Origin of the sequence: Streptomyces roseolilacinus (assembly GCF_014649335.1) — a bacterium.
In the GTDB taxonomy this organism is placed as follows: domain Bacteria; phylum Actinomycetota; class Actinomycetes; order Streptomycetales; family Streptomycetaceae; genus Streptomyces; species Streptomyces roseolilacinus.
The window spans coordinates 288,358-519,043 of record NZ_BMSV01000003.1 but is presented as its reverse complement, the minus strand read 5'-3'; the positions used below and the strand labels follow the sequence as shown (position 1 = coordinate 519,043).

The window sequence follows — 230,686 nt, the reverse complement described above, 5'->3', positions numbered from 1 at the left end:
GGGAGATGACGACCGTGGACCTGCTGCGGCCCGGCCAGCGGCTGCCCGTGCCGGGGAGCGGCGGGGTGGCGGAGCTGATCCGCACGTTCAACGACATGCTGGACCGGCTGGAGGCGGAGCGCGCCACCAGCAGCGCCCGCGCCCTGTCCGCGCAGGAGTCGGAGCGGCGGCGGGTCGCGCAGGAACTGCACGACGAGGTCGGGCAGAGCATGACGGCGGTCCTGCTCGGGCTGAAGCGGGCCGCGGACCGGGCCCCGGAGCCGCTGCGCGCCGAGTTGCAGCAGGCGCAGGAGATCACCCGGTCGAGCCTGGACGAGGTGCGGCGGCTCGCCCGCCGGCTGCGTCCGGGGGTGCTGGAGGACCTGGGCCTGGTCAGCGCGCTGACGTCGCTGTCCGACGACTTCGCCACCCATACCGGGCTCACGGTGCGGCGCCGTCTCGACGCCGACCTGCCGGCGCTGGACCGGCAGACGGAGCTGGTGCTGTACCGGGTCGCGCAGGAGGGGCTCACCAACGCCGCCCGGCACGCCGAGGCGACCCGCGTCGACCTGGCGCTGCGCCGCGTGCCGGAGGGGGTGGCGCTGTCCGTGGAGGACGACGGGCGGGGCGTCGGCGTGGCCCGCGAGGGCGCCGGCATCCGGGGCATGCGGGAGCGCGCCCTGCTCTCCGGGGCCGCGCTCGACATCACCCGCGGCCGCGACGGCGGCACCCGGGTGACCCTGACCGTGCCGTCCGCCGGGAGGCCCGCGTGAACCGGCCCGGGGACGGCACCACCCGGATCCTGCTCGCCGACGACCACGCGCTGGTCCGGCGCGGCGTCCGGCTCATCCTGGACGGCGAGCCGGACCTCCGGGTCGTCGCCGAGGCCGGGGACGGCGCCGAGGCCCTCGCGATGGCCCGCGAGCACCCCGTCGACCTGGCCGTGCTGGACGTCGCCATGCCCCGCATGACGGGCCTCCAGGCGGCGCGGGAGCTGTCGGCGCGCCACCCGGCGCTGCGGATCCTCATGTTGAGCATGTACGACAACGAGCAGTACTTCTTCCAGTCCCTGAAGGCGGGCGCCTGCGGGTACGTGCTCAAGTCCGTCGCCGACCGGGACCTGGTCGCGGCGTGCCGGGCGGCGATGCGCGGCGAGCCGTTCCTGTACCCGGGCGCCGTGACGGCCCTCGTCCGCGACTACCTGGAGCGGGCCCGGCACGGCGGGGAGCCGCCCGACCGGGTCCTCACCGCGCGCGAGGAGGAGGTCCTCAAGCTGGTCGCGGAGGGCCACTCCTCCAAGGACATCGCGGACATGCTGGTCATCAGCGTCAAGACGGTGCAGCGGCACCGGGCGAACCTGCTGCAGAAGCTCGGCCTGCGGGACCGCCTCCAGCTGACCCGGTACGCCATCCGGGCGGGCCTCATCGAGCCGTGACCGGGCGCTCGGCGGGGTAGGCACGACACGAGGGGAGGAGGGGGCATGCCGCGGTACGACGCACCGCCCGCACGCCGTGCGGAAGCACGCCGTGCGGCGGGTGCCCTCGGCGCGGCCGCGGCGGCGGTGGCCGCGGTGCTCCTCGCCGTGCTCGGCGTCCTCGCCCCCGCCGCCCACGCGGCTCCCCCGTCCCCCTCCGCCCCGTCCCCGGCCGGGACGCGGCACGCGGCCGCCGACGGCGACCCGTGCGCGGCGGTCTGCTCGACCGCGCCGCGCCCGTACGCGGACGTCTCCGGCACGCGGGCGGTGCCGCCGCCCACCGGCGCGGCCCCGCCCCCGTCGCCGCCCGTACTCGAACCGCCCGCGGCCGGCCCGGCCGCTCCCGCGCCGGCCCCGGACGCCTCCCCCGTCCACCGGCCCACGCGCCGCAACGGGCGCGCCCCTCCCCTCCCTCCAGTCGGCTGACCCTTCCCCCCTTCCCCCGTGTGCCGCCGCGCGCGGCCGCGGTCCTGCCTGCCGGAGGCCCCTTTGACCCGCGCCATGCGGGTGCGAGCGCTGCTCGCCCTCGCCGTCGTCGCCCTGTCCGTGTACATCGCCGTGACCGTCCCCGCCCGCCTGGGCCTCGATCTGCGCGGTGGCACGCAGATCGTGCTGGAGACCCGCGACTCCCCCACCGCCACCGCCGACACCCGCGCCACCGACCGCACCGTGGAGGTCCTGCGCCGCCGCATCGACGCGCTCGGCGTCACCGAGCCCGTCCTGACCCGCTCCGGCGACCGCCGGATCATCGTCGAACTGCCCGGCGTGCAGGACCCGCGCGAGGCCGCCGACGTGCTGGGCCGCACCGCCCAGCTCACCTTCCACCCCGTCGTCGGCGCCGCCGGCGCGTCCCCCTCCGGCCCCGGCCAGCCGCTCCCCCAGCGGCCCGGGGAACTGGTCCTGGCCGACGAGGACGGCCGCCGCCTGCGGCTGGGACCGCCGTCGCTGACCGGCGCCGACGTGGCCGAGGCGAAGGCCGTGATCGACCCGCAGAACGGCCTGGGCTGGTACGTCGACGTGGAGTTCAAGGACGGGGGCGGCGGGAAGTGGGCCCGGCTGACCGGTCAGGCCGCGTGCGCGGCCCTCGGCGACCCGGCCCGGCGGGTGGCGATCGTCCTGGACGACAAGGTGATCTCGTCGCCGCAGGTCGACCGGGAGGTCGGCTGCCGCACCGGCATCGTCGGCGGCTCGACCCGGATCACGGGCGGCTTCGGCGGCGACGAGGCGCGCGAACTGGCGCTGCTGGTCAACGGCGGCGCGCTGCCCGTCCCGGTGGAGACCGTCGAACAGCGCACCGTCGGCCCGACGCTGGGCGCGGAGGCGATCCGCAGCAGCGCGCAGGCCGCCGTGATCGGCACGGTCCTCACCGGCCTGTTCGTCATCGCCGTGTACCGGCTCCTGGGCGCCCTGGCCGTCCTGGCGCTGGCCTGCTACGGCGCCATCTCCTACGCCGCGCTGGCCGCGCTGGGCGCCACGCTCACCCTGCCGGGCCTGGCGGGCTTCGTGCTGGCGATCGGCATGGCCGTCGACGCGAACGTCCTGGTCTTCGAACGGGCCCGGGAGGAGTACGCGCGGCGCGGGACCGCCCGCAGGAGTCTGCGCTCGGCGCTGGCGACCGGGTTCCGGCAGGCGTTCAGCGCCATCGCGGACTCCAACATCACCACGCTCATCGCTGCGGTCCTGCTGTTCCTGCTGGCGTCGGGCCCGGTCCGGGGCTTCGGCGTGACGCTCGGCATCGGCGTCCTGGCGTCGATGGTGAGCGCGCTGGTCGTGACGCGGGCCCTGGCGGACTTCGCGGTGGCCCGCGCGGCGGTGCGGCGGCGCCCGCACCTGTCCGGCATCGGCGGCACGGGCACCGTGCGGAAGTGGCTGACGCGCCGCGACCCGGACCTGATGGGCCGCCGTCGCCGCTGGCTCGCCGTGTCGGCGGCCGCCCTGCTGCTGGCGGTCGCCGGGATCTTCGTACGGGGGCTGGACTTCGGGGTGGAGTTCACCGGCGGACGGCTCGTGGAGTACTCCACGTCGTCACCGGTGGACGTCGACCGGGCGCGGGACGCGCTGGCCGACGCCGGGTTCCCGCGCGCCGTGGTGCAGTCGTCCGGCGAGGGCGGCCTGACGGTGCGCACGGACGGGATGTCGAACGACGAGGAGGCGCGGATCGGGGAGGCGGTCGGCGCGCTGGCCGGGGGGAAGGCGGAGAAGGTCCGCGACGAGCTGATCGGGCCGAGCCTCGGCGCGGAGCTGCGCCAGGGCGCCCTCGTCGCCCTCGCCGTGGCGGTGGGCGCGCAACTGCTGTACCTGGCGGTGCGGTTCCGCTGGCAGCTGGGGACGGCGGCGGTCGTGGCGATGGTCCACGACGCGGTGATCCTCGTCGGGGTGTTCGCCTGGCTGGGCAAACCGGTCGACGGGGTGTTCCTGGCGGCACTGCTGACGGTCATCGGCTACTCGGTGAACGACTCCGTCGTCGTGTTCGACCGGATCCGCGAGCTGCGGGCGGCCCACGGGGGGCGGTCCTTCGCGCGGGTGACCAACACGGCGCTGCTCCAGACCGTGCCGCGCACCCTGAACACGGGCATGGGCGCGGTGTTCATCCTGGCCGCGCTGGCGGTGCTGGGCGCCGGGTCGCTGACGGACTTCGCGCTGGCCCTGCTGATCGGCGTCGTCGTGGGCACGTACTCGTCGATGCTGACGGCGGCGCCGCTGGCGGTGGAGTTCCACGCCCGCGGCGAGGCCCGGCCGCGGGGCGGTGCCCGGCGGCCGGCCGGGCGGCCCGCCCGGGAGGGGGAGGCAACGCGCGTGTGAGCCGCGGCGGCCCGGCCCCGGTGCGGGGCCGGGCCGCCTCAGCCGTCGTCCCGCGCGGCCGGGTGCGGCAGGTGCACCACGACGAGGGCGAACGCGGCCAGCATGACGTTGCGGGCGGCCGCGTCGAGGCCGTTCCAGTCGGAGGACTGCCACATGGCGAACCACTCGCCGCCTATGGCGATGAACCCGAGCCCGAACAGCAGCAGCACCATGACCAGCCCGGCCGTGCTCGCCGCGCGGGCACGCGCGGAGGAGCCCCGGCGCAGCGCGGCGCACCACAGGCCGGTGGCGAGGAGGAGGACGCAGGCGGCCAGGGTCTCCCAGACGATGATCGCCACGTAGGCGGCGTCCTGGAGGGCGGGCGACTCGACGGCCCGCCACATCAGGTCGGGGTCCTTGAAGGTGGTGTCCATGGCGAGGACGTGGCGGACGAACTCCCGGTTCGTCCCGAAGTCCGTGATGTTCCCGAAGGCGACCAGCGCCATGTAGACGGCGACGGTGCCGGTCAGCGCCGCGGCGGCGAACGGCGGTGCGCCGAGGGTTCGCCACCGCGCCCGCCGGACGCCCGCCCGGGTCCCGCCGTCCGCCATGTCATCCGCTCCCGTCGTGGACGCCGACCTCACGGAGCGAGTATCCCCGACTCCGTGCCGCGTTCCCACCCCGGGAGGCGGACGTACCGGGCCTGCCCGGCGGTGAGGCGCGCCGTGCCGGGGCCGCCGTCGCCGGCCTTGGCGGGCGCGTGGCCGGTGGACGGGTCCCGCCACGGCGTGGACCCCGCGGTGCCCGCCGCGGGGCGCGGCGGGCACGGGGGTGATGGGCGGGGCGCGTGGCGGGGTGGTCAGTCCGACAGGTCCGCCTTGCCGAAGAGGACGGCGTAGCTGCTGGGGAGCTGGCTGATGATCTGGTTCAGCTCCCCGCCCGAGACGGCGTCGGCCAGGGTCGACAGGACGGCGCTCGCGTCCCACTGGGCGGTGCGGGGGCGCGCCCCGGTGCGTTCGCCGACGCGCCGGTAGAACTCCTCGATGCCGAAGCGCTCGGCGGGACGGCCGCCGTCGGTGTCGGCGGTGAGCACGTCCCCGAGGTCGCCGGGCAGCTGCGCCGCCAGGTCGGCGGCCTCGCCGGGCGTGATGTGGTGACCGAGCACCCCCAGCACCGCCCGGGTGATCTGCGCGGCCTCGTCCTGGTCGCGGTACTCGCCGCGTTCCCGCACCCGGGCGAGGAACTCGTCCTGCCGCATCGTCCCTACCTCCTGCCGTACGGCCCTCGGAGGGCCGCCCCCGCCACCGTAGGACCGGCCGGGGCGCCCCGCACGTCAGGACGGGCCGTCCGCGGGGCCCCACGTCCACGCCCCGGCCCCCCACGTCCCGCCCCCGCGCCTGCCCCCGCCGAGTGCGTCCGCCGTACGCGCCGCCCGGCGCGCGACGGGCAGGAATCGCGGCGGCCGTGCGGGGCACCCGTCCGGCGGATGATCGCAACCGGGCGACCCACAGGAGGAGGACGCAGTGGCCACCGGCCCACCCATGAACGACGGCGCCGACCCGCGGGACGCCGACGACCTGGAGGCTCGTTTCGGCGGGGCGCTGGAGGACGTGTCCGCGGCCAGGCTGCTCGCCGACCGCTACCTGGCCGCCCTGGAGCGCACGGCGACGCCCTCGGAACCGGACCGGCGCGACGACGTGCTGCTCGTCGTCACCGAGCTGACGGGCAACGCCGTGCAGTACGCGCCCGGCCCGTTCTCCCTGCGGCTGCGGCGCACCTTCGACGGCGTCCACGTCGTCGTGCGGGACAGCAACCCGCGCCCGCCGGTCCCCCGCCCCTGGTCGCCCGCCGACAACACCGGGTCCGTGGGCTGGCACCTGGTGAACGCCCTCGCCACGCAGGTGTCCGTGCTGACCCGGCCGGAGGGCAAGGACGTCCACGTCTTCCTGCCCTGGTGACTCACCCGGACGGCCCGGCAGCGGCGGCGGCCGGGCCGCGGGCGTGCTGGGCTGGGGGCAAGCGTCGTCCACCGTACGGAGAGCCGCCATGTACGAAATGCGCATCGGTACGGCCGCCACCGGTACCGGCCTGGTGTGGCACGTCGTCGGCCAGGACCGGTCCTCCGCCCTCTGCGGGCAGCCGCTCCGGGAGGAGGACGACGAGACGGACCGGCACTGCCTGTCCTGCATGTCGATGTTCCAGGAGCTGATGCGGCACCCCGGCCGGCCCTGAGCGGGGGCGCGGCCGGGCCGAGGGGCCGCCGGGGCGGCGCTCCTGACGGATTGACAACAGACCATGATCAGTTATTTTTGAGCGGCATCCACACGCGCCGACCGCGCGTGTGTCCGGGGGAGATGCGATGTGCGGGCCGCCGACGGGCGGCCGGCGCCGTGCAGCGGTCGTCGCACGGGGTTGCGCCGCCCCGGACACGGCGCGGAACGGTCGGCAGCCGACCGCTAGGAGTCCCCTCGTGTCCGACAGAAAGCCCCGCGCCGTGCGGGGCACGGCGCTTCTCGCCGCGGTGGCCGCGGCAGGCGCGCTGACCGCCACCGGCCCGGCCCAGGCCCTCGTCGGTGACGCGGTCGCCGACGGCACGGACGCCTTCACCGCCTACGTGAACGTGGGCGGCGAGCGCGCCTGCACCGGCGCCCTGGTCGACCCCCGGTGGATCCTCACCGCCAGCAGCTGCTTCTCGGACGACCCGCTGCGGGCGTACCCCGTCCCGGCCGGCGCCCCCCGGCTGAAGACCACGGTGGTCGTGGGCCTCGCCGACCTCACGGGCACGGGCGGCACCCGGACCGAGGTCGTCGAGATCGTGCCGCGCGCCGACCGCGACGTGGTGATGGCCCGGCTCGCCCAGCCCGTCACGGGCGTCGACCCGGTGCTGCTTGCCTCCACCGCGCCCGCGCAGGGCGAGACGCTGCGCGTCCTCGGCTACGGCCGCACCCGCACGGCGTGGGTGCCGGACCGGCTCCACAGCGGCGCGTTCACCGTCAGCGCCGCCCCGGACGCCGGCACCGTCCGGGTGGCCGGCGCCGGCGGCACCATCTGCCGCGGCGACGCGGGCGGCCCGGCCCTGCGCGAGCGGGACGGCAAGGTCGAGCTGGTCGCGCTGAACAGCGCCTCCTGGCAGGGCGGCTGCTTCGGCACCGACGAGACCGAGACGCGCACGGACGCCGTCGAGGCCCGCGTCGACGACCTGGGTGACTGGGTCCGCCAGGTCCGCGCCCTGCCCCAGCAGTCGCAGGTCGCGTCCGGCGACTTCGACGGCGACGGCAAGGCGGACCTCGTCGGCCTCTACGACAACGGCGTCACCCACGACGGCAAGAACCGCTCCTCGCTCCACACCTTCCTCGGCAACGCCACCGGCTTCGCGGCGCCGAAGAACGTGTGGACCTCCTCGGGCGGCTTCGCCTGGAGCCGCTCCAAGCTGACCGCCGGCGACTACAACGGCGACGGCAAGGACGACGTGTCCGTGTTCTACGACGGCGGCCAGTCCGCCGACGGCAAGAACATCTCGTCGGTCTACACCTGGTACAGCACCGGTACGGGCTTCGCCGCGCCGAAGGTCACGTGGACGACGCCGGGCGGCTTCACGTGGGGGGCCAGCAAGGTCGCCTCCGGTGACTTCAACGGCGACCGCAAGGCCGACATCGGCGTCTTCTACGACCGCGGCCGGGACGCCGACGGCGTGTACCGCTCCGCGCTGTTCGCGTTCACCAGCACCGGCGCGGCCTTCGGCTCGCCCACCCTGGAGTGGGAGAGCCCCGGCTCGTTCCGCTGGTCCGCGTCGAAGTTCGTCGCGGGCGACCACAACGGCGACGGCAAGGACGACGTGTCGGTCTTCTACGACGCCGGCACGACGCCCGAGGGCCGCAACCTGTCGGCGCTGTACAGCTGGTACAGCACCGGCCCCGGTTTCGGCGGCGCGCAGCGCACCTGGTCCTCGACGGGCGGTTTCACCTGGAACGCCGGCAAGGTCGCGTCCGGTGACTTCAACGGCGACGGCAAGGCGGACGTGGGCGTGTTCTACGACCGCGGCCTGGGCGCGGACGGCAGGTACGGCTCGAACCTGTACACCTTCACCAGCACCGGCACGGCGTTCGGCGGCCCGTCGCTGAAGTGGGAGAGCACCGGCGCCTTCCGCTGGAGCAACAGCCAGTTCACGGCCGGCGATTACAACGGCGACCGCAAGGACGACGCCGCGGTCCTCTACGACCTCGGCACCACCGCCGACGGCCGCAAGGTCGACGGCGTGTACTCCTGGCTGAGCACGGGCACCGGCTTCGGCGCCCCGGCGAGCCGCTGGAGCGGCCCGATCGGCTGACGCCGCGATCCCCCGACGTGCCCGCGCGCCTCCCGGTGCGCGGGCACGTCCGCGTTCCGCCCCGGTGGGTCCGTGGGGGCGAATGCGCGTCGTGGGGCGCGGGCCGACCGGGCCTTCCCTAAGGCCGGGGCGCCTCGTGGTCGTCGCGGTGCGGGACGCCGTGCTCGACGCGGTCGGGGGAGGGCGGTTCGGGGCGGTCGGAGGGAGGGGTGAGCGCGGAGAGGACGACGGCGCCGACGAGGAGGGCCGCCACCCCGTACACCGTGCGGGTCAGGGCGCGCAGGCGGCGCTCGCTGCCGGTGCGGACGGACCGGGCGAGCGGGAGCGTCGCGGTCGACACCGCCGCGACGAGCCCGCCCAGCCACGCGCGCAGGGCGTCGGGGTCGGCGAGGGCGGGGACCTCCCGGCCGAGGGCGGTGCGCGCGTGGCGCAGCCGGCTCGTCGTGGCCGGGACGGTGGCCGCGGTCTCCGCGGCGGCTTCCTCCACGCTCAGGCCGAGGCCGTCGCAGAGCAGGACGGTACGGCGGTACGGCGGCGGCAGTTCGAGCAGGGCGCGGTGCGCGGGGTCGGCCGGCGGGGCCTCGGGGCGCCGGAACCGGTGCCAGGGGGCGAGCGCGTACTCGTGCGCCCGCGCCCGCACCCAGCCGACCGGGTCCGGGTCGAAGGCGACCTCCGGCCAGTGCTCCCAGGCGCGCTGGAAGGCGTGCTCGACGGAGTCGAAGGCGTGTCTGCGGCCTCCGGTGAGCAGGTACGCCTGGTGCACCAGGGCCGGGGCGGCCCGGGCGTAGAGGGCGTCGAAGGCCTCGACGGGGGTCGGGGCGGAGGTGGAAGGGGACGGTGTGGTGCTCTGGCTCATCGGGGCGACGACCCACTCCGAACGAAGAAGTGCATAGGCGCATCCTGACGTGACACGGACGGGATTCACGTGATGCGCCACGACATCCGACATGACTGGCAGAAACGTTACTGCTGATGGCCGGCGCCATCGTCGCGACGCGCCGCGGGCGTGTCGCGGGCGTGTCGCGGGCGTGTCACGGCGGGGCGGGGCCACGGAGGACGGCGGGGTGTCCCCGTCACGCCCCGCCCGCCCCGGCGGAGGTCGATTTTCGGCCGAGGGCGTGACGGGTGAAACCAGAGGGGCGGAGGGGGTCGTCGTGAGGGGTACCGTCCTGCTGTCCGAGGTGAAGGGGCCCTCATCGTGAATCCCGCCGGTGCACGTCCGAACCGCCGCGCCGTCCTCGCCACGGGGGTGGGGGCCGCGCTGGCCGCCGCCGTCGCGGCCGCCGCGCCCGCGCACGCCGCGCCCGGTCCGGGACCGCGCGGGCCGGGGGCGCGCGTCGAGGGACGGCTGCGAGCACTCGAACGGACGCACGAAGCGCGGCTCGGCGCGTTCGCGTACGACACGGGGACCGGGCGGACGGTGCTGTACCGGGCCGACGAGCGCTTCCCGATGGCGTCGCTGTTCAAGGCGCTCGCCGTCGCCGCCGTCCTGCGGGACCTGGACCAAGGCGGCGAGGTGCTCGCCCGGCGCGTCCACTACACCGCGCAGTACGTGAAGGACTCGGGCTTCTCCCCCGTCACCGAGCGGCCGGAGAACGTGGCGAACGGGATGACCGTCGCCGAGCTGTGCGAGGCGACCCTCACCCGCAGCGACAACGCGGCGGGCAACCTGCTGCTGCGCGAGCTGGGCGGGCCGACCGCGGTGACCCGGTTCTGCCGCTCGGTGGGCGACGGCGTCACCCGGCTGGACCGGTGGGAGCCGGAGCTGAACTCGGCCGAGCCGTGGCGGGTCACCGACACCACCACGCCGCGCGCCATCGGCCGCACGTACGGGCGGCTGCTCCTCGGCGACGCGCTCGCGGCGCACGACCGGGAGCGGCTGACGCGGTGGATGCTCGCCAACCAGACGAGCGGCGAGCGGTTCCGCAAGGGCCTGCCCGCGGACTGGCTCCTGGCGGACAAGACGGGCGGCGGCGGGTACGGCGGCAACAACGACGCCGGCGTCGCCTGGCCGCCCGGCCGGCCGCCGGTCGTGCTGGCCGTCCTGACGACCCGGTTCACCCCGGACGCGAAGGCCGACGACGAGCTCGTCGCCGAGGCGGCGAGGCTGCTGGCGCAGGCCGTGGGCTGAGCCCGCGCGGGGCCGGAGGGGTGGGCGGCGTGCCCCTCATGGCTCTGTACGGCCGACCCTCGCGGCGGGGACCGGGCCATGATGGGCGGTGGAGCCCGTTCTTCGCGCCCGCCCCGTGTGCCCCCGGTGTTTCCGGGCACTCGGGCGGTCGACCAGCAAGGAGACGCCGCCATGAGCCCAGGCCAGGACCGCAGCCCGGTGGTGCCCGCGCTGCGGTCCGCGCGGGCCGTCGTGTTCGACACGGACGGGGTGCTCACCGACTCGGCGGGGGTCCACGCGGAAGCCTGGAAGGCGGCGTTCGACGCGTACCTGCGCGACCTGCCGCCGGACGTGGCGGACACCTCGGCGCGGCGGCCCTTCGACGCGGCGGAGGAGTACCGGCGGTACGTGGACGGGCGCTCCCGGCGGGACGGGGCGGCGGCGTTCCTCGCGGCGCGCGGGCTGCCCGCGGACCCGGCCGCCGTGGAGGCCGTCGCCGCCGACAAGGAGCGCCGCCTCACGCGGCGGCTGCGCGCCCGCCCCGTGGACGCCTACCCCGGCTCGGTGCGGCTGCTGCGCGTCCTGCGCGGGGCGGGGGTGCCGATGGCCGCCGCGTCCGCGTCCCGGCACGCCCGCGAGCTGCTGGAGCGGGCCGGGCTCCTGGACCTGTTCGACGCGCTGGTGGACGGGGTGGAGGCGGCCCGGCTGGGGCTGCCCGGCAAACCGGACCCGGCGCTGTTCCTGGAGGCGGCGCGCCGGCTCGGCGTGCCGCCCGGGCGGTGCGCGCTGGTGGAGGACGCCCTGGCCGGGGTGGAGGCGGGGCGGCGCGGTGGGTTCGGCCTGGTCGTGGGAGTCGACCGGGCGGCCGGCCCGGACACGGCGGACGCGCTGCGCCGCCACGGTGCCGACCTCGTCGTACCGGATCCGGTGGACCTGCTCGCCGCACGGGAGGGGCAGCCGTCGTGAGCGACTGGACGTGGGAGTTCGAGGGGTACGCCGCCGAGCGCGAGTCGCTGCGGGAGGCGCTGTGCACCCTGGGCAACGGCTACTTCGCGACGCGCGGCGCGCTCCCGGAGTGCGCGGCGGACGGGACGCACTACCCGGGGACGTACGTGGCGGGCTGCTACGACCGGCTGGTGTCGGAGGTGGCGGGGCGGAGCGTGGAGAACGAGGACACGGTGAACCTGCCGAACTGGCTGCCCGTGCGCTACCGGGTGGCCGACGGCCCGGAGCCCGGGCCGTGGCTGGCGCCGGCGCACGAGTTCCTCACCGACCACGCGCTCTCCCTCGACCTGCGCGGCGGCGTCCTGGAGCGGCGCAGCCGGTACGAGGACGACGACGGGCGGCGGCTGGCGGTGCGCCAGCTGCGGCTGGTCCACATGGGCGACCCGCACGTGGCGGCGCTGCGGACGGAGTTCACCGCCGAGAACTGGGCGGGGGTGCTGGAGGTGGAGGCCGCGCTGGACGGCTCGGTCGCCAACACGGGCGTGGCGCGGTACCGGCAGCTGTCGTCGCGGCACCTGGCGCACGTCGAGACGGGCGAGGCGGAGGGCGGCCGGGTGTGGCTGTGCTGCCGGACGGCCACGTCCGACGTCCGGATCGGGATGGCCGCGCGGACGACGGCGCCCGAGGACGCCGAGGTGGTGCACGTCGAGAAGGGGGTGGTGCAGCGGTTCCGGCTGGCGCTGTCGCCGGGCGCGACGGTCGTGGTCGACAAGGTGGTGGCGCTGCACACCTCGCGCGACCCGGCGATCTCCGACCCGCTGCACGCGGCGGTGGACCGGGTGGGGCGGGCGGACGGCTTCGGCGAGCTGCTGGCGTCGCACCGGACGGCGTGGCAGCAGCTGTGGCGGCGGGCCGAGCTGGAGGTGCCGGACAAGGCGGGCCGCATCCTGCGGCTGCACCTGTTCCACGTGCTGCAGACGCTGTCGCCGCACACCGCGGACTTGGACGTGGGCGTGCCGGCGCGCGGGCTGCACGGGGAGGCGTACCGGGGGCACGTGTTCTGGGACGAGCTGTTCGTGCTGCCGTACCTGAACCTGCACTTCCCGGAGGTGTCGCGGGCCCTGCTGACCTACCGGCACCGGCGGCTGGGCCGGGCCAGGTCCGCGGCGCGGGACGCGGGCCGGGCGGGGGCGATGTACCCGTGGCAGAGCGGCAGCGACGGCCGGGAGGAGACGCAGCGGCTGCACCTGAACCCGCTTTCGGGGCGCTGGCTTCCGGACCACTCGCACCTCCAGCACCACGTGGGCTCGGCCGTCGCGTACAACGTGTGGCGGTACTGGGAGGCGACCGGGGACGACGAGTTCCTGCACACCAAGGGCGCGGAGACGCTGCTGGAGATCGCCCGGTTCTGGGCGGACTCGGCGGAGTACGACGAGGCGGTCGACCGGTACCGCATCCGCGGGGTGATGGGCCCCGACGAGTACCACGACGCGTATCCGGGGGCGCGGCGGCCGGGCCTCGATGACAACGCGTACACGAACGTGACGGCCGCCTGGGTGCTGCTGCGGGCCCTGCAGCTGATGGCGGAGCTGCCGGAGCCGCGCCGGCGGGAGCTGGAGGAGCGCATCGGGCTGCACCACAGCGAGCTGGCCCTCTGGGAGGACGTGTCGCGCCGGCTGTACGTGCCGTTCCACGACGGGGTGATCAGTCAGTTCCACGGGTACGGGGAGCTGGCCGAACTGGACTGGGAGGGGCTGCGGCACAAGTACGGGGACATCCGGCGGCTGGACCGGATCCTGGAGGCGGAGGGCGACACGGTCAACCGCTACCAGGCGTCCAAGCAGGCGGACGTGCTGATGCTGGGCTACCTGTTCCCGCCGGCGGAGCTGCGGGGGCTGCTGCGGCGGCTGGGGCACGCGCTGGACGACGAGACGTGGTGGCGGACCGTCGACTACTACCTGCGGCGCACGAGCCACGGTTCGACGCTGAGCGTGCTGGTGCACGGGTGGGTGCTGGCGCGGGTGCGGCGGGCGGGGGCGTGGGAGTTCTGCCAGGAGGCGCTGGAGGCGGACATCGCGGACCTGCACGGCGGGACGACCGGTGAGGGCATCCACCTGGGCGCGATGGCGGGCACGCTGGACCTGGTGCAGCGGGGGCTGACGGGGCTGGACACGCGGGGCGGGGCGCTGCGGCTGGACCCGGTGCGGCTGCCGGAGCTGTCGGAGTACGCGTTCACGCTGCGGTTCCACGGGCACTGGGGGGTGCGGCTGCGGATGACGCCGGAGAGCCTGCACGTGGCGGTGCCGGAGTCGGGGGTGGCCCCGATCGACATCGAGCTGCCCGGGACCGCGGTGTCCATCGAGCCGGGGCGGTCGGTGCGGCTGCCGCTGCCGGATTAGGCGCGGCGCCCTCCGGGCGGGCGGCGCGGGGTGCGCCGGGCCGTCGCGACACGCCGCCGCACGCAGGGGGAACGCGGGAGGACCGGCCCCAACTGGGGGCGCGTACTGGCCGATTGGCGCCCCCCGCGCGCGGAACGCGCCGGCGCAGACCCTTGATCTTTTCCCAGGTTAGGCTAACCTAACTTCCCGTGGGCGGCGGTGGGCACCCTCACCGCGCCTGCCGCGTGTGCGCCTTGTGCGCGACCCCCGCAACACGACCGAAGGGCATCCGCCATGCCGAACGGTGCGCTGCGCGCCGAGCTCCTCGAGCGCCAGGAGCGACGCGAGTCCTCCGCCCGTACCTACGCAAGCACCCTGCCAGTCGCCCCCGTGCACGCCGCCGGCGCGGTGGTCACCGGCGCCGACGGGCGCACGTACCTGGACTGCCTCTCCGGTGCGGGCACCCTCGCGCTGGGGCACAACCACCCCGCCACCGTCGCGGCCCTCCAGTCGGTCCTCGGATCCGGCGCACCGCTGCACACCCTCGACATGATCACCCCTCAGAAGGACGCGTTCTCGGGCGAGTTGCTGCGCCGGCTGCCCGGCGGTCTGCGGGACACGGCGCGGCTGCACTTCTGCAGCCCGGCCGGTACGGACGCCGTCGAGGCGGCGCTGAAACTGGCCCGGCACGCGACGGGCCGGCGCGGGATCGTCGCCTTCACCGGCGCCTACCACGGGATGACGCTCGGCGCGTCCGCCGTGTCCGGGCCGCCCCGCATGAGCGGCGCGGTCGGCGCGGACGGCGTCCCGGTGACCCGCCTCCCCTACCCGTACGGGATGCGCTGCCCGTTCGGGACGGGCGACGGCGAGGAGTCCGGGAAGCTGTCGACGCGGCTGCTGGAGAGCCTGGTCACCGACCCGAGCAGCGGGGTCGGCACCCCCGCCGCGGTCATCCTGGAGGTCGTCCAGGGCGAGGGCGGCGTCGTCGAGGGCCCGGACGGGTGGCTGCGGGAGGTCCGCCGGATCACCGCGGAGCACGGCATCGTCCTCGTCGTCGACGAGGTGCAGACCGGCATCGGCCGCACCGGCCACTACTGGGCCTGCGAACGCGCCGGGATCACGCCCGACGTGCTCGTCACCTCCAAGGCCGTCGGCGGCGGACTGCCGCTCGCGCTCATCGCGTACCGCCCCGACCTCGACACCTGGCGCCCCGGCCACCACACGGGGACCTTCCGCGGCAACACGCTCGCCATGGTCGCCGGGGAGATCACCCTCCGCACGGTCGCCGAGGAGCAACTGGCCGAGCGGGCGATGAAACTGGGCGAGCGGATCCGCCACGGCCTGCACGGGATCGCCGCCGCCGACCCGTCCCTCGGCGAGGTCCGCGGACGCGGCCTGATGATCGGCGTCGAACTGGTCGACCCGGACGGCACCCCCGACCGCAACGGCGTCCCGCCCGGCGACCCCGTCCGCGCCCAGGCGGTCCGCGCCGCGTGCCTGGAGCGCGGGCTGATCCTGGAGCTCGGCGGCCGCGACGACACCGTCGTACGGCTCCTGCCGCCCCTGGTCCTCACCGACGAACAGGCCGACTCCGTCGTGGAGCGCCTCGCCTCCGCCCTGGAGGCCACCCGATGAGCCGCGACGACCGGCACCCCCGCATACCCGGCGGCGACCCGGACGGCGCCGGCCACCCCGACGCGTCCGCGCCGCCCGGGGAGGTCGACGTCGCCGTCGCCGGGGACACCCACGGGGCCTACGCCCTGGGGAAGCTGACCTCGGTGGTCCTCGACGCGCTCGCCGAGGGCGCCACCGTCCGGGGCGGCCCGCTGCCCGGCGGGGGGCCCGACGCGGTCGCCGAGCGGTTACGGGCCGCCTGCGCCCCCGTGCTCCCCGAGCACGGCACGGGCGCCGAGGAGGCCCTGCGCACCGTCGTACGGGCCGTCGCGGAGGGCGCCGCCGACCCGGCCGACCCCTGGTGCGCCGCCCACCTCCACTGCCCGCCCCTCGCGGTGGCCGCCGCGGCCGACCTGGCCGCCGCCGCCCTCAACCCGTCGATGGACTCCTGGGACCAGGCCCCCGCCGCCGCGGCCCTGGAACAGGAGGTCACCGCCGCCCTCGCCGCCCTCGTCTACCCCCGGCGGACCGCGCCCGACGCGCTGATCACCAGCGGCGGCACCGAGTCGAACCTCGTCGCCCTGCTGCTCGCCCGCGAGCGGGCCCGCGCCGCCGGGGCCGCCACGGTCCGGGTGGTGTGCGGCGACAACGCCCACCACAGCGTGCGGCGCGCCACCTGGCTGCTGGGCCTGCCCGAGCCCGTCACCGTGGAGTGCCCGGGCGGACGGGTCGACCCGGCGGCCGTCGACCGGGTCCTCGCCGGGCTCACCGGGCCCGCCCTGGTCGTGGCCACCGCCGGCACCACCGACGAAGGGCTCGTCGACCCGCTCCCGCACCTCGCCGCCGTGGCGGCACGGCACGGCGCGGAACTGCACGTGGACGCCGCGTACGGCGGGCCCCTGCTGTTCAGCGACCGGCTCGCGCCGCTCCTCGACGGCCTGGAGTCGGCCGTCTCCGTCACCTTCGACCTGCACAAACTGGGCTGGCAGCCGGTCGCCGCCGGAGTCCTCGCCGTCTCCGACACCGGGCTGCTCGCCCCGCTGGCCCTGCGCGCCGACTACCTCAACGCCGACGACGACGGCGAGGCCGGCCTGCCGGACCTGCTCGGCCGCTCCATCCGCACGACCCGCCGCCCCGACGTACTGAAGATCGCCGCCACGCTGCGCGCCCTCGGCCGCACCGGGCTCGGCTCGCTCGTCGAGCACTGCGTGCGCACCGCGCGGGAGTTCGCCGCGTTCGTCGACGCGCACCCGGCGCTGCGCCGCCGCCCCGGCGAACCCGGCATCAGCACCGTGCTGTTCCGGCCCACCGCCGCCGACGCGCTCCCGCCCGCCGAGGGCGACGCGCTGGTCGCGGAGGTCCGCCGCCGGCTCCTCACCGAGGGGCTGGCGGTCGTGGGGCGGGCCGTCGCCGAGGACGCCGACGGCACCCGGCGGCTGTGGCTGAAGGCCACCCTGCTCCACCCGCGGGCCGCCGGCGAGGACCTGGCCGGCCTGCTCGACCTGGTCACCGCCACGGCCGCCCGCATCCGCACGACGCACGCACAGGAACCGGAAGGACCCCGATGACGACCGAGCAAGCCGCCGAGGAACCGCCGATCGTCGACCTGCTCGGCGTGGGCGTCGGCCCGTTCAACCTGTCGCTGGCCGCCCTGGCCGACGGGGTGCCCGGACTCGACGCCGTCTTCCTGGAGCAGCGCACCGCGTTCCACTGGCACCCCGGCCTGCTGATCGAGGGGGCCACGCTCCAGGTGCCGTTCCTCGCCGACCTGGTGAGCCTCGTCGACCCGACGAGCCGCTGGTCGTTCCTCAACTACATCCGCACCCAGGAGCGGCTGTTCCCGTTCTACTTCGCCGAGCGGTTCCACATACCCCGGGCCGAGTACGACGCCTACTGCCGCTGGGTCAGCGGGGAACTGCGCTCCTGCCGCTTCGGCCACCGGGCCGACGGCGTCCGCTGGGACGAGGACCGGCAGGCGTACGAGGTGGAGTTCACCCGCGTCGACGAGGACGGCGCCGCCCTCTCCACCGGCCGCCTCCTCGCCCGGCACCTGGCGCTCGGCGTCGGCACCGCCCCGCGGGTGCCCGCACCGCTGCGGGCCCTCGCCGACGACGGTGACGTGCCGGTGCTGCACTCCGCCGACTACCTCGCCCACCGGGAGCGGCTGCTCGCCGCCGGCCACGTCACCGTCGTCGGCGCGGGCCAGTCGGGCGCCGAGGTGCTCCTCGACCTGCTGCGGGCCCGGCCCCACGGGCGGGAGGCGCTGACGTGGCTCGCCCGCACCCCGGCGTTCGCGCCCATGGAGTACAGCAAGATCGGGCTGGAGCACTTCACGCCCGACTACACCCGCTACTTCCACGGGCTGCCCGAGGCCACCCGCGACCGGCTGCTGCCGGCGCAGTGGCAGCTGTACAAGGGCATCAGCACCGACACCCTCGGCGACATCCACGACGAGCTGTACCGGCGCGCCCTGGCCGGCGGCTGGCCGGACGTCACCCTCACCCCCGGCGTCGCCGTCACCGCCGCCGACCGCCGCGACGGCCGCGTGGAACTGTCCCTCGAACACCGCGAGGAGGGGTCCCGGGCCACACTGGTCACCGACGCCGTCGTCCTCGCCACCGGGTACGCGCAGCGGCCCGTCGACGGGCTCCTCGAAGCGCTCGGCCCGCACCTCGCCCGCGACGCCTCCGGGCGCCCCCTCGTCGGCCACGACCAGCGGCTCGTCCTCGACGACGAGGTCGGCGGCAGCGTGTTCGTCCAGAACGCCGAGCGGCACACCCACGGCGTCGGCACGCCCGACCTGGGCCTCGCCGCCTGGCGCTCCGCCGTCATCCTCAACGCGCTGACCGGCCGGCCCGCCTACCCGCTGCCGCGCCGCACCGCGTTCACCACCTTCGGCCTCGACCCGGACCGCACGAACGACGAGCAGAAAGAGTGCGCATGAGCCAGATCCAGCCCCTGGACCCCGCGGCGGAGGCCGACCGGGCCGCCGTCGACAACCTGCTGCGCTGCTGGGTGCGGGAGACCGGAGTGGAACGGCCCGCCGGCGACGTGCTGCGCCTGGAGCTGCCCGCGGCCGGTACGGCGGTCGAGGCACCCGTCCTGTACTGGTCGCCCGTCGGCTGGCACCGCTTCGGGCCCGCCCGGCTGCCGTCCGGCACCCCCGCCTCCGCCACGGCGCTCGCCGCGCTCCTGGGCGTCGAGGCCGCGGACGGCGACCCGGCGTCCGTCGCCGACCTGACCGGGCGCGTCAGCGACTCCGTGCGCCGCGTCACCGAGTTCGTACGGGTCCGGGCCGCCGTCCCCGAGGACCCGTCCGGCACGACGCCGTTCCTCGCCGCCGAGCAGGCCCTCGTCACCGGGCACCCGCTGCACCCGACGCCGAAGAGCCGCGAGGGGCTCACCGACACGGAGGCCGCCCGCTACTCCCCCGAGACGCGCGGCTCCTTCCCGCTGCACTGGTTCGCCGCGGACCCGTCCGTCGTCAGCTCCGACTCGTCCCTGGAGCGCGGCGCCGAGGACCTCCTCGCCGGCTTCGCCGGGGACGGCCTCGCCCGGCCCGACGGCACGGTCCTCGTCCCCGCCCACCCGTGGCAGGCGCAGGACGTCGTCCACCGGCCCGCCGTACGGGCCCTCCTCGACGCCGGCCTGCTGCACGACCTCGGCCCGGCCGGGCCCGCGTGGTACCCCACCTCGTCCATCCGGACGCTGTACCGGCCCGACGCGGCCGTGATGCTGAAGTTCTCCCTCGGCCTGCGCATCACCAACTCGCGGCGCGAGAACATGCGGTCCGAACTGCGCCGGGGCATCGCCGTCGACCGGCTCCTCACCGCGGGTCTCGGCCGGGCCCTGCACGCCGCGCACCCGGACTTCGCGATCGTCCGCGACCCGGCGTGGCTCGCGGTCGACACCGCGCCCGGCGGCGGCGACGGCACCGGCCTCGACGTGGTCGTCCGCGCCAACCCGTTCCCCGCGGACGCGGCGGCGCAGGGCCTGTGCGTCGCCGGGCTGGTCTCCCCCCGCCCCGACCTGCCCGGCGGCCGCTCCCACCTGGCGACGCTCGTGCACGCCCTCGCCGAACGGACCGGCCGGCCCGTCGCGGAGGCCGGCGAGGAGTGGTTCACCCGCTACGCGGAGCGGGTCGTCGGCCCCGTCCTGTGGCTGTACGCCACGTACGGGCTGGGCCTGGAGGCGCACCAGCAGAACACCCTCGTCGTCCTCGACGACGAGGGCCGGCCCGTCGGCGGCCGGTACCGCGACAACCAGGGCTACTACTTCTCCCCCGCCCGCAGCGAGGCCCTGTACGGCTGGGTGCCGGACATCGGCCGGGACCTCGGCACGTACGTCGCGGACGAGGTCATCGACGAGCGGCTCGCCTACTACGTCGGCATCAACAACCTGCTCGGCCTGGTCGGCGCGCTCGGCTCCCAGGGCCTCGCGGACGAGACGCGGCTGCTGCGCCTCGCCGACCGGTTCCTCGCCGGGGCCGCCGGCGAGCACGGCGACCGGCTGCGGCTGGCCTCGCTGCTGCGGGACGAGCCGACGCTGCGCTGCAAGGCGAACCTGCTGACGCGGGTGCGCGGCATGGACGAGCTGACCGGCCCCCTGGAGGCCCAGTCGGTGTACGTGGACATCGCCAACCCCCTGGTGGAGGTGCGCAAGTGACGGGAGAGGACCTCCTCATCGCCGAGACGGCACTGGAGCAGGGCACGTTCGCGCTGCGCGCGGTCGACCCGGCCGCCGACGCGGAGCTGGTGCACGCGTGGATGAACGACCCGGAGGTCGCCGAGTACTGGGAGATGGCCCAGCCGCGCGAGCGGATCACCGCCTACCTGCGGGAGCAGGTCGGCAGCGCCCACTCCACGCCGTACATCGGCTGCGTCGACGGCACCCCGATGAGCTACTGGGAGGTGTACCGGGCCGACCTGGACCCGCTGCGCCACCACGGCCCGGTACGGCTCCGCGACGCCGGCGTGCACCTGCTGCTCGGCCCGTCCGCGTACCGGGGGCGGGGGCTCGGCGCGGCGTTACTCCGGGCCGTCTCCGACTGGCTGCTGCGCACCGACCCCTACGCCGGGCGCGTCGTCGCCGAGCCGGACGTCCGCAACGAGCGGTCCGTGCGGGCCTTCGAGCGGGCCGGGTTCCGGCTGGACCGGCGGATCGACCTGCCGGGGAAGCGGGCGGCGTTCATGGTCCGCGAGCGCACGGCATGACGGGGGCGCACGGGCGCCCGGTGCTGCTGGCGGCGGCCGGACTGCACATGGTGACGCAGTCGGCCCTCGCCCCGTTCTACCCGGCGCTGTTCCGCGCCGTGTACGGGGTGGGGTCGCTGGCCGCGACCGGGCTGTTCCTGGTGCTGTGCCAGGTCTCGGCGGTCGCCGCCCTGCCCCTGTGGGGCCGGGCGAGCCGCCGCGTGCCGCTGGCCCGGCTGGTGACGGCCGGGCAGTCGGCGGCGGTGCTGCTGGCCGCCGCCCTGGTCCTCGCGCCGTCGTACGCGGTGTTCACCGGGGTGTCCGTGCTGCTCGTGGCCGCGAAGGCGGTCGTCCTGCTGGCGTATCCGGGACTCGCCCGGAGCCATCCGCGCGGCGTGCTGCCCGGCGTCGTGCAGTACGTGGCCGTGCTGCACGCCGCGTCGGTCGCGGCGACGCTGCTGGGCGGGGTCGTCGTGTCCGTGCCCGAACCCCGGTCGGCGCTGCTGCTGCTGGCGCTGCTGGAGGCGGTGCTGCTGGCGGCGTGCCTGCGGGTGCTGCGGCCCGGGGCCGACGCGCCGGCCGGCGCCGCCGGTGACGCCCCCGGGGGCGGCCGGGCCGCCGGCGGGGTGTGGCGGCTGGCCGGGTACGTGCTGCTGACGGCCGTCGCCGTGTACGCGGCGCGGCCGTACTTCACCGAGTACGTGACCGGCGCGGGCGCCTCGACCGGTACGGCGACGGCCCTGTTCCTGCTGCCGCACGTCGCCGTGCTCGCGCTGCTGCCCGCCGCCGAGCGGCTGCGGGCGCGGCTGGGCGGGCGGCTGCTGCGGCACGGGATGCTCGTCGCCGCGGCGGGGCTCGCCGTGCAGGCGGCGCTCACCGACCCGGGCTGGCTGGCCGCCGCGCGGCTGGTGTTCGGGGCCGGGCTGGCGCTGGGCCAGGTCGCCCTCGACGAGCGGGTGATCGCGGCCAGCGGTTCGGGGGCGGCGTACAGCGTCGTCGCCGTGGGGCAGACGGCGGGCCTGCTGCTCGCGCCGCTCGTCGCCACCGGGGCGGCGACCGCCGCCCTGTGGGCCCCCCTCCTCGTGGGCGGCGCGCTGCTGTGCGCCCTGGCGCTCGTGTCCCCCGCGTCGCCCGTCCGCCCCGGCCCCCTCCGCGACGCGGTCCCCGCCCCGCCCGCCCCGCCCGCCCCGGGCCGGTTCGTGGGGCCGAGGGCCGTACCGGCGCCGAGAGGGCTCCCCCGCACACCGCTCGTGGGGCCGAAGGGGCGTGCGGGTGCCGGGAGGACGGCCGCGCACCGGGGCGAAGCACTGAGCACGGTGGTCCTCCCGGCCCCCGCCCACAGCGCCCCGGAGGCGGAACGAGCCCCGGCGGCGGCCCCGGAGGCGGAACGAGCCTCGAAAGAAGGAAACCTGCCATGACGATGCCCGGTAGTGCCCTGTCCGCCCCCGCCTCGCCGCTGCTCGACCCCGGCCTGCTGGCCGCCGCCCCCACCGGGCTCGCCGAGTTGGGGCGGCTCGTGCACGAGATCGCCCGGGAGTGCGCCGACGGGTTGCGCGGACGCGGCGGACCGCTGCCCGCGCTCAGCCCGGAGGACCTGACCGGCCTGGTCGACGCCCAGTTCCCCGACGGTGTCGTCCCGCGCAACGGCGCCGGCACGGGCGCCGTGCTGGCGCTCGCCCGGGCCTGCGCGCAGACCACCGTGGACCTCGCCGACCCGCGCGCCGCCGCGCACCTCCAGCCGCCGTCGCTGGCCGTCGCCGCCGCGGCCGACGTGCTGGCGGGGATCTTCAACGCGTCCGTCGACACCTGGGACTCCGGCCCGTACGCCGTCGAGATCGAGCGGCGGCTCGTGAAGGGCATCTGCGGACTCGCCGGCTACGGGCCCGAGTCGGGCGGTGTCCTCACCTCCGGCGGGAGCGCGTCCAACCTCCAGGCGCTGCTCGTCGCCCGCGACGCGGCGGCGGCCAAACTGCGGGACGTGCGCAGCGGCGGCCTGGCCGGGTTCGGGCAGGAGCCGCTGGTGTTCTGCTCGGAGCTGGCGCACTTCTCGGTCGCCCGCGCCTGCGCCGTCCTCGGGCTCGGCGAGGACGCGGTGCGGACCGTGCCCGTCGACGGGCGGCACCGGATGCGGCCCGAGGCGCTGGACGCGATGCTGCGGCGGGTCGACCCGGACACGCAGCTGCCCGTCGCGGTCGTCGCGACCGCCGGGACCACCGACTACGGCTCCGTGGACCCCCTGCCGGAGGTCGCCGCGGTCGCCCGGGAGCACGGCGTGCGGCTGCACGTCGACGCGGCGTACGGGTGCGGCGCGCTGTTCTCGGACCGGCTGCGGCCGCTGCTGGACGGCATCGGGGAGGCCGACACGATCACCCTGGACCTGCACAAGACGGCCTGGCAGCCGGCCGCCGCGAGCGTCCTGCTCGCCCGGGACGCGGCGGACTTCGCGCCGACGACGGGGCTGCGGGTCGCCTACCTCAACCCGGACGACGACGGCGAGGCCGGGTACGACGGGCTGCTCGGCCTGTCGCTGCAGACGACGCGCCGCGCCGACGCGCTGAAGGTCGCGGCGACGTTCCTGGCCCTGGGCACCGACGGGATCGGGGCGATGCTGGACGCCTGCCACGACCTGGCGCGGCACGCCGAGCGGGCCATAGCGGCGCACCCGCGGCTGGCGCTGACCGCCGGGGTGACGCTGTCGACGGTCGTCTTCCGGTACGTCGCCGGGGACCCGTCCGCGTCCGACCACGTCAACGGCGAGCTCCGCCGCCGCCTGCTGCGCGCCGGCGCCGCGCTGGTGGGCCGGACCGACGCGCCCGGCGACGACGGCCGCCCGGCCGTCCACCTCAAGCTCACCCTGCTGAACCCGCAGACCCGCACCACGGACGTGGACGGCCTGCTCGACGCGGTCGTCCGCGCCGGCCGGGCCGTCGAGGAAGGGAGCGCCGCATGAAACGCCGCGAAGCGGAGCAGCGTAAGGGCCGGAAGCACAGCCGGCGTCCACACGAGAAAGGCATCGCCCGTATGACTGACGGCCACCCCGTCCCCGAACTCGCCGACGTCTCGCCCGAGTCGTGGCGGGAGGCGAACCGCAGGCTCCTCGCCAAGACCCTCTCCGAGTTCGCCTTCGAGGAGCTGGTCAAGCCCCTGGAGCTGGAGACGGAGGGCCGCTACCGGGTCGACCTGGACAGCGGGGTCTCGTACGTCTTCTCCGCCACGCGCGGCGCGCTCGGCTCCTGGCGGGCCGACAAGGACTCCGTGACGCGCGGCGCGGCGGGGCTCCTCGGCAACGAGATCGAGACCCCCGCCTGGGACGCGCAGCAGTTCCTCGTCGACTGCGCGGGCACCATAGGCACCGACGCGCCGACGCTCGGCATGTACCTCACGGAGCTGTCGGCGACCCTCGCCGTCGACGCCGCGCGCATCGAGCACGGCGGGCGGACGGCGGCCGAACTGCGCGGGCTGGACCACGCCGAGCTGGAGTGCGCCATGACGGGCCACCCGACGCTCGTCGCCAACAAGGGCCGCATCGGCTTCTCCGCCAGTGACGTGCGGGCGTACGCGCCGGAGGCGCAGCGGACGGTCGCCCTGCAGTGGATCGCCGTGCACCGGGGGCTCGCCGAGTTCCGGGGCACCCCCGGGCTGAGCGAGGCGGCCGTCGTCGCCCACGAGCTGGGCGAGGACACCGTCGCCGCGTTCCGCACCCGGGTCGAGGCGGTCGGCGGCGACCCCGACGCATACGTGTGGATGCCCGTCCACCCGTGGCAGTGGGACCACGCCGTCCAGGTGTTGTTCGCCGGCGAGATCGCCCAGCGGCGGATCGTCCCGCTCGGCCGGAGCGCCGACGTGTACCTGCCGCAGCAGTCGGTGCGGACCATGACCAACGTGTCGCGGCGGGACCGGTACGACGTCAAACTCCCCCTGAAGATCGTCAACACGCTGATCTGGCGCGGCATCCCGCCGCACTGCACGCAGGGCGCTCCGCTCACCACGCAGTGGCTGACGGGCCTGCTCGGCAGGGACCCGCTGCTCCGCGACGAGCTGCGGACGGTGTTCCTCGGCGAGGTCGCCTCGGTGACGGTCCGCCACCCGTACCTGGACCGCGTGCCGGAGATGCCGTACCAGCACCTGGAGACGCTGGGCTGCATCTGGCGGGAGTCGGTGTCGTCGCGGCGGGACGAGGGCGAGCGGGTCCGCACGTTCGCGTCGCTGCTGTACGTCGACGAGCACGGCACGTCGTTCGCGGCCGAGCTGGCCCGCGCCTCGGGGCTGCCCGCCGAGGAGTGGCTGTCGCGGCTGTTCGAGACGGTGATGCACCCGGTGCTGCACGTGATGTACACGTACGGCATCACCTTCAACCCGCACGGCCAGAACACGCTCATCGGCTACGACGGGGACGACGTGCCGCGGCGGCTGTTCCTGAAGGACTTCGTCGACGACGTGTCCGTGTCGCACACCCCCGTCCCGGAGCGCGGCCCGGAGCCGGACGGCTACGACCACGTGCTGCCCCGCAAGAACCCGCTCGTCATCCGCCAGCACGTCGTCGACCAGCTGCTGCTGGGGCACTTCCGGTACCTGGCGCCGCTCGCCGCCGAGCAGCTGGGCGTCCCGGAGGAGCGGTTCTGGCGGCTGGTGCGGCAGGCGGTCGTGTCGTACCAGGAGCGGTTCCCCGACCGGGAGGACCGGTACGCCGAGTACGACATGCTCGCGGACGAGTTCCCGCGCTACCCGTTCAACACCGACCGGCTCGTCGTCACCCGCTACGTCGACCGGGCGCTGCGGCACGCGCTGCGCCCGAACGGCACCGTCCCCAACCCGCTGTCATGAGCATCGAGATCAGTGCGAAGGAGCTCACCCTCGGCCACGGGGGTGAGCCCGTCGCCCGCGGCATCGGCGTCGCCCTGGCGCCCGGCGAGGTCACCGCGCTCGTCGGCCCGAACGGCTCCGGCAAGTCCACGCTGCTGCGGGCGCTGGCCCGGCTGCACACCCCGGACGCGGGCCGGATCGTGCTCGACGGCCGCGACCTGGCGGAGTACCGGCCGAAGGAACTGGCCCGCAAGCTCAGCTTCCTGACACAGTCGCCGATCGTGCCCGCCGGGGTGACCGTCGAGGAGCTGGTCGCCTACGGCCGCCACCCCCACCAGGGGCTGCTCGCGCGCGGCGGCGAGGAGGACCGGGAGGCGATCGACTGGGCGCTGGACGCCACGAACCTGCGGCCGCTGGCCGAGCGCACCCTGGACCGGCTGTCCGGGGGCGAGCGGCAGCGGGCGTGGATCGCGATGGCGCTGGCCCAGCGGACCAGGCTGCTGCTGCTCGACGAGCCGACGACGTACCTCGACATCCGCTACCAGATCGAGGTGCTGCGGCTCGTGCGGCGGCTGGCGGACGAGCACGGCATCACCGTGGCGGTGGTGCTGCACGACCTGAACCAGGCCGCCGCGTTCTCCGACGCGATGGTCGTGCTGGCCGGGGGCCGGATCGTCGCGTCCGGCATCCCCGCGCGGGCGCTGACGGAGGACACCGTCCGCACCGCCTTCCGGATCGACACGACCGTCACCCTCGACCCCCACACAGGTGTGCCGACCTGTCTGCCGACGTGGCGCGAGCCGTCGCCGGCCGCGGCCGGCTGAGCACCACCGCACCACCGTTCGCACCACCCGATCGAGCAAAGGAACCCTCGCCCATGCGCACGCCACCACGGGCCCGTACCGCCCTCACCGCCCTCCTCGCCGCCGCGGCGCTCGCCGTCACCGCCGTCGGCTGCGGCTCCGCCGCCGAGGAGGCCGGCGGCGGATCCCCGACGAAGGAGGGGGACGCAGGAGCCGGCCGGGAGGGCGGCGGGGTCACCGTCTCCCACCTGAAGGGCTCCACCACGCTGAAGCAGCCCGCGAAGAAGGTCGTCGCCCTGGAGTGGACGTACGCCGAGGACCTGCTGGCCCTCGGGGTGTCCCCGGCCGGGGTCGCCGACGTCAAGGGGTACGGCCAGTGGGTCACCGGCGGCCCGCGGTTCGGCGCGGACGTCAAGGACGTCGGCACCCGGCAGGCGCCCAGCCTGGAGACCATCAAGGCGCTGAAGCCCGACCTGATCGTCACCTCCAAGGTGCGTTCCGAGGCCAACTACGAGCAGCTGAACAAGATCGCGCCGACGCTGATGTTCGACCCGTACTCGACGGACGGCGAGTACGAGGAGATGCGGGCCACGCTGAAGACGATCGGCACCGCCGTCGGCAAGCCGGAGGCGGCCGACGCGGCGCTGAAGGACCTCGACGCGAAGATCGACGCGGCGAAGCGGAAACTGGCGGCGGGGAAGAGGAACGGCGCGGAGGTGACCGTCGCCCGCGGCTACACCACGGACGGCGCCGCCGTGGTGGAGGTCCTCACCGACTCGACCATCCCCGGCGGGCTGCTGCCGCGGCTGGGCCTGCGGAACGCCTGGAAGGGCAAGGCCGACGCGTACGGCATGAGCAAGGTCGACATCGAGGGCCTCAAGCCCGTCGAGAAGTCCAGCCTCGTCTACGTCGCCGCGAAGGACGACGACGTGTTCACCACGTCGCTGCCGAAGAACGCCCTGTGGCAGAACCTGGACTTCGCGAAGGGCAAGCGCGTCCACGCCCTCGACCCGGGCACCTGGTTCTTCGGCGGGCCGTTCTCGACCGCGCAGGTCGCCGACGAGATCGCGAGCGCGCTCACTTCATGACCGGGATCGCGACACGTCCCTCGGACACCGTGCCGGGCCGGACCGGGAGGGCGCCGCGCCTCCCGGCCGGCCCGGCCGCGATCGTCGCCGGCGGGGTGCTGGCGCTGCTGCTGGTGACCGCGGCGCACCTGGGGTACGGGCGCAGCGACGTCGGGCTCGGGGACCTGCTGGGGCTGCTGGTGGGCGGCGGGGACGCGGACACGAGGTCGGTGCTGCTCGGCGGGCGGCTGCCGCGCACCCTGGCCGGGCTGGTCGCCGGGGCGGCGCTGGCCGTCGCGGGCTGCCTGCTGCAGTCGTCGGTGCGCAACCCGCTGGCGTCGCCGGACACGCTGGGCGTGACGGCCGGCGCGTACCTCGCGGTGGCGGTCAGCGCGATCACCGGGTTCTCGCTGGGCGACCTGCCGCGCGGCGGCGTCGCCTTCGCCGGCGGGCTGCTCGCGGCGGCGCTCGTGCACACCGTGGCGGGCGGGTCGCGGGGCCGGCCCGCCCACCTGGTGCTGGCCGGGGTGTCGGTGACGCTGGCGCTGTCCAGCGTCACCGCGGTGCTGGTGGTGCTGTTCCAGGAGGAGACCGGCGCGGTGTTCTTCTGGGGACACGGCTCGCTCGCCGTGGCCGACAGCACCCGGTCCCTGACGGTGCTGCCGCTGCTCGGGGCGGGGCTGCTGGGCGGGCTGCTGCTGGCGAGGACGCTGGACATCCTCGGCACCGGGGACGAGACGGCGCGCGGCCTCGGGGTGTCGGTGGGCCGGGTGCGGCTGACGGCGGTGCTGCTGTCGGTGCTGCTCACGGCGTGCGCGGTGGCGGTGACCGGCCCGATCGGCTTCGTCGGCCTGGCCGCGCCGCACCTGGTGCGGCTCGCCGGGGTGCGGCGGCACGCGGCGCTGCTGCCGGCGGCGGCCGTGTGGGGCGCGACCCTGCTGCTGGCGGCGGACCTGCTGGCGCGGGTGACGTCGCCGACCGGCAACGAGGTCGCGGCCGGTGTGGTGACGGCGCTGTTCGGCGCGCCGCTGTTCCTGTGGCTGGCCCGGCGGCTGCCGTCGGAGCCCGCCGCGCCCGGCACGGTGATGCCGGGCCGGCGCGGGCGCCGGCTGCCGTACCCGCCGCTGCTGGCGGGCGGGGTCGCCGTGGTGGCCGCGCTGCTGACGGGCGGGCTGGTGCTGGGGGACATCGCCGTGCCGTTCGCCGAGCTGCCGCGGCTGCTGACGGGCGGCGGGGACGAGCTGCTGCGGGGCGTGGTGCTGGAGTACCGGCTGCCGCGGCTGCTGGTGGCGGCCCTGGCGGGGGCGCTGCTGGCGGTGGCGGGCGGCATCGTGCAGACCGTGTCGCGCAACCCGCTGGCGGACCTGACGGTGATGGGCGTCAGCGGCGGCGCCGGGTTCGGTGCGGCGCTGGTGCTGGTGGCGCTGCCCTCGGTGCCGTACGCGATGCTGCCGGTCGCGGCGCTGCTGGGCGGCACGGCGGCGTTCGCGCTGACGTACGGGCTGTCGCTGCGCAAGGGGTCGGTGGCGCCGGAGCGGCTGGTGCTGGTGGGCATCGGCACGTTCGCGCTGACCACCGCGGCGACCAACTACCTGGTGGTGGGGGCGCGTTTCCAGGTCGCGCAGGCGCTGACGTGGCTGTCGGGCTCGACGTACGCGCGGGACGCGACGGACCTGTCGGTGCTGGCGGTGGCGGTGGCGGTGGGGATTCCGCTGCTGGTGCTGTCGTTCCGGCGGCTGGACCTGCTGGCGCTGGGTGAGGACACGCCGCGCACGCTGGGGCTGCCGCTGGAGCGGACCCGGCTGGCGGTGCTGGTCCTGGCGGTGGCGCTGGCGGCGTGCGCGGTGGCCGTCGTGGGGACGGTGGCGTTCGTCGGCCTGGTCGCGCCGCACGCGGCGCGGATGCTGGTCGGTTCGCGGGCGCACCGGCTGTTGCCGGTGTCGGCGCTGCTGGGCGCGGCGCTGATGACGGCCGCGGACACGGTGGGCCGTACGGCCATCGCGCCCGCCGAGATCCCGTCGGGGCTGCTGGCCGCGCTGATCGGCACGCCGTACTTCGTGTGGCAGCTGCGGCGCGGCCACCGCGCGGGCTGACGGCGGGCCCGGGCGGCACCGCGCGTCCGTCACAGGCCGCGGGCCGCCCGGAAGCGGGCGAGGGCCTCGGGCAGCGCCACGATCGGCGGCGGGTAGCCGTCGCCGATCCGGTCGCGGACGGCCGGCCTCCACGGCTCGTGCACGGCCGGGCCCCCGACGCCCGCGAGTTCGGGGACCCAGCGCCGGACGTAGTCGCCGCGGGGGTCGTAGCGGCGGCCCTGCAGGACCGGGTTGAGGACCCGGTTGGGGCGGGTGTCGGTGCCGGTGCCGGCCACCCACTGCCAGTTGAGCTGGTTGTTGGGGAGGTCGCCGTCGGCCAGGAGCTCCAGGAAGTGCCGGGCCCCGACGCGCCAGTCGACGTAGAGGGTCTTGGCGAGGAAACTCGCGGTGACCAGCCGGCCCCGGTTGTGCATCCACCCCTCGTGGGCGAGCTGGCGCATCGCGGCGTCGACGAGCGGGTAGCCGGTGCGGCCGTCCTTCCACGCCTCCACGTCGGCGGCCGCCGCGGGGCCGGAGCGCCAGCGGTCGTGGCGGGTGCGGTAGTCGTCGTGGGCGGCGGCGGGCCGGGCGGCGAGCAGCTGGCGGTGGAAGTCGCGCCAGCACAGCTGCCGTACGAACGCCTCGGCGCCGGGCCCGCCCCGCGCGCGGGCGCGGTGGGCGACCTCGGTGGCGGAGACCGCGCCGAAGTGGAGGTACGGGGAGAGGCGGGAGGTGGCGTCGGCCGCCAGGTCGTCGTGGAGCCCGGCGTACGCGTCGAGGGGCCCCCGCAGCCACGCCGTGAGCCTGCGGCGGCCCTCGGTCTCGCCGCCGGGGGCGAGACCGGGCGACACCCCGGCCTCGCCGCGCCGGGTGGGCGGCTCCTCGGAGCGCACGTCGTCCGGCACGGTCACGGCGCGGGGCGCGGCGAGCGGCTCCCGCGTCCGCTCGGCGGACCACCTGCGGTGGTACGCGCCGAAGACGGCGTAGTGGGAGGAGCCCTGCGGGGCGACCGCGCCCGGGGGCACGACGGTGCCGACCGCGTCGTGCACGCGCAGCGCCCGCCGCTGGGCCTCCAGGGCGGTGCGCAGCCGGTCCTCGCGGCGCTGGGCGTAGCCGCTGTGGTCGGCGGCCATGTGGACCTCGACGGCGCCGGCCTCGGCGGCGACGGCGCACACGGCGTCGGTGACGCGCCCGGAGCGGACGACCAGCCGTCCGCCGCGCCGGCGCAGGCCCGCGTCGAGGTCGCGGAGGCAGTCGGCGAGGAACGCGGTGCGGTTGGGCGCGGCGAACCCGGCGGCGGTGACGGCCTCGTCGCGGACGAAGAGCGGGACGACCGCCTCGTGCGCGCGCAGGGCGGCCCGCAGCGGGGGGTGGTCGTGCAGCCGGAGGTCGGCGGTGAACAGGACGACGGCCGTGGTCACCGCGCCGCCTCCGGGGCGGTGGCGGCGGTGTCCTTCTCGGCGGCCTTGGTGATGTTGCGGGCCATGCCGCCGAACACGACGGCGTGGAAGGGGGCGACGCTCCACCAGTACGCGTGGCCGAGCAGCCCGCGCGGGTGGAACAGGGCGCGCTGCCGGTAGCGGGTGCGGCCCCGCTCGTCGCGGTCGGCGTACATCTCCAGCCAGGCCAGGCCGGGCAGGCGCATCTCCGCGCGCAGCCGCAGCAGCCGGCCGTGCTGGATCTCCTCGACGCGCCAGAAGTCGAGGGAGTCGCCGGCGCGCAGGCGGGCGGCGTCGCGCCGGCCGCGGCGCAGCCCGACCCCGCCGGCGAGCCGGTCGAGCCAGCCGCGCACCGCCCAGGCGAGGGGGAAGGAGTACCAGCCGTTGTCGCCGCCGACGCCCTCGATGACCCGCCACAGCTGCTCGGGCGTGGTGTCGACGAGCTGCTCCCGCTCGTCGGTGTAGAGGCTGCCGCCCGCCCAGTCGGGGTCGGTCGGCAGGGGGTCGCTGGGCGCGCCGGGCACGGAGGCGGAGGACCAGCGGGTGGTGACGCGGGCCTCGCGGACGCGGCGCAGGGCGAGCGCGAGGGCCTCGTCGCAGCCGAGGGGGGCGCCGGGCGGGTCGGGGACGTAGCGGGCGATGTCGTGCTCGCGGCACACCACCTCGTGGCGCAGCGAGTCGGCGAGGGGCCGGGCGATGGACGCCGGTACGGGGGTGACGAGCCCGACCCACAGGCCGGACAGGCGCGGCGTGAGCAGCGGCACGGGCAGGATGAGCCGCCGGGGCAGCCCGGCCACGACGGCGTAGCGTGCCATCAGGTCGCGGTAGGTGAGGACGTCGGGGCCGCCGATGTCGAAGGCGCGGCTGACGTCGGGGGGCATCTCCGCGCTGCCGACGAGGTAGCGCAGCACGTCGCGGACGGCGATCGGCTGGATGCGGGTGCGCAGCCACCGCGGGGTGATCATGAGGGGCAGGCGCTCGGTGAGGTAGCGGAGCATCTCGAAGGACGCGGAACCGGAGCCGAGGATGACGGCGGCGCGGAGCACGGTGGTGGGGACGCCGGACTTCAGGAGGATGTGCCCGACCTCGGCGCGGGACCGCAGGTGCGGGGAGAGCCGCCGCTCGGGCACGCCGGCGGGGGTGAGGCCGCCGAGGTAGACGAGGCGGCGCACGCCGGCGGCGCGCGCCTGCCGGGCGAAGACGGTGGCGGCCCGCCGGTCGGTGTCCTCGAAGCCGGACCCGGTGCCGAGGGCGTGCACGAGGTAGTACGCGACGTCGGCGCCGCGCATCGCGTCGCGCACCGACGCCTCGTCGGTGACGTCGCCGCGGACGACGTCGACGCGGTCCGCCCAGGGGTGGTCGCGGAGCTTGCCGGGGGTGCGGGCGAAGCAGCGGACGCGGTACCCGGCATCGAGGAGCGCGGGGACGAGGCGTCCGCCGATGTAGCCGGTGGCGCCGGTGACCAGGCAGAGCGGCGCGGTCGGGGAGGTCCGCCCGGACCGGTCCGGGGCCGGGGGCGGGTCGCTGCGCTCCGTCATGGGTGCCTCCGTCGTTCGGGGTGCTGTCTCCACCGTGGACCGCCCGGAGGGTTTCCGCCCGTCCGGTGCCCTCGGATGCGGGGGGAGCGGGTTTCTATAGGCTGACCAGGTGGTGACCAGGGACGACGACGGGACGGGCGCGGGAACGGGCGAGGGGACGGGGGGTGAGCGGTTGCCCCCGGCGGACCTCCAGGCGTTCGCCGTGCAGCTGCGCCGGATGAACGGCGAGGTGAACCGGCTGGTGCACGGCTTCGCGGCGAGCCAGGGCCTGCACCCGACGGACGTGCAGGCGCTGGCCGCGATCCTTGACTCCGAGGGGCCCATGACGCCGGGGCGGCTGCGCGAGCACCTGGGGCTGACCTCGGGGGCGGTGACCGCGTGCGTGGACCGGCTGGAGCGCGCCGGGCACATCCGCAGGTCCCGTGAGAGCACCGACCGGCGGGTGGTCCACCTGCACTACGAGCCGGGGGCGCGGGCGGCCGCGCGCGCGTTCTTCCGTCCTCTGGCGGCGGCGGCCGAGGGCGCCACCGCGCGGTTCTCGCCGGAGGAGCTCCAGGTGGTGCTGCGGTTCCTGACGGCGCTGAACGAGGAGCTGGGTTTGGAGAGCCCGCCGCGGCGGTAGACGGTGCTTTCGGGGTACCGGGCCCCCCGGCGCCCTTGTATCTCAATCATTAAGATAGTTTTCCGTTGAGACAGTAGCCGGATCCCCGCCCCCTTTCCGCAGGAGAACCATGTCCGCCTTCCCGGTCGTCGCCCGGCGGCTCTTGCCCGCCCTGCTCATCGCCGTCTGGCTGGCCGTCGGAGGCGGTCTCGGCCCGTACGCCGGCAAACTGGGCGAGGTCGCCACCAACGACCAGGCGGCGTTCCTCCCCGAGGACGCCGAGTCGACCCGCGTCCTGGAGGCCCAGCGGGCCTTCCGCCAGGAGGAGTCGCTGCCCCTGATCGTGGTGTGGACCGCGGACGGCGGCGGCCCCCTGGACCCGGCCGGGCGGCAGGCCGCGTCGCGGGCGCTCGCCTCCCTGGCCGGCGCGCCCGGCGTGGTCGGCACCCCCTCCCCCGCGCTGCCGTCCGAGGACGGCGAGGCGCTGCAGGGCGCGCTCCGGCTCGCCCCCGACCTGGAGGACGAGCTGCCCGCCGTCCTCGACCGGGTCCGGGCCGCCGCCGACGAGGTGCCCGGCACCCGGAGCCTGCTGGCCGGCCCCGCGGCGACCCAGGCGGACCTGAGTGACGCGTTCGCCGGGATCGACGGGCTGCTGCTGGGCGTCGCCCTCGCGGCCGTGCTGCTGATCCTGCTGCTGGTGTACCGGAGCGTGCTGCTGCCGCTCGTGGTCATCCTGTGCGCGGTGTTCGCCCTGGCCCTGGCGTGCGCGGTGGTGTACTTCCTGGCCGACGCGGACGTGGTGCGGGTCGACGGCCAGGTGCAGGGCATCCTGTTCATCCTGGTCATCGGGGCCGCCACCGACTACGCGCTGCTGCTGGCCGCCCGGTTCCGGGAGGAGCTGGTCCTGCACGAGGACCGCCGCACCGCGATGCGCGCGGCGGTCCGCCAGTCGTACGGGCCGATCGGGGCGAGCGCCGCCACGGTCGCCCTGGGGCTGCTCGCCCTGCTGCTCAGCGACCTGACCAACAACCGGGCGCTGGGACCGGTCGGGGCCATCGGCATCGTCTGCGCCGTCCTGGGCTCGCTGACCTTCCTGCCCGCCGTACTGGTGCTGCTGGGCCGGTCGGCGTACTGGCCGGCCACCCCGAAGCCGTCCGCCTCGGGCGCCGGGCACGGCGTGTGGAGGAGGGTGGCCGCCCTCGTCGACCGCGCCCCGCGCAAGGTGTGGGCGGGGACGCTCGCCGTGCTGCTGGCGTGCGCGGCGTTCTCGCCGACGCTCACCGCGAAGGGCGTGCCCCTGGACGAGATCTTCGTCGACGACGCGCCGTCCGTCACCGCGGGGAAGGTGCTCGCCGAGCACTTCCCCGGCGGCTCGGGCAACCCCGCCGTCATCGTGGCGGACGCCGGTGCGCTGCCCGCGGTGACCGAGGCGGCCGAGGGCACCGAGGGCGTCGACTCGGTCGTACCGGTCGCCGCGGGCGGCCGGCCCGGCGGCCGGCCCCTGGTCGTCGGGGGACGGGTCCAGCTCAACGCCACCCTGGAGGCCGCGCCCGACAGCGACGCCGCGAAGGCGGCGCTGGCCCGGCTGCGGACCGCCGTCCACGCCGTACCGGACGCGCACGCCCTGGTGGGCGGCTACACGGCGCAGCAGTACGACACCCAGCGCACCGCCGAGCGGGACCGCGCCGTCATCGTCCCCGTCGTCCTCGTGATCATCCTGCTGATCCTGGTGGGGCTGCTGCGCTCGCTGCTCCTGCCGGTGCTGCTGGTGGCGACGGTCGGGCTGAACTTCCTGGCCACCCTGGGCGTCTCGGCGCTGGTCTTCGAGCAGCTGCTCGGCTTCAGCGGCACGGACGCCTCGGTCCCGCTGTACGGGTTCGTGTTCCTGGTCGCGCTCGGCGTCGACTACAACATCTTCCTGATGTCGCGGGTCCGGGAGGAGACGCTCCACCACGGCACGCGGCAGGGCGTGCTGCGCGGGCTCACCGCGACCGGCGGGGTCATCACGTCGGCGGGCGTGGTGCTCGCGGCGACCTTCGCCGCGCTCGCGGTGATCCCGCTGGCGTTCCTGTTGCAGATCGCGTTCATCGTCGCCTTCGGCGTGCTCCTCGACACCCTGGTCGTCCGGTCGCTGCTCGTGCCGGCGCTGGTGCGGGACATCGGGCCGGTGTCCTGGTGGCCCGGCGCGCTCAGAACACGGACAGGCCCGTCAGGGTCGTGAAGCGGTCGAGCGCGGCGACCCCGGCGACGGAGTTGCCGCGCTCGTCCAGTCCCGGGCTCCACACGCACAGCGTGCAGCGGCCGGGGACGACGGCGACGATGCCGCCCCCCACGCCGCTCTTGCCGGGCAGCCCGACCCGGTACGCGAAGTCGCCGGCCGCGTCGTACGTGCCGCAGGTCAGCATCACGGCGTTGACCTGCTTGGCCTGGCTGCGGGTGAGCAGCGACGAGCCGTCGGCGCGGACGCCGTGCCGGGCCAGGAACCCGGCGGCGAGGGCGAGGTCCGCGCACGACGCCTCCAGGGAGCACTGGCGGAAGTACTGCTCCAGGAGGTCCGGGACGGGGTTGCCGACGTTGCCGTAGGAGGCCATGAAGTACGCCAGGGCGGCGTTGCGGTCGCCGTGCGCGGCCTCGGAGGCGGCCACCTCCCCGTCGAAGTCCAGCCCCGCGTTGCCGCTCTCGGCGCGCAGGAACGCGCGGAGCGCGCCGGACGCGTCGCCGGTCAGGGTGTGCAGCCGGTCGGTGACGACGAGGGCGCCCGCGTTGACGAACGGGTTGCGGGGGATGCCGTTCTCGTACTCCAGCTGGACGAGCGAGTTGAACGGGTTGCCGGACGGCTCGCGCCCCACGTGCTCCCACAGCGCCTCGCCCTCCAGGGAGAGGGCGAGGGCGAGGGTGAACGCCTTGGTGATGGACTGCGCGGAGAACGGCTGCCGCCAGTCCCCCACCCCGTAGACCGTGCCGTCGAGCTCCGCGACGGCCATGCCGAAGCGGCGGGTGTCGGCCTGGGCGAGCGCGGGGATGTAGTCCGCCGGCCGGCCCCGGCCCGGTCGGGCGGCCATGTCGGCCGCGATCCGGTCGAGGACGGGCTGGAAGGTGAGGGCCACGGCGGTGCTCGCTTCGGCGGGTGCGGGGGCGGGACGACGCGCCCCATTGTGCCCCCCGCCCCGGCGCGGGCGTGCGGGGGGCCGCACCGGCCCGGGCGCTCCCCGGCGTCCCGCGAGGGGCCGCCCCGGCGCGGGCGCGTTCAGAGGGCGGGCTCCTCCTCGGGGCGGAGCGCGGGGAGCACCCGGTCGGGGGTGAGGGGCAGTTCGCGGAAGCGGACGCCCGTGGCGTGGTGGACGGCGTTGCCGACGGCGGCGGCCGCGCCGACGGTGCCGATCTCGCCGATGCCCTTGCTGCCCATCGGGTTGAGGAGGCCGTCGTCCTCCTCGACCCAGTGGGCCTCGACGGCGCGCACGTCGGCGTGGGCGGGGACGTGGTAGGAGGCGAGGTCGCTCTCGGTGAAGTCGCCGTGCGCGGCGTCCATGGTGCTGTGCTCGGTCAGCGCCATCCCCAGGCCCATGATCATGCCGCCGATCAGCTGGGAGCGGGCGGTGCGCGGGTTGAGGATGCGCCCGGCGGCGAAGACGCCCAGCATGCGCCGGACGCGCACCTCGCCGGTGACCGTGTCGACCTGCACCTCGGCGAACTGGGCGCCGAAGGCGTGCCGCGCGTACGGGGGTGTGCGGCGGACCTCGTCGGTCGTGTCGGCGGTGACCGTCAGCCCCCCGCCGGGCAGCGGCCCGTCGTGCCCGGCGACGGCGGCGGCCAGGGCGGTGCACGCCCGGTGGACGGCCCACCCCCAGGAGGCCGTGCCGGAGGAGCCGCCGGCGAGCGGCGCGCGCGGGAGGCGGGTGCTGCCGATCCGGATGCGCACCGCCTCCAGGGGCGCGGTGAGCGCGGCGGCGGCGATCTGGGCGAGGACGGTGCGGGCGCCGGTGCCGATGTCGGTCGCGTTGACGCGGACGGTGTACGTGCCGTCGGGGTGGGCGGTGGCGTCGGCGGCGCACGGCGACGCGTACGCGGGGTAGGTGGCGGCGGCGACGCCGGAGCCGATCAGGAGGGGGCCCTCCCGGCGGGCGGCGGGTCGCGGGTCGCGGTCGTGCCAGCCGAAGCGGCGGGCGCCCTCGCGCAGGCACTCGACGAGGTGGCGGCTGCTGAAGGGGCGGCCGCTGTCCGGCTCCGTGGCGGGGTCGTTGAGGACGCGCAGGTCGACGGGGTCCATGCCGAGGGCGTCGGCGAGCTCGTCCACGGCGGACTCCAGGGCGTACATGCCGGGGGTCTCGCCGGGGGCGCGCATCCAGGACGGGCTGGGCACGTCGAGGGGGACGACGCGGTGGGTGGTGAGGCTGTGCGGCGACCCGTACATGACGCGGGCCGGCACGGCGGCCTGCTCGACGAACTCGGTGATGCGGGACGTGTGGGTGGTGACCTCGTGGCTGACGGAGACGAGGGTGCCGTCCGGTTCGGCGCCGAGGCGCAGCCGGTGCAGGGTGGGGGCGCGGTGCCCGGTGACGGACGGCAGGTGACGGCGGGGCAGGGCCAGTTTGACGGGGCGGCCGGTGTGGATCGCGGCCATCGCGGCGAGGACGACGTGCGGGCGGGGGGTGCCCTTGCTGCCGAAGCCGCCGCCGACGTGTTCGGCGACGACGGTGACGCGGTCCTCGGGGAGGTCGAACAGGGAGGCGAGGACGGTGCGGACGGCGTTGCCGCCCTGGCAGGAGTCGTACACGGTGAGCCGGCCGCCGGCGAAGTGGGCGGTCGCGGAGTGCGGCTCCATGGGGTGGTTGTGCAGCGGCGGCACGCGGTAGGAGACGTCGACGCGCACCGGGGCGGCGGCGAACGCGGCGGCCGCGTCGCCGCGTTCGCGGTGGGCGGGGTAGCCGCCGTTGGCCTTCTCCGGGGTGTACGCCTCGGGGTGGTCCTCGTCGAGGACGACGTCGTGCGGCTCGGGCTCGTCGGCGTGGTCGGCGCAGGTGACGCGGACGGCGGCGGCCGCCGCGCGGGCGTTCTCCAGGGTGTCGGCGACGGCGAGGGCGACGTACCAGCCGCGGTGGGGGACGGAGTCGTACTGGAGCACGTCGAGCTCGGGGTCGTCGGGCGGGGCGGCGAAGCGGGGCGCGTCGAACGGGGTGAGGACGGCGAGGGCGCCGGGCTGGGCCAGGGCGGCGGAGGTGTCGACGCCGGTGATGCGGCCGCAGGTGACACCGGCGGGGACGGGCCAGGCGTGGGCGCAGCCGGGCGGGGTGTGCTCGGCGGCGTAGCGGGCGGCGCCGGTGACCTTGTCCCGGCCCTCGATGCGCTCGGCGGGGGTGCCGAGGGTGTGCGGGGTGGCGGCCATGGGTGCTCCGGTTCTCCGGTTCTCCGGTCAGGTGCGGTGGGTGCCGGCGAGGCCGCCGATGACGGCTCCGGCGAGCCGGTGGGCGAGGGGGACCTTGTAGGCGTTGTCGCGGAGCGGTTCGGCGGCGTCCAGTTCGGCGGCGACGGCGCGGGCGACGTTCTCGGCGGTGGGGGTGGCACCCAGGAGGGCGGCCTCGGCGCGGCGGGCCCGCCAGGGCCGGTGCGCGAGCCCGCCGAACGCCAGGCCCAGGTGGCGTACGGCGCCGTGCTCGTCGAGGTCGAGGACGGCGGCGACGGAGACGAGGGCGAAGGCGTAGGAGGCGCGGTCGCGGGCCTTGCGGTACGCGGAGGGCAGCCCGGCGGTGGCGGCGGGCAGGGTGACGGCGGTGATCAGCTCCCCCGGCTGGATGACGGTGTCCAGTTCGGGGTGGTCGCCGGGCAGCCGGTGGAAGTCGGCGACGGGCACGGTGCGTTCGCCGTCCGGGCCGTGGAGTTCCACCTCGGCGTCGAGGGCGGCGAGGGCGACGGCCAGGTCGGAGGGGTGGGTGGCGATGCACAGGTACGAGTGGCCGAGCACCGCGTGGTCGCGGTGGACGCCGTCGCGGGCGCCGCAGCCGCTGCCGGGGGCCCGCTTGTTGCAGGGCTTGGTGAGGTCCTGGAAGTAGGGGCAGCGGGTGCGCTGGAGGAGGTTGCCGCCGGTGGTGGCGGTGTTGCGGAGCTGGCCGGAGGCGCCGGAGAGGAGGGCGCGGGACACGGCGGCGTAGCGGTCGCGGACGAGGGGGTGCGCGGCGAGGTCGCTGTTGCGGACGGTGGCGCCGACGCGCAGCCCGCCGTCGGGGAGTTCCTCGACGGCGTCGAGCGGCAGGCGCGTGACGTCGACGAGGGTCTCGGGGGCCTCGACGCCGAGTTTCATGAGGTCGACGAGGTTGGTGCCGCCGGCGAGGTAGCGGGCGCCGGGGTGCGCGGCGTGGGCGGCGGTCGCCTCCTGGACCGTGCGGGCGCGGACGTACGCGAAGGGTCTCACCGGATCACGTCCTCGACGGCCTGGACGATGTGGGGGTAGGCGCCGCAGCGGCAGAGGTTGCCGCTCATCCGCTCGCGGATCTCGTCCGGGGTGAGGGGGACGGCGCCCTGGGCGGGCGGCGCGTCCGGGTCGGTCGCCAGGGAGGGGTGGCCGGCGGCAGCCTCGGCGAGCATGCCGAGGGCGGAGCAGAGCTGGCCGGGGGTGCAGTAGCCGCACTGGAAGGCGTCGCGGTCGAGGAACGCCTGCTGGAGCGGGTGGAGCCGGTCGCCGCCGTCCTTGGCGACGCCCTCGACGGTGGTGATGTCGCAGCCGTCGAGGGCGACCGCGAGGAGCAGGCAGGCGTTGGCGCGGCGCCCGTCGACGAGGACGGTGCAGGCGCCGCACTGGCCGTGGTCGCACCCCTTCTTGGCGCCGGTGAGGCCCAGCCCCTCGCGCAGCGCGTCGAGGAGGGTGGTGCGGTGGTCGACGGTGAGCGCGCGGGGCGTTCCGTTCACCCGCAGGGTGACCTCGGAGTGGTACGCGTCGGGCGGGGGTGGGGGCGTCGTCGGCTGCACGGGGGCGGGGCCCTTCCTGGTGTGCGGTGGGGTGGGGTGCCGGGGGCCGGTCAGCCGCTCCGCTCGTCCCCGGTGTCTCCCCCGATCCCCGTGTCCCCCACGTACCCCTGGTCCCCCTCGCCTTCCTCGCTCGGCTCGGGCACCAGGTGGACGGCGGCCTCCTCGGCGGACGCGGCGCCGCCGTCGATGCCCACGTCCCGGCCGACGACGTCCTTCTCGGTGTCCGTGCGGGCGCCCTCGTCGGGGCCGACCAGCCGGCCCGACCGGTCCCGGCCGACCTGGTCGTCGTACGGCTCGCCCATGCCGCCGGGCAGGTCGCCGATGCCGTCGGGGGCCGCCTCGGCGTCGTCGGTGCGCAGGGCGGGGTCGGGGACCTCCCGGGCCAGCCGCCCGTCGAGGGACTCGCCCTCGCGCTGCTCGCGGGCGGTGGTGCCGACGTCGTCGGCGGCGAGGGGGCGCTCCGGGGGCGAGTAGCCCTCGTCGTACGGGTTGGCGGCGCGGTCCGAGAGGGTGTCCTCGTCGTCCAGGACCCCGTGGTCCTCCCGGATCTCGCGATCGTCGGTGGGGTCGGGCTGGTAGACCTCGTCGCCCATCGTCTCTTCGGTTCCCATGGCTGGCTCCCGGTCGGCTGCGGTTTCGCCTGCTCCGCGTATCCAGCCTGGCCCAGGTCACACTTCCCGGCACCCGCGCGCGGTGCAAACGGGCGCCGGGCCCGGAACGCGCGCCGCCCCCGCACGGCGGCGTGCGGGGGCGGCGCGGGCCGGCGGCCGGTTCAGCGCTTGAAGGCGTCCTTGGCCTTCTTGCCCGCTTCGCGCAGGTCGGCCTTCATGCGTTCGGTACGGCCCTCGGCGGTCATGCTCTCGTTCCCGACCGCGCGGCCCACGTTCTCCTTGACCGTCCCCTTGACCTGCTGGGTCTTGGTGGACGCCTTCCGCTTCGCGGACATGGTGCCTACTCCCTGGCTGTCGTCGCTCCCCCCACGCAGGTGCGTCTGCCCGGCCGCGAAGCGGTCAAACCAGGATGTTTCATCTTGTATCTCTCGCCCCCTCCGTCAGCGCACCTCCTCCTGCGTACGACGTACGCACTCCGCGACGACGGCCTGCAGCGTGCCGTGCCGCCGCAGCAGCCGGCGCTGGACGCGGGCGCCGTTGCCGCCGCCCAGCAGGTCGTCGAGGGCCTTGCGGGCGCGGTCGTGGTCGCCGTTCCCGTCGAGGGCGTCCTCGACGTGCCGGAACAGCGCCTGGACGACCTGCCCGGCCGGGGCGGGCCGCATGGTGTCCGGGTGGACCAGCTCGCCGTCCAGCCCGGACCGGGCGGCCCGCCAGGAGGCGGCCCGCAGCAGCCCGACCCCGTGGTCCCCGGGCGGCCGGCCCTCCCGCCAGTGCCGGGCGGCCGTGTCGACGAGGGCCCGGGCGAGCGTCGCGACGAGGACGGTCGTCGACGCGTCCAGGCAGACGTCGGCGGCACGGATCTCCACGGTCGGGTAGTGCCGGGAGAGCCGGGCGTCGAAGTAGACCATCCCCTCGTCCTGGAGGACGCCCGTGGCGAGCAGCTCGCGCACCTGCCGGTGGTAGCGGTCGGCGGAGCCGAACAGCTCCGCGGGCCCCACGGACGGCCAGCGGCCCCACACCCGGCTGCGGTAGCTGTGGTACTCGCTGTCCCTGCCCTGCCAGAAGGGGGAGTTGGCGCTGAGCGCGACCAGCACCGGCAGCCAGGGCCTGATCCGGTCGAGGACGGCCACGCCCTCCTCGTCGGACGCGATCGAGACGTGGACGTGGCAGCCGCAGGTGATCTGCTCCAGGGCCGTCAGCCCGTAGTGCTCCCGGATCCACCGGTAGCGCCTGCCCTCGCTGACGGCGGGCCCCGCGGGCAGCGGCGAGGTCGCCAGCGCCACGACGGCGACGCCCGCCTCGGCGGCGATCCGCGCGGCGTCGGCGCGGCACCGCTCGATCTCGGCGGCCACCTCGCCCATGGCGGTCCGGGGCTCCGTCCCGAACTCGAGCTGCTGGCCGTGCAATTCCTTGGTGAACGCGTGGGCCCGCCCCTGGTGGTGCCTGGCGGCGACGGCCAGCACCTCTTCGGAGAGAGCGCGCGGCTCCCCCGATCGCGGGTCCACGAGGAGGAGTTCCTCCTCCACTCCGACACTGCGCAAAAGAACCCGCCTTTCCGATCGCATCCTCGGGGGACAACTGACGGAACTGCCGGACTTGCCGAACGTGCTGGACTGCGGACGTGCTGGACTGCGGGACGTGCCGGACTGCGGACGTGCCGAGCCGCGGGCGTACCGGATCCCGGGCGTGCCGGACCCCCCGACGTACCGGACCCCCGACGTGCCGGGCCTCCCGCGTGCCGGACCCACCATCATCCCCGGTGCGGCGGGCGCGCGCACGGCCCCGGAAGCCGGTCCCGGGGATCTGGCGGGTTCCCGTCGCATCGGCCGGAAGTGCCGGTGCCGCCCGCCCCGCGGCCGCCCCCGGCGCGCCGCGCGGCCCCCTCCCCGCGCGGCGGCGGGGTGTCCGGCCCGGACGATTCCCGCGCGCGGCAAGGGCGTTCGGCGTGCCAGAATCCCGCACATGCCCATACGCCACCCCCGCCCCCTGCGCCCGGGCGACCGGATCGCCGTCACGTCCCCGTCGAGCGGAGTGCCCGAGGAGCTTCGCGCGCGGCTCGACGTGGCGGTCCGCGCGGTGGAGGCCCGCGGGTACGAGGTCGTGGTGGGCGCGTGCATGGACGGCTCCGGGCACGTCAGCGCCCCGGCCGCCGACCGCGCGGCCGAGCTGACGGCGATGCTGACCGACCCGGACGTGCGGGCCGTCGTGCCGCCGTGGGGCGGGGAGACGGCGATCGACCTCCTCCCGCTGCTCGACTGGGGCCGGCTGCGGGCGGCCGAACCGACCTGGCTCGTCGGCTTCTCCGACATGTCGACCCTCCTCACCCCGTTCACCCTGCTCACCGGCACGGCCACGCTCCACGGCAACAACCTCATGGACACCCCCTACCGGACCCCGGAGGGCCTGCTGTCCTGGCTGGACGTGGTGGCGCTGCCGGAGGGCGGCCGCTTCACGCAGACCCCGCCGGGCCGCCACCGCACGTCCGGCTGGGACGACTGGGCGGCCGACCCGTACGTCGACATGCTGACGCTGGACGGCACCGGCACGTGGACGCGGCTGGACGGCAACGGCGACGTGGACGTCGAGGGGCGCCTGATCGGCGGCTGCGTCGAGACGCTGTGCCACCTCGCCGGGACGCCGTACGGGGACGTGTCCGCGTTCGCCCGCGCCCACGCCCCGGAGGGGCTGCTCGTGTACGTGGAGGCCGCCGACGACGACGCGTTCACCGTCTGCCGCGCCCTGCACGGGATGCGGCTCGCCGGGTTCTTCGACGCCGCCGAGGCCGTTCTGATCGGCCGCGCGACGGGTCCCGGCGCGCCGTCGCTGACGCACCACGAGGCGGTGCTGGACGCGCTGGGACCGCTGGGCGTCCCGCTGATCGCGGACGTGGAGTGCGGTCACGTGCCGCCGTACCTGCCGCTCGTCAACGGGGCCCGCGGCCGGGTCGTCCACACGGCGACCCGGCACGAGCTGACGCAGACGCTGGACTGACCCCGACCGGCCGGCGGCGCGGCGGAGGCCGGCCGACCGGTCCCGGCCGGGCCGCCTCAGACGATCGGCGGCTGGGCCAGCCGTACGAGCTCCAGGGCCTGCTCCGGGAACCAGGCGCCCGCCTTGGGGTCGACCATGCCGCGGGCGGGGTCCTGGGGGCCCGGAGTGCCGCGCAGGCACAGGCCGTCGGACTCGCCGGGGATCTTGATCCAGAGGCGCGCGTCGTGGAGCGGTTCGCCGGTGCGGGTCGTCGGACGGGCGCCGAGGCCGCGGTCCGGCGGGTTGCACCACTCCTGCGGGTCGGGGTAGGCGCCGGCGGGCGCGGTCCAGGGGCCGCGGCCGTTGCGGCTGGAGTCGGTGACGAAGTGCTTCATCCGCGACGGGTCGGTGGGCGCGTGCTCGGCGACCCAGGCGTCGGCCTCGGCGGGCGGCGTCCACTGGTCGGGGCAGTGGGCCGGGTCGCCGCCGCCGGCCTCGTACGCCAGGCAGGCGGAGATCAGCTTGCCGTAGCGGACGTTGGCCGCGTCGGTGTGGTAGTTCGAGACGTTCAGGTAGAAGCCGTCGGCGGCGTCGACGCCGCCCCCGGCGAGGCGGGGCACGATCGCGCGGACGCTGTGCCAGCCGGGGTGCCCGGCGTCGAGGTAGACCTTGGTGCGGGGCAGCCCGGCGAGGAGGGTGGCGGCGTACCGGACCTCGGTGTAGCGGGCGGCGGTGCGGGTGCCCTGGGCGTCGTCCTGGCCGCAGTCGGAGGGCAGCAGCGCGAGGGAGTCGGGTTCGAGGACGACGATCGCCCGGTGGCCGCCGACGGCGCGGGCGACGGCGTCGACCCACGCCTGGTACTCGGCGGTGGTGGAGGCGCCGCCGCCCGAGTACTGGGAGCAGTCGCGGCCGGGGACGTTGTACAGCGCGAGCACCGGGACGGTGCCCCGGCGGGCGGCCGCGCGCACGACGGCGCGGACCTCGTCGTGCACCTCGGCCGGCGTCGCGCCGTGGTACCAGACGGCCTGCGGGGTGCGGACCATGCGCAGCAGCCCGGCCGCTTCGGCGAACCGCCCCTCCCCCTTGAGCTCCCGCACCTGGGTGAGGGCGGCCGGGTTGGGGGCGGGGGTGTGCAGGGCGGGGCCCCGGGAGGGGGGTGCCGCGGCGCCCTCCCGCGCGGCGGCGCCCTCCTGCGCGGCGGCGGGGCCGGTCAGGAGGCCGGCGGTCAGGGCGAGCGGGAGGGCGAGCAGGGCGGCGGCCGCTCCGAGGCGGCCGCGGGGGCGGGTGCGCAGGCTCATGGACAGCCCTTCGTCACGGGTCGGCGGAGTCTTGGGAGCGCTCCCACAGAGACTCCCGCCCGTCCCGTGCGCCCGTCAAGGCCCCGGAACGACGGGAGCCCCGCCCGGGCGGCGCGGCACGGGGCGCCCCGCTCGGCGATCGGTCCGCGCGGGCCCCTCGGGCCGGTCCGGGTCAGGCGACCGGCCCCATCCGTCCGGCGGGGGCGGCCGGCCCGCCGTGGTGGACCCCGTCGTGGTGGATCGGGGTGCGGGCGCCCGTCAGGGGGGCGCCGCTGCCGCCCCGGCGGTCGGCGACGATCTCGGCGCCGATCGACAGGGCCGTCTCCTCCGGGGTGCGGGCGCCCAGGTCGAGGCCGATCGGCGAGCGCAGCCGGGCCAGTTCGGGCTCGGTGACGCCGACCTCGCGCAGCCGCCGGTTGCGGTCCTCGTGGGTGCGGCGGGAGCCCATGGCGCCGACGTACGCGACGGGGAGGCGCAGGGCGCGCCGCAGGAGCGGGATGTCGAACCTGGCGTCGTGGGTGAGGACGCACAGCACCGTGCGGGCGTCGACCTCGGTGGCCTCCAGGTACTCGTGCGGCCAGGCGACGACGACCTCGTCCGCGTCGGGGAAGCGGGCGGCGGTCGCGAAGACCGGACGGGCGTCGCAGACGGTCACGCGGTAGCCGAGGAACCTGCCGACGCGGACGAGCGCGGAGGCGAAGTCGACGGCGCCGAACACGATCATGCGGGGCGGCGGGACGCTCGACTCGACGAGCAGGGTGAGCGGCTGCCCGCACCGGGCGCCCTCCGCGCCGATGGCGAGCGTGCCGGTGCGGCCGGCGTCCAGCAGGGCGCGGGCCTCGGCGGCGGCCGTGCGGTCCAGTTCGGGGTGGCCGCCGAGGCCGCCCTCGTACGTGCCGTCGGGCCGTACGAGGAGGGCGGTGCCCATCAGCTCGCGCGGGCCGTCGACGACGCGGGCGAGGGCCGCGGCCCGGCCGCCGGCGGCGGCGGCCAGCGCGGCGGAGCAGACCCCGCCGCGGACCGGGGTGACCAGGACGTCGATGACGCCGCCGCAGGTCAGGCCCACGGCGAAGGCGTCCTCGTCGCTGTAGCCGAAGCGTTCGACGACGGTCTCGCCGTCCTCGATCGCCTGCCGGCACAGTTCGTAGACGGCCCCCTCCACACAGCCGCCGGAGACCGAGCCGATCGCGGTGCCGTCGCGGTCCACGGCGAGGGCGGCGCCGGGCAGCCGGGGCGCGCTGCCGGTGACCGCCACGACCGTGGCGACGGCGAACTCGCGTCCCTGCTCGACCCACTGGCCGAGCTCGTCGGCGATGTCCAGCATGGCGGCCTCCTTGGTGGCGAAGCGGTGGCGGGGAGGGGGCGGGCGGGGTCGTCAGTGTCCGGTGCCGGTGGCGAAGTAGAAGACGAACACTGCGGAGAGGATCCACATCAGGGCGCTGGGCTCGCGCCACCTGCCCTGCGCGGCCTTGATCGCGCAGTAGGCGATGACGCCGGCGCCGACGCCCGTGGTGATGGTGTACGTGAACGGCATCAGCACGACCGTCAGGAAGACCGGCACGGCGACCGACCAGTCGCCCCAGTCGACGTGGCGGGCGTTCTGCAGCATCATCGCGCCGATCACGACCAGGGCGGCGGAGGCGACCTGGCCGGGGACCAGCTGGGTGAGCGGGGTGAAGAACAGGCAGGCGGCGAAGAGCAGGCCGGTGACCGCGGAGGACAGGCCGGTGCGGGCGCCCTCGCCGACGCCGGTCGCGGACTCGATGAACACGGTCTGGCCGGAGGCGCTGGTGACGCCGCCGATCGCCCCGCCCGCGCCGTCGATGAACAGCGCCTTGTTGAGACCGGGCATCCGCCCTCTGGCGTCGGCGAGCCCGGCCTCCTGGCCGACGGCGATGATGGTGGCCATCGCGTCGAAGAAGCCGGCCAGCACCAACGTGAAGACGATCATGCCGACGGCGGCGTGGCCGAGCCGCTCCCAGCCGCCGAACTCGACCTGCCCGAACAGCGAGAAGTCCGGCGCGGAGAGGATCCCGCCGTGCAGGACGGGCGGTCTGCCGCCCCACGCCGCCTCCTCGATCAGGCCGGTGGCGGTGGCGGCGACGGAGATGACCGTGCCGGCGACGATGCCGAGGAGGATGGCGCCGGGGACCCTGCGGGCCTGCAGCATGAAGATCAGCAGCAGGGTGACGGTGAACAGGACGACCGGCCAGCCGGTGAGCGAGCCGCCGACGCCGAGGGTGACGGGGCCGCCGCCCTGGCCCTTGCCGACGAAGCCGGCGTTGACGAAGCCGATCATCGCGATGAAGAGGCCGATGCCCATCGTGATGCCGTGCTTCAGAGCCAGGGGTATCGCGTTCATGATGACTTCGCGGACGCCGGTGACCACCAGGAGGCAGATCACCGCGCCGTAGACGACGCACATGCCCATGGCCTGCGGCCAGGTCATGTGGGGCGCGACCTGGGTGGAGACGACGCCCGCGACGCTGAGGCCCGCCGCCAGCGCGAGCGGGACCTTGCCGATGAGGCCCATCGCCAGGGTGGTGACCGCGGCCGCGAGGGCGGTGGCCGTGATCAGGGCGGGCTGGCTCAGCCTGTTCCCGAGCACGTCCGCGCCGCCGAGGAGCAGCGGGTTGAGCAGGAGGATGTACGCCATGGCCATGAAGGTCGTGACGCCGCCGCGCACCTCGCGCGCGGCGGTGGACCCTCGGTGGGTGATGTGGAAGTACCGGTCGAGCCACGACCGCCCGGCGGGGACGCGTGAGCCGTCGCCCGCGTCCTCCGGGGCGGCCTTCGGCTCCACTGACGACTGGGTCATGATGCCTAACTCCCAAGGTTCAAAGGGGCACCCGCGGGATTCCGGTTCCGGACCCCGTATGCGGGGTTTGGGATGCTGCCTGGCTGCACGACCCGGGGGACGGCCCGAGACGAACGGGGTGACGCGTGGGGGGGGGCTCCGGGCGGCGCGGACCGCGGACCTGTGACGTTCCTGGTGGACACGCACCGCCCGGAGGATCGTGGGGAGCCGGTGCCTACGCCGTGCCGGTGAGGTGCTCGGGGCGTACCGGCGTCCGGTTCAGCGCCAGGCCCGTCGCGTTCCGGATCGCCGCGAGGACGGCCGGGGTGGACGACAGGGTCGGGGCCTCGCCGACGCCGCGCAGCCCGTAGGGGGCGTGCTCGTCGGCGAGTTCGAGCACGTCGACGGGGATGGTCGGCGTGTCGAGGATGGTGGGGATGAGGTAGTCCGTGAAGGAGGGGTTCTTCACCTTCGCGGTCCTCGGGTCGACGACGATCTCCTCCATGACCGCCATGCCCAGGCCCTGGGTGGTGCCGCCCTGGATCTGGCCGATGACGGACAGCGGGTTGAGGGCCTTGCCGACGTCCTGGGCGCAGGCCAGTTCGACGACCTTGACCAGGCCCAGCTCGGTGTCCACCTCGACGACGGCGCGGTGCGCGGCGAACGAGTACTGGACGTGTCCGTTGCCCTGGCCGGTGCGCGGGTCGAACGGCTCGGTGGGGCGGTGCCGCCACTCGGCCTCGACCTCGACGGTCTCGTCCTCCAGGACGTCCACCAGGTCGGCGAGGACCTCGCCGCCGTCCGTGACGACCTTGCCGCCCTCCAGGAGCAGTTCGGCGTGGGCCCAGGCCGGGTGGTGGGTGCCGAACCTGCGGCGGCCCAGCTCCAGGACCTTCTCCCGGACCAGTTCGCAGGAGTTCTTCACGGCGCCGCCGGTGACGTACGTCTGGCGGGAGGCGGAGGTGGAGCCGGCGGAGCCGACCCGGGTGTCGGCGGGGTGGATGGTCACCTGCGTGACGCCCAGTTCCGTACGGGCGATCTGGGCGTGGACGGTGACCCCGCCCTGGCCGACCTCCGCCATCGCGGTGTGGACGGTGGCGACGGCCTCGCCGTTGACGACCTCCATGCGCACCCGGGCGGTGGAGTAGTCGTCGAAGCCCTCGGAGAAGCCGACGTTCTTGATGCCGACGGCGTAGCCGACGCCGCGGACGACGCCCTCGCCGTGCGTGGTGTTGGACAGGCCGCCGGGCAGCGCGCGGACGTCGGCGCCCTCGGTGGACTCCCACTGGCGCTCGGGCGGCAGCGGGCGGGCCTTGACCCGGCGCAGCAGTTCGGCGACCGGGGCCGGGGAGTCGACCCGCTGCCCGGTCGGCATGATCGTGCCCTGCTCCATGGCGTTGAGCCGGCGGAACTCCACCGGGTCCATGTCGAGCTTCGCGGCCAGCTTGTCCATCTGCGCCTCGTACGCGAAGCACGCCTGGACGGCGCCGAAGCCGCGCATGGCGCCGCAGGGCGGGTTGTTGGTGTAGAGGCCGACGGCCTCGATGTCGACGGCGTCGACGACGTACGGGCCGGCGGAGAGGGAGGCCGCGTTGCCGACGACGGACGGGGAGGCGGAGGCGTAGGCGCCGCCGTCCAGCACGATGCGGCACTTCATGTGGGTGAGCTTGCCGTCCCTGGTGGCGCCGTGCTCGTAGTACAGCTTCGCCGGGTGGCGGTGGACGTGCCCGAAGAACGACTCGAAGCGGTTGTAGACGATCTTGACGGGCTTGCCGGTGCGCAGCGCCAGCAGGCAGGCGTGGATCTGCATCGACAGGTCCTCGCGGCCGCCGAAGGCGCCGCCGACGCCGGAGAGCGTCATGCGGACCTTCTCCTCGGGCAGGCCGAGGACGGGGGCGATCTGGCGGAGGTCGGAGTGCAGCCACTGCGTGGCGACGTAGAGGTCGACCCCGCCGTCCTCGGCGGGCACGGCGAGACCGGACTCCGGGCCGAGGAACGCCTGGTCCTGCATGCCGAAGGTGTACTCGCCCTCGACGATCACGTCGGCCCGCGCGCGGGCCGCCCCGACGTCGCCGCGGAGGATCGGCTGGCGGTGGACGACGTTCGGGTGCGGGACGTGGCCGGCGATGGGGGTCTCCCCCGGACCGGAGCCTGCCGGAGGTCCTTGGGGGCGGTCGTCGCGGCCGGGGTGCAGGACCGGTGCGTCGGGGGCGAGGGCGGACGCCTCGTCGGTGACGACCGGCAGCTCCCGGTACTCGACCCTGATCTTGGCGGCGGCGCGCCGCGCGGTCTCGGGGTGGTCGGCGGCGACCACCGCGACGGGCTCGCCGTGGTGGCGTACGACGCGGTGGGCGAGGACGGGGGTGTCCTGGATCTCCAGGCCGTAGTTCCTCACCTCGGTCGGCAGGTCGTCGTGGGTGAGGACGGCGTACACGCCGGCCTGGGCGAGGGCCTCGGAGGTGTCGATGGAGACGATCTCGGCGTGGGCGACGGGGGACCGGAGGATCTGGCCCCACAGCATGTCCTCGTGCCACATGTCCGACGAGTAGGCGAACTCGCCGGTGACCTTGAGGATGCCGTCGGGGCGGAGCGTGGACTCGCCGATGCCGCCCTTGGTGCCCTGGGAGCCCTGGGTGACCTTGGTGGGGGTGCCGGCCGGGGCCGTGGCCCGGGTGTTCTGCGCCGTGGTCATGGGGTCAGACCGCCTCTCCCTGACGTTCCTGGCGGGCGGCCGCGAGGCGGACGGCGTCCAGGATCTTCTCGTAACCGGTGCAGCGGCAGAGGTTGCCGGAGAGCGCCTCGCGGATGTCCTCGTCCGTCGGGGACGGGTTGCGCTCCAGCATCTCGTCGGCCGCGACGAGCAGGCCCGGGGTGCAGAAGCCGCACTGGACGGCGCCCGCGTCGATGAACGCCTGCTGGACCGGGGAAAGCGCCGCGCGCGGGGAGGGGGCGCCCTCGCCGGTCTGCGGTCCGGCGCCCCGGGCGGACCAGCCCTTGGCCTCGTCCAGCGTCGTGCCGCAGGCGCCGGAGGCGCAGGAGCCGCCCTCGGCGCGCTGCCTCGCGTACTCGGCGAGGCCCTCGACGGTGACGACCTCGCGGCCCTCGACCTGGCCCGCGGCGACGAGGCACGAGCAGACGGGGACGCCGTCGAGGCGGACCGTGCAGGAGCCGCACTCCCCCTGCTCGCAGGCGTTCTTGGAGCCGGGGAGGCCGAGGCGCTCCCGCAGGACGTAGAGGAGGGACTCGCCCTCCCAGACGTCGTCGGCCTGCTGCGGACGGCCGTTGACCGTGAAGTTGACGCGCATGGTCATGCTGCTCCTTCCAGCGTGCGGGCGCCGCCGCGGTACTGCTCCCAGGTCCAGCCGAGGGTGCGGCGGGCCATGATGCCGACGGCGTGCCGCCGGTACCTGGCGGTGCCGCGCACGTCGTCGATCGGGTTGCAGGCGGCGGAGGCCAGGTCCGCGAACTGCTTGGCGATCGACGGGGTGATGATCCTGCCGCTGTCCCAGAAGCCGCCCTCCTCCAGTGCGGCGTTCAGGAACTCCTCGGCCTCCCTCGCGCGGACCGGGGTCGGGGCGGCGGAGCCGATGCCCGTGCGGACCGTGCGGGTCTCCGGGTGGAGGGCGATGCCGAAGGCGCAGACCGCGATGACCATGGCGTTGCGGGTACCCACCTTGGAGTACTGCTGGGGGCCGTCGGCCTTCTTGACGTGGATGGTCTTGATGAGCTCGTCCGGCTGGAGGGCGTTGCGCTTCACGCCCGTGAAGAACGCGTCGATGGGGATGAAGCGGGTGCCGCGCACCGACTCGACCTCGACCTCGGCCCCGGCGGCGAGCAGCGCGGGGTGGGCGTCCCCGGCGGGGGACGCGGTGCCGAGGTTGCCGCCGACGCCGCCGCGGTTGCGGATCTGCGGCGAGGCGACGGTGTGGGAGGCCAGGGCGAGACCGGGCAGCTCGGCCCGCAGGTGCTCCATGATCCGGGTGTACGGGACCGAGGCGCCCAGCCGGACGTCCTCCTCGCCGACCTCCCACTCGCCGAGCAGCTCGACGCGGTTGAGGTCCAGGAGGTACTCGGGCCGCCGGTGGTCGAAGTTGATCTCGACCATGACATCGGTGCCACCCGCGATGGGCACAGCCGTGGGGTGCTCCGCCTTGGCGGCGAGCGCCTCCTCCCAGCTGGCGGGGCGAAGGAAGTCCATGAGTGGCTCTCTTTGATCGGTGTGATCGGGATGTCCGCCGGGGCTCGGGGACGGCCGGCCCAGGGGTGTGCCTGTGGTGTTCACGTTCGGTGGGCCCAGTACACCCACCGGTGCTCCACCCGGTGCAGTCACCGAAACCATGAAGGAGTTGGCTGGCAGTACCCACCGTCTTGTAGATTCGAACGAAAGACGGGGACCGGTAACCTCTTCGTTTTCCCCCGGAAACGGTGACGCGGGTCACCGCTCTCGACGAGACACCCACGAGAAGGATCGGCGGCAACGACATGCGGCTGCGCGCACTGCTGGAGACCGACGCGCTGGGGCTGCGGCTGCTCGGCGGCGAGGACGAGCTCGACCGCACCGTGCGCGGCGTCATGACCACGGACCTCCGGGACCCCAGCCGCTACCTTTCGGGCGGCGAGCTGGTCCTCACCGGCCTGGCGTGGCGGCGGGACGCGGCGGACTCCGAGCCGTTCGTGCGGATCCTGGTGGCCGCCGGGGTGGCGGGTCTGGCGGCCGGGGAGGCGGAGCTGGGTGCCATCCCGGAGGATCTCGCACAGGCGTGTTCACGCCACCGGCTCCCCCTCTTCGCGGTCCATGAATCCGTCGCTTTCGCAAAGATCACGGAGCATGTCGTTCGACAGGTGTCCGGGGAGCGCGCCGGGGACCTCGCCGCGGTCGTCGACCGGCACCGGCGGCTGATGACCTCCGGCCCGGCCGGGGGCGGCCCGGAGGTCGTCCTCGACCTGCTCGGCTCCGACCTGGACCTGCGCGCCTGGGTCCTGTCCCCGACCGGGCGGCGCATCGCGGGCGCCGGCGCGCCGCTGCCCGCCGAGGTCGCCGCCGCCCTCGCCGGCGAGCACCTGGCCGCGACCCGCACCGGGCGGCGCGGCCCGCACCGGGCGCAGGTGGCGGGGGTCACGTACTCCCTCTTCCCGATCCGCAACACCGGCCGCGGCGCCGCCCCGGCGGTCAGGGACGTGCGCGAGACGGTGCTCTCGGACTGGCTGCTCGCCGTCGAGGCGGACGCCGGCGACTGGCCGGCGGCGCGGCTGGACCTGCTCCAGGGCGTCACGCAGCTGATCGCCGTGGAGCGCGACCGCCGGGACGCCGCGCGCACGGTGCGGCGCCGGCTCGCCCAGGAGGTGCTGGAGCTGGTGCAGACGGGCGCCGCGCCCGCGGAGGTCGCGGCCCGGCTGCGGGTGGCCGCGCCGGTCCTGCTGCCCGGGCTGGGCACGGCCCCGCACTGGCAGATCGTCGTGGCCCGCGTCGAGTGGGGCGGGGACGGCGCCGTCGAGGCGGGTCCGGTGGCGCAGTCGCTGCTGGAGGAGGTACTGGTCGACCCGGCGGCGACGGGGGTCGACTCGGTCGACCGGATCGCCGTGGCGCACTGCGGGGACGAGGCGATCGCCCTCGTACCGCTGCCGGCCGTCGCCCCGGCGCCCGCGCCCGGCGAGGACGGCGGGGCGGGCGCCCCGGCGGACGGCGAGGACGGCGGGGCGGAGCGGCCGGACGCCGGCGCCGCGGCGGACGGTGCCGGACCGGGGCTGCACGCGGACCGGCTGCTGGCCGCCGTACGGGCGCCGCTGTCGGCGGGCCTCGACGACGACGGGCGCCTCACGCTGGGCGTCAGCGCGCCCGTGCACTCCGCGGAGGGCCTGCGCGGCGCCCTGGAGGAGGCCCGGCACGCCCGCCGGGTCGCGGCGGCGCGCCCCGGCCGGGTCTGCGCGGCGGGCCACCACGAGCTGGCGTCGCACGTGCTGCTGCTGCCGTTCGTGCCGGACGACGTGCGCCGCGCGTTCACGGCGCGGCTCCTGGACCCGCTGCGCGACTACGACCGGCGCCACCGGGCGGAGCTGATCCCGACCCTGGAGACGTTCCTCGACTGCGACGGCTCCTGGACGCGCTGCGCGGCCCGGCTGCACCTGCACGTCAACACGCTGCGGTACCGCGTGGGCCGCATCGAGCAGCTGACGGGCCGCGACCTGTCGCGCCTGGAGGACAAGCTGGACTTCTTCCTGGCGCTGCGCATGTCCTGACGCCCCGGCGGGCGGCCCGCCGGGGCGGGGCCGGCGTCCGGACCACCGGGTGCGGGGGTGGCGCGGGAGACGGCGGGCCCGCCCGGGAAGGCGATCCGGGCGGGCCCAGCAGGGGGGCCGCGGACCGTCCGACCGCGCCCGCCTCGGCCGCGCCGGCGGAAGGAGGTCTCGACGGGGGTGTCGGGGTGGGTCACGGAGAGGCGGGCGGGCGGCATGGGCGCCTCGCGCCGCCCCCTGGCTCGGGCCCCCGCTTCCGGGCCGGTGGCACACGGGCCGCGCGCCGCCGTTCCCGCGGCACACCCCGAACAATAATGAACATGATTTTCATCTCGCAAGCCCCCGGAGGGGTGATCCGGGCGACGCGCCGACCGCCCGCCCTCCCGGTCGCGCCCCAACCGCCCTCCCGCGCGCGGGACTCGGGCGAGCAGGCCCGGCGGGGCCCTCTCGCCCGGCCGCCCGCCGACCGCACCCCGGCCACCCGGGCCGGACGGGCCCACGGAGAGGCCGAGCTTCACCCCTCCCCCGCCACCTCCCGCCCCGTACCGGCGGCGGTGGGGGTGCCGCGGTCCGCGAGGGGCACCCCGAGGACGACGGCGGCCGCCCAGCGGCGCGTGATCCGCAGCATCCTGCGCGGCGTCGGGATCCCGTGCGACATCGGCCCTCTTTCCATGGCGGGTGGTCGGGACAACGCCCTACATGATAATCATTGCCAATAGCTGGACGCGCCTCCGCCGTATCCGACGAAGCCACCCCTCCCCGCCCGCCACCACCCCCGCCGGTCAAGTGGCCGGACCCCCGGGGTGCTCGCACCCGCCCGGCAGCGCGATCGCCGGTGCCGCGCCGGGCCGACTCCCCACGGAGCGCGCCGAGTTCCCCATCGGCCGCCGTCAGCCGTGGCGCCCCCCGGGGGATTCACCCTTTCGACGGAACGTCACCCGCCGTCGCCCCGTGGGTCCCGACGCCGCTCGACGGCGGCGGACGCCTGGTACCGCCGCCCCGGGCGGCGAGGCGCGCCGCGATGCCACCGGCAGATGATTGTGAAACATTTCACTCGACCCCTTGGCCGGGTGCGCGTTTCCGTGCTGTGATGCGTCCGAACCCAACAGCCCAACGGTGCGCTCGGGGAGGGCAATGTGGCGCATACCGCCATGTCTGGTGCCGGAACGACCGAAGGCGACGATCCCCTCCAGACCGCGGTATGGCGGCTGCGCTCCCGCGCCTGCTGGACCGACGCGGCCGCCCTCCTCGCCCCCACCGCCGGCGACCCGCCCGTCGCGGTGCAGCGGGCCGCGCTGCTGATCGAGCGGTGCCTGTACACGGAGACCGGGTGGGCGGAGGCCGAGGACGCCCTGCGCGCCGCGGAGGCCGTCGCGCAGGCCGACGACGACCGCGGCGCCGCCGCCTGCGAGCGCGGCTACCTGGCGTACGCGGCGACGCTGCACGGCGTACGCGACCGGGCGGACGAGGCGCGGGCGGCGCTCGGCCGGGCGGCGGCGCTGCTCGGCCCGTCCTCGCCGGGGCGCGCGCTGCTGGACTTCCGGCGCGGGCTGCTCGCCCAGTACCTCGCGGACACCCCGCAGGCCGCCCGCGCCGCCTACCGGAGGGCCCACGCGGCGGCGACCGCGCAGGGCGACACGCTCCTGATGTCGTTCACCTGGCGGCACCTGGCCGGGCTCGCGCTGCGCGAGGGCGAACTCGCCGAGGCCCGGCACGGGTTCGCGGAATCGCTGCGGCTGCGCGAGGAACTGGGCTACCTGGTGGGCACGGCCCCGGCGCTGGCCGCGCTCGCGGACGCCGAACCGGAACCGGAGGCGAGCCGTCTGCGGGCCGAGGCGCAGCGGCTGTTCCGCCTCCTCGGCGGCGTACCGACGTGGCTCGCCGCGCACCTGGTGCCGCACCCGGCCGCCTGACCCCGGCCGGACACGCCGGCTTCCCCCGGGCCGCCGGCTCCTCGGCCGACCCGTCCTCCGGGTGCGGGCCGCCTGGTCGCGCCCCGACCGGGGCGGGCGCCCGGCCGGTGGCCGCCCCGGCGCCGCGGGAGCACGATGGAGGCGGGAGGCGGCCGTGCGGAGGACCAGGGAGTTCGACCCGGAGGTGCCGGTGCCGCGGAGCCCGTGGGACGAGATCGTCCCCGGCCTCTGGATGGGCGGCCACGTCTGGACCGACGGGGCGGGCGGCCTCAGGCGGGCCGTCGTCGGGGACGAGTTCGCCCTCGTGGTGAGCCTGTACAGCGTGCCGGGGCACGGCCCCGGCACCGGGGTGGAGCACCGGGTGGCCCCGATCCCCGACGGCCCCCTGGCCCCGGCCGAGCTCGACGCGGTGCTGGACGCCGCGGCCCTGACGGTCCGCGCCGTGCGCGCGGGCCGGCCCACGCTCGTCCGCTGCTTCGCCGGGTACAACCGCTCGGGCCTCGTCGTCGCGCACGCCCTGTACGTCCTGACCGGCAGGCCCGCGTCCGAGATCATCGCCCTGATCCGGTGGCGGCGTTCCCCGTGGGCGCTCCACAACGGCCTGTTCGTCCGCTACCTGCACGCCGGGCTGGACGCCGCGCACCCCTCGCTCACCGACCGGCCGCGGTAGTGGTTCCCCCGGCGAGGCGGTGGAGGGCGCCGTCCGCTTCCCCGGCCGGCGGTCGGCCGGGGCGCGGCCGTGTTTCGGGGAGGGCCGTGGGGGCACACGTCCGGCGTCCGTCGCAGGTGATCCCCGGAGGTGATCCGCATGCCAGGGCGTGAGGAGCTGCCCTCGACGCTGGAGCGGTCCGCGGAAGAGGCCCAGCGGACCTGGATCAAGGCCCACGACTCGGCCGTCGAGCAGTACGGGGAGGGCGAGCGGGCCCACCGGGTCGCCTTCAGCGCGCTGAAGCACACGCACGAGAAGGTGGGCGACCACTGGGAGCGGAAGGAGCGGGGCCGCAAGGGACCCTCCGACCCGCGTGCCGCGGCCCCGCGCGACGAGCCGGCCCGCAGCGGCGAGGGCGTCGACGAGAACGCCTCGAAGCAGCACCTGTACGACATGGCGAAGCGGTTGGGCATCGAGGGCCGGTCGCGCATGTCGAAGGCCGAACTGGCGGAGGCGCTGCGCGCGGAGAACCGTTCCCGGACCCGCCGCGCGCGGGAGCGCTGAGCGGAGCACCGCGCGGGAGCGCGGGGAGAGGGCACGGGGAGGAAGCGCGGGGCGGGGAAGCCGCGCCTCCGCCGCCGAGTTGTTCCCCCGGCCCGACCTCCGCCGCCCGTCACACCGGGCGGAGCCGTACGCAGGCGCTGTCCGTGCCGACCGCCAGCGAGCCGTCGGGGAGCACCGCGACCGCCCGCACGGCCGGGCCCGGCCGGAACCGGCGCACGGCGCGCGCCCGCGGGTCGCGCAGCTCCACCAGTCCGTCCGCCCAGGCGACCGCCAGCACCGGGCCCCGCGCGTGCAGGGCCGCCACCGGGTGCGGGCGCCGGGCCACCACCGGGGCGGCGCCCGCGGCCCCGCCGGGCCGCCAGGCGCGTACCGTGCCGTCGGCGCCGCCGCTGTAGACGCGAGGTCCCGCGGTCGCCGTGAGGGCGGTGACCCGGCCGGAGTGGAGCGCCGCCTGGTGCAGCCCGGAGAGGCTGAAGGCGTGCACGGACCCCATCCGGTCCCCGCTGAGCACCGTGTCCCCGACGGCCGCGAGCGCGGTGGCCGGGTGTGTCGCGAGGGTCGCCGCCACCGCCTCCACCAGGCGCGGCGCGGGCGACGCCGGTGTGCGCAGCCGCCCCCGCTCGTCGAGGGCGAGCCGGGTGCCGTCGTCCAGGCAGGCCACCGCCCGGGTGCGCGGATCGTCGGTCTCGACCGGCCGCCCGCCGCACACGGTCAGCGCCGTCACCCGGCCCTCCCGCACGCCCGCCACCGTCCAGGGCGCGTCCGCCGCGAGGGCGGCCAGCTCGCCGCGCAGGTGCGCCGCGGCGTCCCCGGGCAGGGCGGCCAGCAGGGCCAGGGCCCGGTCGGCGGGGGTCTGGCCGTTCCGTACGAGCGCCTGGCCGGCCCGCAGCCACGCGGCGCGCAGTCCCCCGTGCGCGGCGGGATCGTCCTCGTAGGCACGGGTCACCCGCACGGGGTCGGCTGCGCACACCCCATACGGGTCGGACAGGCGCGGGCGTTCCTCCCGGGCGGGCCGGGCCGGCGCCGGCCCTTCGAGGGCGACCCGGACGTGGCCCAGGGCGCGCAGGTCGTCCACCAGTTCGCGGACGCCGGGCGGGCCGGCGGGCAGTACGACGCGGTCGGGGCGGCGCGGGGCGTCCAGCAGGGCGGTGAGCAGCTCACCGGGGGTGCCGGCGACCACGCCGAGCGCGTTGGCGACCGTCCATACCGTGGCGCGCACTGCCGTTCCTCTCCTCCGCCCGTCAGCCCCGGGCGCCCGTGAAGTGTTCCCTGACCAGGGACTGAACGACCGTCAGGTCCCCGGCGGCGAGCGCGTCGAGGAGCGCCCCGTGCTCCGCCGCGTCCGCGACGAGGTCGGCGCGGCGGGTGACGGGCGGGCTGACGAGGGGCCACTGCGAGCGGCGGTGCAGGTCGTCGGCGACGGCGACCAGCTGCTCGTTGCCGGCGAGGCCGAGCAGGGCGCGGTGGAAGGCGCGGTCGGCCTCCCCGTACGTGGCGAGGTCGCCGTGCGCGGCGGCGGCCGCGGTGGCCTCGGCGAGGGGCCGCAGCTCCGCCCAGCGCCCGGCGGGGACGGTACGGGCGAGGCGCAGCATGACCGGGACCTCGATGAGGGCGCGGATCTCGGCCAGCTCGGCGAGCTCGCGCGGGGTGCGCTCGACGACGCGGAAGCCGCGGTTCGGGACGACCTCGACGGCGCCCTCCAGGGCCAGCTGCTGCATCGCCTCCCGCACGGGCGTCGCGGAGACACCGAGGCGCAGGCCCAGGGCGGGGGCGGAGTACACCTGGCCGGGGGCGAGGTCGCCGCCGACGAGCGCGGCGCGCAGCGCGTCGAGGACCTGGCCGCGCACGGAGTGCCGCTGGACCGACCGGGGCGTGCCGGGCCGCGGCTCGCCGTGGTCGTGCGGGCCGCGGGCCTGCTCGGGGACGCGTCCGGCGGCGTGCGGGCGCCCCTCCGGCCGCTCCGCCGCCCCGCGGGCCCTGCCCTGCTCCACTCGGGTCCTCCTGCCGCTGTGCGTGAGGGCCCGGCTCGCTGGTGCGGAGGCCCTGTGTGCACGATAGGCGGACGGGACGGCGGGACACACATCGATCAGATCGGGTAAGGTAAGGCTAACCTGCAAACGATCGCGATTCGGTGGTCCTGCATGTCCCTCTCCGCACTGCTGCCCCCCGCTCCCGCGTCACCCGTCGCCGCCTCGTACGCCCGCCTCTCCGAGGTCTTCCCCGGCCTGCGCGTGCGCGAACTGGCGGAGGACGAACCGGCTCCGCGCGGCGACGGCTGGGTCCGCGCGGACGAGTTGGCGGCCGGCGGCCCCGCGCTCGACGCGTTCCTCGCCTGGGACGAGGCGCAGACGCTGCGCGACTACGGCGTGCCGGCCCGCCCGGACGTCGTCGCGAGCTTCGGCCTCCACCGGTACGCCTGGCCCGCCTGCCTGCTGGTGACGGTGCCGTGGTTCCTGGACCGCCGGGTGCCGCGGGTGCCGGCCGCCGACGTGGCGTTCCAGCGGACGCTGGGCCGGATGGCCGTGCGGGTGCGGGAGTTCGCGTGCCTGCCGGACGATCCGGCCGCCGCCCTGCCCGGGGCCCGGGTCGTCGCGGACGAGGAGGCGCTGCGGGCCGAGGTGCGGGCGGCGGTCGCCGAGCACATCGGCCCCGTGCTGGAGGGGTTCGGCCCGCGGATGCGGCGCCGCGGGCGGGCGCTGTGGGGCATGGCCACGGACGAGGTCGTCGAGGGCATCTGGTACATCGCCGGCCTGCTGGGCGAGGAGCCGCGCGCCATGGCCGAGCTGGAGCTGCTGCTGCCGGGCACGGCGAAGCCGTACGTGGGCCCGGCCGGGTTCCGCGAGCTGACGGCGCCCGACGGCCGGACGCTCCCCACCCGCGACCGGGCGAGCTGCTGCCTCTTCTACACCCTGCGCCCCGAGGACACCTGTGTCACCTGCCCCCGCACCTGCGACGCGGACCGGGTCCGCAAGCTGACGGCCGCGGCGAACTGACCGGCCGTCACGCCCGCGGGCCCGGCGGGTGGGGCAGGTCCGCCGCCCAGGGCGGGTCGGCACCGGGGACCGCGCAGGTGCGGGCGGCGACCAGGGCGGCGTACGCGCAGCTCGCGGCGGTCTCGTCCAGGGTCAGCCCGTCGAGGCGGCCGCCCAGGCGGCCCAGGCCGGCCAGGGCGTGCAGGAGGCCCGCCGTGAACGAGTCGCCCGCGCCGACCGTGTCGACGACCTCCGTGGGCGGGGCCGGGACGGTGACGCGGGCGCCGTCCAGCGACGCGAGCGCCCCGCGCGCGCCGAGCGTGACGACGACGAGCCGGGCGCCCGCGGCGTGCCACCGGTCGCAGGCGTCCTCCGGCGCGACGCCCGGCAGCAGCCGGTCGAGGTCGTCCTCGCTGAGGCGCAGGACGTCGGCGAGCCGGCACCAGTGGCCGATCCGCTCGCGGTACGCGGCCGGCGGCACCAGCAGGGGGCGGACGTTGGGGTCGACGCAGACGGTGGCCCGCTCCCGCACCGGGGCGAGGAACTCCTCGACGCGGCGGCCGCCCGGCTCCCGGACCAGGGCGAGGGAGCCGGTGTGCAGGCAGACCGTGCCGTCCAGGGGCGCGGCGGCCAGTTCGGCGGCGGTCCACTGCCAGTCCGCGGCGCCCTCCGCGAAGAACGCGTACGAGGCGTGGCCGTGGACGTCCACGTCCGCGACCGCCAGGGTGCTCGGCTCGCGCGCGGTCACACAGCCCGCCAGGTCCACGCCGGAGTCCAGCAGGCGCTCCCGGAACAGCCTGCCGAACACGTCGCCGGAGAGCCGGCCGAGGAACCGGGCGGGCGTGCCGAGCCGGGCGAGGGCGACGGCGGTGTTGGCGGGACCGCCGCCGGGCAGGACGCGCAGCGACAGCCCGTCGGGGCCGGCGACGCGGCCGGGGTCGGTGAAGGCGTCGGCGACGCACTCGCCGAGCACGGTGATCCGCTGACTTCCCATGTCCTCCGCCCTCGGCGCCCCGCGACCCCGAAACCGGCCGCTCCGGATACAGCATCACACCGATCGGCCCGATCCGACGCCCGCCCGCGACGCGTTCCACGCCACCCGCGCGAGTGGCTTCATCCGAACACAGCACCCGCCTTTCGTACCACCGTTCGGTCATATGGCGCCTGTTCACGACCCCCGCGGCCCCGATGGCGTGCTCTTGCCCCGAAACCCCCTGCCCCGCCCCGCCGGTCGGCCAAGATGGCGCACCGAACGCCCCACTGCGATGCGAGGGACACCGCATGAGACTGACCGACATATCGCTGGACTGGCTCCTCCCGGGTGGTGTGATGCTCGTCGGAGCCGCCGCGGCGGTGGCGGTGCTCGCGCGCGGCAAGCGCGCCGCCGGCGAGAAGGCCGCGGCCGAGGACTCCTGGGAACGCAGCGAGGAGCGCCGCCGGCGGAAGGAGGCCGTCTACGGCATCGCCTCCTACCTGCTCCTCTTCTGCTGCGCGGCCGTCGCCGCCGCGCTCTCCTTCCACGGCCTGGTCGGCTTCGGCCGGCAGAACCTGAACCTGTCCGGCGGCTGGGAGTACCTGGTGCCGTTCGGCCTCGACGGCGCCGCCATGTTCTGCTCGGTGCTCGCCGTGCGCGAGGCCAGCCACGGCGACGCGGCGCTCGGCTCCCGGCTGCTGGTGTGGCTGTTCGCCGGGGCGGCCGCCTGGTTCAACTGGGTGCACGCGCCGCGCGGCCTGGGCCACGACGGCGCCCCGCAGTTCTTCGCGGGGATGTCCCTGTCGGCGGCCGTGCTGTTCGACCGGGCGCTCAAGCAGACCCGCCGGGCGGCCCTGCGCGAGCAGGGCCTGGTGCCCCGCCCGCTCCCGCAGATCCGGATCGTCCGCTGGTTGCGGGCGCCCCGCGAGACCTTCGCCGCCTGGTCGCTGATGCTCCTGGAGGGCGTACGGACCCTGGACGAGGCGGTCGAGGAGGTACGGGAGGACCGGCGCGAGAAGGAGCGCAACCGCCGCCACCGGCGCGAGCAGCAGAGGCTGGACCGGGCGCGGCTGCGCGCGTTCAACCGGCAGCACCGGACCTGGGGGCTCGGGCGGGGTGGCGGGCGCCAGGTCGACGTACCGGGCCTGGGCGCCTCGTCGGGCTCCGCGCCGGCCGCCGTGGGCGCGTCCGTCGCGGAGCCTGCCATAGCAGAGCCGGGACGGCTGCCGCATCGCTCCCGGCCCTCCCTGCAGGCCGTGAAGGGTACTGAGGCGCACACGGTCGACCTGACGGCGGAGGACGACACCCAGGCACTCCCCCGCCTGGACTCCCTGGAGCAGAAGCTCAAGAGCCTCGAGCAGCAGTTCGGCTGAGGTGCCGCCCGTGACGCACCGGTGGGCCCGTCCGCTCCGCGCGGCGGGCCCTCCGGCGTCTCAGGCGGCCGGCTTCACTCCGAAGAGCTCGAACCACACGGCCTTGCCGACGCCCTGCGCCCGCACCCCCCACGCGTCGGCCAGCGCCTGCACGAGGAGCAGGCCCCTGCCGTGCGTACCGTCGTCCGACACGGGCACGTACGGGTCGGGGGGCTCGGGAGCGAAGTCCCGCACCTCCACCCGCAGCACGTCACCGGCGAGCGTCGCGGTGACGACCGCGCCGTACGCCGTGTGGATCAGCGCGTTGGTCACCAGCTCGCTGGTGAGCAGCTCCGCCGTGTGCGCCGGGTCCTCGGCGACCCGGTGGCCCCATAACTCCCGCAGCGCGTTCCTGATCCCGGCGACCGCGGTCAGGTCGCCCGCGCCGATTCGGCGGCGCAGCCGTATCGCGTCGGGTACGTCCTGGTCCCGCCCGTCCACCATGGGTCCGACCCCTGCCTGACGCCCACTCATAGCCCCCACCCACGTCGTCGGCCCTCACTTCGAACAGGCTCACGGGGATCCATGCCCCCGTGTCACCGCCGTCACGCGTGCGAAGCACCCCCGGGCGGGCGCACAGAGGGGAGCAGTGGGGCACGGCGGGGTGTCAAGGTCGCGGGATGTTCCGCACGTTGGAACGCGCCAGCTGGAGCATCCGCCCCACCCCGCCGTCCAGCACGATCTTGCTGGCGGACAGGGCGAAGCCGGTGACCATCTCGGCGCGGATCCTGGGCGGGATGGACAGCGCGTTCGGGTCCGTCACCACGTCCACCAGGGCAGGGCCGCGGTGCCGGAAGGCGTCCTTGAGGGCGCCCGCGAGGTGCTTCGGCTTCTCCACCCGCACCCCGTACGCGCCGGCGGCGCGGGCGACGGCGGCGAAGTCCGGGTTGTGGTTGGTGGTTCCGTGCGAGGGCAGCCCGGAGACCATCATCTCCAGCTCGACCATGCCGAGCGAGGAATTGTCGAACAGGACCACCTTCACCGGCAGGTCGTACTGGACGAGGGTGAGGAAGTCGCCCATCAGCATGGCGAAACCGCCGTCGCCCGACATCGACACGACCTGCCGGCCGGGGGCGGTGAACTGGGCCCCGATGGCCTGCGGCAGGGCGTTCGCCATCGAGCCGTGGCTGAACGAGCCGATGATCCGGCGCCGCCCGTTGGGGGTGAGGTAGCGGGCCGCCCAGACGTTGCACATCCCGGTGTCGACGGTGAACACCGCGTCGTCGTCGGCGATCTCGTCGAGGACGGACGCCACGTACTCGGGGTGCAGCGGGGTGTGCTTCTCCACCTTGCGGGTGTACGCCCGGACCACGCCCTCCAGCGCCTCCGCGTGCTTCCTCAGCATCTTGTCGAGGAACCGCCGGTCCGACTTGGGGCGCACGCGGGGCACGAGGCAGCGCAGGGTCTCACGCACGTCGCCCCACACGGCGAGGTCCAGCCGGGAGCGCCGCCCGAGCCGCTCGGGGCGCACGTCGACCTGGACGATCCGCACGTCGTCGGGGAGGAAGGCGCTGTACGGGAAGTCCGTGCCGAGCAGGATCAGCAGGTCGCACTCGTGGGTGGCCTCGTAGGCGGCCCCGTACCCCAGCAGGCCGCTCATGCCGACGTCGAAGGGGTTGTCGTACTGGATGAACTCCTTGCCGCGCAGGGCGTGGCCGACCGGGGCCTTGACGCGTTCGGCGAACCGCATGACCTCGGTGTGGGCGCCGGCCGTGCCGCTGCCGCAGAACAGGGTGACCCGGTCGGCGGCGTCGACCATGCGGGCCAGTTCGTCGATCTCGGCGTCGCCGGGGCGCACGGTGGGGCGGGTGGTGACCAGGTCGTGGGCGGTGGCCTTCGCGGGGGCGGGCTGGGCGGCGACGTCGCCGGGGAGGGCGACCACGCTGACCCCGCCGCGCCCGACGGCGTGCTGGATGGCGGTGCGCAGCAGCCGGGGCGTCTGCTGCGGGTTGGAGATCAGTTCGCAGTAGTGGCTGCACCGCTGGAACAGCTGGTCCGGATGGGTCTCCTGGAAGTAGCCGAGCCCGATCTCGGATGACGGGATGTGCGAGGCGAGCGCCAGGACGGGGGCCATGGAGCGGTGCGCGTCGTACAGGCCGTTGATGAGGTGGAGGTTGCCGGGGCCGCAGGACCCGGCGCAGGCGGCGAGCCGCCCGGACACCTGGGCCTCGGCGCCGGCCGCGAACGCGGCGCTCTCCTCGTGCCGCACCTGGATCCACTCGATGCCGCGGGTGCGCCGGACGGCGTCCACGACCGGGTTGAGGCTGTCGCCGACGACCCCGTACAGCCGCTGGACGCCGGCGCGGACGAGGGTGTCGACGAACTGCTCCGCCACGTTCTGTCTGGCCATGGGTCCATCCACGCACGGCCCGCGCCCTCACGCCTCCCAGACGGCCGCCGCCGTACGGTCATCGGCGTACCCCTTCACCCTCAGACGGGTGTCGGCGAGGAACGCGGCGAGTCCGGGCGGCGCGTCCCCGGACGTCCAGCGCGCGGCCAGTTCCCGGGCGAGGGCGGGTTCGCGGCGCAGGGGCTCGGCGAGACCGCCGCCGGCGAGCAGCAGGGTGTCGCCCGGGCGGGCGACGGAGGCCCGGAAGCGGAACGGCACCGCGGGTGGCGGCGGCCCCTCGACGAACGGGGCGCCGGGGTGCGGGGGCACACCGAGCCGCAGGGTCGCCCGGTCGGGGCCGGCCCCGTCGTCCCCGTCGTCCTCGTCGTCCCCGTCGTGCGGCGGCTGCGGCGTCCCGGGGGCGGGGGCGGGCCGCCCGGCGGCCGGCGCGGGGGCGGGCTCGGGCAGCGGCGGTTCCAGGTCCTGCCAGACGCCGTCGCGGAGCCGGAACAGGCCGCCCTCCCCGACGCCGAAGGAGATCCGCGTACGGCAGCCGGGGGCGCCGCTCAGCAGCAGGCAGCGCAGGCCGGTGGTGTACGCGCCGGGGTCGGCGCCCCGTTCGGCGGCGCGGGCGCGGAGCCTGCTGTACGCGCGGTCGGTGAGCCGGCGCAGCCCCGCCTTGAGGTCGTCGCGGCGGCCCGCGGCGATGTCCCGGGCGAGCCGCTCGTGGCTGAGGCCCACGGCCTGCCCGATCCAGTCGCAGGCGTCGCCGGCGGCGCGGCGCGCGGCCTCGCCGCCGGCCCGGTCACCGGTGGCGACGGCCACCACCACCAGCAGGCTCTCCCCCGCGCCGAACCGGGCGGTGAGCAGGGCGTCCCGGCGCGGCTCGCCGCGGAACCGGGCCGAGTCGCCGCGCGTGGAGGCGGCGCGCAGCGTGAACGTGCCGTAGCGGGCGCCGTCCAGCACGGTGTCGGGGACCGGGCCGTCCGGTCCGCCGGGGCCGGCGGGGGGCAGGGCGGTCGGCTCGGGGTCGTACGTGGGCGGTCCGTCGCCGACGTACGACGCGGTCAGCGGCGGGCGGGGCCCGGCGGGGCGGCCGCCGGTGGCACGGGGGTGCGGGACGGCGGCGGGCGGGGCTCCCGGCGGAGGCGCGGAAGGCGGGGCTCCGGGTGGGGGCCCGGCGGACGGGGGCGCGGAAGGCGGGGACCCGGGGGGCGGAGGCGGGGAAGGCGGGGGCCCGGGGGGCGGGGCGAGGGCGCCGGACGCGGAGGCGTAGCGGTCGTCGAGGGTGTCGCCCGTCGCGGCCGGGGCCGCGTCCGGGTCCGGGTCGTCGTACAGCCGCTCCCACCAGTCGTCGTCGGCGGCGGGCCTGTCCCCCTGTGGGTTCATGCCCTTCATTGTCCTCGGCGGGGGCGGCCCGGAAACGGGACTCCGGCGAAAAACCTCCCCCGGGGGACCCGCCGGGCGCACCCTCCTCCCCCAATAAAGGAGGGCGTCCCGGCGGGCCTGCGTGGTCGCCCACGTCGCGCGCAGAGTCGTGCGGCACGACGGCGCGGACCACGGTCGGGTGGCCGAGAGGCCGCTGGTGCGGCGGTGGCGTCACCTTGGCAGAGTGGCGGGTGGTGTGGGGATGATGGGCGCGGCGGGTTTGCGCCGTGGCCGTTTCCCGCCACGGCACGAGGGGAGGGTGGGTCCGGGTGCTGGGCGCGATTGGGCTCGACGAGCGTCAGGAGTCCGCGTACCGGGCGCTGGTGGCACTGGGCGCGGCGGAGGTCGCGGACCTGGCGCACCGGCTGGCGCTGCCGGAGCGGGAGACGGAGCGGACGCTGCGGCGGCTGGAGGCGCAGGGGCTGGCCGCGCAGTCCTCGTACCGTACGGGCCGGTGGGTGGCGGCGCCTCCGGCGGTGGCGCTGGGCGCGCTGCTGACGCAGCAGCGGCACGAGCTGGAGCAGGCCGAGCTGACGGCGGCGCTGCTCGCGGAGGAGTACCGGGCGGAGGCCGCGGCCCAGCCCGCGGTGCACGACTTGGTGGAGGTGGTGACCGGGGCGAGCGCGGTGGCGCACCGGTTCCGGCAGCTCCAGCTGGGCGCGGCGGAGGAGGTGTGCGCCCTGGTGACGGGTCGGCCGGTGGTGGTGACGGGCTCGGAGAACGACGCGGAGGAGCGCGCCGCGGAGCGGGGCGTGGCGTACCGGGTCGTGGTGGAGCGGGAGGTGCTGGAGCGGCCGGACGGGGTGGCGGAGCTGGCGGTGGCGCTGCACCGGGGCGAGCGGGTGCGGGTGGTGGACCGGGTGCCGACGAAGCTGGTCGTCGCGGACCGGTCGCTGGGGATGGTGCCGCTGACGGGCCGGGGCGCGGAGCCGGCGGCGCTGGTGGTGCACGCGAGCGGGCTGCTGGAGTCGCTGGCGGGGCTGTTCGAGGCGGTGTGGCGGGACGCGGTGCCGCTGCGGCTCGGCGCCGCGGGCGACGTCCCGGTGGAGGAGCGGGCGCCGGGGCCGGACACGACGGACCTGGAGGTCCTGTCGCTGCTGCTGGCGGGCATGACGGACGCGAGCGTGGCGAAACAGCTCGACCTGGGGCTGCGGACCGTGCAGCGGCGGGTGCGGGGACTGATGGAGCTGGCGGGCGTGACGACCCGGCTCCAACTGGGCTGGCACGCCTACGAGCGGGGCTGGGTCACCCGCTGACCTGCACGGTCGGCGCCCGTCCCGCACGCTGGACGGGTGGGTGTGTGGCAGCAGCTGCTGGTCGCCCTGGTGCTGGTGCTGGGCCTCTTCGGGGTGCTGGTGCCGGGCGTGCCGGGGCCGTGGCTGGTGTGGGCCGGCGTGCTGTGGTGGTCGCTTCAGGACACGACGGCGGCGGCGTGGTGGCTGCTGGCCGGCGCGACGGCGGTGCTGCTGTTCGCGCAGGCCGAGGTGGGGCGCCTCCCGGCGCGGCGGCTGCGCGGGCTGGGGGTGACCCGGCGGATGGTGGTGTACGCGGGCGTGGGCGCCCTCCTCGGGTTCGTACTGGTGCCGGTGGTGGGCGGGGTCCTCGGGTACGTGGGCGGGATCTACCTGGCGGAGCGGTCACGGCCGGCCGGGCACGGGGCCGCGGTCGCGTCGACCCGGGCGGTGATGCGGGCGGTCGGCACGAGCGTGCTGGTGGAGCTGTACGGGTGCCTGCTGATCGTGGCGGGGTGGCTGGGCGTCGTCCTCGGCACCTGAGGCGCCGGGGCCGGGCGGGCGTTGCCCGGGGGGTCGGGGCTGCGCATACTGGGGCGCGTCCGATGACGCAGGGGGGCGGATCATGGCCGGGGACAGCGGTGCGCGCGAGGGGCGCCCCATGGTGCGGGTGGAGGACCTGCGCCGCTCGTACGGCACCGGGCCCGCCGCCGTGCACGCCCTGCGCGGGGTGTCCTTCGAGGTGGCGCGCGGTGAGCTGGTCGCGCTGAAGGGCCGGTCCGGGTCGGGCAAGACGACGCTGTTGAACCTCGTCGGCGGCCTCGACGTCCCGGACGGCGGCCGGATCCACGTGGACGGCACGGATCTCGCGGACCTCGGCGAGGAGGGGCTCCTGGCGCTGCGCCGGAACCGGATCGGCTTCGTCTTCCAGTCCTTCGCGCTGGTCCCCATCCTCACCGCGGCCGAGAACGTCGGCGTGCCGATGCGGCTGCGCCGGGCCGACCCGGCCGAGCGCGAGGAGCGCGTCCGGCTGCTGCTGTCCATGGTGGGGCTCGCCGACCACGCCGAGCAGCGGCCGACCGAGCTGTCCGGCGGCCAGCAGCAGCGCGTCGCCATCGCGCGGGCGCTCGCCAACCGGCCCGCCCTGCTGCTCGCGGACGAACCGACCGGGCAGCTGGACGCGGAGACCGGCCGCGCCATGATGGAGCTGCTGCGGGCCGTCGTCCGCGGCGAGGGGGTGACGGCGCTCGTCGCCACGCACGACGCGCAGCTGCTGGACCTGGCGGACCGGGTGCTGGAGCTGAACGACGGGGTGATCACCGAGCCGACCGCCGCCGTGGCCGCGCCGACGGGCTGATCCCGACGGGCGGGTCCTGGTGGGCTGCTGATCCCGGCGGGTCGATCCTGGTGGGCGGGTCCTGGTGGGCGGGTCCTGGTGGGCTGATCCGGTGAGCGGGTCCCGGTGAGCGGGTGTGCCGGTTCCGTGGCGGCCGGCCGGCCGCGGGTCGCCCACGGGCGCCGCGGACCGTTCCCCGCCCGGTGGCGGACACGACGCGAGCCGGGCATGACGCGAGCCGGACGTGGCGCGGTGGCAGGCGTGACGTGACGCCGGACGTGGTGCGGTGGCGGGTGCGGTGCGGTGGCGCGGATTCCGGTGCGGGCGCACCGGAAACCGGTCACGATCTCGTCAAGTCCGTTGTCCTTCGCTGCTGTTGCGAACACGGCCTGTGCGACGATCCCTCTCCGAAAGGGCTTTCGAGTACGGCCGCGGGGGGCCGGGCGGGGGGAGAGCGGTGGCGGGGTTGCTGTTCCTCCGGGCGCGCGCCCACCGGCTGCTGCTCGCCGCGGCCCTGCTCGCCGTCCTGCTCGGTACGACCGTCCTCGCCGGGATCGCCGCCTTCTCCGGCTCCGTCGGCGACGCCGGGCTGCGCCACGCGCTCCGGCACCGGGACGCCGCCGACGCCGCGCTGCTCGTCACCACCCAGAGGGCCGGCGTCGATCCGCACGCCGCCACCCGCGACGTCCGGCTGGGCGCCGAGCGGTCCTTCGACGGACTGCCGGTGAGCCTGCGTCGGTTCGACCACTCCGGCCCGTACGCCCTGCCCCGCCCGCCCGGCGGCGCGGCGGCCCGCGCGGGCGAGCCGGACCTCACCGAGTTCGCCGCCGTCCACGCCGGGGAGGTCCGGTTCACCGCGGGCCGCCGGCCCGGCGCCGTGTCCGCGCGGGGCGGGGTGGTCGAGGTCGCCGTGCCGGAGGCCGCCGTGCGGCGGCTGGGCATGCGGCCCGGGCCGCGCGTGCTGACGCTCACCGACCGGCTCGGCGGGCCCCCGGTGCGGATCCGCGTCACGGGCGTCTACCGGCCGGTGGACCCGACCGGCCCCTACTGGCGGCTGGACCGGCTGGGCGGCGGCCGCGGGCTGCGCACGGACAGCGCGTTCACCTCGTACGGGCCCCTGGTCGCCGACGCGACGGTGTTCGGCCCCGGGCGGTTGGCCCGGCAGGAGCTGGGCTGGGTGGCCACGGCCGACTTCGGGACGCTGCGCGCCGACCGGATCGGCGCCCTGCGCGACGCGGCGCTGCACAGCCGGGACTTCGTCGCCGCGCGGCCGCTGCTGAAGGGCGACGCCACGGCCCGTACGTCCCTGCCGGAGGCGCTGGACCGGCTGGAGCGGTCGCTGCTGGTGGCGCGGGCGACGCTGCTGATCGTCTCGTCGCAGCCGGCGCTGCTCGCCGGGTACACGCTGCTGCTGGTGGCGCGGCTGCTGACGGCGGAACGGGCCGGCGAGACCCGGCTGCTGCTGGCGCGGGGGGCGTCCCGGCGCCGGATCGCGGGGCTCGCCGCGCTGGAGGCGCTGCTGTCGGCGCTGCCCGCGGCGGTGTGCGCGCCGCTGCTGGCCGGGCCGCTGACCCGGCTGGTGTCGGGGTGGGGACCGCTCGCCGGCATCGGCCTGCGCCTGGAGACGCGGCCGGGTCCCCTGGTGTGGCTGATCGGGCCGGCGGTGGCGCTGGCCTGCGCGGTGGCCGTCGCGGCCCCGGCGCTGACCGCGGCGCGGGCCGCCGACCGGGGGCGGGCGCGGGCGCTGCCCGGGCCGCTGCGGGCGGGTGCCGACCTGGCGCTGGTCGTCGTGGCGGCCGTGGCGTACTGGCAGGTGGAGCGGCGCACCGCGGGCGGCGGCGTACTCGGCGGCGGGGACGGGCCGCTCGCCGTGGACCCCCTGCTGGTCGTGGCGCCCGCCCTGGCGCTGCTGGCCGGCGCCGTCCTGACCCTGCGGCTGCTGCCGCCGGTGGCGCGGCTCGCCGGGCGGCGCGCGGCGGCCGGGCGGGGGCTGACGGCGCCGCTCGCCGGGTGGCAGCTGAGCCGCCGGCCCGCCCGCGCGGCGGGGCCGGTGCTGTTGCTGGTGCTCGCGGTGTCGACGGGCATGCTGGCGATCGCGCACGACGCGTCGTGGCAGCGGTCGCAGGAGGACCAGGCGGACTTCCGGGCCGGCGCCCACATCCGCGTCACGGGCGGCGCGACGAGCCGGTTCGGACAGGGCGGCGCGTACGACGGGATGCCGGGCGTCCGGCTCGCCCTGCCGGCCGCCCGCGCCGCCATGAGCCTGTCGGGTGGCCGCCGCGCCACGGTCCTGGCGCTCGACACCCTGCCGGCCGAACGCCGGCTGCCGCTGCGCACCGACCTCCTGGACGACCGCCACGCCGTGAGCGTCGCGTCCCTGGCGCCGGTGGGCGTCCCGCGGGCGGGCATCGAGCTGCCCTCCGACACGGTGCGGCTCCTCCTCGACGTGAGCCTCACCCGCGGGCGGGGCGGCGCGGGCCCGCACGACGCGTCCGCCGCGACGCTCACCCTGACCGTGGAGGACCGCTACGGCGTGCCGTACCGGCTGCCGCTCGGCACCGTCCCGTACGCCGAGGACCCCGCCGCCGGGCCCCGTACGGTCACGGCGGACGTCGCCCGCGCGGCCGACGCCCCCGACGGGCGGGCGGCGGGCCCGCTGACGGTGACCGGCGTCGAGATCGAGGAGCGCGGCCATCCCGACCGGATCACCCCCAAGCGGCTCACGGTGCGCGCGCTGCGGGCGGTGACCGGGGGTGGCACGGCCGGGCCGGTGACGGTGCCCGTGGTCGTGGAGCCGGGACCGGCGTGGGACGCGGAGGCGACGGGCTCCGGGGCGGCGGACGGCACGGGCGGGGAACGGCCGCGGGTCACCGGGGTCACGTCGGCCGCGCGGATGCCGCTCGACGTGGCGTTCCACACGGGCACGGCGTCCTTCGCCGACGCGTGGGGCGTCCAGCGGGCGGTCACCGTCCGCGCCGCGGTGCGCCGGCCCGCGCCGCCGGTGCCCGCCGCCCTGGCCACCCCCCGCTTCCTGGAGTCCAGCGGCGCGGTGCCCGGCTCCCTGCTGGCCGTGCCGATGCCGGGCGGCGACGTCAAGGTCAAGATCATCGGCGTGCTGGGCGCCGTCCCCACGACCGGCCCCGACGACGACCGGTCCGCCGAGGAGGCGGCCGGCGCGGCCCGCGAGGACGGCGGGGCGCTCCTGGTCGACCTGCGCGCCGTCAACCGGGTGCTGGCCGCCCGCCCCGACGCGTCCCTGCCGCCGAGCGAGTGGTGGCTGTTCACCGAGCGCGGCAGGGCCGCGCAGGTGGCGGCGGCGCTGCGCGCGCGGGGCGACACGGACCCCGCCGGGATCACCGTCCGCGACGAGCTGGCGGAGCGGCTGCGCGACGACCCGATCGGCGCGGGCCCGCAGGCGGCGCTGCTCGGGGCGGCGGTCGCCGCCGCGCTGCTGGCCGCCGTCGGTTTCGCGGTGAGCACCGCGGGCGCGCTGCGGGAGCGGTCGGCGGAGTTCGCCGTACTGCGGGCGCTGGGGGCGCGGCGCCGCCTGCCGGCCCGGCTGGTGGCCGTCGAGCAGACCCTGCTGATCGGGGTGGCGCTGGTCATCGGGCCGCTGCTCGGGGCGCTGCTCGCACGGGCGGTGATCCCGCTGATCGTACTGACCGGGCAGGCGACGCGGCCCGTGCCGGACGTCCTGGTCGAGCTGCCGGCCGGGCAGGTCCTGACGCTGCTCGCCGGGGTGGCCGCCGCGCCGGCGCTGATCGTGGCGGCGGTGGCGCTGCGCCGGGGCGACCCGGTGCGGGCGCTCCGGACGCGGGGAGGCGAGTGACATGGGGGGCCTGGTCCCGTGGGTCGGCGTCCGGCTGCGCACCGCGCCCGGCGCGGCCGTGGCGCTGCTGCTGCTGACGCTCCTCACGTCGTTCCCGGCGGCGGCGCTGCCCCGGGCGATGGACGCCTACGCGGCGGAGGGCCTGCGCCACGCGCTGGAGACCGCCCCGGCGGACCGGGGCGCCGTCGAGCTGACGGACACGCCCTGGCAGGACGGTACCGGTCCGATCACCCCGGCCGCGCTGGCGGAGCGGTACCGGCGGATCACCGCCGCGCTGCCCGAGCCGCTGCGCGCCGACCACGCCGAGTCGGCGTACGGGGTGCGCACGGGCTCCCCGCTCGCGGCGAGCGACCCGTGGGTGCCGCAGCTCGACGGCGGGCAGACGGTGTTCACGCTCAGCACGCACCACGGGATCGACCGGCACGCGGTGCTGCGCTCGGGACGGTGGCCCCGGTCCGCCGGCGGATCGGTCGCCCCGGACACGCGCGCGGTGGAGGCGGCCGTCACCACCGCGACCGCCCGGACCCTGGCGATCCTGCCGGGTGCCACCCTGCACCTGCCGCTGCCGGGGGGCGGCGGCCCGCTCGCCGTACGGGTGACGGGCGTCGTGGAGCCGAAGCGGCCGGAGGGGGGCTACTGGTCGTTCGAGCCGGTGCTGCGCACCCCGGCACGGCTGTTCACGAGCGGCCCGGTTCCCGAGCCGTACTGGCACGGGGCGCTGCTGCTGCCGCCGGGTGCCGCGCCGGTGCTGCTCCCGGCGGGCCCGGGCAGCGAGGCGTACTGGCGGATCGCCGCCGATCCGGCCGGGCTGGGGCCGGATGACGCGAAGGCGCTGCGGAAGGCCGTCGCGTCGATCGAGGACGGGCCCGCGCGGGCAAAGCTGGGCGAGGCGTTCTCGCCGGACCTGTTCGTCGAGTCGGACCTGGACCACGTGCTGCTCGGCGCGGACCGGGCGCTGGCGGCGCTGGACCCGGTGGTCGCGGTCGCCGCGTTCGGCGTGGCGTGCGCCGCCGGGGTGGTCCTGCTGATGGCGGGCGGCCTGGTGGCGGCGCGGCGCCACGACGAGCTGGCGCTGCTGCGGGCGCGGGGCGGTTCGGCCGCCGGGATCGCGGGGCGGCTGCTGGGCGAGACGGCCGTGCCGGTGCTGCCGGCGGCGGCCGCGGGCTGCGCGGCGGCGTTCGCCGCCGTACCGGAGGGGCGGGCCCTGCCGTCGCTGCTGGCGGCCGGTGCGGTCGCCCTGGTGGCGTGCGGGGCGTTGCCGGCGCGGGCGGCGTTCGCCCACCGCCGGGTGCGGTCGCACGGCGAGCGGGCGGACGCCGCGCCGGCGAGGCCGTCGCGGCGCCGGACGGTCGCGGAGCTGACGGTGCTGGTCTTGGCGGTGGCCGCGGTCGCGGCGCTGCGACGGCGGGGCGGGGCGGCGCCGGAGGGCGGCGCGGACCTGCTGGCGAGCGCCGCGCCGGCGCTCGTCGCCCTGATCGCCGCGCTGCTGTTCGTACGGCTCCATCCGGTGCCGCTGCGGCTCGCCGCGCGGTCGGTGGCCCGGCGGCGGGGGCCGGTCGCGTTCCTGGCGCTGGCGCGGGCCGGGCGGGCGGGGGGCGCGGCGACGCTGCCGCTGCTGGCGCTGCTGGTGGCGCTCTCGACGGCGGCGTTCGGCGGGTCCGTGCTCACGGGGATCTCCGACGCCCGGGACCGGGCGTCGCTGATCGCGGTCGGCGCGGACGCCCGCGTGGAGGGCGACCCGCTGCCCGCCGGGGCCGCCGACGCGGTGCGGAAGGCGGTGGGGGTGACGGACGTGGCGGCGGTGCACCGGTCGTACGACCTGAACCTGCGGGAGCGGGACACCGGCGGGATCGGGAGCGTGACGCTGCTGGCCGTCGACCCGGAGTCGTACGCGCGGCTGGCGGCGCGGACCGGTCTGGGCTCCTTCCGCGCCGGCGTCCTGCGCGCGCCGTCCGGGGCGCCCGGGGACTCCGCGGTGCTGCCGGCGCTGGCCTCGCCGGGGGTGGCGGCGCTGCTGGGCGGCGACGCGGTGCGGATCGGCCCGGCCGCGGGGCCGTTCACGGTCCGGGTGGGGGCGGTGCTGGAGGTGACGCCGGGTGCGGCGTCCGGCGGCGAGTTCCTGGTCGTCGACGCGGCGGGGGTGCCCGTGGAGGGTGGCCGCACCCCGACGACGCTGCTGGTCAGCGGCTCCTCGGTGTCCGGTGCGGCCCTGGGGGCGGCGGTCCGGTCGGCGGGCGCGGCCGGCGCGGCGGTGACGCTGCGCGCAGAGGTGCGGGCCGGGTTCACCGACTCGCCGGCCCAGCGGGGCGCCGAACGGATCTACACGTGGGCGGTCACGGCGGGCGCCGGGTACGCGGTGCTGGCGCTGCTGCTCGCCCTGCTCCAGGCGGCGCCGGAGCGCACCGCGCTGCTCGCGCGGCTGCGCACCATGGGGCTGACGCGCCGCCAGGGGCGGCGGCTGCTGGTGCTGGAGTCCCTGCCGCAGGCGCTGCTGGCGGCCGGGGGCGGGGTGCTGACCGGCTGGGTCGCGATCGGGCTGCTGGCGCCGGGCATCGACCTGGCCGCGCCCGCGCTGGCCGGGCGGGGCGGTTTCGCGGCGACGGGGCCCGTGCCGCCGGCCGCCGACCCGTGGAGCCTGCTGCTGCCCGCGGTGGCGGTGGTGGTGCTCGCGGTGGGGGTGGCGGCCGCGCAGGCGTGGCCGGCCACCCGCCGTACGACGACGGAACTCAGGGCAGGAGACGCGCGATGACCGAGACCTCCGCCGGGACGGGAGCCGGGGCCGGAACCGGTACGGGCACGGGCGCCGGTACGGGTGCCGGTGCCGGTGCCGCGGCGACGCTGGAGGAGCTGGAACGGCGCGCGGCGGCCCGGCGCGACCGCCCCGCGTACGGGCACGACGCGCTGATCTCCTGCGACCGGCTGGTGCGGGTCTTCTCCGCGGACGGGGTGGAGGTGCAGGCGCTGCAGGGCCTGGACCTGCTCGTGCGGGAGGGGGAGTTGATGGCGCTGGTCGGCGCGTCCGGCAGCGGCAAGTCGACGTTGATGAACATCCTGGCCGGCCTGGACACGCCCACGGCCGGCGTCGCGAGGGTCGCGGGCCGGGACCTGCTGACGATGACGGCGCGGGAGCGGCTGCGCTACCGGCGGGAGGTGGTCGGTTTCGTCTGGCAGCAGACCGCCCGCAACCTCCTCCCCTACCTGACGGCCGCCCAGAACGTGGCGCTCCCCGTGCAGTTGCGCGGCCGGAGCCGCGCGCGGCAGCGGGCGGAGCACGTCGGGGCGCTGCTGGAGGTGACGGGCGTCGCCGACTGCCGCGACCGGCGGCCGCACGAGATGTCCGGCGGGCAGCAGCAGCGCGTGGCGATCGCGGTGGCGCTGGCGAACCACCCGTCGGTGCTGCTGGCGGACGAGCCCACGGGCGAACTGGACTCGCGGACCGCCGAGGAGGTGTTCGCCGCGTTCCGCCGGGCCAACGACGAGCTGGGCACGACCGTCGTGATCGTCACCCACGACCAGGAGGTCGCCCGCGAGGTCCGCCGCACGGTCGCCATCCGCGACGGCCGCACGTCCACGGAAATCCTGCGCCGCACGGAGGTCGACGCGGCCACGGGCGAGGAGGAGACGGTGGCCCGCGAGTACGCGATGCTCGACCGCGCCGGACGGCTCCAGCTGCCCGCCGACTACACGGAGGGCCTCGGCATGCGGGACCGCGTGGTGCTCCGCCTGGAGCAGGACCACATCGGCGTGTGGCCGGACGACACGGACCCCGGCGGGCACTGAGCCCCGGCGGGCTCCGGGACCCGGCGGCCCCCGGAGCCCCCCCCCGGACACCGGGACCCGCCGAGCATCGGAATCCGCCGGACACCGGGACCCGCCGGATGACCGGACGCCCGCCGAGCGTCGGAACCCGCCGGACACCAGGACCCACCGGACACCGGGACCAGCCGGGTGCCGGGACCAGCCGGGTGCCGGGGGAACCGCCCGCCGGGGCGGGCGGTTCCGTGCGGGCGCGGCGTCAGCGGATCAGGCCGCCGCGCTTGGCCTGCAGGGCGGCGCGGCCCTCCGCGCCCTTGCGCTTCCAGTCGCGCCGCATCTCCGCCCGGGCCCGGGCGTCGGTCTTGGCGACGATGTACTGGTTCTCCCGCAGCAGCTTGCGGTAGCTGTCCAGGCGCCGTTCCGGCAGGGTGCCGGCCTCGACGGCGGCGAGGACCGCGCAGCCGGGCTCGGCGCCGTGGGCGCAGTCGTGGAAGCGGCACGAGGAGGCCAGCTCCTCGATCTCGGAGAAGACCTGCCCGACGCCCGTCCCGGCGTCCCACAGGCCCACCCCCCGCAGCCCCGGCGTGTCGATGAGGACGCCGCCGCCCGGCAGGGCGAAGAGGTTGCGGGTGGTGGTCGTGTGGCGGCCCTTGCCGTCGACGTCCCTGACCGCCTGGACGGCCATGGTGTCCGCGCCGAGCAGGGTGTTGGCGAGGGTCGACTTGCCGGTGCCGGAGACGCCGAGCAGGACGCTCGTCCCCCCGGCGATGGCCTCGCGGAGCGCGTCGACGCCCTCCCCGGTGGTGGAGCTGAGGGGCAGCACCGGCACGCCGGGAGCGGTGGTCTCCACGTCGTGGACGAGGTGCGAGACCCCGGCCGCGTCCGGTACGAGGTCGACCTTGGTGAGGACGACGAGCGGCTGCGCGCCCGACTCCCAGGCCAGCGCCAGGAACCGCTCGATCCGGCCGAGGTCGAGCTCGGCGGCGAGGGAGACCGCGACGATCACGTGGTCGACGTTGGCCGCGAGGATCTGCCCGTCGGACCGCTTCGACGACGTGGAGCGGACGAAGGCGGTGCGGCGCGGCAGGTACGCCCGGACGTAGCGGGGCGTGCCGCCGACCGGGTCGACGGCGGCCCAGTCGCCGGTGCAGACGACCCGCAGGGGGTCGTGGGGCGTCACGAACGCGGTGTCGGCCCGGACGGTGCCCTCGGCGGTGACGACGTCGCACTGGCCGCGGTCGACGCGGACGACCCGCCCGGGCAGCAGACCGCGCTCGGCGTACGGGGCGAACTCCGCCTCCCAGTGGGTGTCCCAGCCGTAGGAGGACAGCGGGGAGGAGGAGGTGGTGGTGGTGAACGAGGAAGACAAGGGGTGCCCTTCGCGAGGGTGGCCCCGGCGGCGCGCGCCTCGACGGGCGCGGCGTGGAACGACTCGGGTCAGCCGGAGACCACGGGAGCGGGAATGATGATCTTCTGAGGCCGGGTCAGCACCCGCGCAGTGACAGTCATCAGGTCCTCACCTCCCTGGTTCGTCGCGTCGGAACGTCTTCGGCGCTCACGTTAGCCGGGGCGCGTCCGGACGCGCCACCGGTTTTTCCACCGCAGCGTTCGTACGGTGTCCGACGTATGGGAGGGCCCCCATTTCGCCGTATCCGGGTGCAGCGATCGGCGGTGGAACGTCGATGTGCTCGTACGCCGGGCGCATGATGCCCCCGCCCCCCGGCAGGCCCGCGCGCCGGGCCCGCACACCGGGGCGCGCCCAACGGCGCACCTCAGCCGGATCGCGGAACAACACGTTCCCTTTGCGCGGGGTCGGTGCTGGACCCCGAGAACGCTTATGACAACCATTGTCGATTGATGGCATGCTCGTCCTCCGTCCGTCCCGCGGTCACACTCGGGCCCAGCACCCAGTCCTGCCCCGTCACCTGCTCCGTTCCTTCGAGCAGTCCACTCGAGCAGTCCCTTCGAGACGACTTCCCGACCCTTCGAGAGGACCAGGACCAGACCCGCATGAGTGAACCGCTTCATCTCGCACCACGACTGGAGCCGCGGCTCGCGGCGCTGCTGGACTCCCCCGCCTTCCTCCATCCCCTGGTGACCGCCCTGGGCTCGCCCCTCAACCTCGTGCTGCCGGACCAGATCGCCGACAACGTCCGCGGGTTCCGCGACGTGTACGCCCGGCACCGGCTCACCGGGCGGGTCCTCTTCGCCCACAAGGCGAACCGTTCGAGCGCCCTGGTGCGCCGCCTGGCCGCCACCGGCCCCGACGCCGCCGTCGGGATCGACGTGGCCTCGCTCGGCGAGCTCCGGCACGCGCTGGGCGCCGGGCTCACCCCGGACCGGATCGTCGCGACCGGCCCCAAGGACCCCGACTACCTGTGGCTCGCGGCCCGCACGGGGGTCACCGTCGCCGTCGACTCCCCCGCCGAACTGACCGCCCTCGCCGCGCTGGTGGAACGGTTCGGGCTGCCGCGCGTCCCCGTCCTGCCCCGGCTCTCCGGGTTCACCGCCCCGGGCACCCGCGTCCTCACCCGGCGCAGCCGCTTCGGCACCCCGGCCGACGACGCCGGCACGCTGCTCGACCTGGTGGAGAAGCACCGGGACGGCGTGGAGTTCACCGGCGTCTCGTACCACCTCGACACGATGGCCCTGGCCGAGAAGGCCGCCGCCCTCGAAGGCTGCCTGCGGGTCCTCGACGAGGCCCGCCGGCGCGGGCTGCGGCCCCGGGCCGTCGACGTCGGCGGCGGGTTCGGCGTCGACTACCTCGCCGACGGCGCCCAGTGGGAGCGGTACACCACCGAGCTGACCCGGGCCCTGCTCGGCCGGCGCGCCCCGCTCACCTGGGAGGGCCACGGCTACGGGCTGCGCGCCGAGAACGGCACCCTGCGCGGCTCCCTCGGCGTCTACCCGGCCCACCGCCCCGTCTCCGGCGCCCGCTACCTCGACGAACTGCTCGCGCAGACCGCCCCGTCGCTGGGCCGCCCGCTGGCCACGCTGCTCCTGGAGAACCTGTACGACCTGCACACCGAACCCGGCCGCGCCCTCACCGACCAGTGCGGCCTCACCCTGGCCCGGGTGCTGGAGGTGCGCGTCACGGAGGCCGGCGAGCGGCTGGTGCGGCTCGCGGCGAACGCCCGCGACATCGGCCTGGAGGACCACGGGCTGCTCCTCGACCCCGTCCTCGTGCCGGGCGCCCCCGGAGGGCCGGGGCGGGACGGCCCGCCCGTCGGGGCGTACCTCCTCGGCAACCTCTGCCTGGAGTCGGACCTGATCAGCCGTCGGCTGGTCTTCCTGGAGCACGAGCCGCACCCCGGCGACCTGCTGGCCTTCGCCAACACCGCCGGCTACTTCATGGACTTCACCGCCGACCACGCCCTGCACCAGCCGATCGCCCGGAAGGTCGCCGTGTACCGCGACGGCGACGGCGGCGCGTGGAACTGGTGCCTCGACGAACAGTACTGGCCACACCTCACCGCGGGGGACGACGAATGAGGTACGAGCACATCACCGACGCCATCGGCGACACCCCCCTCGTCCGTGTCGACCCCGAGGTCCACGGGCTGCGCCACATCGACCTGTACGCGAAGCTGGAGATGCTCAACCCGTTCGGCTCGGTGAAGGACCGGGCCGCCTGGCGCATGGCGCAACCGCACCTGGCGGACGCCGCGCGGCACGGCCGCACCGTCGTCGAGCTGTCCAGCGGCAACACCGCCAAGGCCCTCGCCGTCATCGCCGGCATGCACGGGCTGCCGTTCCGCAGCGTCACCAACCGGATGAAGGTCCCCGAGATCAAGGACCTGCTGCTGCTCCTCGGCGCCGAGATCGAGGAACTGCCCGGCCAGGCCGAGTGCCTCGACCCGACCGCGACCGAGGACCCCCTCACCCGTATCCACCGGATGCTCACCGAGGACGACGGCCGGTACCTCCACACCGACCAGTACTACAACCCGGCCAACGCGGAGGCCCACGCCTCCGGCACCGGCCCGGAGATCATCAAGGACCTGGGCGGGACGGCCCCCGACTGGTTCGTCGCCTGCGTGGGCACCGCCGGGTCGTCCACCGGCACCGCCCGCGCCCTGCGCGCCCACGACCCGGCCACGCGCGTGGTCGGGCTCGTCGCGCGGAAGGGCGACTTCGTGCCGGGCATCCGCGACACCGACGAGGTCCACGAGGTCGGCCTGTTCGACCCGGAGACGTACGACACGCTGGAGTCCGTCTCCGCCGACGAGGCCATCGACGGCATGCTGACGCTGGTCCGCCGCTGCGGCATCCTCGGCGGGCCGACCGGCGGGGCCGCGTACTTCGGCGCCGTGCGCCACCTGCGCGAGCGGGACGCCGAGCTGGCCGCGGCCGGCGACGGGCGGCGCGGGACGGCCGTCTTCATCGTCTGCGACCGCGTCGAGAGCTACATGAGCTACGTGCGGCAGCGCCGCCCCGAGCTGCTGCGCCGCCCGCCGCGCCCCAACTCGCCCGCCACGCTCACCCCGCGGGAACTGGCGGCCGTGCACGTCATCGGGGTCGAGGAGGCGCGGGCGTGGATCGCGACCGAGCGGCCCGTCGTCGTCGACCTGCGCGGGACGTTCGCGTTCGCGGCGCTGCACATCGAGGGCTCCGTCAACATCGTCGACGAGCTGTTCGAGGAACTGCTGCACGGCGGGCTGCCGTTCGGCCGGTCGCAACCGGTGCTGCTGGTCTGCCCGGTCGGCGAGCAGTCCGTGACGTACGCGGCGCTGCTCACCCGCATGGGGCACCGCAACGTGCGCAGCCTGGCCGGCGGGGTGATCGCCTGGCGGGACGCGGGCGCGCCGATGGTGCGGGACTGAGGGGGGAGGCCGATGCGTACCCCCCTGACCGGCCCCGTCCCGGCCGCCGGGCTGCGCGAGTGGCAGCGGCCGCTGCGGGAGCAGTTCCCGATCGTCACCGGGCACCCCGGCCTGGCCTACCTGGACAGCGCGGCCACGGCGCAGAAGCCGAAGGCCGTCCTCGACGCCGTGCAGGCGTACCTGACCGGGTGCAACGCCAACGCCGGGCGCGGCACGTACACGTGGGCCAACCGGACGACGGCGCTGATCGAGGAGGCCCGGGAGCGCGTCAAGGCGTTCCTGGGCGACCCGGCCCCGGGCCGGTCGACGGTGTGGTTCACCAGCGGGACCACGGAGGGGCTGCGGACCGTCGCCCGCGACTGGCTGGTGCGGGAGCTGTCGGACGGCGACGAGATCGCGGTGCCGTTCGCCGACCACGAGGCCAACCACCTGCCGTGGCTGGAGGCGCGGGACCTGCTCGCCGAGCGGGGCGTGCGGATCACCGTGCACCCCGTGCCGTACCAGCAGGACTCGCACGACTACGACCTGGAGGCGCTGGCCGCGCTGGCCGCGTCCGCCGGGGAGCGCCTGCGGTTCGTGGCGGTGACGCACGTCCACCACGTGTACGGCGCCGACATGAACGTCCACCGGGTGCGCGAGGCGGTCGGGCCGGACGTGCCGATCTGCCTGGACGCGGCGCAGAGCGTGGGCCACCTGCCGGTGGACCTGGGCGCCCTGGACGTCGACTTCGCGGTGTTCTCCGGGCACAAGGCGATGGCCCTGCCGGGCACGGGCGTCGTCTGGGCGCGCGGGCTGCGGGGCGGCCCGTTCCGGCCCGGCGGCTGGCAGGGCACGCCCAACACGGCCGGGATCGTCAGCCTGCGGGCCGCGCTGGACTGGCTCGACGCGGCCGGCACGGCCCGGATAGAGGAGTGGACGGTCGGGCTCGGCGTGCGCCTCACGGACGGGCTGAGCCGCCTGGACGCGTACGAGGTGCTGGGCTGCGGGCTCAGCCTCACGGCCGATTCGACGGTGCAGCGCCGCCAGGGCCTGGTGACGTTCCGGCACCGCGCGATAGGCGCCAACGACCTGGGGTTCATCCTCGCCTCGCACGGGCTGCTGGTGCGGGCCGACGGCCTGTGCCAGGCCCGGGCGGGCGAGAGCGACGCCTCGGTGCGGGTGAGCCTGCACGTCCACAACACGCCCGAGGAGATCGACCGGCTCCTCGGGGTGCTGTCCGACCTGGCCGACGACCGGCCCGGCGTCGGGCGGCGGTAGCGAGGAAAAGAGCGAAGGAGCACGGGGAGACGATGTCTCGAGGATTGATGTCGCGTCGGCTGACGGCCGAGCGGGCGGGCGAGTGGATCCGCCGGTGGGACCTCCAGCAGCAGCGGTACGCCTGCGACCGGGAGGCCCGCTTCACGGTGATCGCCGATGTCGTGGAGGCGGCGGTGGCGGGGGTGTCCCGCCCGCTCGTCGCCGACCTCGGCTGCGGTCCCGGCTCGCTGGCGGCCCGGCTGGCCGAGCGGCTGCCGCACGCCGAACTGGTCGGCGTGGACACCGATCCGCTGCTCCTGGCGCTGGGCCGGGCGCACCACGGCGCGCACGTGCGGTTCGCGGACGTGACGATCGGCGCGCCCGGCTGGCTGGACCGGCTGGACCTGGGCCGGCCGGCGGACGCGGTGGTGTCGGCGACGGCGCTGCACTACCTGCCGGAGTCGGCACTGCTGTCGGTGTACGAGCAGGTGCGGGAGACGCTGCGGCCGGGCGGCGTGCTCGTCAACGGCGACCACCTGTTCCAGGAGCACCCGGCGGTGGCGGCGCTGGCCGAGGTGGTGGGCCGCCGCCACGCCGAGCGGCACGAGGCGGACGCCCACGAGGACTGGCGGGGCTGGTGGGAGGCCGCGGCGGCGGCGCCCGAGCTGGCCGGGCCGCTGGCCGAGCGGGCCCGGCGCGGGCCGGGGGCGGGCGGCGACAACGGGCTGACGCTCCAGCGCCACGGGGAGCTGCTCCGCAAGGCGGGCTTCGACGCGGCCGGCCCGGTGTGGCAGTACGGGCCGAGCTGTGTGCTGGTGGCGGTCCGCGGCGGGTGAGGCGCGCCCCCGCGCGACGGGGTGGCCCCGGCGGCGGGACGGCCTCCGCGGCGGGACCGGTACCCGCCGCGGGGGCCGGTCCCGCGGCGGGTCGCGGTCAGCCGGTCGCCGGGGTCTCGCTGCTCTCGGTGAGTTCCTCGTGTCCGGGCGGCGCCTCCCCGCGGCGGCGCCGCCCGGCGTGGACGACCAGGTCGCGCACCCCGTCCACGGCGGGCTGCATCCAGCGGGCGCCGAACGGGCCGAGCATGACGAGGATCAGCACGTACGCGGCGGTGAGCGGGCCGATCCTCGGCTCCGCGGCGGCCGCGAGCCCGGCGATGACGACGGAGAACTCGCCGCGGGCGATCAGCGCCCCGCCCGCCCGGAGCCGGCCGCGCCGGCCGACGAGGGCACGCCCGGCCGCGTACCAGCCGGTGGCGATCTTGGTGAGGGCGGTGGCGGCGGCCAGGAGCAGCGCGGGCAGCAGGACGGGCGGGATGGACGCGGGGACGGTGGACAGGCCGAAGAAGAGGAAGAACACCGCCGCGAACAGGTCGCGCAGCGGGGTGAGGATCCTGCGGGCGCCCTCCGCCACCTCCCCGGACAGGGCGATGCCGACGAGGAACGCGCCGACGGCGGCGGACACCTGGAGCCGCTGGGCGACCCCGGCGACGAGGACCGTCATGCCGAGGACGACGAGGAGCAGCATCTCGGGGTTGTCGGAGGAGACGGCGCGGCTGATGTGGCGGCCGTGGCGCAGCGCCAGGTAGAGGACGACGGAGACGGTGCCGAGGGAGATCAGCAGGGTGACGCTGCCGCCGGCGAGGCCGACGCCCGCGAGGAGGACGGTGAGGACCGGCAGGTAGACGGCCATCGACAGGTCCTCCATGACGAGGATGCCCAGGATGACGGGGGTCTCGCGGTTGCCGAGCCGTCCGAGGTCGGTGAGGACCTTGGCGATGACGCCGGACGACGAGACCCAGGTGACCCCGGCGAGGGCGACGGCGGCCAGGGGCCCCCAGCCGAGGAGCAGGGCGGCGGCCGCGCCGGGCAGGGCGTTGAGGACGAAGTCGACGACCCCGGCGGGGTACTGGGTGCGCAGGCTGCTGACGAGTTCGCCGGCGCTGTACTCCAGGCCGAGGAGGAGCAGCAGCAGGATCACTCCGATCTCGGCGCCGACCGCGACGAAGTCCTCGCTGGCGTCGAGCGGGACGACGCTGCCCTCGCCGAGGGCGAGGCCGGCGAGGAGGTAGAGCGGGATCGGGGAGAGCCCGACGCGTTCCGCGAACCGGCCGACGAGCCCGAGGACGAGGATGACCGCCCCCAGTTCGATGAGGAGCGCGGTGGTGTCGTGCACGGTCACTCCCCGCTGATGATCGCGGCGAGCGCGTCGACGCCTTCGCGGGTGCCGACCACGACGAGGACGTCGCCGATGGCGAGGCGGAAGTCGGGACCGGGGGCGGGGTGGGCGCTGGTGCGCCGCAGGACGGCGACGACGGACGCGCCGGTGCGGGAGCGGGCCTTCGTGTCGCCGAGCAGCCGCCCCCCGTACGGGGAGCGGCTGGTGACGGGGAGGTGCTCGGTGACGAGGTCCAGGCCGTCGGTGCGCAGTCCGTCGACCGGGGCGGGGGCGATGAGGTGGGCGAAGGCGGCGGCGTCCTCGGGGGTGAGGGGAACCGTCGCCTCGCAGGTGTCGGGGTCGTCGGGGCGGTAGAAGCCGAGGAAGCGGCGGCCGTCGTGGTGGACGACGACGGAGAGGTGCCGTCCGTCCTCGGTGGTGAAGTCGTACTGCGTGCCGACGCCGGGCAGGGGGGTGCGACGCGTACCCATGACCGCACCTCCGGGACGGCGGATAACGGGTGGAGCGGGAGCCTCACCCTACCAACACATGTCCCTTATGACCCTTTATACGAGGATCGGGCCTTCTTCAGGGCGGCCGCTCCGGACGCTCACGCCGGTGTGCGCGTCCGGACGCCGGACCCGGCGGGCACCGGCGCGCCGATCACCACGGGCCGGGCCGCCGCCCGCCGTGTGCCCGCCATCGAGGCCCCCGGCTTCCGTCCCCGGCACGTCCCGGCCCGTGCCGGGGCGGGGACCGGACGACGGGGCCCGCACGTCCGATCCGTACAAGACCGGTGCGGGCGGCGGCCCGTACGGTGCGGGCATGACCGTGACACCTCGTTTCGACGCGATCGGCCTCGTCGTCTCCGACATGGCCGCCTCCCTCGCCTTCTACCGCCGCCTCGGCCTGGACGTCCCGCCCGGGGCCGACTCCGCGCCGCACGCGGAGGCCGTGCTGCCCGGCGGACTGCGGATCATGTGGGACACCGAGGAGGCGGTCCGCGCCTTCGACCCCGGCCTGGCGGCCGCCGGCGGCGGCGACCGGACGGCGCTCGCCTTCCGCTGCGACGGCCCGGCCGGGGTCGACGCGCTGTACGGGGAGCTGGTGGCGGCCGGGTACCGGGGGCACCTGGCGCCGTGGGACGCGCCGTGGGGGCAGCGCTACGCGGTGGTCCTCGACCCGGACGGGCGGGGCGTGGACCTGTTCGCCGACGCCGCCGCGTAGGCCGTCGGGGTCCGGCCCGTCAGGGCGCGCACGTCGCGGGTCAGGTGCGCCTGGTCGGTGTAGCCCGCGGCGGCCGCGACCGCCGCGTACGGGGTCCCGGCGCGGACCAGCGCGAGGGCCCGCTGGAGGCGCAGGACGCGGGCGAGGGTCTTCGGCCCGTACCCGAAGGCGTCCAGGGAGCGCCGGTGCAGCTGCCGCACGCCCAGGCCCACCGCGTCGGCCGTGGCGGCGACGCTCCAGCCCGCGTCCAGCCGGGCGGCGACGGCGCGGAGCAGCGGGTCGGGTCGGGGCGCGGCGGCCGCCGCGCGCAGGGCCGCCTCCTCCAGGCCGGCGGCCGGGCCCGCGGGGGCGGCGGCCACGCGGGCGGCCAGCCGGCGGGCCCGGGCGGCGGGCCACAGGTCGGCCAGGTCGACGCGCCGGTCGCGCAGTTCGTGCGCCGGTACGCCGAGCAGGGCGGGCGCGTCACCGGGCGCGAAGCGGACCCCGGCCCAGGCGGCGCCCGCGCCCTCGGGGACGTGCGCCCGGGTGTCGGGGCCGGCGACGAGGAGCCGGCCCTCCGTCCACAGCAGGTCCATGCAGCCGTCCGGCAGGACCGGGTGGACCGCCCCGTCCGGGCGGGCACCGGTCAGCTCCCAGACGACCGCGCCGTCCAGCCGGGAGGGCCGCTCCCGGTAGCGGGGGGTCAGCCCGCCTCCCCGTCGCGGTTGCGCGGGACGGACCCCTCCCGGTCGGGCCGCTCCTTCGGCCGCCGGTCCTTCTCCGCCTTCTCCCACTGGAGGCGGGCCCGCACGTCGTCCGGGGGGAGGAAGCGCGACCAGCGCTCCGGGAACTCCGACGGCATGTCCGGGTCGCCGTCGCCGGACTGCGCGCGGGCCAGCAGGGCGGCGACCTCGGCGGCGCGGGCGCGTTCGGTCTCGGCGCGGGCGGCGGCCGTGGCGACGGACGGCCAGACCCGGTCGACGGCCGCGTTGACGGCGGCGCCGACGAGCACCGCGAAGGCGGAGATGCCGATCCACAGCAGCACCGCGATGGGCGCCGCGAGGGAACCGTAGATGGTGGGGCCCTCGACGGTGTTCGTCAGGTAGATGCGCAGCAGGAAACTGCCCAGGACCCACATGGCGAGCGCCACCAGCGAGCCCGGCACGTCCTCGATCCACGGCGACCTGACCGGTACGGACACGTGGTACAGGGTCGTGAGGAACGCGATGGACAGCAGGATGACGACCGGCCAGTACAGGACGGACACCACCTCCGTCCCGAACGGCACCACCTCCACGACCCGGTCAGGGCCGACGACGGCCAGCGGCAGGACGACCGCGCCGATCACCAGGGCGATCAGGTAGAGGAGGAAGGCGAGCAGCCGGGTCGCGACGATGCCGCGGCGCCCGTCGAGGCCGTACATGACGGTGATCGTGTCGATGAAGACGTTCACCGCGCGGGAGCCCGACCAGAGCGCTATGGCGAAGCCGATCGAGATCACGTCGGGCCTGCCGCCCCGGGTGACGTCCTCCAGCAGGGGCTTCGCGATCTCGTTGACGCCCCGGTCGGACAGGACCGTGCCGACGGCGGCGAGGATGTTCTTCTCGATGGACGCGACGGTGGTGGTGTCCGTCCAGTCGTCGATGTAGCCGAGCAGGCCGAGCAGGCCGAGCATCAGCGGCGGCAGGGACAGGAGGGTGAAGAACGCGGCCTCGGCGGCGAGGCCGAGGATCCGGTACTCGATGCACGAGTTGACGGTGTCCTTCAGGAGGAGCCACGCCATCTTCCGCTTCGACACGTTGCGGTAGAGGGCCCTGGCCCGGTGGAGCCGGCCCGGGGAGGCGCCGGGGGGCGCGCCCCGCCCTGCGGGGCCCGGGGAACCGGCGGGCCCCCCGGCCGGTTCGGGTGTTTCCTTCGCTGCCTGCACGTCTTTACGGTATCCGCATGGCAGCCACCACCCACACCGTGACCAACCAGCCTCCGCCCCTGGTCGGGTACGACGTCTTCACCGCCGACCGGGCCCTGACCGAGGCGGTGGAACGACACCTTCCGCCCGACCTGCGCGAGGAGGCCCGCGAGGAGCTGTCGTCACTGGGCACCACCGCCGGATCGGTGCAGGCCCAGTCCTGGGGCGCCCTCGCCGACGAGTTCCCGCCGAGGCTGCGCACCCACGACCGGTACGGCAACCGCGTCGACGAGGTCGAGTTCCACCCGGCGTGGCACCGGCTCCTGGGCCACGCCGTCACGTCGGGGCTGACCTCCGCCTGGGGCCGGCCCGGCGGGCACGTGCGGCGCGCCGCCGGGTTCCTGGTGTGGTCGCAGACGGAGGCGGGGCACGGCTGCCCACTGTCGATGACCCACGCGGCGGTCCCCGCGCTGCGCACCGACCCGGACCTCGCGGCCGAGTGGGAGCCGCGGCTGACCTCGAAGGTGTACGAGGGCGAGCAGCTGCTGCCGCCCGCCGAGAAGGCGGGCGTGCTGTTCGGGATGGGCATGACGGAGAAGCAGGGCGGCAGCGACGTCCGCGCCAACACGACGGTGGCGGAGCCGCTGGCCGCGGCGGGCGAGTACGTCCTGACGGGCCACAAGTGGTTCTGCTCGGCGCCCATGTCGGACGGCTTCCTGGTGCTGGCGCAGGCCCCCGGCGGGCTCACCTGCTTCCTGGTGCCGCGGGTCCTGGCGGACGGCACGCGCAACGTGTTCCGGATCCAGCGGCTGAAGGACAAGCTCGGCAACCGGTCGAACGCGTCCGCCGAGGTCGAGTTCGACGGGACGTGGGCGCGCCTGGTCGGCGAGGAGGGGCGGGGGGTGCGCACCATCATCGGGATGGTCGCCGCGACGCGCCTCGACTGCGTGCTCGGCTCGGCCGCGCTGATGCGGCAGGCGGTCGCGCAGGCCGTGCACCACACGGCGTACCGCAGCGCGTTCGGCGGGCTCCTGATCGACAAGCCGCTGATGCGCAACGTCCTGGCCGACCTGGCGCTGGAGTCGGAGGCGGCGACGGTCCTGGGGATGCGGCTGGCGGCGGCGTACGACGCGGTGGAGTCGGGCGCCCCCGCGGCCGGCGGGCAGGGCGGCGCGGAGTCGGAGCGGGCGCTGCTGCGGCTGGCGGTGCCGGCCGCGAAGTACTGGGTGACCAAGCGGTGCACGCCGATGGTGGCGGAGGCCCTGGAGTGCCTGGGCGGCAACGGGTACGTGGAGGAGTCGGGCATGCCGCGGCTGCTGCGCGAGTCGCCGCTCAACTCCATCTGGGAGGGCTCCGGCAACGTCCAGGCGCTGGACGTGCTGCGGGCGATGCAGCGGGAACCGGGCGCGCTCGACGCGTTCCTGCGGGAGGTCGGCCGGGCGCGCGGCGCGGACCACCGGCTGGACGCGGCGATCAAGGGCCTGCTGACGGAACTGGCGGACCTGGAGGGGATCGAGGCGCGGGCGCGGCGGCTGGTGGAGCGGATGGCGCTGGTGCTGCAGGGCTCGCTGCTGGTGCGGTGGGCGCCGCCGGAGGTCGCGGACGCGTTCTGCGCCTCCCGGCTGGGCGGGGACCGGGGAGCGGCGTTCGGGACGCTGCCGCACACCCTGGACCTCCGCGCGATCGTGGAGCGGGCCCGCCCCTAGGGAGTGTCTTCAGGCGACGCCGGACGTCGCGCCGTGGACGGAACGTAGCACGGTCATCAGCGTCTCCTCCTCGTCGCCGCCGGATGCCTCTGGGGCGTGCCGGGGCTTCCGCTCCTCCCCGAAGAACAAGACCCTCCAGGGCGCCCGCGACCACGAGCGCCCACCCCACACGGTCCGCATGACGGGCGGGCGCGTTCCCGCCGTCACGGTGGGGAGGCCCGCCCCCGCCACGGGGTTCGCATCAAACCGGCGCCGGCCGGGCCAGGGCCTCCCGTACCGTCGCCCGCGCCAGGGCGGCCGTGGGATCGACGACCGGCAGGCCGGCGCTCCGCTCGCCGAGGAGCAGCGGCAGTTCGGTGCAGCCCGCCACGAGCAGGCCCGCGCCCCGGGCCGCCAGCTCCTCGCTCGCGCGCTCGATCAGGCAGGCCCCGGCCGCGCCGAGGTCGCCCGCCTTGACCCGGCGGATGGCGCCCGTCACGGCTTCGCCCTGGGTGAGCCCGCCCGGTACCACGACCCGCAGACCCGCTGCCTCCAGAGCCCTTTGGTAGAGACCGGCGCGCACCGTGCCGGTGGTGGCCAGAAGCCCGACCGACACCACGTCCGGGTGGTCGGAGCGGATCTCGGCGACCGTCTCCGCGATCATGTCGAGCATCGGGACGCGCACGCTGGTCCGTACCTCGTCGAGGAAGGCGTGCGCGGTGTTGCACGGGGTCGCGATGAGCCGCGCCCCCATCGCCTCGAGCCGGTGCGCACCGCGCACCAGCCACGGCGTCGGGTCGGGCCCGCGCCCACTCAGCGCCGCCGAGCGGTCCGGAACCGTCGGGTCGGCCCACACCACGACCGGCAGGTGTTCCTGGTCGATGCCGGCCGGGGTCGCGTCGATCACCTTCCGGTAGAAGTCGACCGTGGCCAACGGGCCCATTCCGCCCAGAATTCCGATGGACATCTCATGTCCCCCATTGATCGAGTGCGAGCTTGCCGACCAGCACGGTCACGACGACGAGCAACACGGCACGTACGAAACCGCTGCCGCGCTTGAGCGCCATGCGCGCGCCCACCGAGGCGCCCGCGAGGTTGAACACCGCCAAGAGGGGAGCGAGCGCCCACAGGACCGTCCCCTGGTAGGCGAATATCGCGAGCGCGCCCAGGTTCGTCCCGACGTTGACGACTTTCGCGGTCGCCGACGCCGTGACCATGTCCATGGACAGAACCGCGACCAGGCCGATCACCAGGAAGGTCCCGGTGCCGGGCCCGAGCAGGCCGTCGTAGAAGCCGATGCCCGCGCCGACGACCACGACGGCGGCGAGGACCCGCTGCCGGGTCACGGTGCCCCCGGGCCTCTGCCCGAACTGCGGCTTCGACACGACGAAGGCGGCGACGGCGAGCAGCAGCACCATGATCACGGGGCGCAGCACCTCGCTCTTCACGCCGGCCGCGAAGAACGCCCCGCCCATCGCCGCCAGGGCCGCGACGGAGCCGAGCCGGGCCGCGAGCCGCACGTCGACGGGGGCCCTGCGGGCGTACGTCACCGCCGCCGCCGAGGTGCCGACGACGCCGACGGCCTTGTTGGTGCCGAGGGCGTACGCGGGGGCCAGGTGCGGGAAGGCGATCAGCAGGGCGGGCACCTGGAGGAGCCCGCCACCGCCGACCACCGCGTCGACCCAGCCCGCGAGTGCGGCGGCGACGCAGAGCAGCACCGCCGTGGTGAGGGTCAGGTCATGCACGGGCGTAGCTGTCCTTGCCGAGCACCCGGCCGCCGGCCCGCACCAGGACGTCGGCACGCAGTTCGCCGGGGTACGGGTAGAACCGGCGCAGCCAGCGGTCGTTGCCGTCGTAGCGCGGCGTGAAGTCGCTGCGGCCGTGCACCACGATCCGGTTGTCCACCAGGAGCAGCTCGCCCCGGTCGGCCCGCACCGCCCGGTGCACCGTGTGCATGGCCCGGTTGAGGCGCTCCAGGGCTTCCTGCGCCGAGGCGTCCGTGCCGAAGGTGTTGTGCATGTTGAACCGGACCCTCGTGCCGGGGGCACCGGCAGGGCCGTCCATGAGGACCGGGTGCGGATCGGTCACCGGCCGCTCGTCCTCGGCGAGGCCCCGCGTGAAGGAGAGCGGGAAGCGGCTCCGGTAGCGGTCGGTGCGCAGCAGCTCACGGTCGGCGGCGGAGAGCAGCGGCTCGGCCTCGCGGACCGAGGCGACCATGGTGGCCGCCCGCCGGTCGTGGTCGGGGCGCAGGCACAGCAGGCCCAGGTGCGAGGGCCGCACCGGGTGGTGGACGTTCTCGGTGTGGAAGTCGAAGAGGGTGGAGCCGGAGTTCAGGGGCTTCGCCGCGTCGGTGGGGACCGGATACACGTCGTGCACGAGCGCCCCGGACTTCTCGTCCTCGTAGCCGATCAGCCCGCCCAGCGGGTGCGCGATCAGGGCGACGAGCAGGCTGGAGGGGTGCGTTTCACCGAGGACGTCGGAGCCGTACACGGCCGGGGTCGCCGGGATGTCCCCGACGGGCAGTCCGCGCACCACGAGCAGGCCGTGGTCCGGCGGGGTGTCGCGGAAGGACCCGATGCCCTCGCGCAGCCGGGCCGGCAGACGTCCGGCGAGCGCGGCGAAGGCCGCGGTCTGCAGGGTCTGTTCCAGGGGCCCCGGCAACTGCGCCGTGTCGTGGAGCAGTTCCTCGAGGCGGGTGGTTTCGGCCGGGTCGAGGGTGAGCGCGGCGAGGTCCGCACGGGGTTCCGCATGAGTCGTCATGCCGGAGATCCTGTGACTCCGGCGAACGCTGTGACCAGGGAAGTCGACCGTCCGGAAAGGTCCATGACCCACTCCGGTCACACCTCGGTCCTGTCCGGTAGGGGACGCGGCCTGAAGCGGACGCCCCCCGGCGTGCCCCGGCTCCGTGCGGTGCGGCAGCATGTGCGGCGCGGCAACGTCTTCGGGGGGGGAGGTGTCGTGATGTCCGTGGTTCCTTTGTTCTCCTTCATCTGGGGCTGAATCGGTGCGACTGGTGCGGTCGGTGTCCTTCTCCGCGGTCAACGCGGGCGTGGTGGCGATGGCGGTCTCGTACGCGGGGCCGCTCGCCCTCGTCCTGGCCGCCGCCGGGGCCGCCGGCCTGAGCGCGGCACAGACCTCGTCGTGGGTGTGGGCGATCTCCATCGGCGCGGGCCTGACCTGTGTGGGGCTCAGCTGGTGGAGCCGTACCCCGGTGATCACGGCGTTCTCCACGCCGGGCGCGGCCATCCTGGTCACGGCCCTCGCGCAGCACGACTACGCCGAGGCCGTCGGCGCCTTCCTGTGCGCCGGCGTCGCGGCCACGGCGCTGACCGTCACGGGTGTGTTCACCCGGGTCCTCGCCCGGATTCCGGAGGGAATCGTCTCGGCGATGCTCGCCGGGATCCTCTTCTCGTTCGGCACCGCGATCTTCACCTCGCTGCGCTCCGCCCCGCTGCTCGCGGGCGCCATGGTGGTCGGCTACCTGCTCGCCAAGGGTCTGTGGCCGACGTACGCGGTGATGTGCGCGCTCGCCGTCGGGCTTGTCACCGCCTGGGCGGGCGGCGGCCTTCACCTGGACGTCTCGGGCCCCGGCCTGGCCGTGCCGCACCTCACGGCACCGCACTTCTCGGTGGGGGCGCTCATCGGCATCGGCGTGCCGCTGCTCGTCGCCACGCTCGCCGGGCAGTACGCGCCGGGGATGACCGTGCTGCGCGCGGACGGCTACCGGCCGGACGAGCGCGTGGTGTGCGGGACGACCGGCGTGGTGTCGACGCTGCTCGCGCCCTTCGGCTCGCACGCGATCAATCCGGCGGCCATCACCGCCGCGATCTGCACCGGACCCGAGGCGCACCGCGATCCGGCCAGGCGGTGGGTCGCCGGGGTGAGCTGCGGCATCGGCTATCTGGTCGTGGGCTGCTTCGGCTCGACGCTCGTGGCCCTGTTCACCGGGTTGCCGGAGGCGCTCGTGGCCACCCTGGCGGGGGTGGCGCTGCTCGGGGCGTTCTCCGGCAGTCTGGCCCGTACGGTCGCCGACGAACGCCACCGCGAGGCCTCCGTCGTCACCTTCCTCGCGACTGCCTCCGGAGTGACGGTCGCCGGCATCGGCTCACCCTTCTGGGGACTGCTCGCCGGTGTCCTCGCACACCTCCTGCTCAAGGTCCGCAGAGGCGAGCCAGCCCGCGCGTTCGGCGAGGACCGCGACCTGGAACCGGCTGGTGGCGCCGAGCGCCGACGTCAGGTCGCCGACTATCCGGCGGACCGTGCGGTCCGAGACGCCGAGACGCCGCCCGACCGCCTCGTCGGTCAGCCCTTCCGCGAGTAACCGGAGGACCGCCCGCTGCCGCCGGTCGGGCTGGCCCCCCGGGTCCTCGTCCGCCTCGGTGCGCACCCCCGTGCCGAAGGCGGTGGCCTGGGCCCACGCGTACTCGAACTGGCTGCGGAACACCTCGACCAGGGACGGGTCGTACACGACGACGGCCGCCTGCTGCCCGTCCGCACCGGTCGCGGGCACGATCGCCAGGTGCTGGTCGACGACGATGAGCCGATGCGGCAGCGTCACGGCGGTACGCACCTGACCGCCCGCCTTCCGCAACTCCCGAAGGTAGGCGGACATGTAGGGCAGTGCCGCGGATGAGGCGAGGTGGACGGTGCGCATCGCGACACCGCGCCGCAGCGCCCGCCGGTCGCGCGCCAGGCCCTCCTCCGCCATGTGCTCGGACACTCCGCGGCCCGGGTGCAGCGAGACGACCTCTTCACGCGCCTGCTGGGCGGCGTCCTCCAGGGCGGTCGCGATATTGGCCGTGCCCTCCACGAGCTGGGCCTGGGTGCCGGAGATGCGCAGGGCGTGGATGGGGTGGAAGTCGGTGAGCATCCGCACCATCGCCTCGCGGGTGCGGGTGGTCTGCTCGATGAGTTCGTCGACGCGGCGGGCGTCGGCGGCGAGGAGGTGGTCGAGTGCGGACTCGGACGACACGCACGCCCAGCCGCTGGGTGTGGCGGTGGTCCGCACCAGGAGGCCGAGGCGGGACAGGACCTGGATGGCCGCGGCGTACTCCTCGCTGCTCCAGTCGAGCCGCCGGCACACGGCCGCCGGTGTCCAGGCGGCGTCCTGGACGGCGATCACGTAGAGGCTCTGCGCGAGTTTGTGCTCCGGTTCGGCGGTTCTGGTCAATGGGTCCCCCTCGTCGACGCTGCCCCCGGGCATGACGAAGGGCCGTCCCTCCTGCGCGGGGGAGTGACGGCCCTCGTCACACAACACGACTCACCCTACGCCGAACGGCACCCGGCCGGTGCGCCGTGGTCGGGGCGTCCGCACCCCGCCGGGCGGCCCGGATACGCGCGGCTCCGGCCCGGCCCCTGTTCCAGCGCCTGGCCGGCCGCTGACACCGTGTCCCACGTGATGAGACGGCCGAGTCGCCCGCGGCGGCGCGGGGCCGCCACGGGACCGGGAGATCCGGGTGGTCGCAGGGATCACGTTCGTGGCGGGGGCCGTTCCCGCCGGGCAGCCGCCGTTCTCGCGTCCCCGCCGATGTGAGCGTGGCGTTTGACGACGACTCCCGGGGCGCAGGGGACGCGCGAGGGAACGCCGACGGGCGCGGGACACCGGACGGCGTCCCGCGCCCGGAGCGCGGGCGGGATGGTGCTGCGCCGACACGGCACCATCCCGTCGGGTACCGGAGTACCGGTACCCGGCCACTGTCGTACGGGACGGGGGCCTCGCGCGAGAGTTGCAGAAGGTTGCAGCGGTGGCGCGTTCTGTGCGGAGGCGGTCCGGGCGGCCGCGCGGACGGGAGATGATGGGGGCGGTTCGGGAACGGGAGGGCCCGGTGCAGAAGGCCACAGTCGACATCACCCGGCTCGCCGCGATGGACTCGCGTGAGGCGACGCTGCTGCTCAGGAACATCAGGGACGCCGCCCTGCGCGGCGGCCGGCCGCCGCTGTCGCCGCGCGCCGACATCGGGGCGTCGTGGCAGCGGATGCTCCGCGAGGGCGTCGACCCGGACCGCGACCGCCGTTCGGGACTGCTGTCGCCCGCGGAGCTGGAGGAGCGGCGCGGTGGTTCGCCGCTCGCGGTCCTGCTGCCGCTGCTCCGCGAGGGCCTCGTGTCGATGCCGGGCGCGCGGCACCTCATGGTCGTCGCGGACGCGGACGGGCGGGTGCTGTGGCGGGAGGGCCACCCCTCGGTGCTGCGGATGGCGGACGGGCACGGCTTTGAACCGGGCGCGGACTGGCGCGAGTCGACGGTCGGCACGAACGGCGTGGGGACGGCGCTGGTGGTGCGGCGCCCGGTGCAGGTCCACTCGGCGGAGCACTTCGTCGCCACGCACCACACGTGGACGTGCGCGGGCGCCCCGATCACGGACCCGCGCGACGGGCGGCTGATGGGCGTCGTCGACGTGAGCGGCCCGGTGACGACGATGCACCCGGCGACGCTGCTGCTGGTCGGTTCGGTGGCGCGGCTCGCCGAGGCGGAGCTGCGCAACCGGCACCTGGCGGGTCTCGCCCGGCTGCGGGCGGTGGCGGCGCCGCTGCTGTGCCGGGTGGGCGGCCGGGCGGTGGCGGTGGACCGGTACGGCTGGACGGCGGCGGTGACGGGCCTCACCCCGGTGGACCGGGTGCCGCTGCCCCCGTCGCTGGGGGCGGGCCGGGTGCGGCTGGCGACGCTGGGCGAGTGCGACGTGGAGCCGCTGCCGGGCGGCTGGCTGGTGCGTCCGCTGGACGCCGCGGACGCGCGGGCCGGGGGCGCGGCGGCCCGGCTGGTGCTCGACGTGAGCCGCCCGCGGGAGTGGACGGTGCGGGTGTCGGGCGCGGTCGGCTGCTGGACCAGGGAGTTGAGCCCGCGTCACGCGGAGCTGCTGTACGCGCTGGCCGTGCGCCGGGAGGGCCGTACGGCGGCGCAGTTGGCTGCCGACGTGTTCGGCGACCGGACCCGGACGGTGACCGTGCGGGCGGAGATGTCCCGGATACGGCGCACCCTGGGCGGCGTGCTGGCGCACCGGCCGTACCGGTTCCGCGACGAGGTGGAGGTGGAGGTGCTCGCCCCGGCCGACGCCGGCGACCTGCTGCCGTACTCGACGGCGCCCGCCGTGGTGGCCGCGCGGCGCACGGCCGGCGACCGCGCCGGATGAGGTGGCCCCCGTCCGGCGCGGCCAGCCGGGTCAGCCGGTGACCGGCCATTCCAGCGGCTCCTTGTAGAAGCCGCGGGTCAGCTCCACCGCGGCCGCCTTCTGGCCCTCGGGGATCAGGAAGGCGGTGCAGATCTTCTCCGACTGTCCGGGGCCGAGCTGCTTCTCGGTGTCCGCGGCGGGGCAGTCGGGCCACTTCGCCTCGCCGAAGAGGACCAGGAGCGCGCGGGTGCGCGTGCCCTGGTCGGTCCTGACGACCAGGTCGTCGTCCATGTCACCGACCTTCATGGGCTTGCCGCTCTTGTGCGTGAGCTCGGCCCAGACGTAGACCGGCACCCGCGGTCCGTCCTTCTCGTCCTTCTTCAGTCCGGAGGCGTCCATGTCGGCCTTGGTGCCGGTCTTCACCCGGGTCGGGGTGACGGTGTACTTGGCGCCGCTCGACGCCTGCATGTCGCTCTCCGCCTCCGGGCTCTCCTCGCCCAGGCGGTACGTCGTCCTCTCGTCCTCCGCGCCGGGACCGGAACCGGTCGCCGTCGCCCCGGCCCCGGACCCCTTGCCGCCCTTCGCGCCCGTTCCCGTGCCGCCGTCGCAGCCCGCCAGCGTCAGGACGAGCGCCAGGGCACCCGCCGCCGCGGCTCCGCGTGTCCACGCAGACATCCGTTCCTCGCTTTCCCCGTTGTCCCGGCCGGCGGACGGCGTGCGTCGGCGCGGCCGGGTCGATTCACGGCGGACGATCTTGCCAGAGGCGCGCCGCCATCCCTCGGGCGGGTCCGCCCCCGCGGCGGTGCGCGCGTGCCGCGGCGGGGCGGGGGGCTCATAAGCTGGACGCCTTGTCGGGCGGGCGGGGAGGGGCGGGCGCGATGCGGGATCCGGGCACCCGGAACGTGGTGGACGGCGGCACGGTGACGGGGTCCGTCGTCCAGGCGGGCCACATCGGCCAGGTGACGATCCAGCAGGTCGTGCCGCCGCGGCCGGAGCCGTCCGCCGGGGACCCGTGGGTGGGCCTGGTCCGCGACGCGTCGGTGTGGCGGCACGTGCCGGGCACCCGGGACCCGGCACGGTACCGGGAGGCGGCCGCCTCGGCCGCCGCCGCCCTCGCCCGGCTGCGCGACGAGGCGGAGGAGCGGCTGGCCGGCGACCCGTGGCAGGACCCGCGGGGTCCGGAGCGGTTCGCGGAGCGCCTGGAGTGGCTGCTGGGCGAACCGGACGACGGCGCCGGCCTCGACCTGTACCCGGCGGAGGCGGCGCTGTTCGCGCTGGTCCCGCTGCTGGCGCGGGTGCACGACCTGCGGATGGCCGCCGACCGCCTGCACGTCGAGCCGTGGCGGCCCGGCCCGGCGGGGGACCGTACGCCGCCGGAGCGGGCGGCGTTCGAGGCGTACACGGACGGCCACGGCGTGCTGGTGCAGCGGGCGCTGCTGCGGCCCGACGCGGCGGGACCGATCGGCTGGTGGCTGTTCCACCGCTGGCTGCTCCGGCACGAGGCGTACGCCGCGCCGGAGACGGTACGGGGGCTGCTGGACGCCCTCGGGGAGGCGGGCGCCGTGTTGGGCGACGCGCTCGCGCCGGTCCGGGTGGGCCGGGTCCTGCACGGGCTGCGGCGCGGCCCCCACGTCTGCAACCCGGAGTTCCTCGCCACCCTCCCGTCCGACGACCCGCTGCGCGGGCCGGGCCTGCAACGGGTGCGCGACCAGCGGCTGGTGCTGCTCGCCTCGCTGGCGTACGCGCTGACCCCCGGGACGACGACGCTGCCGGACGTCGTCGCCGAGCACCTGGGCATCCCCCACCCGGTCGACCCGGCCGCGCTGCGCACCACGCTGGAGGGGGCGTCGTGGGGTGGGTCGCCGGACCTGCCGGTGCTGCGGGCCGAGTGTTCCCACGAGGCCGTGGTGGAGGGGCTGCGGTCGGCGGTGGGCCGCATGGACGAGGTGCTGCACGCGGTGACCCGTACGGTGCGGGAGCGGGTGACGCAGCCGGTGCCGCGCCTGCCGGTGCGGCTCTCCGCCGACGGCGTGACCCCGGTGGAGGGCGCGTTCACCGGGTGGGCGCGGTTCCGGCTGGACGAGCGGCGGGTGCGGGACCTGCTGATGGGCGTCCAGCTGTACAAGGACCGGGACCTGGCGATCCGGGAGCTGTACCAGAACGCCCTGGACGCCTGCCGGTACCGGCGGGCCCGCACCGAGTACCTGGACCGCACGCACCCGGCGGCCGTGTACGCGTACGAGGGCTCCATCGTGTTCGAGCAGGGCGTCGACGGCGACGGCCGCGCGTACGTCGAGTGCCGCGACGACGGCATCGGCATGGGCGAGGCCGAGCTGCGCGGGGTGTTCTCCCAGGCGGGCGCGCGGTTCGCGGAGCAGCCCGACTTCCGCGAGGAGCAGGCCGACTGGGCCCGCCTCGACCCGCCGGTCCGCTTCCATCCCAACAGCCGCTTCGGCATCGGCGTGCTCAGCTACTTCATGCTCGCCGACGAACTGCGCGTCACGACCTGCCGGATGGGCCCGGACGGCATGCCCGGCCCGGTACTGGAGGCGTCGGTCTTCGGGCCGGGGCACCTGTTCCGGATCGTGCGCACCAGGAAGCGGGGTGACCAGCCGGGCACGACGGTGCGCCTGTACCTGCGGGACGTGGACGACCGATGGTCCTGCCCGAAGGTACTGGCGAGGCTGCTGGGGGTGGCGGAGTTCGCGACGGTGGCGCGGCACGGGACGGAGGTGGTGCGGTGGAGGCCGGGGGTGCTGCAGGAGCGGCGGTCGCGCGGCCACACGTTCCACCTGGACGCGGGCGACGCCATGGAGGCGTGGCCGGACGCCCCACCGGGGGCGCAGGTCTTCTGGTGCCGGAGGGGCGGCGGGCTGCTCGTGGACGGGCTGGTGGTCCATCCGGACACGCGCGGGGGCGTCCTGTCCCAGCAGGGCGCGGGACTGTTCGGGGCGGTGGTGAACCTCTCCGGGCCGCTGGCCCCGGAGAGGCTGTCGGCGGACCGGACCCTGGTCCTGGACGACGTGCGGGAGACGGTTCGCGGGTTGCTGGCGGAGGCGTCCGGCCATCTGCTGGACGGTCCGCTCCTGCGTTCCGACTGGCTCACCGACGTCGCTTCCAGGAGCGCGGCGCTGGCCGACCTCATCGTGGAACGCTGCCTGGCCGAAGGTCGGGACGTGCCCGGCACTCCGCCCGGCGCCGCCGCGACGAGCCGGGCCGGATTCCTGCCGGACGACCTCCGCCTGCTGTTCCCGGACCGGACGAGCCGGACCGCGTCGAGACTGGAGACCGCCGGGGACGGCGTCCCGGACCACGTCCTCCTGTGGCGTCTGCTCGCCCACCGGCCGCAGCCTCCGCTGGAGGAGCTGAGCCGTCTGTGTCCCGCCCTGGCGGCCGTCGGCCCCGTGGCTCCCGCGCTCCCGTCCGACGGTGCTCTCCTGGAGGGGATCGGCGGCGGGGTGACGAGTGACGTTCCGGTGTTCCAGACGGCCGGTCTCCTGCACCGGTCCCCCCGGGCGGTGGCCCGGCGCGCCGCGGAGCTGGGCCTGTACGACGGCCCGTGGGACGGGCTTCCCGACGCGCCCGTGCCGCAGGGCCGCTCGCCTCGGCCGCCCCGGGTCGCCGGGCACGCCGGCGCGGTCACCCCCGAGGTGCTCGTCAGGGCGTGCGTGGAAGGCGCCGAGTCCCTGGACACGGTGGTGCTCCGCCTGCGCGACGCCGGGAGGGAGGTGCCGGACGCCGTACTGGCCACCGCGCGGGCGGGCCTGGCGGACGACGTGCTGCGGCGGTACCTCCGCGAGCGGTCGTGCCCCTGGTTCGCGCCGGGTGAGCGGGTCCCGCCCAAGGTCCTGGTCGACCTCGCGCTCACGCTGGACCGCACCGTGTCCGACGTGTGCGCACGGCTCCGGTCCTGCGGGCTGGCGCCGGAGCGGTCCGTACTCCCCGACTCGCCCACGGAAGACCTGCGGCGGGCGCTGGGCGAGCACGTGGGCACCGCCGCCGCCCGGCCCCTCGACCCGGAAGCGCCCGTGCCGCCCTCCCACGTCCTGACGGCGGCGCGGGAACTGGGTGTGGACCCGGCTCAGGCGATCGGCTGGTACCGGCGGCTCGGTTTCACACCCCCGGAGCCGTTCCCGGCCGAGACGCAGTCCCACGATCCGGACATCCTGGCGCCGCCCCCGGATGTCGAGACGCTGAGCCACTCACCGTTGCGACCGGGGCGCCCCGTCCTCTACGCGCACCTCCTCACGGTCATCCGAGGCAAGGGACTCGCCCCGGCGCTGGTCGCCTCCCGCATGCGGGCGTACGGCCTGTCGGTGCCCGAACTGCGCCCGGTGACCGCGTCGGAGCTGGACGGCCACCTGTTCTCCGGCCCGATGGACTGGCAGGGGCTGCGGGCGGACGCACCCGTCCCGTACGCGCGGGTCCTGGCGGCGGCCTCCGAGCTCATGATCCCGCCCGTGGAGATCGCGGCCAGGCTGGCGGAGCACGGCTTCCCCCTCTCCTGCCGGGAGCTGCCCGAGGGGTTGTCGCCCGCCCGGGCCCTCGACCTGGTCGGTGAGACGAGACGGCTGACCCGGAGCCCCGTGAGCCTGTACGGGCTCCTCAGGGGCGCCCGCGTCCTCGGCGTCCCCCTCGCCCGGGTCCACCACTGGCTCGTCGCCCTGGGCATCGACGTCGTGGATCCCGCCGAAGCGGTCCGCGCCGCCCTCCCCCTCGTCCCCCGCGCCCGGGCGCTCACCCCCGACGGACGGTGATCACACTGGCCGGAATCACCCCCGCCGTGGTTCCCTGACCGGCATGAGCAGCATCGACGTCACGACCTGGTACCTGGAGCAGACCTCCCCGGACGACCTGCGGCCCGCCGCCGCGCCGGAGGGGGGCGTGGAGATCGTCCGCGCCGAGGTGCCCTCGCCCGAGTTCAGCCGGTTCCTGTACTGCTCGGTGGGCGGCGACGTCTCCTGGGTGGACCGGCTCGGGCTGACGCACGCGCAGTGGCGGGAGATCCTGGAGCGGCCGGGCGCCGAGACGTGGGTGGCGTACGAGAGGGGGACGCCGGCCGGGTACGTCGAGTTGGACCCGCAGGACGAGGGCGTCGTCGAGATCATGTACTTCGGGCTGATCCCGGCCTTCCGGGGACGGCGCATCGGCGGGCACCTGCTGTCGTACGGCGCGGCCCGCGCCTGGGACCTGGCGGACCGCTGGCCGGGCCGGGCGCCCACCGAGCGGGTCCGGTTGAACACCTGCTCCCTGGACGGCGAGCACGCGCTCGCCAACTACCGGCGGCGCGGCTTCCGCCTCTACGACACGCGCGTGGCCGCCAAGCCGGCCGTCGGGACGCCGGGGCCCTGGCCGGGCGCCTTCGCCTGAGCCCGCGGCGCGTCCCGGGGCGGCCGGGCGACGTGACCCGCACCACACTTGTCCACGATGCGAGACATCCGCGTCCGGGATACGGACGAAGGTGGACTGAGTCCAAACTCGCATGACACGCTTCCGTCATGTCTCGAGCTGGAATTGCCTTGGTGAGTCGGCGGCACGTCGACCTCGGCCGCATGTCCAGCGCCATGTGTCCGGCGAGCTGAGCGAACCAGCAACGCCGCGATCCCCGATCTTCTGAACCCGCCGCGCAATGTCGCGCAGGAGCTCTGCCCTGCGCGACATTGCGCAGGTCAGAGCCGCCCTCCTGCAGTCCCGAAGGACGTATAGCCATGGCCGCCACCCCGGAGAAGCCCACACCCGCCACGCCCCGCCGCAAGGCGGGGCGCCACCGTGGCGAGGGCCAGTGGGCCAGGGGGCACTTCACCCCCCTCAACGGCAATGAGCAGTTCAAGAAGGACGATGACGGTCTCAATGTTCGGACACGTATTGAGACGATCTACTCGAAGGCCGGATTCGACTCCATCGACCCCAACGACCTGCGCGGCCGGATGCGCTGGTGGGGCCTCTACACCCAGCGCAAGCCCGGGATCGACGGCGGCAAGACGGCCGTCCTGGAGCCGGAGGAGCTGGACGACGAGTACTTCATGCTGCGCGTCCGCATCGACGGCGGCCGCCTGACGACCCGGCAGCTGCGGGTCGTCGGCGAGATCTCCGAGGAGTTCGCCCGGGGAACCGCCGACGTCACCGACCGGCAGAACATCCAGTACCACTGGATCCGCATCGAGGACGTCCCCGAGATCTGGCGCCGCCTCGAAGAGGTCGGCCTGTCCACGACCGAGGCGTGCGGCGACACCCCGCGCGTCATCATCGGCTCCCCCGTCGCCGGGATCGCCGAGGACGAGATCATCGACGGCACGCCCGCCATCGAGGAGATCCACCGCCGCATCATCGGCAACAAGGAGTTCTCCAACCTGCCCCGCAAGTTCAAGTCCGCGGTCTCCGGTTCGCCGCTGCTCGACGTGGCGCACGAGATCAACGACGTGGCGTTCGTGGGCGTGGAGCACCCCGAGCACGGGCCCGGCTTCGACCTGTGGGTCGGCGGCGGGCTGTCCACCAACCCGAAGATCGGTGTCCGCCTCGGCGCCTGGGTCCCCCTCGACGAGGTCCCGGACGTCTTCACCGGCGTCATCTCGATCTTCCGCGACCACGGCTACCGGCGGCTGCGCAACCGCGCCCGGCTGAAGTTCCTCGTCGCCGACTGGGGCGCCGAGGAGTTCCGCAGGGTCCTGGAGGAGGACTACCTCGGGCGCAAGCTCGTCGACGGCCCCGCGCCCGCCCAGCCCGTGCAGCAGTGGCGCGACCACGTCGGCGTCCACCGCCAGAAGGACGGCCGCTTCTACGTGGGCTTCGCCCCGCGCGTCGGCCGCGTCGACGGCGCCACCCTCACCAAGATCGCCGAGGTGGCGGAGGCGCACGGCTCCGGCCGCGTCCGCACCACCGTCGAGCAGAAAATGATCGTCCTCGACGTCGAGGAGGCGCGGGTCCCCTCGCTCGTCGCCGCGCTGGAGGCGCTCGACCTGCGGGTCAACCCGTCGCCGTTCCGGCGCGGCACCATGGCCTGCACCGGCATCGAGTTCTGCAAGCTGGCCATCGTCGAGACGAAGGCGCGCGGCTCCTCCCTCATCGACGAGCTGGAGCGCCGGATGCCCGAGTTCGACGAGCCGATCACCATCAACATCAACGGCTGCCCCAACGCCTGCGCCCGCATCCAGGTCGCGGACATCGGCCTCAAGGGCCAGCTGGTCCTCGACGAGGAGGGCCGCCAGGTCGAGGGCTACCAGGTGCACCTCGGCGGCGCCCTCGGCCTGGAGGCCGGCTTCGGCCGCAAGGTGCGCGGCCTGAAGGTCAGCTCCGCCGAGCTGCCCGACTACATCGAGCGCGTCCTCACCCGCTACCGGGCGGAGCGCGAGGACGGCGAGCGCTTCGCCACCTGGGCGGCCCGCGCCAGCGAGGAGGCCCTGTCGTGACCCGGGCGAGTGAGCCGAAGGGGCGCGCCTCCGTCGAAAGGGAGGCCGCGCGCAGGACGCGAGGAACGAGCGGCCGAGCACGACCGACCGTCGACGGAGGCTCCGGCGCCCCGGAGGCGAACCGAGCCCTCGAAGAAGCGGAGGCCGCGCGCAGGACGCGAGGAACGAGCGGCCGAGCACGACCGACCGTCGACGGAGGCTCCGGCGCCCCGGAGGCGAACCGAGCCCTCGAAGAAGGAGAGGCCCTGTCGTGAGCGAGCGCGCGGCACCGTTCTACTGCCCGTACTGCGGCGACGAGGACCTGCGCCCCGCCGAGCAGGGCCACGGCGCGTGGGAGTGCGCGGCCTGCAATCGAGCCTTCCAGCTGAAGTTCCTGGGCCTGCTGGCCCGGGGCCTCCAGCGCCATGACAGCGGAGGGGACCCGGCATGACCGTCACGCGGACCGACGAGGAGCTGGAGGCGCTCGCCCTGCGCGCCGGGCGCGAGCTGGAGGACGCCCCGGCCCTCGACATCCTGAAGTGGGCCGCCGACACCTTCGGCGAGCGCTTCTGCGTCACCTCCTCCATGGAGGACGCCGTCGTCGCCCACCTCGCCTCGCGCGCCTTCCCCGGCGTCGACGTGGTGTTCCTGGACACCGGCTACCACTTCCCCGAGACCATCGGGACGCGCGACGCGGTCGACGCCGTGATGGACGTCAACGTCATCACGCTGACGCCGCGTCAGACCGTCGCCGAGCAGGATGCCGAGTACGGGCCGAGGTTGCACGACCGCGACCCGGACCTGTGCTGCGCGCTGCGCAAGGTCAAGCCGCTCGAGGAGGGCCTGACCAAGTACGCCGCGTGGGCGACCGGGCTGCGCCGCGACGAGTCCCCGACCCGGGCGAACACCCCGGTCGTCGGCTGGGACGCCAGGCGGCGGAAGGTCAAGGTGTCCCCGATCGCCCGGTGGACCCAGGACGACGTCGACGCGTACGTCGCCGAACACGGCGTCCTGACCAACCCGCTGCTGATGGACGGCTACGCCTCCGTCGGCTGCGCCCCCTGCACGCGCCGCGTGCTGGAGGGCGAGGACGCGCGCGCCGGCCGCTGGGCGGGCCGCGCCAAGACGGAGTGCGGGCTGCACGGATGACGAACGACCACTCTTCTCAGGAGAAGCACGTGACTGGGGCCACCATCTGGCTCACCGGTCTGCCGAGCGCCGGCAAGACCACCATCGCGTACGAGCTCGCGGGCCGGCTGCGCGCCGAGGGCCACCGCGTGGAGGTGCTCGACGGCGACGAGATCCGCGAGTTCCTGTCGGCGGGCCTCGGCTTCGGCCGTGAGGACCGGCACACCAACGTGCAGCGCATCGGCTTCGTCGCCGAACTGCTCGCGTCGAACGGCGTGAAGGTCCTCGTGCCCGTCATCGCCCCGTACGCCGACAGCCGCGAGGCCGTGCGCAAGCGCCACCAGCGGGAGGGCACCCCGTACGTGGAGGTGCACGTGGCGACGCCGGTCGAGGTGTGCTCCGTACGCGACGTGAAGGGGCTGTACGCCAAGCAGGCGGCCGGCGAGATCACCGGCCTGACCGGTGTCGACGACCCGTACGAGGAGCCGGAGAGCCCCGACCTGCGGATCGAGTCCCACCACCAGACCGTGCAGGAGTCCGCGCAGGCGCTGCACGCGCTGCTGACCGAGAGGGGTCTGGCGTGACCACGACGCTCAACGCGACCGAGGAGCAGCAGGGCAGCCCGTTCGCGCTGTCGCACCTCGACGCCCTGGAGTCCGAGGCCGTCCACATCTTCCGCGAGGTGGCGGGTGAGTTCGAGCGGCCGGTGGTCCTGTTCTCCGGCGGCAAGGACTCCATCGTCATGCTGCACCTGGCGCTGAAGGCGTTCGCGCCCGCGCCGGTGCCGTTCTCGCTGCTGCACGTGGACACCGGGCACAACTTCCCCGAGGTCATCGAGTACCGCGACCGGACCGTGGCCCGGCACAACCTGCGGCTGCACGTGGCGTCCGTCCAGGAGTACATCGACCGCGGCGCCCTCAAGGAGCGCCCGGACGGCACCCGCAACCCGCTGCAGACCGTGCCGCTGACCGAGGCGATCCAGCAGCACCGCTTCGACGCGGTGTTCGGCGGCGGGCGGCGCGACGAGGAGAAGGCCCGCGCCAAGGAGCGGGTGTTCTCGCTGCGCGACGAGTTCTCCCAGTGGGACCCGCGGCGCCAGCGGCCCGAGCTGTGGCAGCTGTACAACGGCCGGCACGCCCCGGGCGAGCACGTGCGGGTGTTCCCGCTGTCCAACTGGACCGAGCTGGACGTGTGGCAGTACATCGCCCGCGAGGGCATCGAGCTGCCCGAGATCTACTTCGCGCACGAGCGGGAGGTGTTCTCCCGCAACGGCATGTGGCTGACCGCCGGCGAGTGGGGCGGCCCGAAGGACGGCGAGACCGTCGAGAAGCGGCTCATCCGCTACCGCACGGTCGGTGACATGTCCTGCACCGGCGCCGTCGACTCCGACGCCACCACGCTCGACGCCGTGATCGCCGAGATCGCCGCGTCCCGGCTGACCGAGCGGGGCGCCACCCGCGCCGACGACAAGCTGTCCGAGGCCGCGATGGAAGACCGCAAGCGCGAAGGGTACTTCTAGAGATGTCCAGCACCACCGCCGCCGAGCAGCTCTCGGCCACCACCCTGCTGCGTTTCGCGACCGCCGGGTCCGTCGACGACGGCAAGTCCACCCTCGTGGGCCGGCTGCTGCACGACTCCAAGTCGGTCCTCGCCGACCAGTTGGAGGCCGTCGAGCACGCCTCCCGCTCCCGCGGTCAGGAGGCGCCCGACCTGGCGCTGCTGACCGACGGCCTGCGGGCCGAGCGCGAGCAGGGCATCACGATCGACGTGGCGTACCGTTACTTCGCCACGGCCCGGCGCCGGTTCATCCTCGCCGACACGCCCGGCCACGTGCAGTACACGCGGAACATGGTGACCGGCGCGTCCACCGCTGAGCTGACCGTGATCCTCGTCGACGCGCGCAACGGCGTGGTCGAGCAGACCCGCCGGCACGCCGCGATCGCCGCGCTGCTGCGCGTCCCGCACGTCGTGCTGGCCGTCAACAAGATGGACCTCGTCGAGTACGCGGAGGACGTCTTCGCGCGGATCGCCGAGGAGTTCACGGCGTACGCGACGGAGCTGGGCATCCCCGAGGTCACCGCGATCCCGATCTCCGCGCTCGCCGGCGACAACGTGGTGGAGCCGTCCGCGACGATGGACTGGTACGGCGGCCCGACGGTGCTGGAGCACCTGGAGACCGTGCCCGTCAGCCACGACCTGACCGGCTGCCACGCCCGGCTGCCCGTGCAGTACGTGATCCGCCCGCAGACCGCGGAGCTCCCGGACTACCGGGGCTACGCGGGGCAGATCGCCGCCGGTACGTTCCGCGTCGGCCAGGAGGTGACGGTGCTGCCCTCGGGCCGTACGTCGCGGATCTCCGACATCGACCTGCTGGGCACGCCCGTCGACGCCGCGTGGACGCCGCAGTCCGTCACCCTCCGGCTGGAGGACGACATCGACATCTCGCGCGGCGACCTGATCGTGCCGTCCGGGGACGCCCCGGCGACCAGCCAGGACGTCGAGGCGACGGTCTGCCACGTGGCGGACCAGCCGCTGACGGTGGGCCAGCGGGTGCTGCTCAAGCACACGACCCGTACGGTCAAGGCGATCGTCAAGGACATCCCGTCCCGGCTCACCCTGGACGACCTGTCCCAGCACCCCGCCCCGGGGCGGCTCGTCGCCAACGACATCGGCACCGTCAAGGTCCGCACGGCCGAGCCGATCGCGCTGGACGCGTACGCCGACTCGCGCCGCACCGGCTCGTTCCTGCTGATCGACCCGGCGGACGGCACCACCCTCGCGGCGGGCATGGCGGGCGAGTCGTTCGCCGGCGAGAAGCCCGTGGCCGCCCCCGCCGACGACGACGGCTGGGACTTCTGATGGCCCGCGACACCTTCGCGACCTTCGCGAAGGAGGGCGGCCGCGTCGGCGGCGGACGCGTCGGCGCGGGCAGCGGGGGTGTCGCGCGATGTGCCCGGTGACCCGCCGCCCGCTCCCCCGCCACCGCCGCAGACGACCGCCCACCGCCGCCCGCCCGGCCGCCCCGCCCGTCCCGTACGGGAGGTAGCGGCCGGGCCGACGAGAGGAACCCCTCCCGTGCCTGCCACCTCCCGCCCCCGGCCCGCGCCGCGCCGCGGCCCCGTCCTCGCCGCGGTCCTGCCGCTGCTGCTCGTGGCGCTGGTCTCGTGCGGCTACGGCTCGCAGGCGGTGGAGGACCGGGCGAAGGTGGTGGCCCAGGGGCCCAAGCTGTCCGCGGACACGGTGCGCGTCGGGTACTTCGCGAACCTCACCCACGGCACGGCCCTCGTCGGCGACCGGGAGGGCTTCTTCCAGAAGGAGCTGCGCGGCACGCGGCTGCGGACCGCGACGTTCAACGCGGGCCCGTCCGCGGTCGAGGCGCTCAACGCCGGTTCCGTCGACATCGCGTTCCTCGGCCCCTCCCCCGCCCTCAACGGCTACACGAGGGCCGGCGGGAAGAACCTGCGGATCGTCGGCGGCGCCGCGTCCGGCGGCGTCCGGCTCGTCGTGAACCCGGACCGGGTGAAGGGCCTCGCGGACGTCCGGGGCAAGCGGATCGCCACCCCGCAGCTCGGCAACACCCAGGACGTGGCGTTCCTCCACTGGGCCGCCGAGCAGGGCTGGAAGGTCGACCCGGAGAGCGGCAAGGGCGACGTGTCGGTCCTGCGCGTCGACAACAAGATCCTCCCCGACGCCTACCGGTCCGGGTCGGTCGACGGCGCGTGGGTGCCCGAGCCGACCGCGTCGAAGCTGATCGCCGAGGGGGCCGTGCCGCTCCTCGACGAGGCGTCGCTGTGGCCCGGCGGCCGGTTCGTGATCACCAACATCGTCGCCTCGCAGGCGTTCCTGGAGCGGCACCCGGACGTGGTGGAGGCGGTGCTGCGCGGCTCGCTGAGGGCCAACGCGTGGATCAACACCCACCCGCGGGAGGCCAAGGCCGCCGCGAACGCCCAGATGAAGGTGCTCACCGGCAAGGCGCTGCCCGGCCGGGTCCTCGACTCGGCGTGGCCGACGCTCCGGTTCCTCGACGACCCGCTCGCCGGGACGCTGCGCGAGCAGGCCGGCCACGCCGTGTCCGCCGGACTGCTGGAGAAGCCCCGGCTGGCCGGGATCTACGACCTGCGCCCGCTGAACAGGATCCTCGCCGCCGAGGGCCGGGCGCCCGTCCCCGACGCCGGGCTCGGCGTCCGTTGAGTCCCCGACAGACCAGTCCCAGGAGGTGACGACCATGGCCATCACGATCGGTACGTCGGCCCGCGCCGAGGACCGTACGGCGGTCGAGTACGCCGCGCGGATCGAGCGCGTCTCGAAGTCCTTCGCCGGCCCCGCCGGGCAGCAGCTCGTCCTGGACGACATCAGCCTCGATGTCGCGCCGGGCGAGTTCGTCACCCTCCTCGGGGCCTCCGGCTGCGGCAAGTCCACCCTGCTCAACCTGGTCGCCGGGCTCGACCGGCCCTCCTCGGGGGCGATCGCCACGGACGGGCGTCCGGCCCTGATGTTCCAGGAGCACGCGCTGTTCCCGTGGTTGACGGCCGGCAAGAACATCGAACTGGCGCTGCGGCTGCGCGGCGTGCCGAAGGCCGACCGCCGCGACGAGGCGGAGCGGCTCCTGGAACTGGTCCGGCTGGGCGGCGCGTACGGCAAGCGCGTCCACGAGCTGTCCGGCGGCATGCGGCAGCGCGTCGCCATGGCCCGGGCGCTCGCCCAGGACAGCCGGCTGCTGCTGATGGACGAGCCGTTCGCGGCGCTCGACGCGATCACCCGCGACGTGCTGCACGGCGAGCTGACCCGGATCTGGGAGACCGCCAACTCCGGCGGCCCCGCCGCGGGGGGCCTGTCGGTGCTGTTCGTCACCCACAACGTGCGCGAGGCCGTGCGCCTCGCGCAGCGCGTGGTGCTGCTGTCGTCCCGGCCGGGGCGGATCGCCCGCGAGTGGACGGTCGGCATGCCGCAGCCGCGCCGCATCGAGGACGCCGCGGTGGCGGAGCTGTCCCTGGAGATCACGGAACAACTGCGGGGGGAGATCCGCCGACATGGCCAGCACTGACACGAAGGCCGGCGCCGGCAGGACGGACGACCTGGAGGGCCTGGAGGCCGGGCTCGACGCGCTCGACGCCGTCGAGACGCGCCGGACGCCGCTGCGCGAGACGCTGCTGAGGAAGGTCCTGCCGCCCGTCGTGGCGGTGGTCCTCGTCCTGGTGGTGTGGCAGCTGCTGGTGTGGGCGGAGGTCACCGACGCGTACAAGCTGCCCGCGCCGTCCGCGGTGTGGGACAGCCTGTCCCGGATGTGGCTCCAGGGGACGCTGTTCGGCGTCATGTGGACCAGCGTGTCCCGGGCGCTGCTCGGCTTCGTGCTGGCGCTCGCGATCGGTACGCCGCTGGGGCTGCTCGTCGCCCGGGTGAAGGTCGTGCGGGCCGCGATCGGGCCGATCCTCTCGGGCCTGCAGTCGCTGCCGTCCGTCGCGTGGGTGCCGCCGGCGGTGCTGTGGCTGGGCCTCAACGACCGGATGATGTTCGCGGTGATCCTGCTCGGCGCCGTGCCGTCCATCGCCAACGGGCTGGTCGCCGGCGTCGACCAGGTGCCGCCGCTGTTCCTGCGCGCGGGCCGCACGCTCGGCGCGACCGGGCTGCGGGGTGCCTGGCACGTCGTCATGCCGGCGGCGCTGCCGGGCTACCTGGCGGGCCTGAAGCAGGGGTGGGCGTTCTCGTGGCGGTCCCTGATGGCCGCCGAGATCATCGCGTCGTCGCCCGAGCTGGGGCTCGGCCTGGGCCAGCTGCTGGAGAACGGCCGCAACAACTCGGACATGCCGGGGATCTTCCTGGCGATCCTGCTGATCCTGCTCGTCGGCATCGCCGTCGACCTGCTGGTGTTCAGCCCGCTGGAGCGCGCGGTGCTGCGCCGCCGCGGGCTGCTGGGCAGGGGCTGAGCGCCGTGACCGGTCCCGCACTGCTCGTCGTCGCCCACGGCAGCCGCGATCCGCGGCACGCCACGACCGTCCACGCCCTGGTGCGGGCGGTGGCCGCGCTGCGCCCCGGCGTGCGGGTGGAGACCGCGTTCCTCGACTTCAACGTGCCGTCCGTGCCGGCCGCCCTGGCGTCCCTCGCGGCGTACGGCGTACGGGACGTGGTGGCCCTGCCGCTGCTGCTGAGCCGGGCGTTCCACGCCAAGGCGGACCTCCCGGCCGTGCTGCGGCAGGCGCCGCCGGTGCTGCGGATCCGCCGGACGGAGGTCCTCGGCCCGTCGCCGCTGCTGCTGCGCGCGGTGGAGCGGCGCCTGTACGAGGCAGGGCTCACCCCCGCCGACAAGCCCGCGACCGGGGTCGTCCTGGCCTCGGCGGGCTCCACCGACCCGGAGGCGAGCGCGGTGTTCGCTGAAACGGCGCGGGAGCTGCGGCGTGCCGGTTGGTGCGCCGTGCGGCCCGCGTTCGCCTCCGCATCCCTCCCCCGCACCGAGGACGCGGTACGGGCGCTGCGCGCCGAGGGCGTCCGGCGGGTGGCCGTCGCGCCGTACGTGATCGCCCCCGGCCGGCTGCCCGACCGGATCGCCGCGGGCGCGGCCGGCGCCGACGTGCTGGCCGGCGTGCTGGGCCCGGCCCCCGAGCTGGCCCGGCTGCTGCTGGAGCGGTACGACGGGGCGTGCGCGGCCCGCCCGCTGGTCGCCGCCGTCTGAGGCGGGCCGGGGTGGGGTCCGCCGCCCGCCCCGGGCCCTGACGGCGCGTCGGGGCGGTGTGCCTCCCGCGGGCCGTCCGCCCGGTCGGCCCGCGCGTCGCCGGGTGCCCCGCGCACGACCGCCGGTCGGTTCCGGGGCCGTCGGCATAGACTGGCGGCCATGGCATGCCGCATCAGTGAGCTCGTCGTCGACTGCGCCGATCCCGAGCGGCTCGCCGCGTTCTGGAGCGAGGTCCTCGGCTACGTCGAGTTCGACCGGGAGGACGACGGCAGCATCGCGATCGGGCCGCCCGGCACCGGTTTCGGCGGCCCGCAGCCCGTCCTCGTCCTCAGCCCCAGCGACGACCCGCGGACCGGGAAGCTCCGGCTGCACATCGACGTCAACGCCACCGACCGCGACCAGGACGCCGAGCTGGAGCGGCTGCTCGCCCTCGGCGCCCGGCCCGTCGACGTCGGCCAGACCGGCGCCGAGAGCTGGCACGTCCTGGCCGACCCGGAGGGCAACGAGTTCTGCCTCCTGCGCGCCCGGCTCCGGCCCCTCTGACCGGGGCGGTCCGGGGCGGCGCCGCTCAGCGGCCCCCGGTCCCCGGCGCCGGACGCGCCGCCGGGACGCGTTCCAGGACGCCGCCCGCGAACACGTCGTACAGCGGCAGCGTCTCCAGGTGCACGTACCCGATGTGGCAGTCGCAGACCGCCAGCGGGCAGGGGCGCGGGGCGAGCGCGGCGCGGTACGAGCCGTCGTAGAGGTTGCCCAGCTCGGCGCGGACGAAGTGGCAGCGGCGGACCGTGCCGTCACCGTCGACGGAGATCACCGACTCGCCCGTGCGGCACGGCAGCCCGCCCGAGCGGTGCGGGTGCCGGCTGTAGGGGAACAGCGGGTCGACGGCCGTCCACGCGGCGGCCTCGTCGTCGGTGTAGGCGCGGCCCTCGGCGGCGTTGACCCACAGGTAGACGTGGGCGGGCAGGGCGGCCCGCAGCCGCCGGGCCTCCTCCAGGTGTTCGGGCAGGCCGACGATGCCGACGCTGTGGCGCACGCCCCGGTCGGCGAGGTCGCGGGTCTTCGCGAGGAACCGTTCGTAGGGCGTCTGGCCGGGGTGGTAGGTGCACCACAGGGCGACGGTCCGGGGGTCGGCGTCCGCGAGCCAGTCGGTGCGGCAGCTGAGGTTGGTCTGGATGGCGACGCGCCGGACGTGCGGCCGGTGCGACAGTTCGACCAGGGCCCGCCGGTACCACGAGCGGACCAGGCCCTCGCCCCAGGGCGTGAACAGGACGGACAGCCGGTCGCCGGTCTGCTCGCCGGCCCAGCCGGTGAACCGTTCGAGCGCGGCCCGGTCGGCGCGCAGCTGGGCGGGCGTGTCGCGGCGCTTGGCGAAGGGGCAGTACGGGCAGTCGTAGTCGCAGGAGGCGAGCGGCCCCCGGTACAGGATCGTCAGGTCCACGGCGGGCTACTTCGGTTCGTACGCGGCCATCGCGGCCCGTACGGCGGGTGAGAACAGCTCGGGGCCCAGCGCGTCGGAGTGGGCGAGCCCCTCCGGGGAGAGCCGCAGCCGCGGGCCCGCGCCGCCGTCGAGGAGCCAGCCGCGCTCCGCGAAGGCGGTGAGTTCGGCGGGGAAGTCGTCGTGCGGGTCGGTGCCGAACCGGTCGCGGTAGTCGGCGACGGGCATCCCCCGCGCCTGGAGGAGCGACTGGAGGAGGTGGCGGCGGCGTGCCTCGTCGCCGTCGACGCGCCGGCCGTGGACGGCGTGGCCGAAGTCCCCGGTGGCGGTGTAGTCGTCGATGATCGCCCGTATCTCCCCCATGTCGACGGCGTAGTCGAAGGAGTAGTGGAGCGTGGAGGTGTAGGAGCGGGCGCCGCAGCCGAGGCCGATCATGCCGTCGGTCTGGCAGGCGTGGTCGTCGGGGCCCTGCGGGGCGGCCCCGGCACGGCGGAACATGCGCATCGACACCTGCTCGTAGCCGTGCGCGAGGAGGTGGTCGCGGCCCTGCCGGTACAGGGCGAGGCGCTGCTCGTCCCAGTCGCGGTCGGTGTGGGCGGTGCGCCGGGCGAGGCCGGTGAGGGGGCGGACGTACAGCGGGTAGAGGTACAGCTCCTCGGGCCGCCAGGCCAGGGCGGCGTCCAGGGAGGTGCGCCAGGTGGCGGGGGTCTGGCCGTCGATGCCGTAGATGAGGTCGATGTTGAGGACGGGGATCCGGGCCTCGCGGATGCGGCCGAGCGCGGCTTCCACGTCGGCGCGGCGCTGGGGCCGTACCGCCGCCCTGGCCTCCTCGTCGACGAAGCTCTGCACCCCGATGCTGAGGCGGGTCGCGCCGCGCTCGGCGAGGACGGCGAGCCGGTCGGCGGTCGCGGTGGCGGGGGACGTCTCGACGGAGAGCGGGACGGCGCGCAGGTCGGCGCCCATGCGTTTCTCCGCGATGTCGCAGAGGCGGTCCAGTTCGCCGGCGGTCAGGAAGGTCGGGGTGCCGCCGCCGAACGCGGCGTTGGCGAAGCGCACCGGGTCCGCGCCCCCGTCGCCCGACGCGTCGAGGGCGTCGCGGACGGCGCCGGCCTGGCGGTCGAGGGCGTCGAGGTAGCGGCCGGTGAGCCCGTCGGGGGCGCCGATGCGGGTGAAGAGGTTGCAGAAGCCGCAGCGGACCTCGCAGAACGGGATGTGGAGGTAGAGGGAGAGCGCGTCCTTGCCCTCGCCCCGCCACAGGTCGCGCAGGGCGGGCCGGTCGGGCAGCGGCCGGTACGCGGTCTTGTGCGGGTAGGCGTAGACGTACGCCTGGTAGGGGCGGACGGGGGGCGCGGTCATGCGGACGGCTCCAGGAAGAAGTGGGCGTACGGCACGGTCCACACGGCCTCGTGGCCGAGGCGGTGGCCGGTGTAGCCGTCGTCGCCGTAGGTCGTGCCGTGGTCCGAGCAGACGATGGCGAAGCAGCGGCGGCGGGAGCTCATCGCGGCGAACAGCCGGCCGACGTGCCGGTCGACGTACTCCAGGGCGGCGGCGTGCGTGGCGCGGGTGTCCCCGGCCTCGCGGGTGGCGCCGGGCAGGTGGAACCAGTTCGGCTGGTGCAGCGCGGACACGTTCAGGAAGAGGAACAGCCGTTGCGCGGCGGGCAGTCCGGCGACGATCCGCTCGGCCCGCTCGACCTGCGCCTCGAAGGAGACGGGGGACGCCACGCCGAACTCCGGTTCCCAATGGCTCTCCTGGAACAGGCCGGGCAGGACGCCGCCCAGCGCGCCCTGCTTGTTGAAGAAGCCGACTCCGCCGACGCACACCGTGCGGTACCCGGCGGCGGCGAGGCCGGAGACCAGGTCGGGCGTGTCGAACACGTACGTGCGGCCGGCGGTCGTCTCGCTGCCGGCGAAGCGGGCGGCGAACAGCCTCGGGTGCGGTCCCGGCGCGGCGGGCGTGGGCAGGAACCCGGCGAACATCGCCTGGTGGGAGGCGTAGGTGAAGCTGCCCGGCGCGTGCCGCTCCTCCCAGGCGCCGCCGGGGAGGTGGCGGGCCAGGTGGGGGATGCGGCCGGCGGCGGCCAACTCGGCGGCCACGTCGTGGCGGAGGGTGTCCAGGGTGAGCAGGAGCAGGTCGTCGCGGCCGACGACCTCGTTCATGTCGGGGAGTCGGGCGCTGTCAGGCGGGTGCACGGTGGTTCCTCGTGTGGTGCGGTACGGCCGCGACCTGGGCGGCGTAGGTGTCCAGGCCCTCGGCGCCGCTGCCGGGCAGGCCGGTGAGGCCGGGCAGGAGGTCGCCGAAGGCGTTGACCTCGGCGACGGCGAACCGGCGCCAGTCGACCGACGGCATCAGGTCGACGCCGACGCACAGCGTGCCGGGGAAGCAGGCCGCCGCCCGCTCGCACGTCTCCAGGGCGTCGGCCCAGCGGGGGCCGGCGGCGGCGGTGGCGGCGGCCAGGTCGCCGCGCCGGCCGCCGAGGTGGAGGTTGGTCATGGGCGAGCGGCTGGTGCGGACCACGGCGTGGGTGGCCCGGCCGGCGACCACGACGACGCGCAGGTCCGCCGCCCCGCCGTCCAGGGACGCCTTGGGCCACCACCGCTCGATGTGCAGTCCGTCCGGGGCGAGCGCGTCGACCAGGGCGGCGATCTCCCGTTCGCTCGTGGTGCGGCGGACGCGCAACGAGTTGTGGAGGCGGCCGTCGGCGGTGGTCTCCACGGAGGTGGTCGCCCTGATCCGGCCGCGGCCGGCCGTCTCCACGGCGACGACGCCGGACGCGGAGGACCCGTGGGCGGGCTTCAGGAACACGCGCGGCATGCGGTGCGCGTCCGTCAGGGCCCGTACGTCGTCCCAGCCGCGCACCGGGGTGCCGCCGCCGGACGTCGGCGACCCGGGCACCGGCACCCCGGCCCGGTCCAGGACGTGGTGGCAGCGCCGTTTGTCGAAGAGGACGGCCAGCTCGTCGGGGTCGTCGAGGCGCACGCCGCCGGTGAGGGTCCGTACGGCGGCGGTGAACCGCGCGTACCAGCGGGCGCCGCCCTCGACGCGGGTCGGGTCGTCCACTCCGCGCAGGGCCCGGTCGACCTCGGCGTCCTCGCCGGGCGACTCCAGCCGTACGACCTCGTCGGGGGCGAAGTCCGCGCCGCCGTCCCGCAGGACCGCCGTCCACGGCACGACGCGCGGCGCGGGCAGCCCGGCCTCGCGGACCGCCCGGTCGAACAGGGCGACGCGGCGGTTCCCGGGGTTGCCGACGACCGCCCAGCGCGGCGGCGCTTCCTCCGTCACGGCCGGTCCGTCACTCGCCGACGGCGACGTAGCGCCAGACGCGTCCGTCCCACTCGTCCTCGTCGGCGTGGCCGGGGTCCAGGTCGAGGGCGACGCCGGCGCTCTCCAGCGTCTCCCGCAGGCGCCGGCGCAGCGGCTCGCCGAGGTAGTTGTGGTGGAGGTCGAGCCGCTTCAGGTGGGTGAGCGGCTGGCCGCCGAGGAGCGCGGTCGCGCCCTCGTCGGTGAGGACGCCCATGGAGAGGTCGAGGACCTCCAGCCGGGCGACGACGGGCGCGGACGCCAGGGCCGCGGCGATCCCGTCCTGGATGTCGCTGTTGCGCAGCGCCAGGTGGCGCAGGCTCGGCAGGCGCGACCCGTCGAGGATCGGGGCCACGTCGTCGACGGTGCAGTCGCCGCCGTAGTTGTCCGTGCCCAGCCACAGGTCGAGGTGCTCCAGCGCGGGCAGGTCGCTCTCGGCGACGCCCCGCACGGCGGCGGCGGGCATGCCTCCGGTCTGGACGGTGAGGGAGCGCAGCCGGCCGTGCGTGACGGCGGGGAAGGCGAGGCCGGTGCCGCCGCGGACGCCGAACTCCTCCAGTTCGGGGAAGCCGTCGAGGAGCGGGGTGACGTCGTCCTGGTTGATCCAGGAGATCTCGCACTCCTCGGACTCCATGTCGCCGAGGAACAGGGCGCGCAGGGCGGTCAGTCCGCTCCGCGCGTCCAGGAGCGCGGTGATGACCGGTTCGGGTCCGGAGTCGTACGCGTCGGGCCAGGCGCCGACGACCAGCGCGCGGACCCGGCCGGGGTCGACGGCCGCGGTGAACCGGGCGAACGCCTCGGGCCAGCTCTCCTCGCTGTCGTACGTGTCGCACGAGACGCGCCAGGCGACGGTGTCCGCCTCGGGCAGCGGCGTCCTCCCGTCGTCCTCCGGGCCCGGGAAGTCGAATACCGGAAGCCCGTACGACTCCCGCAGATGCGCCACCATGTGTTCCCCGCCGTCCCTCGCCTGTCGCCGTCGATGTGCCTGCAAGTTGTAGCAAGCACCACTGACAGCGCTCGGGGCGGGGCCGGTCGGAAGGCGTTGTCAGTGCCTGCCCCTACGGTCGGGACGACGCGGCGCACCGGGCGGCGCGGGGGAAGGGGACACGTATGTACCGGCAGGGGGACGTGCTCGTCGTGCCGCTCGACGAGGCGGCCGTACCGGCGCACGTCGCGGACGCGCCGGCCGAGCCGCGGGACGGGCGGGGCCGGATGGTGCTGGCGCTGGGCGAGGTGACGGGGCACGCGCACGCCGTGGTCGGCCCGGGCCGGCTGGTGCGGGAGCCGGGCGCGTTCGGGCCGCTGCTGCTGCACCTGCCGGACGGGGGGCGGGTGGTGCACGAGGAGCACGCCGCGATCCCGCTGCCGAAGGGCTGGTACCGGGTGGTGCGGCAGCGGGAGTACGTGCCGGGCTCGGTGCGGATCGTGGCGGACTGAGGGCCCGGGGCCGGGGGATCGAGAGGGATGACGATGGTGATGACGGCAGCGACGGCGACGGACGGCGTCGGCGTGTGGAGGGCCGCCGCGGCGGCCACGGGGCCGGCGGACCGGGCGGCCGCGGAGGCGGGCGTGCGCCTCGCCTACCGCCGGGCGGGGCTGCGGGAACCGGAGCGGATCGTGTGGGCGGGCTCGCCCCGGGCGGCGGTGCGGCTGCTGCGGGACGATCCGGACGGCCCGTGCGGGCCCCGGGCACGCGGCCGCGGGGTGCGGGACGCGGTGCGCAGCGCGCCCTGGGCGGCCGAGCGGAACCGGCTGCACGAGCGGCTCGGCCCGCGCGGCTGGAGCCGGCGGTGGAGCTCGACCGGCGCCCTGCTGTGGGAGACGACGGAGCGGCTGGCGGACCGGATCCGGACCGGGCTGGTCGAGGAGCTGGCGGACGGCCGCGCCGAGGAGGCGGAGGTCCGGCTGCTGCTGCTCGACGCGGTCCTGGGCCAGCACGACGCGGCGTGGCTGTGCGCGTTCGACGTGCGGGAGGGCACGCCCCTCGACGGGCTCGCCGCGGTGGCCCGGTCGGCGGGCTGGTGGTGGCCGTACGAGCGGCTGGCCGTGGTGAGCGAGCGCCCCGTCGAGCTGCACCGGGACGAGGCGGGCCGCCTGGACCGCGGTGACGGACCGGCGCTCGCCTACCCGGACGGCTTCGCGCTCCACGCGTGGCGCGGCATGCCCGTCCCCGCCGCCTTCCTGGCCGAGCTGCGGACCCTGACGCCGGATCGGATCCGGGAGGAGGAGAACGCGGAGCTGCGCCGGGTGATGCTGGAGTCCTACGGCTACGACCGGTACCTGCGCGGGTCGGGGGCCGAGCCGGTGCACCGGGACGGGACGGGCGTGCTGTGGCGGATCCCCCTGCCGGACGACGAGGACGTCGTCATGGTGGAGGTCGTCAACTCCACGCCGGAGCCGGACGGCACGAGCCGCACGTACTGGCTGCGGGTGCCGCCGGACACGAGGACCGCCAGGCAGGGCGTGGCCTGGACGTTCGGGCTGGACGCCGAGGCGTACGCGCCGCTGCGGGAGACGTGAGGGGCGGGCCGGTCAGGTGTGGTCGAGGCCGCCGGTGCGGGCGCGCTTCAGCTCGAAGAACCCGCTGTGCCCGGCGAGGGTGCGGAAGGCGTCGAAGAGGCGGGCGGCCTCCTCCCCGCGCGGGATCGCGTTGAGGACGGGGCCGAACCAGACGGCGCCGTCGACGTGCAGGGTCGGCGTGCCGACGTAGCCGCCGGCGGCCGGGTCCCGGCCCGCCTCGTGGCTGCGGCGCACCGCCTCGTCGTACGCGGGGTCGTGCGCGGCCTTCGCGAGGTCGGCGGGCAGGCCCAGTTCGGCGAGGGCCTCGGCGACGACGGCGTCGAAGTCGTCGGCGCCGTCGCGGTGGATGCGGGTGCCGAGGGCCGTGTACAGGTCGCGGAGCACGTCCTCGCCGTGGCGCGTCGCGGCGGCCGCCGCGACGCGGACGGGGCCCACCGAGCGGTCGACGAGGTCCCGGTACCAGTCGGGCAGCTCGTTGCCGGTGTTGTGGAGGTGGAGGCTCATCACGTGGAAGCGCACCCGGAGGTCGCGGTGGCGTTCGACCTCCAGGATCCAGCGGGAGGTGATCCAGGCGAAGGGGCAGGCGGGGTCGAACCAGAAGTCGACGGCGGTGGTGGGCTGTTGGGTGGTCACGCCGGTGACGCTAGTCGACGGGTGGCCTGGGCGAGCGGGCCAATCACGGGGTGGGATCATGGGCCATTTCGGCGAGCTTGCGGACGGTGGCCCAGTTGCGGGTGGTGGCGACGAGGCCCCTGACGACGGCCGGGCGGGCGAGGACGTCGGCCAGCTTGGAGCGCCCGAGGCCGTCCGGGACGTACAGGTACAACTCCCGGTCCCCGAGGCGGAACTCCTCCGGGAGGTGGGCGGCCCGGTCGACGGCGGCGAACCGGTCGGCGGTGACGGGCGCGGAGAAGTAGGTGACGTGGAGCTGCCGGGGCTCCAGGTCGCCTGCGGGGAACGGGCAGGCGTCGACGACGGCCCGCAGGTACGGGCCGCCGCGGACGAGGCAGTCGACCCGGAACCCGAAGTGCTCCTCCAGCGCCTGTTCGATCGCGGCGGCGAGCGCGTCCTCGCCCGCGTCCGACGCGGTGGTGAAGAAGGCGTTGCCGGACTGGAGGTGGGTCCGCACGTCGGTGTGGCCGAGTCCGGCGAGGACGGTGCGCAGTTCGGCCATGGGGACCTTCCGGGACCCGCCGACGTTGACTCCGCGCAGCAGGGCCGCGTATCGGGTGGTGATCATGACCGCCACCCTAGGCCGTCGCGGCCGGCGGCCCACCCGCCCCGCGACACCCGGTGGAGCCCCGCCCCTGAGCCGGACCGGCCCGGGCAGCCGGACCGGCCCGGGCAGCGGGGCGGCCCGCGCCGGGTGCGAGACTGGCCGGCGACGGGATCGGTGACGCGAAGGGCGGAGCCGCGGAGGGCGAAGGGCGAGACGGCGGCATGGACGAGGCGAAGGCGCGGGAGGTCCTGGACGCGGCCGGGTACGCGGCGGGCGGCACGGACGCGACGCTGCTGGCCCTGGGCGAGAACGCGGTGTTCGCCGCCGGGGACCTGGTGGTGAAGGTGGGCCGGGACGCCGGGCTGCTGGACCGGGCGCGGCGCGAGGTGGCGGTCGCCGGCTGGCTGGCCGGGGCGGGGGTCCCGGCCGTACGGGCGGCCGAGCCCGAAGCGCGGCTGGTGGAGGGGCACCCGGTGACCGTGTGGTGGCGGCTGCCCGACGCCGTACGGCCGGCCGGGACGCCCGACCTGGCCCCGCTGCTGCGCCGGGTGCACGAGCTGCCCGCGCCGCCGTTCCCGCTGCCCGGCCGGGACCTGCTGGGCGGGGTGGAGCGGTGGCTGCGGCTCGCCGGGGACGCCGTCGACCCGGCGGACGCCGCGTTCCTGCGGGAGCGGCGGGACGGGTTCGCCGAGGCGGCCGCGGCGCTCGTCCCGTACCTGGAGCCGGGCCCGATCCACGGCGACGCGCTGCCGCGCAACGTCCACGTGGGCCCGGACGGCCCGGTCCTCGTCGACCTGGAGACCTTCTCCCTGGACCTGCGCGAGCACGACCTGGTGGTGCCGGCCCTGTCGCGGGACCGCTACGGCCTGGACCCGGCGGCGTACGACGCGTTCACGGCCGCGTACGGCTGGGACGTACGGGAGTGGGAGGGCTGCGCCGTGCTGCGCGGGGCGCGGGAGACGGCGAGCTGCGCGTGGGTGGCCCAGCACGCTCCGGCCAACCCGAAGGCGCTGGCCGAGTTCCGCCGCCGCGTGGCGTCGCTGCGGGACGGCGACCCGGAGGTCCGCTGGTACCCGTTCTGACGGGCTGTCATGATGACCGCGTCAGGACCTGTGTGTTCCCGCCGGACATCGGAGACTTGCGGATGCGCGTCGAACTCGCCGAGGTGACCCTGGAGGTCGAGGACAGCGGTGGCCTCGGCCCCGCGGTGCTGCTGGTGCACGGCTTCCCGGACACGCACGACTGCTGGCGCCACCAGGTGCCCGCGCTGAACGCGGCCGGGTACCGGACGATCGCCCCGGACCTGCGCGGCTTCGGCGGCTCCGACCGGCCGGCGGACACCGCGGCGTACGCCCCGGCCCGCTCCGCGGCGGACCTGCTGGAGCTGCTCGACCGGCTGGGCGTGGGCCGGGTCCACCTCGTCGGCCACGACTGGGGGTCCGGGATCGCCCAGGGCCTGGCCATGGCCGCGCCGGACCGGGTGGCGAGCCTGTCGCTCCTGTCCGTGGGCCACCGGGGCGCGCTCGTCGACGCGGGCTGGGAGCAGCGCGCCCTCTCCTGGTACATGCTGCTGTTCCAGCACGAGGGCGTCGCCGAGGAGTGGCTGCTGCGGGACGGCGCCGCGCACGCCCGGGAGTTCCTCGCCGAGCACCCGGACGCCGGCGGGATCGTGGAGCGGCTGTCGGAGCCGGGCGCGCTCACCGCGGCGCTCGGCGTCTACCGGGCGGGGCTGCCGCCGCGGGCGCTGTTCGGCCCCGAGGTGCCGCTGCCGCCGCTGCCGGGTCCCGTGCTGGGCCTGTGGAGCACCGGCGACCGGTTCCTCACCGAGCGGGCGATGACGGGCACGGAGAAGTACGTGGCGGGCTCCTGGCGGTACGAGCGGGTCGAGGGCGTGGGCCACTGGCTCCAGCTGGAGGCCCCCGAGCGGGTGAACGCGTCGCTGCTGCGCTTCCTCGCCGACCACCCCTGAGCGGTCCGGGTCAGCCGGTGGCCGTCGTGGACGCGGGGGCCGGTGCGGGTTCCGGCTGCCGGAGCGGCCACCTGGGATCCACGACGGCGTCCGGGCTGCCCTTGCGCCGCAGGAAGTCCTGGAAGTCGGCCGCCCACTCGGCGTACCACTCCACCTGGCGGGCGTGCAGCTCGCGCGGCGCCAGCCGGGCCACCAGCGCGTGCCGCTCGGCTATCGCGCAGGCGACGAGCACGGCGGCCAGCGCGTCGGCGGCCGCCTCGTGCGCCCCGTCGAGCACCACGCCGTACTCGGCGCAGACCGCCTCCAGGTTCCGCTTGCCACGCCGGTAGCGGTCGACGGCCCGGTCGATGGTGTACGGGTCGACGACGGGCCCGACCGGCGCGCCGCCCAGCCGCTCCGTGAGCGAGGGCAGCCCGTGCCGCCGCAGCTCGGCGGTGAGCAGCGTCAGGTCGAACGCGGCGTTGTACGCGACGACGGGCACGCCCCGGGTCCAGTACCCGGCGAGGGCGTCGGCCACCTCGTCGGCGACCTCGCGGGCCGGGCGGCCCTCGGCGGCGGCGCGCTCGTTGCTGATGCCGTGGATCGCGGACGCCTGGGCGGGGATGCGGACGCCGGGGTCGGCGAGCCACTCGCGGCGCGCCAGGGTGCGCCCGTCCCGTACCTCCACGACCGCGGCCGTGACGATCCTCGCCTCGAACGGCTCCGTCCCCGTCGTCTCCAGGTCGAAGCCGACGAGGGTCTCCCCGTGCCAGTGCATGCCGAACCTCCTTCGCGGCGTCGCGGTCGGCGCGGCGCCCTCCCCCAGTGGGCCTTCACCCTCGCACGCGGCACTGACAACGCGCCCCGGGCCCCTTACCGGGATCTTCAGGAAACCGGGCGTGAATCCGCCCAGAACGACTCGAACTCCTCGCGGTACGTCTCGAACAGCCCGTGGTCGCCGTCCGGCGTGGAGGTGACGACGGGCCGCCGCCCGCCGCGCAGGACCAGGACCGGCGCCTCCATGCCGCGGGCCCGCCGGAGGTAGGACTGGACGACGCCGACGCCGTCGGGGCCGTCCCCGTCCACCAGGTAGGCGGTGAAGCGGGGCGTCTCGTCGAACACCTGGATCTCGAAGGCGCCGGGGTCGCGCAGCTTGGAGCGGACGCGCCGCATGTGCAGGATGTTCATCTCCACTGAGCGGCTGAGCTCGCCCTTCTTGATGCCGAGCTCCCGCTCGCGCCGCTTGACGGCGCTGCTGGCGGGGTTGAGGAACAGCAGCCGTATCCGGCAGCCGGACTCGGCGAGGCGGACGAGCCGGCGGCCGGAGAAGTTCTGGACGAGCAGGTTGAGGCCTATGCCGATGGCGTCGAGGCGGCGGGCCCCGCCGAAGAGGTCCTCGGCGGGCATCTGCCGCTGGAGCCGCACCCGGTCGGGGTGGACGGAGACCACGTCGGCGTACCGGTCCCCCACGAGGTCCTCGACCGCGTCGACCGGCAGCCGGTGCGCGGACGGCACGCCGGCGCCGCCGCCGAGGATCTCCAGCAGCCGGGCCGAGGCGCGCTCCGACTGGTCGAGGACGGTCCGGGACAGGGCCCGGTTGCGGGAGACGACGTTGCGGGTGACCTCCAGCTCGTCGAGGGCCAGCTCCAGCTCGCGGCGGTCGTCGAAGTACGGCTCGAAGCACGGCCAGTGCTGGACCATCAGCTCGCGCAGCTGGGGCAGGGTGAGGAAGCTGAGGACGTTGTCGTCGGCGGGGTCGAGGAGGTAGCCCTTGCGGCGGGAGACCTCGCGGACGGCGACGGCGCGCTGCACCCACTCCTGACCGGCGGGCCCGGCCGCCGCGACGACCCAGTCGTCGCCGTGCATGGGCTCGTAGATGGGCCGCAGCACGGCGGCGACCACCGCCCGCAGACGCTGTTCGACCAGATTCAGCCAGATATAGGCCCGTCCGGCGCGCTGGGCGCGGGTGCGCACCTCGCTCCAGTCCCGGGCGTCCCAGTCCAGTTCCGCACCGATCTCCATCGGCCGGGCGAGGGAGACCGCGCCGGGCGGGACATCTGCGGAGTCAGTGGAGTCCCCCTCGTGACCCGAGTCACCTGGGGGCAGCTCCAGCCCTCCCGAGCTCACCCGCGCACCGCCTTCTGCTTCCGAACGCCCGTCTCCAACGATCAAGGAAGGGTACTCCGGGAGAGCGATGCGGTGCAGCCGGATGGACAGGCTCCTTTCCCCACGGCCCTTGATTCCGGCGGCGGTTCCGCGCTCCGGCGCAGGCGGAGTGAGCTGATTCATAGTGGTGAGCCGCCCGTCACCCGCCCCGGCGCGGATCACCCGTGCGGGTGACGGGCGGAGGGCCGGTGCCGCCCGCTCCGGGGAACCCGGGGGACACGGGGTTGACCCGCGCGCCGGCCGGCCGCGCGGCGCGGTGCCCGCACGGGCCCGCGGGCCCGCGACCCCGGTGCCGCCGCGCGATCGCGGTACGCCAAGAAGGGCGATTTCCGGCCAGACCACCGCACCGGACCCGTTCCCGGTCACCCGGTCACCCGGTAGGACCGTCCGGCGTCCTAGGCGGGCGGGTGACTTTCGTGGAGGATCGAACCAAGTGACCCCCATCAGCCGGATCGGAATGGAAGAGTCTCATCTATGCAGGTCTGGCCGGGACAGGCGTATCCCCTCGGCGCCACCTACGACGGCGCCGGTACCAACTTCGCGGTCTTCTCGGAGGCCGCCGACCGCATCGAGCTGTGCCTGCTGCACGACGACGGCTCGGAGACCGCGGTGGAGCTGCGGGAGACCGACGCGTTCGTGCGGCACGCGTACCTGCCCGGGGTGATGCCCGGCCAGCGGTACGGCTTCCGGGTGCACGGGCCGTACGTGCCGGAGCACGGGCTGCGCTGCAACTCCGCGAAGCTGCTCCTCGACCCGTACGCGCGCGCGGTCGCCGGGACCATCGACTGGGACGAGGCGGTGTACGGCTACCACTTCGGCAGGCCCGACTCCCGCAACGACCTCGACTCGGCGCCGCACACCGTGTCGTCCGTCGTCGTGAACCCGTACTTCGACTGGGGCGACGACCGGCCGCCGCGCACCGACTACCACCGCACGGTGATCTACGAGGCCCACGTGAAGGGCCTGACGATGCTCCACCCGGCGCTGCCCAGGGAGCTGCGCGGCACGTACGCGGGCCTCGCGCACCCGGCGATCATCGAGCACCTGACCGAACTGGGCGTGACGGCCATCGAGCTGATGCCCGTCCACCAGTTCGTCCACGACCACCGGCTCGTCGACGCCGGGATGGCGAACTACTGGGGCTACAACACGATCGGCTACTTCGCCCCGCACAACGCCTACGCCTCCTGGGGCGACCGGGGCCAGCAGGTGCTGGAGTTCAAGTCGGCGGTGCGCGCCCTGCACAAGGCGGGCATCGAGGTCATCCTCGACGTGGTGTACAACCACACGGCGGAGGGCAACCACCTGGGCCCGACCCTTTCCTTCCGGGGCCTGGACAACCTCTCGTACTACCGGCTCGTGGAGAACAACCCCCGGTACTACATGGACACCACCGGCACCGGGAACTCGCTGCTGATGCGGTCCCCGCACGTCCTCCAGCTGATCATGGACTCGCTGCGGTACTGGGTGACGGAGATGCACGTCGACGGCTTCCGCTTCGACCTGGCGGCGACGCTGGCCCGCCAGTTCCACGAGGTGGACCGGCTGTCGTCGTTCTTCGACCTGGTGCAGCAGGACCCGGTGGTCAGCCAGGTCAAGCTGATCGCCGAGCCGTGGGACGTGGGCGAGGGCGGCTACCAGGTGGGGAACTTCCCGCCGCTGTGGACCGAGTGGAACGGCATGTACCGCGACACGGTCCGCGACCTGTGGCGGGGCGAGCCGAGGACGCTCGCGGAGTTCGCGTCCCGGCTGACCGGCTCCTCGGACCTGTACCAGGACGACGGGCGGCGGCCGCTCGCCTCGGTGAACTTCGTGACCTGCCACGACGGCTTCACCCTGCGGGACCTCGTCTCGTACGACGAGAAGCACAACGAGGCCAACGGCGAGGGCAACCGCGACGGCGAGAACCACAACCGCTCCTGGAACTGCGGCGTCGAGGGCGAGACCGACGACCCGGACGTCCGGGCGCTGCGGGCGCGCCAGATGCGCAACTTCATCGCCACGCTGCTGCTCTCCCAGGGCGTGCCGATGCTCAGCCACGGCGACGAGTTCGGCCGCACCCAGCACGGCAACAACAACGCCTACTGCCAGGACGGCGAGCTGTCGTGGGTGCACTGGCCCGACGCGGACGCGGAGGAGGCCCGGTCGCTGCTGGAGTTCACCCGGTCGATGGTGTGGCTGCGCCGCGACCACCCGGTCTTCCGGCGCCGCCGCTTCTTCCACGGCCGGCCGGTGGAGGGCACCCACGACGACCTGTCGGACATCGCCTGGTTCACCCCGGACGGCCGGGAGATGACCGCGCGGGACTGGCAGGCCGCGCACGCCAGGGCGCTGTCGGTGTTCCTCAACGGCCACGCCATCTCCGAGCCGGGCCCGCGCGGCGAGCGGATCTCCGACGACTCGTTCCTGCTGATGTTCAACGCCGGCGCCGACGACCTGGACTTCGCCGTCCCCGTCGACCACGGCCGCCAGTGGCAGGTCGTCGTGGACACCGCCGTGCCGGAGGGCATCCCGCCGGGCCAGGGCGCCAAGGTGGCGGCCGGCGAACGGCTCACCCTGGTCGGCCGGAGCCTGGCGGTACTGCGCCGTCCGGCGTAACGGCCGGGCCCCGTGTCCATCGAACGGAGTGATGGACCGGGGCGAGGGGAGACGCGCCGCGCGGGCGGGTACGTACGTTCGCATGACGTCCCACGCGCCCAGCGCCCCGCTCGCCACGTACCGGCTCCAGATCCAGCCGGACTTCCCGTTCGGGGCCGCCGCCGAGGCGGTGCCCCACCTCGCCTCCCTCGGCGTCACGCACCTGCACCTGTCGCCGGTCCTGGAGGCCGTGCCCGGCTCGACGCACGGCTACGACGTGACCGACCACGGCCGGGTGCGGGAGGAGCTCGGCGGCGAGGCGGGGCTGCGGGACCTCGCCCGCACCGCGCGGGCGCACGGCCTCGGCCTCGTCGTCGACCTGGTGCCCAACCACATGGCGGCCGCCCTGCCGCACAACCGGGCGCTGTGGGAGGTGCTGCGCGACGGGCCCGCGTCGCCGTACGCCCGCTGGTTCGACGTCGACTGGGAGGCAGGCGGCGGCAAGGTGCTGCTGCCGGTGCTCCCGGCCCGCCTCGGGGACGTGCTGGACGAGCTGCGGGTCGACGCGGAGGCCGGCGTCCTGCGGTACGGCACCCAGGTGTTCCCGCTGCGCGCCGGGACGGCGGGGCTGCCGCTCACCGAGTTGCTGGACGCCCAGTGGTACCGGCCGGCGTGGTGGCGGCTGGCCCGCACGGAGCTGAACTACCGGCGGTTCTTCACCATCTCGGACCTCGTCGGGGTGCGGGTCGAGGACCCGGAGGTCTTCGAGGCGACCCACGCCAAGATCGTGGAACTGGTGCGGGACGGGGTCGTCGAGGGACTGCGGATCGACCACCCGGACGGGCTCGCGGACCCCGAGGCGTACCTGCACGCGCTGGACCGGGCGACGGGCGGGGCGTGCTGGACGGTCGTCGAGAAGATCCTCACCGGTGACGAGCGGCTCCCGGCGGGCTGGCCGGTGGCGGGCACCACCGGGTACGACGCCCTGCGCCACGTGGACGGGCTGTTCGTCGACGGGGCGGGCGCGGGGGAACTGGGCGAGCGGTACCGGCGGTTCGCGGCCCCGTCCGCCGACCGGGGCGGCCACTGGGAGGCGACGGCGCGCCGGGCCGCGTACAAGGTGGTGACGCACGAGCTGGCGGCGGAGGTGGCGTTCCTGACCCGGACCGCCGGGCGGGTCTGCGCGGGGGACCCGCGGCTGCGCGACCACGCGCCGTGGGCGCTGCGGGCGGCGGTGCGGGAACTGCTGATCCGGGTGCCGGTCTACCGGCCGTACCGGATCGGCGCGCAGGACGTGCTGACGGAGGAGGCCGCCGCCGAGGCGCGGGCGACGTTCGCGGTGCCGGAGGAGGCGGCGGCCGTGGACGTCGTGCGGGACCTGGCGCTGGGCCGGCTCGGGGACGGGCCCGACCCGACGGCGTTCCGGACGCGGTTCGCGCAGACGGCGTCGGCGCTGCGGGCGAAGTCGGTGGAGGACACGGCGTTCTACCGGTACGTGCCGCTGCTGTCGGCGAACGAGGTGGGCGGCGACCCGGGAAGGCCGGAGGTGTCCCCGGCGGAGTTCCACGCGTACTGCGCGCGGATCGCCCGGGACTGGCCGACGACCGGGACCGTGCTGTCGACGCACGACACGAAGCGCAGCGCGGACGTGCGGGCGCGGATCGCCGTCCTGTCCCAGTGCCCCGGCCGGTGGGCGAAGCTGCTGGGCGACGTGGCGCGGGTGCCGGCGCCGGACGGGCAGCTGGCGTGGACGGCGTGGCAGACGGCGTTCGGGCTGGGCCGGCCGGCGCGGGAGCGGCTGGACGGGGCGCTGCTGAAGGCGGTGCGGGAGGCGGGCCTGCACACCGGCTGGACGGAGCAGGACGCGGCGTACGAGCGCGCCGTCGCCGACTTCGTGGCCGAGGGCCCGGCCGGCCCGGCGCAGCACCCGGTCGCGGAGCTGGCCCGCGAACTGGACCCGCACGTGTGGGCCAACGTGCTGGGCGCGGCGCTGCTGCACCTGACGATGCCGGGCGTGCCGGACCTGTACCAGGGCACGGAGGCGGTGTACGAGGCGCTGGTGGACCCGGACAACCGGGCGCCGTTCCGGGAGGCCCGGCCGGACCGGAAGACGGCGGTGACCCGGGCGGCGCTGGGGCTGCGGCGCCGGTACCCGGAGGTGTTCGGCGCCTCCGGGACGTACACGCCGCTGACGGCCCGGGGCCCGGCGGCGGACCACTGCGTGGCCTTCCTCCGGTCCGACCGGGTGGTCACGGCGGTGACGCGGCTGTCGCTGCGGCTGGCCGAGGCGGGCGGCTGGGGCGACACGGCGCTCGCCCTGCCCGAGGGCCGGTGGCTGGACGTCCTGGACGGGACGCGGGTCCTCGACGGGGGGCGGGCGGTCTCGGTGGCGGAACTGCTCGGGGAGCGGCCGGTGGCGCTGCTGGGGCGCACGGAGTGAGCGTGGGCCCGGGGGGATGGCTTGGGGGTGGTGATGGCTTGGGGGGGTGATGGCCGGGGGCCGGTGACGGTCTGGGGGCCGGTGACGGTCTGGCGGGTGAAGGCTCAGGGGCCGGTGATGGTGCTGACCTGGGTGCCGGTGCCGTCGGGCTCAGCGGGCCGCGAGGCGGAAGGCCATCCGGCCGAAGGAGACCATGTCACCCGGCTGGACGACGACCGTGCCGGTCACGCGCCGCCCGTTGACGGTGGTGCCGTTGGTGGAGTTGAGGTCGCGCAGGATCCACAGCCCGCCCTGCAGGCCGAGCTCGGCGTGCAGCCGGGACACCGTCTCGTGGCTGAGCCGCAGCCCGTTCACCGGGTCGCGCCCTATCCGCAGCGGGTACGGGCCCGGCTCCGGCAGCAGCAGCTTCGGCAGCCGCTCGGCCTGCCAGGCGTGGCCCAGCCGCACCGTGAACGCGGAGACCCGCTCGACGGCGCCGAACAACCGCCGCGCCCAGCCCCGGTCCCGCTCCCGGAGGTCGTCGGTGAGCGCCGCCAGCTCGTCGGAGTGGCGGGCGACCAGGGCGAGTTCCATGCGCCGCAGGAACGTGTCGTGGGACAGCTTTCCCTGCACCGCGCCCTCGCGGATCAGCTCCAGCGCCCGGTCCCGCTCGGCGTCCGACAGCCGGGCGGGATGCGTCTGGGGCTCGAAAGGCGACGTCACACAGGTGATTGTCGGTCGCCGGGGGCCGAGGTGTCCAGACGGGCCGCCACCGGACGACCCGCCCCCTCCCCCACGGCGAAGTCCCGTGCTTCCCGGTTCCGCTCTTGCCAGGATGGGGCGCGGTAACGGGTACCCGGCCGACGACGAGGGGATCGCCAGTGCTGTTCGAGGTGTGGGCGCCGCACGCGCACGAGCGGGTGGAGCTGGAACTGGAGGGTGCCCGGCACCCCATGGAGCGCGATCCGCTGCGCGACGGCTGGTGGACGGCGACGGTCGGTGACGGCGTACCGGACGGAGCACGGTACGGCTTCTCCCTGGACGGCGGCCCGGTGCTGCCCGACCCGCGTTCGCGGCGCCAGCCCGACGGGCCGGACGGGCGCAGCGCGGTGGTGGACCACGCCGCGCACGCCTGGCGGAACGAACCACCCGGGCACGGACTGCGCGGAGCCGTCCTGTACGAGCTCCACGTCGGGACGTACACGCCGGAGGGCACCCTCGACGCCGCGGCGGAGCGGCTGGACCACCTGGTGCGGCTGGGGGTGACGCACGTGGAACTGATGCCGCTGTGCCCGTTCCCGGGACGGCACGGCTGGGGGTACGAGGGAGTGTCGCTGTGGGCGGTGCACGAGCCGTACGGCGGGCCCGCGGCACTGAAGCGGTTCGTGGACACGGCGCACGGGCTGGGCCTGGGCGTGGTGCTGGACGTCGTCCACAACCACCTGGGCCCGTCCGGCAACCACCTGCCGCCCTTCGGCCCGTACTTCACGGACACCCACCACACGCCGTGGGGGGCGGCGGTGAACCTGGACGCGCCGGGCTCGGACGAGGTGCGGGCGTTTCTCCTGGGCAGCGCGCTCGCCTGGCTGCGCGACTACCGGATCGACGGGCTGCGGCTGGACGCCGTGCACGCCCTCGCCGACACACGGGCGCTGACGTTCCTGGAGGAACTGTCGGCGGCGGTCGACGAACTCGCCGCGCAACAGGGGCGGGAACACTTCCTGATCGCCGAGTCGGACCTGTGCGACCCGCGGACGACCACCCCGCGCGAGGAGGGCGGGCTGGGACTGCACGCCCAGTGGAACGACGACTTCCACCACGCCCTGCACACGGCGCTGACCGGCGAGACGCAGGGCTACTACGCGGACTTCGCACGGGCCCCGCTGGCCGCGCTGGCGAAGACGCTGGGCGGGGTCTTCTTCCACGACGGCACCTTCTCGACGTTCCGCGGCCGCACCCACGGCCGCCCGGTGGACCCGGAACGCACACGGGCGCACCGCTTCCTCGGGTACGCGCAGACCCACGACCAGATCGGCAACCGGGCACAGGGCGACCGGCTGTCGGCGTCCCTCTCCCCCGGCCTGCTGGCGTGCGCGGCGACGCTGGTCCTGACGGGACCGTTCACGCCGATGCTGTTCATGGGCGAGGAATGGGGCGCCCGCACGCCGTGGCAGTTCTTCACCGACCACACCGACCCCGAACTGGCCGAGGCCGTACGGCGTGGCCGGCGGCGGGAGTTCGCGGCGCACGGCTGGAAGGAGGAGGACGTCCCGGACCCGCAGGACCCCGCGACCCGCGACCGCTCCTGCCTGGACTGGACGGAACCGGAACGCGAACCGCACGCCCGGCTGCTGGACTGGTCCCGGCAGCTGATCGCACTGCGGGCCGCGCAGCCGGACCTGACCGACCCGGACCTGGCGGCGGTGCACGTCACCTACGACGAGGAGGCCCGCTGGATCGCCTACCGGCGCGGGGACGTACGGGTCGCGGTGAACCTGGCGGACCGCCCGGCACGGATCCCCCTGGGCCCCGACGGGAGCCGGGTGCTGGCCGCGTGGGAACCGGTGCGGGCACCGGGACCGGAGGGCGGGGAACTGGTGGTGCCGGCGGAGTCGTGCGTGGTGCTGGCTGTCCTTTAGAAGCGCCTTCGGCTCCGGGGCGCTGGGAGCCTGTGCCGACGGTCGACCGTGCTCACTCCCCTTTTTTGGGGGCGCCTTCGGCTCCGGGGCGCTGGGAGCCTGTGCCGACGGTCGACCGTGCTCGCCCCCTCCTTCGTCGGGGGCTGCGCGCGCTCTCCCTTTCGGCGCAGGCGCGCCCCTTCGCCTCAGGCGCCGGGCACAGGGTGGGAGCCTGCAGGGCCACAGTCGGACGAGCCGCCGGTTTGTTCGCCGGGTGTGGGGTGGACGCTCTTCCTTTGGGCGCGGGCGCGCCCCTTCGCCTCAGGCGCCGGGGTCCAACCTGCAGTCGGGCGAGCCACCGGCTTGCTCGGCCGGGGCGAGTCCTTCGCTTCGAGTTCCACGGTCCAGGGCGCGGGCGGTCTCATGTCCGCAGCAGGGCTGCCAACTCCGCGGCCGGGGTGGTCGGTTCGGTGGGGTGGAGCAGTTCGACGCGGTGGACGAGGCGTGGTTCGACGAGGGGGACGGCGAGGGCGCTGGGGGCGGCGGGGACGGTGTCCGGGAGGAGGGCGAGGCCCCGTCCCGCGGCGACGAGTGCGGTCAGGGTGTGCACGTCGGTGCTGTCGTAGCGCAGGGCGGGGCGGAACCCGTACGTGCCGTGGGCGGCGCGCAGCTGGTCGAGGGGGAGACCGGCGGCGGGGGCGTCCACCCAGCGGGCGGTGGTGAGCTCGTCGAGGCGCAGGCCGCGGCGGTGGGCCAGCGGGTGGCCGGCGGGCAGGTGGACGGCGAGCGGTGCCTCGGTGACGGGGAGGGTGGTCAGCGGGGCGGCGCCGGGCGGTTGGGCGATGCCGGTGAAGCCGTACGGGGCGGCGAAGTCGTACGCGTTACCGACGGGGTCGCACGTGGTGCCGACGGGGTCGTACGTGGTGCCGGTGAAGCCGTACGCGGCTCCGGCGGAGTCGTGCGGGGGGCCGGGCGGCAGGGCGGACCCGGGTGGGAGCAGCGGGTCTCCGGTGACGGACAGGCTGTCGACGAGGCCGAGGTGGGCGGTGCCGTCGGCGAGCGCGGCGGGTATCTCGTCGCGGGGCCGGACGCACAGGGTGACGCGGGTGGTGGTGACCGGGAGGGCGGCGAGCAGCCGGGGGCCGACGGCGAGCGGGGCGGCGGCGACGACCAGCTCACCGTCGGGCGCGGCGGCGAGGCGGGCGAGGTCGGCGCGGGCCGCGTCGAGGCGCAGCAGCAGCGGCACGGCGTGTTCCAGGAGCCGTGCGCCCGCCACGGTCGGGACGACGGGCCGCCGGGTCAGCAGCGGCAGGCCGAACTCCCTCTCCAGGGCGGCGACGTGCCGGGCCACGGTGGCCTTGGCGCAGCCGAGCTCGCGCGCGGCCGCCGGGAAGGAGGCGAGCCGGATCACCGTCACGAACGTGCGCAGGAGATGGGGGTCCATGGCGTCCAGTCTGGACCGTCCGGCACCCCCGTGACCGGCGGCCTACGGTTCTGACGGCCGGTCAGTCGACGGGGACGACGCGGTCGGCGCGGGCGCGGCCGGCGGCGATCAGGCGGGCGTTGGGCTCGTCGGAGTCCCGGACCCAGCGCTCGGCGTCGGCGCGGCTCCTGCCGTACCGGACGTGCCGGTCGACGAGGCGCCGGATCCGCAGGTCGTCGTCGGCCTCCAGGTACCAGGTCTCGTCGAGGAGGGCGCGGACCGGGGCCCACGCGGGGTCGTCGTGCAGCAGGTAGTTGCCCTCGGTGACGACGAGCGGCACCTCGGGCGGGACGGGCACGCTGCCGGCGACGGGCTCCTCCAGGGCGCGGTCGAAGGCGGGCGCGTACACGGTGACCCCGGGCTCGGCGGCCCGCAGGCGGGCCAGCAGGGCGACGTACCCGGCGGCGTCGAAGGTGTCGGGGGCGCCCTTGCGGCCGGCCCGGCCGAGGCGGTCGAGCTCGGCCCGCGCGAGGTGGAAGCCGTCCATGGGGACGAGGACGGCGAGCCCCCCGAGCCGGTCGACGAGGTGCGCGGCCAGGGTGGACTTGCCGGCGCCGGGCGCGCCGGCGAGGCCGAGGAGGCGCCGCGTGCCGGGGGTGGCGAGGCGGCGGGCGCGGGCGGTGAGGGCGTCGAGCTGCTGTGTGTTCACGGTCTCGATTGTCCAGGTCCGAGCGGTCTCTCAATTCGTGGCTACCGACCAGTAGTCGGAGCGCCGCATTCCGTCCACTATGTGACAGGAGCATGGCGAAGCACGCTCACACCCCCCACAGAGGAGTGACCCATGCACGGACGCAGCACCTCCCCGCGCCGCCCCCTCACCGTCGCCGCCGCCGCGGCGGCCCTGGCCCTGGCCTGGCCCGCCCAGGCGGGTGCGGCGGCACCGGTCGCGGCCCCCGAGCGGCCGGCCGCCGCCGTCGCGGCCGCCGGCGCCACCGCCCAGGCCAAGGGCGTGGACTACGCGGCCTGGCAGCGCGACGTGGCGGCGGCCCTCGCCACGGCCCGCCCCTACATCGAGCAGCGCACGGCGAACGCCTCCGGCGAGAAGCTGGCGATCGTGCTGGACATCGACAACACGTCCCTGGAGACGGACTTCCACTACTTCTGGGAGTTCCCGACCCCCGCCGTCCGCCCGTCCCTCGACCTGGCCCGCTACGCCGACTCCCGCGGCGTGGACGTCTTCTTCGTCACCGCCCGGCCCGGCATCATCCACGACCTCACCGCGCACAACCTCAGGTCCGTGGGCTACCCGGTGGACGGCCTGTACGTCCGCGACCTGCCCGACCTGTTCCACGAGGTCGCCGCGTACAAGACGGAGAAGCGCGCCGAGATCGAGGCGAAGGGCTACAAGATCATCGCCAACATCGGCAACCGCCCGAGCGACCTGACGGGCGGCCACGCGGAGCGCACCTTCAAGCTGCCGGACTACGACGGCAAGCTGTCCTGACCCCGGCGCACCGCCGAGACGACGACCGCCGTCCCCGGTGCGGGGACGGCGGTCGCGGCGTACGGGCCACCCGGTCGGCGAGCGGCGTCGGCGGCCCGGAGGGCAGGGACCCGTACGGGGCGTGGCGGCGCTTCACCCGCACCCGTGCGGTTCCCGCCGCGTCCCGGGGCCGCCGTGAAGCGGCGGGCCCGCGGGGGCAGGACGGCCGGAACGGAGCCCCGGCCGGAGGGTGCTCCCCCGGCCGGGGCCGTCGGCGGCGTGGACGGCCGGTCGCTCAGTCCTCGGCCGGGGTCAGGCGCAGGGAGACCGAGTTGATGCAGTAGCGCTGGTCCGTGGGGGTCGGGTAGCCCTCGCCCTCGAAGACGTGGCCCAGGTGGGAGCCGCAGCGGGCGCAGCGGACCTCGACGCGGACCATGCCGTGGGAGCGGTCCTCCAGGAGCTCGACGGCGTCGCTGTCCTTCGGGTCGTAGAAGGACGGCCAGCCGCAGTGGGACGCGAACTTCGTGCGGGACGTGAACAGCTCCGCGCCGCACGCCCGGCAGGAGTAGACGCCCTCGGTCCCGGTGTCGGTGTACTCGCCGGTGAAGGGGGGTTCCGTGCCGGCCTCGCGCAGGACGTGGTACTCCTGCGGCGTCAGTTCGGCGCGCCACTGCTCGTCCGGCTTCTCGACCTCGTACGGCATGGTCTGCTTCAGCTCCCTCTGCTCGGGTCAGTCCGCCAGGCGGTCGAGGATCCTCGGGCCGAGGTCCGTGACGTCGCCGGCGCCCATGGTGAGAACGAGATCGCCGGGCCGGGCCATTCCCGCGATCAGCCCGGGCACGGCGTCCTTGTCGGGCGCCGGGGTGACCTCGGCGCCCGCCGCGGTGGCCGCGTCGGTGATCAGGGCGCTGGTGACGCCCGGGACCGGGTCCTCGCGGGCCGGGTAGATGTCGAGGACCAGCGACCGGTCGGCGAGGGCGAGGGCCTGGCCCATCTCCGTGCCCAGCTCCTGCGTGCGGGAGAACAGGTGCGGCTGGAAGACCACCAGGAGGCGGCGGTCGGTGCCGGCCGCGGCGCGCATCGCCTCCAGGTCGGCGGTCATCTCGGTGGGGTGGTGCGCGTACGAGTCGATGACCTGGACGCCGGCGGCCTCGCCCTTGAGCTGGAGGCGGCGCCCGACGCCGGTGTACGCGGTGAGGGCCCGGGCCAGGTCGGCCGGGTCGACGCCCGCGCGCGTGCCGGCGGCGAGGGCGGCGGCGGCGTTGTGGGCGTAGTGGCGGCCGGGCACGGAGACCGTGAAGGTGTGCTCGCGCCCGTCGAGGACGACGCTGACCTCGCTGGTCATCCCCTTCGGGGTGATCCGGCGGATCCACACGTCGGACCCCTCCGCCTCGCCGACGCGCAGGACGTGCAGGTCCGGCCGGCCGGAGACCCGAGCGGCCAGCTCGCGGGCGCCCGGGTGCTCGCCGACGACGAGGGTGCCGCCGCGGGGGACCTTGGCGACGAACGCCTCGAAGGACTCGTAGATCTCCTCGAGGGAGGCGTAGTTGGCGTGGTGGTCCAGTTCGACGTTGAGGACGACGGCGACCTCGGGGTCGTACTTCTGGAAGCTGCGGTCGCTCTCGTCGGCCTCGGCGACGAAGAGGTCGCCGGCGCCGTGCCGGGCGTTGGTGCCGGGGCCCGCGAGGTCGCCGCCGATGGCGTACGACGGGTCGAGGCCGAGCTCGGTGAGGGCGACGGCGAGCATCGACGTGGTGGTGGTCTTGCCGTGGGTGCCGGCGACGGCGACGGCGCGCAGGCCCCTCATCACCGCGGCCAGCGCGTCGGAGCGGTGCACGACGGGGACGCCGAGCTGCCGCGCGCGGGCGAGCTCGGGGTTGTCGTCGCGGATGGCGCTGGAGACGACGACGCAGCTGCTGTCGTCGGCGAGGTGGTGCGCGGCGTGGCCGATGTGGACGGTCGCGCCGAGGGCGCGCAGCGACGCGGCGGTCTCGGACTCGCGCGCGTCGCTGCCGGCGACCTTGGCCCCGCGCTGGGCGAGGATCTTCGCGATGCCCGACATGCCGGCGCCGCCGATGCCGATGAAGTGCGGCCGTTCCATTGCGGCAGGGATGGCGGGTGCCATGCGGATCTCTCCCCGGGGTGTGGCGTACGTGCGGGGGCCCAGCCTATTCGTTGTGGGCGAAGAGCTTGAGCACCGGTACGCCGACCTTGTGGCGGGCGCGGGACGCCCAGTCCCGGTGGAAGAACTCCTCCACGTAGTGCGGGGCGGTCAGCACGATCACCTCGTCGGCGTCCGCCTCCTCCACGACGGCCTTCATCTTGTCCAGCGGGTGGTCCTCGACGACCTGGCCGACCGCCTCGCAGCCGACGTCGCGCAGGGCCTGCACCGACCGTTCCAGGGCCGCCTCCGCCGGGCGTCTCGCCTCCGTGCCGGACGGTTCCTCGCCCTCCTTGGCCGCGTCCTTCAGCGCGCCGACGGCGACGTCGTCGATGGCCCGGAGCAGTACGTCGGCCTGGTCGCCCCGGGGCTGCATGAGCACGATGAAGGAGACGGTCTCGTCGCCGTGCAGGGTCGTGACGAAGTCCACGTCCACGGACGACAGCGGTTTCTCGATCATCAGAACGCTTGTGAACACCTTGGAAGCCCTTCTGCGGAAACCATCCTTCCCCGTGCCCGGACGGGGTCTGCGAAGGTAAGTCTGCCCGGCACAGGGTAGGCGGAACGGTTAATTCCGATCTGTTGCGCGATCAGTGTCTCCCCCGTCTGTCCGCCCCGGACCGGTTCACACCGGGGCGGTCCGGCGGTACCGCGTGAAGAGGAAGCCGTCCTCCTCCAGCACGGACGCCAGCGCGAACCGCGACGGCACCGCCACGGCCGGCCCACCCGCGATGCGCTGCGCGTCCCCGGCGGTGAGCGTGGGGGACACGGTCAGGCACAGCTCGTCCAGCACCCCGGCGGCCACGAACTGGCCCAGCAGCCGCGGTCCGCCCTCGGTGAGCTGCCGGGTCAGCCCGCGCCCGGCCAGCGCCTCCACGGCGCGCCCCGGCTCCACGCCCGGCCCGTCGCCCGCGACGACCACCTCCGCCCCGGCCCGCTCGGCCTCCCGCACCCGGTCGGGCGGCGCGGCGGCGCCCGTGAGGACCAGGGTCGGCACGAGCGGCGAGGTGAACAGCGGCAGCGAGAAGTCCAGGTCCAGCGAGGCGCTCACCACGGCGATGGCGGGCGCGGGCCCCTGCCCGGCCGCCGCCCGGCGCGCGGCGAAGGCCTCCCGCGCGCGGGCCGGGCGGTAGCCCTCCAGGCGTACGGTCTCGGCGCCCACGACGACCACGTCGGCGAGCGCCCGCAGCGTGCCGAAGATCCGCATGTCGGCGGCGGAGGAGATCGGCTCCGAGCGCCCGTCGTGCTGGGCGGCGCCGTCCAGGGACGACACCATGTTGGCGCGCAGCCACGCACCGTGCGGGGCCCCGGCGGCCGGGTAGGCGTACGCCTCGGCCAGCTCGTCGAGGGACCACTCGCGGCCCTCCCCCACGGCGGCGGGCGCGGCGGGGCCGGCGGGGACGGGGGGTGTCTGGTCGGTCACAGGGAACAGGCGTCGCATGTCGTGCAGTCTGGCACGGCCCTTACAGTGGGGAGCGTGTCGACGAGTGCCCTGACCGAAGCGGTCCCGCTGTCCCTGTGCGCCCGCGAGCCGCACGTCCCCGCCGATCGCCTGGTCGCCGAGATGGTGCCCCCGCCGCGCTTCGACGGCGTGCGCTTCGACACGTACATCCCGGACCCGAACCAGCCCAGCCAGGCCGAGGCCGTCCGGGTGCTGGCCTCCTTCGCCGCCGGCCTCGACGGGGCGCACGCGGGCGGCGCGGGCCGGCGCCGCTGGTTCTCCCGGAAGCCCGCCGCCCCCGCCGGTCCGCGCGGGGTGTACCTGGACGGCGGGTACGGCGTCGGCAAGACGCACCTGCTGGCGTCGCTCTGGCACGCCACGCCGGCCGAGCCCGAGCTCAAGGCGTTCGGCACCTTCGTGGAGCTGACCAACCTGGTCGGCGCGCTCGGCTTCCAGCAGACCGTGCGGACCCTCGGCGGGCACCGGCTGCTGTGCATCGACGAGTTCGAGCTGGACGACCCGGGCGACACGGTGCTGGTGTCCACGCTGCTCGGCAAGCTGGTCGAGTCGGGCGTCGCCCTGGCCGCCACGTCGAACACGCTGCCGGGCAAGCTGGGCGAGGGCCGGTTCGCCGCCGCCGACTTCCTGCGCGAGATCCAGGGCCTGTCCGCGCACTTCCGGCCGCTGCGCATCGACGGCGAGGACTACCGCCACCGCGGGCTGCCCCAGGCCCCGGCCCCGTACGCGGAGGAGGAGGTCACGCGGGCCGCGCACGCGACGCCGGGCGCCTCCCTGGACCACTTCCCGCAGCTGCTGGAGCACCTGGCGCGGGTCCACCCGAGCCGGTACGGGGCGCTCACCGAGGACGTGGCGGCGGTCTGCCTGACGGGGGTGACGGCCGTCCCCGACCAGTCGACGGCGCTGCGCCTGGTGGTCCTGGCCGACCGGCTGTACGACCGGGAGATACCCGTGCTCGCCTCCGGGTTGCCCTTCGACCGGCTGTTCGGGGACGAGATGCTGAACGGCGGGTACCGCAAGAAGTACTTCCGGGCGATCTCGCGGCTCACCGCCCTGGCGCGGGACGCCAAGGGGCTGGTCACGCAGTAGGTTGGGGGGCCGTAAGCCCCACCGTCCACCGTCCTGGCGCCGCACGGCGCCGGAAGGGAACCCGGCATGGCCACCACGCGTCACGCGCACACCGTCTGGGAGGGCAACCTCACCGAGGGCACGGGCACCGTGACCCTCGACTCCTCCGGCATCGGCTCCTACCCGGTCTCCTGGCCCGCGCGCGCCGAGGAGCCGGGCGGCAAGACGAGCCCGGAGGAGCTCATCGCGGCCGCCCACTCCAGCTGCTTCTCCATGTTCCTGTCGGCCGTCCTCGGCAAGGCCGGCACGCCGCCGACCCGGCTGACCACGAAGGCCGACGTCACCTTCCAGCCCGGCACGGGCATCACGGGCGTGCACCTCACGGTCGAGGGCGAGGTCCCCGGCATGGACGAGGCCGCGTTCGCCAAGGCCGCGGAGGAGGCCAAGGCGGGTTGCCCGGTCAGCCAGGCGCTGGCGGGCACGACGATCACGCTGACCGCGAGCCTCGCGGGCTGAGCGGCACCACCGCCCCGAGATCCGGCCGCCGCCCCGAAGGGGGTGGCGGCCGGACCCGTTTCCGGGGCGGACCCGTTTCGGGGGGCGGCGGGGTGGACGGACCGGGGGCGGGCGTGCCGGAGCGGGGCGGGGGGCGCACCGGCGGCGGGTGCACCGGGTCGGGCGGGGGCGGCCGTACCGGCGGCCCCGAGGGGCGCGAAAGCCGCACCGTCCGCACGGTTCACCTCCCGCCACACAGCGTGATACACGTGTGCGGTTCCGTCACGTCCGTGTTCCTGTCCGCCAGCAGGGAGATGCCATGTCCGCAACACGACGTCACATCCTCGCCCGCACCGGCACCGCACTCGCCGGGATCGCCTTCAGCGGCGCGCTCACCGAACTGTTCGCCGGTACGGCCGCCGCGTCCGCCCACACCGGAAGCACCGGCTACGGACCGCTCGTCCCCGATCCGGACGGCCTCCTCGACCTCCCCCGCGGGTTCCGCTACCGGGTGCTGTCCCGCGAGGGCGCGCCGCTGCGCTCCGGGGAGGGCGCGGTACCGGGCCGGTACGACGGCATGGGCGCCTTCGCCGGTCGCCACGGCCGCGTCCACCTGGTCCGCAACCACGAGAACGGCGCCCGGGTCGCGCTCGGCGTCCCGGCCGTGCCCGGCCTGACGTACGACCCGGCGGCCAAGGGCGGCTGCACGGCCCTCACGCTCGACCGGACGGGCGGCGTCCTCGACGAGCGCGTCGCCCTCGCCGGCACGGCCGTGAACTGCGCGGGCGGCCCCACCCCGTGGAACACCTGGCTCACCTGCGAGGAGACCGAGGACCGGGCCGGCACCAACGGCTACGCCGAGGACCACGGCTTCGTCTTCGAGGTCGACCCCGCCGACCCCCGCCGCTCCGGGGCCGTCCCGCTGACCGCCCTGGGCCGCTTCCCGCACGAGGCCGTCGCCGTCGACCCGCGCACGGGCGTCGTCTACGAGACGGAGGACGCGTTCGACCGGCCGTTCGGGCTGTTCTACCGGTTCCTGCCGAACCGGCCCCTCGGCGGCCCCGGGTCGCTGAGCGCGGGCGGCGCCCTGGAGGCGATGCGCGTACCGGACGTGCCGGACCTGTCCGCCGTACGGGAGCCGGGCACGTCGTTCGACGGCGTCGAGTGGGTGCCCGTGCCGGACGGCCGGGCGCGGCACACCCCGATCCGGTTCCAGGACTTCGGCCCCCGGGGCGTCACCCACGCGCAGAAGCTGGAGGGCTGCTACTGGGGCGGCCGGTCGGTGTACTTCGTCTCCAGCTACGCCCGCGCCTCCCAGGGCTCGGCCGCCGACCACCACGGGCAGGTGTGGCGGTACGACCCGTACCGGGGCCGGCTCACGCTGGTCGTCGTGTTCGGCCCGGACACCGACCCGCGGTTGCCCGGCGAGGCGCCCGACAACATCTGCCTCGCCCCGGGCGGCGGGCTCATGGTGTGCGAGGACGGGGGCGGGGCGCAGCACGTGTACGGGCTGACGCGGCGCGGCGAGGTGTACGCGATGGCCCGCAACGCCCGGGCACTGGCGTCCGACGGCTCCGGGGGCGCCACCGAGTGGGGCGAGTTCGCGGGCGTCACCTTCTCGCCGGACGGCCGGACGATGTACCTGAACTGCTACGCGCCCGGCACGACCTTCGCGGTGACCGGGCCCTGGCGGTGAGCGGGTCCTGACCCCGGGCGGGGCCACACGGGCTACGCGGGCGACACAGACGACACGGCGACGGCGTCGGGCAACTGATCGGATACTTTCCGATAGTGACATTTTCTGCACGACGTCTGTCGGTTCTGGCCGCCCTGTGGGCCGTCCTGGCCGGTTGCGGGGCCCCTCCCCCCGCGGCCGGCCCCACGGACCGGCACCCCGGCGCCGCCCCCTCCGCCCAGGCGTCGCCCCGGACCGGGGCGGCGGCCTCCCGACGCACCCCGCCGACGATGGCCCCGGGGCCGAACGGCCTGACCCCGGTCTTCGAGCGCCGCGTCGCCGACACGGGCGCGGCGGCCGCCGAGAAGACCGTCGCCCTCACCTTCGACGCCGACATGACGGCCGATCAGGGACCGCGCGCGGCACGCGGCGAGCGGTTCGACAACCCCGCCCTCATCGCGACGCTCCGCCGTCTGGAGGTCGACGCGACGGTGTTCATGACGGGCCGGTGGGCGGAGGAGTACCCCGACCAGGCCCGGTCCATCGGCACGGACCCGCGCTTCGAGATCGCCAACCACTCCTACAGCCACCACGCCTTCCGCTCCCCCTGCTACGGCCTGCCGACGCTGTCCCGCCAGGAGATGGCGGCGGACGTCGACCGGGCGTTCGCGGCGCTGCGCGCGACGGGCGCCCGCAACGTCGTGCCGTACTTCCGCTTCCCGGGCGGCTGCTACGACGACGCGGCGCTGCGCGCGCTGGCGCCGGCGAGGGTCACCGCCGTGCAGTGGGACGTGGTGAGCGGCGACGCCTTCGCGACGGACGCCGACGCCGTGGCCGAGCAGGTGCTGGACGGTGTGCGGCCGGGCTCGGTCGTCGTGCTGCACTGCACGCTGAGCGCGGCGCCGGTCACCGAGCAGGCGGTCCGCCGCATCGTCCCGGAGCTGCGGGCGCGCGGCTACCGCTTCGTGAAGGTGTCGGAGCTGATGGCCGCGGGCTGAGGCGGGCCCTCAGCCGGAGCAGGCGGTGCGCTGGGCCTCCTGCCACTCGCACACGGGGCACAGCGTGGCGCCCCTGGTCGACTCGGGGTACTCCGTGGGTTCCCCGCAGAGCACGCAGTCCGCGAACGGCCCGGCGGTACCGGTCCCGGCCGCGGCATCGGCTCCGGTCCCGGCCGCCGGGGAGGTACGGGTCGGGTCGTCCGGCGCTCCGCGGTGGGCACCCTCGTGGCTCTCGTCCATGCTCACGACTGTAGTCCTGTGCGCCCGCACCCGGCTCCCGGCGCCGGGGCGGCCCCGCCCGGCTGGCAGACTGGGGCCGTGAGCAGCGAGAACGTCATCGAGACCGACGAGCGGGACGCCGCGCCGCAGTTCGTCCTGCCGCTCGTCGTGCGGATCGAGAAGGCCGCGCCGCCGGACCGCACCGACGCGCTGGAGACCGCCGCGCGAGCCGTGCTGGTGATGCTGTCGGACGACCGCTCGACGGGCGACGGCGCGTGGGCGCGGGCCGTGCGCGACTGGGAGGACGCCCGCATCCGCAAGGTCGTCCGGCGTGCCCGGGGCGCGGAGTGGCGGCGCGCCGAGCGGCTGCCGGGCATCACGGTCACCGGCGCGGGCGCCGAGGTCCGGGTCTTCCCGCCCGTCCCGCTCGACGGCTGGCCCAAGGACCTGGCGCGCCTCCAGGTCTCCGGCACCGAACTCGCCGACCCGTCCGGGCCCCCGCCCCCCGCGCCGGGCGGCGCCGTGCTGTGGCTCAACCCCGGGCTGCGCATGTCGACCGGCAAGGAGATGGCCCAGGTCGGCCACGGGGCGCAGCTGCTGTGGTGGGCGATGGACGACGCCGCCCGCTCCTCCTGGCGGGAGGCGGGCTTCCCCCTCGCGGTCCGCACCGCGGAGCCCGCGCGCTGGGCCGGCCTGACCGCGAGCGGCCGCCCGGTGGTGCGCGACGCGGGCTTCACCGAGATCGCCCCGGGATCCGCCACGGTGGTCTCCGACTTCTCCCCCGCCGCCTGAACGCCCCGTCCTCCCCGTACGTGCCTCCCCGCGCCGGTCCGCGGGCCCGGTGAGCGGGATCGGGAGGCCCCAAGCTCAAATGAAGCTCTGAAAGCGGGACCCGGGGGTTCGGCGCCCGGTGGCGGGGCCATGACCCCTCCAGCGGCACGGAGGAGGGGGCACATGACGGAGCTGGGCACAGGCATCGGCTGGCGGCCGGAGATCGCGGAGGCGGTGGAGCGGCTGCCCGGCGTCGACTGGGTGGAGGTCGTCGCGGAGAACGTGTGCGCCGACCACGTCCCCGCCTCCCTCCTCCGGCTGCGCGAGCGGGGCGTCACCGTCGTCCCGCACGGCGTGTCCCTCGGCCTCGGCGGCGCCGGCCGGCCCGACGAGGCGCGGCTGGCCCGGCTCGCCGCCACCGCGACCGCGCTGGGCGCGCCGCTGGTGACCGAGCACATCGCGTTCGTACGGGCCGGGGGGCCGCTCACCGCGTCGCCCGCGATGGAGGCCGGGCACCTGCTGCCGGTGCCCCGCACGCGGGAGGCGCTGGACGTGCTGTGCGAGAACGTCCGCATCGCGCAGGAGGCGCTGCCCGTGCCGCTGGCGCTGGAGAACGTGGCGGCGCTGTTCTCCTGGCCGGGCGACGAGCTGACGGAGGGCCGGTTCCTGGCGGAGCTGGTCGACCGCACCGGCGTACGGCTCCTCATCGACGTGGCGAACCTCCACACCAACCGGCTCAACCGCGGGGACGACCCGGCCGAGGCCCTCGCCGCGCTGCCCGTCGAGGCGCTCGCGTACGTGCACGTGGCGGGCGGCGTGGAGCGCGACGGCGTCTGGCACGACACGCACGCCCACCCCGTGCCGCCGCAGGTCCTCGACCTGCTGTCGGAGCTGGTGTCGCGGGCGGCGCCGCCCGGGGTGCTGCTGGAGCGCGACGACGACTTCCCGCCGGAGGACGAGCTCGCGGCGGAGCTGGCCGCGATCCGGGAGCGGGTGGCCGCGGCGGGGACGCCGGGGCGCCCGGCGGGCACGCGGCGGGAGGTGACCGCGACGGCGCGGAGGGACCCGCGGCACGGACCGGCCGGGGACGCGCGGCACGGACCGGCGGAGGACCCGCGGCGGAAGGCGGCCGCGGCGGCCCCGGAGCGGGTGCGGGAGCGGCTGGGGCTCGCCCAGGCCGCGCTGCTGTCGGCGCTCGTCGCGGGGACCCCCGCGCCCGAGGGCTTCGACGGGGCGCGGCTGCGGTTGCAGGGCCGGGCGCTGGCCCGGAAGCGGGCGGGGATCGTCGCGAAGCTCGCACCCGAGCTGCCGGAGCTGCTCGGGGAGGACTACCGGGAGGCGTTCGTGGCGTACGCCCGGGCCCGTCCGATGCCGGGCGGCTACCGGCAGGACGCCCTGGCCTTCGCCCGGCACCTGCTCGACGCGGGCCGGCCCGGGGACGGCCGCGCCCGGCGGCGGCTGTACCTGTGGTGGGCGGAGCGCTCGGGCCCGCGCCCACCGGGGAGGGCGGCCCGGCTGGTGCACGCGGCGCGCGCCGCGCTGGTGGGGTGACGCCGGTGCGGCGCGCAGGAGACTGCGCGCCGCACCCGGAGCCGGACCCGGTGTCGCTGGAGCGGCGGACGGGAAGCGCCCGCCGTCTGATCTTCCGGGTCGAGGGGTGGCGGCCGGTCGTGCCGGACGCCACCAGGTCTCAGGCCAGCCCCGCCACCAGGTCCGCCACGTCCTTGCGGCGGCCCGTGAAGAACGGGACCTCCTCGCGGACGTGCCGGCGGGCCTCGCTGCCCCGCAGGTGGCGCATGAGGTCCACGATGCGGTGGAGCTCGTCCGCCTCGAACGCGAGGAGCCACTCGTAGTCGCCGAGCGAGAACGACGCGACCGTGTTGGCGCGGACGTCGGGGAAGCCGCGGGCCATCTTGCCGTGGTCGGCGAGCATGCGGCGGCGGTCCTCGTCGGGCAGCAGGTACCAGTCGTACGAGCGCACGAACGGGTAGACGCTCACGTAGTCGCGCGGCGTCTCGTCCGCGAGGAACGCCGGGATGTGCGACTTGTTGAACTCGGCGGGGCGGTGCAGCGCCATGTTCGACCACACCGGCTCCAGCGCGCGGCCGAGCCGGGTGCGGCGGAAGAGGTTGTACGCCTCCTGGAGCTGGTCCGAGGTCTCGGCGTGCCACCAGATCATCACGTCGGCGTCGGCGCGCAGCCCGGACAGGTCGTAGGTGCCGCGGATCGTGACGTCCTTGGCCGCGAGCTGGTCGAACAGCTCCTGGACCTCCTCGGCGTAGCCGCCGCGGTCCTCCGGCAGAGCGTCGCGCAGCTTGAAGACGGACCACAGGGTGTAGCGGATGACCTCGTTGAGGTCCTTCGCCTTCTTACCGGCGTTCGGGATCTTTTCGGGCGCACTCATACGGCTATTCTCACTCGTCGCTCACCGTGCTCGGCGCCGGGGTCGGCGTGGCGAGGATCTCGTCCGCCGCCCGCCATCCGTCCGCGACGACCGCGGGGATGCCGACGCCGTCGTACGCCGCGCCGCACACCCGCAGTCCGGGCAGCGCGGCGACGGCCCGGCGGATGCGGGCGACGCGCGCGGGGTGGCCCACCGGGTACTGCGGCAGGCCGCCGGTCCAGCGGGTCACCTCGGTGGCGACGGGCTTCGCGGCGATCCCCACGGCGTCGCCGAGGTCGCGCAGGGAGACCGCCACGAGGTCGGCGTCGTCCCGGTCCAGGTACTCCTCCTCGCCGTACCGGCCGATGGAGGTGCGCAGCACGAACAGGTCGCCGGCGCCCTCGTCGACCCAGCCCCACTTGCGGCTGGAGAACGTGGACGCCTTGATCGTGCGGCCGTCGACGGGCGGCACGAGGAAGCCGGACCCGGCGGGTACCGAGGCGACGTCGGCGCGCCGGAAGGCGAGGGTGACGAGGGCCATCGAGGCGTACTCGACGGCGGCGAGCTCGGCGGCGGCGGCCGGGGACTCGGCGGCGAGGAGCTCCGCGGTGGGCCGGGCGGGCGTCGCGAGGATCACCGCGGCGGCGTGCAGGGCCCCGCGGTCAGTGCGGACCTCCCAGCCGTCGGGGCGGCGGCTCAGGCCGCGGACGGGCGTGTTCGTGCGGATCTCGCCGCCCGCCGCCGTGATCGCCTCGGCGACGGCGAGCGGGAGCCGCCCGATCCCGCCGGCGATGCCCGCGAACGCGGGCCCGGCCGGCGCCTGGGCGGCGGCGGCCTGGACGGCCCGCACCGCGTCGGTGAGCGTCGTGTGGCGCCGGGCGGCCTCGAACAGCTTCGGCACGGCGGCCTTCATCGAGATCCGGTACGAGTCGCCCGCGTAGACCCCGCCGAGGAGGGGTTCGACGAGCCGGTCGACGATCTCGCGGCCCATGCGCTCGGCCACGTACGCGCCGATGGCGACGTCGTCGCCGAGCTCGGCGGGCGGCAGTTCGCGGTCCCGCGCGACGGCGCTCAGGCCCTCGCCGGACAACAGGCCGGCCAGGGCGCCCGGGTCGCCGGGGACGCCCATGACGTGGCCCTTGGGCATCGGCCGCAGCGCGTCGCGGGTCCACACGAAGGCCGTGGCCGTGGCGGGCGGCTGGAGGCGGTCGCCCAGGCCCACGGCACGGGCGAGCTCGACGCCCTCGGGGCGGCGGGCGAGGATCGACTCGGCGCCCAGGTCGACGGGGACCCCGGCGATCTCCCCCGCCTGGAGCTTGCCGCCGACCCGGCCGGCGGCCTCCAGCAGGGTCACGCTCCGGCCGGCGCGGAGCACCCGGTGCGCCGCGGCGAGTCCGGCGATGCCGCCGCCGATGACGACGACCCGTCCGCGGGCCGTGTCCACGTTGTCCGTGTTCATGGGGACCACTGTCTCAAACGCCGGACCGGGCCCCGAACGTGACCCATCCGCAACCACAAGGCGCAACCGGCGCGCCCCCCTCCCGCGTCGAACCCACGTCACGGCGTCGATTCCTTGGGGGGAACCACTCATGCCGATCCCGACACGCCCGCGGCACGCGCTCGCGGCCGTCCTGCTCGGCGCCTCGCTGGCGCTCGCCGGCTGCGCCGGCACGGGCGACTCCGGGGCGAAGGAGGCCGCGGCCGACCGGGGGGCGGCGGCCCCCGAGGCCGCGCGGGGGGCCGAGGGCCCCGCGTCCGCCTACAGCAGCGGCGCGCCGCAGGCCGGGCAGGGCGGCGCGAAGGCGGCGCCCGGGGCCGTGCGGCAGCACGTCATCAGGACCGCGGAGCTGTCCGTGGAGGTGGAAGACGCCGACAAGGCGCTGGCCCGCGCCCGGGACGTCGCCGCGGCCGCGGGCGGCCACGTCGCGGACGAGTCGACGAAGCGGCACCCCGGCGGCGGCCTGACCTCCCGGATCTCGCTGCGGGTCCCGCAGGCCGCGTACGAGGGGGTGCTCAAGGAGCTGGCGGGCACGGGGAGGCTGCTGGAGCGGCGGGCGGACGCGAAGGACGTCACCGACCAGGTGGTGGACGTGGAGAGCCGCATCGCCACGCAGCGGGCGAGCGTCGCGCGGGTCCGGGAGCTGATGGAGCGGGCGACGCGGCTGACCGACGTGGTCGAGCTGGAACGGGAGCTGAGCTCCCGCCAGGCGGACCTGGAGTCGCTGCTGGCCCAGCAGGCGTCGCTGAAGGACCGCACGTCGCTGGCGACGATCACCCTGGAGCTGAGCGAGCCGGAGGCCGTCGAGGCGCGGGACGACGACGAGCCGGGCGTGCTGGACGCGCTGCGCGGCGGCTGGGACGCGCTGCTGACGTCGCTGACCTGGTTCGTGATCGTCCTCGCGGCGCTGGCGCCGTGGCTGGTGCTGCTGGCCGCCGGGTACGCGGTGTGGCGGCGGGTGCTGGGACCGTGGCGGGCCCGGCGCCGCGCGCGCGGGCCGCGGCGCCCGGCGCGGCCCGCGCCGAACCCGTGGCCCCGATGCCGGCGGCGGGCGCCCCGGTGACCGGCGCCCCGGTGACCGGCGCCCCGGCGCCGCCGCGGGGCCGGGCACCCGAGGCACCCGAGGCACCCGAGGCACCCGAGGAGGGTCGCGGCTGAACGGCCGCCGCCCCGTAGCGTGTTCCCCATGGAACGAGACACGGGACGCGGTACGGGACGGCAGCGGCTGGTGGTGGTCGGCGGCGACGCGGCGGGGATGTCCGCCGCGTCGCAGGCCCGCCGCCTGAAGGGGCCGGACGAGCTGGAGATCGTGGCGTTCGAGCGGGGCCGCTTCACGTCGTACTCGGCGTGCGGCATCCCGTACTGGGTCGGCGGCGAGGTCACCGACCGGGACCGGCTCGTCGCGCGGACGCCCGAGCAGCACCGGGCGCGGGACATCGACGTGCGGCTGCGCACGGAGGTCACCGAGCTCGACCTCGACCGCGGCCGGGTGCGCACCCGCGACGCGGAGTCGGGCACCGAGTCGTGGACCGGGTACGACCGGCTGGTCCTGGCGACCGGGGCGCGGCCGGTGCGCCCGCCGCTGCCGGGCATCGACGCGCCGGGCGTGCACGGCGTCCAGACGCTCGACGACGGGCAGGCCCTCCTCGACCGCCTGGACGGGGCGCCGGGCCGGCGGGCCGTGGTCGTGGGCGCCGGGTACATCGGCGTGGAGATGGCCGAGGCGCTGCTCCGGCGGGGTTACGAGGTGACCGTCCTGAACCGGGGCGAACAGCCGATGGCGACCCTCGACCCCGACATGGGGAGGCTGGTGCGCGCGGCGATGGACGGGATGGGCATCACCACCGTCGGCGGCGCCGAGGTGACCGAGGTGCTGACCGGCCCCGGCGGGGACGTGCGGGCCGTGGTCGCCGGCGGTACGGAGTACCCGGCCGACGTCGTGGTCCTCGGCCTCGGCGTCGAGCCCGAGACCACGCTGGCCCGGGCGGCGGGCCTGCCCCTCGGCACGTACGGCGGGCTGCTCACCGACCTGGCGATGCGCGTGCGCGGCCGGGAGGAGGTGTGGGCGGGCGGCGACTGCGTGGAGGTGCTGGACCTGGTGTCCGGCCGGGAGCGGCACGTCCCGCTCGGCACGCACGCCAACAAGCACGGCCAGGTCATCGGGGCGAACGTGGCGGGCGGCTACGGCACGTTCCCCGGCGTCGTGGGCACGGCCGTGAGCAAGGTCTGCTCGCTGGAGATCGCCCGTACCGGCCTGCGCGAGCGGGACGCCCGCGCGGTCGGCCTGCGGTACGTGACGGTGACGGCCGAGTCGACGAGCCGGGCCGGGTACTACCCGGGGGCGGCGCCGATGACGGTGAAGATGATCGCCGAGCGGCGCACGGGCCGGCTGCTGGGCACGCAGATCGTCGGCCGGGAGGGCGCGGGCAAGCGGGTGGACATCGCGGCGGTCGCCCTGACGGCGGGCATGACCGTGGAGCAGGTCGCCGCGCTGGACCTGGGGTACGCGCCGCCGTTCTCCCCGGTGTGGGACCCGGTGCAGGTCGCGGCCCGCAAGGCGGTCGCCGCGGTGCGGGAGGCGGGCTGACCGGGCGCGGCCGCCCCGGGGCGGCGGTGGGCGGCGTGGCCGGGGCGCGGCGCCGGTCCCCGGGGGTGGTGACGGGGGCATCGGCGTACGTGACCGGGCCGCCGTCCGCGCCGGTCCCGCCCGGCCTCTTCCCGCGGGCCGGGCCGTCGGCGACACGGGCGGCGCCGCGCTCCCTTCGGGGCCCGCACGCCGTTCCGCCGGGCGGCGCGGAGCCGCCCGGCGCCCGTCGCGGGGCCGCGTCTAGCGCGCGGTCCGCGTGTGGACGTGCTCGACGAGGCGCGTCAGCGCGTCGGGGTCCGTCGTGGGCAGCACGCCGTGGCCGAGGTTGAAGACGTGGCCCTCCAGCCCCGAGGCGGCGTCCAGGACGCGGCGGGTCTGCTCCTCGACGGCCTCGCGCGGGGCGAACAGGACGGCGGGGTCGAGGTTGCCCTGGAGCGCCTTGCCCGGGCCGACGCGGCGGGCGGCCTCGTCGAGCGGGACGCGCCAGTCGACGCCGACGACGTCCGCGCCCGCCTCGCCCATGAGGCCGAGCAGCTCGCCCGTGCCGACGCCGAAGTGGATGCGCGGCACTCCATACCCGGCGACGGCGTCGAAGACCTTCGTCGACGCGGGCATGACGGAGCGGCGGTAGTCGGCCGGGGAGAGGGCGCCGACCCAGGAGTCGAACAGCTGCACGGCGGACGCGCCGGCCTCGATCTGGACCTTCAGGAACGCCGCGGTGATGTCGGCGAGCCGGTCCAGCAGGTCGGCCCAGAGCTCGGGGTCCCCGTACATGAGGGCCTTGGTGTTCTCGTGGTTGCGCGACGGGCCGCCCTCGACGAGGTAGCTCGCGAGGGTGAAGGGCGCGCCCGCGAAGCCGATCAGGGGGGTGGCGCCGAGCTCACCGGTGAGCATGCCGATGGCCTCGGTGACGTACGCGACGTCGTCGGGGGTCAGGTCGCGCAGCCGCGCGAGGTCCTCGCGGCGGCGGATCGGCTCGGCGACGACGGGGCCGACGCCCGGCTTGATGTCGAGGTCGACGCCGATGGCCTTGAGGGGGACGACGATGTCGCTGAAGTAGATCGCCGCGTCGACCTTGTGGCGCCGCACGGGCTGCAGCGTGATCTCGGTGACCAGGTCGGGCCGCATGCAGGACTCCAGCATGGGGACGCCCTCGCGGACCTTCAGGTACTCGGGGAGTGAGCGCCCCGCCTGGCGCATGAACCAGACCGGCGTGTGCGGCACCGGTTCGCGGCGGCACGCCTTGAGGAAGGCGGAGTCGTACGTCTGCGTCGGGGAGCCCGAGGGGCGGGTGTTGGCACTCACGTCCCGCATCTTCGCACGTGCGGGTGGGCGGCCACGCGGTGCGGGCGGCGCGGTGCGGGTGTCCCTCCCTGCGCGCGGCCCCCGTTCCGCCTACTCTTCCCCGCATGGCTGCGGCTCAGGAACAGTTTCCCGATCACTCCGACGGCATCGAGGGCGCGGGCGGCGGGGAGGACGGTCCCGTCCCGCCCGGCTTCCGGGCCGCGGTCGACGCGCTGCGGGCGGCGCGCGTCCGCCCGGAGATCGAGCTGGAGCCGACGCGGCCGCCCCGGCGGCTCGCCCCGTGGGCGTACGCGGTGGAGGCGGCGGCCGTGGAGAACGGCGAGGACCTCGCGGACGGCCGGCTGGTGCTGCTGCACGACCCGGCCGGCCACGAGGCGTGGCGGGGGGCGTTCCGGCTGGTCACGCTGGTGCGGGCGGAGCTGGAGCCGGAGATGGCGACGGACCCGCTGCTGCCCGAGGTGTGCTGGTCCTGGCTGACGGGGGCGCTGGAGGCGCGGGGCCTGGCGTACGGGGAGGCGAGCGGGACGGTGACGCGGGCGGGGTCGTACTACTTCGGCGGGCTGGCGGAGCGCCGGCCCGCGACGCAGATCGAGATCCGGGCGTCCTGGACGCCCGAGGAGGGCCGGGGCGGGGTGCCGGACGCCGCGGCGCACCTGGCGGCGTGGGGGGATCTGCTGTGCCAGGTGGCGGGGCTGCCGCCGTCGGGGCCCGGGCCGCTGGAGGGGGGCGGGGCGGGTGTGGTGTCGCTGCCGCAGCGGCGCGGGCCGCACCACCCGTAGCACCCTCGCTCAAGCGTCCGAATTGCCCCAATTGTTACCGGGTAATCCGTGATCTCCCCCTAAAGGAGGACGCGATTGCTGCCGAAGAGGTCTGTGACCCTATCTGCACGGTTCGCCCGGCTACTTCCCCGGAGCCGGCAGTGTCCCGCACCTTTCCAGGAGGCCTGGTGTCCGTTCTCCTCGAGCAGCCCGCAAGCCTGGTCGCCTACCGCCCGAACAAACCGACGGCCATGGTCGTCGTGGCCGACCCGCGCGTCCGCTCCACCGTGACCCGCCACCTGTGGGCGCTCGGAGTGCGTGACGTCATCGAGGCGTCGTCCATCGCGGAGGCCCGCCCCCGTATCGGCAACCCGCGCGACATCTGTGTCGCCGACGTCCACCTGCCCGACGGCTCCGGCCTCACCCTCCTGTCGGAGACCCGCGCCGCCGGCTGGCCCAACGGCCTGGCCCTGTCCGCCGCCGACGACATCGGCGCGGTGCGCAACGCGCTCGCCGGCGGCGTCAAGGGCTACGTCGTCACCGGAACCCGTACCAACATCGGCCACCCGACCCGGCCGGGCGCCGCCCCGATCGGCGCCGCCGCGGCCCGCCTGCACCGCCGCCCCCCGGGTGCCCCGAGCCACCCGGGCGGCTACCGCGAGCTGTCCGGCCGCGAGGTCGAGGTCCTCCGACTGGTTGCGGAGGGCCAGTCGAACAAGGCCATCGGCGTCTCCATGGGGCTGTCCGCCCTGACCGTCAAGTCCCACCTCGCCCGGATCGCCCGCAAGCTGGGTACCGGCGACCGGGCGGGCATGGTCGCGGTCGCGCTGCGCACCGGCATCATCCACTGACCTCCCCGCGCCCCTTCCCGCCCGTCGACGGAACGTTCCGTCGGCGGGCGCCTCCCGTTCACCGATACCCTTGACAGGTGACCGACGCCCAAGACACCGCAGCAGAGACACCACTGCGAACCACCGGGGACGGCCCTCCGGACGACGGCGTCGCAGCCGACGGGGCGGCGACCGCGGAACCGATCCCCCTGCTGGAGCCCCGCGAGGGGGTTCCTCCCGTCGTGGCCGACGCCGAGGCGCTGGCGCGGGTCGTCGAGGCGTTCGCCGCCGGCACCGGCCCGGTGGCCGTCGACGCCGAACGGGCGTCCGGCTACCGCTACGGGCAGCGGGCCTACCTGGTGCAGCTGCGCCGCGAGGGCGCGGGCACCGCGTTGATCGACCCGGTCGGCTGCCCCGACCTGTCGGCCCTGGGCGAGGCCCTCGACGGCACGGAGTGGATCCTCCACGCCGCCACGCAGGACCTGCCGTGCCTGCGCGAGATAGGCATGCTGCCGTCCGAGCTGTTCGACACGGAGCTGGCCGGCCGCCTCGCGGGCTTCCCCCGCGTCGGGCTCGGCGCGATGGTCGAGTCCGTCCTCGGGTACGTGCTGGAGAAGGGCCACTCCGCGGTGGACTGGTCGACCCGCCCGCTGCCCGAGCCGTGGCTCCGGTACGCCGCGCTCGACGTGGAGCTGCTCGTCGACCTGCGGGACGCGCTGGAGAAGGAGCTCGACCGGCAGGGCAAGCTGGAGTGGGCCCGCCAGGAGTTCGCCGCGATCGCCGCCGCCCCTCCCCCGCCGCCCCGCAAGGACCCCTGGCGCCGCACGTCCGGGATGCACAAGGTGCGCCGGCGCCGCCAGATGGCCGTCGTGCGGGAGCTGTGGATCGCCCGGGACCGGATTGCGCAGCGCCGCGACGTGTCGCCCGGCAAGGTGCTCAGCGACGCGGCGATCGTCGAGGCCGCGCTCGCCCTGCCGGCGGACGTGCAGGCCCTGACCGCGCTGCCCGGCTTCGGGTCGCGCATGGGGCGCCGGCAGCTGGAGCAGTGGCAGGCCGCCGTCGACCGGGCCAGGGCGCTGCCCGACACGCAGTTGCCGCAGCCCGGCCAGTCCGTCGCCGGGCCGCCCCCGCCGCGGGCCTGGGCGGACAAGGACCCGGCGGCCGCGGCCCGGCTGTCGGCGGCGCGTACGGCGATCTCGGCGATGGCCGAGTCGCTGAACCTGCCGCAGGAGAACCTGATCACCCCGGACACGGTCCGCCGGGTCTGCTGGGAGCCCCCGAAGGACCCGACCGCGGAGTCGGTGGCGGAGGTGCTGGCGGGCCACGGCGCCCGCCCCTGGCAGATCGAGCAGGTGACCCCCGCCCTGGTCGCCGCCCTGCGCACCCCGCAGCCCTGACGCGGCGCCGCCCCTCCGGGCCCGGTCCGGAGGGGCGGCGTGTGCCGGGGCCCGTCAGAGGGCCGCCGGGAAGCGCTCCCAGACCCGGTGGGCCGGCAGGAGCGTCAGGACCTCCGCGAGCGCCCGCTCGCCGGACTCCGCCACCGCCACGCCCGGTGCGTCCAGCGGGACCCCCGCCGCCTGGAGCACCCCGTCCGCCCCGGCCCACGCGGCGATGGCCTTCGCGTGGCGGAACGTCTCCGAGACCATCAGCAGCACCCGCGGGTCGATGCCCCGCGCCGCGGTCGCCGCGTCGCCCGCCTTCGCGTCGCGGGCCCCGTACGCGTCGGCGCCCCGCTCCGGCACGCCCGCCAGCAGCAGCGCGTCGAACTCGGTCGACCGCGCCGTGACGAAGGTGCGCTGCACGGTGATCGGCTCGCCGTCCGCGTCCAGGACCCCGCCCGTCGGGGCGACGACCAGCGGCACCAGGCCGGCCTCCAGCGCGGCGCTCCGGGCCGCGCGCACGCCGTCCAGGTCGCCGCCCGGCACGGCCACGATGCCCACGATCCGGCCCTGGGCCGGCCACGTCCGGCCGACCTGCGACAGCGCGGGGCTCGGCGCCACCTCCGCGAGCGGGACGGTCGGCTCCGGCGCCGGCAGGCCCAGCCCCTCGGCGACCCGGCGGCACAGCTCGGAGTCGATGTTGGCGAGGACCCTCAGTCCGCGTTCCTTGATCGCCTGCTCGTAGCACTTGCCGAGCTCGAAGGTGTACGCGCCGATGATGTGCTCCCGCTCGACCGGCGACATGCTCAGCCAGAAGAGGCGCGGCTGGCTGAAGTGGTCGGCGAAGGAGACGGGCGCCTCGCGGACCTTCTTCGCCGCCGGCACCTGCACGGGCGTCTCGACGTACGCGCCGGTGTCCGCGCCCGCCAGGAAGGGGCAGCCGCCGTCGAGGGAGTTGGGCCGGTAGGGCGCGACGCCCCGGTGGACCGCCGTCTGGTGCATGCCGTCGCGGAGCATGTCGTTGACGGGGGCGTGTGGGCGGTTGATCGGGATCTGCGCGAAGTTCGGGCCGCCGAGCCGGCTGATCTGGGTGTCGAGGTACGAGAAGAGGCGGCCGCTGAGCAGCGGGTCGTCGGTGATGTCGATGCCCGGGACCAGGTGGCCGGGGTGGAAGGCGACCTGCTCGGTCTCGGCGAAGAAGTTGGAGGGGTTGGCGTTGAGGGTGAGCAGCCCGATGGGCTGCACGGGCGCCAGCTCCTCCGGGACGATGTTGGTGGGGTCCAGCAGGTCGATGCCCTCGAAGGTCTGCTCGGGGGTGTCGGGGAAGGTCTGGATGCCCAGCTCCCACTGGGGGTACGCGCCGGCCTCGATGGCGTCGGCGAGGTCGCGGCGGTGGAAGTCGGGGTCCACGCCGTTGATGATCTGGGCCTCCTCCCACACCAGCGAGTGGACGCCCAGCTTCGGCTTCCAGTGGAACTTCGCCAGGGTGGTGCCGCCGTCGGCGTCGACGAGGCGGAAGGTGTGGACGCCGAAGCCCTCCATCATCCGGTAGGAGCGCGGGATGCCCCGGTCCGACATGTTCCACAGCGTGTGGTGGGTGGCCTCGGTGTGCAGGGTGACGAAGTCCCAGAACGTGTCGTGGGCGCTCTGCGCCTGCGGGATCTCCCGGTCGGGGTGGGGCTTGCCCGCGTGGACGATGTCGGGGAACTTGATCGCGTCCTGGACGAAGAAGACCGGGATGTTGTTGCCGACCAGGTCGAAGGTGCCCTCGCTGGTGTAGAACTTCGTCGCGAAGCCGCGCGTGTCGCGCACCGTGTCGGCCGAGCCGCGCGAGCCGAGGACGGTGGAGAAGCGGACGAAGACCGGCGTCTCGACGTCCTTGCCGAGGAAGGCCGCCCGGCACACCCCGGCGGCCGTGCCGTACCCGCGGAAGACGCCGTGGGCGGCGGCGCCGCGGGCGTGGACGACCCGCTCCGGGATGCGCTCGTGGTCGAAGTGGGTGATCTTCTCGCGCAGGTGGTGGTCCTGGAGCAGCACCGGCCCGCGGGCGCCCGCCTTCAGGGAGTGGTCCGTGTCGTACAGGCGCGTGCCCTGCGCGGTGGTCAGGTACGCGCCGGACTGGGCGACCCGCGCTTGGTCCGCGCCGGTGGGCTGCCCGGTGGGGCTGACCGTCTCGGGGCCGGTCTGGTCCGGCTTGGGCGGCAGCGGTGCGCGCGCCTCGGTGGGTTCGTCCACGGACGACGGCTCGGGAGCGGGGGCGCCGGGGGTCGGGGGGGTCGTCATGGGGCCTCCTGGTTCGGGGCGGGATCGCCTGAGCCTTGACCACCGGGGCGCCGGGGCTGACGTCCGGAACCCGGACGTCCACCCAACGGCACACGTGATCGCGGCGTTCGGCCGGGTGCCCGCCCCACCCGCTTCCCAACCGCCCGTTCCCCTCCGGATCGGACCGGACGGGAGGGTCAGCCACCGACCAGGACCGGCAGGAGCACCGCCGTGACGACCAGGACGGCGACCAGGCGCAGCGCGATCACCCCGTCGACGGCGTGCCGCAGCACGTGCCCGGGCACGAGCCGCAACGACCCGGTGACGACCACCGAGCCCAGGACCCCGCAGGCGCCCCGGACCAGCCCCGTGTGCCCCTCGGGCCCCTGGAGGGCCGACATCAGCCAGCCCAGCGCCAGCGCCGTCGTGACGGCGCTCTCCACCACGACGAAGAGGAACGGGGCCGCGCCCCGCCGTCGCGCCCGAGCGGGGTCCGGTATGCCGGTGTCGTCTGCCATACGGGGCATCCTGCCGCCTCCCGCGCCCCGCCGCGGGACGTTCGCGTGGATCACGCGGGAGCGCGGAGGCGCCCCGGGCGGCTCCGGCCGCCGTGCGTGCGGCGGCGACGACGGTGGAGCGCCCGTCAGGGGGTGGGCCCCCGCACGGCGACCGCGGGCGGCGCGGGCGGCCCGTGGGCGGCGTGCGCGGTTTCGGCCGGCGGGCGCGGTCGCTCCCGGGGCGACCGCCCGCACGGGCGGTTACCTTTCCGTGATCGGCGGGGATGTGACCTTCGACGCTCCGGACGGGGGGACTGTGCAGCCCGGTTACCCGTAAGTAGCATGGGGGGAGCAAGCGCACGCTTAGCCGTGTGTGCCGCAGCAGTGCCATCCCGCACCCTGGAGGAGAGCCATCGTGCCTCGTACCGTCAGGGACGTCGTCTTCGTCGACGGCGTCCGCACCCCGTTCGGCAAGGCGGGCCCGAAGGGCATCTACCACGAGACCCGCGCCGACGATCTCGTCGTGAAGGCCATCCGGGAGCTGCTGCGCCGCAACCCCGGTCTCGACCCCCACCAGGTCGACGAGGTCGCCGTCGCGGCGACCACGCAGATCGGCGACCAGGGCCTGACCATCGGCCGCATGGCCGGCATCCTCGCCGGTCTGCCGCAGTCGGTCCCCGGCTACGCCATCGACCGGATGTGCGCGGGCGCCCTGACCGCCGTGACGACGACCGCCGGCTCCATCGCCTTCGGCGCGTACGACGTCGTCATCGCGGGCGGTGTCGAGCACATGGGCCGCCACCCGATGGGTGAGGGCGCCGACCCGAACCCGCGCTTCGTCTCGGAGAAGCTGGTCGACGAGTCGGCCCTGTTCATGGGCATGACGGCGGAGAACCTGCACGACCGGTTCCCGCACCTCACCAAGCAGCGCGCCGACGAGTACGCCGTGCGCTCCCAGGAGAAGGCCGCCAAGGCGTACGCCAACGGCAAGATCCAGCAGGACCTGGTGCCGATCTCCGTGCGCCGCACCAACGCCGAGGCGGGCGAGACCGGCTGGGGCCTGGTCACCGCCGACGAGCCGATGCGCCCGGGCACCACGCTGGAGAGCCTGGCCAACCTGAAGACGCCGTTCCGCGTCCACGGCCGGGTCACCGCCGGCAACGCCGCGGGCCTCAACGACGGCGCCACCGCGTCGATCATCGCGTCCGAGGACTTCGCGCGCGAGAACGGCCTGCCGGCCAAGATGCGCCTCGTGTCGTACGCCTTCGCGGGCGTCGAGCCGGAGGTCATGGGCTACGGCCCGATCCCGGCGACCGAGAAGGCCCTCGCCAAGGCGGGCCTGTCCATCGGCGACATCGGCCTGTTCGAGATCAACGAGGCGTTCGCCGTCCAGGTCCTGGCGTTCCTGGACCACTACGGCATCGCCGACGACGACTCCCGCGTCAACCAGTACGGCGGCGCCATCGCCTTCGGCCACCCGCTGGCCTCCTCCGGCGTCCGCCTGATGACCCAGCTGGCCCGGCAGTTCGAGGAGCAGCCGGAGGTCCGCTACGGCATCACGACCATGTGCGTCGGCTTCGGCATGGGCGCCACGGTCATCTGGGAGAACCCGAACCACAAGGACGCCGGAGGCAGCAAGTGAGCACCACCGCTGAGCTTTTGAAGGGTGCGGCCGAGCTGTTCCCCGACGAGGTCGTCACCACGGCGCACGTGCGCCACTTCGACCTGCCGCTGGGCGCCGGCCGGTTCGCGCTGATCACGCTGGACAACGGCTTCGACCACACCAAGCCGACCACCTTCGGCCCGCAGTCGCTCGCCAACCTGAACGCGGCGATCGACCAGGTCGAGAAGGAGGCCGCCGACGGCGCGATCGTCGGTGTCGGCCTCACCGGCAAGCCGTTCATCTTCGCGGTCGGCGCCGACCTCAAGGGCGTCGAGCTGCTGAAGCGGCACGAGGACGCCCTGGCCATCGGCAAGGGCGGCCACGACGTCTTCAAGCGGCTGTCCGCCCTGGCCGTCCCCACCTTCGCGTACTACAACGGCGCGGCGATGGGCGGCGGCGTCGAGGTCGGCCTGCACTGCACCTACCGCACCGTGTCGAAGGCCCTGCCGGCCTTCTCCCTCCCCGAGGTGTTCCTGGGCCTGGTCCCGGGCTGGGGCGGCTGCGCGATCCTGCCGAACCTGATCGGCGCGGACCGCGCGGTCTCGGTGATCATCGAGAACTCGCTCAACCAGAACAGGCAGCTCAAGGGCGCGCAGGTCTACGACCTGGGCATCGCCGACGCGATCTTCGAGGGCGCGGACTTCCTGGAGCAGTCGCTGCTGTGGACCGCGTCCGTCCTCAAGGGCGAGATCGTGGTCGAGCGCCCCGAGGTGGACCGCGGTGAGGCGTGGGACGCCGCCGTGGCCCGCGGCCGGTTCATCGCCGACGGCAAGGTGCACGGCGCGGCCCCGGCCGCCTACCGGGCCCTCGACATCATCGAGGCGGCCAAGGACGGCGACCTGCAGAAGGGCTTCGACGCCGAGGACGCCGCCCTCGCCGACCTGATCATGGGCGGCGAGCTGCGCTCCGGCATCTACGCCTTCAACCTGGTCCAGAAGCGCGCCAAGCGCCCCGTCGGCGCCCCGGACAAGAGCCTGGCCCGCCCGGTCACCAAGGTGGGCGTCGTCGGCGCCGGCCTGATGGCCTCGCAGCTGGCGCTGCTGTTCCTGCGCCGCCTGGAGGTCCCGGTCGTCCTCACCGACATCGACCAGGAGCGCGTCGACCGGGGCGTGGGCTACGTCCACGCCGAGATCGACAAGCTGCTCGGCAAGGGCCGCGTCAACCAGGACAAGGCCAACCGCCTCAAGGCGCTGGTGACCGGTGTCCTGGACAAGGCCGAGGGCTTCGCGGACGCGGACTTCATCATCGAGGCCGTGTTCGAGGAGATGTCCGTCAAGCAGAAGGTGTTCGCGGAGGTCGAGGCGGTCGCCCCGGCGCACGCGGTCCTCGCGACCAACACCTCGTCGCTGTCGGTCTCCGAGATGGCGTCCGAGCTCCGGCACCCGGAGCGCGTGGTCGGCTTCCACTTCTTCAACCCGGTCGCGATCCTCCCGCTGCTGGAGATCGTCCGCGGCGAGGCCACCGACGACCCGTCGCTGGCCACGGCCTTCGCCGTCGCCAAGAAGCTGAAGAAGACCGCGGTGCTGGTGAAGGACGCCCCGGCGTTCGTCGTCAACCGCATCCTGACCCGCTTCATGGGCGAGATCCAGAACGTCATCGACGAGGGCACCCCGGTCGAGACGGCGGAGAAGGCGGTCGAGCCGCTCGGCCTGCCGATGTCGCCGCTGGTCCTGCTGGAGCTGGTCGGCCCCGCGATCGGCCTGCACGTGTCGGAGACCCTGAACGGCGCCTTCCCGGACCGCTTCACGGTGTCCCCGAACCTGAAGGCGGTCGTGGAGGCGGGCAAGCGCGGCTTCTACGTCTACGACTCGGGCAAGCCGGAGCTGGACCCGGAGGTCGCCGCGCTGCTGAAGCAGGGCGACGTGGTCCTCACCGAGGAGCAGGTCCGCGACCGCGTCCTGGACGCGGTGGCGCAGGAGATCGGCCTGATGCTGGAGGAGGGTGTCGTCGCCGAGGCGCAGGACATCGACCTGTGCCTGATCACCGGCGCCGGCTGGCCCTTCCACCTGGGCGGCATCACGCCGTACCTGGACCGCGAGGGCGTCTCCGAGCGCGTGAACGGCAAGCGGTTCCTGCCGCAGGGCGTCGCGAGCGTCCCGGCGTAACGGACCGGAAGAACTGCGGACGGGCCGTACGGGATCCCTCCCGTACGGCCCGTCCGTCCTTCCCGGCCCGGACCCCGGCTTCGGCCCTCGGCTTCAGCCGGTCGGCCCGGGCCCCGGCTTCAGCCGTCGGCTCGGTCCTCGGCCAGGGCGTCGAGGAGCTGCTGCCCGTACTTGGCGAGCTTGCTCTCGCCGACGCCGCCGACACCGCCGAGCTCGGCGAGGGTCGTGGGCGGGGCGGCGGCGATCTCCCGCAGCGTCGCGTCGTGGAAGACGACGTACGCCGGGACGCCCTGCTCCTTGGCCGTGGCCGCCCGCCAGGCGCGCAGCCGCTCGAAGACCGGCAGCGCCTCCTCGGGCAGGTCGGCCGGCGGGGCCTTCTTCTTGCCGCCGCCGGACTTCGCGGACGTACGGGCGGGCTTGTCCGGCTCGGTGCGCAGCAGCACCTGGCGGCGGCCGGCCAGCACGTCGGCGGACTCGTCGGTGAGGGCGAGCGTGTTGAACTCGCCTTGCACGGCGAGGAGCCGCTGGGCGAGCATCTGCCGCACGACGCCCCGCCACTGGGCCTCCGTCAGGTCCGTGCCGATCCCGAAGACGCTGAGCGCGTCGTGGTCGAAGCGGATGACCTTGTCGGTCTTGCGGCCGAGGAGGATGTCGACGATCTGGCCGACCCCGAACGACTGGTTGCGCTCCCGCTTCAGCCGGACGACCGTCGACAGGACCTTCTGGGCGGCGATGGTGCCGTCCCACGACTTGGGCGGCGTCAGGCACGTGTCGCAGTTGCCGCAGGGGCCGCTCTCCTGCCCGAAGTAGGCGAGCAGCTGGACGCGGCGGCACTCGACGGTCTCGCACAGCGCCAGCATCGCGTCGAGGTGGGCCGCGAGCCGGCGGCGGTGCTCCTCGTCGCCCTCACTGGTGTCGATCATGCGGCGCTGCTGCACCACGTCGTTCAGCCCGTACGCCAGCCAGGCCGTGGACGGCAGGCCGTCGCGGCCGGCGCGGCCGGTCTCCTGGTAGTACCCCTCGACGGACTTCGGCAGGTCGAGGTGGGCGACGAACCGGACGTCCGGCTTGTCGATGCCCATGCCGAACGCGATGGTCGCGACGACGACCAGACCGTCCTCCCGGAGGAACCGCGCCTGGTTCTCGGCACGGGTGCGGGCGTCGAGGCCCGCGTGGTACGGGACGGCGTCGACGCCGTGCTCGACGAGGAACGCGGCGGTCTTCTCGACGGACGCGCGGGAGAGGCAGTAGACGATGCCGGCGTCGCCCTCGTGCTCGTCCCTGAGCAGGGCCAGGAGCTGCTTGCGGGGCTCGTTCTTCGGGGCGATGCGGTACTGGATGTTGGGGCGGTCGAAGCTGGCGACGAAGTGCCGGGCGTCCCGCAGGTTCAGCCGGGCGGCGATCTCCGCGTGCGTCGCCCGCGTCGCGGTCGCGGTCAGGGCGATGCGCGGCACGTCGGGCCAGCGCTCGTGCAGCTGGGACAGCTGGAGGTAGTCCGGCCGGAAGTCGTGGCCCCACTGGGCGACGCAGTGCGCCTCGTCGATGGCGAACAGCGAGATCGTGCCGCGCTCCAGCAGCCGCAGCGTCGACTCGACGCGCAGCCGCTCGGGCGCCAGGTACAGCAGGTCCAGCTCGCCCGCGGCGAACTCGGCCTCCACCAGCCGGCGCTCGTCCAGGTCCTGCGTCGAGTTGAGGAACCCGGCGCGCACCCCGACCGCGCGCAGCGCGTCGACCTGGTCCTGCATGAGCGCGATCAGCGGGGAGACGACCACGCCGACGCCGGGGCGGACCAGCGCGGGGATCTGGTAGCAGAGCGACTTGCCGCCGCCGGTCGGCATGAGGACGAGCGCGTCACCACCGCCTATGACGTGCTCGATGACCTCCCGCTGCTGTCCGCGGAACGAGTCGTAGCCGAAGACCCGGCCGAGGACCGCGAGGGCCTCGTCCGCGTCGGATGCGTGCGGGGAAGTCATTCGGCAATAGTACGAGCGCCGCGCGCCGCCCGGAGAAGACCGCCGGAGCCTGTGGATAACGTGGACCCCATGACCCTGCCCCTCCTGATCGTCGACGCGGCGAACGTCGTCGGCTCCGTGCCGGACGGCTGGTGGCGCGACCGCCGGGCCGCCGCCGAGCGGCTGCGGGACCACCTCGTCCCCTACGCGGCGGACGGCGTGCCCGGGCTGCTGGACGGCCCGCTGGACATCGTCCTGGTCGTCGAGGGCCGGGCCCGCGGCGTGGAGCCGGTGGACGGCGTGCGGATCGTGGCCGCGCCGGGCGAGGGCGACGACACGATCGCCGACCTCGCCCGGTCGGCGGCGGGGCGGCGCTGCGTGGTCGTCACCGCCGACCGCGGGCTGCGCCACCGGGTCGGCGCGTACGGCGCCGAGTGCGCCGGGCCCCGTACGGTGCGGCCCGCGTAGCCGCGGGCGGTCAGGGGACGCCGGCGTCCGGGCGCCCGGAGGCGGGGGCCAGGCGGCTGTGGCTCCGGCCGTACAGGAAGTACACGACGACGCCCAGGGCCATCCAGATCGCGAACCGGACCCACGTCTCGGCGGGCAGGTTCAGCATCAGCCACAGCGAGGCGGCCACCGACGCCGCCGGCAGCCACGGCACCAGCGGCGTACGGAAGGCGCGCGGCAGGTCGGGGCGGGTGCGGCGGAGGATGACGACGCCCACGGCGACGATGACGAACGCGAACAGCGTCCCGATGTTCACCAGGGTCGCCAGCTCGTCGATGCTGGTCAGCCCGGCGATGACCGCGATCAGCACGCCCAGCAGCACCGTCGCCCGGTACGGCGTGGAGAACACCGGGTGGGTGCGGGAGAAGAACCTGGGCAGGAGCCCGTCGCGGCTCATCGCGAAGAAGACCCGCGTCTGGCCGAGCAGCAGGATCATGCAGACGGTGATCAGGCCGACGGCGGCGCCGAAGCTGATGAACCCGGCGTACCAGGGGTGCCCGGTGGCCTTGAAGGCGTCGGCGAGGGGCGCGTCCACGGACAGCCGGCTGTAGTGCTGCATGCCGGTGACGACGATCGACACGGCCACGTACAGGGCGGTGCAGATGAGCAGCGACCCGAGGATGCCGCGCGGCATGTCCCGCTGCGGGAGCCGGGTCTCCTCGGCGGCGGTCGCGACCACGTCGAAGCCGATGAAGGCGAAGAAGACGATGGACGCGGCGGTGAAGATGCCCATGACGCCGAAGTTCGTCGGCTCGTACCCGAAGAGGACCTGCACGAGCGGCGCGTCGAGGCCGCCGCCGCCGGACTGCGGCTCGGCCTTCGGGATGAACGGCCGGTAGTTCGCGGCCTTGATGAAGAAGGCGCCCGCGACGATCACGACGAGGACCACCGCGACCTTGATGACGACGACCAGCGCGGTGATCCGGGCGGACAGCTTCATGCCCAGCACCAGGACGCCGGTCAGCAGCAGCACCAGCAGGAACGCCAGCAGGTCGAAGCCGAAGCCGTGCACCTCGTCCGTCCCGGACAGGGCCTGCGGGAGGTGCCAGCCGAGGTTGTCGAGCAGCGACCGTACGTACCCGGACCAGCCGACCGCGACGACCGCCGTGCCCAGCGCGAACTCCAGCACCAGGTCCCAGCCGATGATCCAGGCGGGCAGTTCGCCCAGCGACGCGTACGCGAAGGTGTACGCGGACCCGGCGACCGGGACGGTCGAGGCGAACTCGGCGTAGCAGAGCGCGGCCAGCGCGCAGACGATGCCGGCGGCGACGAAGGCGAAGGCCGTGGCGGGGCCGGCCGTCTCCTTGGCGACCTTGCCGGTGAGGACGAAGATGCCGGTGCCGATGATGACGCCGACGCCGAAGACCGTCAGGTCGAGCGCGGACAGCGTTCTGCGCAGCCCGTGCTCGGGCTCCTCGGTGTCCTGGATGGACCGCTCGACCGACTTGGTGCGGAACAGTCCCTTGTCCCGGCGTGCCGCCGGGTCGCTCTGTGAGGTCACCCCGTCATGATCCGGACCTCCCGCGGGCCGCGCGCGCCCGCAGGGGGTGCTCTTCACACGAACGGGCCGGTGGGACCACTCGAACAGGGTGGTCCCACCGGCCCGTCGGCGGTCGGCCGGAAGGGTCAGTCGCGGACCGGTTCGGTGGCCTTCCCGGTGCGGGCCGCGGCCTCGGCGCGGGTCTCCCCGGCCGTGTCGACCCGCGACTGGTGCAGCCCGTCGAGCTTCGAGACCAGGCCGGTCACCTGGCGGGCGATGTCCGGGGCGGTCAGCCCGATCTCGGTGAGGATCTGCGCGCGGGAGGCGTGGTCGAGGAACCGCGGCGGGATGCCGAAGTCGCGCAGCGGCACGTCGACGCCCGCGTCGCGCAGCGCCTGGGCGACGGCGCTGCCGACGCCGCCGGCGCGGCCGTTGTCCTCGACGGTGACGACGACGCGGTGCCGGTCGGCCAGCGGCGCCATGGCCTCGTCGACCGGCTTGACCCAGCGGGGGTCGACGACGGTGGTGGAGATGCCCTGCTTGTCGAGGAGGTCGGCGATCTCCAGGCACATCGGGGCGAGCGCGCCGATGGACACCAGCAGCACGTCCGGCCGGTCGGTGCCCGGCTCGCGCAGGACGTCCATGCCGCCGACGCGGCCCACGGCCTCGACGGCGGGGCCGACCGCGCCCTTGGAGTACCGCACGACGGTCGGGGCGTCCTCGACGGCGACGGCCTCGCGGAGCTGGGCGCGGACCTGGTCGGCGTCGCGGGGCGCGGCGATCCGCAGGTTGGGGACGACCTGGAGGATCGACATGTCCCACATGCCGTTGTGGGAGGCGCCGTCCGTGCCGGTGACGCCGGCCCGGTCCAGGACGAACGTCACACCGCAGTCGTGGAGCGCGACGTCCATGAGGACCTGGTCGAAGGCGCGGTTGAGGAAGGTCGCGTAGACGGCGACGACCGGGTGGAGGCCGCCGGTGGCGAGTCCGGCCGCGGAGACGGCGGCGTGCTGCTCGGCGATGCCGACGTCGTACACGCGGTCGGGGAAGGCCTTGGCGAACTTGTCGAGGCCGACCGGCTGGAGCATGGCCGCGGTGATCGCGACGATGTCCTCGCGCTCCTTGCCCAGGGCGACCATCTCGTCGGCGAAGACGGAGGTCCAGTCGGCGCCGGAGGAGGCGATCGGCAGGCCCGTGTCCGGGTGGATCTTGCCGACGGCGTGGAAGCGGTCGGCCTCGTCCTGGAGGGCGGGCTGGTAGCCGCGGCCCTTCTCGGTGAGGCAGTGGACGATGACCGGGCCATTGAACCGCTTGGCGCGCTGGAGGGCCGACTCGACGGCGGCGAGGTCGTGGCCGTCGATGGGGCCGACGTACTTCAGGCCGAGGTCCTCGAAGAGGCCCTGCGGTGCGATGAAGTCCTTCAGGCCCTTCTTCGCCCCGTGCAGCGTCTCGTACAGCGGCTTCCCGACGACCGGGGTGCGGTCGAGGATGTCCTTGGTGCGGGCCAGGAACCGCTCGTACCCGTCGGTGGTGCGCAGGGTCGCCAGGTGGTTGGCGAGGCCGCCGATGGTGGGGGCGTAGGAGCGCTCGTTGTCGTTGACGACGATGACGAGGGGGCGGTCCTTGGCGTCGGCGATGTTGTTGAGCGCCTCCCAGGCCATGCCGCCGGTGAGGGCGCCGTCGCCGATGACGGCGACCACGTGGTCGTCCCTGCCGAGGAGCTCGTTCGCCTTGGCGAGGCCGTCCGCCCAGCCCAGGACGGTGGACGCGTGCGAGTTCTCGATGAAGTCGTGCTCGGACTCGGCGCGCGCCGGGTAGCCGGAGAGGCCGCCCTTCATCTTCAGCCGGGAGAAGTCCTGGCGGCCGGTGAGCAGCTTGTGCACGTACGACTGGTGGCCGGTGTCCCAGAGGATCTTGTCCTTGGGGGATTCGAAGACGCGGTGCAGGGCGATGGTCAGCTCGACCACGCCGAGGTTCGGGCCGAGGTGGCCGCCGGTCTTGGAGACCGCGTCGACGAGGAAGGTGCGGATCTCCGAGGCCAGCCGGTCAAGCTGCTCCGGGGAGAGCCGGTCGAGGTCGCGCGGTCCCCTGATACGGGTCAGCAATGCCACCCGTGCCTCCTTGCGTGTTGGGCTGGTCGAGGTTGAGCCGGTCGAGCGTGCCGATCCGCCGAGTCTAGTGTTCCGTCTTGGACTGTGGACATCGGGCCGTCCCCCGGAGGGCACTTCGATGATCACATCCACGGGCGGCGCGGGCGAACACCCCCGTGCCCAGGCGGGGCCGGTGGGACGCGCCGCGGGACGGTGGCGTCGGCCGCCCTTCTTCAGACGCGGCGGTGCCCGGCGCCGGTTGCTCGGCGCCGGGCACTGCGGGAGTGAGGTGCGCCGCTATGCGCGGCCCGCGTCCTTCTGGGTGCGGCGGGAGACCGAGTCGATCACGACGGCGGCGAGGAGCACCGCGCCGGTGATCATGTACTGGATCTCGCTGGCCATGCCGAGCATGTTGAGGCCCTGCTGGATCGACTGGATGACGATCATGCCGAGCAGCGCGGACCACACCTTGCCGCGGCCGCCGAAGAGGCTGGTGCCGCCGATGACGGCCGCCGCGATGACGAGCATCAGGGTGTTGCCGCCGCCGAGGCTCTTGGTGGCGCCGCCGGAGAGGCTGGCGACGAAGAGGCCGCCGAACGCGGCGAGCAGGCCGGAGAGGCCGAACACGGTGATGCGGATGCGGTCCACGTTGATGCCGGCGCGGCGGGCGGCCTCGGCGCTGCCGCCGACCGCGAAGACCTGGCGGCCGAAGGTGGTGCGGCGGGCGACGAAGTCGGCGACGACCAGGACGGCCAGGAAGAGGACCAGGGCGAGCGGCAGGCCGCGGGCGCCCGCGGGCTCGTTCAGGACGTACGCCACGGCGAAGCACAGGACCGCGACGGCGCCGGTGCGCAGCAGGATCTCGCTGGTCGGGCGGGACGGCAGGTTCGCGGCGCGGCGGCGCCTGACGTCCAGCAGGAGCGAACCGGCGTAGAGGAGGACGGCGAAGAGTGCGAGGCCGTAGGCGGCGGCCTTGTCCTCGAAGTAGTAGCCGGTGAGGTTCTCGACGACGCTGCCGGTCGGCGTGTTGATGGAGCCTTCCTTGCCCATCAGCCAGATCTGCAGGCCGCTCCAGCCGAGGAAGCCGGCGAGGGTGACGACGAAGGCGGGCACGCCGACCTTCGCGAAGAAGAAGCCGTGCAGCAGGCCGAGGGCGAGGCCGGCGCCGACGGCGATCAGCACGGCGAGCCAGTCGCCGAGGCCGTTGCTGACGCTCAGGACGGCCCACACGGCCGCGCCGACGCCCGCGACGGAGCCGACCGACAGGTCGATCTCGCCCAGGATGAGGACGAAGACGATGCCGACGGCCATGATGCCGAGGCCGGAGCTGTAGACCGCGATGTTCGCGACGGAGCTGGCCGACAGGAAGTTGCCGTTCTGCGACTGGAAGACGATCGCGATGACGATCAGGCCGATGAGGACCGGCAGGGAGCCCAGCTCGCCGCCGCGCACCTTGCGGGTGAACTCGGTCCAGTAGCCCTTGAGCCCCTCCTCGCGGACGAGGAGGCGCGGGTCGACGGCCGGGACCGGCGCGGCCGACCGGTCGGCGCCGGCCTCGGGGGTGCCGGGCTGGGGGGTCTTGGTGAGGTCGCTCACTTCGCGTCCTCCTTCGAGGCCGTGCGGGCCTGGCGGCGCGTGACGGCGTTGTCCGTGGCGCCGGTGATCGCGGCGATGATCTCTTCGTGCGAGGTGCCCTTGACGTCGAAGACACCGTTGTTGCGGCCGAGGCGCAGGATCGCGGCGCGGTCGGCGACGGCCCGGACGTCGGCCATGTTGTGGGTGATGAGGATGACGCCGTGGCCGTTCTCGCGGAGCCGCTCGACGAGGTCGAGGACCTGCGCGGTCTGCTCGACGCCGAGGGCGGCGGTCGGCTCGTCCAGGATGACGATCTTCGGGTCGCCGATCAGGGCGCGGGCGATGGCCACGACCTGGCGCTGGCCTCCGGAGAGGGAGGCGACCGGGATCCGGACGCTGGGGATGCGGATGGAGAGGGTGTCGAGGAGTTCCTTGGCGCGCTTCTCCATCGCGATCTCGTCGAGGACGGAGGCGCGGCGCAGCTCGGTGCCGAGGAAGAGGTTGGCGACCACGTCGAGGTTGTCGCAGAGCGCGAGGTCCTGGTAGACGGTCGCGATGCCGAGTTCCTGGGCGTCGTTCGGCCGGGTGACCCGGACCGGGCGGCCCTGCCACTCGATGGCGCCCTCGTCGATCGGGTGGACGCCCGAGATCGTCTTGACGAGGGTCGACTTGCCGGCGCCGTTGTCGCCGAGGAGGGCGACGACCTCACCGGCGTGGATCTCCAGGTCTACGTCGGTGAGCGCCTGGACGGCGCCGAACCGCTTGGAGACTCCGCGCAACGCCAGCACGGGCGTAGCGGACACGTGAATCATCTCCTTCACCCGCCCGTGGGCGGGGATGGTGGTGCGTGGAGCACAGGGGTGCGAGGGAAGTCCGGCGCCCTCCCGCCGCTGCGGGGCGTGTGACGCGGGGCGGGCACCGGACCGGCTGCGGGGGCCCGGGTCGAACGGGCCTCGCCTGGAGGGCCCGGGGCGGGGGCCCTGCGCGCGGTGGGGGGGAGGGGGCGGCTACTTGATGCCGGCGGCCTCGCACGCGGCCTTGTACTCGGCCGTGCAGATGTCGGCGGCCTTGTAGACCTTGTCCATGATGACCGTGTCGGCGATGTTGTCCTTGGTCACGATCTGCGCGTCGTACAGCTTCGCCGGGATGTTCTTGAACTCGCCGGTGAGGCTGGTGACCTTGGTCGGCGTGAGGTGCTCGAACTTCTCGCCCTTCAGGAGCGCCACGGCGATCTCGGCGGTGGTCTCGGCCTCGGGCTTGATCTGCTTGTAGATCGTGAAGGCCTGCTCGCCCTTCAGGATGCGCTGCAGACCGGCGAGCTCGGCGTCCTGGCCGCCGACCGGGACCTTGACGCCCTGCTTGTTGAGGGCGGTGATGATGCCGCCGGCCATGCCGTCGTTGGCGGAGTAGACGCCCTGGAAGCCGTCCTTGCCGAGGGAGTCGACGGCGGCGCCCATCTTCTTGTTCGCCTCGTCCGGGGACCAGTCGGGGATGTCCTGCTCGTAGACGATCTTCCCGACCTGCTTGTCGAGAACGCTGTGCGCGCCCTTCTTGAAGAGGGGGGCGTTCGGGTCGGTCGGCGAACCGTTGATCATGACGACGTTGGCGTTCTTCGCCTTGTCGCCCAGGGCCTTGACGAGGCCCTCGCCCTGGAGGCGGCCGATCTTCTCGTTGTCGTAGCTGACGTACGCGGCGATCGGGCCCTCGGCGAGCCGGTCGTACGCGACGACCTTGACGCCCTTCTTGTCCGCCTGCTGCACCCAGGACTTGGTGGCCTTGTAGTCGACCGCGTCGAGGATGATCACCTTGACGCCCTGCGTGACGAGCGCGTCGAACTGCTTCTTCTGGGTCTCCGTGTCCTGCGCGGCGTTGTTGTACTTGACCTCGCAGTCGGAGCACAGCTCCTTGATCTTCGCCTCGATGATCGGGCGGTCGAAGGTCTCGTAGCGCGTGGTCTTGTTCTCCGGAAGGAGCAGGCCGATCGTCTTGCTGTCGCCACCGCCGGCGGCGGAGTCGCCGTCGCCGGCCTTGCCACAGGCCGCGAGGGACACGGCCATGGACACCGCGGCCGTACCTATGACGACGCGACGCGTCATTGCGTTCATTGGGGTTGCCTCCCTGACGAGGCCGCGACACTGCGGCCGAGGTGGACGTGAGTCAACTCGGCCGCCACGCCGTCGTCAAGGAGTAAATTCTTAACGAGATGACAACGGTGCCATGCGTTATCTAAGTGAACGCAGGCGTAGTTGCCCGGCCGATGGCCTGATGGGCACCGTCCAGAAGGGTTGAATCGCCCATTTCACTCAGCACGAGGGCCAGGGCGCCCAGCACCTCGGCGCGCCCGCCGAGGGCCCCGGGCGCCACGGAGAGGTGGCGGGCCGCGCTGGGGATCGCGTACCGCGACACGGACTCGCGGATGGGCGCCAGGACCAGCTCGCCGGCCTCCGCGAGGTCGCCGCCGAGGACCACCCGGCTGGGGTTGAGGAGGTTGCAGAGGTTGGCGACGCCGCTGCCGATGTGGCGGCCCACGTCGGCGACGACGCGGCGGCAGCCGGGGTCCCCCTCGCGGGCGAGCTGGACGACCCGCTCCATGGTCAGGTCGGGCCCGTGGCCGGGCCGGAGCAGCGGCAGGACGTACCGCGCGGCCGTGAAGGTCTCCAGGCAGCCGCGGTTGCCGCAGCGGCAGACGGGGCCCGACTCGTCGAGGGTGATGTGCCCGATCTCCCCGGCGGTGCCGCCGGGGCCCCGGTAGATCTGCCCGTCGATGACGAGGCCGGCGCCGACACCGCTGGCGACCTTGATGTACGCGAGGTCGCGCACGCCCCGGCCGGCCCCCCACACCAGCTCGCCGAGGGCGCCGAGGTTGGCGTCGTTGTCGACGTACACGGGGACGCCGAGACGGGCGGAGAGCTCCTGACTGGGGTTGATGCCGGTCCAGCCCGGCAGGATCGACGTGGAGCCGAGCGTGCCGGAGGAGACGTCGATCGGGCCGGGGACGCCGAGGCCGACGCCGATCACCTTGTCGGGGCCGATCCCGGTGGTCTCGATCAGCCGCTTGACCAGGTGTTCCGCCCGGTCGAAGCCCTCGGCGGAGGAGGCGTCGACGTCGAGCGGCTCGGACTCCTCGGCGAGCACCTGGTGGGCGAGGTTGCCGACGGCGACGCGCAGGTGGGTGTGGCCGAAGTCGACGCCGATGACGATCCCGGCGTCGCCGCTGAGCGAGACGCTGCGGGCCCGGCGACCCCCCGCGGAGGTCGGGGTGACCTCGACCGTGCCGCCGTCCTTCAACTCCCGCACGATGTTGGAGACCGTCGCGGCGGACAGCCCGGTGGCCCTGGCGATCTCCGCCTGGGTGAGCGAACCGGCCATGCGGACGGCGCGCACGACCCGCTCGAGGTTGGCGCGATGCAGAGATGTCTGCGACCCCGGAGTCTCCATCGACTCTCTCACTCCTGCCGTTTTCTCCAACATGTGAACTCTAAGCTGAGCGTTTCGCGTTGGTCCCCGTCAAGACCTTGAGCGTTACGAAGCTCCGATGAGCGGCTAATGTCGCTGGAAATCCGATATGTCGGAAATAAGACACAAAGAAACCGCCCACCGGGGTCCGTGCTCCCGGTGGGCGGCCCGCGGTCCTTCGCTACTTCAAGGCACCGGCCGTCAGGCCCGCCTGCACCTGCCGCTGGAAGACCGCGTACACCACCAGCACGGGCAGCATCGCGATCATCATCCCGGCCATCAGCGCGCCCCAGTCGTTCTCGTACCCCTGCTGGAGCGCGATCATCGCCAGGCCCTGGGTGAGGACGTACTTGTCCTCCTGCTGGTTCAGCACCATCGGCAGCAGGTACTGGTTCCACTGCCCGAGGAAGTTGAAGATCCCGATGCTGATCAGTCCGGGCTTGGCCATCGGCAGCATGACCTGGAAGAACGTCCGGGTGTGCGAGGCCCCGTCGATCATCGCCGCCTCGGCCACCGAGGTCGGCAGGGTCCGGAAGAACGCCGTCATGAAGAAGACGGTGAACGGCAGCGAGTACGCGATGTAGACCAGGATCAGCCCGTGGTACGTGGCGAGGAGCGACGTACCCGGGAAGTCCCGCATGACGAAGAACAGCGGGATCACCAGCATGAACACCGGGAAGGACATGCCGGCGACGAACAGGTAGTAGACGAGCCGGTTCCCGGGGAAGGTGAAGCGGGCCAGGACGTACGCCGCCATCGAGCCCAGCACCATCGTCCCGACGACCGAACCGCCCACCACGATCGCGGTGTTGACGAAGTACCGGCCCATGTTCGCCTCGTCCCAGGCGTTCGACCAGTTCTCCCAGTGCAGGACGGTCGGCAGCCCCCACGGGTCGGTGAGGATGCCGTTGCTGTCCTTGAAGGCGCTCCACAGCACCCACAGCAGCGGCACGCCGACCATCAGCGCCCACAGCACGAGGATGCCGTGCGAGAAGACGTTGAGGACCCCGCCCTCGGAGGAGCGCGCGCCGGTCCGCCGCGGCGCCCGCCCGCCCCCGTGCGGACCCCTCGCCCCGCCGGCCGGTCCGTCCGTCTTCACGATCTCGTCGGTGGCCATGCGCCTCCCCCTCAGTACTCGATCCGCTCACGCCGCGCGAAGCGCAGCGTGAGGACGGCGAAGGCCATCGTGACGACGAGCATCGCGACGCCCATCGCCGCGGCGTAGCCGTACTGGCTGTCGCGGAACGCCGTCAGGTAGAGCCTGAGCGGCATGACGTCGGTCGCCCCGTCCGGGCCGCCCATGTTCACGGACATGATCTGGACCAGCGCGAAGGCGTCCAGGGCGATGATCCCCATGTACACCCAGCCCGTCTGGACCGTGTCCCACAGGAGGGGCAGCGTGATCCGGAAGAAGGTCGGGAAGCGGCCGGCGCCGTCGAGCAGGGCCGCCTCGTAGATGTCGCGCGGGATGGAGGCCATGGCCGCGGAGAACAGCACGACGTAGAAGCCGACGTGCCCCCAGACCATGACCGCGCTGATGCACCACAGCGCCAGGCTCTTCTCCCCCAGCCAGGCGTTCTGCAGCCCGTCCAGGCCGACCGCGCCGAGCAGGGAGTTCAGCATGCCGTCGGCGGGGTCCGGGTTGTAGATGTTGAACCAGATGACGGCGATGATTGTGACCGAGACGACCTGCGGGAAGAAGAAGACGAACTTGTAGAACCGCGATCCGGCGACCCCGGTGACCACCTCGTTCTTCCGCCGCCTGCCGCCCACGTTCAGCATGAACGCGAAGAACAGCCCGAGGGCGAGGGTCACCAGCGGGACGAACGCCAGCATGGAGACGTTGTGCCACAGCGCGTTCCAGAACTCGTCGCTCTCCCACAGCCGGACGAAGTTGTCGAGGCCGACGAACCGGGCCGTGCCCACCAGCCCCGACCAGTCCGTCATCGAGATCTGGAAGGCCTGGACGAAGGGTGAGACGACGAAGACGGCGTAGATGAGCAGAGGCGGGGCCAGGAAGCCCACGATGAATCGGTACTTGCCGTGCTGCATGGAGCTCCCGGCCCTTCCCCTCTTCGTCGGTGCCGCGGCGGTCGTCCGGCCGGCCCGGTCAGGCGGTGCGCTTGAACTTGGTGACGGAACCGTCCTTCGCCACCTTGTCGGCCTCCGCCTGGGTCTTCCTGATCCAGTCGGCGGCCTTCAGCTCGCCGGCGAGCAGCTGCCCGGTGAGGCCGCCGATCTTCTCGTCGGTGAGCGCGGGGTACCACTCCTGGAGCTGGAGGCTGATCAGGTTCTCCCCCGCCTCCTTGAAGACCTTGCTGGCGGAGGCGAGGCCGGGCGAGAGGGTCATGCCCTCCGTCGCGTCCACGACGCAGGTCAGCGACTTCACCTTCGTCGCGAAGTTCTGCGCGTGCTTCTTCGACAGCATGATGCGCAGCAGTTCCATGCCGCCGATCGGGTTCGCGCCCTTGGCGGAGACGAGGTACGGCTCGCTCGGCTCGGCGCGCAGGGTGCCGTGCGGCAGCTTGTCGCCGCCGCCGTCGAAGAGGGCGCCCACCGCCATGCCGAAGTCGCCCGGGGTGGTCGGCGCGGACTCGTTCTCCACCCAGGAGCCGTTGGGGAGGAAGACCGCCTTCCCCTTGTTCCAGGCGGTCTGCGACTGGATGTGGGTCAGGCCCTGGCTGCCCTCCAGGAAGTACTTCTTCGCGGCCAGCTCCTCGTAGTGCTCGACGACCTGGCGGACGCCGTCGTTCGACGTCCAGGCGTTCGGCTCCAGGTTGTCGATGGCGATCCACTTCTCCATGCCGCCGATCTTGGCGATCTGCGCGAAGAGGTTGAAGTGCACGTAGTACGGATACTTGCCCGCGTACGTCCAGGGCGCCAGGCCGGCCTTCTTGATCTCGCCGCAGAGCGCGACCATCTCGTCGAGGGTCTTCGGGTACGCCCAGCCCCTGGCGTCGAGGAGCTTCTGCGAGTACCAGGTGCCGTAGACGGTGAAGGCGTAGTACAGCACGTCGAACGTGTCGCCGTGCATGCCCTTCTCGATGGTGCTCGGGTGGATGGTGTCCCGCACCTTCTTCGCCGGGTCGTCCAGGGAGGGGGCGTCGAGCAGCGCGGCGAGGTCCTGGAGCTGGCCCTGGGTGGACAGCTTGTTCATGTCCAGGTGGTCGGCGCCGGAGTTGTCGATGACGTCGGGCGGGTTGCCGCCGGCGAAGCGCGGGGTGAGCTTGGGGCCGACCTGCTGGGTGCCGGTGTGCTTCACCTCGGCCTTGTAGGTGGCCTTGTAGTCGGCCTCGGCGTCCTTGGCGTACTGGTCGCCGAGCCCGCCCTTGAAGATGAACGCCTCCAGCGGGGCGCCCTCCTTCACGCCGAGCGGGTTCTTGGCGGTCTTCTCGCCGGCGGCGGCCGTCGTGTCGCCACCGCCACCACCGCCACCACCGCCGGTGGCGCAGGCGGACAGGAGGCCCATCGCGGGAACGGTGAGCAGACCGAGGGCGGCGGACCGCTTGATCAGATCGCGGCGGCCGGGGCCCGCGTGGCCCCCGGTGTCCCCGGGGGTGGAGCCGTCGTTGCGGGCGGAGGTGGATCCCATGCTCAAGTCCTCGCCTTCTCCAGGACTCAGGCGGTGCGCCGGTCGCCCGTACTGCTCGCCTCAGGCGAAGGGCCCCGCCACCGCGGTCGGTCGCTGCTGGGTCGTGCCGGGTCGTGCAGGGGTTCGCGCGTCCGCGTGACCGCTCGAACGAGCGGTCGTGCGGACGCCGACAGGTATAGTCCACTCCAGGTCAGCGGGGCAAGATCGATAACAGTATTCGGCAGGAGTCTTTCCCTAGTTGAGACCTCGGGGAAAAAACCCCGGCGCGCGGTGGCATTCGAAGACGGATTCCTCCGTCGTGAAAGCGTTCTTGAATTCGGTGGCCGCCTGGGGTAGGGCCCGGGCATTCTGACGCCCGTGCACGAACCCCACCAGCGTGTCCGCGCGCTTCACACCGACTCGACCGTCACCGTCCACCAGGCGTACTCCCCCGCCATCGGTCTGCCCGCCGCCCGTGACGGGCGGTTTCCGGCGTCCTGGAAACGGGACCGGATGACCTGGGTCAAACCTTCGTTCCTGTGGATGACGTACCGCCGCGGCTGGGCGGCGAAGGAGGGTCAGGAGACCGTGCTCGCGGTCGCGATCAGCCGCGCGGGCTTCGAGTGGGCGCTGCGGCACGCCTGCCTGTCGCACTACGCGCCCGGCCTGCACGCCGACCGGGACGCCTGGCGGCGGGAGCTGCGGGAGGCGCCGGCGCGCGTGCAGTGGGACCCCGAGCGCGACCTGCGGCTGCGACCGCTGCCGTACCGCTCGCTCCGGCTGGGGCTCGCGGGTGGGGCGGCGCGTCGGTACGCGGACGAGTGGACGGTCTCCGTCGAGGACGTCACCCCGCTCGCCCGCGAGGTCCACGCCCTGGTGCGCGCCGGGGACCTGGACGGGGCGCGCCGGCTGCTGCCGCGGGAGGAGCCGTACCCGGACGGGGACGGGCTGCTGGACCGAGTGGTGGCGGCCGGCTGAGCGGCCGGGAACGGCGGGAGGGCCGCACCCCGCGCGAAACGGGGTGCGGCCCTCCGCCGCTGACCTGCCGGGGCCTCAGCCGCGGATCAGGTTGCGCAGCACGTACTGCATGATGCCGCCGTTGCGGTAGTAGTCGGCCTCACCGGGGGTGTCGATGCGGACGACCGCGTCGAACTCGACGCCCGTGTCGGTGGTGACCTTGACCGTGCGCGGCGTGGTGCCCTCGTTCAGCTCGGTGACGCCCGAGATGGAGAAGGCCTCCTCGCCCGTCAGGCCCAGCGACTGGGCGGACGCGCCCTCCGGGAACTGGAGCGGCAGGACGCCCATGCCGATGAGGTTCGAGCGGTGGATGCGCTCGTAGGACTCGGCGATGACGGCCTTGACGCCGAGCAGCGCGGTGCCCTTGGCGGCCCAGTCGCGCGACGAGCCGGAGCCGTACTCCTTGCCGGCCAGGATGACCAGCGGGACGCCGGCGGCCTGGTAGTTCTGCGAGGCGTCGTAGATGAAGGAGACCGGGCCGCCCTCCTGCGTGAAGTCGCGCGTGTAGCCGCCCTCGGTGCCCGGCGCGATCTGGTTGCGCAGGCGGATGTTGGCGAACGTACCGCGGATCATGACCTCGTGGTTGCCGCGGCGGGAGCCGTAGCTGTTGAAGTCGCGGCGCTCGACGCCGTGCTCCGTGAGGTACTTGCCGGCCGGGGTGTCGGCCTTGATGGCACCGGCCGGGGAGATGTGGTCGGTGGTGACCGAGTCGCCCAGCTTGGCGAGGACGCGGGCGCCCGTGATGTCCTCGACCGGGGTGGTCTCCATCGTCATGCCCTCGAAGTACGGGGGCTTGCGGACGTAGGTGGACTCCGGGTCCCACTCGAAGGTGTCGCCGGTGGGGATCGGCAGGGCCTGCCACTGGGCGTCGCCCGCGAAGACGTCCTGGTAGGACTTGGAGAACATGTCCTCGCCGATGGCGCTCGCGACGACCTCGTTGACCTCGGCCTCGGTCGGCCAGATGTCCTTCAGGTGGACCGGGTTGCCGTCCTGGTCCGTGCCGAGGGCGTCCTTGGTGATGTCCACCTTCATGGAGCCCGCGATGGCGTACGCGACGACCAGCGGCGGGGACGCCAGGTAGTTCATCTTGACGTCCGGGTTGATCCGGCCCTCGAAGTTGCGGTTGCCGGAGAGGACGGACACGACGGCGAGGTCGTGCTCGTTGACGGCCTCGGAGACCTCCTCCGGCAGCGGGCCGGAGTTGCCGATGCAGGTGGTGCAGCCGTAGCCGACGAGGTTGAAGCCGACCTTGTCGAGGTACGGGGTCAGGCCCGCCTTGTCGAAGTAGTCGGTGACGACCTTGGAGCCCGGGGCGAGGGTGGTCTTGACCCACGGCTTGCGGGTCAGGCCCTTCTCGACGGCCTTCTTCGCGACGAGCGCGGCGGCGACCATCACGTACGGGTTGGACGTGTTGGTGCACGAGGTGATCGCGGCGACGGTGACGGCGCCGTGGTCGATCTCGTACGTCGAGCCGTCGGCGGCGGTGACGGTGACCGGGTGGGACGGGACCGCCCGGTCCGTGGCCTCGTCGTGCTGCGGGGCGCCGGCGCCGTTGTCGTCGTGGCCGTAGGCGGGGGCGTCGGAGGCGGGGAACGACTCGGCACTCGCCTCGTCGACCGGGGAGGCCACGCCGTGCGGCTGCTCCTGCTGCGGGACGCCTGGCTTGCGGTCGTCGCCGCCGGTGACGCCCGCCTCGACGTAGTTGAGGACGTCGACCTTGAACTGCTCGGCGGCGTCGGCGAGGACGATGCGGTCCTGCGGGCGCTTCGGTCCGGCGATGGAGGGGACGACCGTGGAGAGGTCGAGCTCCAGCTTCTCGGAGAAGTCCGGCTCGGCGGCCGGGTCCAGCCACAGGCCCTGCTCCTTGGCGTACGCCTCGACGAGCGCGACCTGCTGCTCGGAGCGGCCGGTGAGCTTGAGGTACTTCAGCGTCTCGTCGTCGATCGGGAAGATCGCGGCGGTGGAGCCGAACTCCGGCGACATGTTGCCGATGGTGGCGCGGTTGGCGAGCGAGGTGGCGGCGACGCCCTCGCCGTAGAACTCGACGAACTTGCCGACGACGCCGTGCTTGCGCAGCATCTCGGTGATGGTGAGCACCAGGTCGGTGGCGGTGGTGCCGGTGGGCAGCTCGCCGGTCAGCTTGAAGCCGACGACGCGCGGGATGAGCATGGAGACCGGCTGGCCGAGCATCGCGGCCTCGGCCTCGATGCCGCCGACGCCCCAGCCGAGGACGCCGAGGCCGTTGACCATGGTGGTGTGCGAGTCGGTGCCGACGAGGGTGTCGGGGTACGCCTGGCCGCCGCGGACCATGACCGTGCGGGCCAGGTGCTCGATGTTCACCTGGTGGACGATGCCGGTGCCGGGCGGGACGACCTTGAACTCGTCGAAGGCGGTCTGGCCCCAGCGCAGGAACTGGTAGCGCTCCTTGTTGCGGCCGTACTCGAGCTCCACGTTCTGCGCGAAGGAGTCGTGGCTGCCGAACTTGTCGGCGATGACGGAGTGGTCGATGACCAGCTCGGCCGGGGCCAGCGGGTTGATCTTCGACGGGTCGCCGCCGAGCTCCTTGACGGCCTCGCGCATGGTGGCGAGGTCCACGACACACGGCACACCGGTGAAGTCCTGCATGATCACACGGGCCGGGGTGAACTGGATCTCCTGGCTCGGCTGCGCCTGGGAGTCCCAGCCGCCGAGGGCCCGGATGTGGTCGGCGGTGATGTTCGCGCCGTCCTCGGTGCGGAGCAGGTTCTCCAGCAGGACCTTGAGGCTGTACGGCAGGCGGGCCGAGCCCTCAACCTTGTCCAGCCGGAAGATCTCGTACGACTCGTCGCCCACGCGCAGCGTGCTGCGGGCGTCGAAGCTGTTCGCCGACACGACAGTCTCCTTCATCAATGTGCGCGTTCAACCGCATCCTGCCGCCATGGCGTCTCGCCGATTCGCTAAGGTAAGGCTTAGTTAGGCTAGCCTTACCCATGCGGGGCGACCGCGGTGCGTCGTCAGCAGATATCTCGATGTCGAGATAACTCTAGTACATCCCCGCTCCGCGGTCATGTGCCCACGCCCCCTGTCCGCCGCATCCGGTCCGGGCGTTCGACGGCGGGCCCGTTCGTCCGGGCTTCCCCGCCGGTGGATCCGGCCCTCCAGGGGGCCGCCGGGGGCCCGCACCGGCCGGCGCGGAGGCCGCGCGGCCGTGCGCCGGGCCGCCGGGGTGGCGGGGTGGCGGGGTGGCGGCGCGCCCCGGCCCCCGTCCCGCGTCGCCGCGGGCGGAGGCGGCGTGCCCGCGCAGGGCGGTTCGAGCGGCCGGCGGGGAGCGGCCGGCGCGCGGCCGGGACCGGCCCGCGGGAATCCGGGTCGACCCGGGGCGCCGCGCGGGGGATCCTCGACGCGAACCGGACCGAGGAGACGAGTTGATCACGGAGTACCAGCAGCGGCTGCGGGAGCGCTACCTCACCGCCCCCGTCATGCCGGCCCCGGCGCCCTGGCGCCCCGTCCCGGACGGCGGGATCGCCGTCGGCGGCCTGCTCGGCATCGGCTTCGCCGTCCACCCGGACACCGGGCACGACCTCGTCATGGTCGTGTCCGGCGGCGGGCACGGCCTCTTCGACGCGGTCACCGGCGAGAGGACCGCACGCGACCGGGATCCCGATCCCGCCACCAGCACCCCCGACGCCCACCCGGACCTCGCCTGCCCCGGCCTCGGCCCCCTCGCGGGCTCCCCGGTCCGCATCGCCGGCCTCTTCGGCGGCGGTCTGCACGCCACCACCCCGGACGGGTGGACGCTGGACGTCGTCAGCCCGGACTGGCCCCACGACCGCGTCGTCCTCTCCGCCGACGGCGGAGCGCACCGAGGACCGGCGGGAGGCACCTGGTGGCACGTCTTCCACTCCCGGTACTCGGAGCTGCGCGCCGCCGGCTTCTCCCCGTCCGGCCGCACCCTGGCGGTCGCCACCAGCAGCGACCTCACCCTCTGGGCCCGCCCGGAGTTCCACGTCGGGGACTGAGCGCGCCCCGGGGCCCCGGGCACCCTGGTGCCCGTCCGGGCACGGCGGGCGCCGCGACGGCCGGGCGGGGTGCCGGGGGCCGCCCCCTCCCCTGCCGCCGGCGTCCGTTGCCACGGCGTCCGGGGTCTGGTGGGGTGGGGGGATGACCGCCCTGACGGAGCGGGTGCTGCGGGGGCTGCGGCGGTTCAACGACGCCCACCCGTGGGACCACAACGCCCACTACCACCCCTGGATCCTGCGGCAGTTGCCCCGGCGGGCCGGCGTGGCGCTCGACGCCGGGTGCGGGACCGGGGACCTGGCCCGGCTGCTCGCCGGACGCGTCGGGCGCGTGGAGGGGGTCGACGCCGATCCGGGGATCGTGGCCCGCGCGCGGGCGCTGACGCCCGCCGGCGCCCCGGTGGCCTTCCGCGTCGGCGACGTCCTCGCCGGGGCGCCGCGGGACCGGTACGACGTCGTCACCTGCGTCGCCGTCCTCCACCACCTGCCGTTCGCCGACGCCCTCACCGCCTTCCGCCGGTGCCTCGCACCCGGCGGGACCCTCGTCGTCGTCGGGCTCTTCCGGCCCCGGACCCCCACCGACCACCTGCTCGGCGCCGCCGCGGTCCCCCTCAACGCCGCCGTCGGCTGGCTGCGCAACGGGGGCCGCCCCGCGCCCCGGCCCGTCTCCATGAGCGCCCGGACCCGGCCGGCGGACATGGACTTCGGCGACATCGTCCGCGAGGCGCGGCGCATCCTGCCCGGCGCCCGGCTGCGGCGGCGGCTGTTCTGGCGGTACACCCTCGTCTGGCGGCGCCCCTGACCCGGCCGCGCAGGAGTGCGGGAAGGGGTCCGCGCCCTCGCCGAGCCCGCCCGGGCGCCGGACCGCGTTCCTCCCGGGCCGCCCCGCCGCCGGTGCCGTGTCGACCCCGCCGTCACGACGCCATGCCGGCGTCCTCCCCCGCGCCCCGGTGAGCGGGCCACCGCGCATCGGGGGCTCGCGGGCGGGGATGGGCCGACATCGCCCCACTGGTCCGATTCAGGCCAATTCTGACGATTATCGAGAGATAGCCGCAATGCCGGGTAACCATGGAGAGATGACGATGGCTCACCCTCTGCGGGCCCCAACCACCGTACGCCACACGAGGCATGACCCGTACGGCGCAGCCCAACGAGAACCACATCTCATATCTGAGATAGCCTGACGCCATGGCAGACGACTACCTCGTACGTATCGGCAAGCTCATCCGTGACGCCCGGCAGCACCGCGGCTGGACTCAGACGCAGCTCGCCGAGGCGCTGGCCACCAGTCAGAGTGCGGTGAACCGCATCGAGCGCGGCAACCAGAACATCAGCCTTGAGATGATCGCCCGTATCGGCGAGGCGCTCGACAGTGAGATCGTCTCACTGGGCTACGCGGGGCCCATGCACCTGCGGGTGGTCGGCGGCCGCCGCCTGTCCGGCGCCATCGACGTGAAGACGAGCAAGAACGCGTGCGTGGCGCTGCTCTGCGCCTCGCTGCTGAACAAGGGCCGCACGGTCCTGCGCCGGGTCGCGCGGATCGAGGAGGTCTACCGGCTCCTGGAGGTCCTCAGCTCCATCGGCGTCCGCGCCCGCTGGATCAACGACGGCAGGGACCTGGAGATCGTGCCGCCCGCCGAGCTGAACATGGAGGCCATCGACGCGGACGCGGCCCGCCGCACCCGCTCGATCATCATGTTCCTGGGGCCGCTGCTGCACCGGGTGCACTCCTTCAAGCTGCCCTACGCCGGCGGCTGCGACCTCGGCACGCGCACCATCGAGCCGCACATGATCGCCCTGCGCCGCTTCGGTCTGGACATCACCGCCACCGAGGGGCTCTACCACGCCGAGGTCGACCCGGCGGTCTCCCCGGACCGCCCGATCGTCCTGACCGAGCGCGGCGACACGGTCACCGAGAACGCGCTCCTGGCGGCCGCGCGCCACGACGGCACCACCGTCATCCGCAACGCCTCCTCCAACTACATGGTCCAGGACCTGTGCTTCTTCCTGGAGGCCCTCGGCGTGCGCGTGGAGGGCGTCGGCACGACGACGCTCACCGTGCACGGCGTCCCGCACATCGACGTGGACGTCGACTACTCGCCGTCCGAGGACCCGGTCGAGGCGATGAGCCTGCTGGCCGCCGCGGTCGTCACCGAGTCGGAGCTGACGATCCGCCGCGTGCCGATCGAGTTCCTGGAGATCGAGCTGGCGGTCCTGGAGGAGATGGGCCTCGACCACGACCGGTCCACCGAGTACACCGCGGACAACGGCCGTACGCGGCTGACGGACCTGACCGTGCGGCCCTCCAAGCTGGAGGCGCCCATCGACAAGATCCACCCCATGCCGTTCCCCGGCCTGAACATCGACAACGTGCCGTTCTTCGCGGCCATCGCCGCGTCCGCGCAGGGCCAGACCCTCATCCACGACTGGGTCTACGACAACCGCGCCATCTACCTGACCGACCTCAACCGGCTCGGCGGGCGCCTCCAGCTCCTCGACCCGCACCGCGTCCTCGTCGAGGGCCCCACCCGCTGGCGCGCCGCCGAGATGATGTGCCCGCCGGCCCTGCGCCCCGCGGTGGTGGTGCTCCTCGCCATGATGGCCGCCGAGGGCACCTCCGTCCTGCGCAACGTGTACGTCATCAACCGCGGCTACGAGGACCTCGCGGAGCGCCTCAACTCGGTGGGCGCCCAGATCGAGATCTTCCGCGACATCTGACCGCCTTCGGAGGGAGCGCCGCCACGTCCCCGGCCGCCGGAGCGTGATGTGTGCGGCCTCGGGAAGCACCGGGGCGGGGGTCCGGCCCGTCGGGCCCCCGCCCCGGTGGCCGGTCCGTGTGCGAAGCACCCGCGAACGGCGAGGACGAGGCGGGCGGGTGTCGCCGGGGCCGCGCCCCCGGCGCGGGCGGGCCGCACCGCTGTGCGGGCGGGGGTCATCCCCGACCGTCGACCGGGTCCAGTTCCTCGTCGTCGTCTTCGTCGTCCTCGTCGAAGTCCTCGTCGAAGGGATTGGCGAAGATCGACAGCAACGTTTCCTCGACCGGGTCGCCGACCTCGTCCTCGGTGAGGAGGATCCGGCGGAGCATGTTCAGCGGGTACAGATAGCTTTCCGGGTCGTCGGGGACGCCGACGCAGGGGTGATCGAGCGCGGAGGTCTCCCCGGCCGCGCCGAAGAACGGTTCGAGCTCCCCGCTGACGATGTCGGGGATGTACTTCCACGCCATCGCCTGGTGGCGGCAGAAGACCTCTCCCACGTACCAGATCGCGCCCTGGACGAAGGGCGTCATGCGCCGGGCGGTGATCTCCTCCATGCTGTGCGCGGTCTCCCGGACCAGACCGTCCAGGACCCCCAAGGAGGCCGGGGTGAAGTCCAGCACGTCCGCGTGGGAGGTCTGTTCGGCCCACCTTCCGTGGGCGCCTTGGCGCTCGCCCAACCACCTGAGCAGGTCGGGGTGCCGGGTCGGGTCGTACGTCTCGTCGGGGTCGGTCATGCCGTCGACGGTAGTGGACACGGTCGGCGTCACCGTCCCGGTGTCGCCGGGCGGATGCCCGACTCGCCCGACAAACCCTTGCCGGCTCGGCGTTGGACTCCTCTAGTGTGTCGGTCGACGGGCGGCGAAAAGCTGACACGGGGGCCCAGCTAGCCGCTCGCCCGCACCGCTCAGGTCCCGTGGCCCCCAGGACGGGGGACACGCATGAGAACACAGATACCCATCCGTACCCGGCTCCGGCGACGCCTGGCTTCCTGCCTCGCGGTCGCCTCGGCGGCCGGGATGATGCTCGTCGGCCTCCCCGCCGCCGCGAACGCGGCGCCCGGCGACTACGCCAAGGTCACGTCCGGCGGACGGTGCGACAAGATGCACCTCGGCAAGACGCTCCCCCGCACCCCGAACAACTCCGGAACCCCCACCGGCCAGCACCATTGGACCAGGAGCGGCCCGGACGAGGAGTACTACTTCAACCTCGAGTTCAAGGGCTTCGAAAACGTCCCCACGCCCACTCGCACCGACCTGAACGGCGTCGGCAACACCGACGCCGACATCAGGAAGTGGGACGCCGCCTACCGGGCGTCGAAGGATCCCGAGGACATGAAGCGCGCCATCTGGGCTCGCTACGCCCGCTACATCCAGGGCAAGCCGTCCCCGAAGGCGTTCAGGAAGTGGGTGCCCCAGAACCTCGTCGGTGCCCAGCACTCCCGGGAGAAGGGCGGCGTCTTCGAGCGGAAGACCGTCCAGGACTACAACCTCGTCGGCCCGGACTGGCTGTGCGAAGTGAAGGTCGAGATCTTCGACAAGGACGGCAACAAGATCGCCTCCCGGCGTTACGACGCCTACAACCAGCGCACCGGCGACCTGGGCGAGTTCAAGGCCGACGGCAAGCGGAAGACCGACCAGTTCAAGAACGACAAGGTCATCCTGCGCCACAAGGACGCGAAGCACGACTTCACGAAGTCGAAGTTCACCATGTACGCCGGGGAGAGGCCCAACGGGGCCACCACCAGGGAGTACAAGGCGGAGAACGCCAAGCTCCGCGCCGAACGAGGGTCGGGGGGCAACCCGATCCGGATCGCGGAGCGGCGGGCCACGGCGAAGGGGCTGTGGCCGCAGACGAAGTACACCGCGTCCTACCCGGTGTTCAATCCGCGGCCGAACACCGGCACCCAGGGCCCGATCAACTCCCTCGCCCACGACTCCGGCAAGGACCCGGCGCAGGCGCGGCAGATCCAGAACCAGCACAACCAGCTGAACACCCGCGGTGTCCTCGGCCGCGGCCCCGGCGGCGTCGACTTCTCCACCCTGGAGCTCCAGTACGTCGGCACCCCCGTGAAGGGCAGGGGGCTGGACTACAGCATGAAGGCCGACTTCGTGCCCGACGAGGACGAGAACCCCGGCTGGGGCGGGCAGGCGAAGCTCGAACTGGCCTCGGACGCCCTGTTCACGTGGCTGGCCCTCACCCCCGACAGGCAGTGGGTGAACCTGAATCCGGACCAGCCGGACACGATCATGGACAAGGGGTTCGGCGAGACCGAGGCCGGACGGGTCCTCCTCGTGGCCGACATGGAGATGAAGCGGGACTTCTCCCGCGCCATGGACCCGAAGAAGTCCCCCGGCAAGGAGTTCATGGACGCCGCCCCCAAGGTCGACGGGGTGCCGTGCTGGGGATCCGGCCGCAACTGGATCGTTCCCGGCCGGGCGAAGGTCCGCGAGCAGGACGGCGGCATCTACATCCTCGACGCCCCGCTCGAGGTCAACCACGCGGCGATGGACTTCGACACCCCCGTGCACGGCGAGGACTGCTCCAAGAAGCTCACCGCGGCGGAGAAGGAGCGCAGCCACCAGCTGATCGACCGCTACCTCGTGCCGCACGTCGAGAAGCAGATCAACACCGAGAAGAAGTACGCCGACCTGCGCCGCGTCTACAAGTCCCGGGTGGCCGCCGAGTGGATCCGGCAGCAGGACGCCAGGAAGGCCACCGACTTCCGGCCCATCATCGACAGCAACGACCTCAAGCGCTGGCCGCTGCGGGGCGAGAACGCCGACTGGGACAAGCGCACCGTGTGGAAGGAGATGGTGGAGTCCTTCACCAAGGGTGATTTCACGTACGAGTGGCCCCTGGGCGACGGACGCGTCTACACCTTCTTCGTGGGCGGCGTCGACTTCTCCGAGGCCCCCAAGCGCAACATCACCTCCGCGGAGTTCCAGCTCCGGCACCGGCACCTTCCCCAGACCACGAAGGACAGCGTGCGGGCGCAGACCTCCGCGCGGGACGCCGATGTGACGTTCCTCGGCGGGAGCGGCACCGCGAGGACCGACGACGGGAAGCCCGTCCCCAGCCCGACGCCGACCCCCACGGGCACGCCGACCCCCACGCCCTCCCCCACGGGCACGGGGAAGCCGACGCCGACCGACGCCCCGTCGGCTCCGGTGCCGGACCCCACCACCCCGGGCCCCGGTGACACCGGCACGCCCACCCGGCCCCCGGCGAAGGACCCGGCCGGCGGTCTCGCCGACACCGGGTCGGACACCCCGGTCGGCCTGATCGGCGCCCTCGCCGCCGTCGCCGTCGCGGCGGGCGGAGCGCTGACGTGGTGGATGCGCCGCCGCAAGGCGGACACCACCGGCTGAGATCAGTCCGCAGCGACGGCTGTGTGAAGAGGCCCCCTCCCCGGTGCGGCGGGGAGGGGGCCTCTTCACGTCCTCAGGGCCGTGGAGGAACTCACCGGTACGGACGGGCGAGTCGACCGCGTCGGTCCGGTCGCGTCCGGTCCGGCCGCGGTGCGGGGCGACCACGGTTGCGGGCGGCCTCGGGACACGCCTCACGGGTACGGGGGCCCGGTCCGTCGATCGGCACGAGCGGAGTTCCCCGAAGCGGAGCTCGAGGCGATGTCGGTGCCCCTCGACCCGTCCGCCGGCCGGCCGGAAGCCGAACAGGACGCGCGCCGGCGCCTGGCGCGGCTGCGGGCCGCCGTCGTCGCGCGGGGACTCGGCCGGTAGGCGGGTTCGCGTGCGACCGGTCCCGCCGGCCACCGGATCCGCCCGCAGCCGTCGCGTACCGGTCGCGCCGGTTTCCGGCCCGGCGGGAGCGTGACCGGCAGGGGCGTCCCGCGCCGCCGCCGTGGGGGCGGGGCGCCCCGCGCGGTCCGGGGGTCAGCGGTCCTCGGCGGCCCACAGCGACCGCACGTGGCCGAGGTGCCGGGCCATGCACGCCTCGGCCGCCGCCGCGTCGCCCGCGAGCATCAGGTCGAGCAGCTCCAGGTGCTCGCGGGCGGACGCGATCAGCAGGCCGCGTTCGTCGAGGGCGGTCAGGCCGTACAGGCGGGAGCGCTTGCGCAGGTCCCCGACGGTCTCGACGAGCCGGTCGTTGCCGTGCAGCCCGAGCAGCGACAGGTGGAAGCGGCGGTCGGCGTCGAGGTAGCCGATGAGGTCGTGGCCGCGGGCCGACACGACGATCTCCTCGGCGACCGGCCGCAGCGCCTCCAGCTGCTCGCGGGTCGCGGAGCGGGTGACGGCGCCGACCGTGGGCACCTCGATCAGCGCGCGGAGCTCCGAGTACTGGTCGAGGTCGCGTTCGCTGACCTCGGTCACCCGGAACCCCTTGTTCCGTACCGGCTCGACCAGGCCCTCGCGGGCCAGGTCGAGCATCGCCTCCCGCACCGGGGTGGCGGAGATGCCGAAGTCCGCGGCGAGCGCCGGGGCCGAGTAGACCCGGCCCGGCTGGAGCTCACCGGAGATCAGGGCGGCGCGCAGGGCGTGGGCGACCTGGTCGCGCAGGCGCTCCTGCGCGGTGATGAGGTGCGGCTGTTTCAAGTGGCCACCCATGGCCTACCTCCGGGCTGCTGCCGTCGTGCGTCGTGCGATCGCGGTCACCTCAGAGTAGGAAACCCGCCGGGAACGGATCGTCGGGGTCCAGGAAGTACTGGGCCGTGCCGGTGATCCACGCCCGTCCCGTGACGGTCGGGACGACGGCGGGCAGGCCGCCGACCGTCGTCTCGGCGACGAGCCGCCCGGTGAACCGGGTCCCGAGGAACGACTCGTTGACGAAGTCCCGGCCCAGCGGCAGCCGCCCGCGCGCGTGGAGCTGCGCCATCCGCGCGGAGGTGCCCGTGCCGCACGGGGAGCGGTCGAACCAGCCCGGGTGGATGGCCATCGCGTGCCGGGAGTGCGCGGCGTCCGAGCCGGGCGCGGCCAGGTAGACGTGCTTGAGCCCGCCGATCCCCGGGTCCTCCGGGTGGACCGGCCGGTCCGCGTCGTTGACGGCCTCCATGATCGCGAGGCCGGCGGCGAGGAGGTCGTCCTTGCGGGACCGGTCGAAGGGCAGGCCCAGCGCGTCCAGCCGGACGAAGGCGTAGAAGTTCCCGCCGTAGGCCAGGTCGTAGGGGACCGTGCCGAAGCCGGGCACCTCGACCGTGCGGTCCAGGGCCACGGCGAACGCGGGCACGTTGGTGAGGGTGACCGCCTTCGCCGCGCCGTCCTCCACCCGCACGTCCGCGCAGACGAGTCCGGCGGGGGTGTCGAGGCGGACGGTGGTGACCGGTTCGGTGACGGCCACCATGCCCGTCTCGACGAGGACGGTGGCGACGCCGATCGTGCCGTGCCCGCACATCGGCAGCGCGCCGGACACCTCGACGTACAGCACGCCGTAGTCGGCGTCGGGGCGGGTGGGCGGCTGGAGGATGGCGCCGCTCATCGCGGAGTGGCCGCGCGGCTCGTACATCAGCAGGGTGCGGACGTGGTCGAGCCGGTCGACGAGGTGGCGGCGGCGCTCGGCCATGGTGGCGCCGGGCAGGACGCCGACGCCGCCGGTGACGACCCGGGTGGGCATGCCCTCGGTGTGCGAGTCGACGGCGTGGTAGACGTGGCGGGTACGCATCGGCGGGCCTCCGGTGGTCAGTCCAGGCCCTCGGCGAGGGCCTTCTCGGTGGCCGCGCGGACGGCGGCGGCCTGCTCGCCGGTGAGCGGGGAGCGCGGCGGGCGGGTGGGGCCGCCGGGGCGGCCGGCGATGTCCATGGACAGTTTGATGGCCTGTACGAACTCGGTCCTGGAGTCCCAGCGCAGCAGCGGGTGCAGGACCCGGTACAGCGGCAGGGCGAGGTCCAGGTCGTGGGTGGTGGCGGCCCGGTAGAGGGCGGCGCAGGCACCGGGCAGGGCGTTGGGGTAGCCGGCGATCCAGCCGACCGCGCCGGCGAGGGCGAGTTCGAGCAGGACGTCGTCGGCGCCGACGAGCAGGTCCAGGTCGGGGGCGAGTTCGGCGAGCTCGTAGGCGCGGCGGACGTCGCCGCTGAACTCCTTGACGGCGACGACGTGCCCGTCGCCGTGCATCCGGGCGAGCAGGGAGGGCGTCAGGTCGACCTTCGTGTCGTGCGGGTTGTTGTACGCGACGACCGGCAGCCCGGCCCGGGCCACCTCGGCGTAGTGGGCGCGGACGGCCGCGTCGTCGGCGCGGTACGCGTTGGGCGGCAGGAGGAGCACGGAGCCGCAGCCGGCGTCGGCGGCCCGCTCGGCCCAGCGGCGGGCCTCGGCGCTGCCGTACGCGGAGACGCCGGGCATCACGCGGGCGCCGTCGCCGGCCGCCTCGACGGCGACCCGGACGACGCGGTCCCGCTCGTCGTCGCCGAGGGTCTGGTACTCGCCGAGGGAGCCGTTGGGGACGACGCCGTCGCAGCCGTCGGCGACGAGGCGGGCGACGTGCTCGGCGTAGGCGTCGTAGTCGACGGACAGGTCGTCGCGCAGGGGCAGGGCGGTGGCGACCATGATGCCGTGCCAGGGTCGGGTGCGGTTGTCCGGCTGGGTCATGCGCGGGCTCCTCGGTCGGTGGGGTCGGTGGTGGGCGGGGCGGCCAGGTGGCCGAGGGGTACGGGGCAGGACAGGGGGCGGCGGTCGGGGGCGGGGGGCTCGCCGGCGAGGCGGGCGACGGCCTGCCCGCACATGCGGCCCTGGCACCAGCCCATCCCGGCGCGGGTGAGCAGCTTGACGGTGCGGGCGTCGTGGGCGCCGAGGTCGGCGACGGCCTCGCGGACGCGGCCGGCGGTGACCTCCTCGCAGCGGCACACCTCGGTGGTGTCGTCGAGCCAGCCGGTCCAGCCGGGGCCGGGCCGGTGCGCGGCGGCCATCGTGTCGGCGAACGCGCGCAGCCTGGCGCGGCGGCGGGTGAGGGCGGCGGTGCGGCGCGGGTCGCGGGGCGTGCCGCGCAGGGCGTGGGCGATGGCGTCGGCGGCGATCTCCCCCTCGGTGAGCGCCAGGTCGGCGCCGCCGACGCCGCCGGTCTCCCCCGCGGCCCACACGCCGGGCACGGTCGTCGCCTGGTCGGCGTCGACGACGAGCGCGGGGGTGTCGTCCGGGGTGCGGCGGGTGGCGCAGCCGAGGCCGGTGGCGAGCTCCAGCTGCGGTACGAGGCCGTGCCCGACCGCGAGGGCGTCGCACGGGACGCGGCGGGAGGTGCCGGGGACGGGCCGCCAGTCCCGGTCGAGCCGGGTGACGGTGACCGCTTCGACGCGGGTGGTGCCGTGGGCGGCGGTGACGGCGTGCCGGGTGAGCAGCCGGGCGGCGTGGCGCAGGAGCGTGCCGCCGTGGAGGGCGGCCTCGGCGAGCTTCCCCGGGTTGCGCAGGAGGGTGGGCAGTCCGCTCGCGTACGCGGTGTAGTCGGCGGCCTCCACGACGGCCGGCACCCGCGCCCCGGCGGCGGCGAGCGAGCCGGCGACGGCGAGCAGCAGGGGGCCGCTGCCGGCGACGACGACGCGCCGGCCGGGCAGGACGAGCCCGGACTTCAGCAGGGCCTGCGCGCCGCCCGCGCCGACGACGCCCGGCAGGGTCCAGCCGGGGAAGGGGAGGTGGCGTTCGTACGCGCCGGTGGCGAGCAGGACGGTGCGGGCGTGGACGGTGGCGGGCGCCTCGTCGGGGCCGGCGACGGCGTGCAGCGCCCATGCCCCGTCGGCCCCGTCGTGCGGGACGACCGTCCACACGTGGTGGGCGGGCAGGTGGGTGACGCGGCCGGCGCGGCGGTGGGCCGCCAGCCGGCGGGCGCGGGGGGCGAAGTGGCGCCGGCCGTGGAGGGAGGGCGGGTGGGCCTGCCCGGCGGCGTGGCGGTGGATCTGGCCGCCGGGGCGCTCCCCCGCGTCGAGCAGCACGACCCTCAGGCCCCGGTCGGCGGCGGTGACGGCGGCGGCGAGCCCGGCGGGGCCCGCGCCGACGACGGCGAGGTCAGCGGACGGGGTCATGGCCGGTGCCCTCCTGGGTGGTGACGGTGTCGCCGGGGCGTACGGGCAGCAGGCAGGCGCGTTGGTTGGGGCGGCCGTTGACGGTGGCGAGGCAGTCGTGGCAGGTGCCGATGAAGCAGAACGCGCCGCGGGGGGCGCGCCGGTGGCGGGTGGTGCGCCAGGACGTGATCCCGGCCGCCCAGAGCGCGGCGGCGAGGGTCTGTCCGGGTACGGCGGTGAGCGGCGTGCCGTCGAAGGTGAAGCGGTGGGGCGTCACGGTGGCTCCTGGGGTGCGGGGCCCGCGGGCGCCGAGGGGCGCGGCGGACCGGGGCGGGGCCGGTCAGGGGGTGAAGCGGTCCGGGCGGAACGGGGCGGCGGGGACGGGGGGTTCGGCGCCCGTCAGCGCGGCCGTGACCAGCACGGCCGTGGCCGGGGCCAGGCCGATGCCCGCGCCCTCGTGGCCGCACGCGTGGTGCAGGCCCGGCACGCGGGGGTCCGGCCCGATGGCCGGGAGGTGGTCGGGTAGGTACGGCCGGAACCCGCAGTACGCGCGGATCGCGTGCACCCGCTCCAGTGCCGGGAACAGCGCCACGGCCCGTGCCGCCAGCCGGTGCAGTGCCTCGGTCGACAGGGTCCGGTCGAACCCGACCCGTTCCCGGGTCGCCCCGATCAGCACCGGCCCCGCCGGGGTGCCCTCCACGACGGCGGAGGACTGGAGGTCCGCGGAGCCGCTGGCGACGTCCGCGACGTAGTCCGCCGCGTACACCTTGTGCCGGACGAAACCCGGTGGCAGCGGTTCGGTGACGAGGACGAAGCCGCGCCGGGGCATCACCGGCAGCCGGGTGCCGGCGAGGGCGGCGACGTGGCCGCCCCAGGTGCCGGCGGCGTTGACGACGGCGGGGGCGCGAAGGTCGCCGCGTGGAGTGCGGACGCCCCGTACGGTGCCGTCCGGGCCGGTCAGGACGGCGGTCACCTCCTCGCCGAGCCGTACGGCGGCGCCCATGCGGCGGGCGGCGCGCAGGAGGGCGGCGGCGGCGCGGGCGGGCTGGACCTGGGCGTCCTGCGGGTAGTGGACGCCGCCGGCCAGGCCGGGCGCCAGTCCCGGCTCCAGGCGGGCCAGTTCGCCGGGGGCGACCTCGTGGGCGGTGACGCCGGCCGCGCGCTGGCCGGCGGCGAGGGCGCGGAGCGCGGTGAGGGCGGTCCCGTCGGACGCGACGACGAGGCCGCCCTTCGGCTCGTACTCGATGGCGTCCCGGGGCGGGAGGGCTTCGGCGAGTTCGCGCCACAGCCGGGTGGAGAGCAGCGCGAGGTCGAGCTCGGCCCCCGCCTCCTTGTCGGAGACGAGGAGGTTGCCCTCGCCGGCTCCGGTGGTCCCGCCGGCGACGGGGCCGCGGTCGACGACGGCGACGGAGAGACCGGCGCGCGCCGCGTAGTAGGCACAGGCCGCTCCGACCACTCCGGCGCCGACGATCACGGCGTCCAGGGGCGCGGCGGGTGGGGATCCGGCACGTCTCAAGGGCACGTCAGTAATATTTCACATGGCACTGGTGCGCACAAGACCCCGACGGCGCCGGCGACTCGGCACCCCGCGGGCCCTCGCGGCCGCGGCCGGGCCGGCCCGCCGTGCGGCCGGCCCGGCGCGCCCACCTCCCCCAACGAGCGGTTCCCGGCGGCCGGGCGGGGCGGGGCGGACGCGGACCGGGCCGGCCGAGTCGGGGTGGAGTCGGCCCGGAGGAAGGGCCGGCGCGGGCGGTGTCAGGCCCCCGGGAGGTCCGGGCCGGCGAGGGTGGCGACCATGAGGGCCTTGATGGTGTGGAGGCGGTTCTCGGCCTCGTCGAAGACGACCGAGTGCGCCGACTCGAAGACCTCGTCGGTGACCTCCAGTTCCGTCAGGCCGTGCCGGGCGTGGATCTCGCGGCCGACGGCGGTGCCCAGGTCGTGGAAGGCGGGCAGGCAGTGCAGGAACCTCACCCGCGGGTTGCCGGTGGCGCGCAGGACGTCCATCGTCACGGCGTACGGGCGGAGGGCGGCGATCCGCTCGTCCCAGACCTCCTTGGGCTCGCCCATGGACACCCACACGTCGGTGGCGACGAAGTCGGCGCCCGCGACGCCCTCCGCGACGTCCTCGGTGAGCGTGACGCGGGCGCCGCTCTCCTCCGCGAGCTTGCGGGCGTGGGCGACGACGTCCTCGGCCGGCCAGTACGCGCGGGGGGCGGCGACGCGGACGTCCATGCCGAGGAGGGCGCCGGTGACGAGGTAGGAGTTGCCCATGTTGTAGCGGGCGTCGCCGAGGTAGGCGAAGGCCACCCGCTCCAGGGGCTTGTCGGTGTGCTCGGTGACGGTGAGCACGTCGGCGAGCATCTGCGTGGGGTGCCAGTCGTCGGTGAGCCCGTTGTAGACGGGGACGCCCGCGTACCGGGCCAGCTCCTCGACGGTCGCCTGGCTGTCGCCGCGGTACTCGACGGCGTCGAACATCCGGCCCAGCACGCGCGCGGTGTCCTTGACGGACTCCTTGTGGCCGATCTGCGAGCCCGACGGGTCGAGGTACGTGGTGGAGGCGCCCTGGTCGGCGGCGGCGACCTCGAAGGCGCAGCGGGTGCGGGTGGAGGTCTTCTCGAAGATCAGCGCGATGTTCCTGCCGCGCAGCGCCTGGACCTCGGCGCCGGCCTTCTTGGCCGCCTTGAGGCGGGCGGCGAGGTCGACGAGGCCGCGGAACTCCTCGGCGGTGAAGTCCAGCTCCTTGAGGAAGTGGCGGCCGGTGAGGTCGGGGGCCATGGGTACTCCTGGGGTCTGCGGGCAGGCGTGGGACGAATGGGGGTGGAAGTATATACGATCCTTAGAATTCTTATACAGAGTGGGCGGAGGCGGCCCACTGGGTGCGGGCCTGCCGTGGTACGGGTCGCCGACGGACGGGGTCAGGCGGCGTCGCGCTCGATGGGGCAGCTCATGCAGCGCGGACCGCCGCGGCCCCGGCCGAGTTCGCTGCCGGGGATCTCGATCACCTCGATGCCCTCCCTCCGCAGATGGGTGTTGGTGGTGACGTTCCGCTCGTACGCGACGACGACGCCCGGTTCGACGGCGAGGACGTTGCAGCCGTCGTCCCACTGCTCCCGCTCCGCCGCGTGCACGTCCTGCGTGGCCGTCAGGACGCGGATCGACGGCAGGCCCAGGGCCTCGGCTATGGCGCGGTGCATGTGCTCGGGCGGGTGGTCGGTGACCTTGAGGACCTGCCCGCCCTCACCCGGCTCGATCGTGTACGAGCGGAGCATGCCGAGGCCCGCGTACTTGGTGAACGTGTCGGGCGCGACCATCGTCATGACCGTGTCCAGGTGCATGAACGCCCGGCTCTTGGGCATGTCCAGCGCCACGATCGTGTGCGCCGAACCGGCGGCGAACAGCCCGCGCGCGAGCGTCTCGACGGCCTGCGGGGTCGTGCGCTCGCTCATGCCGATGAGGACGGCGCCGTTGCCGAGGACCAGCACGTCGCCGCCCTCGATGGTGGACGGGTAGTCGTCCTGCCCCTCCGACCAGTGGTGGAACGGCCCCGCTTCCGGGCCCGTGAAGAGGGGGTGGTGGTGGTAGATCGCCTCGAAGTGGACCGTCTCCCGCTGACGGGCCGGCCAGCGCATCGGGTTGATGGACACGCCGTCGTAGATCCACGTCGACGTGTCGCGGGTGAAGAGGTGGTTGGGGAGGGGCGGGAGGAGGAAGTCGTCCAGGTCCATGACGTGGAGGCGGACGGACGTCGGCTCGGCGTGGCCGGCCAGGTACTCGCGTTTCGTCATGCCGCCGACCAGCGCCTCGACGAGTCGGGGCGTCTCCATCGCGTCGAAGGCGGCACGGAGCCGGTCGGTCGCGAGGGGGCCGTACTCCTTCTCGTCGAAGACCCGGTCGAGGACGAGCTTGCGGGCGGCGGGCAGTTCGAGGGTCTCGCGGAGGAGGTCACCGAAGAGGTGCACCTCCACGCCGCGGTCGGTGAGGACGTCGACGAACCCGTCGTGCTCGTGGCGCGCGCGGCGCACCCACAACACGTCGTCGAAGAGGAGGGCGTCCTTGTTGCTGGGGGTGAGGCGCTTCAGTTCCAGGTCCGGGCGGTGCAGGATGACGCGCCGCAGGCGCCCGGTCTCGGAATCGACGTGGAATCCCATTCCCCCATCCTGGCCGAGCCGGGCGTCCGACGCACCGTCATGGTCACGCGCAGGCCCGCAGCATCAGGACGAGGATCACGCCGAGGAGGACGAGGATCGCCCCGGTACCGACACCGACCACGACGAACGGCCGCTTGTCCGCGCCGCCCGGCGGGTCGGTGCCCCCGCGCGCGGCCGGCCCCGCGTCCGGCGGGCGCCGGTCCGCCGGGTGCCGGTCCGCGGGGCGCCGGTCCGCCGGGGAGGGCTCGGCGCCGCCGTCCCCCGTGCGCCCCTCCCCCGTCGGGCGGGGCGGGTGCGCGGGCGGCGGCGGGGCGGGGGGCGCGCCGGGCTCCGCCCGGTGCCCGTACGGGGCCTCCCCGGCGCCGCGGCCGCCCACGACGGGCCGCCGCTCGGGTCCCGGGCCACCGGGCCCCGCGCCCTCGCGGAGGCCGCCGTCCCCCGCGAACCGGCCGGGGTCACGGCCCTCGGCGGCGCGTTCACCGCCCGCCGGCCCGGTGCGCGCGCCGGTGCCACCGCCGGTGCCTTCGGTGCCCCGGCGGCCGGCTCCGGTGTCCCGGTGGTCGCCTTCGGTGTCCCGGTGGCCACTCCCGGCGGGGCGGTGGTCGCCCCCGGTGTCCCGGTGGTCGCCCCCGGCGGGCCGGGCCGGGCCGCCGGGGTGCGGCCCGGTGTCGGGCGGACCTCCGGTTCCGTCGGGGTACCGGGGGCCCCGGCCCTCCCGGGAGCGGTCGTCCCGCACGGGCCGGGGGCCGCCCGGCGCGCGTCCGTCGCCGTCCGCGCGCGCCACCCGGCCGGCCTCCCCGCGCGCCGCCGCGTCACGGGAGCGCCACCCGTCGGGCGGTTCCGCGCCGCGGTCCCGCGGGGAACCGCCGGCGGCCCCGCCTCCGGACGGGTCCGGCGCGCGGCCCGGGCCGCCGTCCCGCGGGCGGTCCTCCCGGGCGCGGTCGACGCCCCCGCGGGGGTCCGCGCCCGAGGTCCCGCCGTCCGCCTCCCGCCTCGGGTACCGGTCCTCCCCACCCGGCCGCGCGGGCGGGGCGGCGTCCCCGTGCGGGACCGGCCGCCCGGGACGTTCCGCCGGCGGGCCGTCCCCGCCCCACCCGCGGTGGGCGCCCGCGGACCGGGGGGCGCCCCCGCGCGGGGCCGCGTCGGGCGGGCCGCCGGGACCTCCCGCCGGAGGGTCCCACTCGCGGTCGGCGTCCCCGCGCGGGGCGGAACCGAGCGGGCGATCCGCGTCCACCCGCCCGTCGGGCCCGTCCACCGAACCGTCCCAGGAACGGCCGACGCCCCCACCCGAGGCGGAACCGGACGGGCCGCCCCCGTCCGCCCGCCCGCCGGACCGGCCCGACGGACCGTCCCAGGAACGGTCGCCGCCCCCGCGCGGCGGCACGGCCCCCTCCCATCCACGCTCACCCCCCACGGACCCGGCGCCGCCCCCGCGCGGGGCGGAACCGGACGAACCGCCCCCCTCCGCCCGCCCGCCGGACGCGTCCCACGGGTCCTCGGCCGCCGCGCGTGGTCCGCCGGTGCCGGGCCGCCGGCCGGGGCGGGGCTGTGGCGCGTCGTCGTCCTCCCACCGGCCGGGCCTGGTGCCCGGCGGGCGCGCGGCCGGGGTGCCGCCCCGCTCCCCGACCGGGCCGGGTGCCCCCTCCGGCCCCGGGTGGGAAGCGAGGGCCGCGGCCAGCAGGGCCTGCCAGGCGGGTTCCGGGAGGCCCGGGGCCCGGCTCTGCGTGATCTGCCGGACCGCCGCGCGCGCCGCGCGGTGCGGCCCCGCGCTCAGGCGCGGCAGGAGCTCCGTCACGCGCGCCGACAGGGCCGGGTCGTCCAGCAGGGGGCGCACCGCCCAGCGGTAGAGCGACGCGGCGTTCGCCGCCCGCACGTCGTCGGCGGCCCGGACACCCGCCCGGTCCGTGACGAACAGCTCCCGTTCCAGGAGCACCTTGCACAGGGCCGCGCGCTGCTCCCGGTCCCAGGACGGCCACCGGTCGGCCGCCTCCGTGATCAGGTGCGTCAGCCTCTCGTACCCGGTGCACGCCCGCAGGTCGCGGAGCAGTTCGTCGTCGGCGGGCCCGCGCCGCTGCGGCGAACCGCCGCCCAGCCACCTGCGCACCCGCGGCCGGTCCTCGGACGGCACCGGCCACTCGGACGCCACCACCGGGACCGGCGGGCTCTGCCGGTGCCCGGCCGCCGGGGCCTTCCGGGGCGGCGCGGCGGCGGGGCGGCGCGAGGGCTCGTCGAGGGGCGGCAGGCCCGACAGGGCCGCCTCGGCCAGGGCCAGCAGCGTCGTGGGGCCGCCCCGGGTCGCCCGGTGGTGGTCCGCCGCCCGTTGCAGGGCCGTCCCCACCTCGTACTCCTCGCGCAGCTGGTGGCGGACCAGCCGTTCCGCGGCGGACTCGGCGCGGTCGCCGCACCGCTCGACGGGGTCGGTGCGCCGCCGGGTGCCGCTGCCGGACGCCTCGCCGGTCCAGCGGCTGACGAACACGAACCGCAGCCCGTCCGACTCGGCGGTGTCGTGCGTGGCGAACGTCCACCGCCGCGTGACCTGGCCGCCGAAGATGCCGTGCAGCCCCCACAGCACCCGGTGCGCGGCCTGCCCGGACGGGTCGAGGAGGGTGAACCCGGCCTTCGGGTGGCGCAGGAACTCGGCCACGGCGCCCACCAGTTCGCGCCGCACCCCGGCCAGGCCGCCGGCGAGGAGCCGCTGTCCGGCGTCGGCGGCGGGCAGCAGCGCGGCCTCGGGGACGGGCGGCAGCCCGCCCCGCACCTCGGCCAGCGGCAGGTCGCCGCCCTCCCACGACCAGGGGTGCAGGCCCAGGCAGGTCGCGGGGTCCAGGACGGCGGCCGGGCCCATCAGGGCGTGGCACACGGCGCCGGCGCGGCCGCCCGGGTCCCGCCACGGCGCCCGGTGCACCAGCAGGACCTGGTCGGCGCTCTCCAGGCGCAGCAGCGCGGGCGCCGTCGCCTGCCCGGTGGCCCGCAGCAGCGGCGCCGTCCTCCGGAACACCGCGTCGGCCAGCTCGGGCGCGCACGACCAGGCGACCGGGCCGAACCCGGTGGTGCCGGAGAGGTTGTCGGTGTCCCAGCGGAAGACGATCTGGTCGACCAGCCGGTCGTGGGGGGACATCAGATCCCTGCCTCTCCGTGGTCCACTCCCGGCAGGAGTCCGCACATGGCGAAGATCGACAGTAGGGGCGCCAGGACCCGGCGGGGCCGGACGCCGTGCGGGAAGCGGTCGTCCCGCGCCTGCCCGCCGGTCGCCGCCACGAAGTGCAGCGTGCAGCGGGCGCAGTCGTCGAACGGCCGCAGCCACGCGGGCGTCGCGTGCCGGGCGACGAACGCGTGGACGTCGCGGCTCTCGGCGCGCGCCTCGTCCGCCCGGTACACCGGGGGCAGGGCGCGGCCGAGCCACTGGTCGACGGCCGGTTCGACGCGTACCAGGTCGCTCTTGTTGACGGCGATCGCGGCGGGCGCCGCGACGTAGGGGCCCCAGGTGCGCGGAATGCGGTTGAGGACGGTGGTGAACGCCTCGTCGCCCAGGTCCTGCCGCCGCACCCCGTCCAGCGCCCGTACCGGTTCCAGGGAGGGGAGGCGCAGGGCCCGCAGCGGGTCGAGGACGAAGAGGAACGCGTCGACGCCCATCAGGAACCGCGCCACCTCGTTGTCCTGCGCGAGGTCCTCGCCCGCCAGGTCGAAGAAGACGACGGGGCGGGTCGGGCCGCGCCCGGTGACCAGCAGCCCGTCCGCGAACCGGGCGAACGCCTGCTGCCCGGTGCGGCCCAGCTGCCTGCCCTGCAGCAGGTGCTGCACCCGCTCCCGCAGGAACGTGCGGTGCGTGTCCGGGTTCAGCGGCAGGCACTTGAGGCCGTACGGTTCAAGGCCGCCCTGCTCGACCTCGCCGAGCATCGCGGCGAGGAGGTGGGTCTTGCCGGCTCCGGAGCTGCCGACGAGGGCGATGGTCAGGGGCCGGCCGTTGGTCAGGTACGGGACGGGCAGCTCGTGCAGGGACTCCTCGTCGGCGTACGGGCACAGCTGGTACGCCCTCCTGAGGACGTCCTCGCGGTGGGCGGGCGGCAGGTCGCCGCTCAGGTCGAGGGGGATGCGGTCGCCCTTGGGGTCGATGGTGACCAGCAGCGACTCGTCGTAGGCGACGGGCAGCAGGCAGTGCGGGCACAACCGCTCCACCGACGTGGTGTCCGCGGCGGGCGGCGACAGCGCCACCGGGGCCGTGTCGGCCGGTGCGGGCCGCCGGGCGGCGGGGGCCCGGCCCGGCCACCAGCGCCGGCGGGCCTGCCGCCCCTCGTCCTGCGGGTCCTCCGGCGGCGGGGGCCGGTCCAGGCCCAGTTCGGCGCGCTTGCGGGCGATCTGGGCGTCGTACGCGTCGCGGCCGCGGCCCAGCGGGTCGGGGCCGCCGGCGGACAGGGCGAGCGGGTCGGGGACGTTCAGCAGGCGCATCAGGTCGGCCGGGGCGGGGCGCCCGGCGGCCAGCGGGGCAAAGGCGCCGCCCCGGTGCAGCGCGGCGAGCCCCCGGAAGTCGGCCAGGTCCGCGGGCGGGCCCGCGCCCTGGTCGGGGCGGCCGGAGACGAGGAAGTACACGAGCTGCGCGACGGACCACAGGTCGTCGCGCGGGTCGGCGGCCCCGGTGCCCCGCCGCTGCTCGGGCGACGCCCAGGGGGCCGCGCCGAACGCCTCGCGCGGCTCCCTGGCCCGCAGGGCGGCGTACGGCTCCGCCAGCCGCACGTGCCGCCCGTCCCAGCGGACGGTGTCCGGGCCGATCGCGCGGTGCACCAGGCCGGCCTCCTCCAGGAGCCGTACGGCGAGGGTCAGTTGGGCGGTGACCTGCTGCTGCTCCCCGACGCCGAGGGCGCCGCCGTGGGAGGAGAGCGGTTCGCCGTCCGCGATCCGGTACAGGACGAACGGTTCGGGCGCGTCGAGGTCGTAGCCGACGACGCGGGTGAAGACCTCCCCGAACCGCTCGTGCCCGTAGCGGCGTTCCAGGGCGACGGCCGCGGCGGCCTCCCGTTCGAGGGCGCCGTGCGCGTGCGGGTCGCCGGGGGCGATGCGGTACTGCAGGACGGTCCAGTCGACGCCGAGGGTGACCGTGCGGGCCAGGCGGCCGGGGCGGCCGGGCGGCTCGTGGTCGGGGCCGAAGCGGGCCGCGAAGCGCACCAGGTTGCCCTTGTGGGTGAGGAACGACAGCTCGTCACCGGGGTGGCGGGGGTGTGTCATGCCGGTTCGCCCTCCTCTCCGGGCGTCGCCTCGCGGACCATCCGGACGGCGTCGCCGCGCAGCGGTACCAGGCCCAGCACGCCGGCGTGGCGGCCGGTGGGCGTCCACACGACGTCGTCGGCGTACTCGGCGCGCACGGCGTACGGCCGGTCCGGGCGGTGCGGGCCGTCCGGTTCCGCCGCGCCGCGCCGGAAGGCCTCGGGCGCGAACCGGACCCGGCGCACGGCCAGCGGGTCGGCCGACAGCAGCCGCCGGTGCTGCGGTCCGCACAGCGGGACGGTCGACTCGGCGTCGCCGCCGGGGGCGAGGAGTTCGGTGACCCGGTCGGGGGCGACCCCGGTCATCCGGGTGGCGTCGGGTCGCCGCCCGGAGTGGGGGTCGTGCGGGGGCGGGGAGGTCGCCGCGTCGCGCAGGAGGCGCCCGCGGACCTCGTCGAGCAGGTCGCGCATGGGCCCGTCGAGCGGGGTGCGTCCGGCGCGGGCCGGGTCGCGTTCGATCCGCGCCCAGCAGGGGGCGAGGAGGCGGCGGGTGCCGGAGGCGAGGTCGGCGACGAGGGTGTCGACCAGGTCCGGTCCGCCGTCGCCGCGCTCCCGCTCCAGCCACGGCGGGTCCTCGACGGCGCCGAGCGGGGGCCAGTCCTCGTCGAACGCGTCGAACGGGTCGCGCGAGGGGTCGGGGACGGCCTCGTAGGCGGGTCCGATGTGCCGCGGGCCGGACGGGTCGCCGGGGTCCGCGGAGCCGTAGGGGTGCCCGGCGGAGCCGTACGGAGGGGCCGGGACGTCGTACGGGGCGTCGGGGCCGGTCGTTCCGTACGGGCCGCCGTCCGGCGCGTACGGGTCGCCGAACCCGCCGTCCCGGTCGTCGTGGGGGCCGTACGGGGCGTCGGCGGGCGCGCCGAAGCCCGCGGGCCCCGGGTGCCCGGACGGGCCGGACGGGGCGGCGTCGTACCAGCCGTCGGCGGCGGAGCTGTCGCTCCAGGTGTCCCACTCCCACAGTTCGGCGCCGCCCTCCGCCTCGGCCGGGGGCGCCTGCCGGGGCGCGGGCTCCGCGCCCGCCCCGCGCGGGGCGGGCGCGGGGACGGCGGGGCCGTCGCCCTCCCCGTACCCGTCGGCGGTCGCGGCCAGCGAGCGCAGCAGCAGGGCGGCCGCCCGGGCGCCGTCCGCGCAGTGGCGCCGCGCGTCGGCGAGCAGCCAGTCGTGCACGGCGGTCTCGGCGAGGAGCCGGTCGACGTCCCCGACGACCCGCTCGGCGTACTCGGCGTCGGTGGCGCGCCACCACGCGTCGACGGAGCGCGTCCAGTCCCGTACGGCGAGGACGACGGCGGCGACGAGGGCCAGGGCCGCGGCGGCGGCTCCCGCCCAGGAGGGCGGACTCGGCAGCGTCGAGCCCGCCACGGCCCCGATGACGCCGCCGGCGAGGCCGCCGAGGAGCCGGGCGGTGACGCGGGTGGAGCCCCCGCCGTCGTGCCGGCCGTCCGGGGAGCGGTTCGGCCGGTGGCGCCACATCAGGGCGGCCAGCGCCGCCCCGGCGGCCCCGGTCGCGGGGCCGAGGAACCAGCCCGGCCCCGGCCACAGTCCGGCCACGAACGCCGGTACGAGCGCGAGCAGCGCCGCCGTCGCGGGGGTGCCGCCCGCCCGGAACGGCGGAGGAGCGGCGAGGTGGCGCAGGTACGCGGGGTCGCACAGCTCGTCGAGGCGGGCCAGCCGCGCCGCGCTGCCCGACGGGGCGGAGCGGTCGGACAGGGCGGCGAGCCGCGCGGCGGCGGACCGCAGCGGCAGGGGCTGGTCCAGCAGGTGCTCGGTGAGGTCGCGCAGGGCGGGCACGACCCGGGTGCGGGACACGGCGGGCAGGTCGGGCAGGACGATGCCGCGCTCCAGGAGGCGGGCCCGCTGCTCCTGGGTGAGCCGTACGCCGTCCGCGTCGGCGAACGCCCCGGCGACGGTGTCCCGGTACTTCTCCAGGGCGTCGCCGAGGCCGGCGAGCCGGCCGGGCAGGTCGGTGCGGCGCGCGCCGGCCCCGAACATGCCGGCGGGGCCGCGCGTGTGCCGGTGCCCGGCGCGGGCCGCGTCCAGCGCGTCGTCGCAGGCGCGGCGGCGGGCCGCGGCGGGGCGCGAGGGTTCCAGCCACCGGTGGCCGGCGACGGCCTCGGGGAGGGAGTCGTCGAGGAGGACGGCCAGTTCGGGCGGTACGGACTCGCCGGGGCCGCCGCCGGCCGTCTCCTGCCCGGCGAGGGCGCCGAGGGCCTCCTTCCAGGCGCGGGTGCGGGCCTCGTCGCTCAGGTCGTGCTCCACGACGCGCACGGAGGGGACGGCGACACCGTGGACCACCCCGGCCAGGGTGTGCAGGACGGCGTCGAACACCTCCGGCTGGGCGAGGAGTTGGAGGAGCGGGCGCAGGCCGTCCGGGTCGCCGGCGGTGTGCGGGTCGAGCACCCACAGGACGCCCGCGGCGGGCGGCCGCAGGGACAGGGGGCGGCGCAGGACGCGTTCGCCGGGGGTGGCGACGGCGAGGCAGACGACGCGGGCGGGGCCGTAGGAGTGGAGCTGCTCGTACAGGAGTTGGTGGGCGACGAGCCGGGCGGCGTCGTCGACGACGAGGAACCGCCGCTCGCCGTCGTGCTGCGAGGTGTCGAGCGCGGCGCGCACGGCGTCGGCGTCGGGCGTGCGGCGCAGGTCGAGGGGGACCGCGTGGCCGGGCGGCCGGTGGGCCGGGGAGGCGTCGGGGGTGCCGGGGAGGTTCACTCCTCACCGTCCCGGTCCCACGGGTACGCCGGCTCGGGGGTGGTTTCGGGCCGGGGCCCGGCCTCCCGGCGGGGCTCGGGGACGGCCTCGTGGCGGGGCTCGGCCTCGTGGGAGGACGGCCCGGCCGCGTGCGGGCCGCCCGGTGCCGCGGGGTGGCCGGGCGCGGCGGCCGCCGGTCCCTCCTCCAGGTCGCGGCGGTAGCGCTCGTGGAGGTCGCTCAGCGAGGAGCGGGTGGCGTGGCCCTGGGTCTCGAAGGCCAGGTCGAGCGCGCCGGGCAGCGTCTCGGCCCAGAAGTGCCGCAGGGGGGCCAGCCACTCCTCCTCGCCCCACCGGGCGGTGAGCGCGTCGATGCGGGCCAGTTCGCGCGGCGCGATCTCCTCGACGAAGGTCAGGAACAGCGGCGACGGCTTCACCGGCGTGGTGGTGAGGCCGGCCGGCTGCATGTCCATGAGCCGGTCGCAGAACACCCCGATGATCGACTCCTCCTCGAGGAGGGCGGTGCGTTCGTACGCCCGCAGCAGCCCCGCCCAGCTGGACAGCTGCCCGTCGAACGGCTCCACGCGGAGCGTCATCGTCGCGGACTCGCCGCGCTGGAGGCGGATGCGCACGAGTTCCGGCGAGGCGGCGTCGCCCTCGTGGCCGACGAGGCCGTTCCACATGGCGCACAGGATGCGGTGGAGGATGCGCCGCCGGTCCTCCTCGGTGCTGACGAGCCAGTCGTCCCGGTAGCCGAGCCGCTGCCGCCAGGCCAGGAAGTCGTCGGCCCGGCCCGCCTCCCGCGCCTCCGACCAGAGCTTGAGCAGTTCGCGGACCTCGGAGACGTCGGTGAGGCTCATGCCGCTGCGGAACAGGACGACGCCGATGGACTCGGAGTCGACGGGGTGGGCGTCGATGTCGGCGTGCGGGGGCAGGTAGAGGGCCTTCTTCAGGTAGTCGGCGGTGCGGGTGTCCCACTCGCTCCTGGGGTAGGTGATGAGCACCTTCAAGGGGCCGTTGCCGTCGGGGATGAACCCGACGGGGAGGAGTCCGGCGACCTGGGCGCGGAACTGCTCCAGCCAGCGGCTGTCGACGGTGGCCTCCGCCGCCTCGTCGCCCGCGGCGGCGCGCAGGAGCAGCCCCATCGACGGCAGGAGGGGGCGTTCGTCGAGCGCCTCCCCGTTCTCGCCGAAGAGCTGCTTGACGCGCCGCTCCAGGACCTGCTTGACCTCCTTGACGGCGGCGCCGCGGGAGCGCCGTACGGCGTCCAGGGCGCGCAGCCAGTCCGCGGGCTCCACGAGGGCGGCGAGGATCCCGGCCGCGTCGGTGTTCTCCTCGGGGAGGCGCAGGCTGCGGCCGAGGCGCTGGACGACGTCGTCGTAGAACACGCGCAGGCTGTTCTGCGGCGGCAGCAGGTAGGAGACGCCCTTGCGGTCGTCCCGGTACAGCTCGCGGCGGCGGTCGGCGAACGACTTGCCCTCGTCCTCGGCGTGCCCGCGCAGGGCGAGGACGAGTTCGTCGAGCTCCTTGACGGCGCGGCTCAGGACCGGGCGCCACTGCGCCTCGCCCTCCTGCCAGGCGTGGTGCCACAGGACGTTGGCGCGCCAGCGGTACCAGTCGTCCTGGTCGGTGACGGCCTGGCGGACGTCGGGGTCGCTCCAGCGGGCCGGTACGAGGCCGCCGGCCCCGCCCTTGATCCTCGGGACCTGCGGTGCCGCCTGCTGGACGTGGGCGGGGCGGCGGGGTTCGCTGCGGCGGTTGTCGAGCATGCCGGTGAAGCCCGCCTCCGCGACCCGCTCGGGGTGGCCGCGCAGCCCCTCGGCGACGACCCTCACCCCGAAGGGCCCGTAGGTGCCGAGGAGGGCGCGGACGGCGCTGCCGGGCCGGAAGTCCTCGACGATCCGGGGCATGTCGCGGGTGAGGTCGCGTTCGAGGCGGACGAGGGCGTCCTCCATGTCGCCGCGGCGGTTGTGGAGGGCCAGCGTCACGGCGCGGCTGCCGCGGGGCGGCAGCTCGGGCTCCGGGACGTCGGGGGCCCGCCGGGTCCACAGGGCGTCGACGCGGGCGTGCTCGAACATCTCCCGGACGCGCGCGGTGCCCTCCTTGGCGGGCTGCCGGGCGCGTTCCTCCATGCCGCGCACGGCCTGGGCGAGGAGGCGGGCGGCGACGATCTCGGCGAGGTCGTCGACGGGGACGGTGAGGGAGGCGGCGAGGGTCGTGGACATGCCCCGGTAGCCGATGCCGGAGCGGGAGGGCTTGGACCGCTCGACGCTCTTGTTGATGAAGCTCTCGGCGAAGGACTGGTAGTCGTCCTGGGAGCGGCCGTTGCCGTTCTGGTCGGGCAGCTCGGTGCCGATGAGGGACATCACCAGGGCGGTGACGGAGCGGCGCAGGTCCTCGTTGCGCAGGACGGCGGGCTTGCTGAACAGGAACGCCGTCTGCACGGTGGAGGCGCGCAGCCGTACGGAGGTGTCGCCGGGGTAGCGGACGCTGACCCGGGAGCGCCGCTCGACGTCCCCCACGTCGGCGTCGGCGCCCGGCATGTTCTGGTCGTCGACGAGCCGGGAGAGGTCGACGAGGGCGCGGGCGCCGTTGAGTTCGGCCTCGCGGCCGCCGCCCGCCTCGGGCGGGAACGCGGACGGCATGACGACGAGCGGGTAGATCTTCACGCCGGGCACCTTGGCGTTGCGGAACTCGTGCCCGACGAGGTGGAGGAAGTCGTAGTAGATGCCGGCTCCGGTGCCGCCCGCGACGGAGAACGCGACGAAGACGTCGCAGCCCCGGATGCGACCGCCGCCCAGCCGCTGGAGGTCGCCCGCGCAGGCGCCGATGGCGCTGATCGCGGTGCGCAGCGGCCGCAGCACGGGTTCGAGGCCGCCGCGCAGGGTGGCGAACAGCGCGGAGCGGCCCACGGTGGGCAGTTGTCCGGCGCCGTTGTAGAGGGGGGCGACGCGGGGCTGGCGGATGTCGGGGGGCAGCCAGTCGCGGGTCTCCTCGGGCACCGCGACGCGGAGCATCCGGGTCACGTCGGTCGAGCCCTCGAACTCGGCGGGCAGCAGGTCGTGGACGATGTGGGAGGTGCGCGCGTAGGCGGCGCCCTCGGCGCCCTTCGCGCTGAACTGCGGCTGCCGCTGCAGTTCGCCCTCGCTGAAGTCCGCGTAGACGAACTGGAGGCAGTCGGGCAGCTGGTAGGGGGCGCGGCGGCCGTCGTCGACGAGCCGGGTGCCGTCGGGTCCGCACAGTTCGCGGCGCAGGCTCCGTTCGAGTTCGGAGCCGATCCGTCCGCCGGTGCCGCCCAGTCCTACGAAGAGCATGGGCTGGTAGATCTTCATTACGTCTCCCCTCGGGACGCGGGCGCCCCGTCGTGCGGTCGTGCGTCAGAAGTGCGGGTCCCAGGTGTCCTCGGTCCTGCGGCCGTCGTGGTCGCCGTCCGGGCGGGGGCGGGACCAGGCGGGTGCGTCGCCGGTGCCGTCGCCGTCGCGCCGGCCGGGCGCGGGGCGGGCCCCGAAGCGGAACCGGTCGCGCCAGGTGCCCCCGGACGGGGCGCGGCCGCCGGACGGGCTGCGGCCGCCGGACGGGCGCGCGCCGGTGGCCCTGCGGTCGTGGACGGCGAGCCGGAGGTCCTCGTCGAGGGCGGTGGCCTCACCGGGCCGTACGGGCTGCTCCCGGCCTCCGTGCGGGCGCAGCCGCAGTTCGCCGCCGCCGGTGCGGTGCAGCTGGTGGGCACCGTGGGCGCCGGGGCGGGCCCTCTGGAGGGTGGGGGCGGCGCCGAGGGTCTGCTCGACGGTGAAGCGGAACGTGCCGCCCTGGCCCTGCCCGGCCCGTACGGTGAGCCGGTCGAGGGTGCGGTCCTCGCGGAGGAGTTCCAGCTCCACCCCGGCCAGGTCCTGCCGGAGGCGGCGGGCGCGCAGGCGTACGGCGAGGAACGCCCCGAGGAGCAGTACGGCGGCGCCGCCGCCGGCGAGGGCCGGCCACCAGCGTTCCAGCCAGGTGGGCGGGGCCTCGACGCGGACGTCGAGGAAGACGCTGTCGAGGACCCGGCCGTGGTCGGCGGCGTCGACGGCGGTGAGCTGTCCCCCGATGTCGCCGAGCGGGGTGCCGGGGCCGACGGCGAGGGTGAAGGGGGCGTCGCGGCGGCTGCCCGGCGCGACGGTGACGGTGGCCGGGTCGACGCGGAGTTCGGTGCCGGCCGCCTGGTCGGCGAGGGCGAGCCGCAGGGTGCGGGGCGCGGTGTCGTTGTTGGTGACGGACAGGGTGCCGTGGACGGTGCCGCCGGGGTGGACGGTCACCCGGTCCACGGTGAGCCCGGCCACCACGGCGGGGGTGCCCTCGCCGACGCGGGCGTGCAGGGGGCGCCGGTCGGAGGTGACGCCGGGCGCGGCCATGCTGGTGGTGAGCCGCAGCGCGCCGGTGGCGCCGGCCGGGACGGTGACGGTGCCGGTGAACCGTACGTCGGACGCCGTGCGGTCCGGGGCGCGGCCGTCGTCGGCGAGGGTGAGGTCGACGGGCTCGAAGCCGTCCCCGGCGAGCCGGGCGCCGACCTTGATGCCGGCGAGCTGCGCCGGGTCGGTGACGACGACGCCGCGGCGGGTCTGCATGCGGACCTCGACGACGGCCTTCTCGCCGGGGCGGGGGGAGGCGGGGTCGAGGGTGACGGCGGAGCGGAGCCTGCCCTGCCAGATGGCGCGGACGGCGACCTCGCGGTCCCGGTGGCCCTCGGGCGCCTCGACGTGGGCGCGCCAGCGGCCGGGCAGCGGGTTGTTGACGCGCAGCGCCTCCACGGGGCCGTCCTGGCCGCTGAGTTCGAAGACGGAGTCGTCGAAGCGGCCCCGGGTGGGCACCTTGCGGCCGCGCGGGTCGTAGTAGGTGACGGTGACCTTCGGGTCGTGCTTGCTGACGGTGATGGCGCCGTCGGTGGCGATCGGCGGGATCGTCACGTACAGGTCGGCGGGCGGCCGCTTGGAGTCGCCGGGGGTGATGCCGGCGCAGCGGGCGGCGGCGAAGGTCTCCTGGAACGCCTTGTCGATGCCGGTCGAGTCGGCGACGACCCGCATCCGCGGCGTGGCGGAGGGCAGGTCGGCGCAGCCGCCCCGGTAGCCGCCCTCGGCCATGTCGGTGAGCGTGGCGCGGTCGATGGCCGTGCCGAAGCCGAGGGGCCAGATCTGGACGTGCTCGCGGCGGGCGCGGGCCAGTTCGTCGGCGAGGCGCTTCGCGCCGTTGGCCCGCCGGCTCTCCGGGTCGGCGCCGTACTCGGGGCTGTCGTCGACGTCGAGGCGGCCGTCCGTGAGGAGGAAGACGACCTTGGGGGTGGTGGGGGCGCTCTTCTCGGTGAGGCGGCCGACGGCCTGCCGGATCGCGGCCGGGAAGTCCGTGCCGGGGCCGACCCGGGCCGGGTCGCGCCGCGCCAGCTGCTGCACGCAGTCGCTGAGGCGCTGCCGTCCCGCGGCGTCGGCGACGGTGGGCGGGCACACCTCCCGTACGGGCGACTGGCCGGGCTTCTCCGAGCTGCCGAAGCCGATGACGGTGGCGCGGGAGCGTTCGGATATCTCGCCCTGGGCGAGGAGCGCGGCCGCCTCGACCTCGCGGGCGAGGTCCTCGTCGGACAGGCTGTCGGACTGGTCGACGACGATGGCGAAGTCGACCGGGTCGGCGCCCTCGGCGGGGGACGCGGTCGTGCCCACCGCGGCGGCGGGTGCCGGCGGCGGGGCGGGGGTCAGGGCCGCGAGGCCCAGGGCCAGGGCCAGGGCGGCGGTTCCCGCGGCCCGTGCGGTGCTGGTCAGTCGCATGTCTTCGGTCACCACAGTTCACTCAGGAGGGCGAGCGCCGAGCCGAGGGCCAGGCAGAGGACGCCCGCGCGCAGCCAGCGGTACTTGGCGGCCAGCACCTGTCCGTGGACGCTGGCCTGGTCCAGGAGCCAGGAGGTCGTGTCGGTACCGGCCTCGGCCAGCCGGTCGAGCAGCGCGCCGGCGGGGGCGCCGGCGGCGAGGTCGCGCAGGAGGGTGCGGTCGGCCCCGATGCGGGTGCGGGGCAGGACGACCGCGACGAGCATCAGCATCCCGGCGCCCCACAGGGCGGCGGCCAGGGCGACGAGGACGGCGGCGGCCCCGTGCGCGGTGAGGGGCGCGGGGTCGCGGGCGAAGACGACGGCGAGGAAGGCCAGCGCGCCGGACAGGAGGATCGCCGCCTTGGTGTCGGCGCGGCCTATGTCCTCGCGGACGGTGCTCAGCAGGCGCTCCGCGAGGGCGCGGACCTCGTCGGGCGGCGCCGGGGCGCCGCTCGTCCCGCTCATTCGTCGTCCCAGTCGTCGAAGTCGGCGCTGGGGCGCGCGGGCGGGGCGTACGGCGGGGTGTCGTGGCGGTCGTCGGTGCGGCGGGGGGCGCCTCGCCGGGAGGACGCGCCGGTGTCGCGGTCGCGGGCCTGCTCGCGTTCCCGTTCGCGGGCGGACTGGACGTTGGTCGGCTCGTGGACGTGGTGCGGCTCGTGGTCGCGGTGCGGGTCACGGTCGCGGTGCGGGTCGCGGTCACGGTCACGGTGAGGATCGCGGTCGCGGTACGGGTCACGGTGAGGATCGCGGTCGCGGTCGCGGTACGGATCGTCGTCCGGGTCCGCGGGGCGGGGGCCGGCGGGCTCGTCCTCCCAGGGCGGGCGGGTCGGTTCGGCGGACGGTACGCCGTCGGTGAGGGCGCGGGGCCGGGGGCGGGGCAGGTCCAGGACCCGGTCCGCGACGCCGCCGAGGACGCCGCCGCTGCTGCTGCGCAGGTGCTCCAGGACCTGGTAGGTCATCTGGTCCAGGTCGTGGCGCTCGATGACGCCGGTGTCGATGAGCCGGTGGAGGACGGCGAGGAAGTCGGCCTTGCCCTCCCGCTCCTCGGCGAGCAACTGGCGGCGGATCTCCCACTGCTTGTCGGGGTTGGTCGCCATGTGGTGGGCGATCTGCGCGACCTCGCCCTGCTGGAGCACGGCCTGGAGCTCCCTCGTCCGGTCGGCGAGGAGCTGCCGCTCGTACGCCTCCCTGCGCCGCTCCCGTTCGGCGACGCGCCGGTCGACGCCCATGTCGACGAGGGTGCGGTCGGCCTTGGCGATCTGCCCCTTCACGTCGCTGTCGAGGTCGAAGAAGACGTGGACGCGGGTGCGCAGCCCGAGGTCGCGGCCGAACTGCAGCCGCCCGGCGGCCAGTTCGTCCCGTACGGCCTCGTCGGCGCGCTGGGCCTCGGTGATCCCGAACCGGCGGGAGACGGCGCGCAGCCCGTCGAGGAGGTCGTCGCGGAGGAGTTCCGCGACGTCCCACACCTGGCGGGTGACGACGAGGTGCGGGTCGTCGACCTCCCACTGGACGCCGGCCTTGGCGCGGAAGGACACCCCGTCGCCGGCGGCGGGCAGTTCGAGGTCGAACTCGGTGACGTTGCGGCCGAGGAGCACCTCGAAGACGGTGTAGGGGCTGCCGAACAGGGGCGTGCCGTGGTCCTCCTTGCGGTCGGGCCACATCACGCGGTGGCCGCCGTTGCGGTAGAGGAGGACGGCGGCGAGCCGGCCGCTGGTGCGCCGGTAGGGCGGCGGGCACTCGCGCAGGAGGGGACCGCGGGGGCGGATCTCGGGCGGGTTGCCGTCGGACGGTCCGTGCCCGGCGTCGTCTCGGGGGTCGTAGGGAGAGGGCCCGGGGGTCATCGCTCGGCTCCTTCCGCCACGGCGTCCCACATGCGGCCGGCCGCGGCCTTGTCCAGGGGCTTGTCCCGGTCGCGTACGAGCCCCGTGAGCAGGCCGCGCAACCGGTCGCGGTCCCGGGGAGTGGCGGCGAGCAGCGGCAGGAGGCCGCAGACCAGCCGCAGGGTCTCGGGGTCCCGGGCGGCGCGCCGCAGCAGGGAGGCGAGGCCGACCAGGGCGGGTTCCCCGGCGCGGGGGGTGCCGAGGGCCGCCCGGACGAGCGCGGCCAGCCGGGGCGTGAGTCCGGGGCGGGTGGCGAGCAGCGCGAGCAGCAGCGGCCGGGGCCCCTGGGCTTCGAGATGGGGCACCTCGGTGAGGCCCCAGAGGTGGGTGGTGCGCATGGTGAGCGTGCCGATCGCGGTGAGCAGCACGAGGTCGGCGAGGGCGCGCCGGCCGTCGTCGAGCCAGTGGCCGAGGCGCTGGGTGACGGTCTCGGGGTCGGCGGAGGCCAGGAGGCGCATGACGCTGAAGGAGGCGGTGGCGAGGGCGTCGGTGTCGTCGCCGTCGCCGGAGCGCACGACGGCGCCGAGCGCGTCGAGCGAGGAGCGGACGGAGCCGGCGGGCAGGGCGTAGCCGTGGGCGAGGACGGCGGTGTCGACGAGCGCGGGGTCGCCGCTCCTGGCCCACTCGCGCACCACGGCGGCGACGGCCGGCTGGACGCGCGGGTCGCGGGCGGCCTCGGCGAGGGCGGTGGCGGCGGCCATGCGGGGGACGCGGGCGTCGAGGGCGGCGAGGGGGCGGACGAGCTCGCCGAAGCCGTACACCCAGTCCCAGGAGCACAGGACGCCGGCGGCGACGGAGGCGCGGACCCACACCTCGGGGCGGGGGTCGTCGCACAGGCCGCGCAGCCACCGGGCGACGGGGCCGCGGACGTTGTGGTGGCCGTGCCACACCTCGTGGAGGACGGCGGTGGCGAGGGCGTCGCCCTGGAAGCGGATGACGCGGGCGGGGACGCGGGCGGCGCCGAGGTCGAGTTCGCCGTCCTCGACGACGGAGCGGGCGACGACGGGCCGGTTGTCGGCGTGGGTGCCGAACAGGCGGCGGCCGGTGGGGTGCTCGGGGTCGAGGGTGACGGCGAGTTCCCAGGCGAGGAGCTCGGCGGCCTCGGCGGTGAGGCTGTACGCGGAGCCGTTGAAGACGGCGACGGCGATGCGGAACGCGGCGGCGTTCAGCGCGGGCAGCGCCTCGGGGAGCGTGCCGGGCCGGTCGGCGCCGGCGAACCAGGCGCGGGCCTGGGCGCGGACGAAGGCGCCGCAGTCGTCGAGGAGCTGGGCGTGGGTGAGTTCGCCCTTCTGGTGGCGGGCGAGGTGGTCGGCGAGCCGGGCGGCCTCGCGGGGGCGCAGCTCGTCGAGGCCGAGGGCGCGGACGACGTCGTCGTGGGCGGCGAGGGCGCGCGCCTCGTCCAGGGCGCCGTCGGGTTCGCCACGCAGCAGGGTGCGCAGGTGGCGGTGGAGGACCTCGCCGGGCGGCGGGGGCGGGCAGTACACGCCGTACCGGCCCTGGAGGAGCCGGTCGGCGAGGTCGCCGCTCCCGACGAGGACCACTCCGTACGACTCCTTGGCGCGGAGCTGGCCGCTGAAGCGGTCGAGGTGGAGTTCGGTGAGGCGGCGGGGGCGGGGGGCGCGGTCGCCTCCGCCGGGTTCGGGGTCGGCGACGGCGCCGTCCTCGGGCGGGAGTTCCAGGAGGTAGCCGTGGCCGCGCTGGAGGGCGTCGTCGCCGATCGTGTGGACGGCGGTGGCGGGGTCGAGGCGGGTGACGTGATCGTCGGTGAGCTCGGAGAGGAGGGCGAGCGCGGTGGCGGTGCGGCCGCTGCCGGGTTCGCCGGTGAGGACGAGCAGCCCGCAGGAGCGCAGGAGCCGCTTCATGCGCTGGTAGCCGGTGGTCTCGCAGTAGACGTCGGCGAGCCGGCCCAGGGTCTCGTCCGGTACGGCGCCCTGGACGGCGGGCGGCCCGGAGTCGACCCAGAACTGGTTGATGAAGGTGTTGTCCTCGAAGACCTGGCCGTCGCCGCGGATGTCGTAGCGGCGTTCGGCGCGGCCGTGTTCGAAGGTGGTGCGGGCGGCGTGGGCGGTGCCGGCGCCGCCGGTGCCGCCGGAGGCGCCGAGCGGGTTGCGGCCGGCGTGGTCGAAGGGGTTGGGCGGGGGTTCGGGCGCGCGGTCGGCGTCGGCGGGGTCCCTGCCGGGCTGGTCCCTGCCGGCGCCGTCCCGGTCGCGGCCCTGGTCCCGGTCGCGGGCCTGGTCCCGGTCGCGGGCCTGGTCCCGGTCGCGGGCCTGGTCCTGGGGTGGGTCGGCGGGCCTGGTGTCGTCGGCCCGGTGGTCGGACTGCGGGGCGTCGTCGTGGTCGGTCACGCGCGCTCGCCTCCGTCGCGGTCCTTGCGGATGCCGGTGAAGCCGCCGCGGATCGTGTTGCGCTCGAAGACCTGGAGGTCGCCCCCCGCCCGGTAGCTGCGTCCGGGCGGGGGCGCCTCGGCGGTGCGGGGCGGTGGGCCGCCCCCCGTCGTCGGCCCACCGCCGGTCGGTGCGGCACCGGGCGCGCTGTCCCGGGTGCCGGCGGGTTCCCCTCCGGAGTCGTCCGGCAGGGGTGGTGCGGGCCGCCTGGGGATGTGGAACCAGGCGGTCTCGTCCGTCTCCTTCACGCGGACGCGGGCGGGCCGGTAGTGGTCGGGCTCGACGTACCGGCCGCCTTCGGAGACGACGTTGTCGTACAGCCAGCCGGAGACGACGACGAGCAGGTCGGCGTCGTCGGCGCGGGCCATCACGTCCTTGGCCGTGGGGCTGTCGCAGAGCCGGCAGGCGAGGTCCACGGCGCGGCCGACGAGCCCCTTGCCGTCGTCGAGGACGAGGCCGGCGTTCATGCCGACGCGCAGCCGCAGCCGCGGGTCGCGGCCGGCGTTGTACTCGCGCAGGCTCTCGTAGAGCGTGTCGACCCACCGGCCGACCACGAGCGTGGGCGGTACCTCGGTGCGCAGGGCGGCGAGGATGCCGTCGCCCCGGTCCTCCTGGTGGACGTCCCCGGGCTCGACGCCGATGGACGCGTAGGCCTCGCCGAAGGACGCGTACATCGCGGCGCGCATCTGCTTCTTCGCCTCGATGCCCAGCGTCCCGGAGGCGCAGGCGTCTCCGTGGACGACCAGTCTGTGGATGGCTCCCGCACTGCTCACTCGGACTCCCTGGGTGCCGTGATGTGCCGTGGTGCTCGTGGTGACAGGGCAAGCCTCGCCGCGTGGCGCGACGGGCGATGTAGCCGTTTACACACCCGGCGGAGATTTCTCCGCGGGCCCCGCCGGGCGCGGTCCGCGGCCCTGGGCGAGATGGAGGAGGTCCTCCATGTCGGTGACGACGACCTGGCGCGGACCGGTCCGGACGACGTTCTGTTCGCGCAGCTGGCGCAGGGCCTTGGCGACGGCTTCGCGGGTGGCGCCGATGGCGGCGGCCAGGTCGTGCTGGGGCAGGGGGATCTCCAGGACCGTGCCCTGCGGGCCGGGCCGTCCGGCGTGCTCGGCGAGTTCCGCGAGGCGGGCCGCGAGGCGCTGGATGACGGTCTCGGAGGCGAGGGAGCGGCGTTCGACGTCGGCGCTGCGCAGCCGGGCGCTGAGCTGCCGCATGATCAGTGAGGTGGCGTGCGGGCGGGCGGCGAGGAAGCGGCGGAACCGGTCGCCGGAGACGGACACGGCCCGGACCCGGCCCAGCGCGGTGACGGTGGCGCTGCGCGGGCCCTGGTCCACGGCGGCGAGGTCGCCGACGACCTCGCCCGCGCCGCGCAGGGCGAGGATGAGGCGCGTGCCGCGCTCGGTGCCGACGGAGACGACGGCCCAGCCGGAGAGCAGGACCAGGACGTAGGCGGAGACGTCGCGTTCCCGGATCATGACGGTGCCGGGTTCGTAGTCGCGGGGGACGCCCTCGGCGAGGAGGGCGCGGCGGTCCTGGGCGGAGAGGGCTTCGAGGAAGGAGCGGTCCTGGCCGAAAAGACTCATTCCGCTCCCTTCCCCCACGCGCCGCACGCCCGAACAGACCTTCGCGTGTTCGGTTGGTTCGCATGGGGGTTCGTGCGCCGTTCGATTGACACGGTGGCTCAAGTGACCTTGAAAACAACGATGTTGACGTTGCGTCACTCCTTTGGGGTGAAGAACGCTATGGGGTTGGTTCAAGCCCGTCAACCGAGAGGGAAGCGCACCGGGCGCACCTCACCCCGTCATGCGCTCCGCGTGCCTACCTGCCGCACCCCGCATCCGCCCCCCTGCGCCGCCTGTGCGCCCCCGCACCGGCCGGACGCGCGGACCTCGCCCCGGCCCTCCCCCACCCCGGCCCGCCGTCCGCCCCACCGGTAAAACCCCTGGCCGGTGGTGCGGCGCCGCCCCGATACTGAGCGGGTGTTCCTGACGATCAGCATGACCGGCACCCCGGAACGCCCCGCGACCGACCTCGGTTTCCTGCTGCACAAGCATCCGGACAAGGCACAGGCGTTCTCCACCTCCTACGGCACGGCCCACGTCCTCTACCCCGAGGCGACGGCCGAGCGCTGCACGGCCGCGCTGCTGCTGGAGGTGGATCCGGTCACGCTGGTGCGCCGCGGCAGGGGCGGACGCCCCCAGGACCGTGGCCCCGACACGGCGCTCGCCCAGTACGTCAACGACCGCCCGTACGCGGCGTCCTCCCTGCTCGCCGTCGCCCTGGGCCACGTGTTCTCCAGCGCGCTGGCCGGCCGTTGCGCCGCCCGCCCCGAGCTGGCGGCGGCCGCGCTGCCGCTGCGCGTCGAGGTGCCGGCGGTGCCCGCGAAGGGCGGCGCCGACCTGGTGCGCCGGCTGTTCGAACCGCTGGGCTGGGCGGTGACCGCCGCACCGGTGCCGCTGGACGAGCGGTTCCCCGAGTGGGGCGACTCGCGGTACGTCCGGCTCGCCCTCGACGGCGAGCAGCGCCTCGCGGACGCCCTGCGCCACCTGTACGTGCTGCTGCCGGTGCTGGACGACGCCAAGCACTACTGGGTGTCGGCCGACGAGGTCGACAAGCTGCTGCGGGTCGGCGAGGGCTGGCTGCCGGGCCACCCGGAACAGCAGCTGATCACCCACCGCTACCTGTCGCGCCGCCGCTCCCTGACGCAGGAGGCGACGGAGCGCCTGGAGCTGGCGCGGCTGGCCGCGGCCGACGACACCGAGGCCGCGGAGCTGGACAACGCCGTCGACGAGGACACCGACACCGAGGAGCGGCCGGTGCCGCTGGCGGTGCGGCGCCGCGAGGCGATCCTGGCCGCGCTGCGCGACGCGGGCGCGAGCCGGGTCCTCGACCTGGGCTGCGGGCAGGGCCAGCTGGTCCGCGAGCTGCTGAAGGACCCGCGCTTCACGGAGGTCGTCGGCGTGGACGTGTCCGTGCGGGCGCTGGCCCTCGCCGCCCGCCGCCTGCGCCTGGACCGGATGGGCGAGCGCCAGGCGGCACGCGTGCGGCTGGTGCAGGGCTCCCTCACGTACACGGACCAGCGGCTCCGGGGGTACGACGCGGCGGTGCTCAGCGAGGTCGTCGAACACGTCGACCCGCCGCGGCTGCCCGCCCTGGAGTACGCGGTGTTCGGCGCCGCCCGGCCCGGCACGGTGCTCGTGACGACGCCCAACGTCGAGTACAACGTCCGCTGGGAGACCCTGCCCGCCGGGCACGTCCGCCACGGCGACCACCGGTTCGAGTGGACCCGCGCCGAGTTCCGCGCGTGGGCCGGCGGCGTCGCCGCGCGCCACGGATACACCGTGGCGTTCGCGCCCGTCGGGCCCGAGGACCCGGAGCTGGGACCGCCCACGCAGATGGCCGTGTTCACCGCCGCCGCCACCGCACCGACCACGAAGGAGGAGAAGGCCGCATGACCACCACCGCCGTCACGGAGCCCGCCGCCGGGCGGACCCGCCGGCTGCCCGTCACCGACCTGTCCCTCGTGGTCCTCGTCGGCGCCACCGGCTCCGGCAAGTCGACGTTCGCCCGCCGGCACTTCAAGCCCACCGAGGTCATCTCCTCGGACTTCTGCCGCGGGCTGGTCTCCGACGACGAGAACGACCAGGGCGCGAGCCGCGACGCGTTCGACGTGCTCCACTACATCGCCGGGAAGCGGCTCGCCGCCGGCCGGCTCACCGTCGTCGACGCGACGAACGTGCAGCCCGAGGCGCGCCGCCGGCTGGTGCGGCTGGCCCGCGAACACGACGTGCTGCCCATCGCCGTCGTCCTCGACGTGCCCGAGGAGGTGTGCGCGGCGCGCAACGCCGCCCGCCCCGACCGGGCGGACATGCCCCGGCACGTCATCCGCCGCCACCGCGGCGAACTGCGGCGGTCCCTGCGCGGCCTGGAGCGCGAGGGCTTCCGCAAGGTGCACGTGCTGCGCGGCGTCGAGGAGGTCGAGGCCGCCGAGGTCGTCCTGGAGAAGCGGTACAACGACCTGCGGCACCTGACCGGCCCGTTCGACATCGTCGGCGACGTCCACGGCTGCGCCGCCGAACTGGAGGCCCTGCTCGCCAGGCTCGGCTACGTCGACGGCCGGCACCCCGGGGGGCGCACCGCCGTGTTCGTGGGCGACCTCGTCGACCGCGGCCCGGACAGCCCCGGCGTGCTGCGCCGCGTCATGGGCATGGTCGAGTCCGGCGACGCGCTGTGCGTGCCGGGCAACCACGAGAACAAGCTGGGCCGCTGGCTCTCCGGCCGCGACGTCCGGCGCACCCACGGCCTCGCCGAGACGATCGAGCAGCTGGAGCGGGAGGACGACGCCTTCCGGCAGCGGGTGCGCGAGTTCGTCGACGGGCTCGTCAGCCACTACGTGCTCGACGGGGGCCGGCTGGTGGTGTGCCACGCCGGCCTGCCGGAGAAGTACCACGGCCGCACGTCGGGCCGGGTCCGCTCGCACGCCCTGTACGGCGACACGACCGGGGAGACCGACGAGTTCGGGCTGCCCGTGCGCTACCCGTGGGCCGAGGACTACCGGGGCCGCGCCGCCGTCGTGTACGGCCACACGCCCGTCCCCGACACCTCCTGGGTCAACAACACGATCTGCCTGGACACCGGCGTCGTGTTCGGCGGGAAGCTGACCGCGCTGCGCTGGCCGGAGCGGGAGCTCGTCGACGTGCCCGCCGAACGGGTCTGGTACGAGCCGGCCCGGCCGCTCGTCACGGACGTCCCCGGCGGGCACCAGGGCCGGCCGCTGGACCTGGCCGACGTGCACGGCCGGCGGGTCGTGGAGACCCGGTACGCGGGCAACGTCGGCGTGCGCGAGGAGAACGCCGCGGCCGCGCTGGAGGTCATGAGCCGCTTCGCCGTCGACCCGCGCCTCGTGCCGTACCTGCCGCCGACGATGGCGCCGACCGCCACGTCGGATCTCGACGGGTACCTGGAGCACCCGGCGGAGGCGTTCGCCGGGTACGCCGCCGACGGGGTGGCCCGCGTCCTGTGCGAGGAGAAGCACATGGGGTCGCGGGCCGTGGTCCTGGTGTGCCGGGACGCGGCCGCGGCGCGCGAGCGGTTCGACGTGGAGGGCCCCACCGGCTCCCTGTACACCCGCACCGGGCGCCCCTTCCTCACGGACGGGGTGATGACCGAGGCGCTCCTCGACCGGGTCCGCGCCGCGGTCACGGCCGCCGGGCTGTGGGACGCGCTGGACACGGACTGGCTGCTCCTGGACGCGGAGCTGATGCCGTGGTCGCTGAAGGCCGGCGGCCTGCTGCGGTCGCAGTACGCCGCGGTGGGCGCCGCGGCCGGCGCGTCGCTGCCCGGCGCGATCGCCGCGCTGGAGTCGGCCGCCGCACGCGGCGTGGACGTGTCCGGTCCGCTGGAGCGGACCCGCGGACGGGCCGTCGACACGGCCGCGTTCACCGACGCCTACCGGCGGTACTGCTGGCCGACGGACGGGCTGGACGGGGTCCGGCTCGCGCCGTTCCAGGTCCTGGCCGCGCGCGGCCGCAGCCTGGCCGGGCTGCCGCACGACGAGCAGCTCGCCCTCGTCGACCGCCTCGTCGCGGCCGACACGACGGGCCTGCTGCGCACGACGCGCCGGCTCGTCGTCGACACGGGCGACGAGGCGTCCGTGCGGGCGGGCGTCGACTGGTGGCTGGAGCTGACCGGCCGGGGCGGCGAGGGCATGGTCGTCAAGCCGCTGCAGGCCCTCGCCCGGGACGGCCGGGGCCGGCTGGTGCAGCCGGGCGTCAAGTGCCGCGGCCGCGAGTACCTGCGGATCGTCTACGGCCCCGAGTACACCCGGCCGGAGAACCTCCGGCGCCTGCGCTCCCGCTCCCTCGGCCACAAGCGCTCCCTCGCCCTGCGCGAGTACGCCCTGGGCCTGGAGGCCCTGGACCGGCTGGCCGCCGGCGAACCCCTGTGGCGCGTCCACGAACCGGTCTTCGCCGTCCTGGCACTGGAGTCGGAACCGGTCGACCCCCGCCTGTAGCCGCCCCCGGGGCGGGGCCCACGGGCCCCGGCCCGGTGCGGTGCGGTGCGAATCCGGGTCCGGGTCCGGCGGGGGCGGTACGGGTCCGGCGGGCGGTACGGGACCTCGGGGAGGTGGCGTACCGCGGGAAGCGGCACGCCGGAGGGGAGCGGCGCGCCACCTCCCCGATACGTCACCGGGAGCGGCGCGCCGGAGGGGTGGCGCGCCCGTGCGGGCGGCTTCCCCGCGCGCCGCTCCCCCGTGCCGGTCAGTCCAGCTGGGACTGGACCTGGGAGGAGATCAGCTCCAGGTGGTCCAGGTCCTGGAGGTCCAGGAACTGGAGGTACATCCGGGAGCTGCCCAGGGCCGCGTACCGGCCGATCTTGTCGACGACCTCGGCGGGCGAGCCCGCCAGGCCGTTCTCCCTCAGCTCGTCCACGTCCCGGCCGATGGCCGCCGCACGGCGGGCCACCTCCGCGTCGTCCTTGCCGACGCACACCACCAGGGCGTTGGAGTACACCAGGTCGTCGGCGCTCCGCCCGATCTCCTCGGCGGCCGTGCGGACCCGGCCGAACTGGCGCTCCGTGTCGGCGAGGGAGGCGAACGGGATGTTGAACTCGTCGGCGTACCGGGCCGCCAGGCGCGGCGTGCGGGTCGCGCCGAGGCCGCCGATCAGGACCGGCACCTTCGGCTGCGCCGGCTTGGGGAGCGCCGGGGAGTCGGTCAGCTCGTAGTACTTGCCGACGTAGCTGAACTTCTCGCCCGGCTGCGTGCGCCACAGGCCGGTGACGATGTCGAGCTGTTCCTCCAGCCGGCCGAACTTCTCCTTGGGGAAGGGGATGCCGTACGCCGTGTGCTCCGCCTCGTACCAGGCGGCGCCCAGGCCCAGTTCGACCCGGCCGCCCGACATCCGGTCGACCTGCGCCACCTGGATCGCGAGCACCCCGGGGAGCCGGAACGTCGCGGCCGTCATCAGCGTGCCGAGCCGGATGCGCCGGGTCTCGCGGGCCAGGCCGGCCAGCGTGATCCAGGCGTCCGTCGGGCCCGGCAGCCCGGTGACGGAACCCATGTGCAGATAGTGGTCGGAGCGGAAGAAGGCGTCGAACCCGAGGTCCTCGGTGGCCTTGGCGACGGTGAGCAGGGTGTCGTAGTCGGCGCCCTGCTGCGGTTCGGTGAAGATGCGCAGATCCATGCCCCCATCCTGCACCGGCGGGCGCCGCCGGCCGGACCGCGGTGGGCGGTGCCCCGCCGGCACCGGGCGGTCACGGCCCCGCCGCCGAGTCCGCCGGGTCCGTCACCTCGACCCGCTCGGGCCGCGGCCCCTCCGCACCGGCCGGGCGGGCGCCCGGCACCCCGCCGAGCGCCGTCCCGCCGTGGCCCCACCGCCCGTTCGCGCCGTCGGGAGGCCGGGCGCGATCGTGCACCGCCATGCGGCGCAGCATGACGCGCACCCGGTCGCCGGCCTCGTCGGCCGCGTCGATCGCCTCGATGCACTGCCAGTAGAGGCTCTCCTCGTCCGTGGCGCAGGCCACGGCGACGAGGGCCATGCCCACCTCCCCCAGCAGCACACCGAGCGCCAGTAACGTGCCGCGCAGGTCGAGCACTTCGGACAGGCGCGACGCCGTCACCCCCGTCCGCCGCACCGGGTGGTCCGGGGCCGCGCCGCCCCGGCCGCCGGTCTCGCCCAGGCCGCGTGCCTCGCCTCTCAGCTCCCGCGGCCCGAACAGGGCCAGATGGTCCCCGATCGCCTGGGCGAGGCACTGCGCCTGCCAGGCCGACGCCATGATGTCGGGCACCGCCCGGCTCCCGGCGAGATCGCTCCGGCTGATGGAGATGAGCCGTTCCGCGTCCATGCCCGCCACCCCCGTTGGTATGACTTTCCACTCACAGAGTCACTACCCAGAGTGAACCTGTCCGAGTCTAAACACCAGGGGAATTCGGAAATCTGTGGACACGAAGCTCAGTGTGAATAAGTCCATCACTCCGAAGAGTGACGATCTTGCCGTGCGGACCGCCCCGGCGGCCGCCCCACCGGGAAGCGCAGTTCGTTCCGGTCGATCTTCGCGGAGAGCGCCTCCAACGGGTCGACGCCCAGCACCCGGCAGAACTGGAGGAGGTAGGCGAGCACGTCGGCGACCTCGTCGGCCACGCGGTGCGCCGTCTCCGGGTCGTCCATGACCCGGTCGGCCTCCTCCGGGGTCAACCACTGGAAGATCTCCAGCAGTTCGGCCGCCTCGACGCTGAGCGCCGCCGCCAGGTTCTTCGGGGTGTGGTACGGCTGCCAGGCGCGCGAGGCGGCGAACTCGGCCAGCCTGCGCTGCAGTCCCTGCACGTCCAGTTCGGTCACGGCGACAGGTCTACCACCACCGCCCCGCCCACCCTCGACCGCGGGCCCCGCGACGACCCGCCGCCCGCACACCGCCGCCCGCACACCGCCGTCCACGCGCCGCCGCCCGCACACCACCCGCGCACCACCACCCACGCGCCACCGCCCGCCGACCGCCGTCCCCGCGCCCCCGCGGCCCGGGTCCGCACGGCGGGGCCCACGGCCGAGGCCCGCACCCCGGGGTCGAACCGTCCCGGGCGGGCGGCAGGCCCGTTCCGCCGGGCGCCGCTCCCCGCCCCGCGCCCGTCAGGCGTGGGGCACGGCCGCGGCGGCCGTGCCCTCGACCTCCGTACCGGCGGGGGTGAGGAGGAACACGTTCCGGTCGACCCGGTGCATGGAGCTGCCGAGGCCGAAGACGACCCCGCTGCTGAAGTCCAGGACGCGCTTGGCGACCTCGGTGTCGGCGCTGGTCAGGTCCAGCAGCACGGGAACCTGCGCGACGAGGTACTCGGCGACCTCCCGCGCGTCCGCGAAGACCTGGACCCGCAGCACCACCATGCGGCGCTGCGCCCCGGCCTCGGAGTCCTGGGGGATCGTCCGGTGATCGACCCTGGACGGCCACTCGTCGCGCCCCCGCAGCGGGACGACCTGCGCCAGTCCCTCCCACTGCTCGTCGGTGACGTCGTACCTCTCGTACCTACTCATGCACCCATCCTGGCGTCCCTCACCCGTTCGGCCCAACTCCGACACGGGTCGTGTCCCGCCCGTCCGCGCCGCCGGGTCCCGGCCGGCGACCCGGGCGGCGCCGAACGGCGGTTCGGGCACGGCCAGTCGGGGCCCGGTGCCCGCGAACGAGGGGAACGCGAACGAGGGGAACGCGATCGGCGGCACCGGGTCCGGCGTCCCGGTACGCCCTGCGCCCCGGACCGGCGGTTCCCGCGCGCGGCGGAAGGGCGGCGCCCCGTCCCGGGCCGCTTCCCGGTGGACGGGCGGCCCTCGGCGCGCGCTCCTACGATGGGGGCATGCGGTTCACGGATCGTGCGACCGCCGGACGGCAGCTGGCCGAGGCCGTGGAGAGGCTGCGCCCGGACCGCCCCGTCGTGCTCGGGCTGCCGCGCGGCGGGGTCCCCGTGGCCCACGAGGTGGCCACGGCGCTGGGAGCCCCCCTGGACGTGCTGGTCGTCCGCAAGCTGGGCGTGCCGTCCCAACCCGAGCTGGGCTTCGGCGCGATCGGTGAGGACGGCGTGCGGATCGTGAACGACGCGGTCGTCCGCGCCGCCCGGGTCGACGAGCGGGACCGGGCGCGCGTGGAGCGGGCCGAGCGGGCCGTACTGGACGAGCGCCTGCGGCGGTACCGGCGCGACCGGGCCGGGGTGCCGCTGCGGGGGCGGACCGCGGTGCTGGTCGACGACGGGATCGCGACGGGCTCGACGGCCCTGGCGGCCTGCCGGGTCGCGCGGGCGCACGGCGCGGCGCGGGTCGTGGTGGCCGTCCCGGTGGCCCCGCCGCAGGCACTGGCGCTGCTGCGCCGGGAGGCGGACGACGTGGTGTGCCTGTCGTCGCCGGAGTGGTTCGGGTCGGTGGGGCAGTGGTACGACGACTTCACGCAGACGGGGGACGAGGAGGTCGCGGAGCTGCTCGCCCGGCACCCCCCGCCCGCGCCGCGGCCCGACGCCCCGCCCGCGCCGCGGCGCACCGGCTGAACCGGCACGGCCTGGGCACCCTGCCTTCCGCCCTCCGCACCCAGCCCGGGTCCCGGGACCGCGAACGGGTCCTCGACGTCCCGCCACCGCCCTCCCCCGCCGCCGGCGCGGCGTGACCACCGGGCCGTACGAAGGGGCCGCACCCCTTTGCGCGGGCCGCCGCAGGGCCCACAGTGGAAGGAGAGCACCGTGGAGCCGACGCTCCGGCGCCGACCGTCCGGGAGGCCGTCATGAGGCAGCACACGCCGGTGCAGGGCGCACCGCAGGCCCCTGCCCACGAGGAGGTGCGGGCCCCGGCGGACGCCCCCGTCCCCGCCCCGCGCGACGTGCCGGTGCTGGAACGGGCCGTCCGGGACGTGATGCGGACGTCGCTGGTGACGGTCGCGGCCGGTGAGACGGTGCTCGCCGCCTGGGAGCTGCTGGAGCGGTCGGGCGCGCGGCACCTGCCCGTGGTCCTGCCGGACGGGCGCTGCGCCGGCCTGCTGGACCGGGCCGAGGTGGCGGTCGTCTGCGCGGCGCCCGCCGTGTCGCTGTCCCGGCGCTACGCGCGCGACCTGCTGCGCTGCCGCAGGTGCGTGGTGGTGCACCACGGGGACGCGGTGGGCCGGGCGGTGGCCGTGATGGACGCGAACGGCTGCGACGCGCTGCCGGTCGTCGGGGACGGCGGGACGCTGGCCGGGCTGTTCACGGCCGCCGACGTGGTGGCGGCGCTGGCCGGCCGCGGGGCCGAGGTGCTGCCCGGCCTGGGCGAGCGGCCTCCGTACCCGTACCCGGTGACGCCCGGCCTGCCGCCCCGGCGGGACGACGACCGGATGTCGCCGGTGCCGTGACGCGGGACGCCGTGCCGTGGCGCGGGGTGCCGTGACGTGACGTGTGGAGGAGGTGGCGCGGTGGCCAGGAAGTCCGAGCAGGGCCGCGACCGGGACCGCGGGCGCGGCGGGGACGCCGGTGCGCCCGGGTCGGCCGGACGGGGCCGGGACGGCGACGAGCGGGGCGCTCCCGGAGCGCGGCTGCCGGCCCACGGGCCCGCGCGGCCCGGCCGGGGGTCGGCGTGGCGGGACCGGCCCGTACGGACGATCCGGGTGCCCGGCCTGTTCGGGTGACCCGGGCGCCCGGCCTGCCCGGACGGGCCCGCCGCATACGACCCGGGTGGGCCCGGCCCGGGTGAGCACGCCGCGCCCGGTGCGGGTCAGACGGTGAACGGGCGCTGGGCGAGGAAGGACGCGGCGGGCCGCCCCGACACGTACAGGTTGGGGCTCTGGCTGGCCGGCATGCGGCGGAGGATCGCGCGGTGGAAGGCCTGGTGGCCGCCGCGGTAGCCGCCCCTGTCCCAGACCCCCAGCAGCGTCCCGGTGAACTTGCCGTTCACCTGCCCGTCCGCGGCGAGCTGGTTGTCCTGGCAGGCGGAGATCAGCAGCGCGTCCGCGGGGCGCCCGTCCGCGCGCAACTCCCGCTGGAGCTCGCGGAAGAAGTCCCTGTCGCGCTGGTACAGGGCGCCCTGCCGGGCGACGGGCATGAGGCGGGACGCCTCCTCCACCCCGGCCGGGTCCGTCGTGCCGAACTGCTCGCGCAGCGCCTCCGGCGTGAGCAGGTCGCGGACCTCGATGCCGCTGCCGCTGTGGCAGCAGTCGAGCAGGACCAGGATGCGCACGCCGTCGGCGAAGCGGGCGAGTTCGCGGTTCAGCTCGTCGTCGAGGTACTGCCGGTCGTACAGCACGAGGGTCTCGTCGAGGGCGTCCGGCTCGTCCTCGCCGGCGGTCTCGTCCGGGACCTGGCCGCCGTGTCCGGAGTAGGTGAGGAGGAAGGCGTCCCCCTCGCGCAGGCGGGCCGCCGCGGCGCGCAGGGCCGCGGTGACGCCCTCGACGGTGCACTCGTCGGTGAGCAGGAGGGTGTCGGAGTAGCCGGCGTCGCGGGCGAGGGCGGCCATGTCCCGGGCGTCGTTCTCGCAGGCCAGGAGGCGGCCGTCCCAGCCGTCGTAGCGGTCGGGGTCGACCGTGTTGAGTCCGATGTGCAGGGAAAGGCCGGTGGCACCCATGGGATCTCCTGATGCGGGCGTACGGGGTCGGTCGGTCCCATCCCTTCCGTGCGCGGGTCCCGGGCGAACCGCCGGGGGGCGGCCGGGCGGGGAAATCCGCCTGAACGGGTCCGTCCGCCGCGTCCGCGCGCCACCGTCCGCCGGGCCCGCGCGCCACCGCCCGCCCCTGCGCTGATGGGGTGGCGTGGGCCGCCGCGCCGTTGGGGGCCCACCACCGCGCGGTACCAGTCAGACCATGATTTCTTCCGATGATTCGGAGGGCCCGGGCGGTTCCCTGGCCGACCGCGACGGCTACGACGAGGGCTTCCTCGGCCCCGCCGTCCCGCTGCCGCGCCTCACCGAGCCCCGCGTGGAGACGGTCGTCCTGCCGTACACGCACTTCAGCGTGGTGCTGCGCCCCGACCGGCGGCTCGCGGCCGCCACCGCCGTGTGCATCGACGGCGAGCGGCTGGTCGAGGACGTGCCGCGCACCGACGCCTGGCGCTACGACCCGCGGGTGGCGGAGAGCTGGCAGGCCGGGCCGGAGGTGTACCGGGACAACTCCCTGGACCGGGGCCACCTGGTGCGCCGCCTCGACCCGGTGTGGGGCACGGCGGCGGTGGCGGTGCGCGCGGACGGCGACACGTTCCACTACACGAACGCCGCCCCGCAGGCCGACGTGTTCAACCAGGGCAAGCAGGTCTGGCAGGGCCTGGAGAACTACCTGCTGGACCACGCCGCCCGCCACGACCGCCGGCTGACCGTGCTCACCGGCCCCGTCCTGCACGACGCCGACCCGCCGTACCGGGGCGTGCAGGTGCCGCTGCGGTTCTGGAAGGTCGCCGCGTTCGTCCACGACGGGGCGCTCGCGGCGACGGCGTACGTCCTCGACCAGAGCCCCGACCTGACGCGCGACGCCGACCGGGCGCTCGCCGGGGCCGTGCCGGGCGCCCCGCCGCCGCTGGGCGCGTTCCGCACGTACCAGGTGCCGGTGGAGGACGTGGCACTGCTGACCGGCCTGGACCTGGGGCCGCTGCCGACCGCCGACCTGATGCCGCCGGCGCGCGCCCCGGAGGCCCGGTGGCGGCGCCTGGAAGCGCCTGACGAGACCGTCATGGACATCTGAGGCACGGGAGGGCCGATGCGACCCAGGATCGTGTACGTCCACGGCAGCGGCCCCAAACCGCGCGCCGGGCTGCTCAAGGCGCAGTGGGACCGGGCGCTGTTCGGGCACGAGGCGGACGACCGGTCGCACCTGGCGTACTGGGCGCCGCTCCTCCACCCGGAGCCGCTGCCCGAGCACGTGCCGGACCCGCTGGAGGGGTGGCCCGGCGCGGCCGCGGAGGCCGAGGCCGCGGGGGGACGCCCGGAGGCGGCGGCACGGGCCCCCGAGCCGCCGCTGCCGGAGGACCCGGCGCGGTTCGCGGCGCGGACGGCCGCCGGGGCCGCGCGGGCCCGCCCCGGCGCGGCGGGCGGGGACCGGGGCGGGGCGGAGGGCGGGGGCGGGGGCGGGCCGCTCGACGGGTGGCTGCGCGACATGACGTACTTCGCCGAGGCGCTCGCGCTGGCCGAGGAGCCCCGCCCGGGGCCCGGCGAGGAGCCGCTGCCGAAGGCCCTGCCGCTCCCCCGGCCCGCCCGTACGGCGCTGTTCCGGCTGCTGGTGAAGCGTGCCTTCGAGGACGTCCACGCGTACTTCTTCGGCGGCGCCGGGCCGGCGGCGCGGCAGGTCGTGGCGGACGCGCTGGACGCCGCCGGGGCGGCCGGGCGGGCGGACGGCGGCCCGCTCGTCGTCGTCGGCCACAGCCTCGGCAGCGTCGTCGCGTACGACGTGCTGGCGGCGGGCGGCCGGCGGGTCGACCTGTTCGTCACGCTCGGCTCGCCGCTGGGGATCACCGAGGTGCAGGACCACCTCGCCGCGCCGCCCGCGATGCCGCCCGGCACGGCGCTGTGGCTGAACGCCTCCGACGCACGCGACGTCGTGGCGCTCGACCACGCCCTGCGCCCCGACTACACCCCTCCGGGCCAGCTCACGGACCTGCTCGTCACGAACGCGAGCGCCAACCACCACGGCATCGGCGAGTACCTGTCGAACCCGCTGGTGCGGGAGCCGGTGCGGCGGGTGCTCAGCCGTATTGCATGACCGCACCCCTGGTGTGACCATGACGGAAGAGGGCCGAAGGGGGCTCGGGACGACCGGGAGGGCGACCGGTACGACGGCGACGACCGGGCAGGTGCTCAATGCCGTTGGAGACCCCTGAGTGGGACAAGGTCACCGAGTGGGTGCGGGAGTACCTGCTGGACTCCACCGACCCGTACACCCAGCTGCGGCACGCCGACTTCGCCCCCGAGTTCATCGGCGGCCTGCCGCTGACCGCCGTCAGCTCCCAGAACGCGCGCGTGCTCGTCCAGGCGTCGCGCCGGACCATCGACGGGCAGGTGCGGCTCCTGCGGGCGCTGGTCCTCAACGACCGGCTGCGGAACCTGCCCTGCGTCCGGGACGCCGAGGAGTACCTGGCCCAGCTGGAGCGGGACGCCGAGGCGCACACCTCGCAGGACGTGTTCCGCACGCACCTGCTGCGCGGCGGCGCGGAGGTGTTCCTCGACCGGGACGACCTGCGCGAGACGCTGCGCGCGTTCGTGGCGGACGACCACAAGTCGGTGCTGCTGGTCGACGGCGAACCGTGCAGCGGCCGCTCGTACACGTACACGTTCATCCGGCACATCGCCCAGCACCAGGGGTTCCGTCCGGCGCGGGTGCTGCTGGGGCCGACGGTGACGGCCACCAAGGTCGTGCGGCGCCTCACCGCCTTCGTCTCCGACCCGCGCACGGGGGCCGCGCAGCAGGCCGCCGCGGACCTCGACGACCCGCTGCCGGCGCTCGACGAGGCGGTGCACTGGCTGGTCCTCCAGGCGACCGGCGCGGACGACCTGTTCTGGTTCGTGCTGGACGACTGCGACCGGCTCGACCCGGGCTCCGACGTGTGGGACCTGATCGGCCAGCTCGCCCTCACCATCTACGAGTACGAGCCCGTGCGCCGCGCCCAGGCGCCGCGCCTGGTGCTCCTCGGGTACGGGGAGTCGATGCGTCAGCTGCCGTACGAGCTGCGGCACAGCATGTGCCGGGACCGGGCGCGGACCGCCGGACCGGACGACGTGCGGGCCTTCTTCGACCGGTACGTCCGCGAGCAGCCGCCCCCCTCGCTGGCCGCACTGGTGGCGGAGGAGCGGGAGGCGGCGCTCGCCGGGCTGGTCGACGTGGCCGTGGAGGAGGTCCTCGCGGCGGCCGGCGAGGCGGACGGCGGTGCGGCCGGGAACCCGCCGGGCGGCACGCCGGGCGGTCCCGGCGGTCCCGGCGGGGAGAGCTACATGCGGCGGCTGGGCACCGCGGTGGAGGGAGCGATCCGTGTCTACCGTGCCCTCGGCTGACGCCTCCGGCGCCGCCGCGCTGTGCGAACGGTTCCGGGCCCGGCTGCGGCAGGAGCTGCGGCCCGCCGCCGGACCGCCCGCCGCCGTGCCGGACGCCCGGCACGGCTACCGCCGGGCGGCCTGCCTGCTCACCTCGTTCGACCCGCGGAAGCTGCGGCTGCCGGAGGAGTCCGCGCCGACGGGGCGGGCCGTGATGGAGCTGGCGGCGGACTGCTCGGCGACCGGCATGGCCGACCGCACGGAGTGGACGCTGAAGCCCGAGGTGCGGGAGGCGGCGCTGCGCGCCCTGTCCGGCCCCGAGGAGGCGCTGCGCGCGCTGGAGGCCAACCTGGGCGCGGTGTCCGAGGAGCCGGGGCCCGAACGGGCGTGCCTCGCCCTGCTGCGCGGGCAGACCCCCGGGACCGTGGGCGCGGGGCCGGACGAGCTGTCCGACGTGCTCCAGGCGGTGCTGTGGCTGTCGCTGGTGCCGGGGGTGACGGGGCTGCCGGACGCCCGCGTCGTCCGGGCCGAGCTGGAACTGACCCGGCTGCTGCAGCCGCTGGAGCGCCTGGTGCGGGTGCCGTTCGTGGGCCGGGAGGCCGAGCTGGCGAAGCTGCGCGACCACGTCCACGCGCCGGGGCCCCCGCCCGGCGCGGGCCCGGCCGTGCCGGCGCCGCTGGTGGTGCACGGGCCGGGCGGCATGGGCAAGAGCACGCTCCTCGCCAACTTCCTGCTGGACAGCCTGCGCAGGGGAGCGGAGACCGGGGGCGTGGGCGGCGGCGTGCGGAGGTTCCCGTTCCCCTTCGCGTACATCGACTTCGAGCGGGCCACGCTGTCGGTGTACGAGCCGGTGACGCTGATCGCGGAGATGGCCCGGCAACTGGGCATCCAGTACCCGGCGTTCCGCGCCGAGCTGGACGCGCTGGCCGCCGACTGCCAGGAGGAGGCGCGCGCGCAGCGGGCGGAGGAGGAGCGGGTCGCCGAGCTCAACCGGCTGGCGACCACGCGGGCGGGGGTCGGCCGGAAGACGTCGCAGCAGTTCCTGGCCGGGGCGAGCGAGCGGGAGAGCGCGCTGTCCCGGCGGCTCGGCGAGGTGCTGCGGCGGGCGGTGACCGGCGACGTGCCGTTCGTGATGGTCGTCGACTCGTTCGAGGAGGCCCAGTACCGGGGATCTCCGGCGCTGGGGCGGATGTGGGCGGTGTTCCTGGCGCTGACGGAGGCGTACCCGCGGGTGCGGGCCGTCGTGTCGGGGCGGTCGCCGGTCGGGCACCCGGCGGCCGGGGCGCGGGCGGTGGAGGTCGAGTTGCACGACCTGGGCCCGGAGGCGTCGGTGGAGCTGCTCGGCGCGTGCGGGGTGCGGGACCCGGAGCTGGCGCGGGTGCTGGCCGAGCGGGTTGGCGGGCACCCCCTCAGCCTGCGGCTCGCGGCGCGGGCGGCGGCGCTGGCCGGGTCGGGCGCGGCGGGCGTGAGGGAGCTGATCGGCAGCCTGCCGGCGCGGCGCCGGGACTTCTTCCGCCGCGTCGACCAGATGCTCGTGCAGGGCGTCCTCTACCAGCGGATCCTCCAGCACATCCCCGACCCGGACGTGCGGCGCCTGGCCCGCGCCGGGCTGGTGCTGCGGCTGATCACGCCGGACGTCATCCGGGAGGTGCTGGCCGAGCCGTGCGGGGTGGCCGTGACCGGGCCGGAGGACGCGCGGCGGCTGTTCGGCACGCTGTCCCGGCTGGACCTGGTCGAGTCGTGGGGCCCGCAGGCGGTCCGGGTGCGGGCCGACGTGCGGGCGATCATGCTGCGGCTGGTCTCGGAGGACCCGGAGTCGCCGACGCGGGAGG

The 230,686-nt window shown here is 75.3% G+C and carries 184 protein-coding genes and 2 pseudogenes (2 of these 186 running past the window's edge); 94 read left to right on the top strand and 92 right to left on the bottom strand.

The window, feature by feature from the left end:
• The 4 genes from IE106_RS09550 to secD all read left to right on the top strand — a co-directional run.
• Nucleotides 1–752 carry the 3' portion of a HAMP domain-containing sensor histidine kinase gene (locus IE106_RS09550; RefSeq protein WP_189531921.1) on the top strand. 202 nt of this gene lie to the left of the window's left edge, so 752 of the gene's 954 nt are visible here — the last part of the coding sequence; the start codon falls outside the window, past its left edge; it ends in the stop codon at nucleotides 750–752.
• Nucleotides 749–1,414, top strand: coding sequence for a response regulator (locus tag IE106_RS09545; RefSeq protein WP_189531919.1), 666 nt, complete (start codon nucleotides 749–751; stop codon nucleotides 1,412–1,414). Before IE106_RS09550 ends, IE106_RS09545 begins: the two co-directional genes overlap by 4 nt.
• 45 nt (nucleotides 1,415–1,459) lie before the next feature.
• Nucleotides 1,460–1,879: a hypothetical protein gene (locus IE106_RS09540; protein ID WP_189531917.1), complete on the top strand. Its 420-nt coding sequence runs from the start codon at nucleotides 1,460–1,462 to the stop codon at nucleotides 1,877–1,879.
• 75 nt (nucleotides 1,880–1,954) lie between these two features.
• Nucleotides 1,955–4,255: a protein translocase subunit SecD gene (gene secD / locus IE106_RS09535; protein ID WP_229840207.1), complete on the top strand. Its 2,301-nt coding sequence runs from the start codon at nucleotides 1,955–1,957 to the stop codon at nucleotides 4,253–4,255.
• Between the two features lie 38 nt (nucleotides 4,256–4,293).
• Here secD and IE106_RS09530 read toward each other — a convergent pair whose 3' ends face one another.
• Together IE106_RS09530 and IE106_RS09525 are read right to left on the bottom strand one after the other, a co-directional pair.
• A complete protein-coding gene (locus IE106_RS09530; RefSeq protein ID WP_189531912.1) occupies nucleotides 4,294–4,845 on the bottom strand; it encodes a DUF2165 domain-containing protein in 552 nt (183 codons plus the stop codon).
• 248 nt (nucleotides 4,846–5,093) lie between these two features.
• Complete coding sequence (locus IE106_RS09525) at nucleotides 5,094–5,492, bottom strand: DUF2267 domain-containing protein (protein ID WP_189531910.1); 399 nt, start codon at nucleotides 5,490–5,492, stop codon at nucleotides 5,094–5,096.
• A 265-nt stretch (nucleotides 5,493–5,757) separates the two neighbouring features.
• Here IE106_RS09525 and IE106_RS09520 point away from each other — a divergent pair, with 265 nt between their 5' ends.
• From IE106_RS09520 to IE106_RS09510, 3 genes are all read left to right on the top strand, one after another.
• Entirely contained in the window at nucleotides 5,758–6,192 is a 435-nt protein-coding gene (locus tag IE106_RS09520) for an ATP-binding protein (RefSeq protein ID WP_373295924.1), read from the top strand.
• Nucleotides 6,193–6,280: 88 nt separating this feature from the next.
• Nucleotides 6,281–6,466, top strand: coding sequence for a hypothetical protein (locus IE106_RS09515; RefSeq protein ID WP_189531908.1), 186 nt, complete (start codon nucleotides 6,281–6,283; stop codon nucleotides 6,464–6,466).
• Between the two features lie 238 nt (nucleotides 6,467–6,704).
• Nucleotides 6,705–8,561, top strand: coding sequence for an FG-GAP-like repeat-containing protein (locus tag IE106_RS09510; RefSeq protein WP_189531907.1), 1,857 nt, complete (start codon nucleotides 6,705–6,707; stop codon nucleotides 8,559–8,561).
• A gap of 118 nt (nucleotides 8,562–8,679) precedes the next feature.
• Here the strand turns inward: IE106_RS09510 and IE106_RS09505 are convergent, their stop codons facing one another.
• Nucleotides 8,680–9,417 (bottom strand): sigma factor-like helix-turn-helix DNA-binding protein, encoded by a 738-nt coding sequence (locus IE106_RS09505; RefSeq protein ID WP_229840206.1) that lies wholly within the window; start codon nucleotides 9,415–9,417, stop codon nucleotides 8,680–8,682.
• Between the two features lie 342 nt (nucleotides 9,418–9,759).
• On the opposite strand from IE106_RS09505, the gene bla reads away from it, so the two are divergent.
• The 14 genes from bla (at nucleotide 9,760) to IE106_RS09435 (ending at nucleotide 29,566) form a co-directional block, all read left to right on the top strand.
• Nucleotides 9,760–10,692 carry a class A beta-lactamase gene (bla, locus tag IE106_RS09500; protein ID WP_189531903.1) on the top strand — a complete coding sequence of 311 codons (933 nt, stop codon included), beginning with the start codon at nucleotides 9,760–9,762 and terminating at the stop codon, nucleotides 10,690–10,692.
• 171 nt (nucleotides 10,693–10,863) lie between these two features.
• Nucleotides 10,864–11,637: an HAD family hydrolase gene (locus IE106_RS09495; RefSeq protein WP_189531901.1), complete on the top strand. Its 774-nt coding sequence runs from the start codon at nucleotides 10,864–10,866 to the stop codon at nucleotides 11,635–11,637.
• Nucleotides 11,634–14,015, top strand: coding sequence for a glycoside hydrolase family 65 protein (locus IE106_RS09490; protein WP_189531899.1), 2,382 nt, complete (start codon nucleotides 11,634–11,636; stop codon nucleotides 14,013–14,015). The genes IE106_RS09495 and IE106_RS09490 overlap by 4 nt, the downstream gene beginning before the upstream one ends.
• Before the next feature lie 273 nt (nucleotides 14,016–14,288).
• Entirely contained in the window at nucleotides 14,289–15,629 is a 1,341-nt protein-coding gene (locus tag IE106_RS09485) for a diaminobutyrate--2-oxoglutarate transaminase family protein (protein ID WP_189531897.1), read from the top strand.
• Nucleotides 15,626–17,176 carry a pyridoxal phosphate-dependent decarboxylase family protein gene (locus tag IE106_RS09480; protein ID WP_189531895.1) on the top strand — a complete coding sequence of 517 codons (1,551 nt, stop codon included), beginning with the start codon at nucleotides 15,626–15,628 and terminating at the stop codon, nucleotides 17,174–17,176. Before IE106_RS09485 ends, IE106_RS09480 begins: the two co-directional genes overlap by 4 nt.
• Nucleotides 17,173–18,552, top strand: coding sequence for a lysine N(6)-hydroxylase/L-ornithine N(5)-oxygenase family protein (locus IE106_RS09475; protein WP_189531893.1), 1,380 nt, complete (start codon nucleotides 17,173–17,175; stop codon nucleotides 18,550–18,552). The genes IE106_RS09480 and IE106_RS09475 overlap by 4 nt, the downstream gene beginning before the upstream one ends.
• On the top strand, nucleotides 18,549–20,273 hold the full coding sequence (locus tag IE106_RS09470) for an IucA/IucC family protein (RefSeq protein WP_189531891.1): 1,725 nt from the start codon (nucleotides 18,549–18,551) through the stop codon (nucleotides 20,271–20,273). The genes IE106_RS09475 and IE106_RS09470 overlap by 4 nt, the downstream gene beginning before the upstream one ends.
• Nucleotides 20,270–20,821 carry a GNAT family N-acetyltransferase gene (locus tag IE106_RS09465; RefSeq protein ID WP_229840205.1) on the top strand — a complete coding sequence of 184 codons (552 nt, stop codon included), beginning with the start codon at nucleotides 20,270–20,272 and terminating at the stop codon, nucleotides 20,819–20,821. Before IE106_RS09470 ends, IE106_RS09465 begins: the two co-directional genes overlap by 4 nt.
• The gene (locus IE106_RS09460; protein WP_189531889.1) at nucleotides 20,818–22,218 is read left to right on the top strand and encodes an MFS transporter; all 1,401 of its coding nucleotides are present in this window, start codon (nucleotides 20,818–20,820) and stop codon (nucleotides 22,216–22,218) included. The genes IE106_RS09465 and IE106_RS09460 overlap by 4 nt, the downstream gene beginning before the upstream one ends.
• Nucleotides 22,215–23,750, top strand: coding sequence for a pyridoxal phosphate-dependent decarboxylase family protein (locus IE106_RS09455; RefSeq protein ID WP_189531887.1), 1,536 nt, complete (start codon nucleotides 22,215–22,217; stop codon nucleotides 23,748–23,750). Before IE106_RS09460 ends, IE106_RS09455 begins: the two co-directional genes overlap by 4 nt.
• Before the next feature lie 71 nt (nucleotides 23,751–23,821).
• A complete protein-coding gene (locus IE106_RS09450) occupies nucleotides 23,822–25,624 on the top strand; it encodes an IucA/IucC family protein (RefSeq protein ID WP_229840204.1) in 1,803 nt (600 codons plus the stop codon).
• The gene (locus tag IE106_RS09445) at nucleotides 25,621–26,427 is read left to right on the top strand and encodes an ABC transporter ATP-binding protein (protein WP_189531883.1); all 807 of its coding nucleotides are present in this window, start codon (nucleotides 25,621–25,623) and stop codon (nucleotides 26,425–26,427) included. Before IE106_RS09450 ends, IE106_RS09445 begins: the two co-directional genes overlap by 4 nt.
• A gap of 53 nt (nucleotides 26,428–26,480) precedes the next feature.
• A complete protein-coding gene (locus tag IE106_RS09440; protein WP_189531881.1) occupies nucleotides 26,481–27,494 on the top strand; it encodes an ABC transporter substrate-binding protein in 1,014 nt (337 codons plus the stop codon).
• Nucleotides 27,491–29,566 (top strand): iron ABC transporter permease, encoded by a 2,076-nt coding sequence (locus IE106_RS09435; RefSeq protein WP_189531879.1) that lies wholly within the window; start codon nucleotides 27,491–27,493, stop codon nucleotides 29,564–29,566. The genes IE106_RS09440 and IE106_RS09435 overlap by 4 nt, the downstream gene beginning before the upstream one ends.
• 29 nt (nucleotides 29,567–29,595) lie before the next feature.
• Here the strand turns inward: IE106_RS09435 and IE106_RS09430 are convergent, their stop codons facing one another.
• Together IE106_RS09430 and IE106_RS09425 are read right to left on the bottom strand one after the other, a co-directional pair.
• Entirely contained in the window at nucleotides 29,596–30,966 is a 1,371-nt protein-coding gene (locus IE106_RS09430; protein WP_189531877.1) for a cryptochrome/photolyase family protein, read from the bottom strand.
• Nucleotides 30,963–32,522, bottom strand: a complete 1,560-nt coding sequence (locus IE106_RS09425) for an SDR family oxidoreductase (protein WP_189531875.1) — start codon at nucleotides 32,520–32,522, stop codon at nucleotides 30,963–30,965. Before IE106_RS09425 ends, IE106_RS09430 begins: the two co-directional genes overlap by 4 nt.
• Before the next feature lie 172 nt (nucleotides 32,523–32,694).
• On the opposite strand from IE106_RS09425, the gene IE106_RS09420 reads away from it, so the two are divergent.
• Both IE106_RS09420 and IE106_RS09415 read left to right on the top strand, forming a co-directional pair.
• Nucleotides 32,695–33,144, top strand: coding sequence for a MarR family winged helix-turn-helix transcriptional regulator (locus IE106_RS09420; protein ID WP_229840244.1), 450 nt, complete (start codon nucleotides 32,695–32,697; stop codon nucleotides 33,142–33,144).
• Between the two features lie 109 nt (nucleotides 33,145–33,253).
• Nucleotides 33,254–35,344, top strand: a complete 2,091-nt coding sequence (locus tag IE106_RS09415) for an MMPL family transporter (protein WP_189531873.1) — start codon at nucleotides 33,254–33,256, stop codon at nucleotides 35,342–35,344.
• Here the strand turns inward: IE106_RS09415 and IE106_RS09410 are convergent.
• The 7 genes from IE106_RS09410 to IE106_RS09380 all read right to left on the bottom strand — a co-directional run bounded on the left by IE106_RS09410 (nucleotide 35,313) and on the right by IE106_RS09380 (nucleotide 42,235).
• Nucleotides 35,313–36,185 (bottom strand): glutaminase, encoded by an 873-nt coding sequence (locus tag IE106_RS09410; protein ID WP_229840242.1) that lies wholly within the window; start codon nucleotides 36,183–36,185, stop codon nucleotides 35,313–35,315. The two genes, IE106_RS09415 and IE106_RS09410, sit on opposite strands and share 32 nt — an antisense overlap.
• 185 nt (nucleotides 36,186–36,370) lie before the next feature.
• Nucleotides 36,371–38,506 carry a xanthine dehydrogenase family protein molybdopterin-binding subunit gene (locus IE106_RS09405; RefSeq protein WP_189531869.1) on the bottom strand — a complete coding sequence of 712 codons (2,136 nt, stop codon included), beginning with the start codon at nucleotides 38,504–38,506 and terminating at the stop codon, nucleotides 36,371–36,373.
• A 27-nt stretch (nucleotides 38,507–38,533) separates the two neighbouring features.
• Entirely contained in the window at nucleotides 38,534–39,529 is a 996-nt protein-coding gene (locus tag IE106_RS09400) for an FAD binding domain-containing protein (protein ID WP_189531867.1), read from the bottom strand.
• Complete coding sequence (locus IE106_RS09395) at nucleotides 39,526–40,083, bottom strand: (2Fe-2S)-binding protein (RefSeq protein ID WP_189531865.1); 558 nt, start codon at nucleotides 40,081–40,083, stop codon at nucleotides 39,526–39,528. Before IE106_RS09395 ends, IE106_RS09400 begins: the two co-directional genes overlap by 4 nt.
• Before the next feature lie 50 nt (nucleotides 40,084–40,133).
• Complete coding sequence (locus IE106_RS09390; RefSeq protein ID WP_189531863.1) at nucleotides 40,134–40,694, bottom strand: DUF5709 domain-containing protein; 561 nt, start codon at nucleotides 40,692–40,694, stop codon at nucleotides 40,134–40,136.
• Nucleotides 40,695–40,855: 161 nt separating this feature from the next.
• Entirely contained in the window at nucleotides 40,856–41,029 is a 174-nt protein-coding gene (locus IE106_RS09385) for a CsbD family protein (protein ID WP_189531861.1), read from the bottom strand.
• 105 nt (nucleotides 41,030–41,134) lie between these two features.
• Nucleotides 41,135–42,235 carry a glutamate--cysteine ligase gene (locus IE106_RS09380; protein ID WP_229840202.1) on the bottom strand — a complete coding sequence of 367 codons (1,101 nt, stop codon included), beginning with the start codon at nucleotides 42,233–42,235 and terminating at the stop codon, nucleotides 41,135–41,137.
• 421 nt (nucleotides 42,236–42,656) lie between these two features.
• Between IE106_RS09380 and IE106_RS09375 the strand changes: the two genes are divergently transcribed.
• Nucleotides 42,657–43,685 carry a S66 family peptidase gene (locus IE106_RS09375; RefSeq protein WP_189531858.1) on the top strand — a complete coding sequence of 343 codons (1,029 nt, stop codon included), beginning with the start codon at nucleotides 42,657–42,659 and terminating at the stop codon, nucleotides 43,683–43,685.
• A gap of 56 nt (nucleotides 43,686–43,741) precedes the next feature.
• On the opposite strand, the gene IE106_RS09370 is transcribed toward IE106_RS09375, so the two are convergent.
• From IE106_RS09370 to IE106_RS09345, 6 genes are all read right to left on the bottom strand, one after another.
• Nucleotides 43,742–44,962 (bottom strand): glycoside hydrolase family 6 protein, encoded by a 1,221-nt coding sequence (locus tag IE106_RS09370; protein ID WP_189531856.1) that lies wholly within the window; start codon nucleotides 44,960–44,962, stop codon nucleotides 43,742–43,744.
• 172 nt (nucleotides 44,963–45,134) lie between these two features.
• Complete coding sequence (locus IE106_RS09365; RefSeq protein ID WP_189531854.1) at nucleotides 45,135–46,286, bottom strand: XdhC family protein; 1,152 nt, start codon at nucleotides 46,284–46,286, stop codon at nucleotides 45,135–45,137.
• 51 nt (nucleotides 46,287–46,337) lie between these two features.
• Complete coding sequence (locus IE106_RS09360) at nucleotides 46,338–47,780, bottom strand: NCS2 family permease (protein WP_189531852.1); 1,443 nt, start codon at nucleotides 47,778–47,780, stop codon at nucleotides 46,338–46,340.
• 214 nt (nucleotides 47,781–47,994) lie between these two features.
• On the bottom strand, nucleotides 47,995–50,451 hold the full coding sequence (locus IE106_RS09355; RefSeq protein ID WP_189531850.1) for a xanthine dehydrogenase family protein molybdopterin-binding subunit: 2,457 nt from the start codon (nucleotides 50,449–50,451) through the stop codon (nucleotides 47,995–47,997).
• A 4-nt stretch (nucleotides 50,452–50,455) separates the two neighbouring features.
• Nucleotides 50,456–51,064 carry a (2Fe-2S)-binding protein gene (locus IE106_RS09350; protein ID WP_189532248.1) on the bottom strand — a complete coding sequence of 203 codons (609 nt, stop codon included), beginning with the start codon at nucleotides 51,062–51,064 and terminating at the stop codon, nucleotides 50,456–50,458.
• A 2-nt stretch (nucleotides 51,065–51,066) separates the two neighbouring features.
• Nucleotides 51,067–51,957 (bottom strand): FAD binding domain-containing protein, encoded by an 891-nt coding sequence (locus IE106_RS09345; protein ID WP_189531848.1) that lies wholly within the window; start codon nucleotides 51,955–51,957, stop codon nucleotides 51,067–51,069.
• Between the two features lie 284 nt (nucleotides 51,958–52,241).
• Between IE106_RS09345 and IE106_RS09340 the strand changes: the two genes are divergently transcribed.
• Nucleotides 52,242–53,996 (top strand): PucR family transcriptional regulator ligand-binding domain-containing protein, encoded by a 1,755-nt coding sequence (locus IE106_RS09340; RefSeq protein ID WP_189531845.1) that lies wholly within the window; start codon nucleotides 52,242–52,244, stop codon nucleotides 53,994–53,996.
• Nucleotides 53,997–54,507: 511 nt separating this feature from the next.
• Here IE106_RS09340 and IE106_RS09335 read toward each other — a convergent pair.
• Nucleotides 54,508–54,651 carry a hypothetical protein gene (locus IE106_RS09335; RefSeq protein ID WP_189531843.1) on the bottom strand — a complete coding sequence of 48 codons (144 nt, stop codon included), beginning with the start codon at nucleotides 54,649–54,651 and terminating at the stop codon, nucleotides 54,508–54,510.
• A 493-nt stretch (nucleotides 54,652–55,144) separates the two neighbouring features.
• Here IE106_RS09335 and IE106_RS09330 point away from each other — a divergent pair, with 493 nt between their 5' ends.
• The 3 genes from IE106_RS09330 to IE106_RS09320 all read left to right on the top strand — a co-directional run bounded on the left by IE106_RS09330 (nucleotide 55,145) and on the right by IE106_RS09320 (nucleotide 57,119).
• On the top strand, nucleotides 55,145–55,906 hold the full coding sequence (locus IE106_RS09330; RefSeq protein ID WP_189531841.1) for a hypothetical protein: 762 nt from the start codon (nucleotides 55,145–55,147) through the stop codon (nucleotides 55,904–55,906).
• 154 nt (nucleotides 55,907–56,060) lie between these two features.
• Nucleotides 56,061–56,576 (top strand): protein-tyrosine phosphatase family protein, encoded by a 516-nt coding sequence (locus IE106_RS09325; RefSeq protein WP_229840200.1) that lies wholly within the window; start codon nucleotides 56,061–56,063, stop codon nucleotides 56,574–56,576.
• Nucleotides 56,577–56,714: 138 nt separating this feature from the next.
• A complete protein-coding gene (locus tag IE106_RS09320) occupies nucleotides 56,715–57,119 on the top strand; it encodes a ChaB family protein (RefSeq protein ID WP_189531839.1) in 405 nt (134 codons plus the stop codon).
• A gap of 109 nt (nucleotides 57,120–57,228) precedes the next feature.
• Here IE106_RS09320 and IE106_RS09315 read toward each other — a convergent pair whose 3' ends face one another.
• Nucleotides 57,229–58,338, bottom strand: a complete 1,110-nt coding sequence (locus IE106_RS09315) for a WD40 repeat domain-containing protein (protein WP_189531836.1) — start codon at nucleotides 58,336–58,338, stop codon at nucleotides 57,229–57,231.
• Between the two features lie 22 nt (nucleotides 58,339–58,360).
• A complete protein-coding gene (locus IE106_RS09310; protein ID WP_189531835.1) occupies nucleotides 58,361–59,110 on the bottom strand; it encodes a GntR family transcriptional regulator in 750 nt (249 codons plus the stop codon).
• 150 nt (nucleotides 59,111–59,260) lie between these two features.
• Between IE106_RS09310 and IE106_RS09305 the strand changes: the two genes are divergently transcribed.
• Nucleotides 59,261–60,112, top strand: coding sequence for a (2Fe-2S)-binding protein (locus IE106_RS09305; RefSeq protein WP_189531833.1), 852 nt, complete (start codon nucleotides 59,261–59,263; stop codon nucleotides 60,110–60,112).
• 7 nt (nucleotides 60,113–60,119) lie between these two features.
• Here the strand turns inward: IE106_RS09305 and IE106_RS09300 are convergent, their stop codons facing one another.
• Nucleotides 60,120–61,085, bottom strand: a complete 966-nt coding sequence (locus tag IE106_RS09300) for a carbohydrate kinase family protein (protein WP_189531831.1) — start codon at nucleotides 61,083–61,085, stop codon at nucleotides 60,120–60,122.
• Nucleotides 61,086–61,372: 287 nt separating this feature from the next.
• Between IE106_RS09300 and IE106_RS09295 the strand changes: the two genes are divergently transcribed.
• Nucleotides 61,373–62,437, top strand: a complete 1,065-nt coding sequence (locus tag IE106_RS09295) for a DUF2637 domain-containing protein (RefSeq protein WP_189531829.1) — start codon at nucleotides 61,373–61,375, stop codon at nucleotides 62,435–62,437.
• A 60-nt stretch (nucleotides 62,438–62,497) separates the two neighbouring features.
• Here IE106_RS09295 and IE106_RS09290 read toward each other — a convergent pair whose 3' ends face one another.
• The 3 genes from IE106_RS09290 to IE106_RS09280 form a co-directional block, all read right to left on the bottom strand.
• Complete coding sequence (locus tag IE106_RS09290; protein WP_189531826.1) at nucleotides 62,498–62,920, bottom strand: ATP-binding protein; 423 nt, start codon at nucleotides 62,918–62,920, stop codon at nucleotides 62,498–62,500.
• Nucleotides 62,921–63,083: 163 nt separating this feature from the next.
• A complete protein-coding gene (locus IE106_RS09285; RefSeq protein ID WP_189531824.1) occupies nucleotides 63,084–64,826 on the bottom strand; it encodes a pyruvate dehydrogenase in 1,743 nt (580 codons plus the stop codon).
• 27 nt (nucleotides 64,827–64,853) lie between these two features.
• Nucleotides 64,854–66,194, bottom strand: a complete 1,341-nt coding sequence (locus IE106_RS09280) for a protein phosphatase 2C domain-containing protein (RefSeq protein WP_189531822.1) — start codon at nucleotides 66,192–66,194, stop codon at nucleotides 64,854–64,856.
• Nucleotides 66,195–66,502: 308 nt separating this feature from the next.
• Between IE106_RS09280 and IE106_RS09275 the strand changes: the two genes are divergently transcribed.
• From IE106_RS09275 to IE106_RS09250, 6 genes are all read left to right on the top strand, one after another.
• On the top strand, nucleotides 66,503–67,489 hold the full coding sequence (locus IE106_RS09275; RefSeq protein ID WP_189531821.1) for a helix-turn-helix domain-containing protein: 987 nt from the start codon (nucleotides 66,503–66,505) through the stop codon (nucleotides 67,487–67,489).
• 36 nt (nucleotides 67,490–67,525) lie between these two features.
• On the top strand, nucleotides 67,526–68,008 hold the full coding sequence (locus IE106_RS09270) for a DUF456 domain-containing protein (protein ID WP_189531818.1): 483 nt from the start codon (nucleotides 67,526–67,528) through the stop codon (nucleotides 68,006–68,008).
• Nucleotides 68,009–68,090: 82 nt separating this feature from the next.
• Nucleotides 68,091–68,822: an ABC transporter ATP-binding protein gene (locus tag IE106_RS09265; protein WP_189531817.1), complete on the top strand. Its 732-nt coding sequence runs from the start codon at nucleotides 68,091–68,093 to the stop codon at nucleotides 68,820–68,822.
• 436 nt (nucleotides 68,823–69,258) lie between these two features.
• A complete protein-coding gene (locus IE106_RS09260) occupies nucleotides 69,259–72,630 on the top strand; it encodes an FtsX-like permease family protein (protein ID WP_189531814.1) in 3,372 nt (1,123 codons plus the stop codon).
• A gap of 1 nt (nucleotide 72,631) precedes the next feature.
• On the top strand, nucleotides 72,632–75,379 hold the full coding sequence (locus tag IE106_RS09255) for an FtsX-like permease family protein (RefSeq protein ID WP_189531813.1): 2,748 nt from the start codon (nucleotides 72,632–72,634) through the stop codon (nucleotides 75,377–75,379).
• Nucleotides 75,376–76,410, top strand: coding sequence for an ABC transporter ATP-binding protein (locus IE106_RS09250; protein ID WP_189531810.1), 1,035 nt, complete (start codon nucleotides 75,376–75,378; stop codon nucleotides 76,408–76,410). The genes IE106_RS09255 and IE106_RS09250 overlap by 4 nt, the downstream gene beginning before the upstream one ends.
• 235 nt (nucleotides 76,411–76,645) lie before the next feature.
• Here the strand turns inward: IE106_RS09250 and rsgA are convergent, their stop codons facing one another.
• A complete protein-coding gene (rsgA, locus tag IE106_RS09245) occupies nucleotides 76,646–77,755 on the bottom strand; it encodes a ribosome small subunit-dependent GTPase A (RefSeq protein ID WP_189531808.1) in 1,110 nt (369 codons plus the stop codon).
• A gap of 641 nt (nucleotides 77,756–78,396) precedes the next feature.
• Between rsgA and IE106_RS09240 the strand changes: the two genes are divergently transcribed.
• From IE106_RS09240 to IE106_RS09225, 4 genes are read left to right on the top strand one after another with little or no spacing between them, the layout of a single operon-like run.
• Complete coding sequence (locus IE106_RS09240; RefSeq protein WP_189531806.1) at nucleotides 78,397–79,878, top strand: alanine racemase; 1,482 nt, start codon at nucleotides 78,397–78,399, stop codon at nucleotides 79,876–79,878.
• The gene (locus IE106_RS09235; protein WP_189531804.1) at nucleotides 79,875–81,209 is read left to right on the top strand and encodes a pyridoxal-phosphate dependent enzyme; all 1,335 of its coding nucleotides are present in this window, start codon (nucleotides 79,875–79,877) and stop codon (nucleotides 81,207–81,209) included. The genes IE106_RS09240 and IE106_RS09235 overlap by 4 nt, the downstream gene beginning before the upstream one ends.
• Before the next feature lie 12 nt (nucleotides 81,210–81,221).
• A complete protein-coding gene (locus tag IE106_RS09230) occupies nucleotides 81,222–82,466 on the top strand; it encodes an aminotransferase class V-fold PLP-dependent enzyme (RefSeq protein WP_189531802.1) in 1,245 nt (414 codons plus the stop codon).
• Between the two features lie 47 nt (nucleotides 82,467–82,513).
• Nucleotides 82,514–83,281, top strand: coding sequence for a class I SAM-dependent methyltransferase (locus tag IE106_RS09225; RefSeq protein WP_189531800.1), 768 nt, complete (start codon nucleotides 82,514–82,516; stop codon nucleotides 83,279–83,281).
• A 97-nt stretch (nucleotides 83,282–83,378) separates the two neighbouring features.
• On the opposite strand, the gene IE106_RS09220 is transcribed toward IE106_RS09225, so the two are convergent.
• Nucleotides 83,379–84,617 (bottom strand): cation:proton antiporter, encoded by a 1,239-nt coding sequence (locus IE106_RS09220; RefSeq protein ID WP_189531798.1) that lies wholly within the window; start codon nucleotides 84,615–84,617, stop codon nucleotides 83,379–83,381.
• A 2-nt stretch (nucleotides 84,618–84,619) separates the two neighbouring features.
• Entirely contained in the window at nucleotides 84,620–85,090 is a 471-nt protein-coding gene (locus IE106_RS09215; protein WP_189531796.1) for a cation:proton antiporter regulatory subunit, read from the bottom strand.
• 334 nt (nucleotides 85,091–85,424) lie between these two features.
• Between IE106_RS09215 and IE106_RS09210 the strand changes: the two genes are divergently transcribed.
• A complete protein-coding gene (locus tag IE106_RS09210; RefSeq protein ID WP_189531794.1) occupies nucleotides 85,425–85,826 on the top strand; it encodes a VOC family protein in 402 nt (133 codons plus the stop codon).
• On the opposite strand, the gene IE106_RS09205 is transcribed toward IE106_RS09210, so the two are convergent.
• Both IE106_RS09205 and IE106_RS09200 read right to left on the bottom strand, forming a co-directional pair.
• Entirely contained in the window at nucleotides 85,763–86,512 is a 750-nt protein-coding gene (locus tag IE106_RS09205; RefSeq protein ID WP_189532244.1) for a helix-turn-helix domain-containing protein, read from the bottom strand. The two genes, IE106_RS09210 and IE106_RS09205, sit on opposite strands and share 64 nt — an antisense overlap.
• On the bottom strand, nucleotides 86,509–87,732 hold the full coding sequence (locus tag IE106_RS09200; RefSeq protein ID WP_373295923.1) for a YihY/virulence factor BrkB family protein: 1,224 nt from the start codon (nucleotides 87,730–87,732) through the stop codon (nucleotides 86,509–86,511). Before IE106_RS09200 ends, IE106_RS09205 begins: the two co-directional genes overlap by 4 nt.
• A 17-nt stretch (nucleotides 87,733–87,749) precedes the next feature.
• On the opposite strand from IE106_RS09200, the gene IE106_RS09195 reads away from it, so the two are divergent.
• Nucleotides 87,750–89,417: an acyl-CoA dehydrogenase family protein gene (locus IE106_RS09195; RefSeq protein WP_189531792.1), complete on the top strand. Its 1,668-nt coding sequence runs from the start codon at nucleotides 87,750–87,752 to the stop codon at nucleotides 89,415–89,417.
• A gap of 241 nt (nucleotides 89,418–89,658) precedes the next feature.
• Here the strand turns inward: IE106_RS09195 and cuyB are convergent, their stop codons facing one another.
• Genes cuyB through IE106_RS09180 form a run of 3 tightly spaced genes read right to left on the bottom strand, consistent with a single transcriptional unit; the run spans nucleotide 89,659 to nucleotide 92,156 of the window.
• Nucleotides 89,659–90,363, bottom strand: coding sequence for a cysteate racemase (gene cuyB / locus IE106_RS09190; protein WP_189531790.1), 705 nt, complete (start codon nucleotides 90,361–90,363; stop codon nucleotides 89,659–89,661).
• A gap of 1 nt (nucleotide 90,364) precedes the next feature.
• Nucleotides 90,365–91,141, bottom strand: a complete 777-nt coding sequence (locus tag IE106_RS09185; RefSeq protein WP_189531788.1) for a sulfite exporter TauE/SafE family protein — start codon at nucleotides 91,139–91,141, stop codon at nucleotides 90,365–90,367.
• Nucleotides 91,134–92,156 (bottom strand): TauD/TfdA family dioxygenase, encoded by a 1,023-nt coding sequence (locus tag IE106_RS09180; RefSeq protein ID WP_189531786.1) that lies wholly within the window; start codon nucleotides 92,154–92,156, stop codon nucleotides 91,134–91,136. The genes IE106_RS09185 and IE106_RS09180 overlap by 8 nt, the downstream gene beginning before the upstream one ends.
• Nucleotides 92,157–92,418: 262 nt before the next feature.
• Between IE106_RS09180 and IE106_RS09175 the strand changes: the two genes are divergently transcribed.
• Nucleotides 92,419–93,717 (top strand): benzoate/H(+) symporter BenE family transporter, encoded by a 1,299-nt coding sequence (locus tag IE106_RS09175; protein ID WP_229840199.1) that lies wholly within the window; start codon nucleotides 92,419–92,421, stop codon nucleotides 93,715–93,717.
• Here the strand turns inward: IE106_RS09175 and IE106_RS30235 are convergent.
• A pseudogene (locus IE106_RS30235) lies at nucleotides 93,643–94,008 on the bottom strand (helix-turn-helix domain-containing protein); the annotation flags it as partial. The gene IE106_RS09175 and the pseudogene IE106_RS30235 overlap by 75 nt on opposite strands.
• Nucleotides 94,009–95,221: 1,213 nt before the next feature.
• On the opposite strand from IE106_RS30235, the gene IE106_RS09170 reads away from it, so the two are divergent.
• Entirely contained in the window at nucleotides 95,222–96,523 is a 1,302-nt protein-coding gene (locus tag IE106_RS09170; RefSeq protein WP_229840198.1) for a helix-turn-helix domain-containing protein, read from the top strand.
• Between the two features lie 30 nt (nucleotides 96,524–96,553).
• Here IE106_RS09170 and IE106_RS09165 read toward each other — a convergent pair whose 3' ends face one another.
• Nucleotides 96,554–97,177 carry a hypothetical protein gene (locus IE106_RS09165; protein WP_189531784.1) on the bottom strand — a complete coding sequence of 208 codons (624 nt, stop codon included), beginning with the start codon at nucleotides 97,175–97,177 and terminating at the stop codon, nucleotides 96,554–96,556.
• 203 nt (nucleotides 97,178–97,380) lie between these two features.
• Here IE106_RS09165 and IE106_RS09160 point away from each other — a divergent pair, with 203 nt between their 5' ends.
• The 14 genes from IE106_RS09160 (at nucleotide 97,381) to IE106_RS09100 (ending at nucleotide 112,225) form a co-directional block, all read left to right on the top strand.
• Nucleotides 97,381–101,259 carry a wHTH domain-containing protein gene (locus tag IE106_RS09160; protein WP_189531782.1) on the top strand — a complete coding sequence of 1,293 codons (3,879 nt, stop codon included), beginning with the start codon at nucleotides 97,381–97,383 and terminating at the stop codon, nucleotides 101,257–101,259.
• Nucleotides 101,260–101,302: 43 nt separating this feature from the next.
• Nucleotides 101,303–101,872 carry a GNAT family N-acetyltransferase gene (locus IE106_RS09155; RefSeq protein WP_189531780.1) on the top strand — a complete coding sequence of 190 codons (570 nt, stop codon included), beginning with the start codon at nucleotides 101,303–101,305 and terminating at the stop codon, nucleotides 101,870–101,872.
• A gap of 128 nt (nucleotides 101,873–102,000) precedes the next feature.
• The gene (locus IE106_RS30955; RefSeq protein ID WP_023590579.1) at nucleotides 102,001–102,084 is read left to right on the top strand and encodes a putative leader peptide; all 84 of its coding nucleotides are present in this window, start codon (nucleotides 102,001–102,003) and stop codon (nucleotides 102,082–102,084) included.
• A gap of 126 nt (nucleotides 102,085–102,210) precedes the next feature.
• Nucleotides 102,211–103,908, top strand: coding sequence for a nitrite/sulfite reductase (locus IE106_RS09150; RefSeq protein WP_189531778.1), 1,698 nt, complete (start codon nucleotides 102,211–102,213; stop codon nucleotides 103,906–103,908).
• Between the two features lie 250 nt (nucleotides 103,909–104,158).
• The gene (locus IE106_RS09145) at nucleotides 104,159–104,338 is read left to right on the top strand and encodes a hypothetical protein (protein WP_189531776.1); all 180 of its coding nucleotides are present in this window, start codon (nucleotides 104,159–104,161) and stop codon (nucleotides 104,336–104,338) included.
• The gene (locus tag IE106_RS09140; protein ID WP_189531774.1) at nucleotides 104,335–105,036 is read left to right on the top strand and encodes a phosphoadenylyl-sulfate reductase; all 702 of its coding nucleotides are present in this window, start codon (nucleotides 104,335–104,337) and stop codon (nucleotides 105,034–105,036) included. The genes IE106_RS09145 and IE106_RS09140 overlap by 4 nt, the downstream gene beginning before the upstream one ends.
• Entirely contained in the window at nucleotides 105,033–105,599 is a 567-nt protein-coding gene (cysC, locus tag IE106_RS09135; protein ID WP_189531772.1) for an adenylyl-sulfate kinase, read from the top strand. Before IE106_RS09140 ends, cysC begins: the two co-directional genes overlap by 4 nt.
• Nucleotides 105,596–106,534: a sulfate adenylyltransferase subunit CysD gene (gene cysD, locus IE106_RS09130; RefSeq protein WP_189531770.1), complete on the top strand. Its 939-nt coding sequence runs from the start codon at nucleotides 105,596–105,598 to the stop codon at nucleotides 106,532–106,534. The genes cysC and cysD overlap by 4 nt, the downstream gene beginning before the upstream one ends.
• Before the next feature lie 2 nt (nucleotides 106,535–106,536).
• Nucleotides 106,537–107,874, top strand: coding sequence for a sulfate adenylyltransferase subunit 1 (locus IE106_RS09125; protein ID WP_189531768.1), 1,338 nt, complete (start codon nucleotides 106,537–106,539; stop codon nucleotides 107,872–107,874).
• 216 nt (nucleotides 107,875–108,090) lie between these two features.
• Nucleotides 108,091–109,206 (top strand): ABC transporter substrate-binding protein, encoded by a 1,116-nt coding sequence (locus tag IE106_RS09120; RefSeq protein WP_189531766.1) that lies wholly within the window; start codon nucleotides 108,091–108,093, stop codon nucleotides 109,204–109,206.
• A gap of 34 nt (nucleotides 109,207–109,240) precedes the next feature.
• Nucleotides 109,241–110,059 carry an ABC transporter ATP-binding protein gene (locus IE106_RS09115; protein WP_189531764.1) on the top strand — a complete coding sequence of 273 codons (819 nt, stop codon included), beginning with the start codon at nucleotides 109,241–109,243 and terminating at the stop codon, nucleotides 110,057–110,059.
• On the top strand, nucleotides 110,046–110,939 hold the full coding sequence (locus IE106_RS09110; protein WP_189531762.1) for an ABC transporter permease: 894 nt from the start codon (nucleotides 110,046–110,048) through the stop codon (nucleotides 110,937–110,939). The genes IE106_RS09115 and IE106_RS09110 overlap by 14 nt, the downstream gene beginning before the upstream one ends.
• A 5-nt stretch (nucleotides 110,940–110,944) precedes the next feature.
• Complete coding sequence (locus tag IE106_RS09105) at nucleotides 110,945–111,682, top strand: sirohydrochlorin chelatase (protein WP_189531760.1); 738 nt, start codon at nucleotides 110,945–110,947, stop codon at nucleotides 111,680–111,682.
• A gap of 159 nt (nucleotides 111,683–111,841) precedes the next feature.
• Complete coding sequence (locus IE106_RS09100) at nucleotides 111,842–112,225, top strand: VOC family protein (protein WP_189531758.1); 384 nt, start codon at nucleotides 111,842–111,844, stop codon at nucleotides 112,223–112,225.
• 25 nt (nucleotides 112,226–112,250) lie between these two features.
• Here IE106_RS09100 and IE106_RS09095 read toward each other — a convergent pair whose 3' ends face one another.
• Genes IE106_RS09095 through IE106_RS09075 form a run of 5 tightly spaced genes read right to left on the bottom strand, consistent with a single transcriptional unit; the run spans nucleotide 112,251 to nucleotide 117,363 of the window.
• On the bottom strand, nucleotides 112,251–113,120 hold the full coding sequence (locus IE106_RS09095; protein WP_189531756.1) for an STM4011 family radical SAM protein: 870 nt from the start codon (nucleotides 113,118–113,120) through the stop codon (nucleotides 112,251–112,253).
• Between the two features lie 6 nt (nucleotides 113,121–113,126).
• Nucleotides 113,127–114,473: an STM4012 family radical SAM protein gene (locus IE106_RS09090; RefSeq protein WP_189531755.1), complete on the bottom strand. Its 1,347-nt coding sequence runs from the start codon at nucleotides 114,471–114,473 to the stop codon at nucleotides 113,127–113,129.
• On the bottom strand, nucleotides 114,470–115,276 hold the full coding sequence (locus tag IE106_RS09085; protein ID WP_189532235.1) for an STM4013/SEN3800 family hydrolase: 807 nt from the start codon (nucleotides 115,274–115,276) through the stop codon (nucleotides 114,470–114,472). The genes IE106_RS09090 and IE106_RS09085 overlap by 4 nt, the downstream gene beginning before the upstream one ends.
• 19 nt (nucleotides 115,277–115,295) lie before the next feature.
• The gene (locus IE106_RS09080; RefSeq protein ID WP_189531754.1) at nucleotides 115,296–116,399 is read right to left on the bottom strand and encodes an STM4014 family protein; all 1,104 of its coding nucleotides are present in this window, start codon (nucleotides 116,397–116,399) and stop codon (nucleotides 115,296–115,298) included.
• A gap of 10 nt (nucleotides 116,400–116,409) precedes the next feature.
• The gene (locus IE106_RS09075; RefSeq protein ID WP_189531753.1) at nucleotides 116,410–117,363 is read right to left on the bottom strand and encodes an STM4015 family protein; all 954 of its coding nucleotides are present in this window, start codon (nucleotides 117,361–117,363) and stop codon (nucleotides 116,410–116,412) included.
• 164 nt (nucleotides 117,364–117,527) lie between these two features.
• On the opposite strand from IE106_RS09075, the gene IE106_RS09070 reads away from it, so the two are divergent.
• Complete coding sequence (locus IE106_RS09070) at nucleotides 117,528–117,854, top strand: DUF8820 family protein (protein ID WP_189531752.1); 327 nt, start codon at nucleotides 117,528–117,530, stop codon at nucleotides 117,852–117,854.
• Between the two features lie 39 nt (nucleotides 117,855–117,893).
• Nucleotides 117,894–118,937 carry a DUF6745 domain-containing protein gene (locus tag IE106_RS09065; RefSeq protein WP_189531751.1) on the top strand — a complete coding sequence of 348 codons (1,044 nt, stop codon included), beginning with the start codon at nucleotides 117,894–117,896 and terminating at the stop codon, nucleotides 118,935–118,937.
• A 12-nt stretch (nucleotides 118,938–118,949) separates the two neighbouring features.
• On the opposite strand, the gene IE106_RS09060 is transcribed toward IE106_RS09065, so the two are convergent.
• Together IE106_RS09060 and IE106_RS09055 are read right to left on the bottom strand one after the other, a co-directional pair.
• Nucleotides 118,950–119,570, bottom strand: coding sequence for a mycothiol-dependent nitroreductase Rv2466c family protein (locus IE106_RS09060; RefSeq protein ID WP_189531750.1), 621 nt, complete (start codon nucleotides 119,568–119,570; stop codon nucleotides 118,950–118,952).
• 43 nt (nucleotides 119,571–119,613) lie between these two features.
• Nucleotides 119,614–120,177 carry a DUF1697 domain-containing protein gene (locus tag IE106_RS09055; protein ID WP_189531749.1) on the bottom strand — a complete coding sequence of 188 codons (564 nt, stop codon included), beginning with the start codon at nucleotides 120,175–120,177 and terminating at the stop codon, nucleotides 119,614–119,616.
• Between the two features lie 200 nt (nucleotides 120,178–120,377).
• On the opposite strand from IE106_RS09055, the gene IE106_RS09050 reads away from it, so the two are divergent.
• Together IE106_RS09050 and IE106_RS09045 are read left to right on the top strand one after the other, a co-directional pair.
• Complete coding sequence (locus IE106_RS09050) at nucleotides 120,378–121,238, top strand: aminoglycoside phosphotransferase family protein (protein ID WP_189531747.1); 861 nt, start codon at nucleotides 120,378–120,380, stop codon at nucleotides 121,236–121,238.
• 62 nt (nucleotides 121,239–121,300) lie between these two features.
• Complete coding sequence (locus IE106_RS09045) at nucleotides 121,301–122,125, top strand: alpha/beta fold hydrolase (protein ID WP_189531745.1); 825 nt, start codon at nucleotides 121,301–121,303, stop codon at nucleotides 122,123–122,125.
• Nucleotides 122,126–122,135: 10 nt separating this feature from the next.
• On the opposite strand, the gene IE106_RS09040 is transcribed toward IE106_RS09045, so the two are convergent.
• Nucleotides 122,136–122,882, bottom strand: a complete 747-nt coding sequence (locus tag IE106_RS09040; RefSeq protein WP_189531743.1) for a 3'-5' exonuclease — start codon at nucleotides 122,880–122,882, stop codon at nucleotides 122,136–122,138.
• Between the two features lie 107 nt (nucleotides 122,883–122,989).
• A complete protein-coding gene (locus tag IE106_RS09035; RefSeq protein ID WP_189531741.1) occupies nucleotides 122,990–124,231 on the bottom strand; it encodes a DUF5919 domain-containing protein in 1,242 nt (413 codons plus the stop codon).
• A 513-nt stretch (nucleotides 124,232–124,744) separates the two neighbouring features.
• Between IE106_RS09035 and glgX the strand changes: the two genes are divergently transcribed.
• Both glgX and treY read left to right on the top strand, forming a co-directional pair.
• Nucleotides 124,745–126,868, top strand: a complete 2,124-nt coding sequence (gene glgX / locus IE106_RS09030) for a glycogen debranching protein GlgX (protein WP_189531740.1) — start codon at nucleotides 124,745–124,747, stop codon at nucleotides 126,866–126,868.
• Nucleotides 126,869–126,950: 82 nt separating this feature from the next.
• Nucleotides 126,951–129,287, top strand: a complete 2,337-nt coding sequence (gene treY / locus IE106_RS09025; protein ID WP_189531738.1) for a malto-oligosyltrehalose synthase — start codon at nucleotides 126,951–126,953, stop codon at nucleotides 129,285–129,287.
• A 150-nt stretch (nucleotides 129,288–129,437) separates the two neighbouring features.
• Here the strand turns inward: treY and IE106_RS09020 are convergent, their stop codons facing one another.
• Nucleotides 129,438–129,989: a DUF1707 and FHA domain-containing protein gene (locus tag IE106_RS09020; protein WP_189531736.1), complete on the bottom strand. Its 552-nt coding sequence runs from the start codon at nucleotides 129,987–129,989 to the stop codon at nucleotides 129,438–129,440.
• Between the two features lie 158 nt (nucleotides 129,990–130,147).
• Between IE106_RS09020 and treZ the strand changes: the two genes are divergently transcribed.
• Complete coding sequence (gene treZ, locus IE106_RS09015; RefSeq protein ID WP_189531735.1) at nucleotides 130,148–131,905, top strand: malto-oligosyltrehalose trehalohydrolase; 1,758 nt, start codon at nucleotides 130,148–130,150, stop codon at nucleotides 131,903–131,905.
• 400 nt (nucleotides 131,906–132,305) lie between these two features.
• Here the strand turns inward: treZ and IE106_RS09010 are convergent, their stop codons facing one another.
• Entirely contained in the window at nucleotides 132,306–133,328 is a 1,023-nt protein-coding gene (locus tag IE106_RS09010) for a LysR family transcriptional regulator (protein ID WP_189531732.1), read from the bottom strand.
• Between the two features lie 61 nt (nucleotides 133,329–133,389).
• Nucleotides 133,390–134,016, bottom strand: a complete 627-nt coding sequence (locus IE106_RS09005) for a nucleoside/nucleotide kinase family protein (RefSeq protein ID WP_189531730.1) — start codon at nucleotides 134,014–134,016, stop codon at nucleotides 133,390–133,392.
• Between the two features lie 132 nt (nucleotides 134,017–134,148).
• On the opposite strand from IE106_RS09005, the gene IE106_RS09000 reads away from it, so the two are divergent.
• The gene (locus IE106_RS09000; protein ID WP_189531728.1) at nucleotides 134,149–134,811 is read left to right on the top strand and encodes an HAD family acid phosphatase; all 663 of its coding nucleotides are present in this window, start codon (nucleotides 134,149–134,151) and stop codon (nucleotides 134,809–134,811) included.
• 274 nt (nucleotides 134,812–135,085) lie between these two features.
• Here the strand turns inward: IE106_RS09000 and msrB are convergent, their stop codons facing one another.
• From msrB to IE106_RS08980, 4 genes are all read right to left on the bottom strand, one after another.
• Nucleotides 135,086–135,493 (bottom strand): peptide-methionine (R)-S-oxide reductase MsrB, encoded by a 408-nt coding sequence (gene msrB, locus IE106_RS08995; RefSeq protein ID WP_189531726.1) that lies wholly within the window; start codon nucleotides 135,491–135,493, stop codon nucleotides 135,086–135,088.
• Between the two features lie 27 nt (nucleotides 135,494–135,520).
• A complete protein-coding gene (gene murC / locus IE106_RS08990; RefSeq protein ID WP_189531724.1) occupies nucleotides 135,521–136,915 on the bottom strand; it encodes a UDP-N-acetylmuramate--L-alanine ligase in 1,395 nt (464 codons plus the stop codon).
• Nucleotides 136,916–136,958: 43 nt separating this feature from the next.
• A complete protein-coding gene (locus IE106_RS08985; protein WP_189531722.1) occupies nucleotides 136,959–137,429 on the bottom strand; it encodes an indole-3-glycerol phosphate synthase in 471 nt (156 codons plus the stop codon).
• A gap of 147 nt (nucleotides 137,430–137,576) precedes the next feature.
• Complete coding sequence (locus tag IE106_RS08980) at nucleotides 137,577–138,392, bottom strand: pyrimidine reductase family protein (RefSeq protein ID WP_189531720.1); 816 nt, start codon at nucleotides 138,390–138,392, stop codon at nucleotides 137,577–137,579.
• Nucleotides 138,393–138,428: 36 nt separating this feature from the next.
• Between IE106_RS08980 and zapE the strand changes: the two genes are divergently transcribed.
• From zapE to IE106_RS08960, 4 genes are all read left to right on the top strand, one after another.
• Complete coding sequence (gene zapE / locus IE106_RS08975) at nucleotides 138,429–139,499, top strand: cell division protein ZapE (protein WP_189531718.1); 1,071 nt, start codon at nucleotides 138,429–138,431, stop codon at nucleotides 139,497–139,499.
• Nucleotides 139,500–139,565: 66 nt separating this feature from the next.
• Nucleotides 139,566–139,994, top strand: coding sequence for an OsmC family peroxiredoxin (locus IE106_RS08970; protein ID WP_189531716.1), 429 nt, complete (start codon nucleotides 139,566–139,568; stop codon nucleotides 139,992–139,994).
• Between the two features lie 298 nt (nucleotides 139,995–140,292).
• Nucleotides 140,293–141,669 (top strand): alkaline phosphatase PhoX, encoded by a 1,377-nt coding sequence (locus IE106_RS08965; protein WP_189531714.1) that lies wholly within the window; start codon nucleotides 140,293–140,295, stop codon nucleotides 141,667–141,669.
• A 95-nt stretch (nucleotides 141,670–141,764) separates the two neighbouring features.
• Entirely contained in the window at nucleotides 141,765–142,646 is an 882-nt protein-coding gene (locus IE106_RS08960) for a polysaccharide deacetylase family protein (RefSeq protein WP_229840197.1), read from the top strand.
• A 9-nt stretch (nucleotides 142,647–142,655) separates the two neighbouring features.
• Here IE106_RS08960 and IE106_RS08955 read toward each other — a convergent pair whose 3' ends face one another.
• Nucleotides 142,656–142,886 carry a hypothetical protein gene (locus IE106_RS08955; protein WP_189531712.1) on the bottom strand — a complete coding sequence of 77 codons (231 nt, stop codon included), beginning with the start codon at nucleotides 142,884–142,886 and terminating at the stop codon, nucleotides 142,656–142,658.
• Between the two features lie 78 nt (nucleotides 142,887–142,964).
• Between IE106_RS08955 and IE106_RS08950 the strand changes: the two genes are divergently transcribed.
• Nucleotides 142,965–143,657: an aminoacyl-tRNA hydrolase gene (locus IE106_RS08950; RefSeq protein ID WP_189531710.1), complete on the top strand. Its 693-nt coding sequence runs from the start codon at nucleotides 142,965–142,967 to the stop codon at nucleotides 143,655–143,657.
• A gap of 162 nt (nucleotides 143,658–143,819) precedes the next feature.
• Nucleotides 143,820–145,187, top strand: a complete 1,368-nt coding sequence (locus IE106_RS08945; RefSeq protein WP_189531708.1) for an MbnB/TglH/ChrH family RiPP precursor modification enzyme — start codon at nucleotides 143,820–143,822, stop codon at nucleotides 145,185–145,187.
• A gap of 139 nt (nucleotides 145,188–145,326) precedes the next feature.
• Here IE106_RS08945 and hemQ read toward each other — a convergent pair whose 3' ends face one another.
• Both hemQ and hemG read right to left on the bottom strand, forming a co-directional pair.
• On the bottom strand, nucleotides 145,327–146,040 hold the full coding sequence (hemQ, locus tag IE106_RS08940) for a hydrogen peroxide-dependent heme synthase (RefSeq protein WP_189531706.1): 714 nt from the start codon (nucleotides 146,038–146,040) through the stop codon (nucleotides 145,327–145,329).
• 10 nt (nucleotides 146,041–146,050) lie between these two features.
• A complete protein-coding gene (hemG, locus tag IE106_RS08935) occupies nucleotides 146,051–147,478 on the bottom strand; it encodes a protoporphyrinogen oxidase (RefSeq protein WP_189531704.1) in 1,428 nt (475 codons plus the stop codon).
• A gap of 130 nt (nucleotides 147,479–147,608) precedes the next feature.
• On the opposite strand from hemG, the gene IE106_RS08930 reads away from it, so the two are divergent.
• Complete coding sequence (locus tag IE106_RS08930) at nucleotides 147,609–148,580, top strand: DUF4349 domain-containing protein (protein WP_189531702.1); 972 nt, start codon at nucleotides 147,609–147,611, stop codon at nucleotides 148,578–148,580.
• A 123-nt stretch (nucleotides 148,581–148,703) separates the two neighbouring features.
• On the top strand, nucleotides 148,704–150,104 hold the full coding sequence (locus tag IE106_RS08925; RefSeq protein ID WP_189531699.1) for an FAD-dependent oxidoreductase: 1,401 nt from the start codon (nucleotides 148,704–148,706) through the stop codon (nucleotides 150,102–150,104).
• A gap of 240 nt (nucleotides 150,105–150,344) precedes the next feature.
• Here IE106_RS08925 and hemE read toward each other — a convergent pair whose 3' ends face one another.
• Nucleotides 150,345–151,409: a uroporphyrinogen decarboxylase gene (gene hemE / locus IE106_RS08920; RefSeq protein ID WP_189531697.1), complete on the bottom strand. Its 1,065-nt coding sequence runs from the start codon at nucleotides 151,407–151,409 to the stop codon at nucleotides 150,345–150,347.
• Nucleotides 151,410–151,513: 104 nt separating this feature from the next.
• Between hemE and IE106_RS08915 the strand changes: the two genes are divergently transcribed.
• The 3 genes from IE106_RS08915 (at nucleotide 151,514) to IE106_RS08905 (ending at nucleotide 154,394) form a co-directional block, all read left to right on the top strand.
• Nucleotides 151,514–152,188 carry a DUF3000 domain-containing protein gene (locus tag IE106_RS08915; protein WP_189531695.1) on the top strand — a complete coding sequence of 225 codons (675 nt, stop codon included), beginning with the start codon at nucleotides 151,514–151,516 and terminating at the stop codon, nucleotides 152,186–152,188.
• A 167-nt stretch (nucleotides 152,189–152,355) separates the two neighbouring features.
• Nucleotides 152,356–153,018: a response regulator transcription factor gene (locus IE106_RS08910; RefSeq protein WP_031131797.1), complete on the top strand. Its 663-nt coding sequence runs from the start codon at nucleotides 152,356–152,358 to the stop codon at nucleotides 153,016–153,018.
• A gap of 77 nt (nucleotides 153,019–153,095) precedes the next feature.
• A complete protein-coding gene (locus tag IE106_RS08905) occupies nucleotides 153,096–154,394 on the top strand; it encodes an HRDC domain-containing protein (RefSeq protein WP_189531693.1) in 1,299 nt (432 codons plus the stop codon).
• A gap of 54 nt (nucleotides 154,395–154,448) precedes the next feature.
• On the opposite strand, the gene IE106_RS08900 is transcribed toward IE106_RS08905, so the two are convergent.
• Nucleotides 154,449–156,659 carry a catalase gene (locus tag IE106_RS08900; protein WP_189531690.1) on the bottom strand — a complete coding sequence of 737 codons (2,211 nt, stop codon included), beginning with the start codon at nucleotides 156,657–156,659 and terminating at the stop codon, nucleotides 154,449–154,451.
• A gap of 176 nt (nucleotides 156,660–156,835) precedes the next feature.
• A complete protein-coding gene (locus tag IE106_RS08895) occupies nucleotides 156,836–157,156 on the bottom strand; it encodes a hypothetical protein (protein WP_189531688.1) in 321 nt (106 codons plus the stop codon).
• Between the two features lie 394 nt (nucleotides 157,157–157,550).
• On the opposite strand from IE106_RS08895, the gene IE106_RS08890 reads away from it, so the two are divergent.
• Together IE106_RS08890 and IE106_RS08885 are read left to right on the top strand one after the other, a co-directional pair.
• On the top strand, nucleotides 157,551–158,777 hold the full coding sequence (locus tag IE106_RS08890; protein WP_189531687.1) for a thiolase family protein: 1,227 nt from the start codon (nucleotides 157,551–157,553) through the stop codon (nucleotides 158,775–158,777).
• Nucleotides 158,774–160,903, top strand: coding sequence for a 3-hydroxyacyl-CoA dehydrogenase NAD-binding domain-containing protein (locus IE106_RS08885; RefSeq protein ID WP_189531685.1), 2,130 nt, complete (start codon nucleotides 158,774–158,776; stop codon nucleotides 160,901–160,903). Before IE106_RS08890 ends, IE106_RS08885 begins: the two co-directional genes overlap by 4 nt.
• Nucleotides 160,904–161,022: 119 nt before the next feature.
• On the opposite strand, the gene recQ is transcribed toward IE106_RS08885, so the two are convergent.
• The gene (recQ, locus tag IE106_RS08880) at nucleotides 161,023–162,876 is read right to left on the bottom strand and encodes a DNA helicase RecQ (RefSeq protein ID WP_189531683.1); all 1,854 of its coding nucleotides are present in this window, start codon (nucleotides 162,874–162,876) and stop codon (nucleotides 161,023–161,025) included.
• Between the two features lie 69 nt (nucleotides 162,877–162,945).
• Here recQ and IE106_RS08875 point away from each other — a divergent pair, with 69 nt between their 5' ends.
• Nucleotides 162,946–163,323 (top strand): NYN domain-containing protein, encoded by a 378-nt coding sequence (locus tag IE106_RS08875; RefSeq protein WP_189531682.1) that lies wholly within the window; start codon nucleotides 162,946–162,948, stop codon nucleotides 163,321–163,323.
• A 10-nt stretch (nucleotides 163,324–163,333) separates the two neighbouring features.
• On the opposite strand, the gene IE106_RS08870 is transcribed toward IE106_RS08875, so the two are convergent.
• The 9 genes from IE106_RS08870 to ngcE form a co-directional block, all read right to left on the bottom strand.
• The gene (locus IE106_RS08870) at nucleotides 163,334–164,863 is read right to left on the bottom strand and encodes an amino acid permease (protein WP_189531680.1); all 1,530 of its coding nucleotides are present in this window, start codon (nucleotides 164,861–164,863) and stop codon (nucleotides 163,334–163,336) included.
• A 125-nt stretch (nucleotides 164,864–164,988) separates the two neighbouring features.
• Nucleotides 164,989–166,953 (bottom strand): 1-deoxy-D-xylulose-5-phosphate synthase, encoded by a 1,965-nt coding sequence (gene dxs, locus IE106_RS08865; protein WP_189531678.1) that lies wholly within the window; start codon nucleotides 166,951–166,953, stop codon nucleotides 164,989–164,991.
• A 276-nt stretch (nucleotides 166,954–167,229) separates the two neighbouring features.
• On the bottom strand, nucleotides 167,230–168,528 hold the full coding sequence (locus tag IE106_RS08860; RefSeq protein WP_189531676.1) for a sugar ABC transporter permease: 1,299 nt from the start codon (nucleotides 168,526–168,528) through the stop codon (nucleotides 167,230–167,232).
• Nucleotides 168,525–169,319 (bottom strand): ATP-binding cassette domain-containing protein, encoded by a 795-nt coding sequence (locus IE106_RS08855; protein ID WP_189531674.1) that lies wholly within the window; start codon nucleotides 169,317–169,319, stop codon nucleotides 168,525–168,527. Before IE106_RS08855 ends, IE106_RS08860 begins: the two co-directional genes overlap by 4 nt.
• Before the next feature lie 195 nt (nucleotides 169,320–169,514).
• Nucleotides 169,515–170,612, bottom strand: a complete 1,098-nt coding sequence (locus tag IE106_RS08850) for a substrate-binding domain-containing protein (RefSeq protein ID WP_373295922.1) — start codon at nucleotides 170,610–170,612, stop codon at nucleotides 169,515–169,517.
• A 121-nt stretch (nucleotides 170,613–170,733) separates the two neighbouring features.
• Entirely contained in the window at nucleotides 170,734–171,945 is a 1,212-nt protein-coding gene (locus IE106_RS08845; protein ID WP_189531672.1) for an ROK family transcriptional regulator, read from the bottom strand.
• 199 nt (nucleotides 171,946–172,144) lie between these two features.
• Nucleotides 172,145–173,080, bottom strand: coding sequence for a carbohydrate ABC transporter permease (locus tag IE106_RS08840; RefSeq protein ID WP_189531670.1), 936 nt, complete (start codon nucleotides 173,078–173,080; stop codon nucleotides 172,145–172,147).
• Between the two features lie 11 nt (nucleotides 173,081–173,091).
• Nucleotides 173,092–174,015: a carbohydrate ABC transporter permease gene (locus IE106_RS08835; protein ID WP_189531668.1), complete on the bottom strand. Its 924-nt coding sequence runs from the start codon at nucleotides 174,013–174,015 to the stop codon at nucleotides 173,092–173,094.
• 58 nt (nucleotides 174,016–174,073) lie between these two features.
• Nucleotides 174,074–175,555, bottom strand: coding sequence for an N-acetylglucosamine/diacetylchitobiose ABC transporter substrate-binding protein (gene ngcE / locus IE106_RS08830; protein WP_189531666.1), 1,482 nt, complete (start codon nucleotides 175,553–175,555; stop codon nucleotides 174,074–174,076).
• A 357-nt stretch (nucleotides 175,556–175,912) separates the two neighbouring features.
• On the opposite strand from ngcE, the gene IE106_RS08825 reads away from it, so the two are divergent.
• Nucleotides 175,913–176,512 carry a DUF4291 domain-containing protein gene (locus IE106_RS08825; RefSeq protein ID WP_189531664.1) on the top strand — a complete coding sequence of 200 codons (600 nt, stop codon included), beginning with the start codon at nucleotides 175,913–175,915 and terminating at the stop codon, nucleotides 176,510–176,512.
• Nucleotides 176,513–176,587: 75 nt separating this feature from the next.
• On the opposite strand, the gene IE106_RS08820 is transcribed toward IE106_RS08825, so the two are convergent.
• Complete coding sequence (locus IE106_RS08820; RefSeq protein ID WP_189531662.1) at nucleotides 176,588–179,437, bottom strand: aconitate hydratase; 2,850 nt, start codon at nucleotides 179,435–179,437, stop codon at nucleotides 176,588–176,590.
• 518 nt (nucleotides 179,438–179,955) lie between these two features.
• Between IE106_RS08820 and IE106_RS08815 the strand changes: the two genes are divergently transcribed.
• The 3 genes from IE106_RS08815 (at nucleotide 179,956) to IE106_RS08805 (ending at nucleotide 183,264) form a co-directional block, all read left to right on the top strand.
• Nucleotides 179,956–180,549: a hypothetical protein gene (locus IE106_RS08815; RefSeq protein WP_189531660.1), complete on the top strand. Its 594-nt coding sequence runs from the start codon at nucleotides 179,956–179,958 to the stop codon at nucleotides 180,547–180,549.
• 142 nt (nucleotides 180,550–180,691) lie between these two features.
• The gene (locus tag IE106_RS08810) at nucleotides 180,692–181,348 is read left to right on the top strand and encodes a class I SAM-dependent methyltransferase (RefSeq protein WP_189531658.1); all 657 of its coding nucleotides are present in this window, start codon (nucleotides 180,692–180,694) and stop codon (nucleotides 181,346–181,348) included.
• A gap of 386 nt (nucleotides 181,349–181,734) precedes the next feature.
• Complete coding sequence (locus IE106_RS08805; protein WP_189531656.1) at nucleotides 181,735–183,264, top strand: helix-turn-helix domain-containing protein; 1,530 nt, start codon at nucleotides 181,735–181,737, stop codon at nucleotides 183,262–183,264.
• 214 nt (nucleotides 183,265–183,478) lie between these two features.
• Here the strand turns inward: IE106_RS08805 and IE106_RS08800 are convergent, their stop codons facing one another.
• The gene (locus IE106_RS08800; protein WP_189531653.1) at nucleotides 183,479–184,036 is read right to left on the bottom strand and encodes a hypothetical protein; all 558 of its coding nucleotides are present in this window, start codon (nucleotides 184,034–184,036) and stop codon (nucleotides 183,479–183,481) included.
• A 204-nt stretch (nucleotides 184,037–184,240) separates the two neighbouring features.
• On the opposite strand from IE106_RS08800, the gene IE106_RS08795 reads away from it, so the two are divergent.
• Complete coding sequence (locus IE106_RS08795) at nucleotides 184,241–186,670, top strand: hypothetical protein (RefSeq protein WP_189531652.1); 2,430 nt, start codon at nucleotides 184,241–184,243, stop codon at nucleotides 186,668–186,670.
• A 522-nt stretch (nucleotides 186,671–187,192) separates the two neighbouring features.
• Here IE106_RS08795 and IE106_RS08790 read toward each other — a convergent pair.
• The 18 genes from IE106_RS08790 to IE106_RS08705 form a co-directional block, all read right to left on the bottom strand.
• Nucleotides 187,193–187,864, bottom strand: coding sequence for a GntR family transcriptional regulator (locus IE106_RS08790; protein ID WP_189531650.1), 672 nt, complete (start codon nucleotides 187,862–187,864; stop codon nucleotides 187,193–187,195).
• Nucleotides 187,865–187,913: 49 nt separating this feature from the next.
• Complete coding sequence (locus IE106_RS08785) at nucleotides 187,914–188,915, bottom strand: proline racemase family protein (protein WP_189531648.1); 1,002 nt, start codon at nucleotides 188,913–188,915, stop codon at nucleotides 187,914–187,916.
• Nucleotides 188,916–188,932: 17 nt separating this feature from the next.
• Nucleotides 188,933–189,838 carry a dihydrodipicolinate synthase family protein gene (locus IE106_RS08780; protein WP_189531646.1) on the bottom strand — a complete coding sequence of 302 codons (906 nt, stop codon included), beginning with the start codon at nucleotides 189,836–189,838 and terminating at the stop codon, nucleotides 188,933–188,935.
• Entirely contained in the window at nucleotides 189,835–191,259 is a 1,425-nt protein-coding gene (locus IE106_RS08775; RefSeq protein ID WP_189531644.1) for an FAD/NAD(P)-dependent oxidoreductase, read from the bottom strand. The genes IE106_RS08780 and IE106_RS08775 overlap by 4 nt, the downstream gene beginning before the upstream one ends.
• Nucleotides 191,243–191,515: a (2Fe-2S)-binding protein gene (locus IE106_RS08770; protein ID WP_189531642.1), complete on the bottom strand. Its 273-nt coding sequence runs from the start codon at nucleotides 191,513–191,515 to the stop codon at nucleotides 191,243–191,245. The genes IE106_RS08775 and IE106_RS08770 overlap by 17 nt, the downstream gene beginning before the upstream one ends.
• Before the next feature lie 63 nt (nucleotides 191,516–191,578).
• On the bottom strand, nucleotides 191,579–192,760 hold the full coding sequence (locus tag IE106_RS08765) for an NAD(P)/FAD-dependent oxidoreductase (RefSeq protein ID WP_229840196.1): 1,182 nt from the start codon (nucleotides 192,758–192,760) through the stop codon (nucleotides 191,579–191,581).
• Between the two features lie 233 nt (nucleotides 192,761–192,993).
• Nucleotides 192,994–194,013 (bottom strand): ornithine carbamoyltransferase, encoded by a 1,020-nt coding sequence (gene argF / locus IE106_RS08760; RefSeq protein ID WP_189531640.1) that lies wholly within the window; start codon nucleotides 194,011–194,013, stop codon nucleotides 192,994–192,996.
• Nucleotides 194,014–194,153: 140 nt separating this feature from the next.
• Nucleotides 194,154–195,386, bottom strand: a complete 1,233-nt coding sequence (locus tag IE106_RS08755) for an arginine deiminase (RefSeq protein WP_189531638.1) — start codon at nucleotides 195,384–195,386, stop codon at nucleotides 194,154–194,156.
• 43 nt (nucleotides 195,387–195,429) lie between these two features.
• Nucleotides 195,430–198,504: a hypothetical protein gene (locus IE106_RS08750; RefSeq protein WP_189531637.1), complete on the bottom strand. Its 3,075-nt coding sequence runs from the start codon at nucleotides 198,502–198,504 to the stop codon at nucleotides 195,430–195,432.
• The gene (locus IE106_RS08745; protein WP_229840195.1) at nucleotides 198,504–200,606 is read right to left on the bottom strand and encodes a hypothetical protein; all 2,103 of its coding nucleotides are present in this window, start codon (nucleotides 200,604–200,606) and stop codon (nucleotides 198,504–198,506) included. Before IE106_RS08745 ends, IE106_RS08750 begins: the two co-directional genes overlap by 1 nt.
• On the bottom strand, nucleotides 200,603–203,347 hold the full coding sequence (locus tag IE106_RS08740) for a hypothetical protein (RefSeq protein ID WP_189531635.1): 2,745 nt from the start codon (nucleotides 203,345–203,347) through the stop codon (nucleotides 200,603–200,605). Before IE106_RS08740 ends, IE106_RS08745 begins: the two co-directional genes overlap by 4 nt.
• Nucleotides 203,344–206,655 carry a tubulin-like doman-containing protein gene (locus IE106_RS08735; RefSeq protein WP_189531633.1) on the bottom strand — a complete coding sequence of 1,104 codons (3,312 nt, stop codon included), beginning with the start codon at nucleotides 206,653–206,655 and terminating at the stop codon, nucleotides 203,344–203,346. The genes IE106_RS08740 and IE106_RS08735 overlap by 4 nt, the downstream gene beginning before the upstream one ends.
• Nucleotides 206,656–206,700: 45 nt before the next feature.
• On the bottom strand, nucleotides 206,701–209,109 hold the full coding sequence (locus tag IE106_RS08730; protein WP_189531631.1) for a vWA domain-containing protein: 2,409 nt from the start codon (nucleotides 209,107–209,109) through the stop codon (nucleotides 206,701–206,703).
• 8 nt (nucleotides 209,110–209,117) lie between these two features.
• Nucleotides 209,118–209,612: a Pycsar system effector family protein gene (locus tag IE106_RS08725; RefSeq protein ID WP_189531629.1), complete on the bottom strand. Its 495-nt coding sequence runs from the start codon at nucleotides 209,610–209,612 to the stop codon at nucleotides 209,118–209,120.
• Nucleotides 209,609–210,988, bottom strand: coding sequence for a hypothetical protein (locus IE106_RS08720; RefSeq protein ID WP_189531628.1), 1,380 nt, complete (start codon nucleotides 210,986–210,988; stop codon nucleotides 209,609–209,611). The genes IE106_RS08725 and IE106_RS08720 overlap by 4 nt, the downstream gene beginning before the upstream one ends.
• A complete protein-coding gene (locus IE106_RS08715; protein ID WP_189531627.1) occupies nucleotides 210,985–213,372 on the bottom strand; it encodes an nSTAND3 domain-containing NTPase in 2,388 nt (795 codons plus the stop codon). Before IE106_RS08715 ends, IE106_RS08720 begins: the two co-directional genes overlap by 4 nt.
• Complete coding sequence (locus IE106_RS08710; protein WP_189531626.1) at nucleotides 213,369–214,184, bottom strand: hypothetical protein; 816 nt, start codon at nucleotides 214,182–214,184, stop codon at nucleotides 213,369–213,371. Before IE106_RS08710 ends, IE106_RS08715 begins: the two co-directional genes overlap by 4 nt.
• Before the next feature lie 87 nt (nucleotides 214,185–214,271).
• A complete protein-coding gene (locus tag IE106_RS08705) occupies nucleotides 214,272–214,997 on the bottom strand; it encodes a Crp/Fnr family transcriptional regulator (RefSeq protein WP_189531625.1) in 726 nt (241 codons plus the stop codon).
• Nucleotides 214,998–215,393: 396 nt separating this feature from the next.
• Here IE106_RS08705 and IE106_RS08700 point away from each other — a divergent pair, with 396 nt between their 5' ends.
• Nucleotides 215,394–216,869: a 3' terminal RNA ribose 2'-O-methyltransferase Hen1 gene (locus IE106_RS08700; protein WP_189531624.1), complete on the top strand. Its 1,476-nt coding sequence runs from the start codon at nucleotides 215,394–215,396 to the stop codon at nucleotides 216,867–216,869.
• Nucleotides 216,866–219,427, top strand: a complete 2,562-nt coding sequence (locus IE106_RS08695; protein WP_189531623.1) for a polynucleotide kinase-phosphatase — start codon at nucleotides 216,866–216,868, stop codon at nucleotides 219,425–219,427. Before IE106_RS08700 ends, IE106_RS08695 begins: the two co-directional genes overlap by 4 nt.
• Before the next feature lie 247 nt (nucleotides 219,428–219,674).
• Here the strand turns inward: IE106_RS08695 and IE106_RS08690 are convergent, their stop codons facing one another.
• The 4 genes from IE106_RS08690 to IE106_RS08675 all read right to left on the bottom strand — a co-directional run bounded on the left by IE106_RS08690 (nucleotide 219,675) and on the right by IE106_RS08675 (nucleotide 222,437).
• Nucleotides 219,675–220,598: an LLM class F420-dependent oxidoreductase gene (locus IE106_RS08690; protein WP_189531621.1), complete on the bottom strand. Its 924-nt coding sequence runs from the start codon at nucleotides 220,596–220,598 to the stop codon at nucleotides 219,675–219,677.
• Between the two features lie 70 nt (nucleotides 220,599–220,668).
• Nucleotides 220,669–221,259, bottom strand: coding sequence for a DUF6099 family protein (locus tag IE106_RS08685; RefSeq protein WP_189531619.1), 591 nt, complete (start codon nucleotides 221,257–221,259; stop codon nucleotides 220,669–220,671).
• Nucleotides 221,260–221,384: 125 nt separating this feature from the next.
• A complete protein-coding gene (locus tag IE106_RS08680; RefSeq protein ID WP_189531617.1) occupies nucleotides 221,385–221,753 on the bottom strand; it encodes a nucleotide pyrophosphohydrolase in 369 nt (122 codons plus the stop codon).
• A gap of 285 nt (nucleotides 221,754–222,038) precedes the next feature.
• Nucleotides 222,039–222,437, bottom strand: coding sequence for a cell division protein SepF (locus tag IE106_RS08675; protein WP_189531615.1), 399 nt, complete (start codon nucleotides 222,435–222,437; stop codon nucleotides 222,039–222,041).
• A gap of 317 nt (nucleotides 222,438–222,754) precedes the next feature.
• On the opposite strand from IE106_RS08675, the pseudogene IE106_RS08670 reads away from it, so the two are divergent.
• From IE106_RS08670 to IE106_RS08660, 3 genes and pseudogenes are all read left to right on the top strand, one after another.
• Nucleotides 222,755–223,378 (top strand): annotated as a pseudogene (locus tag IE106_RS08670) (phosphoribosyltransferase); the annotation flags it as partial.
• A gap of 287 nt (nucleotides 223,379–223,665) precedes the next feature.
• The gene (locus IE106_RS08665) at nucleotides 223,666–224,265 is read left to right on the top strand and encodes a CBS domain-containing protein (RefSeq protein ID WP_189531610.1); all 600 of its coding nucleotides are present in this window, start codon (nucleotides 223,666–223,668) and stop codon (nucleotides 224,263–224,265) included.
• Between the two features lie 60 nt (nucleotides 224,266–224,325).
• Nucleotides 224,326–224,538, top strand: a complete 213-nt coding sequence (locus IE106_RS08660) for a hypothetical protein (RefSeq protein ID WP_189531608.1) — start codon at nucleotides 224,326–224,328, stop codon at nucleotides 224,536–224,538.
• Between the two features lie 86 nt (nucleotides 224,539–224,624).
• Here the strand turns inward: IE106_RS08660 and IE106_RS08655 are convergent, their stop codons facing one another.
• Complete coding sequence (locus IE106_RS08655; RefSeq protein WP_189531606.1) at nucleotides 224,625–225,470, bottom strand: caspase family protein; 846 nt, start codon at nucleotides 225,468–225,470, stop codon at nucleotides 224,625–224,627.
• Between the two features lie 235 nt (nucleotides 225,471–225,705).
• On the opposite strand from IE106_RS08655, the gene IE106_RS08650 reads away from it, so the two are divergent.
• The 4 genes from IE106_RS08650 to IE106_RS08635 form a co-directional block, all read left to right on the top strand.
• Entirely contained in the window at nucleotides 225,706–226,575 is an 870-nt protein-coding gene (locus IE106_RS08650; protein WP_229840192.1) for a DNA/RNA non-specific endonuclease, read from the top strand.
• A gap of 15 nt (nucleotides 226,576–226,590) precedes the next feature.
• Nucleotides 226,591–227,589, top strand: coding sequence for a hypothetical protein (locus IE106_RS08645; RefSeq protein ID WP_189531605.1), 999 nt, complete (start codon nucleotides 226,591–226,593; stop codon nucleotides 227,587–227,589).
• Nucleotides 227,590–227,693: 104 nt separating this feature from the next.
• Complete coding sequence (locus tag IE106_RS08640; RefSeq protein ID WP_189531603.1) at nucleotides 227,694–228,875, top strand: hypothetical protein; 1,182 nt, start codon at nucleotides 227,694–227,696, stop codon at nucleotides 228,873–228,875.
• A protein-coding gene (locus IE106_RS08635; protein ID WP_189531601.1) for an AAA family ATPase crosses the window boundary here: on the top strand, nucleotides 228,853–230,686 show its 5' portion. The gene runs 1,130 nt beyond the window's last position; the window shows 1,834 of its 2,964 coding nt (coding positions 1–1,834); the start codon lies at nucleotides 228,853–228,855; the stop codon falls past the right edge of the window. Before IE106_RS08640 ends, IE106_RS08635 begins: the two co-directional genes overlap by 23 nt.

Coding starts and splice junctions, on each gene's coding strand:
- IE106_RS09540 (WP_189531917.1), top strand. CDS start 1,460: ATGCCGCGGTACGACGCACCGCCCGCACGCCGTGCGGAAGCACGCCGT.
- secD (WP_229840207.1), top strand. CDS start 1,955: ATGCGGGTGCGAGCGCTGCTCGCCCTCGCCGTCGTCGCCCTGTCCGTG.
- IE106_RS09530 (WP_189531912.1), bottom strand. CDS start 4,845: ATGGCGGACGGCGGGACCCGGGCGGGCGTCCGGCGGGCGCGGTGGCGA.
- IE106_RS09525 (WP_189531910.1), bottom strand. CDS start 5,492: ATGCGGCAGGACGAGTTCCTCGCCCGGGTGCGGGAACGCGGCGAGTAC.
- IE106_RS09515 (WP_189531908.1), top strand. CDS start 6,281: ATGTACGAAATGCGCATCGGTACGGCCGCCACCGGTACCGGCCTGGTG.
- IE106_RS09505 (WP_229840206.1), bottom strand. CDS start 9,417: ATGAGCCAGAGCACCACACCGTCCCCTTCCACCTCCGCCCCGACCCCC.
- IE106_RS09495 (WP_189531901.1), top strand. CDS start 10,864: ATGAGCCCAGGCCAGGACCGCAGCCCGGTGGTGCCCGCGCTGCGGTCC.
- IE106_RS09485 (WP_189531897.1), top strand. CDS start 14,289: ATGCCGAACGGTGCGCTGCGCGCCGAGCTCCTCGAGCGCCAGGAGCGA.
- IE106_RS09480 (WP_189531895.1), top strand. CDS start 15,626: ATGAGCCGCGACGACCGGCACCCCCGCATACCCGGCGGCGACCCGGAC.
- IE106_RS09475 (WP_189531893.1), top strand. CDS start 17,173: ATGACGACCGAGCAAGCCGCCGAGGAACCGCCGATCGTCGACCTGCTC.
- IE106_RS09470 (WP_189531891.1), top strand. CDS start 18,549: ATGAGCCAGATCCAGCCCCTGGACCCCGCGGCGGAGGCCGACCGGGCC.
- IE106_RS09460 (WP_189531889.1), top strand. CDS start 20,818: ATGACGGGGGCGCACGGGCGCCCGGTGCTGCTGGCGGCGGCCGGACTG.
- IE106_RS09455 (WP_189531887.1), top strand. CDS start 22,215: ATGACGATGCCCGGTAGTGCCCTGTCCGCCCCCGCCTCGCCGCTGCTC.
- IE106_RS09450 (WP_229840204.1), top strand. CDS start 23,822: ATGACTGACGGCCACCCCGTCCCCGAACTCGCCGACGTCTCGCCCGAG.
- IE106_RS09445 (WP_189531883.1), top strand. CDS start 25,621: ATGAGCATCGAGATCAGTGCGAAGGAGCTCACCCTCGGCCACGGGGGT.
- IE106_RS09440 (WP_189531881.1), top strand. CDS start 26,481: ATGCGCACGCCACCACGGGCCCGTACCGCCCTCACCGCCCTCCTCGCC.
- IE106_RS09435 (WP_189531879.1), top strand. CDS start 27,491: ATGACCGGGATCGCGACACGTCCCTCGGACACCGTGCCGGGCCGGACC.
- IE106_RS09425 (WP_189531875.1), bottom strand. CDS start 32,522: ATGACGGAGCGCAGCGACCCGCCCCCGGCCCCGGACCGGTCCGGGCGG.
- IE106_RS09415 (WP_189531873.1), top strand. CDS start 33,254: ATGTCCGCCTTCCCGGTCGTCGCCCGGCGGCTCTTGCCCGCCCTGCTC.
- IE106_RS09410 (WP_229840242.1), bottom strand. CDS start 36,185: ATGGCCGCCCGACCGGGCCGGGGCCGGCCGGCGGACTACATCCCCGCG.
- IE106_RS09405 (WP_189531869.1), bottom strand. CDS start 38,506: ATGGCCGCCACCCCGCACACCCTCGGCACCCCCGCCGAGCGCATCGAG.
- IE106_RS09390 (WP_189531863.1), bottom strand. CDS start 40,694: ATGGGAACCGAAGAGACGATGGGCGACGAGGTCTACCAGCCCGACCCC.
- IE106_RS09385 (WP_189531861.1), bottom strand. CDS start 41,029: ATGTCCGCGAAGCGGAAGGCGTCCACCAAGACCCAGCAGGTCAAGGGG.
- IE106_RS09375 (WP_189531858.1), top strand. CDS start 42,657: ATGCCCATACGCCACCCCCGCCCCCTGCGCCCGGGCGACCGGATCGCC.
- IE106_RS09370 (WP_189531856.1), bottom strand. CDS start 44,962: ATGAGCCTGCGCACCCGCCCCCGCGGCCGCCTCGGAGCGGCCGCCGCC.
- IE106_RS09365 (WP_189531854.1), bottom strand. CDS start 46,286: ATGCTGGACATCGCCGACGAGCTCGGCCAGTGGGTCGAGCAGGGACGC.
- IE106_RS09360 (WP_189531852.1), bottom strand. CDS start 47,780: ATGACCCAGTCGTCAGTGGAGCCGAAGGCCGCCCCGGAGGACGCGGGC.
- IE106_RS09355 (WP_189531850.1), bottom strand. CDS start 50,451: ATGACCACGGCGCAGAACACCCGGGCCACGGCCCCGGCCGGCACCCCC.
- IE106_RS09350 (WP_189532248.1), bottom strand. CDS start 51,064: ATGCGCGTCAACTTCACGGTCAACGGCCGTCCGCAGCAGGCCGACGAC.
- IE106_RS09345 (WP_189531848.1), bottom strand. CDS start 51,957: ATGGACTTCCTTCGCCCCGCCAGCTGGGAGGAGGCGCTCGCCGCCAAG.
- IE106_RS09340 (WP_189531845.1), top strand. CDS start 52,242: ATGCGGCTGCGCGCACTGCTGGAGACCGACGCGCTGGGGCTGCGGCTG.
- IE106_RS09335 (WP_189531843.1), bottom strand. CDS start 54,651: ATGTCGCACGGGATCCCGACGCCGCGCAGGATGCTGCGGATCACGCGC.
- IE106_RS09330 (WP_189531841.1), top strand. CDS start 55,145: ATGTCTGGTGCCGGAACGACCGAAGGCGACGATCCCCTCCAGACCGCG.
- IE106_RS09320 (WP_189531839.1), top strand. CDS start 56,715: ATGCCAGGGCGTGAGGAGCTGCCCTCGACGCTGGAGCGGTCCGCGGAA.
- IE106_RS09305 (WP_189531833.1), top strand. CDS start 59,261: ATGTCCCTCTCCGCACTGCTGCCCCCCGCTCCCGCGTCACCCGTCGCC.
- IE106_RS09300 (WP_189531831.1), bottom strand. CDS start 61,085: ATGGGAAGTCAGCGGATCACCGTGCTCGGCGAGTGCGTCGCCGACGCC.
- IE106_RS09295 (WP_189531829.1), top strand. CDS start 61,373: ATGAGACTGACCGACATATCGCTGGACTGGCTCCTCCCGGGTGGTGTG.
- IE106_RS09290 (WP_189531826.1), bottom strand. CDS start 62,920: ATGGTGGACGGGCGGGACCAGGACGTACCCGACGCGATACGGCTGCGC.
- IE106_RS09285 (WP_189531824.1), bottom strand. CDS start 64,826: ATGGCCAGACAGAACGTGGCGGAGCAGTTCGTCGACACCCTCGTCCGC.
- IE106_RS09280 (WP_189531822.1), bottom strand. CDS start 66,194: ATGAACCCACAGGGGGACAGGCCCGCCGCCGACGACGACTGGTGGGAG.
- IE106_RS09265 (WP_189531817.1), top strand. CDS start 68,091: ATGGCCGGGGACAGCGGTGCGCGCGAGGGGCGCCCCATGGTGCGGGTG.
- IE106_RS09255 (WP_189531813.1), top strand. CDS start 72,632: ATGGGGGGCCTGGTCCCGTGGGTCGGCGTCCGGCTGCGCACCGCGCCC.
- IE106_RS09250 (WP_189531810.1), top strand. CDS start 75,376: ATGACCGAGACCTCCGCCGGGACGGGAGCCGGGGCCGGAACCGGTACG.
- IE106_RS09240 (WP_189531806.1), top strand. CDS start 78,397: ATGAGTGAACCGCTTCATCTCGCACCACGACTGGAGCCGCGGCTCGCG.
- IE106_RS09235 (WP_189531804.1), top strand. CDS start 79,875: ATGAGGTACGAGCACATCACCGACGCCATCGGCGACACCCCCCTCGTC.
- IE106_RS09230 (WP_189531802.1), top strand. CDS start 81,222: ATGCGTACCCCCCTGACCGGCCCCGTCCCGGCCGCCGGGCTGCGCGAG.
- IE106_RS09225 (WP_189531800.1), top strand. CDS start 82,514: ATGTCGCGTCGGCTGACGGCCGAGCGGGCGGGCGAGTGGATCCGCCGG.
- IE106_RS09215 (WP_189531796.1), bottom strand. CDS start 85,090: ATGGGTACGCGTCGCACCCCCCTGCCCGGCGTCGGCACGCAGTACGAC.
- IE106_RS09210 (WP_189531794.1), top strand. CDS start 85,425: ATGACCGTGACACCTCGTTTCGACGCGATCGGCCTCGTCGTCTCCGAC.
- IE106_RS09195 (WP_189531792.1), top strand. CDS start 87,750: ATGGCAGCCACCACCCACACCGTGACCAACCAGCCTCCGCCCCTGGTC.
- cuyB (WP_189531790.1), bottom strand. CDS start 90,363: ATGTCCATCGGAATTCTGGGCGGAATGGGCCCGTTGGCCACGGTCGAC.
- IE106_RS09180 (WP_189531786.1), bottom strand. CDS start 92,156: ATGACGACTCATGCGGAACCCCGTGCGGACCTCGCCGCGCTCACCCTC.
- IE106_RS09165 (WP_189531784.1), bottom strand. CDS start 97,177: ATGTCTGCGTGGACACGCGGAGCCGCGGCGGCGGGTGCCCTGGCGCTC.
- IE106_RS09160 (WP_189531782.1), top strand. CDS start 97,381: ATGCGGGATCCGGGCACCCGGAACGTGGTGGACGGCGGCACGGTGACG.
- IE106_RS09155 (WP_189531780.1), top strand. CDS start 101,303: ATGAGCAGCATCGACGTCACGACCTGGTACCTGGAGCAGACCTCCCCG.
- IE106_RS30955 (WP_023590579.1), top strand. CDS start 102,001: ATGTCTCGAGCTGGAATTGCCTTGGTGAGTCGGCGGCACGTCGACCTC.
- IE106_RS09150 (WP_189531778.1), top strand. CDS start 102,211: ATGGCCGCCACCCCGGAGAAGCCCACACCCGCCACGCCCCGCCGCAAG.
- IE106_RS09140 (WP_189531774.1), top strand. CDS start 104,335: ATGACCGTCACGCGGACCGACGAGGAGCTGGAGGCGCTCGCCCTGCGC.
- cysC (WP_189531772.1), top strand. CDS start 105,033: ATGACGAACGACCACTCTTCTCAGGAGAAGCACGTGACTGGGGCCACC.
- IE106_RS09125 (WP_189531768.1), top strand. CDS start 106,537: ATGTCCAGCACCACCGCCGCCGAGCAGCTCTCGGCCACCACCCTGCTG.
- IE106_RS09115 (WP_189531764.1), top strand. CDS start 109,241: ATGGCCATCACGATCGGTACGTCGGCCCGCGCCGAGGACCGTACGGCG.
- IE106_RS09110 (WP_189531762.1), top strand. CDS start 110,046: ATGGCCAGCACTGACACGAAGGCCGGCGCCGGCAGGACGGACGACCTG.
- IE106_RS09100 (WP_189531758.1), top strand. CDS start 111,842: ATGGCATGCCGCATCAGTGAGCTCGTCGTCGACTGCGCCGATCCCGAG.
- IE106_RS09090 (WP_189531755.1), bottom strand. CDS start 114,473: ATGACCGCGCCCCCCGTCCGCCCCTACCAGGCGTACGTCTACGCCTAC.
- IE106_RS09085 (WP_189532235.1), bottom strand. CDS start 115,276: ATGAACGAGGTCGTCGGCCGCGACGACCTGCTCCTGCTCACCCTGGAC.
- IE106_RS09075 (WP_189531753.1), bottom strand. CDS start 117,363: ATGGTGGCGCATCTGCGGGAGTCGTACGGGCTTCCGGTATTCGACTTC.
- IE106_RS09070 (WP_189531752.1), top strand. CDS start 117,528: ATGTACCGGCAGGGGGACGTGCTCGTCGTGCCGCTCGACGAGGCGGCC.
- IE106_RS09065 (WP_189531751.1), top strand. CDS start 117,894: ATGACGGCAGCGACGGCGACGGACGGCGTCGGCGTGTGGAGGGCCGCC.
- IE106_RS09055 (WP_189531749.1), bottom strand. CDS start 120,177: ATGATCACCACCCGATACGCGGCCCTGCTGCGCGGAGTCAACGTCGGC.
- IE106_RS09050 (WP_189531747.1), top strand. CDS start 120,378: ATGGACGAGGCGAAGGCGCGGGAGGTCCTGGACGCGGCCGGGTACGCG.
- IE106_RS09045 (WP_189531745.1), top strand. CDS start 121,301: ATGCGCGTCGAACTCGCCGAGGTGACCCTGGAGGTCGAGGACAGCGGT.
- IE106_RS09040 (WP_189531743.1), bottom strand. CDS start 122,882: ATGCACTGGCACGGGGAGACCCTCGTCGGCTTCGACCTGGAGACGACG.
- glgX (WP_189531740.1), top strand. CDS start 124,745: ATGCAGGTCTGGCCGGGACAGGCGTATCCCCTCGGCGCCACCTACGAC.
- treY (WP_189531738.1), top strand. CDS start 126,951: ATGACGTCCCACGCGCCCAGCGCCCCGCTCGCCACGTACCGGCTCCAG.
- IE106_RS09010 (WP_189531732.1), bottom strand. CDS start 133,328: ATGGACCCCCATCTCCTGCGCACGTTCGTGACGGTGATCCGGCTCGCC.
- IE106_RS09000 (WP_189531728.1), top strand. CDS start 134,149: ATGCACGGACGCAGCACCTCCCCGCGCCGCCCCCTCACCGTCGCCGCC.
- msrB (WP_189531726.1), bottom strand. CDS start 135,493: ATGCCGTACGAGGTCGAGAAGCCGGACGAGCAGTGGCGCGCCGAACTG.
- murC (WP_189531724.1), bottom strand. CDS start 136,915: ATGGCACCCGCCATCCCTGCCGCAATGGAACGGCCGCACTTCATCGGC.
- IE106_RS08980 (WP_189531720.1), bottom strand. CDS start 138,392: ATGCGACGCCTGTTCCCTGTGACCGACCAGACACCCCCCGTCCCCGCC.
- IE106_RS08970 (WP_189531716.1), top strand. CDS start 139,566: ATGGCCACCACGCGTCACGCGCACACCGTCTGGGAGGGCAACCTCACC.
- IE106_RS08965 (WP_189531714.1), top strand. CDS start 140,293: ATGTCCGCAACACGACGTCACATCCTCGCCCGCACCGGCACCGCACTC.
- IE106_RS08955 (WP_189531712.1), bottom strand. CDS start 142,886: ATGGACGAGAGCCACGAGGGTGCCCACCGCGGAGCGCCGGACGACCCG.
- IE106_RS08945 (WP_189531708.1), top strand. CDS start 143,820: ATGACGGAGCTGGGCACAGGCATCGGCTGGCGGCCGGAGATCGCGGAG.
- hemQ (WP_189531706.1), bottom strand. CDS start 146,040: ATGAGTGCGCCCGAAAAGATCCCGAACGCCGGTAAGAAGGCGAAGGAC.
- hemG (WP_189531704.1), bottom strand. CDS start 147,478: ATGAACACGGACAACGTGGACACGGCCCGCGGACGGGTCGTCGTCATC.
- IE106_RS08930 (WP_189531702.1), top strand. CDS start 147,609: ATGCCGATCCCGACACGCCCGCGGCACGCGCTCGCGGCCGTCCTGCTC.
- IE106_RS08925 (WP_189531699.1), top strand. CDS start 148,704: ATGGAACGAGACACGGGACGCGGTACGGGACGGCAGCGGCTGGTGGTG.
- IE106_RS08915 (WP_189531695.1), top strand. CDS start 151,514: ATGGCTGCGGCTCAGGAACAGTTTCCCGATCACTCCGACGGCATCGAG.
- IE106_RS08900 (WP_189531690.1), bottom strand. CDS start 156,659: ATGACGACCCCCCCGACCCCCGGCGCCCCCGCTCCCGAGCCGTCGTCC.
- IE106_RS08895 (WP_189531688.1), bottom strand. CDS start 157,156: ATGGCAGACGACACCGGCATACCGGACCCCGCTCGGGCGCGACGGCGG.
- recQ (WP_189531683.1), bottom strand. CDS start 162,876: ATGACTTCCCCGCACGCATCCGACGCGGACGAGGCCCTCGCGGTCCTC.
- IE106_RS08875 (WP_189531682.1), top strand. CDS start 162,946: ATGACCCTGCCCCTCCTGATCGTCGACGCGGCGAACGTCGTCGGCTCC.
- IE106_RS08855 (WP_189531674.1), bottom strand. CDS start 169,319: ATGATTCACGTGTCCGCTACGCCCGTGCTGGCGTTGCGCGGAGTCTCC.
- IE106_RS08850 (WP_373295922.1), bottom strand. CDS start 170,612: ATGAACGCAATGACGCGTCGCGTCGTCATAGGTACGGCCGCGGTGTCC.
- IE106_RS08845 (WP_189531672.1), bottom strand. CDS start 171,945: ATGGAGACTCCGGGGTCGCAGACATCTCTGCATCGCGCCAACCTCGAG.
- IE106_RS08840 (WP_189531670.1), bottom strand. CDS start 173,080: ATGGCCACCGACGAGATCGTGAAGACGGACGGACCGGCCGGCGGGGCG.
- IE106_RS08835 (WP_189531668.1), bottom strand. CDS start 174,015: ATGCAGCACGGCAAGTACCGATTCATCGTGGGCTTCCTGGCCCCGCCT.
- ngcE (WP_189531666.1), bottom strand. CDS start 175,555: ATGGGATCCACCTCCGCCCGCAACGACGGCTCCACCCCCGGGGACACC.
- IE106_RS08820 (WP_189531662.1), bottom strand. CDS start 179,437: ATGAAGGAGACTGTCGTGTCGGCGAACAGCTTCGACGCCCGCAGCACG.
- IE106_RS08810 (WP_189531658.1), top strand. CDS start 180,692: ATGACCGCCCTGACGGAGCGGGTGCTGCGGGGGCTGCGGCGGTTCAAC.
- IE106_RS08805 (WP_189531656.1), top strand. CDS start 181,735: ATGGCAGACGACTACCTCGTACGTATCGGCAAGCTCATCCGTGACGCC.
- IE106_RS08800 (WP_189531653.1), bottom strand. CDS start 184,036: ATGACCGACCCCGACGAGACGTACGACCCGACCCGGCACCCCGACCTG.
- IE106_RS08795 (WP_189531652.1), top strand. CDS start 184,241: ATGAGAACACAGATACCCATCCGTACCCGGCTCCGGCGACGCCTGGCT.
- IE106_RS08790 (WP_189531650.1), bottom strand. CDS start 187,864: ATGGGTGGCCACTTGAAACAGCCGCACCTCATCACCGCGCAGGAGCGC.
- IE106_RS08785 (WP_189531648.1), bottom strand. CDS start 188,915: ATGCGTACCCGCCACGTCTACCACGCCGTCGACTCGCACACCGAGGGC.
- IE106_RS08780 (WP_189531646.1), bottom strand. CDS start 189,838: ATGACCCAGCCGGACAACCGCACCCGACCCTGGCACGGCATCATGGTC.
- IE106_RS08775 (WP_189531644.1), bottom strand. CDS start 191,259: ATGACCCCGTCCGCTGACCTCGCCGTCGTCGGCGCGGGCCCCGCCGGG.
- argF (WP_189531640.1), bottom strand. CDS start 194,013: ATGGCCCCCGACCTCACCGGCCGCCACTTCCTCAAGGAGCTGGACTTC.
- IE106_RS08755 (WP_189531638.1), bottom strand. CDS start 195,386: ATGGGATTCCACGTCGATTCCGAGACCGGGCGCCTGCGGCGCGTCATC.
- IE106_RS08750 (WP_189531637.1), bottom strand. CDS start 198,504: ATGTCCCCCCACGACCGGCTGGTCGACCAGATCGTCTTCCGCTGGGAC.
- IE106_RS08745 (WP_229840195.1), bottom strand. CDS start 200,606: ATGACACACCCCCGCCACCCCGGTGACGAGCTGTCGTTCCTCACCCAC.
- IE106_RS08735 (WP_189531633.1), bottom strand. CDS start 206,655: ATGAAGATCTACCAGCCCATGCTCTTCGTAGGACTGGGCGGCACCGGC.
- IE106_RS08730 (WP_189531631.1), bottom strand. CDS start 209,109: ATGCGACTGACCAGCACCGCACGGGCCGCGGGAACCGCCGCCCTGGCC.
- IE106_RS08725 (WP_189531629.1), bottom strand. CDS start 209,612: ATGAGCGGGACGAGCGGCGCCCCGGCGCCGCCCGACGAGGTCCGCGCC.
- IE106_RS08720 (WP_189531628.1), bottom strand. CDS start 210,988: ATGACCCCCGGGCCCTCTCCCTACGACCCCCGAGACGACGCCGGGCAC.
- IE106_RS08705 (WP_189531625.1), bottom strand. CDS start 214,997: ATGAGTCTTTTCGGCCAGGACCGCTCCTTCCTCGAAGCCCTCTCCGCC.
- IE106_RS08695 (WP_189531623.1), top strand. CDS start 216,866: ATGACCACCACCGCCGTCACGGAGCCCGCCGCCGGGCGGACCCGCCGG.
- IE106_RS08690 (WP_189531621.1), bottom strand. CDS start 220,598: ATGGATCTGCGCATCTTCACCGAACCGCAGCAGGGCGCCGACTACGAC.
- IE106_RS08685 (WP_189531619.1), bottom strand. CDS start 221,259: ATGGACGCGGAACGGCTCATCTCCATCAGCCGGAGCGATCTCGCCGGG.
- IE106_RS08675 (WP_189531615.1), bottom strand. CDS start 222,437: ATGAGTAGGTACGAGAGGTACGACGTCACCGACGAGCAGTGGGAGGGA.
- IE106_RS08665 (WP_189531610.1), top strand. CDS start 223,666: ATGAGGCAGCACACGCCGGTGCAGGGCGCACCGCAGGCCCCTGCCCAC.
- IE106_RS08655 (WP_189531606.1), bottom strand. CDS start 225,470: ATGGGTGCCACCGGCCTTTCCCTGCACATCGGACTCAACACGGTCGAC.
- IE106_RS08650 (WP_229840192.1), top strand. CDS start 225,706: ATGATTTCTTCCGATGATTCGGAGGGCCCGGGCGGTTCCCTGGCCGAC.
- IE106_RS08645 (WP_189531605.1), top strand. CDS start 226,591: ATGCGACCCAGGATCGTGTACGTCCACGGCAGCGGCCCCAAACCGCGC.